Raw genomic sequence first — 230,686 nt, 5'->3', positions numbered from 1 at the left:
CTGTGTTTTTGTGCAAGCCTTTTTGCAATGCCACCACTTAGTAAAATAGCAATGGTATTATTGGCAACTAAGGTAGTAAACATAGACGCAATTCCTGCTATCACAAATTCAGCTTTAGTTTTTGTGATATTGCTTTCATCGATGAGTTTATGCAACGCTTTTTGACCTTGCTTGTACATTATATGGCTCAATCCACCGATAAATAGAGCAAATATCACTATTTCGTTTACTTTTTTGAAACCGTCATACACGTCATGAGGAAATTGAATGATAGCATAGTCAAAAAAAGTTATTCCTAGCACACCAGCAATAATTATGTTTATAGTTATTGTTACTAAAGTGGCGACTTCAAGCAGCCCCATGATTATTAAAGAAATGTAAGGAATAATTTTTATTATAGAATAATAATCTAAATTTGATATAGAAATAATTTTTGTACTATTTGAGGCAACTGCTAGGTAGATGAGTGTTATAATGCTGGCAATAAGTGCAACTTTAGAGTTCATTTTAAGTTTATCTTTTGCTGAAGCTTCCTGTGAAGAAACAGATGCAATGGTGGTATCAGATATCATCGAAAGGTTATCGCCAAACACGGCACCACCTACTACAGTTGCAGTTCCTATTTCGAGACCAAAAGCTCCACTTTTTGCCAGATTAACAGCTATAGGTACCATCAGCGCAACAACTCCCATAGATGTGCCAATTGCAGTTGAAATAAAAGCAGAAGCCAAAAATACTCCAGGCAGCAGTAATCTTGCTGGAAGGAAATTAAGAATTAAATTAGCAACAGTGTCTGCGCTACCAATTGATTGAGTAACTGCAGAAAATGCTCCAGAAAATAAAAAAATTAAACACATAGTAAGGGTATTTTTGTCACCCATGCCCTCGATAACAGTATCGATGTTATGCTGAGTTTTATTTGTACCACGTGAGACAGCAAAAAATAGTGCTGGTAACAAGCATATTACTGGTGAAACCTGATGAAGTGGATTATCAGTTCCGATAAAAGAAAAATAAGCACCACTTCCAAGATACAAGATTAAAAAAATAATCAAGGGGACAAAAGCTGTCATTTTACTGTACCTAAACTTATAACTATAACTAATTAAGTGGTTTTAAGCAAGTTTGGTTTTCACTAGTTCTACAGGAAGTCAATAGCAGAGTTTTAAACTTCATATTTAATCTACTAAATAAATAGCACATGTAGCTTATTGCTTGACAATAGGATCTAATTGTTGTCTAGATTCCAGCATCACGCGCACAACTGTACGAACATTTGTTTGCGAAGAAATGTTATAGCTGGTTTTGCCTCAAACACAAAGATGTCATCCGAGTAGCTGACTACTTGGATCCAGAAAATTTTGCTGCGAGTAAGCAAATTTGTTTGGTGAGCATAGAAAGTGGAATGTGTAAGCGCAGCCTCAACAGGGTGTCATCCAAGTAGCTGACTACTTGGATCCAGATTGGATACTGAGTTGGTGAGTATAAAAGTATAGCTAACGCGAGCTCTACGTCATACCTCCGCAGAATAATTAACCGTCATACCGCGATTCATTCGCAGTATCCCTTCGCGGTATCCCTTAGCCGCTAACAAGCAGCGGGATGACGAGCTTATCGTCATGCCACCGCGAACCGTCATACCGCGATTCATTCGCGGTATCTCTAGATCCCGCTAACAAGCAGCGGGATGACGGTTGTCGTTTAGCCATAAACATTAAGGAATTTACCAAATAAAAAAAAAGGCAAAAGAAGCCCTAGTCATTGTCTATTTTCAGTATTGGCGTTTTTTAAGTCTTAAACACTGCAATTTAGCTGCTTTTAAATGCAACTCACCTTAGTTTGAATGTTTAAGAAATTTACTAAGCAGAAAAAAAAGGCAAAGAAAACCCGTGTTAGCTAGTTGTCACTCTCTAATCCTGCAAATTGGCGTACTATACTGTCTTAAACGACTTATAAGCGCGTTTCAGCTTATATAGGTAAAAACCTAGAAATGTTGTGAAGACATAAGGTGCACATAGTGCAAAAAATTAAAAATAAGACGCCAACTACGTTGTTTTCTTGCTGTTTAATCTGCACAGATGAAGATAACTGAATACCTTCAGTTTCATGATACGGGGACTGGCGAAACTTGTCAAGGAAGTTTTTCGTTTCTAACGGTTGTTGCCAAAAACTATACAAGAAGTCTATTGAAATCGCGTATATCAATCGTTGTAAAATCACACAATTGCTCTGTAGAGCTATGCCCTGTAATAATTACTATACCATTTTGCTCAGAGCGTATTGAGATTAAGTTCAGCACTAATTCACACGTTGCACTATCAAGATTACAAAATGGTTCATCTATCAGCCAAACGTTTGCATTAGAAATCAAGAGGCGAGCAAGCGCAACTCTCCTTTTCCAGCCTGCAGAAAGTTCGCCATATCTAATATTAAGTACAGGTTGCAACTGCAAACAACAAATAGCTGCCATAATCAATTCCCTAGTATTTCGTATTCCTGCCCAGAATTCTATGTTTTGAGCAACAGTTAAGCTGTCCTTGCAGGCGTTTTTATGCCCTATATAGACCATAAAAGATATGTAAGATTTTGGGTCATCATATATGTCTTTCCCACAATGCTTTATACTGCCTGATACCGGCGGTAAAAGTCCAGATAAACTTCTAATTAAGCTGGTTTTACCACTACCATTTGGACCAGTGATTAGAATCTTTGATTTTAGCTCAGCTTTAAAACTGAGATTCTTAAATAGTACCTTATTATTACGAGCGCAGGATAAATTTTCACATTCAAGCATGGATTATCTGCCCTTCCCCTTATGTTTACCTTGAGTTGAAGCCTGAGCTTTAACAAACAGCTCCCAAAATCCTTTCTGTCCGCCTTCGCTATGTATCAATTGTGCAAAACGCTTCATTAAACCATTACCCATCATAACCATCTTTGTCCATTTACCTACCGGTTTTGCTATGTCAACTATTTCTGGATCTTCTTTATAAACTTGCACATCTTTTTGCTTCTCGCGCAGTATTTCCTGTTGTTTCATCAATTCTTTTTGCTTGTTTTTTTGATACAATTCATTGAATTTTCTGTCTTCTTCCCACTCTTCTTTAAAAACTTTTCTAGGAAATATGATTTTTCTAATGCGATTTTTGTATATTTTTCTCAAAAAGAGAAATACTGCAGCTACAGCAAGTAATGTTACGCTATATAATATGATCTGTGTAAGTGGCATTTCCTGTATCTAATTCATTAAAAATACCCTTACTATTATACCATAATTATAGAAATTGTGCAATTTTTTTGCGGGTAAAGACAATATAAAAGCAGTACTGCTCTATTTCGAAAATTGCGCAAATATCTGACGAACGGGCTTGTATGTAATAAGGTTTATTTCTATACTTCTTAAAGAATTTAGAAGTAAAACAAATATGAACTGCTATAAAACTCATACGTGCAATGAACTGAGGAAGAACGACGTAGAAAAGGAAGTTACCCTTTCTGGATGGTTATATCGTAAGCGCGACCATGGTAACCTAATTTTTGTTGATTTAAGAGACTTCTACGGAATCACTCAGCTAGTATTTAATAATGACAAAGACTTTTTTGATGAGATATCAAATTTAAAATTAGAGAGTGTAATTACTGTTACAGGAATAGTTGAAGCTAGAACTGAAGATACGGTAAACAGCTCTATTTCTACCGGAGAAATCGAGGTGATAGTCAACAATTTGCGCGTTGAGTCGGAAGTTGAGTTCCACTTTGATGAAGAAATAGCAAAAGAAGAAAGAAGTATATTGGCAAGCATTACCGGCGAGCAAGAATACCCAGAAAACATGAGATTTAAATATCGATTTCTTGACTTAAGACGTGAAAAAGTCCGCAACAATATTATTTTGCGCTCACAAATTATTGCAGAGCTCCGCAAGCTCATGATAGAGCGAGGATTTTTAGAGATTCAAACTCCAATACTCACTGCTTCCTCTCCTGAAGGAGCACGCGACTACCTAGTGCCAAGCAGGCTAAATCCTGGCAAGTTCTATGCATTGCCACAAGCTCCGCAGATTTTCAAACAGTTGCTCATGGTTTCAGGGTTTGATAAATATTTCCAAATTGCACCGTGTTTTCGTGATGAAGACGCAAGGGCTGACCGTTCTCCGGGAGAGTTTTATCAGCTAGATCTTGAAATGTCTTTTGTAACTCAAGAAGACATCTTTCAGATTATTGAGTCTACCTTATATAGAGTGTTTGCTAAATTTTCTCGTAAGTCTGTTGATAAAGATTTTCCACGTATTACATATAAAGAAGCAATGCTTAAATATGGTTCTGATAAGCCAGATCTGCGCAATCCACTATTAATCAGCGATGTTACAGAAATTTTTCGTGATTCAGGGTTCAATATTTTCAAAAGCAATATTGAGCGTGGTATGGTAGTGAGAGCCATCCCTGCACCTAAAACAGCAGAGGAACCACGCAGCTTCTTTGATAAAAAGATAGAACATGCGCAAAAAGAATTCGGTGCTAAGGGTCTCGGATATATAACGTTTGATAAAGATGGAACTGCGAAAGGCCCAATTGCTAAATTTCTTGATGAAAATAGGCTAAACCACATAAGAGAAGCAACAAACATAGAGCCAGGAGATAGTGTATTTTTTGCTTCTGACAAAGAGAATGAGGCGGCAAACATTGCAGGAAAAGTACGCACTCTTTTAGGGTCAGAACTCAGTCTTATAGATGATAATATCTTCAAGTTTTGTTGGATCATTGATTTTCCATATTTTGTATATGACGATAAAAGTAAAAAAATCGATTTCTTTCATAACCCATTCTCCATGCCACACGGTGGTCTGAAAGATTTAGAGGACAAAAATCCACTGGATATCCTTGCTTACCAATATGATCTTGTTTGCAATGGAATAGAACTGTCAAGTGGGGCGATTCGTAATAACAAACTGGATATCATGTATAAAGCTTTTGCCATTGCAGGTTATAGCCGGGGAGAAGTTGATACAAGATTCGGTGCACTTGTACGTGCATTCAGATTTGGTGTTCCTCCTCATGGTGGAATAGCACCAGGAGTTGATAGAATAGTTATGCTGCTTGCTGATGAGCCAAATATTCGTGAAGTAATCTGTTTTCCTATGAACCAGCAAGGTGAAGATGTTCTAATGGGTGCTCCTTCCAAGGTGGAGGATAAGCATTTACGTGAATTATCCTTGAAGGTTATTGAATGAAAAATTTTATAGCAAGGAGCACCGGTTAATGATATATTAGGTTATGTTAAATTGAAAGACCATGAATAATATCCAAAAAGCAATACTATCGGGCATGATCTGTAACATGATTGTGTGGTATGAACTCACTCTTTTTGGAGTATTAACAGATACAATCATCAACGTTTTTTTCCCATCAGAAGATCATTATTTGAGTACACTCAAATTCCTTGGTGTTTTTGCAATTGGTTTTGCGTTTAGACCAATTGGTGCAGTAATTTTTGGTTATATGGGAGATAAGTATGGCAGAAGAAAGACTTTACTTACTTCAGTAATATTAATTTCAATATCATCCACAATTATGGGAATTATACCTGGGTATAAAGAAATAGGGTTGCTTTCACCTGTATTGCTTGTGTTTTGTAGAATAGTGCAAGGAATAACTGCAGGAGGTGAAACAAGCATTAATACAGCATTTACGATAGAGCATTCAAAAGATAAAAAAAATCTAGGTTTCTTAGGAAGTATGAAGCCCTTTAGCGGAGCCCTTGGAACGCTCTTATGCATAACAATGATATTTATCTGCAAAAGAGTTACAGGTGAGAACTATGAAATATGGGGATGGAAGTTGCTTTTTTATTTTTGCTTTTTTTTGGGGACAATAGGTTTTTTAACTAGGTACATATTAAAAGAAAGCTTAGCATATAAAACTAATAAGTACGCTAATAATTTAGCACATTCACCATTGTTAGAACTAGTAAGAAACTATAAAAGACCGCTTATTATTTCAATCAATCTGGGAATTGCTCAGAATGCAATTGTCTACGCAGCAATAATGTTTTATAATATATCAATAAAAGAGCTAGTTATTTTATCTATTAGTGTTAAAGATTTAATGAGGATAGTAATACAGGTTGTATTTGCAGCATCTGCGGTACTTTTTGCAATTTTATCTGATAAAGTTGGAAGAAAACGCGTAATGATTCCTGTACTGATTATGCTATCTCTGATTGGTACATGTGTATTACCATTATTATCTTCCGTTAACCACTATGTCGTAATAATAACTTACTTATTGATTACTATACCAGTAGGTGCATCTTTTGGAATATATGGTTCTGTTATTTGTGAACTGTTTCCAACAAAAGTAAGATGCACTGGCGTAAGCTTAGCAAATAATATATCTGCAGGAATTTTTGGTGGCCTTTCTCCATACATATGCATGTGGCTTATAGAAAAAACCGAAACAAAACTTGCAGCAGGCATTTATCTTACTGCCTGCGCATTAATTAGCCTAATATCTGTGCTTCAAATTAAAGCCAAGGACAGAAAAGTTGATTGGTGAAATCGTTTCAGTCGAAAAATAGCGCTTCAATGGATTTTTCGATGTGTTTAGTGATAGGAGCGGTGATAGTGATTTCTTTATTGTTTGGCAGTTTTAAAGATAAAGAATGCGAATGAAGGTGAATTTTATTTGCTATCCCATCAATAAAAGCTTTTTTACCACCATATTTACCGTCACCAAGAATAGGGCAATTTATATGAGCTAAATGTGCACGTAACTGATGGGTTCTGCCGGTAATTGGTTGTAATTTTAAATAAGCAACATTGTGTTTGGATTTTGCTATAATTGAAAAATGCGTAGTGGCATTCTGAGGTGAATTTTCATCAACGACCACTTTTTCTTGACCTGAAACATATTTTTTCACCAATGGATAGTCTATTGTTCCACTATCCTTGCTCGGTATGCCAGAAGTTAATGCTAAATAAGTTTTTTTTACTCTTCGTCCTTTAAATTCTTCCATAAGGTATCTGGCAACATTAGCGTTGCGTGCGAATATTATCACTCCACTCGTATCTCTATCTAGCCTATGGACAATTTTAAATGTTTCTCCCTCTCTTATTTGGTCAAGCAAATCACTCATGCTAATCTTTACTTTTACGCCACCTTGAACGATGACCCCTGCGGGTTTGTTTATAGCTAGTATATATTCGTCTTCATATAATATGTTCTCTCTTAGTAGATTCACTAACTTTTCATTATATTTGCGATCAGAATTAGCGTTTTCAATATAATGCAAGTGCTTCAGCGTTATAGTTTGCCCAGAATTTACTCTATCACTGGACTTTGCTTTGCAATCATCAACTTTGATTAATCCTTTCCTTAAAGATTTTTCAATTACAGATTGCTTTAGATCAGGAAAGATTCTTCTGATGTACCTATCCAGCCTAACGTTATCGTCTTCTATTAATATGGTTTTTATACTTTGTAGCATTCCATTATTTATAATGAATATCTAGTGAAATGTCAATTATTGGTGTCATTCCAGTGTCAAGCACTGGAATGACACCGAAGGGGCTACTGCCGTCATAAAGGAACCAGTGTCAGCTACTCGGATGACAGGAGAAGGAGACTACTGAGATGACAGCTAGCCTGACAACCGTCATCCCGCTGCTTGTTAGCGGGATCTAGAGATACCGCGAATGAATCGCGGTATGACGGTTCGCGGCGGCATGACGTAGAGCTTGCGTTAGCTATACTTTTATACTCACCAACTCAGCTGGATCCAAGTAGTCAGAGCACTGGGATGACAAAAAAAGGAGGGCACTTGGATGACGGGAGAAGGAGCTATTTGGATGACATCGTTTACTATACAATGTTTGTACAGTTCTGGATAAAAAAATTAGCTAACAAATTTATAAACATCAGTATACAGCTCATCAACGCTTGGTTCTTTACTATTTTTGGCAAAATCTTCCGACTTTTTTACTAAATCACGTATTTCCTTATCAATTACTTTGCACTCTTCTTCTGAAGCCATTTTATTATCTGTCATGTATTTCTTTAAAGTGCTTATAGGGTCATGATTTTGCTTCATATCTTCAACTTCTTCTTTTAAGCGATAAGTAGCAGGGTCTGACATTGAGTGACCGCGATATCGATATGTCTTCATTTCAAGCAGGATAGGCCCTTTTCCGCTGCGTGTGTGTTCCGCTGCTTCGCTTGTAGCCGCATAAACAGAGAAAAAATCCATTCCATCAACTTGTTTTCCAGGAATACCAAAGTTTTCTCCTCTTTTGTACAGCTCAGTTACTAAAGTTGATCTTTGCACAGAAGTTCCCATTGCGTATTCGTTATTTTCTATGATGTAAACCACAGGCAACTTCCACAAAGCTGCCATATTAAATGATTCATATACTTGTCCTTGATTTGCAGCACCGTCACCAAAATACGTGAATACCACGGTATCTTTTTTCTTGTATTTATTAGCAAATGCTATTCCTGTGCCAATTGGAACTTGTGCTCCCACTATTCCATGTCCGCCGAAAAATTTTTTTTCAACGTCAAATACGTGCATCGAACCACCTTTACCTTTTGAACATCCCGTTTCTTTGCCGGTGAGTTCTGCCATTACAACATTTGGATCAGAATCACATGCGAGCATTAAACCATGGTCTCTATAACTTGTGATAAAAGCGTCACCTAATTTTGATGCAGCTTGAGTTCCAACTGCAACTGCTTCTTGTCCTATTGATAGGTGACAGAACCCGCCTATTAATCCCATCCCATATAATTGTCCTGCTTTTTCCTCAAATCTGCGTATGAGTAGCATTTTCCTGTAGAATCCAATTATCTGTTCTTTAGTGAAATTTTCTGCTTTCATATCGATTTCTTTTTCATTAAACTAACACAATACCAGGAATTTTAAATTTTTGCTAATGAACTATTACCACTGGCTTGAGGCTTTTCACGTTATCTCTGTTATCATGTGGATGGCAGGTATGCTTTATTTACCCAGGCTTTATGTCTACCATGCAACTGTAAAACCGGGATCGGAAAATGATAGCTTGCTTCAAACAATGGAAAAGAGGCTACTTAGATATATCATAAACCCTGCAATGCTTTTCTCACTTGGTCTTGGAATTACACTAATGGTTATTAGGGAAGCATATCGTGAAGGATGGTTTCATGTAAAAGCATTTGCAATACTTTTGATGTTAATTATTCATATGCTACTTGCAAAATATAGGAAAAATTTTGCAATGGGTTCGAATAAGAAGTCACATATTTATTTTCGCGTTTTAAATGAAGCAGTTACAGTATTGATAATAGTTATAGTTATTATGGTTGTTGTAAAACCTTTTTGACTGACCTTACCCAAAAAAAGCAGAAAGCTCGTATCTGTTCAGATGCATGGCTAATGTACAATACTGAAATAAAAATTCCAGTGCTCCCTTTCTTGTCATCCCAGTGCTTGACACTGGGATCCAGCTTTCTTTACAAATTCACCAAAAGTGCTTCATTCTATAACGCAAAACCCATACTTACCAAACTCAATGCATTACTTGCAATTAAGTTTCCTGGATGCCAGTGTCAAGCTACTCGGATGACACCGTTCTTTTTCCTGGATCCCAGTGGGCTTTGTTGCATCGCTCTTCGGATAGTAGGTAACGCACAATAAATTTATGAAGCTATCTCAAATTTAGCCATACCAATATCAGTGAACTTATTGAGCAAATAGCATTTAGTTCCTTCTCTCTATTTGTCTCAGATTTATTCCTAAAACTAAACCCGAATGTTTGTTTCAGTCGCGAGAAAAAACTTTCTATATAAGATCTTTTTCCGTAGTTTGTTTGCCTTTTCCACCTCTTCATTCCATCTTCGCTGCATGATTTTATTAGTCTAATTGCAGCATTTCTCTCAGCCATATAGTCTAACTTTGGATGCTCTGCTGCGTTGTTTTTCGGAGGAATTTTCGTTTTTATACCATATTGATTACACAGCTTATAGAGCTTTTCTCTGTCATATGCCCTATCTGCATATAGTACTTTTATGACATACTGAAAATCGACTTCTTTTAGCAAATCACAAGCTCCATAGTGATCAGCCGTTACTGTATTTTACAGCTATGGCTTTTTTGCTGTTTGTATTCAACATTACATGCAATTTTCTTGTCTGTTCATAGCTGCGATACTTTCTATCTTCGCTATTTTCTTTGCTATGACCAGGAGTGTTGTTGTATAGCCTTTCTTATAATAGTCCGAATGCGATAAGATATGTGTTTATGGCTATAGCAGGCCAGTAGCATATTACGGTCTGTTCGGATTATTGTAAAAAGAGCTATATATACTAATTCCTGTACTGTCTATAGCAATTTCGATATCTTCCATATTATTTTCTGCAATCATTGATCTTAATATTGAGTTTCTTAAACCTTCTTGATGATTGTGAATAGCTGATAACTTGCAAATTTTTCCCAATTTGCTCAAGGTATCCTGCTATAAACCCAACTGTTTGCCTCAGGCCTATTCTAAATAAACAAGTTATTATGTGCACCAAAATTACAACTTTATCGCTATAAATATTGTTGCCACCTGGTATTTTTGGACCATTCTCGTACCACTTTTCTATGGCTTCGTTGATATAATGAAAAATATTTCCTCTTTTTTCTAGAAATTTGTTATATTCGCTATGGTTACTGACCCTCATTTTTTGTGGCATATTTTTTCTTTCAAGGTTAAATGGCTATTTTATAATGAATTTTGTCAGTAGCCACCAGATTTTTTCAGTTGCTATGCAACAAAGCCATCCCAGTGTTAGCTACTTGCATGACACCATTCTTTTTCCTGGATCCCAGTGGGCTTTGTTGCATCGCTAGCTATGATGGATAAAGATAAAAAAGGTAGAGAATATCAGTAGCTTATTATTCTGGTATTTATAACAAGAACGGTCAGTGAATACCTAAATTTGAGTAAAAGAAATTTCACTACCACTCACTAATCCGGCTAAAATTCAAGAATTTCAATGCTTTAGCTATTTTCAATAGAATTAAATTTATTAATATAAATAATAAATTACTATTCTTAAATTTGATCAGATTGATTGCAAAAAAACAAGATTTTCAATAGGTTGCTTATAATCCTAACTATAGTTAGCCTTTCATAAGTAGCGATGCAACAAAGCCATCCCAGTGTCAAGCACTGGGATGACAAGAAGAGGGCACTGCCCTCTTGGATGGAAGCCAGTGTTAGCTACTTTCATGACACCCTGACAACCGTCATCCCGCTACTTGTTAGCGGGATCTAGAGATACCGTGATGGTATGACGTAGGGGTTGCCGAGAACTTGTCATCCCAGTGCTTGACACTGGGATCCAGTTTTTCGTATAATTTTGTCAAAATCTATTGTGCTAGCAAGTTTACTAGCGTCACGCGCTGGTCTGTTAGACATTTACGTGTAGGGTGAAGAAATTTTGAAAAAGACATACCAAATATGAAAGGCCTATATATTAAAACTTACGGCTGTCAGATGAACGTTTATGACTCCGTTTTAATGGAAAATGTAATTAAACCTTTGGGGTTCAACGTTGTTAGTGATGCAGGGAAAGCCGATTTAGTGATACTGAATACTTGTCACATTAGAGAGAAGGCAGCAGAAAAACTTTACTCAGAGCTTGGGAAGATTCATTCGTTACGAAAAGAAATGACTATAGTGGTGGCTGGGTGTGTAGCGCAAGCAGAGGGAGAAGAAGTGTTCAGAAGGGCTCCTTTTGTTGATATTGTTGTTGGTCCGCAGAGTATCGCTACCTTACCGGAGCTGATAGTCAAAGCAAGCAGAAGTAAAGGTCATGTAATAAACACTGATTTTCCTGAAGTTGCAAAGTTTGATAAATTGCCAGATGAATGCTATGGCAATAGCCAGGGGTCTTCTGCGTTTCTTGCCATACAAGAGGGTTATGATAAATTTTGTACGTTTTGTGTAGTGCCCTATACTCGTGGAGCTGAGTATTCACGGCCAGTGAATGAAATATTTCGTGAAGCATTGAAATTAGTTGCAAATGGGGCAAATGAGATCAATTTGCTTGGTCAGAACGTCAATGCTTACCATGGGGAGTGCGAAGGGGAAGTGTGGGATTTAGGAAAATTAATTAGTCATATTGCTAAAATTGAAAAGCTAGAGAGGATTCGTTATACAACTTCTCATCCAAGAGATATGCATGAATCTCTCTACTTGGCACATGCGGAAGAGCCAAAGCTCATGCCGTTTGTTCACCTGCCTGTGCAGTCTGGTTCGAATAAAATATTGCACGCGATGAACAGGAAACACACTGCAGAGGAGTATTTGGAAATAATAGACAGATTTCGCAAATTGAAACCTGAAATCGAATTTTCTTCTGATTTTATTGTTGGTTTTCCTGGAGAAACCGAAAAAGATTTTGAAGAAACTATGAAATTAGTAGAAAAAGTTAGATATGCTCAGGCTTATAGTTTTAAATACAGCCCAAGACCAGGCACACCGGGAGCGGAAAGAAAAGATCAAGTACCAGAAGAGGTTAAAACAGAGCGCCTTCTTCGTTTACAGAAATTAATTAGTAAGCAACAACTTGAGTTTAACCAGAGTATGGTAGGTAAAACTATACCTGTTCTATTTAGCGATAAAAAAGGTAAACACCAAAACCAAATTATTGGTAAAAGCCCATATATGCAATCAGTGTGCATTGATGATTCTGAAGATAAATACAGGGACAAAATAGTAAATGTGAAAGTGTTGGAGGCTCGGCAGAGTAGTTTGCTGGGGTGTGCATTTCACTGATTTTAAGCAGCGTTAAATATAAATCTTAAGCAAAGAGTATTGAAAAAATGCAATCATAATCTTTTTCAAAAGTTACAAAGTTTAATTGCTACCTCTGCTGAACGGGTACCTTAAACCTACAAATTTGAGCTTACCTATATCAATTTTTTGTACAAGATGAGTTAGTAACAACTTTATGTATAAAATTGAAGAAGAATAAAAATACAATAACGAGCATTAAATTAAATATTCCCACCTTTAAAAAACCCTCTTTATATATTTCTAAAGATTCTAAATAATTTATTTTACCATTTACTGAAGGAACTGACATAAATTTTGATATTGCAACTCCGGCTAGGTTAGAAAACGCTAATGACAGCATTACTATACCCATCACTACTCCTCTAAGGTTTTTGGGGGCTAGTGTAGTTGCTTGTTCTTGGACTAATGGAGCAATACATAATTCTCCCAGTCCCATAAAGGAGATAGCAATTATTAAATATAAGTATTCTACTTTACCTTCAATGTTAGAGTTTAAACATCCTATGTACAGTGTGAAAAAACACATAGCCATTGTCAGAAGGCCAAGGGTAAACATGGAAGTTGCATATTTTTGCTTAAACTTCATGTATGTTCCAAAAAGAAAGCCAAATATTATAATTGACAAAGGATTTATGGCTTGAGAAACTGAAGCTGGGATTGTTATACCTAATACATTGTTAATAACGTTTCTTTCGGTGAATAAGTTAACCAAAGAGCCAAGCTGCATTTCTAAAGCAAAAAAACACAAGAAAAATACCACAAGAATAGATAATGCCACTAATTTTCGTCTTTGTTCTGCTGATAATTTAGATATTATATAAATAAATATGCCCAGAGCTGTTATTCCAATAAATATGAGCATATTAGTAAAAAATTCACTATGTATAAGCATTTTAGCAATTATTGATGATGACAGAAAGCTTCCTATCAATACTATACCAAAAATTTTAATCCCTAATATGCGCTTATTCATAAGCTCTGGATAAGGAGAAAGGCCGCTATCTCCTAAAAGATTCTGAAATTTGAGAAAAAAGATTAGCCCTATAGACATCCCAATACCAGCTAAACCAAAGCCGTAGTGCCAGCCAAACAAGTGGGCTACATAACCACATGAAATAGAAGCCAATATTGCTCCAATATTCACACCTACGTAAAATAAAGTAAAGCCTCTGCTACGTTCAGGATCGTCTTTGCCATAGCATGAACTAAGTAAGTTAGTTACGTTCCCTTTAAACATACCAGTACCTATGGCTATTAGAGATAAACCTAAATATAATAAACCTGGTTCAAACTTAACCAATGACATGCAAGCATGACCTGCTATCATCACTATCCCTCCAAGCAACACCATGTTGCGGAATCCCATCAACTTATCAGCTAAAAAACCTCCAAGTATTGGTATAGCATAACCTGTTGCAGCAAATAATGAGTAAATAGTAAAGGCCCTCTCATCAGTGAAACCTAAGTGAGAAGTCAAAAATAGGACCAAAAGTGCCCTCATTCCATAGTAAGAGAAACGTTCCCACATTTCAACAAAGCACAACATTTTTAAAAATTGTGGAAACTTATCTGTCTTCTGATCCATAAAATACCCCTAAAGCTTGGGTTAATGTTAAGTAAAACAATAAAAACTGCAAGTAAAACTTAAAAAAAGGTATTGGAAGCTCGGCAGAATAGTTTGTTGGGGTGTGAGCTACGGAAATATTTTTGAATTTGTAATTTTTCAGAAAGCCCTATATTCTTTAGTTTTACATAGCGAACATGAAGTCAAAGCATTATCCTGATACAGTAAGTAGTCCTGATTTTTTATCGTTAGAAAAGGAAATCATAAAATTTTGGCAGGAAAACAAAGTTTTTGAGCGGTCAGTTGAAGAACGTTCCAAGGATAATTGTTTTGTCTTTTACGATGGGCCTCCGTTTGCAAATGGACTTCCGCATTATGGACATTTACTCACTGGTTTCATCAAAGACGCATTTGCAAGATATCAAACTATGCTTCAAAAAAGGGTTGAACGTAGATTTGGCTGGGATTGCCATGGATTGCCGGCTGAGATGGGTGCAGAAAAAGAACTTGGAATATCTGGTAGAACTGAGATAGAGAAGTTTGGTATAGATAAATTTAACGATCATTGCCGTACTTCTGTGATGAAATTTTCATCAGAGTGGGAGAAGTATGTAAATAGGCAAGCAAGGTGGGTAGACTTTCACAATGACTATAAGACTATGGATAAATCATTCATGGAGTCGGTCATGTGGGCATTCAAGCAGCTTTATGATAAGGGTCTGGTGTATGAATCAGTGCGCGTTGTACCATATAGCTGGGCATGCGAAACTCCATTATCTAATTTCGAAACAAGGCTTGATAACGCGTATAGAGAAAAAGTTAGCAAAGCTGTAACTGTTGCATTTGAGCTTTTAGAAAACCCACAGCAATTTAAAAGTGTTAAACGAAAGTGTAAATTACTTGCTTGGACTACAACTCCTTGGACGTTGCCGAGCAACTTGGCTTTAGCAATAGGAAAAGATATTAAGTATTGTGCAGTGTCAGTCCACCCTTTGATGTCATTCCAGCGCGTGACGCTGGAATCTATTTCTGGATCCCAGTGTCTGGGCACTGGGATGACAGGGAGTAGTGAAGGAAGTTCAATGAATGGTGAAATATACATTTTTGCTGAAAGCTACTTAGAGAAATTTATCAGCCACTCTGAACAAAACAATATTCCATATGAAAACTGCAATATAAAACTTAAAGCGAATGATCTTGCAGGTCTTTCTTACAAACCACTGTTTGACTATTTTAAAGACACAAAAAATGCATTTCGCGTTTTTATTGCTGATTATGTGACGGAAGAAGATGGTACTGGCGTTGTGCATACTGCTCCTGGATTTGGTGAGGAAGATTTTTACCTTTGCCAAAGCCATGATATTCCAGTTATTTGTCCAATTGATAACAGTGGAAAATTTACTGCTGAAATTTCAGATTTGGCAGGGGTTCATGTTTTTGATACCAATGATACAGTAATAAAAAAATTAAAAGAGCAAGGGAATTGGTTTAAAACTGAACAATATATTCACAATTATCCACACTGCTGGAGAACTGACACTCCTTTGATCTATCGCACTATGCCTTCTTGGTATGTTGCTGTTACAAAATTCAAAAGCAGAATGGTAGAGCTAAATAAGAGAGTTAATTGGATACCAAACCACATTAGAGATGGTCAATTTGGAAAATGGCTTGAAGGGGCACACGACTGGTCAATTTCACGCAATCGATTCTGGGGTACACCAATCCCTGTATGGAAATCAGACGATGCGAGATATCCAAGAGTAGATGTATATGGTTCAATAGAAGAACTGGAGAGAGATTTTAATGTTAAAATAGACGACTTGCACAGACCATTTATCGATACTTTAACAAGACCAAATCCTGATGATCCAACAGGAAAATCAGTTATGCGCCGTGTACCTGACGTGTTTGACTGCTGGTTTGAATCTGGCTCGATGCCATTTGCGCAAATCCACTATCCGTTTGAAAATAAGGAGTGGTTTGAATCTGCGGATTTTATCACTGAATACATAGCGCAAACCAGGGGGTGGTTTTATACGCTCTTTGTATTGTCCACTGCTTTGTTTGATAGGGAACCATTTAAGAACTGCATATGCCACGGTGTTGTTTTGGATGTAAAAGGGCAAAAATTGTCCAAACGTTTGAATAACTATGCAGATCCAATGGAGGTTTTTGATAGATACGGTTCTGATGCACTGCGTTTTCTTATGCTTTCTGGATCTATTGTTTGTGGTGGTAATTTGCTACTCGATAAAGAAGGAAACTCAATACGAGATGTTCTAAAAAATGTAATAAAACCTATTTGGAATAGTTATCACTTTTTTACTATGTATGCAAATGCAGATGGAATTAAAGCTGAAGTGTGTAAGGACTATAGAAGCACTATTGATCGTTACATGATTTCCAAGTGTTTTGAAGCTGTAGAAGGTATCCAAGCTTCTATGAACAACTATAACTCCCAAGAGGCTTGCAAAATTTTAATGAACTTTTTTGAAGTGCTAAATAATTGGTATATTCGTCGCAGTCGCGAGCGTTTTTGGAAAGGTGATTTGGATCAGGATAAAACTGATGCTTATAATGTTCTATATACGGTTTTTTATTACATACTAAGAGCTGCAGCTCCTTTGTTGCCACTTATAACAGAGAATATATGGCAAGGGCTTAAGTATGAAGAAACATCTGTTCATTTGGCTAATTTTCCACAATTAGAGAAGTTTGATAGTCAGCTCATTGCCAAAATGGATCTAGTGAGAGAGATATGTAACTCTGCACTCTCTATTAGAAACACTTTTAACATACGTATCAGACAGCCACTTGGCAGTATGAGGATTTATCATCAGTCTTCCTGTGGTTTTCTTGAAGGTGAATATCAAGAGATGATAAAAGATGAGGTAAATGTAAAAGAATTAGAAATAGTGGATAAGTTGAAAGAAGTTGCATCACTAGAGTTAAAACTCAACTTCCCTGTGCTTGGAAAGAGAGTTCCAGGCAAGATCAAGAAATTAGTTCAATACGTCAAAGAGGGAAAATGGAGGCAAGTTGGAAATGAACAGATATTTCTGGGAGACGAAACAGAGAACTATACTATAAAAAAAGGCGAATATGAACTATTATTAAAAGCAAACAGTGAATTCTCCTCTGTATTTGATAACAACAAAGGGGTTGTTATCCTAAACACTACTTTAAATGATGAATTGATTCTAGAAGGGCTAGCGAGAGATGTCGTGAGGCTCATTCAGGAAACTAGGAAACAAGCTGATTTTCATATATCAGATAGAATCAGAGTAATAATCAAAACAGAAGATGAGAAAATTAAGGAAGCAATAAATACGTGGTTTGAATATATAAAAGAGCAGACCCTTGCCTTATCTTTGGACATTAATACAGAAATTGGAACTAACTTCTATTCTAAGGAATATCAGGATTTAAGTGTTAGTATTGAGCGTTAAATTTTTAATAAAGTTGCAAGATTGTCAGTATTTATGCTATACTTAAGGTAATTGGATAAGGTTATAATATGAATAAAGCTGTTGCAGATGATTATGAAGAAGTTGTTAACAATAGTGGTGGTTTAGGTAAAGCAGAATCTGTTGTTACTTTGGAGGAGGAAGAAGAGTTTTTTGATGCTATGGAAGCTGTTTCTAATGTAGAAGAAGGGAATAATTTAGGTCTTGCTACTTCAGAAGAGGAAGAAGAATTTTTTGATGCTGTGGAAGAACAAGAGCCGTTAGCTAATTTTAACGTTCCACTCAGTATATTTCATTATAAAGATTATAACTCTGATTTTTTTACTTCCTGGTATAATATATCAAGCGAAATATTTAAGGAAATAAATAGAACTTGCCCAGAAAAGAAAATATTAAATTTAGCTCTGTCAGTTTTAATGCTTCCTTATATTGCTTTTACTGCACTGGGATTAGTCGTATGCAGTAGATTTCAAGCAAACAGCAAGACACAAGACAGTGTAGGGGAAGATAAGACAAAAAAGAGTGAAACTGGCGTGCCAAAAAGATTGGCATATGGTGTTCTTGCTGCAATAGCAATTTTTGTTAATATGGCTGTACTTGTAGCCTTAGTTGTTCCTGCAACAATTGCTTTGGCTACTTTTTATCTTTTAAATAGAGATTTATCTCACTCTTTAGTTACTGCTCTTAAAATAAGTATGGGGCGGTATTCTAATAAGCATCAAAATATTGAGGTGTCTTTTCATGAAAAGGAAGTTACTGGACCAAATATTGCGTGGGATATGGAAATAGAATTTCCACCGCAATTTAAACGATTGCTTAGAGATTTGTATGAAAATGAAAATAACAAGTGGTTTGATGTGACGCGGGATTCAGAGCATAGCATCGTACTGAAATTGTCAACTAACATCAATTTAAAAAATGGTCTTAAGCCCTTACGCAATGAAATCAAGGATGTGCTTGCAACTTCTATTCAGGAATTTGCGAAGACTATGGAAGAACTGATAAAGCTAGAAAAGAAAGAGATTACATATGATAAATTGAAGGAATTATTGAACGAATTCAAGTCGAAAGTGGTAGATAGTATAGGTCCTAATTTGACAAGTCACTTAATACAAAGTGCTTATCAAGTTGCCTTTATACAAGCAATTAAGTTTCAGCGAGATAGACGGGGAGAAGATTTTTCGCTGGAAGATGAGATAAAAAATTCTTTAGTGAGACAGGAATTAGAGAGCCAAGGTAAGGAATTACCAAGTAGAAAAGAGATTATAATAGAAGATTTGAAAAACGCAGGAATGGAAGTAGAAGACTCAAAAGATGATGAATTTTCTGTACATGAGGCGGAATGGAAAAAGCTTATAAAGGAAGGCGAAATAGTTAAAAGGACAGTAATTGATATTTATAAAAATAAGCATCTCCAAGCAACAGAGAAAGCCTTAGGTAATGCGAAAGAAGAAATTGAACGTTTAAGAGGAATAGGTCAAACAAGGTGTAACAATATATATAAGAAATTAAAAGAAATACATGAAAACAGTAGCTTAACAAATGACACCTTAAAAAGGGGGTTAGAAGACCTTTTTAAATTCGAATATGATGATCAAGAGATTGAGCGCAGGCTGATAAAATCAGTAATGAAAAAAGTTCAAGGTAAGTTAAGTCAATCAGATATACCGGATAAGGAGAAGCAAAGCCTAAGGAAGCAGCTTGAAGATTTAGAAAAAAAAGTAAAGGTTCCATCGGATAAGGAAGCTTCAGCTAAAATAAATGACTTTATAGAAAAGATGTATTTAGAAATAAAAAAATATAAAGTGCAAAGGTTACTTCGAGAACAAAAAAAGGGTGTTTTACGTTTATGCAAGAAATTAAGAAAATATGGTGAATCAGGTCTAGCAGAAATAATTGAAGCTTTTCGCGTGCAAGATGAAGGACATTTAGAAAAATCTACATTAGAACAAACACTCAAAGATCAAAATAAGCGTTTACAAGCTGAACAAAATAACAGGGAAAAAGGGCATCCGGGTACAAGATCAATAGAAGTGCTCTTAAAAAGGAATGAAGAAATTCTGAAAGCATTAAAACAGTTAGAATTAGGCAAAAAAGAATTATTGATAAATGAAGAAACAAAAAATGATTATAAAGAAGAACTAACGTCTCGTGAAAAAATAAAATTTGCAGTAATAGAAGATGATTTACTGAAGGTATTCAAGCTTGAAACTTTTGATGAAAAAGAAATCAAGAAGTTATTAGAAAGAGCAGAACTGGAGTACTGTTTAGCAGAAAAACGCATCAAATATCCTGTAATTAAAACAAAAGATAATATCAAACATTTTAGTCAAAATTTATTGTCTCCTTTGATAGACAATTTGACAAAAAATATAATAAATAATATACCAGGAAATAGTGAAGGTTGTATACAGAAAGTTAAGAACTGGAGTAAAGTTATGTTTGGTGCAATAAAGATTGGAGCATCAAATGCTTATAAAGAGACTACAGAGAGAAAAGCGTTAAATGTGGCACATAATACTTATAAAGAAGGAGAGACATTTCTTCAATGTTTTCAGTCAAATTATGAAGGTATTGGAGCCTTTTTAGGTAATTTATTTTCTGATGATGGGGTAACATTTAAAAATGATGTGTGGCCTAAAATAGAAGAGCATTTGCATGGAATGTGGGATAGATTTTTCAAGGATATTGAATTCTATATTGGAAATAAATTGGATGAAGTAAGTGTGACACAGCAACGGCAGGAAACTATGATTGTGACTCAACGATAAGTTCTCAAAGTTCCTCCGGTATTTTCACATACTAAATTAACTATAGCACTTGATTCTTTTTGGATCTCTTTTTCAGTTAAAGTGTGGATTGGAGAGCAAAAAGTAACTGACAACGCTATAGACATCTTATTCGGTTCTATATTATTTCCATGGTATACATCGAATATCAAAACTTCTGTGATGAGCTCTGAGCTTTTTTTTATCACATTGATTATGTTACCTACTTCCACATCCTTATTTACTATAAATGCAAAATCACGTTTTACACTTTGGTATTTATAATCGATAAATTTCTTTCTACTTACAGGTAAATTTTCAATATTTTCTAGTATTACCTCAAAACCTACAACTTTTTGCTTGATATCAAAAAGATCTAATATATTAGGATGCAACTTTCCAAAATAACCTGCTACTTTATTCTTAAAAGAGAGAGTGCCTGACTTTCCTGGGTGGTAATGTTCTTTTTCTGCTTTCTCTATCGTTAAATTATCACAATTAACGTTAAAAAACTCCAAAGCTGCTATGCAATCAGCCTTTGCGTCAAAAACATCTACTTTCCTATCAGTATTATAATGGTTTCGCGGTAAATTATTTCCTGACCTAATTCCACTTAAAACATACTTAGACTGAGCTTCACCATCGTAAATCGGCCCGATTTCGAAGATTGCAAGATCAGATATTCCATGGGCAATATTATCAGCAGTAACTTGCAATAAATTTGGCATAATACTTGGTCTCATTATATTAAAGCTATTGTTAAACGGATTATCGATGATAAATAACTTATTCGAGTAACCAAATTTTTCAGCTGTTGATTCACTCATAAACGACCAGGTTAGCACTTCATGAAACCCTCTGTTTGTCATCAAAATACGCAAATTGTCGTATGTACTATCTACTTCTTCAACATTATTTGGTAGTGGTTCTTCTTTTATTTTGTCATAGCCGTATATCCTTGTTACTTCTTCGATTAGGTCAGCCGGTATTGTCACGTCCGGTCTCCAGCTTGGTACTTGTACATTCCAATTGCCTTCGGTTTTTTTATCAATACTAAACCCTAGTTTCGTTAAGATATCAAGCACCTCATCAGGCGATACAGACACACTTCCAAACTTGTTCACATCCTGATAATCAAAGCTCACCTTGGTGTCAGCACTATCTAAACTGCCAGCAGACACTACGCTTGAGGTTTCTCCACCACATAAGTCCAGAATCATTTTAGCTGCAAGGTTGAGTCCATCAAAAGTAAATCCAGGATCAACTGAACGTGCAAATCTGTAACTAGCGTCTGTGGAGATGCCGAGCTGCCTTGAAGATTTAGTAATAGAGATGGGATCGAACCAAGCAGACTCTAAAAAGATATCAGTAGTTTCAAGAGTACATTCACTGCACTTACCACCTATAATTCCAGCAATTCCATGAATATTTTTATCACCTGCAATAACGCTTATGTCTTTGTTTAATAAGTATTCTTTACCGTTCAAACCAGCAAATTTTTCTCCGTCGTTTGCTTTGCGTACTGTGAGCTCTCCTTCTATTTTTTTTGCATCATACGCGTGCATTGGGCGGCTGAAAGATATCATAATATAGTTCGTGATATCAACTATTGCAGAAATGGAGCGCATTCCTATCGATTCCAGCCTATCTTTTAACCATTTTGGGCTTTCTTGATTTTTTACATTGGCGATGTATATTCCACTAATAAAACTTTCCCCGTCAGTAACTTCAACATCGATTGGTGAATTTATGGAGCTGGTAAGTTGTGGAATGCTTAAAGTCTTTAATGTCCCAATTCCAGTTGCAGCAAGGTCGCGAGCTATTCCATAAATGCCTAAGCAATCTCCACGGTTTGGAGTAACATTTATATCAATTACAGGGTCACAATTGAAAAATTTATCCCCTACTTTATAATCATCGGAAAGCTCGATTATTCCTTCACTTTCCTCTTGAACCAGCGCAAGTTCAGAAGCAGAGCAGAGCATCCCTTCACTTAGCATTCCTCGTATTTTTGTGGACTTAATTGTGAGATCACTTTCTGGCAACGTGCTACCAAGAGATGCAAGTACAGTTTTCATACCTTCTCTAACATTGTTTGCTCCACAGACTATTTGTAGAATTTTACTTCCATCATTTACTTTACATAATTTTAATTTATCAGCATTTGGATGAGGTACGACTTCTAATACCTCTGCAACAATAAACCCAGTCAATCTGGAATTATCGATCACATCTTCTACTTCTAACCCTATGTGAGTTAATTTATCGGTAATTTCTTCTAAACTAGCATTGGTTTCTAAGTATTCTAATAACCAAGATAATGTGAATTTCATGGACCTAAAAAGAAGTGAAAAAGTTATTGTAATGTAAAATGTAGTGATTTTAAAGCTTATTGTAGTGGAATGAAAAGTGACTTCTGTATCACAAGCAATGATGCAGAAGTTTTTGTAACTTTATATCTTCTTGTAAAGAGAATTTATCTTCTTTATATCACCTTTTAAATCTATCTCCGTAAAGGATTTAAGATTCATATTGTGGGTATCTGCATGGAAGCTATGAATGTAGCCATCTATAGTTAAGTCTCCTATCATATTATGGCTTTCATCTAGTATTTCGCTTCCTATTTGATAATGGCCAGTATATTCGTTAAAGGAACCATCTGTCAATTTGATGTATCCGTTACCAAATTCCTGCTCTAAATTTAAAGGATGATTAGCGTTAATAAAATCTATTTCGTTCATTATATACCTCACTAAAAATTAAATTATAATTAAAATAAGATGTTAAGTTAAATAATTTAATAAGATTAGTAAATTTTAAAATACAGAGCTGACTGTAATTAACACTCTAATTACATATTTTGTTAATGTATCAATGTTATAATAACACAGAGCCTTATCTTAACCCTTGACTTTGTCCTATAAAATTCATACTTTATTTACTGTTATAGTTCAAGTACATAGGGTCAAAATGGCGTTAAATCCGCTAGAGCAATTTAAAGTATATACAATAATAGAGTTACCTAGGTTATTTGGGTATGACGTAAGCTTTACCAATTCATCTTTTTTCACGATGATTTCGGTGATATTGATGATACTCTTTTTGCTTTTTGGAATAAAGAAGGGGGCAGTAATACCAGGATATTTGCAAGCTGCAGTTGAGTATGTATATGATTTTGTTATTTCAATAATAGAAAATAACACTGGAAGCAAAGGCTTGCAGCACATTCCATTGATATTTACAGTGTTTATTTTCATTTTATCGTGTAATTTAGTTGGTGTTCTTCCTTATAGTTTCACGGTCACAAGTCATGTGATAGTCACCTTCGCTTTATCGATGGTGGTTTTTATTTATATAACGATTGTTGGATTTAAAGAAAGGGGAGTAGAATTTTTACGCATATTGCTACCAAAAGGAACTCCTTCGTGGCTTGCACCTATAATAATTATTATTAAGTTGTTTGCTTATTTAGTAAGGCCGGTTAGCCTATCAATAAGGCTTGCAGCAAATATGATTGCTGGTCATACAATCATCAAAGTGATAGCAGGGTTTATTGTAAATATGAACATATTTTTCACTCCTGCGCCGTTTTTGTTCATAATTGCATTGATAGGATTTGAAGTATTTGTTGCAATTTTACAAGCTTATATATTTACTATATTAACATGTGTATATTTGTCAGATGCAGTAAAGTAATTGACTTCCTTGTAGAATATTTTACAATTATATTATAAAGAAATAATTAAAGGTAATATATGGATTTAGTAGCTTTAAAATTTATAGCAATTGGTTTAGCTGTGTTTGGAATGCTCGGTGCTGGTTTAGGTATAGCTAATATCTTCTCTGCTATGTTAAATGGGATTGCGAGAAACCCTGAATCAGAAGGTAAAATGAAAAGTTATGTTTATATTGGTGCTGCCATGGTTGAAATCATGGGATTGCTTGCGTTTGTACTTGCAATGTTATTAATATTTGCTGCTTAACAGATGCCACAGCTTGATGTTTCAACCTTCTTTTCTCAAGTTTTTTGGTTTTTAATTTTTTTCTCTTCACTTTTTTTCGTAGTAAGTTGTTTATTTTTGCCAAAGTTAGATGAAATAATAAGCACTAGAAGTAAAGAAGTATTGGATTCTTTTAATAGTTCTGTTCATCTTTTAAGACTCACGGAAGATCAGGTTGCCAAGTATAATGCCGCTTTAAACCAAGCTAGAATACAGGCAAAAAAAATCATAGATGATGCACTTGCTCAGGTAGAAGAAATGAGAGCTAATGTTAAGAATATATTAGAAGAGGAAGATAAAAAAAAGAGCAAGCTTATTGAAAAAAAAGTGGCAGAATTTAAATCTGAATATACTGATCAGTTAAAACAAATGGCTACTAGTATTGCTTTAATTTATTATACTAAATTGACTAATTCTGAAATTGAAGAGGAATTTATTGCTGACTTGGTGTCCAAAGAATTTTAGGGGTTTTTATGTCTACATCACTGATTATCGGTCTTGCCTTCTTGGTAAGTTTTGTCCTTTCGTATAAATTGCTAAAGAAAGTGATAAAAAATGCGCTTAACAATAAGCGTAACAAAAGCAAATTTTCAAGTGAAGAAACTGAAAAATTCAGGAAAGATATGTTGGAGTATTACAAAAAATCTTCTAAAAAATACAAAGAATTAGATGCAGAAGTTAATAAAATGATGAATGAAGCACTTGATAAAGCTAATAGTATCATTAAGCACAATAGACAGCAGCTAGATCAGACATTAGATGACAATGCCCATTCTAACTTGAAGAAAGTCACTGACCAAGTTGAAAAAGCTCTTGGAGATTTACAGGCTAACACAGCGAATATAGCTGCTGATGCTGTAAAAAAAATAATGCATGAACGTAAAGATGATAAGCGTAGTAGCGAGGTCATATCTTCATTTTCACGTGACTTAAATAAAAAATTGCATTAGGTTCAATGCAACAATTGCCTATACTTCAAGCTGATAATGTAGAAAAAATTAAGTTTGATTCTAGTTTGTGCAAAGAGCCAGAGAAACTTTTTTACTATAAATTTAATATAATTCCTTGGCAAAAATTAAATAATACTACTTTTTTTATGGTTGAAGACACAAGCCGAGATATCAACCGTTGGGTCGAAGCTCATTACGGTATTGACTATGTATTAATAAAAGTGGATAGCGAACAGATTTTAAATCTTCTTAACTCGCACTTTGGTATTTCAGAATTTGCAAGCAACTACTTATATTACAAGAATCCTAATTTTTCAGCCAAAAGCATTAAACTAAGCTCAATATTTTTTGCTTCTTTCTTTATTGTAACTTCAATTTTAACACTAACAGAGAAATATACATATTTTGCTTTGATGTTGATATTTATAATCGGATGTTCTAGCTATTTATTCAAGTTTATAGCTACAATTTTTAACTTATGTGAAACCTCCAACCAAAAAGTGGATTATAGTAAGCTGAGTGAAGAAGATTTTCCTATATATACTATTTTATTGCCTGCTTTTAAAGAAAGTGCAGTGATAGAGCAATTGGTTGAAAGCATTGAAAGTTTGGATTATCCAAAATCAAAATTAGATGTGAAGCTTCAGGTAGAAAGTGATGACCAAGAAACGCTAGCAGCTATAGAAAAGTACACTTTACCGCAGTATTTTGAAGTAATAAAAGTGCCTTATTCTTTGCCTAGAACAAAAGCCAAGTCATGCAATTATGCTATGAGCTTTGCTAGAGGAAAGTATGCAGTAATATATGATGCGGACGATAAACCAGACCCATTGCAGTTAAAAAAAGCACTGATTGAATTTAATAAGGGCGACGATAAGCTTGCCTGTGTACAAGCAAAATTAAATTACTATAATTGTGATTATAATTTTCTTACACAATCCTTTTCTCTGGAGTATATGAACTGGTTTCAATACTTATTGCCTGGATTCCAAAAAATGAACATGCCAATGCCTTTGGGTGGTAGCAGTAATCATTTTTCAGTAAAAATTCTAAAAAAAGTGTTTTTCTGGGATGCTTACAGTGTTACCGAAGATGCTGACCTCGGTTTGAGACTTGCGCAAATGGGATATAAAACCAGGATGATTGACTCAGAAACATTGGAAGAGTCACCAATTGTTGTATTTGCTTGGATTAAGCAAAGAGCGCGCTGGATCAAAGGCTATATGCAAACTTATATTGTTCATTTAAAAAATATAAAGTCACTTTATAAACACACTGGATTTAAGGGAATTTTGCTATTGAATCTTTTTGTTGGTTCTGCAGCTTTTATATTTTTTACTACTCCATTTTTACTGCTTTCATTGATATTAACTAAAGTTTTAAATGAATTATTTTTGTACTACTTTGTAGTGGTATACGTTACTAACCTGATTCTTTTGGTAATAGCTGTCAAACAGCAAAAGATGCCTTTTTATTTTTATATAGTATCGATATTTTTTCCGGTCTATAGTCTGCTACATAGTGTTGCAGCTTTTCTTGCCTTATGGGAATTTATTCTTTACCCTGAGCGATGGAACAAAACTCAGCATGGTTTATGGAAGCAAAACCTGTAGCTATTTGGCTTTTTCTCTGCTCGGTCATGGTAATTCTCATGGTAGGGATTGGTGGATTTACCAGACTTTCAAAAGCAGGATTGTCAATCACGGAGTGGAAACCAATTACTGGAACATTACCACCACTGAGTGAACAAGACTGGCTACAAGAAAAATTAAAATACGAAGCTACACCTGAATATAAAGCACTTAACTATGGTATGAGTATGGAGGAGTTTCGCGCTATATACTTAATAGAATATGTACACAGATTGGTTGCAAGACTAACAGGTTTAGTTTTTGTCCTGCCATTTATATATTTTACATTAAGAAGAAAAATATCTAAAAAGGTAGTAATAAAGCTATGTGTGGCATTATTATTTGGAGCTTTACAAGCTTTTGCTGGTTGGTATATGGTTAAAAGTGGTTTAGTAACTGAACCTCATGTTAGCCACTATAGGCTTGCACTTCACTTATTATTAGCATTAATTATCTTTGCATTATTGTCATATCAATTTTTTGATTACCAAATATGGATCCCAGTGTTACGTACACAACTATACGAACATTGCAGTATAAGAGTAATTTTCACCAAGAAAGATGTCATCCCAGTGCCCAGACACTGGGATCCAGAAAACTTAACTTTAAATAAGTGGCTGCATAGTAAAAGCTGGATTCCAGTGTCAGCTACTTTCATGACACCATTTGCTGTGCAATTTATTTTCAAAAGTAAGCGTTCGTACAGTTATGTGTCAGCTACTCGGATGACAGGATTTCAATCTACTAACAGTAGTATATATTACACAATACTTATTCTGATTCTAATTGTAATACAAATAATTTTCGGCGCATTTGTTGCGGGATTAAATGCTGGTTTGATTTACAATACCTTTCCACTAATGGACGGACAAGTCGTTCCAGAAGATTTATTTTTCTTACAGCCTATATGGCTGAATATCTTTGAGAACAGAGCGACAGTGCAATTTATACATCGAGCACTGGCATTGCTAATACTAACTTTGGTAGTAATACTCACAGTAAAAAATGCTAGCGTAAAACCGGTATATATTATGCTGCTCTCCATCATCATTCAGATAATTTTAGGAGTGGTTACTCTTTTGTTACACATACCAATAGCCATTGCCATAGCTCATCAAGTGTTTTCATTTATCTTGTTTGGGTCAAGTTTGTACTTCTTGTGTTATTTAAGAAAGCAGACTACATCACCGATCTGCACATTTTTTCCTTCTTGAACGGGAATATTTTTTATCACCATTGCTGCTTCAGCACATATGATATTTTCCATTTTCATTGCCTCCACCACAAATAAAGGTTGTCCTATTTCCACCTGATCTCCTACATTTACGTGTAATTTAACTAATAAACCAGATATTGGGGATTTTACAGCATCTGCTGAAATCCCTTCTGTTTCATTATTTAGCATTAACTTACTTAATTCAGCTACATGAGGTTTAAATATACAACACTCAGCTTTCATACCTGCATGTCTTATGAAGTATTTACTGCCTTGTTTTTCTACTTTAAATGTTATATCAGCATCATCATTAATTGTAATATATAGTAACTCATGACTTGATTTCCACTTACCACTTACAGAATATACGTTATGGTTGTATATTGTTATTAACGTATTATCTTGGTACTTTACGTTTACAGAGTACTCATTGTCATTTATTACAACTACAAGCGTTTCATTCACTGCCTTATGATAATACCTTTCTTCATTTTCTAAATGAACATATAACGTAGTGAAAATAAATATTTTAATATACTCTTCTGTAATAAAATCGCCGTGAAACCCACTAGGGTAATGATCTGGAATGAATCTCGTATGGAGCTTTGCTGCGATAAAATTTGGGTGATGGAAGATGGATTCTAGAAATTCTATATTATTTGTTACTCCTTCTATATAGCATTCAGACAATGCTTTTTGCATTCTGCTAATCGCTTCTACTCTATCTTTTCCATATGTTATAACTTTTGCAATCATTGAGTCATAGAACGTGCTAATTTCTGAACCTGCAGCAACTCCATCATCTATTCTTACATAATCATTTTCACCCGGTTTATCGTAATATTTTATTCTTCCGCTGGAAGGGAAAAATTTCTTCGATGGGTCTTCAGCGCAAATTCTACTTTCTATTGCAGAACCAGTAAGTTTAATATCATCCTGATTGAATCTCAATTTCTCTCCACAGGAAGTTCTAATCATTTCTTCTACTATGTCTATTCCAGTTATAAATTCTGTTACTGGATGCTCAACTTGCAATCTCGTATTTACCTCAAGAAAATAGAAGTTTTGGTCTTTATCTACAACAAACTCAACAGTGCCTGCTGAAAAATAGCCAACTTGCTTTGCCAGAGAAACACATTGAACATACATTTTTTGTCTTACTTCTTCACTAATGAATGGACTTGGCGTTTCTTCTATTATTTTCTGATTATTCCTTTGTATCGAGCATTCTCTTTCTCCAAGACAAACTATATTGCCATATTTATCTGCTATGATTTGTATTTCAATATGTCTTGGTAGTTCTATATATTTCTCTATAAAGATACTGCCATCCTTAAAACTTTTCTCTGCTTCATTTGTTGCTGATGTGAACGCTAGTTCAATTTCTTTTTTGGAATTTACAATTCGCATTCCTTTGCCACCACCGCCTGATGCAGCTTTGAGCATAACGGGAAAACCGATCTCTTCAGCAACTTGAGCTGCATGGGCAGCATCGCTGATCTTACCCATATATCCTGGCACTACATTTACTCCAGCTTTTTTTGCCGCTTCTTTTGCTGTTATTTTGTTGGCTGTAACTTCTATTGTTTCTGCACTGGGGCCGATGAAGTCTATATTATGTTTTTGAAGAGCACGTGGAAAATCTGGATTTTCTGCTAAAAAACCATAGCCAGGATGAACCGCCTCAGCACCTGTTTCAACTGCTACTTCACATATTTTTTCAATGTTTAAATAACTGAGGCAAGATGGCGAAGGGCCGATATATCTTGACTCATCTGCTTGTCTTACATGCACAGAATTTACATCTGCATCCGAGTATATGCACACACAAGATATACCCATCTTATGGGCAGTTCTGATAATCCTGCAGGCAATCTCTCCTCTGTTTGCTATTAAAATCTTACTGTACTTCTTTTCTATCATCGTATGAGTATACTTTCTGAAGTTAAGAAAGTAAATTTCTATATCATTGCCTGCAAGTAATTTCTAGCTTCATCAAACACCCAAACTTTCTCCTGCAAGTTGTACATTAGCATTTTCCACTAAAGTGCTTTCGTTATGCAAGGCATGTATCTCGCTACATGCTTTAACTGACAGGTATGTGACTCCGCCAGAAGCTATTGCAACCATCGAGCTTAGTACAAAAGATTGAGAAACTAAAAATAAAAAGTATAAAGACAAACATAAAGCAGCGATACATGCTATCGCTCCTATTATATATAAGCACAGGTGAAACTTCTGGTTACATATAAAGCTGTCTTTTATGCCTGCGATTTGCTTAATTTCTTTCTGTTGTGCAGCATTTAAGTAATAAAGAGGAGTTTCCCTCTTCTTATTAAAAGCATAGCCTTTACTGCAGAGCGCATCTTTAATATATTTTTTATTACATTTGAGTTCCTCTTTCAATCTGCTTACTTCTTTCCGATCTCCAGCTTCTTCTGCTTTCGTAATTTTGTTATTAGCTTCCTTCTCTAAGTCATTCACAATCTCTTGTACTGCAGGCAGCAAAATTCCACTTCTTGCTGCTTCATGAAATGGATTATCTCCATATTCATTATGCGCAGTTACAGAAGCAATGTTCTTCTTACAAATGTCTACAAATTTACCTTTGTTTTGTATTCTTGCAGCTAAATGCAGGAGATTATCTGCCTGTACTCTTTGTTTTGTTTTATCAAAAGGGCCGGTGTAACGCCAATTGATATTAGCTTCATTATCTGAAAGCAATTTTGCTATATCTACAAGTCCATCCATAACTCACCTCGCTATATTCAACCAATACTAAATTATACAACACAATTTATGAAAAACAAGTAAATTTTATCTCCCAGAACAAATAAATTCTAAATTGTTACAAACATAAATTTTAGCTATCATCATTTACATTACTGTAACAGACAAATATGCCAGGTATAGTCACGAGATTTGCTCCATCACCAACAGGATTTTTGCACATTGGAGGAGCTCGTACTGCGTTATTTAATTGGCTCTATGCAAAGCATCATGGTGGCAGGTTTTTGCTAAGAATTGAGGACACCGACAGAAAACGTTCAACACAAGAAGCAATTGATGCAATTATAGAAGGGCTAAGATGGCTCGGTGTGAGCTGTGATGGGGAAATAGTATATCAGTCAAAAAGAATAGAGCGGCATAAAGAAGTAGCAAACCTTTTAGTTGAGAAGGGTAGGGCGTATCACTGTTATTGCCCTGAAGATGAAGTTGCAGAAAAGAAAATAAAAGCAAGAGAAGAGGGCAAGATATACAAGCATAAATGTACTACAAAACCTCCTTCTTGTCATCCAAGTAGCCGACACTGGGATCCAGAAGAAAATATGTGGTCACGCGCTGGAATGACATCCGGTGTGAGGTCAGTTATCCGTTTCAAAGTGCCAGACTCACAAGAGATCGTCATTGATGATAAAATATACGGCCAAATCAAAGTAAATAGCAACCAGCTTGATGATATAGTGATCTTACGCTCTGACAACACTCCAACATATATTTTTGCTGTCGTAATTGACGATCATGATGCTGGAATAACTGATATAATACGCGGTTCTGACCATCTCACTAATACCTTTAAACATCTGCTAATATACCAGGCTCTTGATTTTGACATTCCACGCTTTGCACATGTGCCGCTTATCCATGGGGAAGATGGGAATAAGCTATCCAAAAGGCATGGTGCCACAAGCGTTTGCGATTATGAAAAGATGGGAATATTGCCAAAAGCGATGCGTAATTACTTGCTGAGACTTGGCTGGAGTCACGGCAACGATGAGATTATTAGCGATGAGCAAGCAATAGAGTGGTTTAATTTAGAAAGTATTGGTCGTTCACCTGCACGGCTCGATTTCAAAAAACTGGAGCATTTGAATAACCACTATATTAGTAATATGAGCAATGAAGATATTCTGACTCTAATGCTTAGAGAAAATACTCTAACTGACAAAAAAAAGGGCTATTTACTGCAGGGACTGACAGAGCTAAAAAAAAGAGCAAACTACCTGACCGAATTATTGGATTTAGCAAAATTTTATATTCAAGATCCGCCACTTGATTTAAGTGAAGAGGCTGAGCAAATTGTCAAATCTAACCTCGATATAATCAAGTTACTCGCGTCATTTCTGTCAAAGATCGGTGATGAAAATTGGAATAAGGGTTTTTTATCTTCTCAGATCAAGGAATGTGCAAAATTGCACGATATGAAAATAAGCGATGTATACCACTCATTACGCGCCCCTATAACTGGAGTAATGGATGCACCTGGAATCATTGATATCATGGTGATTCTTGGTAAAGATGAGTGTATAAGAAGGTTACAAGCAATTTAAATGAAATAAGAAAATTTCTTGACAAGCTTTGCCAGCCCCTTTATCATGACAGTGAAGCTATTGTATTTGCTTTCGCCAATCTGCAGATTAAAAGGTAAGGATTACTTAATGTATCGGCGTCTTATGTTCAATTTTTTGCAGTATATAGATACTGTATGTCTTTACAAAACTTCATCTACATCTAGATTTTTATCTAAATAAGCTGAACGCGCTTATAAAGCGTTACAAGACATCAAAAAATGCCAATACTCGACAGAGATAGTAAAAGACTAGCTAACTCGGGGATTCTTTGTCTTTTTTTCTGCTTAGTAAATTTCTTAAACATTTGCAACGTAAGTTAGTTGCAATTAAAAGCAGCTGAATTTCGCTTGTCAAGCGTTTAAAACATAAAAAACGCCAATATTTTAAAGCGGATAATAACCACGGGGCTTCTTTTGCCTTTTTTTTCGTTTGGTAAATTTCTTAATGTTTATAGCTAAAAGAGCCCAAGAGAGGTGTCATTCCAGTGCCTCTGTGATGTCATTCCAGTGCTTGACACTGGAATCCAGTTTTCCATATAATCTCATCGAAAACGTCGTATTTTAACATAAAACAGCTACTTTTATACTCACCAACTTAATAAAATTCCTGGATGCCAGTGGGCTTTGTTGCATCGCTAGCTATGATGGATTAAAGATAAAAAAGATAGGGAATATCAGTAGTTTATTATTCTGGTATTTATAACAAGAACGGTCAATGAATACCTAAATTTGAGTAAAAGAAATTTCACTACCATTTACCAATCCGGCTAAAATTCAAGAATTTCAATGCTTTAGCTATTTTCAATAGAATTAAATTTATTAATATAAATAACAAATTACTATTCTTAAATTTGATCAGATTGATTGCAAAAAAACAAGATTTTCAATAGGTTGCTTATAATCCTAACTATAGTTAGCCTTTCATAAGTAGCGATGCAACAAAGCCATGCCAGTGTCAAGCACTGGCATGACACCCTACTAGTAGCACAATGTTCGTACAGCTGTACGTGTGACCAGAAAAAACATAGACCCCAAGTGTCAGCTACTTTCATGACACCCCGACAACCGTCATCCCGCTACTTGTTAGCGCCGCGGCGGCATGACGTCTTAACTATAGAAAACTTGTATAGATTTTTTCTACTTCTGTGATATCATAAGCCTGTAATGATAAAATAAGTAAATATGGATAAGTCAGCGTATGAGATCATAGAACATGAGTATGACGTGGTAGTAGTAGGTGCAGGTGGAGCAGGGCTCAGAGCAACGCTTGGGATGGCTGCAACTAATTTTTCAGTTGCCTGCATTTCCAAAATTTTCCCTACACGAAGTCATACAGTTGCAGCACAAGGCGGAATTAGTGCAGCTTTAGGTAATATCGGTGAAGACGATTGGCGCTGGCATGCATATGACACAATAAAAGGTTCAGACTGGCTTGGTGATCAAGATGCAATAGAATATATGTGTAAAAACGCTGCTAAAGCTGTTATTGAACTTGAAAATTTTGGCGTACCTTTTTCTCGTACAGAAGATGGCAAAATATACCAGCGTTCCTTTGGTGGAATGACAACTCACTTTGGTAAAGGAAAATCAGCGCAGCGCACTTGTGCGGCAGCAGATAAGACTGGGCACGCAATCCTTCACACTCTATATCAGCAGTGTCTGAAATTCAACGCTGAATTTTTTGTTGAATACTTTGTGATTGATTTAATTATGGATAGCGAAACCGGAGCATGCTGCGGAGTTCTTGCTTGGTCGCTATGCGACGGCACATTACATAGATTTCGTGCGCATAGAGTGGTGTTAGCAACAGGTGGATATGGACGTGTTTATTTCTCTGCAACAAGTGCGCATACCTGCACAGGTGATGGTAATGGCATGGTAGTAAGGGCTGGATTACCACTTGAAGATATGGAATTTGTACAATTTCATCCAACAGGAATATATGGCTCAGGGTGCCTGATGACAGAAGGATGCCGTGGTGAAGGGGGGTACCTCGTTAATTCTCAGGGCGAGAAGTTTATGGAACGTTATGCACCAAAAGCAAGAGATTTAGCTTCCCGTGATGTGGTAAGTCGCGCAATAACAATTGAAATTAGAGAGGGAAGGGGGGTTGGACCAAAAAAAGATCATATGTATTTAACTATAGCGCATCTTGATCCGGAAGTAATAAAACTCAGATTGCCGGGCATCAGCGAAACCGCAAGAACTTTTGCTGGAGTTGATGTCACTAAAGATCCAATACCGGTCATTCCGACTGTTCACTATAACATGGGTGGCATTCCAACCAATTATTATGGAGAAGTGATCACGCTGAAGCAAGGTAAGGAAGAAGTGGTAGATGGACTATTTGCAATTGGAGAAGCTGCATGTGTTTCTGTGCACGGTGCAAATCGACTTGGTTCTAACTCGCTTCTTGATCTTGTGGTTTTTGGTAGAGCTGCAGCGCTCAGAGCAAGAGAGAAACTAAAATCCGGTACACCACATAAAAAATTGCATTCAGACTGCACAGACTGGATAGTAGATAGATTTAATAAAATGCGATTTGCCTCCGGTGGGCTAAAAGTAGCAAAAATACGCAGCGAAATGCAGAACACTATGCAAAAGTACGCATCAGTGTTCCGTGTTGCTGAAGTTTTAGAAGAAGGCAAAAAAGCTATAAAAAAGGTAGCAAAAATGATGCCTGATATTTCACTTGAGGATCGCAGTATGATGTGGAATAGTGATTTAGTTGAAGCACTGGAGCTTGCTAACATGATCCCACAAGCGGTTATTACCATGGAATGCGCAGCTAATCGCGAGGAAAGCAGAGGTGCCCATGCTCGTGAAGACTTTCCTGAACGTGATGACAAAAACTGGATGAAGCACACTATAGCGTGGCTTGAAGAAAAGAAAGGGCAAATTAACGTAAAAATTGATTATAAAAAAGTGGCTGAAAAAACTCTGAGCGGTGAGATTGATTTCATAGCGCCAGAGAAGAGGGTTTACTAGTTACACTATCCCTACACAATTTTTCAACGAGTTTTATTGATATGGCACTCATTTTAGTGTCTGGAGGACTCTCAGTATGCTCTGATTGATTTGATGATTTTTGCACCTCTTGCTCTTCTAAATCGTTGGACTTATTTTCTATATCTTTAACAGAGTTATTGCATTGTGTATCATTTTTTGGTGCGTTATCTTGAAGTGTAAGTTGCTTTTCTTCAGTAAACTTTCCTTTAATTTTTCCAAATCCTTCATAAATATTTTCTAAATTCAAGTAAATAAGATAACAAACTCCAATAACTGCTATAATAGATGAGGCAGTTGCAATTGTAATAATTCCTTGAGAAGCACTGAATATTGCTGCACAGGCTAAAGCAGCAAATACAAGCGTTGTCACTGCTTTACAAGCAACATTATTGATGTACTTCACAATATCGCGTGCTTTTAACTTCCTGCCAAAGTTGCACTTCAGTTCAGTTCTCATATCATTTGGAATAAGCGCTCTACCCATTGATTTCTCTATTCCTTTTATAGTTTTATAATACTCTTTGCTCCATAATCTTTCGGGTAGTATTAACTGCTTTGGGTCAACACCATTTTGCAATAATTTTACACAGAACTTGATCGTGTTATCACGGCTCTTAGGATTGACCAAATTATGTTTATCTTTTGTCGTCTTAGTAATTAGCGCTACTTGTAGTGGTGTGCGTTCTTTTTCGTTAGCGGCGTTTGCAGCTTTACTAAATTTCTCTTTTTCCACCGAATTTAAAATCAACTCTAAACATGTAACTTTTTGTTCTCCTTTGAATGAAGCAATATAGTGCAGAGCATTTTTTTCATCTTTATCTTGCACAGTAATATCTGCACCATTTTGTAAAAATAACTCTAAGGCTTTATATCTATTTGTTTTTTCAAATTTTCTATCTGTACATGATCGATCCTCATTCTTTTCTTTTATATGCTGAAGCAACTGATGAAGAGGTGTTTGCTCTTTCCCGTTAACAGCATTTATAGCCTTACTAAATTCATCCTTACCTAAAGTCAACTTCAAACATGCAACTTTTTGTTCTCCTTTGAATGAAGCAATATAGTGCAGAGCATTTTTTTCATCTTTATCTTGCACAGTAATATCTGCACCATTTTTTAGCAATAGTTCTAGGGTTTCATACCTTTTAGTTTTTTCAAAATTTTTACCTGTACATGATTGTTTCCCGCTCTTTTTTTTTATATACTGAAGTAATCGGTGAAGAGGTGTTTGCTGTTTGTTTCGAGTATTTACCAGTTCTTTGTTTTTTTCTAGTATAAGCTGAGTAAAGTTACACTTTGCTTCTTTCTTTAATGTCACAGCACAGTGTAAGACCGTATCACCATCTGCATTTTTAGTAGTAATATCATCACCTCTCTGTAGCAAATCATTAAATCTATCTATATTTTTATCTGAAACTGCTTTATGTAATGGGTAACCACCGTCGGTAATTTTCGCGATTTTAATTACTACCGAGTTTTCTGTCTTTTGGTCTAACTTAGACTTCTTTACTGACTCTGCTAATTTTTCTAAGAAATTACGATAGTATGTCTTTTGCTCCTCTTTTAAGTTTTGTAATTCTTCTGTAGATAATTCTAAATTATCAGAGCTGGCTCCATGCTCTAACAATTTTGTAAGAAACTTAAGTGTGTTATCGTTACTTCGAATTGTATTAGACTCATGTTTTTCTTTTGTTACCTTGTTAATTAGTGCTACCTGAAAAGGGGTCTGATTTTCACTATTAATGAGTTGTGCTAGATCTTCCTTGGTGACCGTTTTTATTAGGGTACCTAGAAACTTGCATTTCTGTTTCTTTTCCAATGACACGATAAGGTGTAAAATATTATTTCCTTTTTCATCTTTTATGCTGCTAATATCCGTACAATCTTTTAGATATTTTCTAAATTTCCTGTTATTTCCATTTTTGATCGCTTTTAGTAATTGAACATTATTATGCGTTGTTCCGTTGCTTTTCTCTACTTCTTGATCTTCATTTGCTGTATTAGGGTTACTGATTGAATGTTTCTCATAATCATCACCAGCATCGCTACTGTAGTCACTTTCAATTCCACTGTCCCTACGATCATTTTGGTTACAATATTTGCTATTATAAGTAATTTCTGAAATTGCTTGCTTTACTCGCTCTTTTGTTTCATTTGATATTTTTTTCGATCGTTCTATTGCTTTATCTAGCACTGGAAGGAAGCATTGGACATAATACCTATAATATTTTTCTTGTTCTCTAAGTGATTCTTCTAATTTAGTTAATACTTCAGGACTAGCATCTTTTTCAAATAACCTTTTACACTTCTTGAGGGTTCCATCTTGACCTCTTGGTTTTTCACGCTTGTGTTCTTCTTTTTTTACCTTTCTCTCTATAGTGCAGTGCAATTGCTCGTCTTTTCTATCCTGCTCTTGCTTTTTATTTTTATCTATGCATTCACCTAATTTATCTGCATTAGTAGTTAGTGCAGTTATATCTATACCCATACTAAAACCTCAATATTAAAAGCTATTTAAGTTGTCAGCACTAAACTAACAACCAAGAAGTTTGACTTTTAAATTGAGCTAAACGTTGTATATGTATAGGTGGAAAGGCAGAAAATTAATTTCTGTGAGAAAATTTGCCGTCATAGTTAAACCTCACTTGAACAGTTGCTACTATTTTAACCATTTAATCTTAAAAAATAATAAATATAGCTAAACTGTGAAATGTGCTATTGGCTAAAATAGGATAAGAAACTATAGCCTTTCTTATAATAGTCCGAATGCGATAAGATATGTGTTTATGGCTATAGCAGGCCAGTAGCATATTACGGTCTGTTCGGATTATTGTAAAAAGAGCTATATAGCTGCAAATATCCAAATTGATGTTTTTATCAGTCTTCCAGACTTGGTTTTTCTTTTAGTTTTTTAAGTCTTTCTTTATTTAGTATGGAGCTTATCTCTTCTACACTTTTATCAATATCATCATTGATTATTACATAATCATATTTATCACGTTTGCTTATCTCTTTTTGAGCTTCGGCTAATCTGCGCTCTATTTCGCTTGCATCATCACTATTACGCTTTTGCAAACGCAACCTAAGCTCTTCCATTGAAGGGGGAAGTATAAAAACACTCACAACTTTTTTTCTCATGAGCTTGAATAAGTGAAATGCTCCTTGCCAGTCTATGCTGAGTAAAACACTTATTCCATTGCTTAAGTTTTGCTCTATAAAGTTTCTTGGTATACCATAAAAATTCTCAAAAACTTTGGCGTATTCAAGCATTTGGCCAGCTTTGCATAACTCGTGAAATTTTTCTTCGGTAACGAAAAAATAGTCTTTTCCATTTCTTTCGCCGGGGCGAGGCTTGCGTGTAGTCATAGAAACAGACCTAACTAAATTAGTTGATTGCTCAAGTAATTTTGCTGATATAGTAGTTTTTCCAGCTCCAGAAGGGGAGGATAGAACCAATAATACGCCCTCACTTTTTACGGTCATTTTTCTTTGCATTTTTTAACATGGTGCTTTTTGGATCAGAGTTTAAAAAGCTAGAACCTTCTAAATTAGAATTTGATAAGTTGGTGCCAATGAGAGAAGAGTTATCAAAGACAGTATAGCGCAAATCGGTCTTTTCAAAATTTGCCTTATTCAAATTAACGTTTACAAACTTTGCTCTACTCAATGTTGAATTAGAAAAATCGGCATTTTCTAAATTCATATTCTTAAATTCAAAGTAAGAATAATTTACATTAAATTTTTCACCCTGTGATATTTTCTCTTGCAAATCTTTAATCGAAGTTATAGCATTTTCTGAACCTGCAAGTTTTTTCTGTCCTTTATTGTCAATCAAAATTGAATTATCAAATTTGCAACCTGTTAAGTGAGCATCAACAACTGAACTTTTATATATGCTTGAAGAGAGAAAAGACATATCACTAATTGTTGAATTACTCAAATTGCTAAGAAAAAAGCTAGTTTTCCTAAAGGCATTAGCGTGAAGCAAAGAAGATCTGAAATCGCTTTCAATAAAATTTGAATTAGTTACTTTTAAATTGGACCAGCTCGAATTATCAGCTAATAAATTAAAGAATGTTGAATTTTCTATTTCACTGGAATCAATATTATGGCGAGAAAGTGTACTGTTATAAACTTGAGAGTCTTGGATTTTTATCTTATACATTGAAGTTGTAGAAAGGTCTGAATCTTCTATCTTCGCAGAGGTGAATAGTGAATGGTCAAAAAATGAGCCATTCATGTTAGAATTTGCAACTTTAGTATTATGAAACTTTCCGTGACGAATGTCAGCATTAGAGACATTAACTTGATGCAGTTCACTAAAACTAAAATCAATATTGGATAAATCAGCATCATGAAGATTTGCTTCAGAAACATATGCATGTTTTATCTTGGAACCATTTAGTATAGATTGAACAAAACTTGAATTATCGTCATTCACATAGGAAATTTGTGTGTTGCTTAAATTAGCCTCGTCGAAGTTACTGTTAATTATGATAGAAGAATTAAGGCAGGCATCGGAAAGATTGCTACCTGTAAAGTCTGATTCTTTTAACTCTGCACCATATATGTTAGCATTTTTTAATGAAGAAAATTGTATCTTTAATTTATATGCATCCACTCCAAAGAAACTTGCATTATCAAGGTTGTTTTTCTGCATAACAGTATCGTTTATTTCACTATCACTAAAATTTACGTGGCTAACATTCGAGTTTGATAAGTTGGAGAAATTCATTTTCACATTCGAGAAATTAGTATGCAAACCAATTACGTTGTGCATACTTACTTTTTTGAGATCGGAACTGATAAAATCAGCATAACTAACATTAGACTGATCAAATACGATATCTGTTAAGTTTGCAGAAACAAATTTTGTAAAACTCAAATTTGTACCTTTTATTTTAATGCCATGTAAATTAGCATTGGAAAAATTAGCACCACGTAAATCAACATCAATGAAAGACACATCGGATAAATCGGTGTTAGAAAAATCGGCACCAATCAGACTTACTCCATCAAAAACAGATTTACTTAGGTACAGTTGGTTAAAATTAGCTCCATTTAAGTTAGAACCAAAACCTTTCTTAAAATCTTCTGGCACGCCCTCTTTGTGGCACTGCACCAAAAATTCAGCAAAGTCTTTTTTACTGTAAGATACGTATTTTACATCATGCAGAGCTTTTAAAAAATCACTAATCTGATTTTTTTCATCATTTGTTTCGTTTCCATAACATAAATGACCAACTAAAATTAATATCAAAAATCTAATCATCTTGCTTATCACACTGCGACTCATTGTTTTCTTTCGTTTTCACAGCCCAATCGTACATTGCTGAGCTTTCTTTATTGTCTATTTTTCTATCCTCCAAAAGGTGTAGCATCATTTCGGCAATCGCATTTATTATATTGATCTGCTTTTTTTCGATTGCTATATCAATTGGGGATTGAAAATTATTGTTAACTACTCTAAGATCAGCACCTTGTAATAAGAGAAAGCGCACTATGTCTACCTCACCTTGTTTAACTGAATAAATGAGAGGAGTATCACCCAATTTATTTCTAAACCTTAGTATCTCTTGAATTGTTAATCCAATTTTTTCTAGCTTACTTATTACTCCTCTTAAGCAAGTTAAGTTGTTCTTCTTAATGCAGTAAAAAAATTGCTTACTGTAATCATCAATAAACACAGTTGTAGGAAGATGCTCATTAAGGCTATCATATTGTCGTTTATATATTGACTTGCTTTGTATGTCTTTATGACCCCATTCTTTTATTGGTTCTCTGTTTAGCTTTGTCCATTTTTGTAAATTTTTCTTTTCACTTTCATCTTTTTTAGTTATAGGTTTTACTCTATTGCGGTCCTTGGAATTACTGTTTGTTTCTTTCACTTTTTTTTCTTCAAACTGACTCTCTACTTTTTCTTTTTTTTCCTCTAATAATTGACTCGCATCACTTTTTGAAAGTTCATTATCTTTTATATCAATCTTCTGATCAGCTTGTAGATTTTTTTGCGGGTTAGCTGTATTCTCATTTAAATCAGCACTTAAAGGCAAAGGCTCTGGTTTCAAATCTTTATTCACTTCTTTATTGGCCACATTTGGTAAATTTTGAGCAAATTTGTCTGTGCTTCCTTCTAGCTGGTCATTTGGCAAATCTTTATCAATCCTTTCACCTTCACTTATAGTTTTTTCAACCACGAAAGCTTTGTTCTCGTTGTGTTGCAGTTTCTCTTTATCGGTAGTGCCGTCTAATCTTTTGCTCTCAGCCTCTTGTGTTTGTTTAGCATCGACGTTGCTTTTCAACTCATCTTTTTGATTTGTGCTATCTTGCTTCCTTACACCTACATTTTCGTTTTTATGAACTGATTCAATTTTCTTTTCTTCAAGCTGCTCTACGGCAAACAGGATGGGTGATCCGAATACGACAGCTAATAATATAAAATATAAAATATTCTTCATAAATATCCCAAGCATAAGCTTAATTAAAATGATACTATAATCAAATGATTAATCTACAGTAAAAAATGCCTTAGGATTTAATTTATAAAAAAACAATAGATTTTTTGTATCTGTTCAGGGGCATCGCAAATATTGAAGCAAAGTGGTCAGTGCTTACTGTACGAACATTGTGATTTGAGAGCAATCTCCGCTAGGGAGGATGTCATCCCAGTGCCCAGACACTGGGATCCAGAAAACTTAACTTTAAATAAGTGGCTGCATAATAAACTACACATTAAACCTAAAGTGCATTATATCACCATCTTGCACGATGTAATCTCTGCCTTCAAAGCGAATTTTTCCTGCGTCTTTACAAGCCGGTTCACTTCCATACTTTATGTAGTCTGCAAAGCCTATCGTTTCTGCTTTTATAAAGCCTTTCTCAAAATCAGTGTGGATTACACCTGCTGCTTTATCGGCTGTTGACCCTATTTTTACTGGCCAAGCTCGTGCTTCTTTTGGCCCTACAGTAAAGAAAGTTATCATACTCAGCACTTCATACATAATACGCGCTACTCCATCAAGCCCTGATTCTTGTAAGCCAAATTCTGATAAAAAACTCTGTTTTTCCTCTTCACTATCAAGATTTGCAATATCTGCTTCGAGTTTTGCTGAAATGCAATAAAATTTGCTTTTATTTTCCTCTGCCATTCTCTCTACCTTTTTAGATAATTCATTGCCAGTTATAACATTTGTATCTTCAACATTGCAAACGTACATAACGGGCTTTGTTGTCAGCAATTGAAGCAACTTCATCTCATCTCCATCGATATTCTCCAAACTTCTTGCAGGTTTACCTAATTTTAAAGTAGCTAATACCTCTTGCATTAATTCAAGTTGTCTCTTTAGCTCTTTATCACCTTGCTTTGCTTTCTTTTCCAATTGAGGAAGCCTTTTTTCTATGCTATCAATATCAGCTAGGATTAATTCCATTTCTACCACTTCAGCATCTGATATTGGATCTATTTTACTGTGTATATGGCTGATATCGTCATCCGTAAAGCACCTGAGCAGATGAACGATGGCATCAACTTCTCTGATATGGCTTAAAAATTTATTGCCGAGCCCTTCGCCTTTACTCGCACCCTTTACCAGACCTGCAATATCTACAACTTCTAATTGGTTGTAGATTACCTTCTCTGAGCCTGCAATTGCTGCGATTTGTTTCAAACGTTGATCTTTTATCGAAATCTTGCCTATATTTGGCTCGATTGTGCAAAAAGGATAATTTGCAGCTTCGGCTGCACTTGACTCTGTAAGCGCATTAAATAAGGTTGATTTTCCTATGTTTGGTAACCCAACTATACCGCAGTTAAAACTCATATTTGCTATGTAAAATTATAACTATTGCATAATTTAAAAATTTCTGCTATACTTAATTAGTCGCTTATTGACAATTTTGTTGGTATAGTAATATATAGCTTAAATTAAGGTAAAACTATGACTACAGCTAAGAAACGGAAACTACCAAGTGACTTTCATGATGTTGAGGTTGGAATAAAAAGGCCCAGGATCTCAGGGCAAGAAATAACTCTTTTAAATAGTAACCCTTACCCTGACAATTTCTATGTAGGACAAGCAATTGGTAATGGAAGCTGTTTTTTTGACTCGTTCAGGCAAAGTCTAGAACAACAGACAGGAGAGCAAGTTACTGCCGAAAAATTAAGAAATGATTGTAGGGAATTTGCGCAAAAGAATCCACCAAAGTGGTTTACAAATGCAATTGTCAATAGTCATGATAACAATGGCCAGCACCGTAGTGAAACTGTAGATGATTATACAGCAGACATTATGCGTAACAGTAGGTGGGGTGATCCTGACGTTGAAGGCAGAATACTTTGTGAAAAGTATAAGGTAAAGCTACATGTTATAGAGAACCAGACTGTTGATAACCAAGATCTGTCTTTGCATGAATTAATAGACAATTCAGGTTCAAAAAGTGCAGGTGAATACAATAAAGTTGATTATGATGATAGTAGTATTGTGCATATAATAAACAAAGGCGGATTGCATTTCGAACCATTGCTTGATAGAAATAAAAGTTTAGCAAAACAACTGCAAGAGGAAACCAAACTTAAACAAGAGCAAGAACAAGAAGATTTCCTATTAGCAAAAAAACTGCAGCTAGACGAGATCTTAGAATATTGTAACCTTTCAAAGGATATCTCTGAGAGAGCAGAGGTTGAAAAGGGATTTGATAAGTTATTGGCAGAAAATGCTGATGGAAAAATTGGTGATGTTGTAGGGCAGTGCGTTAGTGATATAAAGCAGCGCATAGAGCAGCAAAACCCTTCAAGTTTACTAAGATGTGGTACGGAATCGATGGCAGAACCATTTCATCAACAACGAGCACCACAACTTGTAAAATCTTAATAGCCCTGTATATTTTTATATAGGGCTTTTGCAAGCATTTCATATAATATGAACTTGCAGTACGTACTAACCTAAATGCAAGTTGACCATGAGACTAGTTTAATTATTGATGCCATAGAGGAATTTGGTGGTGAGGCTAGGCTTGTCGGCGGGTGTGTGAGAGACTCAATTTTGCAGCGTGATGTCCACGACATCGATTTAGCTACTAATTTGCTTCCCAATCAAACGATTAAAGCGCTAAAACTCCGTAATATAAAAACTATTCCAACTGGCTTAAAACATGGAACTATCACTGCGGTTCTAAATCAAAGATCTTTTGAGATCACAACACTAAGGCATGATGTGAAATGTGATGGTAGGCATGCAAAAGTAGAATTTACCAATAATTGGCAAGCGGATGCTTCAAGGCGCGACTTTACATTTAATGCTCTGTATGCAGATAAGCATGGCCATATATATGACTACTTTGGTGGTATAGAGGACTTAAAAGCGCGAAGGTTAAACTTTATAGGCAACGCTGAAGATAGAATTAAAGAAGACTATCTACGTATTTTAAGAGCATTTCGTTTTCATGCAAAAATATGTGTCGGAGATTTGAGTGATGAAATACTAAACGTATGCAAAAAGCATTCGCATATGATTCAAAACCTCTCTGGAGAGAGAATAAGAGATGAAATACTTAAATTGCTGGAGTGCAATGATCCTTTTCCAACACTTAAGAGCATGCAAGAATCTGATGTTTTGCAAAAGATTATACCAAAAGAAGTAAAATGCGAAATTCTGTCTTCGCCACTTCTTTTGGGCACTGATCCACTAGTAAAATTAGCGTTACTCCTTAGGACTACTAAAAAAAATGACAGGCTAAGTCTTGGAGAATATGTAAGCAAATTTTTACGTCTTTCGAACAAGCAAAAGAAAAAGCTGCTATTTTTACTATCCAACGATATCAAAACAGAACTCTCAGAAAAAGAGCAAAAAAAATACATATCTTTATTTGGTAGAGAATTATATTGTGATTTAGTGAAAATTTGTGGTGTTGAGTCTGGAGAAAATGTTGATGAATACATTTCATTTGCTAACACATTCAATATTCCAAAATTTCCTTTATCTGGCGATGATTTAATAAGTATAGGTCACCAGCCAGGAAAAAGTTTAGGTAGAAACTTGGAATTGCTAAAACAACATTGGGAAGATAGCTCCTACACTTTAACAAAAGAGGAGCTGGTGCTTTATGCTAAGAGCCTATTCTAACTGCTTTCTGACTGTTCAATGAATGTATGCTTGCAATATTAGGGGAACTCATAGAGGAATTAGGTATATGTTCTTTTTTAGCTTTTTCTGTTAATTGATATTCGTTTACTCCTCCTTGAGTTTGATTACACATTCCCTGATCTGGAGATAAAAATTTATCTCTTATGCTTAATGCCAGTTGTAACTCTTGAATCTTATTTGAAAAACATTTCATTTTAGCCTCTGTTAATTTTCCTGTAACAATTTCTTTAAGCAATTCTCCTGAGTCGTTATTATTATTATTCTTGCTATTAAAGCTGTGCAAGATAGAGTCTACAATCTTATTTACCCCTTCTTGTTTGTTAAATTCTAATTTTTTTACGCATTTTCTAACAGAAGGTGACAACTTGGCTTTTAACGTGTCATCTCGTAGTTCTTTACCCATATTTTTTCCAATGTTACAATGTTCGTTGACAACTTCTTTAACCTTAGCTTCTATGATCTCCCTTGCGGATTGTTTCAAATTACTTTCTAATAATTCAAGCAGCTTACTGCTTTCAAATTTGCCATCATCTTGATTTGATAGAGACTTTATAGTTTCATTAAGCACGTTATGGCAAAAGTGTTTCTCTTTAAATTCAGGAAAACCTTTTTTTAACTCCTCGTTTTTCCCAGATAAAAAGTTATTGAGACCCTTATCCCTAGAAAGCTTATTGGGCAAGTTTCGTAATTTTGAAAGAGTTGATTTTGCAGTAGATACTGTACTCACTGCACCTGCCTTTTTAGCCAATTGACCTTCTTTTGCTTCCTGTAGTTTCTTAGTGTCAGCTTTCAATTGACCTTCTAAATCAATCTCCAATTGTTGTTTAGATTCTTGAACACTTTGTAATTGCTTCCCCAAGTTCTCCATTTCACCCAATTGAGCAGTCAATGTATTCACACTTAATCGTAGAGCTTTGTTTTCATGACCTAAGTCACTGACTTTATTTTCTAATTCAGTATTTTTGTCTTTAGCCTGACACAATTTATCAGTCTGTGATTTAAGTAAAGCCACTAATTTGCTAGCTTGCCATTGTTGATTCAATTCAATTCAATTAATTTATCCTCCTTGTCCTTTAACCTACTCTTAAGTTCTATTATTTGTGCTTGCAGACTTTCATTATCTTTCCTAGTAGCTTCAATTTCTTCTCCTTGCTCTCTTATTATCATGTATTGATCAAATATAGTTTTCTGTTGTTCATCAACTTTATCCTGCATTGCTTTTTTATCTTGTTTGTATTTGGTTAGTTCCTCTTCTCGTTCGCCTGCATCTTCTGTAAGTCCCTTATAACTCTTTTCAAGTCCTTCAATTGCAGATCGTAATTCTCTATTTTCTTCTTTTAAGGAAGCATTTTGTAAACGTTCAAGTTCTAATTCCTGATTTATGCCCTCCAGCTGTTCTTCTAATGCTTCATCATCTTCCTCTGTTATCAATGCTACTCCAACCATACGCGTCAAGTTAAGAGATTGTGAGCAAATTTAGAGAGGTTAAAGTGGATACTCTAGCCCTTCTACGTTTGTCTTTTAATGAAAATCGCGACCAAGTTATAGTGAGTTTTTTAAGAAATGCTTTTAAACTATTAATTTTGGTTAATACTAAAAATAACTCTCTAACCCGCCTTTTTAGCTCAATAAATGCCTTTGTTAAGCTAAGTTCTGTATTCTTTTTCACTTCTGTGCAACCAACTATGCCGTGAAATATAAGAATTGCGCACAATTTAGCATATAGTTCACATAATACTCTGCATGGCTTTCCTTTTAGCTTATCAAGCCTGATATGGCTTTTATACAATTTAAATAATAACTCAATTTGCCACCTTACTCTGTAAATCGTTAATACTTGCTCAGCACTAATTTTATTTTCTGGAACATTAGTTATAAATATTGACCAGTTCAACAATTTTTGATTTCTTTTAGAGGATCTGCGATCTTGCTAATCTATTAGCTTTCCTTCTTCTGCCCATAGACTGTTCTTCAGTTAGTTTCTGACATATAATTCTTACTCTAATTTTTGCTTCTTTTCCTAACAATACCTCGTTTTCTAAAAATAACTTATCCTCTCAACATTCTAATAACTCCATTTTTTGATTTGTTTCTACATCATATATGTTGGTATCGACGACTTATGAAATAAGCTCCTATTTCATTGATTTGTTTAAAAGAACTTGGCACAAAATAACCGAGATCAGATATTAGCAAATCATTGCTTAATATATTACTTAAATGTTTCCTATATCCCTGGTCTGATCTTACCCCCTCCGTTAAATTAAGTTGGTCTATTATCTGATTCATGTAGTCGAAAACTAATTGTAACTTTATTCCAGACTTAGTATTGCTTTCATAGCCACTGTAGCTAGTACCATAACCTTTATACATCTCTTCCATACTGTTAGGTAGAGTAATATAGCTACTGTCCAATAATTTAACACTATTAAATTGCTGTAAGATTTTGCAATCAACTTGCAAGATATTTTTAAAGAGAATCACAGATTCATTATACATCCTTTTCATAAATTCCACTGCTTCTTCAGTAAATCTAAAATCCAAACCTTGTTTTGTTATATCTATCGAGTCCTCGTTTAGTAATTGACACATTGTTTCTACGCTACAATTATCAACTCCTATATTACCCAAGACCATGGCTTTTACGAATGATGAACCTTTTAGCTTTCTCTTTCTTTTTATAAACCTTGTTGTAATTGAGATTTTCTCTGCTTTTTCATTAAAAAATTCTTTGAGCTTTTTTGATAAGCAAGTTATTTTATTCATTGGTTCTCTCACTAAAAGTATATCTGGGAGAACTTATACCTTATTATTCTATCTCTTTCATACCTTTATTTCCTTAACTTGACGCGTATGGCTACTCCATCAGTCTGAACCCCTCCATCTTTGTTTATCACTACACTTTGGCTCTCTTTCTCTACAACTTCAGGTTTTAAGTCAACTTGAACACTTCCATCTATTGTCTTAAAAGCATCAGTTTGAACTTCATTGTTTGCAGTAGTTTTATCGTAGTACAAAATATTTTCTGCCCATCTATTCCATCTCTTGGGCAATATTCGTCCAATCGTTTTTAGATATAACCAAGCAAATACAGTAGACCAGCTGTATTTTTTTTCCTTTCGCTTAATATTAATTTCATAATTAACCTTATTATTAATATTTAGCATAAAATTACCTTATTTTTTAACTTTAATTTACAGAAAATTTTAATAGTAATAAAGTTATATATATTAGTATAAATGTTAAACAAATACTAACACAGGTGTCAAATTATGGTAAAGTCTTTGCCCGCCTAATACACTTTAAGCAGAAATGTACATGTCTGCAAGTACAGCATTTGCTTTTTCTATCGCTCTTGCTAACACTTCCTGTTCATTGTTCTGATTTTTCACATTGATTACCTGAGCAGCCAAGTTTGCAGGAAAAGTGACCAAACTGACTTCCCATAATTCCACTTGTTTTAACACTCTAGCTCCACTTTTATGATCAACATCATACTCTATAGGTATATAGCCGATGGAAAGTCCGTTAATTGCCCCAGTTTTGAGCATCAAATACACTTCTTCTGCTTTCTGAATACCCAAAAGTAAATGTGCGGTTATATACAGGCCAACATCATTTTCATAAATATCTATGATGCTACCTATAGGTTCGTCAGGATTATGCTGCCAAAGGAGTTTTATTTTATTTCTGTTTAAATTTTCCTTAAATGCTCCAGGCAATATCAGATCATTTTGTTTATCAACTATATTAAAAACGCTAGCATAACCAGAAAATACACCGTTTTCTCCTATGCTTTTTATTGACAATGGTGAATAGAGAAATTTCTTATTCATAAAGCCTCCTGTAGTATTGGGAATTTTGTTTCGCAATGCACTGCGATATAATTCTATTATATGCAGTGCTCTAAAAGGGGGAAGCACTTTTCTTAGTTACTAAAAACGCTAAATTGTAATATGGTACAATGTTACAACGATGTCATGAAAGTAGCTGAAACTGGTTCCTTTATGACGGCAGTACCTTCTCCTGTCATCCGAGTAGCCTCCTTTTTTTGTCATCCCAGTGCTTGACACTGGGATGGCTTTGTTGCATAGCAACTGAAAAAATCTGGTGGCTACTGACAAAATTCATTATAAAATAGCCATTTAACCTTGAAAGAAAAAATATGCCACAAAAAATGAGGGTCAGTAACCATAGCGAATATAACAAATTTCTAGAAAAAAGAGGAAATATTTTTCATTATATCAACGAAGCCATAGAAAAGTGGTACGAGAATGGTCCAAAAATACCAGGTGGCAACAATATTTATAGCGATAAAGTTGTAATTTTGGTGCACATAATAACTTGTTTATTTAGAATAGGCCTGAGGCAAACAGTTGGGTTTATAGCAGGATACCTTGAGCAAATTGGGAAAAATTTGCAAGTTATCAGCTATTCACAATCATCAAGAAGGTTTAAGAAACTCAATATTAAGATCAATGATTGCAGAAAATAATATGGAAGATATCGAAATTGCTATAGACAGTACAGGAATTAGTATATACAACAACACTCCTGGTCATAGCAAAGAAAATAGCGAAGATAGAAAGTATCGCAGCTATGAACAGACAAGAAAATTGCATGTAATGTTGAATACAAACAGCAAAAAAGCCATAGCTGTAAAATACAGTAACGGCTGATCACTATGGAGCTTGTGATTTGCTAAAAGAAGTCGATTTTCAGTATGTCATAAAAGTACTATATGCAGATAGGGCATATGACAGAGAAAAGCTCTATAAGCTGTGTAATCAATATGGTATAAAAACGAAAATTCCTCCGAAAAACAACGCAGCAGAGCATCCAAAGTTAGACTATATGGCTGAGAGAAATGCTGCAATTAGACTAATAAAATCATGCAGCGAAGATGGAATGAAGAGGTGGAAAAGGCAAACAAACTACGGAAAAAGATCTTATATAGAAAGTTTTTTCTCGCGACTGAAACAAACATTCGGGTTTAGTTTTAGGAATAAATCTGAGACAAATAGAGAGAAGGAACTAAATGCTATTTGCTCAATAAGTTCACTGATATTGGTATGGCTAAATTTGAGATAGCTTCATAAATTTATTGTGCGTTACCTACTATCCGAAGAGCGATGCAACAAAGCCCACTGGGATCCAGAAGACTTAATTTCAACCAAGTGGCTGCATAATAAAGGCTGGATTCCAGTGTCAAGCACTGGAATGACATCACAGGGGCATTGACCTCTCTTGGGCTCTTTTAGCTATAAACATTAAGAAATTTACCAAATGAAAAAAAAGGCAAAAGAAGCCCTGGGGTTATTATCTGCTTTAAAATATTGGCGTTTTTTATGTTTTAAACGCTTGACAAGCGAGATTCAGCCGCTTTTAATTGCAACTAACCTACGCTGCAAATGTTTAAGAAATTTACCAAGCAGAAAAAAAGACAAAGAATCCCCGAGTTAGCTAGTCTTTTACTATCTCTGTCAAGTATTGGCATTTTTTGATGTCTTGTAACGCTTTATAAGCGCGTTCAGCTTATTTAGATAAAAATCTAGATGTAGATGAAGTTTTGTAAAGACATACAGTATCTATATACTGCAAAAAATTAAACATAAGACGCCGATACATTAAGTAATCCTTACCTTTTAATCTGCAGATTGGCGAAAGCAAATACAATAGCTTCAGTTTCATGATAAGGGGGCTGGCGGAGTTTGTCAAGCAAGTTTTTAGCCCTGTCTCCTTGCTATAATGTTCATATCGATAGAAAAGCAAAAGAATAGAATGAAATATCAAGTGATATCCTCTATAATTAAATTTTTTGAATGAAGAGATGACGGTTCGCGTAGGAATTAATGGTCTGGGTAGAATAGGCAGAGGTGTATTGCGTGCTATTTATGAAATAGAAAAGTATAGTGAGCAAATAGAAGTTGTAGCTGTAAATGGATCGCTCAGTGCAAAGCAGCATGCACATTTGATTAAATATGATTCTGTTCATGGCAAATTCAGTGGTGATATTGACTTTAATGAGTCTCAAAATTGGCTATCCATAAATGGCAAAAAGTTTTTTTTATATAGAGAACGGAGCCCTGAAAATATTCCTTGGAATGTTGATGTAATACTTGAATGTACTGGTGCATTCAACAAACGTGAAGAAGCAATAAGGCACAATGCAGAGAAAGTAATTGTCTCTGCTCCAGTTCCGGATGCTGATGTAACTATAGTTTATGGTGTGAATAATGATATGCTCAAAAAAGAGCATAAAGTAATATCAGCAGGTTCTTGCACTACAAATTGCCTTGCTCCGATTGTGAAAGTCCTACACTCCAGTTTAGGTATAAAAAGCGGTTTTATGACTACTATACATGCCTACACGAATGATCAAAATGTTCTTGATGGTAATCATAAAGATTTGCGTAGAGCAAGGGCTTGCGGATTATCTATGGTGCCAACTACAACCGGGGCAGCAAAAACAATTGGTTCTATAATTCCTGAATTAAAGGGCAAGCTAGATGGCACTGCCGTCAGAGTTCCGGTTAGCAATGTTTCTATGGTTGATTTTACATTTACGACTGATAAGAAAGCGACCGTTAAAGAAATCAATGAAATGTTTAAGGATGCAGCTCTCTCCTCTACGTCATTCCAGCGCGTGACGCTGGAATCTAATTTCTGGATCCCAGTGTCAGCTACTCGGATGACATCAGAGGGTACTAGGATGACAGAGGGTTATCCAATGTCAAATGTACTTTCTATATGCGAGGAACCTTTAGTCTCAATAGATTTTGTGCATAACCCTTATAGTGCAATTGTGGATTTAACTGGTACATATGTTACAGGTGATATATGCAGGGTTGCAGCGTGGTATGACAATGAGTGGGCTTTTTCGCTGAGAATGTTAGACATAGCATTATTGAGCTATAGTAAAGTATGAACTGGAACTCAAGCAAATACGCCTCATTTTATGAGCACTTTGCGGAACTCAGAAAAAGAGTTATCTTTTGCTTTCTATTTTTTTGCGTTGCTTTTGGTTTTTGTTATTACTTTAAGGAAAATATATACCGTTTTTTACTCGCACCTTTAATAGAAGCAACAAAAGGTAGCGAAGGTTTTTCTTTAATTTACACAGACTTAACAGAGGCATTTTTTGTGTATCTCCAAGTTGCAATAATGAGCGCACTTTTGTTTTCTTTTCCTGTGTTTGCATGGCAATTTTATATGTTCTTAGCACCTGGGTTATATAAAAGTGAAAGGGCAGTGTTGTTGCCATACTTGATTGCAACACCGGTTTTATTTGTAACGGGAGCTACTGTAGTCTATTACTATATATTTCCTTTAGCCTGGAAGTTTTTCATCACTTTTGAACATAGTGGGAAATCTTTCGGTATACCAATAGAGTTTATGCCATCAGTTAGCGAATATTTAGACCTCGTTCTCCAATTTATGTTTGCTTTTGGCACTGCATTTCAAATTCCAGTAATACTCACATTAATGGTGAGAGTAGGGTTACTCACTACACAAAGTTTGTCAAATAAACGCAGAATCGCGATAGTGGTAATTTTTATTATCGCTGCAATCTTAACTCCACCTGATGTATTAAGCCAAGTAGGGCTTGCAATACCAATGCTGATTCTATATGAATTGTCCATTCTGATATGTAGGTATATTGAAAAAAAGAAGACAAAGATTTAAACAAAGGAATCCCTCTCATCTCCTTTATATCACATTTTTAACTTACAACATTCTTATTCAGGACTTAAATATGGAAATGTTTCATAAATTGATTGTAATACTTTGTTAAGTTCAGCCTTACTTTTGATGATCAATAATACTGTATCATCACCTGCTATAGTTCCTATAATTCCTATGTTTTTGCTATTATTTAATGAATAAATAACATACTTCTGATCTAGAAAGCAAGCTAGGCTGCTAGCTTGTCCTGGTTGAGTGTGTAGTACTATTAAACCAAAATCCGAAATTTGCATATTAAGTATTAATGGTAATCGATATTGGTTGATGTCAATTACTTTATACATACCAGCAACTTTGGCAATTTTAAGTTCTTTCAATTTTCTTGATAAAGTAGCCTGAGAAATGTTATACCCTCTTTTTTTGAGTAAGGTCTGTAAATCGCTCTGTTCTAAAATTTCATGATTTTGAATAATATTTAAAATATGTTCACCTAGTGTGTTGTCATGCATTATGCATTTTCCTCATATTGAATATGTAATAAGTATATTTGAAATTATATTCATTATTTCTTGACTATTCAATTTTTAATGTCTATATTCACAAGATGAATAAAATATGAATATAAATTAGTAATATGAAAAAATACATTTTAAATGCTATTATAGCGATAAGTATTCTATTAACAGGATGCAAGGAAGATAAACACGATAATATCATTAGATTTGCAATTTCTGCAGATTATCCACCTTTTGAATATTATGAAAATGGTAAATTTACTGGCTTTGACATTGAGCTTGCTCAATTAGTAGCAAAAGAGTTAGGTAAAGAAGCGATATTTAAAGATATGCAGTTTAGTACTATATTTGCAGCATTGCAAAGTAATTCTGTAGATGCTGCTATATCTACTATTGGTAGCACAGAAGAGCGTGAAAAAAATTTTGATTTTTCAAATAGTTATTATACAGGGGAATTTGGTATTCTATATCACAAAAATAAACCCATAGCCGGTATAAACAACTTAACTCACAAGAAGATAGCCGTTCAACTAGGAACTGTCATGGAAATTTGGCTAAAAGAGCATGTTCCTACAACAGCTCAAATTATTGCTATAGACAATAATAATCAAGCTGTAGAAACATTAAAGTCTGGTCATGTTGATAGCGTCCTAATTGATGAATTCCAAGGTAAAGTATTTAGCAAAAAAAATTCTGGTCTATCATGGTCAGCCATCGCTAAGTCAGATAATGGTTATTCTATTGCTGTGAATAAAGGATCTGATTTAAAGGATAAAATAAACGAGGCGTTAAAAAGTTTAGAAAGTAAAGGTGTAATACAAAAGATAGCAGAAAAATGGCTAGGAGATAACTGATGCAAGAATTAATTTCTAATTTCTTGTTTGTTGGAACAGGCCTTGCCTTTACTTTAAAATTATTGATTGGAGGACTGCTTTTAGGTATGAGTCTAGGAGGGTTATTTTCAGTACTCAGATATAATAAGATCTGTATTCCATTAATTAATGGAATTATATCTGTAATACGTGGCACCCCCCTTATATTACAGTTAAGTGTTGTTTATTTTATGACTCCAACCATTGCAGGAATTAAATTAAACATATTTAGTGCTGGCATTATAGCATTTGGTCTAAATAGCTGTGCTTATATTGCTGAGATTTTACGAGCTGGTATTGAAACTATATCAAAAAACCAGTTTGAAGCAGCTAAAACTTTACAAATACCTAGTTTCTATATGTGGAGAGATATTATATTACCACAAGTTATTAAAAATATTCTTCCTGCAATGATAAATGAGATCATTGCACTCCTTAAAGAAACGGCATTAATCTCTACTATTGGTGGTGTTGATATTATGCGCTCTGCGCAAATGCTTGCAGCAGAACAATTTACTTATTTTATACCACTTTGTCTTGCTGGGGCTTATTATTACGCTCTTGTATTACTAATTGAATATATAGGCAAAAAGATTGAACAGAAAGGTATATATGATAAAAATGCATAATGTTTGTAAATTATTTAATAATATTCCAGTACTTAATAATATTAACCTGATTATAGAACAATCTATAGTTGGTCTTGCTGGTCCTTCTGGTAGTGGTAAATCAACATTGTTACGTTGTATACAAAAACTCGAAGTTTTAGATTCTGGTAGCATTGAATGCAATGATAGTACTGGTTTTGTATTTCAGGATTTTCAACTTTTCCCACATATGACTGTCTGGGAAAATCTTACATATGCTCCCAAACTTAAAAACAAAACTCAGGATCAAAGTGATTCACTACTTGAGTCTTTGGGTATTGCCTCTAAAAAAAATGATTACCCTAGTAATCTATCCGGTGGGCAAAAACAGCGGGTTGCGCTTGCCAGAAGCTTAATGATGAATCCAAGGATTCTATTATGCGATGAGCCAACGTCTGGTTTAGATGTAGCAACAATAGTCGACGTTGTGGAACTATTACAATCAGTTAGAGATATGGGTATTACTATGATTATCGCTTCTCACAATTTGGATTTTTTAACAAAAATATCAGATCGGATTATTCTGTTAAAAAACGGAAAAATAATTGTAGATATCAATCCTAAAGAAATTGATGAACCAACAAACTATTTAAAAAATAATTATTAAAAGAGAATCACTCATATCATACTGAGAGCTATAACAGATCTTAGCATCGAAAATTACATAATGTATATTATGGAAAATAAATTACATAATATAAGAAGCAACGCTAAAAATAAAATCACATAATATAGCAAACTATAGCTAACCCAAGAAAGGTTTTCCTACGTCATACCGCCGCGATATCTCAGCATAGATTCCGCTAACAAGTAGCGGAATGACGAATTTTTGTTTTTCAAACTGTCGGTAAATCTAAGTCAGTTTAGCTATATGTGTCAAGCACTGGGATGACACCCTCCTGATGGGCCAAAATCACAATGTTCGTACAGTTATGGAATGAATCGCGGTATGACGTGTTGCTTTGATCAGCTATAAAGATGATGCTGCGGAAGTTTTTAGTACTTGCTCGCAACTTTCAACAATTTAATAGCACTGGTGTTTACAACCTCTCCGCCGACACGCTTAGTGACAAAAAACCTCACATAAGGTTTATTCGTATAAGGGTCTCTTAATATTCTCATTCCTCTGTTATCTACAATCTTATAAGCTTGTTTGAAATCTGCCATCGCAATTACTGGTAGCTGATTGTTTGGCGCTGGTGGCATATCGGCAGATTGATATACTGGTATTCCCATTAAAGTATCTGGAGCTTCAAGCGACAGACTTGGCTGCCAGAGATACTGACCTGTTTGAGATTTTAGCAGCCTGATATCCTTCAACGTACTCCTATTCATCAAAAATGACGCATTTTTGGAATAATATTCGTCCAGAGAGTAATACAACATCATTATTGAATCACTATCTAATTTTTCAGTTTTAACTTGCTCTATTTTATTATAACTGTTTCCATTTTCATAAGCTAAAATTCCTTTTGGTTGAAAAGTGCCCTCACCCTTAATGAAGGCTTCGCTTTCTTCCTTACTAAAAGTCTCGGCAATCTTTTCCACCAGCCAACTCTCAACATCGACAAACGCATCATCGAGTAACTTTTGTGATATTTGTGGTTGAGCATATAACTCGTAAGTTGTGACGGAAATCTTTTGGATTTTGGGCGTGTCCGTATCTTTTGCAAAATCATACTTAGACTTATTGCCACCGTCCTCATCATCTACTGTTTCACTGCTCCAACCTGCACCGGCGCGGTCAAAATCTTCTATAATGTAATCCAATGTTTCAGTAGAGATTCTTTGACTGGAGCATATTTGTCGCATTGGGGACGAATCAGTTACGCGCTTGTTTATGCGTTTTACAATATGCGGAGTAACTAGATACCCCCCGATATCACTGTCATCTCCACTGAGGGTTTTGTGTGATAAACCGCTTTCCATTCCCTTGCGGATATAATCAGAAAAATATTTATCGCTTGTGCTAAAATCTGTATTTACTTCTGGGCGTTGAGCTGCAGTTTCGATCAAGTCTAAACGCTCTTTGCAACTATCAATGGCATTATTTACCTTGCATAGCTGCTCAATTGTTGCAGAATCAGCACGCCCTTTGCTTTCAATTTCTTTTAGTTTGCGATCATTTATTAATTTAAATTGCTCCCATGATGAAGCGAGTTCATTGATACGGTGAGCGATATCGGTAAGTGACATAATAGCCTCCTTTGAAAATGAAATAAAAATGGAAATAAGGTAATAGGAATGGCATCCACAGATGTTTCCCACAGTTGTACGAATATTGCAATATGGTACATAGTAAACGATGTCATTCCAGTGCTCCCTTTCTTGTCATCCCAGTGCTTGACACTGGGATGGCTTTGTTGCATCGCTAGCTATGATGGATTAAAGATAAAAAAGATAGGGAATATCAGTAGCTTATTATTCTGGTATTTATAACAAGAACGGTCAATGAATACCTAAATTTGAGTAAAAGAAATTTCACTACCATTTACCAATCCGGCTAAAATTCAAGAATTTCAATGCTTTAGCTATTTTCAATAGAATTAAATTTATTAATATAAATAACAAATTACTATTCTTAAATTTGATCAGATTGATTGCAAAAAAACAAGATTTTCAATAGGTTGCTTATAATCCTAACTATAGTTAGCCTTTCATAAGTAGCGATGCAACAAAGCCCACTGGGATCCAGCTTCTATGCAACTTAATTAAAAACGTTTGTTTTAGCGTAAGACAACTACCTTTAGCTCATCAGCTCAGTTATAAGCAAAATTTCTGGATTCCAGTTTCAAGCACTGGAATGACATCATCTGTTGTGCAATTTACCTTTAAAAATGAATGTTCGTACAGTTATGTGCTTGGCACTGAAATGGCATCATTTTTTATCTGTTGAAAATGTAAACCGAAAAATAGCGTGGCACTTTGTGCCACGCTTAGTACTGTAAGCTTAATCCAGTAATTAAATTAAGCGAGGTAAAATAAAAGATAATGACACTATATAATGTTCGTTCTTTTATGTCAAGCACTTTTTTGAATTTTTTTGGTGATAATTTTTATCCAGTTATTTTATTATTGTAGTATAATTTCAATGCCAGATACTATCATTATGATCACTATCTAAATTTAAATCGTAATTATCATCAAATTTATATATCCCCTCCATCTCTTCTCTATGCAATTCATGTGAATCACCTAAAGCTTTTTGATTAGAAACGTCAACACAATACTGTAACAGTGCTCTTAATGCTCCAGCACTATCTTGATCTAAATTAAAATTGCTAAAATCAAATTTCTGCATATTCTCCACATGTCCTTCTCTACATAACCTACATATCTTAGCAAAAGCCCTTTCACTTTCTCGACTCCAAGCATTAAGAAAGTAAGGATCTACTACTTTGCTAAATTGTTTCTCTATCTCTTCAAGAGAGCTCTCTGGATTAAGTTCTAATATTACTTTGAAAATCCCACTGCCATGGAATCCATAAAATTTACTAGATAAGCTATCTTTTACAAAATTAACTGCATCATCTATTGTAACACCAGAGCGAGATTCAAATATCATCTCAAATGCTCCATAACAACTATCAATACCAAAATTAATTATTTTTTCCATAAAATCAATTACCTCTTCTAAGGAAATTTGTGGCTTATTCCTCAAGATAACTTCTAAACTCTTGACAAAATTATGCCCATGCTGACCCATAGCATGGGTTTTCCCATTTATTGTATAATGATATAGCTTCTTATTTTCTATTATATGCTTATTGCACTGGTAGATATGTAGCTTATTCAATTTGCCAGAATATTCCTCTATTTCCTTATCTGGTAATTTTGAGCGGAATTCCTTGATTACTTCGCGTATTATTCTATTGATATTACTCATGCTTATTCCTAATTAATATGTTAGTATTTTTATAAATTAAGTTATTATATTAAAATTCTTTCATGGATTTCAATATTAGCTCCGCACTACTTGTAGTTTTTGTAATGGGTCTGCCAATGACGATATAATCAGCTCCTGAATTTATTGCTTCTTTTGGTGTTGCTGTTCTTTTTTGGTCGTCATGACCTGGATCTATACGAATTCCTGGAGTAATAATTTTAAAGTCTTCACCGCACTCTCGGCGCACTTCTTGAGCTTCTAGTGCAGAACAGACTACTCCATGGAGTCCAATCTTTTTTGCAAGCTTTGCAAGCAAAATTACCTGTGATTTTGCCTCTCTTGCTACTCCAAGCTCGTTTAAATCCTCATTGCTCATACTAGTTAGCACTGTCACTCCAATCAGCTTTATTTTTGTGCCTTGCACTACACTTAGCGCTTCTTCAAGCATTTTTGTTCCACCGCTGATGTGCAGAGTTAACATTTCAACGTTCAGAACTTTTATTACTTCAACTGTTTTAGCTACAGTGTTTGGAATGTCATGCAATTTCAGATCTAAAAAAATTGGTACATTGCATTTTGCAACTTCTTGCACTCCAGAAAGACCTTGAGCAGCAAAAAATTCTAATCCCAGCTTTACCATGCCAACTTTACCACGCAGAGCATTAGCTAGAGAAATAGCCTTATTTAAGTCTTGTGTATCCAGTGCGCATATTATTGGGTTCATTATCTTGCATGATTTATCTTATAATAAGACTCATTGTTGTGTTTTGCAAATACTTTCACTCTGATTACGTTCATAAGATTCTGTCAATAGTGAATTTGGCAATTTGATCGGAGTGGATGAGCGACTTGCATATCCAAGATCCTCCAGTAAACAATCAAACGTTTCCTCTGATGGTGATTCACATCTAGAATCTTCACCTAGCGTGAATTGCATAATTTCCTTCAATATAAACTTTATTTTTTGAGTCTCCTGTAATATTATTTTTCTACTACGATCTCCGATCGCTTCATTATTGTTTACCAATTTTTCTACCTTGTCTACCACAGATTCTAACATTTCCGGTAAATAACCCTTTTTCTCTTCTGCATTTCTCAACAAATCTTCTTCAAGTTGTTCTATTTGACTGTCTCGCTCTAAAAGTAAATTTTTTAAACCTTTTACCTCATTGTTACAATCTTTTCTTATTCCGTCTAACTCAAAAGACTGATTTTCAATTAAACCATTTGCTTCATCTAACTCGTCAAATTTCTTTTCCAATTTTTTAGATAAATTTTCCTTTTCTTTATTGATTTTTCTGATTTCACATTTTAGGTCATCTAATTTTGTATGCAACTTTTTTTCTTCCTCATATAATATATCTCTTTCTTTATAAAGTGTGTCTTCTTTCTTACGTAATATATCTCTTTCTTTATAAAATTTGTCTTCTTTCTCGTATAACTCCCTTATTTCTTTACGTAATTTTTCTACTTCCTCATTCAATTTTTTATTTTCTAATTCTTTGCATTGATTATTGTCTATTTTCCCTTTCAATTCTGTTATACGTTCTTCTTTTTCTTGTAACTGTTCACGTAAACACGAGATTTTAAGATGTAATTCTTCTTCTCGTGCAACAAGCTTATCTATTTCCTCTTTTGTTTTGTCCAATTCATTGTCTATTTCAAACGTACGATTCTTTGCTGTTTCTAATTTTTTCTCTAAAGATTTTTTTTCTTCAAGAAGAGATTCTCTCTCAACTTCTGACTCATTTACTTTCTGATTCAATTTTTTTGCTCTCTTGTCTAAATTTTGCTTTTCTCGAGTTAATTCATGTAATTGATTCTTCACTTCTTTGTTTACAGCTTCTTCAGCTTCCTTTCCTAGAGTTATTTTATTTTCCAACTCTTGCTCTTTTTGAGCGAATTTATTTCTCTCAATCTCTATTTTCTTATTATTACGAATTATTTTATATAAAAGTGCAAGCACCAAAACAGATAATGTAGCTAAAGCAAGAATTAGAGGAAGAGGCACATTAGAAGTTACAATAAGCGCTAAAGATGTAAGTAACGTAAGAGTAGCTAAGGAACTAGCTACAAAATAAAATGCATTAGCCTCACTAAGCAAATTGCTCATTACTCCCCTCCCCCCCACGTTCAGCAGTCTTGTATATATTTATTAAAATTCTCTTATCTGTGGAGGGGAGTATTTATTTTTATCCTGCACCTACAACAAACTTCCCATCTTCAGTCTGCTAGCTAAAAATGGCTAAGGTTTTATGTATCCAGTGTACAACTGTACTCAAAATGTGTGGTAGCTATTGGTTGGGGTAGAACATATACTGGTATATCCAGAATCACATGAAGCGTCATTCAGCTTACGTGATGGTCTGGATGTGTATTGCTGTGATTCTCCTATAGAATTTTCAATTTTCCCGTTAGTCTGCTTATTCGACACCTTTGTAACATTATGAGTCTTCTTAAAATTTCGACAAATAACCCCAATCCTAGTATTGTCAAGTACTTTACTTCCACAATCTTCTATTTCCTTTAATAAACTAATCAGATTTGCTGGTGAAAAATTCTCATTAGTATTGCGTAAAATTGTGTCAATAAATATATTTTGCAATTCTTTCTTCTGAAAATACTCATTTATTATTTTTTTACGTGTGTCTGTGTCTAATGTAGGAATCTTAATGTGTGTAGACAAACGACCACCCCTAATAAGTGCATCATCTAAAACATTTATACGATTAGTTGCAGCAATCACCGTCACACCTTTTCTAAATTCAAATCCATCCAATTCAGCTAATAAATTATTTAAAGATTCTACATTATTATCACTGCGCATTTTGCCAATGCTATCAATTTCATCTATAAAAATTATACAAGGAGTGTTTTTTTTTGCTTTCTCAAAAACCTTATTTATATTTGACACATTAAGCAAATCAGATCCAGAAACACTTATAAATGCAGATTTGAATCTAGTTTCACTTGCAATCGCCTTAGCAGTCATAGTCTTACCAGTTCCTGGTGGACCATACAAAATGTATCCTTCTCCTTTTTCTAGAGCATTTGGTTCACAAATCCTTATCAACTTTTGTTTTATATCGTTTTGAAGTATAACATCATCAAATGTTATCTTTCCTCTTTCTTCATCTTTTCCATAAAACTTCATCCGCAGCTCTTCTTTTACTTCAACTTTCTTTATGAGACTACCAAGCCTTTCTTCTAATTCCTCTTTTGTTATGAGACTACCAATTAGCTTTTCCATTTCATCGCTAAGCTTCTTACTTAGCTCTTCCATTTCACCTTTTGTTGTAGCATTATTAGCTTGCTTTGAAATTTCATCTAATTTTGCCGTGAAACTACTAATTAGCTCTTCCACTTCATCTTTTTTTGCAGCACTACCCATTAGCTTTACAATTTCATTGTATTGACTACTAAGCCTCTTATTTAGCTCTTTGATTTGAAGCTCTAAGCTCTAAGCTTTGTATTATATTTTCTTGCTCTTTAGCTAATCCATTTTTTTCATTAGGTTCTGCTTTTTGTGCATCAAGCTTTTTATTCTGGCTGATCATTTTACATGAAAGTACAAGCACCAGAACAGAAAGTATAGACAAACTCAAAGCAACCATACGCGTCAAGTTAAGGAAATAAAGGTATGAAAGAGATAGAATAATAAGGTATAAGTTCTCCCAGATATACTTTTAGTGAGAGAACCAATGAATAAAATAACTTGCTTATCAAAAAAGCTCAAAGAATTTTTTAATGAAAAAGCAGAGAAAATCTCAATTACAACAAGGTTTATAAAAAGAAAGAGAAAGCTAAAAGGTTCATCATTCGTAAAAGCCATGGTCTTGGGTAATATAGGAGTTGATAATTGTAGCGTAGAAACAATGTGTCAATTACTAAACGAGGACTCGATAGATATAACAAAACAAGGTTTGGATTTTAGATTTACTGAAGAAGCAGTGGAATTTATGAAAAGGATGTATAATGAATCTGTGATTCTCTTTAAAAATATCTTGCAAGTTGATTGCAAAATCTTACAGCAATTTAATAGTGTTAAATTATTGGACAGTAGCTATATTACTCTACCTAACAGTATGGAAGAGATGTATAAAGGTTATGGTACTAGCTACAGTGGCTATGAAAGCAATACTAAGTCTGGAATAAAGTTACAATTAGTTTTCGACTACATGAATCAGATAATAGACCAACTTAATTTAACGGAGGGGGTAAGATCAGACCAGGGATATAGGAAACATTTAAGTAATATATTAAGCAATGATTTGCTAATATCTGATCTCGGTTATTTTGTGCCAAGTTCTTTTAAACAAATCAATGAAATAGGAGCTTATTTCATAAGTCGTCGATACCAACATATATGATGTAGAAACAAATCAAAAAATGGAGTTATTAGAATGTTGAGAGGATAAGTTATTTTTAGAAAACGAGGTATTGTTAGGAAAAGAAGCAAAAATTAGAGTAAGAATTATAGCTCTTTTTACAATAATCCGAACAGACCGTAATATGCTACTGGCCTGCTATAGCCATAAACACATATCTTATCGCATTCGGACTATTATAAGAAAGGCTATATATGTCAGAAACTAACTGAAGAACAGTCTATGGGCAGAAGAAGGAAAGCTAATAGATTAGCAAGATCGCAGATCCTCTAAAAGAAATCAAAAATTGTTGAACTGGTCAATATTTATAACTAATGTTCCAGAAAATAAAATTAGTGCTGAGCAAGTATTAACGATTTACAGAGTAAGGTGGCAAATTGAGTTATTATTTAAATTGTATAAAAGCCATATCAGGCTTGATAAGCTAAAAGGAAAGCCATGCAGAGTATTATGTGAACTATATGCTAAATTGTGCGCAATTCTTATATTTCACGGCATAGTTGGTTGCACAGAAGTGAAAAAGAATACAGAACTTAGCTTAACAAAGGCATTTATTGAGCTAAAAAGGCGGGTTAGAGAGTTATTTTTAGTATTAACCAAAATTAATAGTTTAAAAGCATTTCTTAAAAAACTCACTATAACTTGGTCGCGATTTTCATTAAAAGACAAACGTAGAAGGGCTAGAGTATCCACTTTAACCTCTCTAAATTTGCTCACAATCTCTTAACTTGACGCGTATGCTCAAAGCAACAGGAAGAGCTACATTAAAGGCTGCAACTGAAGACAAGAACTTAACATAAGGGGCAACAGCAAGTGTCCCAGACGCAAGCAATACCAAAGTAGCAAGAGCACCAGCTATAAGATATGGTGCATTGGTTTTACTATACAAATCCCTCATTATTCCCTCATACTAATAATGATTACAATAGCATGGATATTAAAGGAAGTAAAGCTATAAAAATCAGTATAAGTCTATATTCACTATGTATTTTCCGTCTTCAGTTTCAAGCTCAGACTGCATCCACTCTATCGTTTCCGCATTGCAAACTGCCTGCAAATCATCCTGTGCAGATTGATTCAATTTATCCTCTCGTAGATCTGCTTTTATCATCAACTTTTTTATCAGATGCTTAACTGATACATTATTATCTGCCTTTATCTTTCTGATAATGTTTAATATCTGAATAACATTATCTCCCATTTCCTCTGAATATTTATCGTAGATAAGTTCTTCTTTGCTCGGCCAATTACTTTGATTGTGTACAGAATTATAACTATACAATTGGTGGTATATCTCTTCTGTAATGTAAGGCAAGAAAGGTGCAAATAACCGCAAAATAATATTCAGTACATACGCCAAGCTTTGTTTTGCACTTAAACTGCTTCCGTACGCACGTTTTTTTACTAACTCCAAGTAACTATCACAAAAATCCTTCCAAAAAAATTCCTCTATTACGCCCAAAGCTTCGCAGTATTCAAATTTTAATAGGTTGTTCGTTGCTCTTTCTATAACTTTGTATAACTTAGACAATATCCACTTATCCATTGTCTCGTGAGCAGAATTTATGCTCATCACTTGATGCTTTTCCATGAACATGGAAACGAACTTGCTAGCGTTCCAAAGTTTTGTAACGAGGCGCTTGCCAATTTTGAATGTATTTTCAGAGTAGACTGTATCAACTCCAAGCCTTGAGTTCGCTGCCCAATAGCGCACTACATCAGCTCCATAAGTTTCAAGTATTACATGAGGAGTAATGATGTTACCCTTTGATTTACTCATCTTTTTCTTATCATCTGCTAAACACCAACCGCTGATCATAATGTTTTTCCAAGGTAAAGAATTTGCATGATAATGTGCCTTTAAAATAGTATAAAAAGCCCAAGTTCTTATTATCTCATGGCTCTGGCTGCGCAGATCTGCAGGAAATATCGTATCATAGCGATGATTTGGTAAGCTAAACTCACTGTTTACTGCTAGTGCACTTAGTTGAGGAGTAATTGAACTTGTGGCCCAGGTATCCATTACATCTTGATCTGGGATAACCTCTTCTTTGCTATACCCTTTTGGCAAATCTTTCAATGGATCTATAGGCAGGTCCTTTATCTCAGCTAGAATAATTTTACCTTCTTCTCCCTTACGGTTGGAATACCACGCTGGAAATGGCACACCAAAATAACGTTGCCTTGAGATGCACCAGTCCCAATTTAGCCCTTCTATCCACACTTCCATACTTTTACGCATAGTAGCTGGATGCCAATTGCATTCTTTTACTTTATCTAATACTTGAGCTTTTTGCTCTAAGGTCTTGATAAACCATTGATAAGTAGGCAATATCTCAAGTGGTGCACCAGATCTTTCTGCACACTTAACAGAATGAGAAATGTTAGTGCTTTCTACCAAAAGTCCTTTTTCAGTTAGGATTTCGATTATCCGCTTTCTTGCTGCTGTAACTTTCAATCCATTTATTTCATTTAGTATATCGTCTGTCATCCCAGTAGCCCCTATGGTGTCATCCCAGTGCCCAGACACTGGGATCCATTCTTCTTTTTTCTGACCATACGCTGACATGATATCTTCCTCTGTCATCGCTGGCATTGGCTCTTTTTCCTGGATTCCAGTGTCAAGCACTGGAATGACATCATCTAGGTCCATCCTTCCATCCTGATCGATGATAATTTTCATCGGTAGATTATGCTTTTGCTGCCAATATATGTCGAGTTCATCACCGAATGTACAACACATAACAAGCCCGGTGCCTTTATCTATTTTAACCTTATCATCTGCTATTATTGGAACTTTCTCCTCTGTTATTGGCACTACCGCTGTTTTTCCGATCAGATGAGTGTAGCGCGTATCCTCTGGATGACAAAAAACTGCAACACATGCAGGAAGTAACTCAGGCCGCGTAGTTGCAATGTTGATCTGCTCATTTTCTTGAGTAGAGAAAACTATCGTGTTTAAGGATGACTCAAAAACTTTATCTTCTATTTCTGCTTGCGCAATTGCGGTTTTATCAACCGGGTCCCAAAGGATGGGCTGCATTTTTCTATATGCATATCCCTTATTATATAGATCAATAAACGACATCTGTGAAAGCGTCACAGTTTCCTTGCTGATCGTGTGATATTCCAAATCCCAGTCATAACTAATGCCGACCGATTTAAATAGTTCCTTGAATTCTTGCTTTGATTTTTCAATAACCTCATGGCACATCTCTATAAATTTTTCCCTGCCAACTTCTTTTGCGCGGGTTTTATAGGTTTGCTCAACCAATCTTTCAGTGGGAAGCCCATTATCATCAAACCCAATTGGGTAAAACACATCTTTTCCCAGCATGCGCTGAAACCTTGCAATAAAGTCCGTGTGGCAATAGCTAAATATATGGCCGATATGGAGTTTTCCTGATATTGTCGGTGGAGGCGTGTCTATAGTGAAAGTGTTATCCTTTTCACCATTCCATTTATAAACTTTACTACCTTCCCATAATATGTTGCATTTGTCTTCAACTTCTTTAAAGCCGTATTTTTCTTTTAACATAAATATTTCTCAATTTTAAACTTTAAGCTAGCAACGTCATACCGCCGCGGTATCTCTAGATCCCGCTAACAAGCAGCGGAATGACGATGGTCGGTAAACCTAAATTACTTTAGCTATAGCACAATTACGGCAATTTTACGCCAAAATTTTTTGTTTACGAACATAAATTTTCTATGCTATGATAAAAATATTACTTGACCTTAGGTTCTAAGGGTATTATGTAATGTTAAATTATAATTGAGGTTCGTTATGCTAAGCTTAAAGAATGGTACAATACAGGTTGCCGATGATAAAATAGTGCTTGTTATAAAAAAAGATGATTATGAAGAATTTAAAAAGTATAAAAACGTAGATAAGAGTGGTGCTATAATTGATGACAAGTTTTATGTGGGCTGTACGCTAAATGATCAACAACTATATATTACTGGTTCTTATCCTCAAGAAGAACTAGGAGATAATACAATCATGAATGTAAAATCCGTTGGGAAAAAGGGTGGCAAATATTTTAGTCGCCTAGAAGAAATGAAAAATCTGTTAGGCTTTAACGATGGGAAAGAGGAGATTATGGTAAAAGCCCTATCTTGCCATCCCACAGTACAATTGTTAGAAGAGAAAAATGTTAAAACAACAGAATTGGAAGCTGCAGAAGAGCAGTTAAAGGGGAAAAATGAAGAATTAGAAGCTGCAAAGAAGAAAGCTGAGGAGGAATTGAGAATTAAAACACAAGAATTACAAGATCAATTGGACACAGCTCAGCAGGAAAAACAAGACTTAGAAGCTGAAGTGGAAAAACTAAAGGCAATAGATTCTACAGCGTTGCAGCAGCAGTTAGAAGAGAAAAATGCTAAAATAACAGAATTGGAAGCATTAGATGCTGTGGCGTTACAGCAAAAGTTAACAGAGAAAGAGAATGAAATGACAGCATTAAAAGCTCAACCAGATGCTGCTGTTACGAAGTTAGAGGGTGAAAAAACAACACTAACAAATAAAATAAAAGATTTAGAAGCACAGTTAAACAACCAACCAAATGCTGCTCAGTTAAAAGCCAAAGAGGATGAAATAAATAAACTAAATGATGAAGTTGCGCAGTTAAAGGCAGCACCAAATGATACTGCTGCTCAGTTAAAAGCCAAAGAGAATGAAATAATAGCATTAAAAGATCAAGTTCAGCAGTTGCAAGCAGCACCAAATGATACTGCTGCTCAGTTAAAAGCCAAAAAGGATGAAACAAAAGACTTACAAAATCGATTGACTGAAGCTGAGGAGAAAAATAGAAAACTAGAAGATAAAAGCAAAACAACTGAGCAACCAAAACAAGGCAATGGAGCACGGTACACTGCTACTGTTGGTATGGGTCTTGCTGCTGGACTGATAGCATTTACTGCACGAACGTACAGTTAAGTTAGAGATGTTAGTAATGATTGGTATAGCAGTAGCATCTGCACTCGTAGCCGGTGGTATTACATATGCAGTATTACCTAGTACTCAAGTAGATGGGGCAAAAGCACAAGAAGTAAATGAGAATGGGAAAAAGAAGTAACAAGGGTTAAGCCGAAATGTACGTGTCAAGTAAAACACTTGACGCGAACTTCAGTTTTTATATTCCTTCATTAGCATAATATAATTTTGTGCTGATTGTGTAATATGTTTAATTTCTTCATTCGACATTTTTTTGAAGAATTTTGCTGGCCTGCCAGCCCATATTTCCCCACTTTTTATCACTTTTCCGTGTGTTACCAGTGAGCCAGCAGCTACCATAGCTTCAGGCTCCACAACTGCATGGTCCATCACGGTAGAGCCCATACTAATAAACGCCTTATCATGCACCGTGCATGCGTGCAACACACAAAAATGTCCCACTGTTACCATGCTGCCAATAATTGTGTCACCACCTGGGTTTCTATCCACATGAATTACCGTTCCATCTTGAATATTTGTTCCATTACCTATTTTTATTGATCCAACGTCCCCTCTGATTACACAATTAAACCAGATGCTTGCATCTCTTCCTATTTCAACCTTGCCTATGATATGCGAACCACCTGCGATGAAAGCACTTTCGTCTATTTTTGGTTCATAATCTTTATATTTTAAAATGTGATACATATTAAGCCCAAAGTCTTATGCATATGTTAATCAAAATAAGGTAAGCAGTAAATACATACTTAGATTTCAAACTACTTGGGTGACAGATGTTCTTGACTTACGTGCTTTGTACTGCTAAGATTTTTATTTTCAGCCCTATCTATAATGTCAGTAGCGGTATTAAGTATATTTCAAATAATATTGGTTGTTGTGTTAGTAATTTTAGTGCTCTTGCAGCCGCCTGGAAGTAGTTCGTTAAGTGGTTTTAGTAATACACAACAGGGGGTCAATTCGATGATTCCGGTGAAATCTTCTGAAAACCCGCTCAGCAGAATAACGGCTATTGTTGCTGGATTGTTTATTATAAACACATTGCTATTGTCAGGATTATGTTCAAAAGACGTACATAAAAAATCGATCGCAGAAAAAATTATATTAGAAAAAAAGCAAGAAAGTGAATCTACTTCTGTTCCATTTGAAAATTAATGAAGGAAGCTAAATTTATCTTTGTCACAGGTGGAGTTGTGTCATCGCTTGGTAAAGGCTTAGTTGCTTCGAGTGTTGGTGCGCTTCTTCAAGCTCACGGTTTTAAGATCCGTATCAGAAAACTTGACCCGTATCTCAACATTGATCCTGGGACAATGAACCCAACTCAGCACGGAGAGGTATTTGTTACCGAAGATGGTGCTGAAACTGATTTGGATCTTGGGCATTATGAGCGTTTTACTGGAATTAAAGCAACAAAAGATGACAATATAACAACTGGTAAGATATATCATGAGTTATTGAAGAAAGAGAGGCGTGGTGATTATCTGGGCAAAACTGTGCAAGTCATTCCTCATGTAACAGATTTGATCAAATCGTTCATTTTTAATGGTACGGAAGGTTTAGATTTTGTAATATGTGAAATAGGTGGAACTGTAGGTGACATTGAAAGCCAACCATTTTTGGAGGCTATACGCCAAGTTAACTACACATTAGGAAAACAAAGAGTTATCCTTATTCACTTAACTTTAATACCATATCTTACCGCAGCGCAAGAATTAAAGACAAAGCCAACGCAGCATTCAGTTCGAGAGTTAAATTCCGCGGGGTTACAACCAGATATTATATTATGCCGCAGTGAGAAAGAAATTTTCGATAATCAAAGAGAGAAAATAGCTAAGCTTTGCAATGTTTCTTTATCCAATGTGATACCTGCTCCTGATGTGAGTCATATATATGAGTTACCGGTGTTGTATAGCCAATGTGGGCTTGATACGCAAATTTTGGAGCACTTTCATTTAAGTAAGCCAAGACCAAGCTTGACTGAATGGGATCAAATAGTGCATTCCATAAGGCACCCAACACAGGAAGTTACTGTGTCTATAGTGGGAAAATACACCGAATTCCCTGATGCGTATAAATCACTAGTTGAAGCATTAAATCATGGTGCGATTAGTAATAAAGTCAAAGTAAGGATAAATTGGGTTAACTCAAGAGAGAAGGAAGAAAAACCTATAAATGAAAAACTTATAGGAGAGAAATTACAGAATTCTCATGCAATCCTTGTTCCAGGGGGGTTTGGTGATGACGGAGTAGAGGGTAAAATATTAGCAATAAATTATGCCCGTACAAATAATATCCCATTTTTCGGAATTTGCCTTGGTATGCAGCTTGCAATTATTGAGTTTGCTCGTAATGTTGTTAAGCTTGAAGATGCACACTCTGAAGAATTTCGTAACTGTAAACATCCAATCGTTAAGTTAGCTGGCGATCAAGATGACGATCTTGGTGGAACCATGAGACTTGGGGCATACAAATGTAATATAAATGCAAACTCTAAAATGATGGATGCATATAGTAACACTACTATTTCAGAAAGACACAGGCATAGGTACATAATCAATTCAGATTATAAAGATGACTTAGAAAAAAATGGGCTGTTATGCAGTGGCATATCAGAAGATGGAACGTGCATAGAGGCAGTGGAGTTAGAGAGTCATCCGTGGTTTATTGGTGTGCAGTTTCATCCAGAATTTCAATCAAAGCCGTTTTCTCCTCATCCTCTTTTCGTGTCGTTCGTTAAAGCAGCAATTGATAAGAAATAAGTGCCTAGTGTTTAAGTATCAATATATGGAGCTTGCCATAGAGCAAGCCAAACTCGCTCAAAAAAATGATGAGGTGCCCATAGGTGCTGTAATAGTGAGTGGAGACAATATCATTTCTTCTGCACACAATATATCCAGCGATCCAACTGCACATGCAGAGATGTTAGCGATCAGACAAGCATTTTCAACTCCCACGCTTTGTGATGCTGATATGTACGTAACATTAGAACCATGTCCGATGTGTGCTCAAGCTATTTCCTTTGCCAGAATTAAACGATTGTACTTTGGAGCTTATAATCCAAAAGGTGGAGGAATTGAAAATGGTGCTAAGATATTTCAATTTTGCAGCCATATACCTGAAGTTTATGGTGGGATATTAGAAACAGAATGCTCTTTTTTGTTAAAGGATTTTTTTGAGAAACTAAGGAACATTTGATAAATCGTCATGCTACTTGTTTTCCGATACAAAATCGTCATCCCGCTACTTGTTAGCGGGATCTATGCTAGGAGATACCGTGACGGTATGGCGGTTAAGTAATTCGTCATTCCAGCGCGTGACGCACAACTATACAAACATTGTCCACCAGCAGGGTGTCATCCGAGTAGCTGACACTGCCCTCCTTTGTCATCCCAGTGCCCTGACTACTTGGATCCAGAAGACTTAATTTTAACCAAGTGGCTGCATAATAAAGGCTGGATTCCAGTGTCAAGCACTGGAATGACATTACAGTGACACTGGGATGACATCATCCTTTTCTCTGGATTCCAGACTGGAATGACAGCCATACGCGTCAAGTTAAGGAAATAAAGGTATGAAAGAGATAGAATAATAAGGTATAAGTTCTCCCAGATATACTTTTAGTGAGAGAACCAATGAATAAAATAACTTGCTTATCAAAAAAGCTCAAAGAATTTTTTAATGAAAAAGCAGAGAAAATCTCAATTACAACAAGGTTTATAAAAAGAAAGAGAAAGCTAAAAGGTTCATCATTCGTAAAAGCCATGGTCTTGGGTAATATAGGAGTTGATAATTGTAGCGTAGAAACAATGTGTCAATTACTAAACGAGGACTCGATAGATATAACAAAACAAGGTTTGGATTTTAGATTTACTGAAGAAGCAGTGGAATTTATGAAAAGGATGTATAATGAATCTGTGATTCTCTTTAAAAATATCTTGCAAGTTGATTGCAAAATCTTACAGCAATTTAATAGTGTTAAATTATTGGACAGTAGCTATATTACTCTACCTAACAGTATGGAAGAGATGTATAAAGGTTATGGTACTAGCTACAGTGGCTATGAAAGCAATACTAAGTCTGGAATAAAGTTACAATTAGTTTTCGACTACATGAATCAGATAATAGACCAACTTAATTTAACGGAGGGGGTAAGATCAGACCAGGGATATAGGAAACATTTAAGTAATATATTAAGCAATGATTTGCTAATATCTGATCTCGGTTATTTTGTGCCAAGTTCTTTTAAACAAATCAATGAAATAGGAGCTTATTTCATAAGTCGTCGATACCAACATATATGATGTAGAAACAAATCAAAAAATGGAGTTATTAGAATGTTGAGAGGATAAGTTATTTTTAGAAAACGAGGTATTGTTAGGAAAAGAAGCAAAAATTAGAGTAAGAATTATATGTCAGAAACTAACTGAAGAACAGTCTATGGGCAGAAGAAGGAAAGCTAATAGATTAGCAAGATCGCAGATCCTCTAAAAGAAATCAAAAATTGTTGAACTGGTCAATATTTATAACTAATGTTCCAGAAAATAAAATTAGTGCTGAGCAAGTATTAACGATTTACAGAGTAAGGTGGCAAATTGAGTTATTATTTAAATTGTATAAAAGCCATATCAGGCTTGATAAGCTAAAAGGAAAGCCATGCAGAGTATTATGTGAACTATATGCTAAATTGTGCGCAATTCTTATATTTCACGGCATAGTTGGTTGCACAGAAGTGAAAAAGAATACAGAACTTAGCTTAACAAAGGCATTTATTGAGCTAAAAAGGCGGGTTAGAGAGTTATTTTTAGTATTAACCAAAATTAATAGTTTAAAAGCATTTCTTAAAAAACTCACTATAACTTGGTCGCGATTTTCATTAAAAGACAAACGTAGAAGGGCTAGAGTATCCACTTTAACCTCTCTAAATTTGCTCACAATCTCTTAACTTGACGCGTATGGGAATGACAGCAGTCCTACGTCATACCGTCACGGTATCTCTAGATCCCGCTAACAAGCAGCGGGATGACGGTTGTCAGGGTGTCAGCTACTTAGATGAAACCCTTTCCCGGTCTATCAAATCACATAGGAGAAAACTAAGACCAATCAAATTTCTTATCTTGCGGTTTTATTTGCAATATTGCTACCACACTGATCAATAAGCAAAAGACTACATAAAGCCCAGCGGCAAAGTTTACTTGAGGAAATGTTATAGTAAACCAAGTGCATATCATAGGAGTAAATCCTCCATGTAACGCATAAGAGATGTTACGTGATAAACTCACTCCACTAAATCTAACATTGGTAGGAAAAAGTTCAGCAGCAACTATTCCTATAGGATTTATACCCCTTTCTATTATAGAAAGAGCCATTACACCAAGCATAATTATAAGATAACTTTTATAGTAGTATGCAGTAGATAACACAGGACAACACAGTACCATTGTGATCACTGTAAATAAGATTGCAGTGCGCTCTTTTCCTACTTTATCAGCTAACATTCCGAGCGCTATTGAAGATATCGGCATTAATATACTGGTTATAATGAGCACAATTTCATTGACATATGTTGTTACATACGTCTCAACCGACACTATTTCTTTTGCAATTGTTCGAAGAAATATGGTAAATCCAACAACAACATTAACAGGTACAGATATTAAAATAGCAAGTATCAGAGCTCTCTTGTAGCGTTTTATAAGCTCTATTATTGGCAAATCAGATAAATTCCTTTGTTTTCGATTTTCTTCATATGCTGGAGTTTCTCCTAATGTGTATACACTATATGCGCTGATTAACCCCAAAACAAATGAAAAAGTAAACGGCAACCTCCAACCCCAAGCGTTAAAATCAGTGTTTTTTTTGCAGATGATCACTACAATCACAGAGAGCAAGATGCCAATGGAGCGACCAAAACTTATTATTCCAAAAAACATTCCTAGTTTTTTCTTATTAGGTAAATGCTCTATGAGATAAACAGAACTGCCTCCTTGTTCAGCGCCAAGCGCAATCCCTTGTGTCACATGGATTGCAAGAAGCAATATAGTAGAAGTTATACCTATTTTGCTATAACTTGGAATAAACGCAACGAGACTAGACGGAATCGATATTAGCAAGATAGCAATCGTTAATGCCATTCTCCTTCCATACCTGTCACCAATGTGACCAAATATGAATGCGCCAAGTGGCCTTACCATAGCACCCAGTCCTGCAATTCCAAACAATTGCAGTATTCTGTTGTAAACATCTTTTGCACAACAAAACTCTCTACTAATTATGTTAACCAGATCGATAAAGAGCATATGGTCATACCATATTGCGATTCTGCAGAGAATAGCTGATATCAACACCCTTGTTTGCACTAAATTTAATTTGTAAATGTTTGCTTATTTCATTGTGGCTGCTTTTTGGGATTTTGCAACCTAAGGTGTGGGTTGACTTTTTTATTATGGTGTGTGAAACTAAAATGTTATTAACATAGGGACAAAGTTATGGTGGGTGTAATTTATTTAGCGATGCTGGGCGTGGCAGCAATAATAGGAGCTATAATAGGCACTTTAATAGGTCTCTTACTAAGTTTCACTAGTCTTTCACCTCTGATAATAGGCGGAACTGTTGGAGCCATCTATGTAGTGCCATTAATTGCAGCTTTCATAACAATTCTTTTGTATCCAATTCCATATGAGCGTCATAGCGGGTTAACATTAAAAGAAACTGCGTGTCTAGCTGGCTTGTTTATTGGAAGTGTTGCAGCCGGAGTTGGCCTTGTTGCATGTGGCTTGACTCCAATAATTAAAGTAGATTCTTTATCGTCTTTATCAACTACAGTTAGTTCTTTGTTAGCTATGGGAGCTACAATACCAGTACTTCTGATTGCAACTGCAATTGGAGTAGCTATTGTAATCGAGCTCGCTAAGCAAGCTAAGGAGTACATATCAGGTAAAATAATGCAAGCAGAAAAAGAACCTGTGACTGATACACATGAAGAACCAGGCTCTAAAATGGAAGAAGCAAAAGAAGAAAAAACTGCTAGAAATAAGCAGGCAGTACGGGAATGTTCAAAAAACCATACGCGTCAAGTTAAGGAAATAAAGGTATGAAAGAGATAGAATAATAAGGTATAAGTTCTCCCAGATATACTTTTAGTGAGAGAACCAATGAATAAAATAACTTGCTTATCAAAAAAGCTCAAAGAATTTTTTAATGAAAAAGCAGAGAAAATCTCAATTACAACAAGGTTTATAAAAAGAAAGAGAAAGCTAAAAGGTTCATCATTCGTAAAAGCCATGGTCTTGGGTAATATAGGAGTTGATAATTGTAGCGTAGAAACAATGTGTCAATTACTAAACGAGGACTCGATAGATATAACAAAACAAGGTTTGGATTTTAGATTTACTGAAGAAGCAGTGGAATTTATGAAAAGGATGTATAATGAATCTGTGATTCTCTTTAAAAATATCTTGCAAGTTGATTGCAAAATCTTACAGCAATTTAATAGTGTTAAATTATTGGACAGTAGCTATATTACTCTACCTAACAGTATGGAAGAGATGTATAAAGGTTATGGTACTAGCTACAGTGGCTATGAAAGCAATACTAAGTCTGGAATAAAGTTACAATTAGTTTTCGACTACATGAATCAGATAATAGACCAACTTAATTTAACGGAGGGGGTAAGATCAGACCAGGGATATAGGAAACATTTAAGTAATATATTAAGCAATGATTTGCTAATATCTGATCTCGGTTATTTTGTGCCAAGTTCTTTTAAACAAATCAATGAAATAGGAGCTTATTTCATAAGTCGTCGATACCAACATATATGATGTAGAAACAAATCAAAAAATGGAGTTATTAGAATGTTGAGAGGATAAGTTATTTTTAGAAAACGAGGTATTGTTAGGAAAAGAAGCAAAAATTAGAGTAAGAATTATATGTCAGAAACTAACTGAAGAACAGTCTATGGGCAGAAGAAGGAAAGCTAATAGATTAGCAAGATCGCAGATCCTCTAAAAGAAATCAAAAATTGTTGAACTGGTCAATATTTATAACTAATGTTCCAGAAAATAAAATTAGTGCTGAGCAAGTATTAACGATTTACAGAGTAAGGTGGCAAATTGAGTTATTATTTAAATTGTATAAAAGCCATATCAGGCTTGATAAGCTAAAAGGAAAGCCATGCAGAGTATTATGTGAACTATATGCTAAATTGTGCGCAATTCTTATATTTCACGGCATAGTTGGTTGCACAGAAGTGAAAAAGAATACAGAACTTAGCTTAACAAAGGCATTTATTGAGCTAAAAAGGCGGGTTAGAGAGTTATTTTTAGTATTAACCAAAATTAATAGTTTAAAAGCATTTCTTAAAAAACTCACTATAACTTGGTCGCGATTTTCATTAAAAGACAAACGTAGAAGGGCTAGAGTATCCACTTTAACCTCTCTAAATTTGCTCACAATCTCTTAACTTGACGCGTATGATTTGCACGACTCTGATCTTCTGCTATTTCCTGGTCAATTTCTTCTACATCGTAACCCATTTCTGATACTACTTCCGATCGACTCTTAAATCCATTCCTTACTGCCATTTGCTGTGCTTGCTGGTCTTTCAGTGGATCTACCCAATCAAATCCCTGTGGTATCCATTTTACATCTTTAAATATTTGATTATCTGTTGTAGAAAGCTCTCCAGATAAAGTGGCAAGTTCTAGCCATCTACTCCATACTGGTCTGCAAAATTGGAATACTATAATGTTATGTTGCAGCATAGCGCATCTACGACGAAACTCTATTAATCCTGCTCTGATTGATGAGTAATTAACACCTGTTAAATCTCCTGTTAGCTGTTCATATGTTATCCCTGTACCAATCGCTATTGCCCTCAGTTGCTGTCTCATGAATGCTTCATAACTTCCTCCAACATCAGACGGCTCTGAAAATTTTATATCTTCTCCTGGGTCTAAAAGCTGCATTGTTCCAGGTTCTAGGCCAGATAATGCGACTCCTTGCTCATTACTTTCACCTTCTCCCATGATATTTGCCTCAGGATCAAGTCTTGTAATAAACCCTGCAAACATCGCCGCTGTCTTTTTTCTTACTAATTCTGCATCATCGTATTGATCAAGCTCATAAAGTTTCAGAAGTATACTCGAAAGCCAAGGTTCCCCTCTGATTTGCCCAGATCTTAGTGGTCTATAGATATGTAAAACATCATTTGCTGGTACTCTTACTGATTCTCCAAATGAGCCTTCGCCTGGATGTTCTCTAAATAAGTAATATGCTTCTCTCTGCCCAAGTCTATTGAACTCAATCCCGTTTCTTATTACATTACCATTTCCTAAAGTTTGATTTGTTTTATTATCTAAATGTTCAGACTCAAGTACTTGCAGTTGTAATGGTACAGAAAATCTATCTTCCAGCTTTCTCGTTCTTAAACGTACAAAACATTCTCCTCCCTCTATCATACTTCTGCATACTAGAGCTTGTAATCCATAAAAATCACTTACTCCGTTACTATCTGCTTCATCTGTCCATCTTAGCCATAATTCTTGTACTTTCTTTCGAAATTCTCCATCTCTTGCTTTTGATTGCGGTTTTATTCCTGTTCCAATAGAGTTACTTACTATTGTATCAATGATATTTGCTGCATATGGATTTTTTCTCACCATATCACGTGATCTACTACGTAAAGTTTCAAGGCTTTGAGACAGCAAATTGTTTATACTTCCTAACTCTGGTTGAAAGTGAAAAAATCTTCTTCCTGAGCCTGCTGCATCCCAGGCTGAACTTTTGATTTTTGGCTTGTTGAATAATTGTTTGAAGGTTTTTAGTAGCATTTATAAAATTCCTTTACTCGTTGAAAAAATAATTTTCCTCTTTGGCTCCACTCCAGCAATCTTTAGCTCAGCTTTAATTCGTTGTCTTAAGTTTAGTAAATCATTTATATCTACTTCTGCATATCTTACCACATGATCACCATATGCAATTGATACTACTCGCTCTCCGTTTTGCAGCTTCTTTATCGCTTCTTCGACTTGAATTAAATAATCTTCGTTATACATTTATTACTTGCTGATCCATTTGCTTTTGACTATTTTCTTTGATTTTTTACTTTCCGGTTTTTCACTTAAACTATTCCATTTACTCTCTGGCCATCTGTCTATTCCCAGTGCTATCGATGCTGCTCTTGCATAAATTCGGCAATCTAGTACTTCATTTCTTTCTCTTACCTTTTGCCACTCTTGTTTGGTATATCCTTTTACTACTTTGCTGACTAATTGCTCTGCCGTTAGCTGCTTAAAATATTCAGGTGCATACTCCGGAAAATGACAATATCCTGGCGGTGTTTCTTCACCTTCTTTTAAAATATTAAGTAATTGAAAAAGCTCTGACTTTAATATCGATACTCCGACTGGCCATAGCTTTATTCCTCTTTTCAGCTTTTGCCCTCCAACTGTTATATCTACTCTACTTGGGCTGCTCAGCGGCACTAGTGCTTTATTTACACCTTTCACTGCCATTACTCTTCCAGATCCTTGATGACCTCTTACCCAGTTGTATACTTCTTGCGTTGCATACCCTGCATCAACCGCCATCATACTTATCATGTATTCAAGCCCATTTTCACCGATAAAATGATGATTGAGGAGCTCCGAAAGTTTTCCCCATACTTCTCCACTTCCAGTATCTCCTTCAAATACTCGGTAGTCTATTGACCAACTTTCACGACTTTTTCCCCATGCTACAACTTCTACTTCCAAACGATCTTTTTGGACATCTACTCCTGCAGTAAGTACCACTTCTCTCCTAGGTACTGTGCCTACGGGAAAAAATTCTCTCCTGTTAAATAATTGCTTCCAGTCTGGTACTTCTCCTTTATCTACCCAAGTTTCTCCTAAAGTGGTATTTATCCAAACTTTCAGTAATTGTTCACTTTCTTTTGCATGGAGAAAATCCTCTACTGCTTGTTGCCAACTATACCAGCCAACTGGACTATAAAGACTTGAAAGATGAAATCCTTTTTTCTCACCTTTTACTCTATTAGTAGGTCTCCATTCTCCACGTTCAAGCATCTCTGTCTTTTGATGATTTTCTATTTTGCCGCTACATTCAGTGCAGACATAATGTGCTGTATTTGGATTTTTATCTTCCCATTTTATTTGTGACCACTTTAGAACTTGATAGTAATTACAATGCGGACATGGTACAAAAAAATATCTCTTATCTGTTGCTTCAAATTCTTTCTCAATTCTGCTTATTCCATGAATCGTTGGTGTTGATACTAAAAAAATCTTTCGCCGTGCAAAAGTGTTAGTTCGAGCAATACTGAGCAGCACTGGATCTCCTTCACCACCTGAATCTCCTGGATAGGCATCTATTTCATCAAGAAAGAGATATTTTACTGGCATAGAACGAAGTCCTACACTGCTATTTGCTCCAGTTATTACTACTATTCCACCTGGAAACTCCTTACTTTGTACAGTATTGCCTGAATCTCTTGATCTTGGGTCTTTTACTTTACTTTTTAAACATGGCGTACTCTCTATTAACGGTGCAAATCTTCCTTTTGACCAACGTTTTCCCATTTCAACTGTTGGCTGTACTACCAGCATTGGACCAGGAGTCTGATCTATGATGTAGCCAATCCAATTGTTACCAGCTTCTGTTCCCCCAATCTGCGCTCCTTTCATGAATACTACTTTTTCTGTTGGTGAGGACGGAGAAAGTGAATCCATGATTTCTTTTAAATAAGGAGTTCTTTCCGTTCTCCATTTACCTGGCTCTGATGCTGCAGTTGGGGATAGAACTCGATACTCATTCGCCCACTCTGATACTTTAAGCTGGGGATCTGGTCTTAAACCTTCAGAAAAAGCTCTAGCGTATATCATTGTCTGCATCTACTCATAATTGGTTCTATTTCAACATCATTAACAGTAGAACTACACTCTTCCAGTTCCATAAACATCTTTTTCTGAAACTCTTTTTCTATATATCTTTTGCTCATCTCACTTATCATTATTGCTATAACAAGCGCAAATACCCCTGTTATTGTTGCAAAAATGATTGCACTGCTTATTGCTGTTACCGTTAAACCTATATATGCTGCCATTGCTACTGCGCTAACTGTAATACAGATGCAGATAATATTATTATGTTTTTTCATCCTTTTATCTGCTATTTCTCTCTGTGCTATATATTTATTATGAAGGGTTGGAAAATTAACAACGGTATCTCTGCAGAGTAACGCTCCATTTTTTTCATTGAATAAAACTTTAAGTAATTCTAAATTATTTGACTTGATTGCTAAGTGCAAAACAGGTGTATAGTTTGCTCCTTTTTTCAGCAATAACTTTACCACATGTAAATGACCTTTTTCTGCAGCAAGGTAAATCGGTGATAGACCTTTATTATTTGAAATATCAATATCAATTTCTTCTTTTAAAATAGACTCTACAACTCCTTTTTGTGCAGCTAAATGGAGTAGACTGTTCTTTTCAGGACCATACTTATTGTTCATCAAGATCTTCTTTATCTCAGGTTTAGCGTAATCAAATGGTGTCTTGCCGCTATCGTCTTTTACCAGAGGATCTATATCTTCTCGCGTTAGTAAGACCTCTATTGTTTTAAGTCTTTCAGCGTAATGTAGAGGTGTTTTATTTTCGTAGTCTTGTAGATTCACTTGAGCATTAGGCTCCTTTATTAAGCATTTGAGGATATCAAGACATAAGTCTCTTTCATCGTAATTAGTATTACTTACAGCTATATGAATAGGTGATAATTTCATCGAGTTTTGTCCTACACGTGCGCTATTTACATCTGCTCCTAGCTCCAGTAATAACTTTACTATCTCCAATTTTTTGTTGTTAACTGCATAGTGCATCGGTGTCTGATTTCGTGCATCAAAAACCTCGATTTCAGCATTTCCTTCTCTTATCAAAATCTTTACAACTTCTGCATGTCCTATGCCTGCTGCTAGATGTAATGGAGTATGGTGCAAAGCATTTTGTACATTAACGTCAATACCTTTTCCTATCAAATATCTAACTGCATTAACTTCACCTATCATTGCAGCTAAATGAAGTAAGCTATCTTGTTCTGACCCGTACTTGTTATTAATTAGCGCTTGTAATATTTCTGCTTTTTTCCCTTCTTTGGCGTAATCAAGAGATGTTTTACCTTCATTATCTTCCACAAAAGGATTAATATTCTTCTTCGTGAGTAACAAATCCACCATGCTTAATTCATCAAATTCTATAGCACAATGTAGTGGTGTCTTTCCATTTAATCCTCTAACATTAACATCTAATCCAGGTTGATTGATGAGACACTTTATTAACTCCAAACTTAAGTTATCAGCCATTTTATATTCAAAATCTTTTTTATATTTGAAATTTAGTATTAGATAATTCTTGTAATGAGTTTGTAATCTCTTCAGTTAGCGCCATATGAATCTTTTCAGTGTCACTCAGTGATGCAAGCAGCGCTGAAACTCTATTTGGAATATTAAGTAAATTATTACGGACAACCCTTGCTACATTAAATGCATTGCGCTTTACTTCTTCTACTGCTACAAGTTCTCCTATCTCAGCCCTAGCTTTTGCCTCAAGAAGTTTACCTCGTTCCATTTCATTTTTTATTCGAGTTTTTAGCAACATCGTGGAAAGGTTACTTGTATTTTCGTTTTCTGGATTTTTCCTCCTCAGTGGCTGACTTGGATCTCTTATTGCCGCTACTGCTTCATTTGCTTGTTCTCTATTGATCAAACCATCCTCCAACTCAACTATTCCTTTCTTTACTAAATAACAGACATATTGCTTTGATACTCCTATCTCTCTTGCCCATTCTGTTTGTGTAATTTTCACTTTTTTCCTACTGTTTTTCTCCTTGAATTTCTGCAAATTTTTTACCAGTACCGGCTAAAATGGCATCTCTTCCGGTATATATTTGCCAACGTTTTATGGTTACATCTACAAATTTTGAATCTAGCTCTATTGTTCTGCAAATTCTTCCTGTTCTCTCACATGCAATCAGTGTACTTCCAGAACCGCTAAATGGATCAAGTACTATGTCTCCTGGTCTGCTGCTGTTTACTATTGCTCTCTCCATTAGCTCTACTGGCTTCATCGTTGGATGTAGTGTATTATGCGTTGGCTTATCATAAAACCACAAATCACTTTGATTTCTTCCTCCATGCCACTCACGTTTATTGCCGCTTTTCCATCCATAGAGCATTGCTTCGTATTGTCTTTGATAATCAGACCTGCCTAGCGTAAAATGATTCTTTGCCCAAATGATAAATGTTGACCATTTTCCTCCTGCCTCCTCAAATGCTTTTTGCAACGTTGAAAACTCTGATGATGATATGCAGATGTAAATTGCACCTTTCGTATATGCTAAAATATGGGAACAGATGTCATAGAGAAAAAGTTCGTACTTTTCACCTTGATTATCATTTAATATCTTTTTGTCTTGGCTATTACCATAATCAACGTTATATGGAGGATCACAAACAGTAATGTCTGCCATTTTATCATCTAACAGCGCTTTATATGATTCAACTACAGAGCTATCACCACAATAGATTCGATGATCACCTAAAATCCATAAATCACCTGGTTTTGTTATTTCTACCTTTTTGTCATCAACAACTAAGTCAGAAAGATCTTCTTTTTCACTATCTAAATCATCAAGGAAATGTTGAACTTTTTCTAATTCAAATCCAGTCATTTTAAGATCAAACTGTAAATCTTCTAACTCTTGAATTTCTACTTTCAAAAGCTCATCATCCCACTTTGCCCAATTAGCTGATTGATTTGCCAGCAATCGAAAAGCTTTGGTTTGTGGTTCATTTAAATTATCACTGAGGACTACTGGAATACTTTCCATACCAAGTTTTCTTGCTGCTTTAAGTCTTAAATGACCATCAACCACAGTGCCATCGCTTTTTGCAACTATTGGTATACGAAAGCCGAATTCCCTGATTGAAGCACACATTCTATTTACTACGTCATCATTTTTACGAGGATTACGCTTATATTCGACGAGGTTTTCAACAGGATAGTAGTGGATTGCTAAATTCATATAATTTAAATTCTTAATAATTAAAAGGTTAATATTCAAAATATGTCTAACACTAGAAAAGGCCTGAGGTCGGACCCACCAAACCCGCCATTATGGCCGAAAGGACCCACTTTTTATGGATTTTTCGTCTTATTAATATCTTTACTAATATAGAACATTAATGCCAAAGCATCGGCCTCATTATCATCTCTAGGTAAAAAACTTTTTTCACGTATCGCTTCAATAACTTCACTCTTACTTGCATTGCCTTTGCCTGTTATAAAGCGTTTTATAGTTTTAACATTAACACCTTGGTAGGGAATATTGTTCTCTTCACACCAAGCAGTCAAATGCGCCAAGAAACCTCCGTAGCAATGAGCAGCATCAGTCCCTAAGTGTCTTCTTACTTCCTCAAAATACACTGCAGAAATGTCTTTCAAAGAATTAAGCCAATTACGAAAGTTTAAGAAGCACATTCCGCCTCCACTGAAACGACTACCATGAAAGCTTTTGCTTCCACTTTCAATTACTCCATCTGTAAGAATTGCCCAGCCCGTTTGTTTGCCGAGGTCTAGTGTTAGGATTGACATTTTCTTTGTGTTTGAAGCGTATTGAGGTAAACTAACCTCGTTGAAACAATGCCCTTCTATTATATATATACCGGATTTCTTACTACTTTTTCCGGGATTTTTTGAAAAAAAGTGAAAACAATTTAAAAACTGCTTACCAGCTAAAGAATAAAGTAGATAGTTCATTTTTAGAGTTTTACAGTTGCTTGTCTTTTTTACAAGTAACCTATATGCTACTTGAAGTAAGGTAGAGTAGATATGATAATAAATGAAAACGAAATTTTATTATATACAACTCCAAATGGAGACGTGAGAATTGATGTTTTGTATCGAGATGAAAACATTTGGCTTACACAAAAAAGAATGGCGGAGTTGTTTGATGTTAATATTAGAACAATTAGTGAGCATTTACAGAACATATTTGCTAGTCAAGAGTTAGATAAAGATTCAGTTATCCGGATTTTCCGGAATACTGCTGAAGATGGTAAACAGTACCCTACACAATTTTATAATTTGGATGCAATTATAGCTATTGGTTATCGAGTTAATTCTAAAAAGGCTACATCTTTCAGAGTATGGGCTACAAAAATTTTGAGAGATTTCATCATCAAAGGATTTGCATTAGATAGCGAACGGCTAAAAAACGGCCCAAAGTTTGGCAAAGACTACTTCAATGAATTACTTGAAAAAATCAGGGAAATACGAGCATCCGAACGTAGGTTTTACCAGAAGATTACCGACATTTATGCTGAATGCTCTGCAGACTATGATCCAAATTCAGAAATAACAAAACAGTTTTACGCAAAAGTACAAAACAAATTATATTGGGCAATTTATGGCTTAACTGCAGCAGAGTTGATATGTTCACGAGCTGACCACAAAAAGCTGCATATGGGGCTAACTACATGGAAAGATGGTCCAGGTAACAAAATTCATAAGAGTGATGTCAGTACTGCGAAAAACTATTTGACTAAGGAAGAGTTGAGTGAACTAAATCATATTGTTTCGATGTATCTAGATTATGCGGAACTTCAAGCAAGAAAGCATCGGCTAATGAAAATGCAGAATTGGGTTGAAAAATTGGATGCATTTTTATTGTTCAATGATTATGAAGTGCTTAAAGATGCTGGTAAAGTTAGTGCTGAAGTTGCAAAAGCCCTAGCTGAAGGAGAATACGAAAAGTACAGAGTTGTACAGGACAAATTACATGAATCTGATTTTGATGAATTAATTAAAGCAAGTAAAGAAAGTGAGAAAATAACTACAACAAAAACCAGCTTGTAGTTGAGCTATCTGTGTTTGACATCTTGTCTACCACCTTTTGTTTTAATTTCAAGGGGGGTGACCCACCCTTTAGAAAGCCCTATCTGCCAATAAATAGTGAAAACATAAATCTTTGTCTCCATTGTACGCGATGAAATTGGAGACGTAAATAAATAAATTTTGATCTTTGTCTCTGTTTTAAGCGGTTTTGTAGCTTATGTTTATGGCAAAACTTTTTTTCTTTAACTTCACCTACAATTTATTTATAGAGATTATCTAAAATAACCAGCTTTTATTGCACCGATTTAAAAGATCGTCCACTTTTTTGAAAAAATATTTTACAACAAATAAAAAACGTGATAGACTAGAGTAAGGCTTTTTTATAGCAAGTAAAAGTTTAAGGTAAGAAATAATTTAAAAATGACTCTTAACCGGGTTTTGAGCTACCTTACATGAGTAACTTAGGTTCTGATTGTACAATTGTACCCTGAAGTCGTAGAATCTCTTTAAAACGCTATTATTAGCCATCTTGTCTTTTGTAAGCATTTATCTTTTTCAGGTTATCCAAAATGCAATAGTAGGTTTTTCATATTTTTGTCTCTGTGTTGTATTTTTATTTAGGGCGATCTGATTCATTAAGTCTTTTGGAAATGGAAAAATAACGTCTTATAGGTATTAAATGGATAAAAATGCAGAATTTCAATGGTTTAAGTGTATTATATTTCTATTTCCTTATTTTGAAATTTTGCTGGAAAACTCAGAACGGCTTTTTACTCCTTAAAACCTTACTTTGAAGAATAGGCCACAGTAGTAGATTAGGCATTTACCATAAAAATGTTACCTTTAGCTATTTTTAAAGGCTATTAAAGTTTAGTGATACCTTTAATTATCTTACAATAACTCGGTTTATGTCTACTAATATCATGAAATGCAGCTGGTCCACCTGTATGCATAAGTAGTTAGAGTAGGTTATAGGCGGCTTTAAAAAACCGGTTAGTTGCCACTTGAGTTTATTTTTTAAATGACTTTTATATTTCGGTTAAAAATTTAAATTGACGGTATATTAGCCTTTTTGAAAACCATTTCAGTTGAGCAGACGGCCACCGCGGAACTTCTCTTAAGGTTTATATTATAATAAACTTATTACAGTTCATGTTTTTTTGCTTAACTTGTTATTTAAAAATTAAAAAAGTAATAAATTAAACACTTAAGCGCGTTAATAATATTTAGGTAGGTATTATGAAAGGTACATATCCTATATGTTCTATTATTATATATTATTATTTATTATATATATAATATATAAGGTTTTACCTGAAACTGGGCTACACTCAAAAACCCTCTATAATCCTAGCTTTTAAAGCAATTAAGAAGTTTTTTTGAATTTCAAACTTAAATTACTCTTAACCCTTTAATATAGCCGGGTTTTTCCTTTTAGGAGATTTCATTTTCCAATCTAAAATGGCTTAAACTGCCAAAAATCTATGTAATCTCGAATCTAAAGTACTTAATTCACAAGTAATTATTATGAATACCTTTACCAGTATAGCGTTTTGTGGCTACTTCTTATAGACGGAAAATCTCTCCCCTGAGTATATTGTAAACACGTTAAGCTCTATTAAAGTTTAATAGAAAAATCGTAATGAAAAAAATTTTAGAGCAAATCATATTTCAGACTGCATTTCTAGTATATATCTGTTATGGAGGAGAAAAAAGGATGGCTTATTTGGTTATTCTCATAAGCAAAGTATAGTATATTTTGCAACATAATGCAGATGCAACTTATAGGCGGCCTTTTTGTTTAAAGTTAAAATGAAATTAAATTTTGTAATTTTTTTGAGGAGTGTAAGTTGAGAGCAGAGTTAAATTTTCAATACCACCATTTACCTCTACAGAAGAGAACTTTTTTAGTGTTGCCTATATATTTTTGTAGTTTTTCGGACGAATTTGAAATTGAACGTGTATATATACTACAGGGGCATATGAAAGATAAGAGAACGGAGTTGTGCAAAATTTTCTAAAAAGTGAACAGTTTTTGTAATTTTGTTGAACTTACTATAGTAAGACCTAGCAGACCTGGTCTTCTGAATTGCAAATATTTGGAGTAAATATGGACAGTGTCAACTTACGCTTGAAAAAAAATTTCTCCTCTCTTCCGGAAAAACCTATGAGAAATCCGGTATTACTATAGTAAAAGGTACAGAGACATCTCTCTACCCATTTATAACTGTATTTTAAATTACCAGCCTTTAAGAACATCATCATGAGCTATGTAGCAGAGACATTCTGTCAACAAACATAGCTTATTTTAACAGGAGAAAACAATATGCATGACAAGCAAGCTTTATTTGAAAGAGCAGCAGAAGTAAAAGCAGAACTACTCTCAAGAATAGAATCATCTTTATCCTACTTATTACCAAATGGTACTTTCCACGGTGGTAAGTTCTATGTTGGTAATATTAGAGGAGATAAAGGGAAAAGTTTAGTAGTAGAAACAAGAGGAGAAAGAGCCGGATTATGGCACGATTTTGCTACTGGTGAAGGCGGAGATATACTTAATCTCTGGTGGGATGTTACTAGTCAGACTAAGTTTCTTGATACCATAGAAGATATAGAAAAATGGCTTGGTCACTCAACAAACCATAAAGAAGAATTTTCAGAACGTTTAATAGCATGTTGGGACTATTATGATGAAAATAATCAAGTAATAGCTAAAATTTACCGTTATGATAGCACTTCAGGGAAAAAACGATATAGCTGTTTTGATGTAAAAAACTCAAGTAGTACTGCTCCAGATCCAAGGCCTTTGTACAATGTTCCAGGTATAATTAAATCCGATAAAATTGTTTTCGTTGAAGGTGAAAAATGTGCTGAAAGTTTAATCAGTAAGGGCATAACAGCCACAACAATGATGTTTGGAGCAAATTCACCTGTAAATAAAACAGATTGGGCTCCGCTAAAAGGTAAACACATAACCATATGGCCAGACAACGATAGTTCAGGTCAGAAATATGCTGAAAATGTTGCAAAGAAGCTTTTAGATATAGGCGTTGCATCGCTTTCTATTCTTAAAATTCCACAAGATAAACCAAAAGCTTGGGATGCTGCTGATTGTATTAAAGAAGGAGTAGACGTCAAAAGATTTTTAACCTCAACTGTTTCTCTCCCATATACAAAAAACGTTACTTCATTTCCTGTATTGCAGTACCTAAATGACAAATCACCAATGCCAGAAGACATAATTGCTCCTAGAGTTTTAACTCCTAGTGGTCTTTTAGTTTTTGCTGGCGCGCCTAAAGTGGGAAAAAGTGACTTTCTTATTTCTTGGCTTTTTCATATGGCATCTGGAACTCCATTTTTTGATATGGTGCCAAAAAGGCCCTTAAGAATCTTCTACCTTCCATACGCGTCAAGTTAAGAGATTGTGAGCAAATTTAGAGAGGTTAAAGTGGATACTCTAGCCCTTCTACGTTTGTCTTTTAATGAAAATCGCGACCAAGTTATAGTGAGTTTTTTAAGAAATGCTTTTAAACTATTAATTTTGGTTAATACTAAAAATAACTCTCTAACCCGCCTTTTTAGCTCAATAAATGCCTTTGTTAAGCTAAGTTCTGTATTCTTTTTCACTTCTGTGCAACCAACTATGCCGTGAAATATAAGAATTGCGCACAATTTAGCATATAGTTCACATAATACTCTGCATGGCTTTCCTTTTAGCTTATCAAGCCTGATATGGCTTTTATACAATTTAAATAATAACTCAATTTGCCACCTTACTCTGTAAATCGTTAATACTTGCTCAGCACTAATTTTATTTTCTGGAACATTAGTTATAAATATTGACCAGTTCAACAATTTTTGATTTCTTTTAGAGGATCTGCGATCTTGCTAATCTATTAGCTTTCCTTCTTCTGCCCATAGACTGTTCTTCAGTTAGTTTCTGACATATAATTCTTACTCTAATTTTTGCTTCTTTTCCTAACAATACCTCGTTTTCTAAAAATAACTTATCCTCTCAACATTCTAATAACTCCATTTTTTGATTTGTTTCTACATCATATATGTTGGTATCGACGACTTATGAAATAAGCTCCTATTTCATTGATTTGTTTAAAAGAACTTGGCACAAAATAACCGAGATCAGATATTAGCAAATCATTGCTTAATATATTACTTAAATGTTTCCTATATCCCTGGTCTGATCTTACCCCCTCCGTTAAATTAAGTTGGTCTATTATCTGATTCATGTAGTCGAAAACTAATTGTAACTTTATTCCAGACTTAGTATTGCTTTCATAGCCACTGTAGCTAGTACCATAACCTTTATACATCTCTTCCATACTGTTAGGTAGAGTAATATAGCTACTGTCCAATAATTTAACACTATTAAATTGCTGTAAGATTTTGCAATCAACTTGCAAGATATTTTTAAAGAGAATCACAGATTCATTATACATCCTTTTCATAAATTCCACTGCTTCTTCAGTAAATCTAAAATCCAAACCTTGTTTTGTTATATCTATCGAGTCCTCGTTTAGTAATTGACACATTGTTTCTACGCTACAATTATCAACTCCTATATTACCCAAGACCATGGCTTTTACGAATGATGAACCTTTTAGCTTTCTCTTTCTTTTTATAAACCTTGTTGTAATTGAGATTTTCTCTGCTTTTTCATTAAAAAATTCTTTGAGCTTTTTTGATAAGCAAGTTATTTTATTCATTGGTTCTCTCACTAAAAGTATATCTGGGAGAACTTATACCTTATTATTCTATCTCTTTCATACCTTTATTTCCTTAACTTGACGCGTATGCTTCTACCTTCAGACTGAAATCGGTTACCACTATATGCGTGAACGGCTGCAACAGATGAAATTTAGTGAAGAGCTTATTAAACTTGCTGCAAACAATTTAGTTATTACACCACAGACTAAGCTGCTTTTAAATGAAAATAGCATTAAAGATATCGTAACTGAAGCAGAAAGAAACTTTGACCTAAACACCATTGATATCATAGCGGTAGATCCATTGCGTAACGTTTTTGATGCTGATGAATACGGTAACGAAAATGATAATAATGCCATGATTTTCTTTCTCCAGGAGAGAGTTGAAAAACTGCGTTCTCTAATCAATCCAGATGCTGGAGTTATTCTTGTGCACCATACAAAGAAAATGCAAAAGAAACTATTAGAAGAAGATCCATTTCAAAGTTTTAGTGGCGCTAGCAGCTTACGAGGATTCTATACCACTGGAATGATCATGTTTAGGCCTGATGAGAAGAACAGCTATCGTCAACTGATGTTTGAGTTACGTAATGGAAATTCTGTTATGCCAAAATTTGTTGATAAAATTAATGGTCATTGGTACGAAGTTGACGCTGAGTCACAAAGGTTAATAAATAAAGACTATGGTGAAAAACTAGATGCCGAACGTTCTCGTAGATATGACATCATCTTGGACTTAATATGTGCAGAAGGACGTAAGGGCCATGTTTATACAATTAATCAGTTTTGTCAGGCATTTGAAAATAAAGAAGGTCTTGGCAGTACACATTCTATACGTGATCGTCTCGATGTCCTTGCTACCAAAGGCTATGTTAAATTCAACAAAGAAGGCAAAAATGCTGCAAGAAACAAATACGGAGTACTTTGCGTTGAAGGTATGGAATTTGGGCAAAAAATACTTGATCCAGAGAAGAACAAAAAGGTTACAGTCTATCACAGGTTACTACCTACACACTACAAATCACCGCATTATGGCAGCGTAATTCCTGTAGAAAATCCAAATACTTGGGTTTATCACAATTAAATCATTAACATTTTAAATTATTTCTTAACTAGAGGGGCAAAATATGCATTCTAAAAATTCCTATACTGGTATTAACCCAAAAGTTGTTAAACACATACGACACTATGCTAAACTTCTGAAGAGAGGAAAAGCTTTTGCTTATAAAGAGATTGAAGATATTGAGCAAGATCTTTTACTTGACTGTTTGCCTGGCCTTAATGAACTTGAAGGGCATTTTATAAAACAGTACGTTAAATGCCGTGCCCTCAATTTAAAAGAAAAAGAACTATGTAAAAAACGTACCATTAATTTTGTTGATGAAGCTTTATACGAAGAGAGCGATGAAAGTCTTGAATATACCTCCGCAGTACGCATTGACGTAAATGAAGCAATTGCAAAGTTACCTCGAGAGTTAAGAAAAATATGTAAACTATTGGCAGAAGATCACAGCATTTGTGAAATTTCCAGAAGGACTGGTATACCAAAATCAACTCTCTACGACACAATCAACAAGTTACGCAAAGAGTTTTCCCACCTTAAAACATACCTAAAACGAGATTTCTAACTATAAGGAGGGAAAATATGAAAATAATAAACAGCAAAGAAAGGACAAAAATGGTCACAGGTGTAAAGATAGTAATCTTTGGTCCTTATGGTATAGGTAAAACTAGTCTCTTAAAGACCATAAATGAACCAACACTTTGTCTTGATTTTGAAGCAGGACTTCTTGCTGTTCAAGATTGGCAAGGAGATTCAATCAGTATTCGCACTTGGAATGAGGCCAGAGATATTGCTTGTCTTATTGGTGGGCCAAACCCTGCACTAAAATCTGATCAAGCATATAGTCAAAAGCACTATGAACATGTATCTGGTAAGTACAAAGATTTTTTCTCTGAGTTTTCTAAATACCGATGCATCTTTGTAGATAGTATAACCGTTGCTTCACGTTTATGTCTATTATGGGCAAGGATGCAACCTGAAGCTTTTTCTGATAGATCAGGAAAAGAAGATAAAAGAGCTGCTTATGGGTTGCTTGCTCAAGAGATGATGGCTTGGCTCAATCAGTTTCAACATATCAGAGATAAAGACATCATAATAGTTGGCACATTAGGTCAATATCTCGATGACTGCAATCGTCCAACTTGGCTACCTCAATGTGAAGGAGCTAAAACTGCTAGTGAGATTCCAGGGATAGTTGATGAGGTAATCAGCATGGTTGGAATCAAGAAAGATGATGGTACAGAGAAACGTTCATTTGTCTGTCAGACTATTATAGCTCTTTTTACAATAATCCGAACAGATCATAATATGCTACTGCTCTACCATAGCCATAAGCACATATCTTATCCTATTCGGACTATTGCGAGAAGTGCTATAATACTTGGGGATACCCTGCTAAAGATCGAAGTGGCTGCCTTGATATGGTTGAAGAACCGCATTTAGGTAAATTATAGCTCTTTTTACAATAATCCGAACAGACCGTAATATGCTACTGGCCTGCTATAGCCATAAACACATATCTTATCGCATTCGGACTATTATAAGAAAGGCTATACTTGCGAAAATTAAAGCCAAAACTTTGCTGTTTAATTAAAAATTGGAGAAATTATTATGGAACAAAGCTTTTTCAATATCGGTCAAAAAATTCCCTTTTTCAGTGTAAAAGAATACTTGGATGATCAATCGCCAATACCAGAAGATATAATCGCACCAAGGATTCTAACTAAAAGAGGTCTATTAGTACTGGGTGGCCCACCTAAGATTGGCAAGAGTGATTTTCTAATTTCATGGCTTGTCCACGTGGCTGCTGGAGTTTCATTTTTGGGTATGACTCCAAGCAAACCTATGAAAATTTTCTATCTGCAAACTGAAATCGAATATGACTACATGAAAGAACGGTTGCAACAACTTCAGCTTGATGAGGAACTTCTGAATATAGCTGCCAATAACTTAATTATCACGCCAAGAGTGCAATTATCTTTTACCAGTGAAGAAATAGATGAAATTAAAAATACTGTCAAAGAACGTTTTAAGCCTGATATTATTGCGATTGATCCTCTTCGCAACATCTTCAACTCAAGTGAATATGGTAATGAAAATGACAACAGCGCTATGCTATTCTTTTTGCAAAAAACGCTTGAAAGACTGAGAAATGTTATCAATCCAGATTCGGGCATAATACTCACTCACCACACAAAAAAACTGTCCAAAAAGATGCTGGAAGAAGATCCATTTCAAGGCCTAAGCGGTGTTGGATCTTTACGTGGATTTTATAGCACTGGCATGGTGATGTTTGCTCATGATGAAGAAAGCACTACCCGTCAAATAGTGTTTGAGCTGCGAAATGGTGAACGTGTGGCAAGCAAGCTTGTCGATAAGATAAATGGTCGTTGGAAGGTTGTAGACCAATGGAGTTGATTCTTTTTTTCACTTAATTTATAGGAGGACAATATGTTATCAGATTTTTTAACTGATTTTAATACTGCAAAATTACAAAGTAATTTAATACCAAAAGGTACAATAGTCAAGGTAAAAATGGCAATAAAGCCTGGAGGTTATGAAAATTGGTTCACTAAAAGCTATGCTACCGGCAGCATCTATTTAAACGCTGAATTTATTGTTACTGAAGGTCCATACGCAAAACGCAAGATTTTTCAAGTAATTGGTATTAAAAGTGGCAAAGCAAGCGTTGAAGGAGAAGATACTTGGGGAGAATCTGGACGTTCTATGCTTAGAAGTATTTTAGAGTCAGCACGAAATATTCATGCACATGACACTTCAGAAAAAGCAGTTGTTGCTAGAAAAATCAACTCTATAGCTGATTTTAACGGGTTAGAGTTTACTGCAAAAGTTGGTATTGAAGCTGATCGGTATGGAGAAAAAAACAAGATTGCTACTGTTATTACCCCAGAGCAAAATAAAAATGTTGAAAATGATTGGGTTGTTCCGTTTTGAGGTATGACGAATATGGATTGCTGCCATTGAGAGGGCTATGAAAGATGCAGTAGGAAAAAACGTAAAGCTGAAAGAAGAAGCGATAAAATGGTTAAATTCGGAGTCTTTTGAAACTGTTTGTGAGCTTTGATTTTCAATATGTCAAAAAGCATTGTTTCGATATTCTCGAAAGAAAAAAGTAGTTCTAGTTTTTTAAGATAAAAGAATGTTTAAGCATAAAAATGCACTTCAAAAAAAATTTTCATTTTTCCCGGAAAAACCTGTGAGAAATCCGGTATATATATAATAAGAGAGGCAAACATGTCAATACTCACACAATCAGGTCGAGCAGCAATAACAGCAAGTATAAAAGAGCAATCTCTACATCTTGCCTGGGGCAGTGGTGATGCAAGCTCTGGAAGTAGCCATAAAGTAGAAAAAACTTTCGTTAAGGGTGAAATAAAACTTGATCATCAACCTGTTAAAGATGTGAAGGTTGTTACAGGACAAACAATGCATCAGCCAAGTGTTGACTATACAGTTGATAGCAGTACTGGTGTAATTAAACGTACGGAAAATAGCTCTATTCCAGTAAGTGATAAAGTTACCATAGAGTACATTCAAAGCACACCACCTGAACCTATAAATTCTATAAAGCTCTTGAATGAACTTGGCAGACGTACTGCAGATGAGGTTCTCTTCTGCACGGGTGATGAGAATGGAGAACTTATAACTCCTTCTGGAAGGTTTAGGCCTTCTGATGTACCAACCAATAATCTTTTTCTCAAATTCACTTTCGATTTCACGGATGCAGCAAATCGAGTAATCAGAAAGCTAGGGGTTATGGTTGGTACTAAAGTAAAAAAAGAATTACCTGAAGGACAGAGATATTTTGAACCTCAAGATATAGAAGACCATGGGATTTTATTGGTTTTGGAACATACCGTACCACTTATCAGAACATCTGCAACTCGGGAAACTTTTTCATTTGTTGTAACTTTTTGAAACAAAATGACTTTAAACGCCTATTATAACCGTTTTAATCCTGACAAAGAATACGAAAAAAGCTTGTTCCTGGCAGGAAGAGGTTTACAGTCTGCAGAATTAAATGAAACTCAGGAGTATGCTCTCTCTAAGCTTAAAGGCATAGGCGATGCAATATTTCGTGATGGCGATGTTATAACAGGAAGCAATTGTATTATAGATGGGGAAACTGGTAAAGTTACACTTGAGTCAGGAAAAATCTATCTTCGTGGAGCAGTTAGAAAAGTAGAAGCAAAAGAGTTTGTTATTCCACTGAGTACCACAGTGCGTATCGGTGTTTATTATCTAGAATCTACGATTACAGAACTTGAGGACGAAAATCTTCGTGATCCTGCTGTTGGTACACGTAATTATCAAGAAGTAGGAGCTGCAAGGCTTAAAGTTTCCACCATTTGGGGTTATCAAGCAGAAGGTCTTTCTCCACGTTTTTCTGTAAATGGCGAATTTTATCCAATTTATAACATTGAAAATGGAGTATTGATAGAACATTCACCGCCACCACAAGCAAATATAGTAACTACTGCGCTTGCTCGTTATGACAAAGAGGCAAATGGTTCCTACGTTGTAAATGGCCTTGAAGTGATGTTCCTCCACAAAGAAGAAAAGGGAGAAGAAGGGGTAAAAAAAGGTAAAAAAGAAATATTTGTGATTAATGAGGGTAAAGCTCATGTTGATGGCTATGAGATTGAACTTCCTCACAGTATTCGTGTTTCTTTTGATGAAGATCCGGATATAAAATCAGTTGAATCAGAACCACATACTTTTCAGCCAAATAGCCAAAGAGTAATGGAACTTAAAGTTAATGATTTTCCAATAAGTGAAATCAAAAAAGTAGATATAACCGTTCAAAAAACCATTACCATTACTCATGGTTCATATTCAGGAGCTGTTGATCCAATACCTGACTCTGCGGTACTTGAGATTATTCAAATTAAACAAGGCAATGTTATTTATGAAAATAGTATAGACTATAAGTTAAATGCAGGAAACGTTGATTGGTCATTACCAGGTAAAGAGCCAGCTCCTGGAAGTAGTTATCAAATAACTTACCGCTGTCGTACTCATGTAAGCCCTGAAGATATAAGTGAAGAGGGATGCAAAGTAAAAGGAGCAGTTGATAACAGCTTGGTTCTGATTGATTACACCTGGAAAATGCCCCGCTATGATTTAATTACTATCGATAGCAAAGAAGCAGTAAGGAGAATAAAAGGTATAGCTCACCCTTGGCGACCATCAATGCCTAAAGCACCTAGCGGACAACTTTTGCTCTGCTACATTCATCAGACATGGAAAAACGGAGAAAAAGAAGGGGTAAAAATAGTGAATAATGCTATTCATGCTGTACCGATGAATGAGCTTGAAGCAATGAAAAAAGGAATAAATGATCTTTATGCACTTGTTGCACAGGAGCGTTTACGCAATGATGCAAATTCAAGAGAACCTACCACCAAAAAAGGAGTATTTGTTGATTCGTTCTTTGATGATGATATGCGTGATCAAGGAATTTCGCAGACTGCAGCAATAGTAAACAAGGAACTAATTTTACCAATAGATGTAACGATTGCTGATATTGATGGGGGAGAAAAAACTTATTTATTGCCATATAAACTTGAGCCGGTACTGGAGCAGCTTTTACAGACCAAAGGAGAAAAGATCAATCCATATCAAGCTTTTGATCCAATACCGGCACAAATTACTCTAAATAAAAACATTGACCACTGGACGGAGGTTACCACGAATTGGAAAAGTCCAGTAACCAGAGTATTTAATATTACGGAAACAACAGAGCTGCTGTCAAGTACTTCATACGAAACTGAATTTATGAGAGAAGCAGTACAGAATTTTGAAATTGAAGGTTTTGAGCCAGGTGAAAAGCTTAAGGAATTAAAGTTTGATGGAATTTTTATTCAACCTCAAGCATAGAAAATATTTGAAAGAAAAACATGATCGCAACATTTATTGCTGATAACAGAGGAAAAATAAAAGGAAGATTTACTGTACCAAGAAACATTCCTGCTGGGACTAAGTTAGTGCAGTTCTTCGGTGATAAAGGCAGTTATGGAGAAGCAACTTATACTGGTAAAAAAACAATTACCATAGAGGAAAGAAGAAGAGTTATCGCAGCAAGAAGAGTTGATCCTTTAGCCCAGACATTTACACTAAATGAAAGTAGGCACATAGGAGGTGTAGAGCTATGGTTCACAAATAGCGGCAAAAAACGTGTTGTTGTGCAGATTAGAGAAACAGCAGTAGGAATGCCCTCGCAGACTGTCATTGCTGAAAGCTATATTGAGCCAAAAGATATAAAGATAGATGGCACAGCAACACGTATAGAGTGGTCACCAGTGTTTTGCCATGTAGGACAAGAGTATGCAATAGTTTTACTTACCGATGACGCAGATACTGCAGTAAAAATAGCAGAACTTGGCAAATATGATGCAGTAAATAGCCGTTGGGTAACAAGTCAGCCTTATCAAGTAGGAGTATTACTATCATCAAGCAATGCAAGTACCTGGACTCCACATCAAAATTTAGATTTAACGTTTCGATTACTAGCTGCAAAATTTAGCGAAAATTCTCACGTTATTGATCTTGGTAAAGTTACTGCAAACAATACTTCAGATTTAATTGTTTTGACGAACGTCGAAAAAGTAGCATTTGATACCAATGTAGAATTTATTCTGACAGATGAAGAGGGAAGAGAAAACTTTTTGTCTGATAATTTGCCGCTCGCACTGCGTGAAAGATTATCTGGAGAGCTAACGGTAAAAGCAAGCCTAAAAGGAGGGCGAGAGAAAAGTCCAGTGCTATATCCTGGGTTACAGCTAGTTATGGGTAATCTTTCAGAGTCTGGAGATTATGTTACAAGAAGCATTACAGCAGGGGCTAATACTAAGATCACCATAACATATGATGCGCTAATACCTAGCACTGCAGACGTTAAAGCATATGTGCAAAAAAATGTGGATTGGCAATTAGTAAATTTAACATCAGGAAAACCAATAGGGGAAAATTGGGTAGAGAGGACTCATGTACTGACAAACTTTAATGCTAATGAGACAAGAATAAAATTAGTTTTAAGTGGAACGGTTATCTATCGTCCTAAAGTAAAAAATTTGCGAGTGATTATTACTTGAATCAATGCCAAATGACCAAACCAAACGAGGATATCCTTTGCCACATCGAGAAAATATTGCAGTGGAAGATGTAGTACGTATTCGAAAAGCTATAGAAAAAATAGATGAAGATATTACCGAAAGAGAAGATAAACATAATCAACTTAAAAGTAATTTTGAAAGATTTAGCTTTGAATCTTTTTTAAATTTGTGGGGTAATGAATGACAATTGCCAAAGAAGTAGTTTATGCATTGCATCAGAGACTGAAAGATCTATCTGTAAATGCTACCCCTGATCAACTCGCCTATCTCGCAAAATCTCTAGAGTCTATTGCTGGGCAAAGTACAGTACTTGATATTGTACAGATGACTGATGCAAAATTAAAAGAGCTTCTTGACAGTAGCACAAGTCATTTAAATAAATTAGATAGTAGTAAAAACAATGCATTAGCGGCAATCTCTGAATTAGAAGGAAAGTCGTTAAAGAAAATAGATGAAAAAGGAATTACAAACTTATCACTACTTGATAGCAGAAAAGATTCACATGTTGCCACCATCAATAATGCCGGAGACTTAAATAGCATAAGAAACACATTAAATAGCCTTAAAGCCATAAGCGATATACCAACTGGTTCATCAATTATGAAGGAAATAAAAACCAGAGAAGACCAATTAAAAACACTCACAACTAAATTTAACTCGATTAATGATGTGCCAAATGGGTCATCAATTATAAAAGAGATAAGAAAGCGCAATATGGTTGAACCTGAATCATTACCTTTTCTGTTCGGCATTCTTAATCGATATAATGACTATGGTTGGTCTGATGATAATGGCTATTTCAAAACAGAATTAGGGCAGTGGTATAAAGATACAGCAAAAACCGACTATATGCTGCAGCTCCTTGCAGGTAGTAATACTTATGATTGTACGTATTCTAGTTTTTATCATCCACCACAGTTGTACTTCTTACAAGGAAGTAACGGTAAATTTCTGTACAGAAAAGCATTTTTACGTCGTAGTCACAGCTCAGATCAATACAGTTACCCATATGCACTACTTGGAGTAATATTTGTAAAAAACACTACAAACAGCGATAAAACGCGAACGCTTCATTTTAGTGGTTCATCACGTTGGAGTTCAGGATATGAAGGAGCAGGGTTATTCGTAGGAACACCTAGTCACGTTAATACTAATAAATCGGCAATTTCAGGAATAACTTGGACAAATATTTACAACTACTCAACTAATTCCGCAGTATTTAGTAGTTCAAATAATATTACTGTGCCAGCAAATAAGACAATAGCAATTTTATTTTACGCATCGCCATATTTTTACACATCTGATTATCACCATTACAGTTGGTTTATGAGGTGGAGTATTTATAACTTTCGGAGCAATTTTTTAACTACAGGGCTTGAGATAGATGTGGAAAGAACGCTAAAAGCTTGGCAATGTCCTGGATTATCTAACACGCATGAGATTTGGAGGTAACAAACAATGTCTATCTACATTAGATTTGAAAATGATAAACAAGTAGAAACAACAATACTTGAAAGCAAGCCAAAAGGTAAAAATTGGTATGAAGCGCCAAAAGATTTTGATTGGCAAAAAAGCTATTGTTTAACAGAAGGAGGCAAAATTGCTCAGCGGAATCAAGAAGATATTGAATTGGAGTTATTGCAAAATGCGAAATTTTCTGCACTTTCTAATCTTCGTGCTTATTATGATAACTATACTAACCAATACACAGGACATTCTCACCAGAAGTCTAAGTCGTATGCGATACAAGCGAAAGCCGCAAAAAGCATTCTAGCAGACCAAGATGAAAAGGATAAAGAAATTATAGAACCTTTAGCAAAAGTCCGTGGTATTACAGTTATCGAAATGGCAAGGATAATCGAGGAAAAAGTGAAAAAAGCAGTAAAAGCGATAGTGAAATGCGAGGAGTTGGAAAACATGGCGAAGAGGAAAATTGAAGAAGCTAAAAGTGAAGAAGAACTGCAAACTTTGCTAGATGATTGTAAACAAAAAATGCAAAACCTAGAAACTTAAATTCTTTTCAAAAATCAGCGTGCAAGGAAAAAAATGACAGAAGAATTTTTGCACGGAGTAAATGTTATAGAGGTAACCTCTGGAGCAAGGGCAGTACGTACGGCTAAATCATCAGTGATAGGTGTAATTGGTACTGCACCTGAAGCAGATGAGCAAAAATTTCCGCTAAATAAACCAGTGTTAATTGCAGGAAGCTTAAAAGAAGCAGCAAGACTTGGAAAGAGTGGCAGTTTACCTTCTGCAACAAACGGAATATTTTCCCAAATTGGTGCAACAGTAGTAGTTATTCGAGTTAAAGAAAGTGAAAACAGCGATTCAAAGCTCAAAGAAAGTGAAACTATCCAAAATATAATTGGCGGTGTTGATAAAGAGACTGGAGAGTATCAGGGGATAGAGGCATTCCTCAGTAGTGAAAGCATAGTTCATATTGCTCCAAAAATATTAATTGCACCTCAGTTTACTCATCAGTTACCTGAAATAGATGGAGTAAATCCAGTAGTGAGTGCTTTAATTTCCATAGCAGAAAAATTAAGAGCAATTATTGTTGCAGATGGACCAAATACTAATGATGAAGAAGCAATAAAATGGAGAAAAAGTGTAGGCAGCTCAAGAGTTTACGTAGTTGACCCTTGGGTTAAGGTATTTATTGAAGGAAAAGAAGGAACCTTGCCAGCAAGCCCATTTGTAGCTGGTTTAATAGCAAAAGTAGATAGCGAACAAGGATTTTGGCACTCACCTTCAAATAAAGAGATAAATGGTATTGTTGGAACAAGCAGGCCTATTGATTTTACGCTCGGTAATACAAATTGTAGAGCAAACCATTTAAATGAAAATGAAGTAACAACGATAATTCATCAAAATGGCTATAGGCTTTGGGGAAATAGAACATGTTCAAACGATTCGAAATGGGCTTTTCTATCAGTAAGGCGCACTGCAGATTTAATTAACGATAGTTTACTTCGAGCTCATCTCTGGGCAGTTGATCGCAATATCACAAAAACTTATATAGATGATGTGATTGAGGGGGTGAATTCTTACCTTGCAAGTTTAAAAGCGCAAGGAGCAATTATCAGTGGAAAATGTTATGCAACTCCCGAACTCAATACACCGGCAAATATTGCAAGTGGAAAAGTATACTTTGACTTTGAGTTTACACCACCATATCCGGCAGAACAAATAATATTCAGGTCTCATCTCGTAAATATAAGTTAGGAGAAAGCAAAGTGTTACCGAAAATACTGAGAAATTTTAACGTATTCGTTGATGGTCGTGGTTATGCAGGAAAAATAGATGAAATAACCTTGCCAAAACTTACCATAAAAACAGAGGAATACAGAGCTGGTGGTATGGATATTCCAATAAATATTGATATGGGCATGGAGAAGCTTGAAGCAGATTTCACTTTTTCTGAATACGATACAGAGCTCTTTCGGCTATTTGGGTTGATAAATGGAAATTCAGTAGCTTTGACGCTAAGGGGCGGATTACAAGGCAGCGGAAACAATGATATTGAAGGAGTAATAATCAATTTAAGAGGCATTTTTAAAGAGTTTGACTTTGGTAACTGGAAACCTGCTGAAAAAGCAACGCTGAAGTGTACTGTAGCTGCTCATTACTATAAACTTACTATAGGTGGTAATGAGTTAATAGAAATCGATGCTGAAAATATGATTAGAAAGATAAATGGTGTTGATCAAATGGCACTACTTCAAACGGTGCTTGGAATATGAAGATTTTTAGAATTCTATTTTTTAGATGTTGATCAAATAGTTACAACATTTTACAAGATTTTATTTTTTATAGGAGAATTTTATGCAAACTATAACACTAAACAACCCAATTACAGTTGATGGTATTTCTGTCTCAGAACTTACCGTTAGACGTCCAAAAGTTAGAGATTATCTAGCTATTGAGAGACTTAGTGGTAGTGATCTAAGTAAGGAAGTAACTTTGACTGCCAATTTGACATCAGTTGCAAAAGAAGCGATTGAAGAGTTAGATATTGCTGATTATGTAAAAGTACAAGAGGTATTAAAGGATTTTTTTTCACCGATTATCCAAAAAACTTGAGATTAGAAATACTAGTGCTTGGCTCTATCATAGGTGGTGGAGTTGAGCACATTCTTGATATGGAGATTAGTGAATTTATCTTATGGCATAAAGCAGTGAGGAAGGTACAATGTCAACATTATCTATAAAAATCGGAGCAGTTTTAGATGGAAGTTTTAATACTGTAATAAAAGGAAGTAGTAGTCAACTTACCCGTCTTGGTGAGAATATAAGAAAGCTTGACTCATCTTTAAAATCAGTATCAAAGTTTAAGCAGTTGGGTCATGATGTTTTAACTAGCAGAAGGTCATGGAAGGGCTTTGAAGATCAAGTAAAATCTTTAGCTAAACAAATGAAAGCAATAGAGAAACCGAGCAAAACTTTAAAAGCAGAATTTGACAAGGCCAAAACCTCCGCAACAAAAGCAAAAGAAGCATATTTGAAAAAGAGAGATGCTTTACATTCATTCAATGAAGAAGTAAGGAAAAGTGGAAGAAATATTAAGTACTTAGTAAGTGACCAACATAAACTTGGCTCTTCTATTGAAGTATTAAAAGGTAAGTATGGTAAGCTTGGATCTGCAATACGTAGTCACCAAAGTTTTTTAGCAAGCAAAGCACATTTTAAGTCACAAATAATAGAAACAATTGGGCTTGGATTAACGCTTGCAGCTCCAGTTAAAGTTGCAATTGATTTTGAATCGGCTATGGCTGATGTAAAGAAAGTAGTAAGGTTTGATAGTAAAAAAGATGAAGCTAATAAATTTGCTCAAGAGCTCAAAAAGTTGTCTCGTGAAATACCCTTGTCAGCTGCAGAATTAGCACAAATAGCTGCAAGTGGTGGTCAACTTGGTATTGACAAAAATGATCTTATAAAGTTTACAACAGTAGTTGCCAAAATGACCACAGCGTTTGATATGTCGGCAGAAGAAGCTGGTAATGCTATTGCGAAAATATCCAACGTCTATGGAATTAAAGTTGATGGTATGGAAAATGTAGGTAACATAATAAACCATCTCTCAGACAATACCGCTGCTAAAGCACAAGAAGTGGTTCTTACATTAAATAGAATTGGTGGTAATGCTAAACAGTTTGGTTTAGAAGTTGATCAAGCAAGTAGCTTAGCAAGTACGTTCATAAGTTTAGGTAAACAACCTGAAAAAGCAGCAACTGCTATAAATAACTTTCTTAGTAAACTACAGACTGCAAGAGAGCAAAGTCCTGAATTTCACGATGCATTAGATGAGATGGGAACAAGTATAGAAGAGCTCGAACAAACCATTAAAAAAAATCCTCAAGAGGCAATATTACAATTCCTTGAAACTTTAAAAAGAATAGACGATCAAGAGCGTGCCGGTATTCTTATGAATCTATTTGGCGCTGGGTTTCAAGATGACATTGCTCTTTTAGTAGGAAGCTTAGACATTTATAAGAAAGCTATTGAACAGGTAGCTGATAAAGGAAAGTACCGCTCCTCAATGCAGAAAGAATTTGAAAATCGGGCAAACACTACAGCTAATAAATTACAATTACTTAAAAATGCAGTATTTGAAGCTGGAATGAATCTAGGGTCAGTGATGTTGCCTACTTTAAATTATGTAGCTGGAAGTTTGAAAGCAATAACAGAGCGTATAGCTTCTTTTGCAGAAAAATATCCAACTTTAACTACAGTAATCATGAGTACTTTAGCAGCTTTGATAAGTTTGAAAGTCTTAGTAGTGGGAGTAGGCTATGGAATTACTTTATTAGGAAGTACAATTTTTGGTCTTAAAGCAACGATATTGGCAACATTTTCATTTTTATCAGCTATAGTTTTCCCTGCAGTAATAACAGGGCTAAGAGCAATAACACTAGCTGTAATGACTAACCCAATTGGACTTTTAATAGCGAGTCTTGTTTCTGGTGCAGCTTATGTTCTAACTAACTGGCAAAAAGTGAAAGACTTTTTCTCTAGCTTTTGGAAATCACTCATTGAACCTATAGGAAAAGCTTTTTCATGGATGGGAAATACAGTTAGTAGCATATTTGCTGAGAATAACCCGATTAGAAAATTTGAAAATAATGGAAATTTTGTTAATAAGCTTTCTAAAAATAGCATTTTCAGTAACGGAAACCCATTGACAAGTAATAGTGCTATTAAACAATTTTCAGAAAATAGTAAAGGCAATTTTGAGAGTTTTAAAGTTAAAGGTGTTATAGAAGAAAAAAGAGCTATAGAACAAGAAGAAATTGAGAAAGCATTCAAGAAAAGTAGATATGAAAATAGGGAATCTAAAGTATATAACCAAGCATTCTATCAAACGTTTAATATCAACATTAAGTCTGAAGATGTCCGCAGCGTTGCTGATGCAGTAATAGAACGATTTAGAGAACAAGCACGTGGGGCACTTTTTGATATAGTTGAAGAGTTACATTGATGTTGCTTGGAAAATGTAAGCTTGAACCAATAAGCCTAAGATACAGTAAAGAAAAAAGGTGGTATACAATTGAATGTATTGAAAAAACGTCGCTACAAAACATTGGTTCAGGAATTGAATGTATTGATTTAACAGGAGTGATTTATTCACGTTATCAGAGTAATGGCTTAGAACAGCTAAAAAATATACGTAACACTCAAGAACCACACGTTCTAGTTGATAATTCAGGAAGTGTATTTGGAAATTTTGTCATTACTAATGTAGAAGAAAAGCAGATATTATTTTTTCCTGATGGAAAACCGAGAAAAGTTGAGTTTATTTTGAAGTTAAAAAGTTACAGTAAGTGATTTATTATTACACGAAAGAAAACGAAATGTTGGATTACATTTGCTGGAAACATTATGGATACAGTAGTGGAGCAGTGGAGGAAGTATTGCTTGAAAATCCAGGCCTTGCAGAATACGCAAGCTTTTTGCCCGCTGGATTAAGAATTAAGCTTCCTAAAATTCAAAAAATACTGAAAGAATCTGTTATAAATATTTTAGATGAATGACACCAGATTTTGATATAGTAGCAAAAAATAACCCAGTAACAGAGGTTTTAAAAAAGAGTTTAATATTACTACGTGTAACTGATGGATCCGGTACTACAAGTGACGAAGCTGAGATATGCATTAATTATAGCTCTAGCGCTTTAGAACTTAAGGGTAATTTACAGGTTTTTCTAGGATATAAAGAAACAGGTTTATTACCTATGGGGGTATATAAGGCAAATCAAATTACAATACAAAGTCCACCGCAAACTTTAAGAATAAAATGTGATGCTGCAAGTTTAAGAGGATCATTAAAGGAAAGAAAATCAAAGGAATGGAAAGACATTACCTTGGGAGATTTGATTAAAGAAATAGCACAAGAACATGGGTATGAAGGTAAAGTCGCTGAAAGATTTGAAAATATATTTATACCACATACCATTCAAGCAGAAGAAAGCGACATGAGTTTTTTGGAAGGATTAGGCAAAAAATATGATGCGTTAGTAAAACCAGCAGGAGGATATATAATTTTTATTCCAAAGGGAGAAGCAAGATCAGCGACTGGAAAGATGTTAGGTACAACAGTATTAACACCTAAAGATATTATAAATTGGGAGGTAAATTTTAATGTGCGTAACAAATATGGATCTGTTATTGCAAAATGGCACAGTTATGAAAAGGGAGAAACTATAGAAGAGAAAGTGGGAAATGAGGGTCCAAGTTATACCCTGCAAACGCTTTACTCTACCGCAGAATCAGCAATTAGTGCAGCAGCAGCCAAGTTAAAACAACTAAAACGTAGTACATCAAGTTTAAATGTAACTGTTCCTGGTAATCCAGAATTATTTGCAGAAGCTAAGATCAGCCTTTCAGGATTTTGTCAGGAAATTGAAGGTGAATGGGTAATTAGCAAGGCAGAACATATTCTGAATAATAGAGGATATCAAACTATAGTAGAGGCAGCAGTGAGCAAAGCTGTTTAAGTGAAACTTAAGCAAATGGTCATTTAATTCTAGATGGGTATAATTATTGCAGTACTACATGAACAGAAATATAAGAAGGCTTTTTCATAAAAATTCAATTATACGCCAAGGAGAATTTGATGGATTAATTTTTCTTATAGTGCTAACGGTGTGTATTGTGGTTATATATTTTTCCTTTTTTAAAAAAGGAGATGAGAGTTACAGTGCCACATTAGAAATCGCAGCTAAGAACTGTGACTTGGAAACTGTGAAATCCTTGATAAAAGATAATATAAGTATTGGTGAAAAATCATTACGTTATGTTGCAGGAGAAGGATGTTTAGAAATCGTAAGGTTTTTAGTAGAAGATGGTATTGATATTAATGCTACTAATAAATTCAAATGGACAGCGCTACATTCTGCTGCAGATCAAGGCTATTTAGAAATCGTTGAGTTTCTATTAGAAAAAGGAGCGAATCCTAATATAAAGGATAGCAATGGAAAAAGCCCTAGAAGAATAGCTGTAATGGCATCAAGGCACAACAAAGATAAACCTTACAGAGAAATAATAAAGCTACTTGCAGAAGCAGAGAATCGATACGAGTCAACAAAAAGTAATCACTAAAGCTGCAAGTTTTTTATGATCTCTATATAAACTCCCAAAATCATCCATAATAGATTAATACTTTCACATGAAAAAGCAAAAAATCCCAATAGCGGTAATAATAACAATAGTTCTACAGACTGTAGGATTCATCATACGCGTCAAGTTAAGGAAATAAAGGTATGAAAGAGATAGAATAATAAGGTATAAGTTCTCCCAGATATACTTTTAGTGAGAGAACCAATGAATAAAATAACTTGCTTATCAAAAAAGCTCAAAGAATTTTTTAATGAAAAAGCAGAGAAAATCTCAATTACAACAAGGTTTATAAAAAGAAAGAGAAAGCTAAAAGGTTCATCATTCGTAAAAGCCATGGTCTTGGGTAATATAGGAGTTGATAATTGTAGCGTAGAAACAATGTGTCAATTACTAAACGAGGACTCGATAGATATAACAAAACAAGGTTTGGATTTTAGATTTACTGAAGAAGCAGTGGAATTTATGAAAAGGATGTATAATGAATCTGTGATTCTCTTTAAAAATATCTTGCAAGTTGATTGCAAAATCTTACAGCAATTTAATAGTGTTAAATTATTGGACAGTAGCTATATTACTCTACCTAACAGTATGGAAGAGATGTATAAAGGTTATGGTACTAGCTACAGTGGCTATGAAAGCAATACTAAGTCTGGAATAAAGTTACAATTAGTTTTCGACTACATGAATCAGATAATAGACCAACTTAATTTAACGGAGGGGGTAAGATCAGACCAGGGATATAGGAAACATTTAAGTAATATATTAAGCAATGATTTGCTAATATCTGATCTCGGTTATTTTGTGCCAAGTTCTTTTAAACAAATCAATGAAATAGGAGCTTATTTCATAAGTCGTCGATACCAACATATATGATGTAGAAACAAATCAAAAAATGGAGTTATTAGAATGTTGAGAGGATAAGTTATTTTTAGAAAACGAGGTATTGTTAGGAAAAGAAGCAAAAATTAGAGTAAGAATTATATGTCAGAAACTAACTGAAGAACAGTCTATGGGCAGAAGAAGGAAAGCTAATAGATTAGCAAGATCGCAGATCCTCTAAAAGAAATCAAAAATTGTTGAACTGGTCAATATTTATAACTAATGTTCCAGAAAATAAAATTAGTGCTGAGCAAGTATTAACGATTTACAGAGTAAGGTGGCAAATTGAGTTATTATTTAAATTGTATAAAAGCCATATCAGGCTTGATAAGCTAAAAGGAAAGCCATGCAGAGTATTATGTGAACTATATGCTAAATTGTGCGCAATTCTTATATTTCACGGCATAGTTGGTTGCACAGAAGTGAAAAAGAATACAGAACTTAGCTTAACAAAGGCATTTATTGAGCTAAAAAGGCGGGTTAGAGAGTTATTTTTAGTATTAACCAAAATTAATAGTTTAAAAGCATTTCTTAAAAAACTCACTATAACTTGGTCGCGATTTTCATTAAAAGACAAACGTAGAAGGGCTAGAGTATCCACTTTAACCTCTCTAAATTTGCTCACAATCTCTTAACTTGACGCGTATGGTAAACAAAACATTCTACGTAATTCCTGATCATTAATCGTTTTATATTTTCTTACTAGATTTAATATTTTCTCTCCCTCATCTTCAAAACAGATTTTTTCATTTGATACAGGAATTAGGTCTACAATACCAATCGACAATATCTCTGCTATAGCATACAACTTTTCAATCGAAATTTTACGTGTTCCTTTTTCATATTGTAGTACTATTTGATACGTTACGCCAATTTTTCCCGCTAAATCTTTTTGAGTATAACCTCGCTTTAACCTCCAGCTCCTTACTTTTTGTGCTATCTGATACTTTATCAAGGTATTTGCCATAAATATTATACAGGTTAATACTACCAAATAAAGATATACAAAAACTTCTACGTTTCAATTTTAGTTGAATATTTCTTCACAATTGTGTATAATTATTAATGCTTTTTATCTTACTTTCTCATGGCTCTTTCAAAATTTTTAGATCCTAAGCTTGATTTAACATTTAAGAAAATTTTTGGTACTGAAAAAAATAAGAATATCCTTATTCACTTTTTGAATGACATCTTAGGCTTTACTGGAGTCAATACTATTCAAGATGTTGAGTTCCTTAGCACTATTATGAATCCTGAAATTGCTTCTGATAAACAAAGCATCGTTGATGTCCTCTGTAAGGATTCTCTCGGAAATAGGTATATTGCGGAAATGCAGCTTGCTCGTGATAAAGGCTTTGAAAAACGTGCTCAACTTTATGCTGCTAAGGCTTACTCAAGGCAGGCTGATAAAGGTGGTAAGTACATTGATTTAAAGAAGGTTTTCTTTATTGCTATTTCTAACTGTAATTTATTTCCTGATAAGCTTGATTATATATCTAGCCATACCATAAGAGATGAAAAAACTAACGAGCATGACTTAAAAGATTTTCAATTTATTTTCATTGAGTTACCAAAGTTTCCTAAGAGTAGAGAAGAGCAGCTAGAAAATGTAGTAGATCGTTGGCTATTTTTCTTCAAATATGCAGAAGAAACGACCGATGAAGATTTAAGAAAAATAGCAGAAAAATCACCAATAATAAAGCTAGCATATGATGAGTTAGATAAGTTTCATTGGAATGAGAAAGATCTTGTAGCTTATGAAGAAAGGGTCATGGATTTACAGAAAGAAGCTGCTATCTTAGAACAAAAACTTGATGATGCTAAACATGAAGGTAGACAAGAAGGTAGACAAGAAGGCATCCAAATCGGCCATCAAAAAGGTAAAGTTGAAGGTAAAATTGAAGTTGCAAAAAATTCACTCAAGGCCGGTGTCTCTATTGATGTTATAGCTCAAATTACCGGTCTCTCTCATTCTGAAATTTTACAACTCAAGGAAAAAACATAAATACTACAACTTATTCACTTTACTTTTCAACATTTATGAAAATCTTTCCTAAGTCAGACATACCCCTTAATTAAGAGTCTAATGAACTGTCTAAAACAGCTATAAAGATTGCACATAGAATTATATAAATTATAGCCTTTCTTATAATAGTCCGAATGCGATAAGATATGTGTTTATGGCTATAGCAGGCCAGTAGCATATTACGGTCTGTTCGGATTATTGTAAAAAGAGCTATACTATCATAACGTTACCCAAACTTCTATATCAAAGCTACGTACTGTAAGTTCAATATGGAAAACACATTAACCACTTAGCATTATTACCTGTAACGTCTACTTCATCCATTTTATTATTAAGACCATCAAACTTGCTACTGGTTTCCCTAATTATTTTGACTACCTTTACTTTAAATCCTATTGTAAACTTTCCCCTATTTTGCATATTATACCTCCATCTCTCATATTTTAGTCTACCTACTGAGGTTATTCACAAGCTTAGTTACTCCTATGTCAGAAAGACAAGTTGATACTTTTGAATGGCCTTGAACGGAAGCATTACTTAAATAACTTTGAGGCTCTAAACTCATTTCCTTTGCACCATCAACTTCTAATCTACCATCTCCGTTGTGTAATATCTGCTCTATTGATTGATTTAGTACAACATTTAGCCCGCTATTAAACTCTACCATAAACTTGTCAAACTTTTTCGAACTTAATTTACCAGCTTCTCTACCAGGAAATGCTTTCTCTAAATATGATTTTAAAATACCTGAAATCTCATTAAATTTACCACTCATGATTTTTCCTGTAACTTCTTTCTGTATTTCCACAAAATCAATATTTAACCGATGCATTGATACACCACTTTTTAATCCAGCTTGCTCTACTACTTTCTCAAATCCCTTTGTAATATTTAATGCATAGCCCTGTGCTTCTAGTGGAGATATAGACTGATCTGCTGTAGAAATATACTTTTGACCTGTAACTTTTCTAACAAGCACGTCAAGTAACATTATTGTACCATTTACATCCATCGGTACACCAACTTGTGAGATTGAATCCTTAGTGCTCGATATTTTCTCAGGTTTAGGATTTAATAATCCACCTATAGAGCTTTTCACCCAAGAAATACAATCATTTATCCATGAAGATGGTCTTATAACACTGCTTGTTGCTATTTCAGGTTGATTACTTGAATCTATAGCAAGTGGTTTTCTTGACATATGGTGACGAGCATGATCTCTATGGTGATGACGGCGTTTGCGTTGCACAGGTTTTTCTCCTTTTTCATTGAGCTTTTTCTCTAAATATTCTGCAATATTATCATGTCCTTTATCTCTAGCAATATTCAGTGGCGTTTTACCATCCTTTTTGTCTCTAGCATTAATGTCGGCCCCTTCACCTATAAGGTACTTTACTACATCCAGATGACCACTCCAAGAAGCCCAATATAGCGATGTCCGACCATTTCTATCAGTATCATTAATATTCACCCCTTTGCTGAGTAGGAGAGTTATAATATTTTTATTATTGTCCTCAGCAGCACGCTGTATAGGCTTTTTGCCATATTTATCCTCAGCATTAATATCAGCCCCTTTTTCTATCAAAAACTCTGCAACTTCTAAATAACCTCTTCTTGCAGTATGATGTAGTAGTGTCCAACCATCACTATCTTTAGTATCTACGCTAGCACCTTTACTTACAAGATCTTTAACTTTATTAACATCATTACTTCGCACTGCAACCAATAATTGTTCATTTAACCCTAATTGTGTTTGTTGTAAATACACTGCGACACTGTCATGTTTTTGATCAATAGCAATATCTTGTGGTGTTTTGCCATTCTTATCTTTAGCATTAATATTAGTTCCTTTTCCTACTAAGAACTTTGTAACCTCTAAATAACCTTGCGATGCAGCCAAGTGTAGTGATGTCCAACCATATTCATCCTTAGCATCTAGACTAGCACCTAGATTTACAAGACCTATAACTTTATTAAGATCATTATTTCCTATTGCGATTAATAACTGTTTATCTAGCGTTAATTGTGTTTGTTGTAAGTACTGTACAATATTATTATGTCCCTTATCTCTAGCAATATCTAGCGGTGTTTTGCCACTACTATCTTTAGTACCAATATTAGCCCCATTATTTATAAGATCCTGCAATATACCGAAATGACCACCCCGAGAAGCTAAGTGTAGTGGTGTCTCACCATTTTTATCAACCTCATTAATACTTGCTTCTTTCATGAGAAAAAGTTGTACAATTTCTTCATCATTGCTTTCAACAGTAATGTATGTAGAACCTCTACCATATACACCTTGAATATCCTTGTGATTATTCATAACAGCAAAGTGCATAGGAGTCCTGCCAAGTACATCCTTAGCATTAACATTAGCTCCCCTATCAACTAAAAACTTAGCAATATCTGAATGACCTTTCAATGCAGCCCAGTGTAGTAATGTGCAGCCATATTTATCAGTCGCATTAACACTCACATCTTTACTAACAAGAAACTCTACTGTGCCTAAGTTACCACTCCAGGTATAATAAAACCCGCCATGTGTCCTATCGCTGATATCTTTAGCAATAAGATCACTAATTGTCTTTAGATCTTTTTCATTTTTTACAGTAAGTAACAATTCTTTATCTAAGTGTGCTTGCATAAAGACTTGCCTCATCGTACCAGAATTAGTATAACGCTCCTCATCTTCAGGAGTTCTACCACTTTTATCTTTAACATCAATATCAGCACCTTTACTTATAAGATACTTCACCATACCTAAATGATGATCAGAACGTGAAGCATAATGTAGAGGGGTTTTGCCATCTTTATCTTTAGCATTAACGTTAGCACCTCGATTTACAAGACCTTGAACTTCATTAAAATCACTACCTTTTACTGCAGCCAATAATTGCTCATTTAATTGAGCTTGTTCTAAATATTGTATAATAACATCATGTTTTTGATCTTTAGCAACATCTAACGGTGTTTTACCATCCTTATCTTTGGCATTGATATTGGCTTCTCGATCAAGAAGAAGTTTTACTATTTTCAACCTGCCTGCTTTAATAGCTAGATGCAAAGGTTTTTCATTATATGCATTTTGAGACTCAATATCAGCGCCTCTATCAAAAAGAAATTTAACTATATCTAAATTACCTTCTTGCACAGCACAATGTAAAGGCGTTTCCTGATATGTTGTTTCATTATTGATGTTAGCACCATTATCAAGAAGAAATTCTACTATACTCCATTTACCTGCTTCCGCAGCACAAAGTATTGGTGTTTTACCAAACTCATCTTGAGCTTCAATGTTACCACCATTATCAAAAAGAAGTTTGACTTGATCTAAATCGCCATTTTGAGCAGCAAGGTGTAAAGAAGTTATAAGGCTTTTTTGCAAATTAGTAATAGAACTAACATAATTTAATTTATCTATACTATCTGCGTTGTATATTTTATCTATTTCATCACTTAATAGTATTTCTTTATCAGTGAATCTTATAGACAACGTTTTCATTTTAGGTTCTTTATAAAAATCCTTAAAATATATAATACATAACTCCATATTGGCATTAAAAGCGTTGGTAACTATCAAGTCATATCCAGAATAAAGAAAAGCATATTGCCCTGCCTTTTTAGATATAACCAGCTTATTCTTTTCTTCTACGTCTTGAGGAGTTATCACAACGATTTCTTTATCAGAGATTAAAAGTGAAGGCTTTAAATCTAGACTATCATCTATTTCCATCGGTGTATTATTAAAAATAATTTGTAATTTCTTATACCACTTATTTATAAGTGCATCTTTTAACCTAATTGTCATTACATCTTGCTGCAAATCAGTGGCTGATATAGACACCTTAATTAATAAATCACTTGCATCTTTAATAACCATTGATATTGGTTTAATACCCAAATCCTTATTTATTTGTTGTACCAACTTACGCAAATCTAACGTATTCCTTAAACTCCTTTTTCTGTTGATATTGTCATTCATTACTACTTCTCGAATAGGTAAGTCTTCTATATCGAGTGTTTCATGGTCTGAAGTAATTACACGTATACTGCTTTCTTCTACAACAATATTTCTCCTTTCACTTTCTTCTCTATTAAGTTCATTGTGTATATTTTCCAAAAACGCTGGACAAAAATCAAAGCTTCTTTTCTTCCTTTCACTTAAACATCTACCTAAATCTAACTTATTTTCTGATTGGCCAAGGAAAGTAGATTCTTCAACATCTTTGACCATAGAAGATATTTTACTTTGCTGATTGCCTGCCTCAGTCATCATTAATTTAGAGCACTGGTTTATTACATCCTGACCATAACCACTTAATAAGAGATTGTTTTGTAAAGTCCTTGACAATGCTGAGATTTGAGTACCATTTAACTTATTTCCAAACTCAGATAACTGTTCTAAGTTGCAGGAATCCTCTGTAAAGCCAATTTGATCTTGGAGTGACGAAAAGCCTAAACATTGATACGTTGGATTTCTATTTTCACTTTTAAAACCATCAATTGATATTAAACATTTAAAGTCAGTTTCTACTTTAGGAGTATATTTACTTTTATTTTGGTAATTTTCTGAAGCTATATCAATTAAACTTTGTATTTTTCCTACCTCGTGTAAGCTGAACTTATCTAATCTGCGGATTGTTATTGGTTCTAAGCCTAGATCAAACTCCAATGTAGAAATCCTATAAGACTTACTATTATTCCAACCTTTTATGTTGACCGTATGATTGGACCTCTTATCACGAAATATCAGATCTGTACCACTACTAGAAACTTCAATCTGATCCGGAGCAATATTTTTTAATATCACTACTCCTATACGTTCTTCATCGTTCCCTAGAGAAGTTAAAGTATCGTCTTGATTATGTGTAATACTGATAGACTGAGTAAAATCTACATTATATTCTTTTATGATCTTTCTATAATCACCCTTAAGTTTGTCTTGATAGTCTATTATTCCATTGACTTCTTGCTGTAAACCTAAATATTGGGAAAAATTACCATTGTTCCACAGAAGAAAATTAATATCTCTCCATTTACTTTGATCATTATAAAAATCTTCTATTCTAATAATCAAAGGAGCTTCTCCTTCTCTTATTAATAAGAGATCATCTTTATCTTTATATTTCTCAATATCTTTAAGATGGGAATCTATAACTACATGATCATCTTCAAAATCTTTAGACAATAAAAACATATTCTGAGTTTGTGTAGCTTGTAAAAAAGGAACTAATTTCCCTTTTTCTGAAGAAGAACATGACATTGACTCTATAATAGGGATAAATGCTTCTCCCTTTTTATTCATAATTATAAGATGCCTATAATTACGATCTTGAAAGTAGTTTTTTACTCGAATGTTACTATTATTATATTTTAAATACAGATCACATTGCTGGATTGAAAAATCTTTTTCAACCTCTGGCATAAATAGCGTATCTATTTTTTCATCATCTGAACTATTATCAATCTTAACTTCTTTATTATTTATATCATCAGTAATAACATATACGTCCCTTCCTTTTCCTCCTCTTGCAAACATGGTACCTTGGTCGAAGTTGATTACATCATCTCCTGAAGAACCGAAAACCATATGTGGAACTACACTATTATCTTGACTTTGTGTTTTTCCTCTAATAACACTCAAAACTTTATAACCCTTATTATTCTTTAGAATCTTTTTATAATGAGTTTCAACATCGTCAAATTTATTTAGAGAATATTCTGAATGTAATTCAAATGAATTAATCTTTATATTTGCTGAGTCTGATCTCTCAATCTTAGGAACAATATTACTACCATTTTTATCTATCAGTACAAAGTGAGGTTTATTACTGCTCTGCTCGACATAATTTTTTACATCAAGAGTAAATTGATTATTTTGACCAAAATTTATTTTCAAAGATAAAGTATTACTCTCTTTAGAGTAGGTTATCTGATCACAATCACTTAATAAATCAATCTCTGGAAAAACTACAGTTCCTGTTCCATCTACATTAATTTCTGAATATAAACCCCTACCTTTATAGTCTGCAGTTTTTACGTAAAAAGTATAATTGCTTTTTCCACCTTCGACTGTAGTATACGGCGAAATGATAACTTTTCTGCAATTTTTGACTACATCTTTCTTATTTCTACTAACACCGCCACCACTATCTATTATAACATCACGGTTATCACTTCCTGTAAAATGCTCAGAATAACCCATACACAAGACCTCATCTACCTTGTTCTGTCTTCCAATATAATGGTAATTAAAGAGGTTGTTACTAACATAATCATCAATTAACAAACGATTATTTATTCTTACCTTTAATCTCCCATAGGCATTAGGCTTAAAACGATAGTCAATCACACCTGTAACTTTATTTTCTGCTAATTGACTTAGATCAAGTATATTAATAGAGTTACTTCCACCAATCATTTTGCCTGAAAAGCTAGGGTTATTTACAATAACAAATCTGTTTGCTACATTATTGCCACCAGTTATTTTTGTTGTACCTGGATAAATTAGAAAATTATTGTTCCATTTATTGCTTCCAACAATTTCGCCTTTATCTATATTTTGTAAATCATAAACAATTGTTTTGCCATTTCTACCATCGTGACTAATAACCATTGCATTCTCACAGTAGTATAAAGGCGGTTGAACTGAACTTGTAATACCTTTTTCATAATCCTGCCCAGTAACCTTTGGCAAACAAATCCTGCTAGCACCTGGTATACTATCAGGTATAACACGTGAAAGATCTTTGGTATTAGTATCTTCTTTATCCATCAAAATCTTTGCATAATCAGGCCGAAGAGTATTATCACTTACTTTTCCAAGACCAACACCATAAGCAACAACACTATTAGGAGCATTATTTAAAGCCTTCCATACTTCTTTAGCTAGACTATCAACTGTGTTTTTTCTATCTGCAAGGTGTTGCACATCAGATGCCATATCTTGAAATAGAATCGTTCTCCAAAATATGCTCCAGTTTTCTCCATGGGTTGTATCATACTTTTTCTCGTACTCTACTATATTGCTGATACCACTATAAACTCCATAACCTACCATGAGCCCAAATCCAACTGCAATACCAACCACCGGCATACCAGCTGCTGTAAGAGCAACACCAGAAATAAATGACACTCCAGAAAAGGATATAGATGCTATATTATCCCTTATTTCTTTCTCTCCACATGGATTATCACTACTTTCTCTATTTTTACAGTCTACAAGATTATTTGCTGATATGCCTATATCAATAATATCAAAGACACCACCTACAGCCCCTGCCACACCTTTTGCTATTGTACTTCCAAATTTTACTCCCGCCAATTTAACAGCAAATTTTGTCTGCCTACCTAAAGTACCAGGTACAATTCTTGCTACAACCTTTTCAGATGACGTTACAACTTTTGGAGCAATTTTAACCATTACATTTTCAATTGGTTGAGATGCAAAAGACCATCCTATTCCGCCTAGATTTAATCCACAATCTGTTGCCGTTCCATCTTTACAAGATACAATAGCACCATGAATTCCTCTTATTAATTGTATTCTACCTGCAGCATTCATTAACCTGCTTTTTAACTTTGGATTTTTTGTTAAACCACTATTTTGTTGTAAAACATCACCTTGCAAATCCTTAATACGCTCATTCTGAATATAGCGCTCATACCCTTGATCTCCAACTACCTTATCAACTAAATATTTATAGTCACCTTCAATATTTTTATTTCCGATAAACTCTATTAACTGAGCATTTTCCCCTTCATCTTGACTGTTTTTAACATAAGTTAGGAACTTTTCACCATCAATTACAATTTGATCTACATTATTTTCATCTACCTTTCCTTTACTGAAATTTTCTACATCTTCCCTTGAAAATAAGCAGTTATTAATACTTCTCTTGCTTCTACTACTTTGCCCCACACAACTATTTGGATCAAATCTCTTTCCAGGCTGCTGCTGACTAAAACTAAAGATAGAGCTATGAATTACTTTAACAGAAGCAAACTCATCTTTGCTCATTAAGATAAGAGAATCTGCATTATTCGCACCTTTATCAAACACAACACCCATAAAGGCCACTTCCTTTCCATCTGTAAGTGTTTTATAAGTTACACCTTTTACATACTCTGTATTTATCTGATCATTTGCCTCCTTTACCAATGCATCAGCTGTCTTACCCTCCCTTGGTCCTTTAAGTTCTAATCCTACTGGATCGTATTCTTTCGCGTTTCCATCCTTATCTGTACTGATGCCATGAACAACCATATCAATACGTTTTCCTCTCCCTGTTTGAAACTCCGTTAATATCAATGCTCTAGGAGATTCTTTTAATTTTAAATCACTATAATAACTAAACGCCCCATGTAACACTCCTTGAAAATGAGCCTCTTCACCAATAAAATCCTTAAAAGAAAACATCCCTTCTCCAACTTTCTTTGTTAGTGAATCATATTTATCTACTGATAGAACCTTACCTGCTGCAGGAGTAATTTGAGACTTGAACGCTTCATCAAATGCTTCTCTCAATCCATTAAGATAGGGAACTTCTTTTAATTTTCCTTTGAAAAAATCTTTTCCTTTTTTATATTCACTCAAGGAGTCATACCTATTAACTTCCTCTATGTTAAAAAAATCTGACTTCTTTTGCTCACTTAAACTTATATACACCTCTGTGATTTTGCTTTGTTCTGTTAAGCTATCAGGCATAAGTATCTTTTTACTGCTACGATCCCCTCTTCCTCCTTCTCTAACATGAAAAATAAATACCTCTTCATTACGACCTCCTCTAATCAACGTAAAAGTTGTTACAGGCTTTCCGGATTTTGTGGTAGAATCGAGTGGGTATTCATCATATAAAAATATAAATCTCTTTAGATCTACTCTTTTGAACTCATTAGCAAGAAGAAGTTGCCCTAATAAAAACCTACTAAAGTAATTACCTCCTTTCTCTGGCGTACCAGGAAATGTATGATAAATACGTTCTAGTGGCTGTTTTATTTCCTTTTTAAGGTCAGCGATCGCACTTTCTTCACCACTCCAACTTGAAGTTACTTCTAGAAGTTTCTGTATCGTAGGTCGAGCAGGCTTCCTGTCAGCAGGTGGAGATATATACATAGAAAACTTTTCAGTTGAATCCAAATTTAACCCTACACAAAGCACATTATCTGAAATGGTTAAAACACGCATTGTATTTGGCTGAAAGCCTTTTGCATAATCCTTTGCTTGCTCCAAAGCATTTTCTGGCGTAGTACCACGACCTGTTCCAGCTTTCAATTCAATAATAATTGGAACAGCATTTAATGATCTATCCTTACCACGAGGCACTAGAACAATATCAGCATAACCTCTTCCTGCAAATTGCTCTAAGTAAACCCTGAGATTATACCTATAGCGGAAATTCACTAAAGCTCCTGCTATAAATCCATGATGTGCTGCTTCTCTTGCTTGATCAGCGTAAACAATTGAATTCTCATATTCAGAGTGGATTCCACTAACTTTTTTAAGAATTTTCTCTAAAGGTTTACTAACTTCCTCTGCGTCAGAATTGGTAAGTTTGGCTATATCACTTTCTGGATTATTCCATACCCCCTTTTTTATTTCTTTAAACTTATCTTCTGAAGCATCATCTTCATGCAATTTTTTATCTTCCACTACAACAAGTACTCCTTGTTGATTAACATTACCTTTATCAATTGTTACTGATTTAACTCTTAATTCGCCCTGATTGTCAAAAACAGGTTGAAATCGTGCAGGCTGAGATCTTCCTAATGCATCCCTCAATTCACCATAACTGAACTTTTGAGTTGCAGAAGGGGCACCTTTCTCTGAGATCACAAATAACCTTATCTTATCTATCACATCTTTTTTACCTTTAATGTCACCTTTCCTTATGATAGCCACCTTCAAAGTTTGTGGACCATCAAAACAGAAACATATTTTTTCAATATCTAGCTTTACTGCAATCTCTGTGTCTATGAAAGTAGAAAAACTGCCTAAAAAGAAATGAGGGAAAAATCCTTGCTTAGCTACTGAATGCAAATACGATGGAACCTGGTCAACATACGATTGAAACCTTGCTTTGAAAGATTCAAAATCACTTCCTTGCTGAGTTGAAGTACTTGCTACATTTGAACCTGCTTCTCGAATTAATAGTTCTACTAACTCAAAATCTTGTGGCTTTTCTTGACCTAACATATAACCCCCTAAATTATAATATAATACTTTTTAATGATCACCTAACCCCACATAAGATTGTTTACTTAACTTAACTTCAGCCAAATTAGCACTTACACTATTCTGAGCAAGATTTTTCTCTATGGACTTACCATAAGCTAAAAATCTATTTAATAAATCATGATCTCTTTGCTCTAATATGGAACGTATGTAATCTGCTTGTTTGTAAGTCATGAATTCTTTTATTTGATTAGAGTCCAGCTTATCTAGTACTGCCCATACCGGGTCCATAATACTCTTCTTTACCCAAGGTATTAGTAGATTTGTATGAAAACAAGGAGATGAATCCATTACTTCCTCACTTATTACAAAAGCACGATGACTGTCAAACCCTTCTTTTGTCCATATATGGAGAAAAAGCTTTTTAGCTGCGTCTAAATAACATCCTGAATACTCTTGTATTTTTATAGAACACAAGCGGGCATTATAATAATCTCCTGAAATTTCGCTCTGTTTTAGACAATCAAACAATTGTTGATATTTATCAAAGCTAAGCGTGTTCTTTATTCTATTTAAAGAACCATAGCAACCATTTTTCTCTAAATCTCTTTTCAAAAGCTCTGGATATTTGTCAGGATCTATCTGACTTAAACAAAATTCAAACACATCAGGATAGCCATTATCATGTGCCGCATGCACTGCAATTCTCATGAAAACTTCATCTTTTTCCTGAGCACTTAACTCACTTTCAGGCAACAATTTAATCTTGTCCCAAAAGAATTCCACTGCTTCTACATGTCTTCTATTTGAACTTATTGCTGCACGATGTAAACCAAAGACATAAGGATGCTGGCCTTTTAGATCTAACTCTGAAATATATCCACTAATGAAATGTGACCAAAATTGCATCATTGTGTCCGTATACCAACTCCCACTTACTGATTTAACTAACTTTTTTAATGCATCTGAATCTCCCTCATTTATTTCATCTTCCCGTTTAAAATGTTCAAATATAGAGATTATGTCTTCTTCTAAGCAACACCAACATGCAACCTGGTAACGATCAAAGTCATCTAGTGGATTACTTATACCCTTAGAACTTTTTGATTCTATCATCTTTTTAGCTACTACTCTTCTATTGAGTTTGATACCATGTATTGTATCGGTTTTTTCCCAACATTCTTCATTTGATAATATATCCAAAAAGAACGGAAGTTTTTTTTCACCCCAACTGTCAAATATTTCCAAAAATGCACCACACCAATTTTTCAATTGAAGTTGTTTAGATTCTTTATAAGGATCATCATCCTTAACAATAGAGAAAACAGCTTTTCTTAGTTCATCACAGTCCATAATTCTTACCTCACAAACAAAACCATACGTAAGATACAGAGCTATAATAATTTATAGACTCTATACTAATTTCAACATCATACTCCACCTTTGTAACCTGTCAATCACTATTTTAGAAAATTTCTAACCCAAAACAACTTTTGATAAAAGGCCATTAACAGACTCATTTTATGATCTTTGATTAAATTAAGATCTCTTTTCATTATAAATTTACCTAAATTATTTTTAGATAAATCTTTATTAATTTAAGAAGATATATTATTAAGATCTCAAGCAAGATAGCCATTTCCAGCACCCAAAACTACCGTACGTGAGAACAAGTTTCTTTGGGATGGGATGGTCTACCGCGCGATACATACGAACTTTTTTGTATTCTGACTTTGCTATACGCTAAAACTAGCCATATTAGCCCATTTTATCCATATATACATACGAACTGTTTTGCCTAAGCTTATGGAAATAATTTAAATCTTCTATTTTTATAACCTTATTTTTACGCAACTTGTTCTCAAAAATATACGATCTTTTTTGAAGGAGTAAACAATTGAATTGTTTATAACACTAGCTAGCATGGTATCTTCACTAAAATATTTTTTGAAAAAGTTAATTGACTTATAAATAATTCTCTACTAATACTGGCATGTGTTTGTTTATTCTGCTGAAGTTGCTCCATACAGGTTTGCTGTAAAAACTTCAGCAGTTTCCGTACTCCTTTAAAGCATAATCCATCACGCTCTTAATAATAGTGATATCAAATATAGGTCTTAACTATTTTAATCTATAGTAAAATTAGCTCAAATTTGCAGTCATAAGCAACTTTTAACCTATCTACATACTCCATTGTTACTCACCATAAAAACTTAACAAAAATATGAGTAGTAAAAAGATTGTGTTGAAATTAGCTTGACCAATATTATATATTGTACATAATATATTCTATATCTAGGCTAGGAGGTAGTATGGTTACAGAGTCAGTAAAATATGTTGTAGAATCTATCAGTGAACAAAAGCTAGGAGAGGAATTAAATACTGAGCCATGGCATTCAAAAATTGAGCGTAATAGCAATGAGGGACCAACTCCTGAAAATGACGTAGCAGATTTAGGTGATTATAGTTTGTTTTTCCAAGGAATAAGTAATCGTTCGGAATGTTATGACCTTGATCAGAGACATGAAACTAGGGAGGCTGTTGACACATGTGTAAAACATACATTGTCGTATCAGAGTGAAACTGATGATAGTGATTTATATTGGAAAAATTACTCTATTAGTCCAAGAGACTCTGCTTTAATTAAGTTAGATCTACTACTGACTGAAAGTGAGAGAAGTCTAATTGATGAATTTCGTAAAGAGTTAAAAGATGTAGTAACAAAAAATGATCAAGGTTATAGGGATAAGCATGAAAATTTTACAAACACTGCTTTAGAGCGTATAGAGTGCATAACAAATAAATATTTGCAAAAAGGGATAAGACTCAATTCAAAATATAACGATGATAAGTATACTATAACAAGTTTAATTTTTAAGGAAATAAGAAATATCCCTGATAGAATACGACAGCATAAGGGATTACCACCTTATGAGAGTTTATCAGACGATAGTGAGACTATAACAAGTTTAGTTTCTAAGGGAATAAGAGATATTCCTGCCTACGAGGGTGTATCAGATGATAAAAATATAGGTATTATACGCAATATCATGAGTAATTTACTATTAAAAGGTGGAAGAGTAAAATGCAGTTCCTTTTATGATGATAAGTTATTGTATGCAACTTATGGGTTCAGTTATGAGATTTTTGCAGAATGTGAAGAAATCGATAACAAGCTAAAAAGTGTAGCAGATGAAGGTATTATAAACAGTAGTGCCCAAGGCAAAGCTTTACACGTAGAAATGGATAATGGATATTTTTATGTAAAATATTCGCAAGATAGCACTGTTGAGGTTGCAAAAGTTATAAATAATCCAAAAGTGAAAGATTTAAGTTTTAGACATCATATATTTCATGTTGGAAAGAGTATAGTAAGAGTTGAAAATGTAGGAGGAAAAAGAAATTATACAGACGTTTTAGAAGGTGGCATTGAAATGTCTTTTACTACTGAAGTAGGAAAGATTAGTATTCATCTACGTTCTAGTGATAAAGACAACAATAAAATTGAAGTAAAGATAAGTGACGATGACAAGAAGAAACTTGATCAATTAAAAGATAAGGAAGAAATAGGAGAAAATTGCTTACTTGGTGGATATTCAGTACATGATGCGATTAAACGAGGATATTTTGAAAAACATGAAACACTACGTCAATCTTCTGAAAAAATTACCTTATCTAATGAAAAGAAAAAAAATAGTTGGTGTGAGATAGTAACAAATTCAAAACAGACAACAAGCCGTACTGTAGGGTAAATGCTAAACTGCTTGATTGTCTAAAGATCTTATATTACTCACCATAAAAACTTAACAAACGACATAAGTAGTAAAAAGATTATGGTTATTGACTTAATGTTACATATCGCATACAATGTATCATATATCTTAGCTTAGAGGGATAAGTATGGGTGAGTCTACTGGGATAGTAAAATCTATTATCAATCTACTAAAACCAAAATCCAAACCAGAGCCATCTGATTTTGAATATGAATCAATTATAGAACATCTATCATCTAAAGAGCATTTATTAAATGAGCTGATGAATGATATGTGGTACTCAGGAGACTTACCATCAGTCAGAAACTATAATGAACCATTATCTTTGATAGATAGCAAACTTGGATTAAGTGAACAGATTTGTGTTTGGTTTGCTCTAGATCATGACCTTACACCAAGTCAAAAAAATTTAAACAAAAAGTTACTTAGTGCTCTAAAATGTTTAACTTCTAACTGTGGTTCATTTGATAATACTGAGCCCCTTGAAGAATTTTTACATGATAATAGAAACAATAAAGATTTAAAAGTAATTCTTAACCTAAGAAGAGGAGAATCTCAATCAACAGTATTGCATGCGATTGCAGGAGCAAACATTGGTGGATTTCGTCGCACAGGAAATCAGGCTATAGATTTACTCTTAGAAGCAGGTGCAGATCCTAACATACAAGATAATAAAGGAAAAACACCACTATACCTTGCTGCTGCTAAAGGTCATTACGATAATGCAAACTCTCTTCTCTTGAAAGGAGCTAACCCTAATATAACAAGTAGAAAGGGGAGAACTCCACAACAAATAGCAACTAATAAACTCTGCTATAATATAGAAGAATTATTTCTAACTGATAAACAGAAAAAGTTAAATGCAGAATTGTATGACTTACTTGTACTCGATTCAGACTGCACTAAAAATTTAAAGGAGTTTTTAAGTAAGCATAAAAGAGATTCAGACCTAAAAGTAGTGCTAAATATTAGGCAAGGAATGGGTGAATCAAAAGTGTTTTCGTATGTTGATCGTTTTGCTTGGGATAATGAAGATCTTGCTCAAGAGTTAAGAAAAATATTTCTAGAAGCAGGAGCATTAGATTATGGTATAAATATTTATCGTCAGCAAAAGAAAGGACAGGTCAGTAAATTACTCGTTAATTTAACCTCAAATCAAAAGGAAAAGTTAAATGAGTTTTCTGATAAGGTGTTTCAGGCTCAAAACATGGCTGAACTTGAAGAGATTGTAAACGATGCTATAAAGTCTGGTGTACGATTAAACTATTCTCTTTCACAAGATTTCTTTTCAGGTAATGAGTACACTTTTACCGATTATGTGATGAAAAAAATCAGTGAATTAGAAAAGAATCCTAAAGTTGCTAGTAATATAATATGTCAATTAGTATCAAAAGGGGCAGTGTTTGGTAATACAGTTGATGCTAACACACTGACATCAGAATTTAAAGAGCATAAAACTAACCTAAAAAAAGCTTATAGAGATTATATTAGCAATTCTCATAAGTTTATTGAAATCGCAAAAAGTGCAACCAATAGCGAGCTAAAAGATGCAAGAGTAGACAACTCCGTTTTTTACTTAGAATATTCTAAAGATAGTAAAATAGACATTATAAAGATAACAGATGGGGCAAGGGATTTAGGTCTAACAGATGGAGATGTAAAGTGTGGAAGAAATATAGTAAAGATCGGTAATAGTGAAGTAGAAATTAAAATTGAAGATGGCATAAGGAATTACACAGATCTTACAGAAGGTAGCAGTATAGCATTAACTTTTTATACTAGTTTAGGAGAATTAGAAGTTAGATTATATCCTGATGAGAAAAATAAAAATTGGATAAAAGTAGAGGTGAGTGAAGAAGGCCTACTTCTACTTGATAAAATAGAAAGTTATAATGAAGCAATAGAAGATTGTAATGAGGGAATAGAAAATTATGAAGAAATAGGACAAAATTGCTTACTGGGAGGTTTATCAGTCATTGAAGCCATAGACCGAGGTGTTTTTGCTAGATCTGGTGGGTTAATGCGTCCTGAATTAATAAGCGAATCCAATAAGCAGAAGGGTTCATGGGTAAAACGTGAAGAATTAAGAAGAGTTTCTGATTCTAGGGAAAAAATTGCTAATTTACCATAAAAGTTGAAAATTATTATTTAAATATAAATTACTACAGTTAATAAATTATTGCAAAGGAGTCGAATCGATATCAATAATCTTTTAAGAATACTCTTTTATGTTGTTTTTCAGGAAAATGAGATGTCATTGTACAGGAGCTGGCCACAAGGTGTATTTTCAGGATATGAGACTGTATTAAAACACGATTGGCTGAGCCGACCTTTTACAGAATTTTTTTTCCAGATCTATAGCTCTTTTCACAATAATCCAAATAAATCATAATATGCTACTGGCCTACTATAGCCATAAACACATATCTTACCCTGTTCGGACTACTATAAGAAAAGCTATACTATTAAAATATGCAGCTAAATTGTATACATTGTCTACCACTGTTGCATCTAGTATGCTAAAATCTTCATCATCTATATTAATATTTTCGCATAATTGATTTTGTAACATCGACTTACATCAATCTCAATATCTTTTGGCATGGCCCTTTGTAGCAGCTCCTTCTTGCACATACTCTTTTCAATCTCCCGTTGCTTTTGTAAATTAAGATGCTAATCCATAAAATTTCTCTAATTGCTCGCTCCACAACATCGGTATTTCTTTCAAATCAGATAGCTTCAAACCTCTTGGCTGTCTCCCATTTACTATGTCTTCCTTAATCTTTGGTGCTAAATAATTCAACCTTAAAATTTGCTGTATACGTCTTGTACCTATATTAATTTTAATGCTCAGCTCCTTCACACTCCCATATTTTCCTTCCTCTAGTTGACGTTTCCAGGAATGGGCTCTCACCACTGCTTTCAGTAGCGCATTATTTGTTTTTCCTTCTGGCTCTACTACTGTGCATTTGTTTCCTTTCTTCTTCATTGGTATAAATTTTTCCTCTGATTCAGAACATACTTCTATTCCATCTTCTTTTACCATTACTCCCTTTATTAACTTTTTCACTACTTCTTTCTGTTCTCTGAAACTTAAATTTTTCCATTCTTCTCCCCATTTTTCATATAGCTGCTCTGTCTTTCTCATTACTTCTTTTTCCACCTCTCCCGCTACTATAGTTCTGTTTATTGATTCACAACCTTTTCCCCTTAAATGGTTATTGCACACGTAATATCGGTACCTTTTATTTTCTTTTTTTGCATACGTTAGTGTCATATTTACACCACAGCTCTTGCACTTAATTATTCCCCTAAGCAATGCTTCCTCATATTTTGCTTTTCTATATGGTTGATTCTTTATCAATTCCTGCGCTTTTTGCCATTTTTCTTCCTCTATTATTGCTTCATGCTTTCCTTCATACTCTTTCTCATAATGTCTTATCTTTCCCATATATATTGGATTTGTTATTATTCTTCTCACCGTCGCTTTCTTAAAGATATCTGATTTTGTTCTGTAACCTTCTCTATTTAACTCTCTTGCCAACTCTGCCATTGACTTCAACTCCAAATATCTTTCAAATATGTGCCCTACTATTTTCGCTTCTTTTTCATTTATTATTAATTCTTTATCTTTTACATCATATCCAAGCGGCAAAGTTCCTCCCATCCATAGTCCGTGTTCTTTTGATGTTGCTATTTTATTTTTTACTCTCTCTACTATCATCTCTCTTTCTAACTGTGCTGCTCCTGATAATACTGTCTGTACGAATTTTCCCATTGGCGTATTATTGTCAAATATCTGCGTTACTGCTATAAAATTTACTCTATGTCTTCTAAAAAATGACGTTACTTCGATGCTGTCTTTTGTTTCCCTTGACAGCCTATCTAGCGTATATACTACCACACAGTCCACTTCTCCTGCCTTTACATCTTCAAATAACTCCTTTATTGCTGGTCTTTCTAAGTTTTTTCCTGAATAACCGCCATCATCGTACCTTTTGGCCAATGCTACCCAGCCTTCTTTGCTCTTTATGTACTTCTCACATGCTACTCGTTGCGCATCTAAACTGTTAAACTTCTGCTCTAGACCGTCTTCATTTGACTTTCTCGTATATATTCCACATCTTATCCCTTTACACATTTTCCCTTCCCTTTTGATCACGCAAACCAAATAGGAGCGGCCCATTGTAACTCATTCCCATTATTTTTCCTGCTACTGCTGATAATGATGTGAAAAATTCTTCTCTGTAGATTAAACCCTTATCTGTTACCATTACTGCGTGAGTCTCTTCCCCTCTCTCTAATATTAGCTCTGTTCCCTCTACTGGCAGTTTATCGCTACTTATTCTTTTTCCCTTCTCTAGCCGATCTGCCAGATACTCTAGTCTTTTTGTCCCCTTTCTTGACATTTCTCCATACGCTTTTTCCTGCATCCTATAAGCTAATCTTGGTATCAGATATTTCTTTGAGTATCTAGGCGCTTCTTCTCCATATACCTTCTTCCACATTCTCCTTAGCTCTTCTAACGTTTTTTTCTCTAAATTCATCACTTTCTTTTCTGTTTCTTCCTCCATATTTTCTATCCTCTCATAAATAACTTTTCAATTCTGTCTGTTTCTTTCTTTAATACTTCAGTTACTTCTTTACTGTTTTTCGCATAATCCATTGCTGTCATTCCAAATGTATCCTCTTGTTCTATTTCTCCTCCTGCTTCCACTAACTCTTTTACTATTTCTACTTTCCCCACCATACATGCAAGGTGCAATGGAGTGCATTTATTGCCATACTCTTCAGCATTTACATTTGCTCCTGACTTTATCAATTCTCTCACGGTTTCTATGCGTTTCTCCGTTACCGCTAGATGCAGTGCTGTATATCCTCTTGCATCTGCTGCATTCACATTCGCTCCTTTTTCGACTAATAACTTCACTGTTTTTGCGTCTACCGCATAATGCAGTTCCTTCTCGTCTCTTGCATAAATATTTTCATGTGAGTTCTCTAATAATTCTTCTGCTGACTTATTAAATTTGCCAAACTTTAACATAATTTACCTCACCTTTTCTTTGACCTTTTTTTTAAGCTTTCCTTCTCACCACCTCATCTATCATTTCATTTATCTGGCTTATTATTTTGCTTGCTAAATTTTCACATTCTTCCTTTATTAGTGATTTGTCTCTCTTTCTTATTTCTTCTATCTCTATTATTTTTAGCTCCGGCATGTAGCTTCCATTCAACATGTCTGCTATTTCTCCCACTAGCCCCTCTATTCCATAGCACGTCAGTTCTCTACTTTTTGTTACTCCTCCTTTTTCTCTCAAAAATTTACTTGCCTTTTCACTCTCTTTGCTATCACATAGACGATACTTTTCACTTTCCCAGATGTAATACATTGGTGTTGCACCGTACTTATTCAGTTGATTAACTTCAGCTCCAGCCTTTACCAGCTCTTTTATTATTTCAACTCCTGCTCCTCCTATTTTGCACGCAGAGTGCAGTGGCGTACATCCAGTAACATATTGAGTAGCATTTACTTCTGCTCCTTCTCTTAGCAGCACTTTTACATTTTCTAAACTTTTTGCGAATACTGCACAGTGTAGTGGTGTATAACCATTCTTATCTCTTGCATTTACCTCTGCCCCTTTTTTTATTAATAACCTCACTGTTTTGTAATCAGAGATTTCTACTGCTTGGTGTAATATCGTCTCTCCTTCTTCATTTCTTTTATTAATATCGTTACTTGATACTTCTTTAAAAAACTTACTCTTGCTAAAACTCATTTCATACCTCACAAAATTAGCTTTTCTAGCGTTAGATAAATTTCTTATATTTACCTGCTGCTATTCAAGTCATGTCCGTTTTAGCATGAGAAAGCAAGTCCTTTTCTTTTTATTTCATACACTTTAAACTATTATTAATATAATATATGAGGATCTAAATATAAGTATTTAACTTATTACACATATTGCTTGACTATTTTTCCAACTTCTGTGCAAATGTCGATGTTCGTGCCATTTCAGTACTCCCGGGTAAAACACTAAAATGTGCTTTTCTAATTCGTGTATTGAGTCTTTTTGCTCTGAATATAAGTCGTTTTTATAGTAAATGTTGTGTTCTGCTAAAACATATTTTCTGACCTTCTGATCTGTATAATTTTCTATTTTGTAGTGGTGAGTAACGCTAAACCTTTCTAAAATTGGCTTGTGTTTTAAATTCCAACGTTGCCCTGAAAGTTTATCGTTTCCCAATACAAATTTATTTCCTTCTTCTTCTATTCTACCAACCGGAAAACAGCTATTTATTTCTCCTAATTTCCAGCTATCTGACAGTACAATCTGCGCTTTTGCAAATTTAATCGACGGTAATAAGCTTTGAGTTAGAGGATACAGGGCTTTTAAGTTATACCACTGATGACTTCTTTCATAAATGCCTTTGTAATCCTTTGTGTGAGGCTCTGTTTCCCCAAGCACTGCTACATTCAACCGATATATGTCATTACTAAATGCTTGCTCATAATGAATCCGAAAAGTGCTAAACTTAAAATTTGGATTTAAGCTTTTTAGCTCAAATGTGTTCTTTCTACCGAATGACAGTACTGGTCCATCTTTTTCAATTTTTATCCCCGAGTAATCCGATAACAAACTTCCAAAAAAGCTTTCATCTAAAATAAACCTATCAATGTTGTAGTGGTCATTGAAAATCCTCATTAGCCTTGATCTTGCTGGTAATGACAGCTTTGCCAATTCTACAACTGCATCTACAAAAAAGTCATTTGGCACATCCTTTATTCCAATTTGCAGCTCAAAAAAATGTTTTCCAGGTGGTTCTTCGATAATTGTAATATCTTCTATATTTGCCCATTTTAGTGCTATTTTGAGTGATTCTGGGGTTCCTCTCAGTCTTTGAAACTTTACTCCTTCTACTATCGCTCTTCTTTTATCTTTTACCCAGCGTAGTATCTCCCCCAATTCATATTCCTCAATCAACCACGGCAATGTTTCTTCTTTAAGACTAAACTTAAACCCTCTGATGCAACTTGGATCAACTTTATAATCCGTTGCATCTACTAGCGCTTTTTCCTGTTTTGTTGCATTTGGTGGCAATAACATTAATTCAACTCAATCTCTAAGTTTCTTAAAGCAGCACACTCATTACCTAGCACCACAACATCTTCTTTTGGCTCGATTAATTCTACATTCTCTACACCCTCTACAAATAGGTTTGCTATTATCCAAGATCTTGTTACATTCCATCCTAATCTTTTTGCTAATTCAAACTTCTCAATAAACTGCTTCTTGATTTCTTCCTCTGATATTAAAGGACTTATGCTCATTCTGCTGTGGATATCTACTTCCGTAATATTGCAACCTATCACTGTTACTGTATCGGTTAAAACCCTTATATCATCTCTAGTAACTTGCTTTCTTACAATTTCAAGTAGCTCTTCTAACGCTATGCCAGTTTGTGTTGATAAGATTGAAATTTGTACTTTCCCTGGTATAGGTGATTCCACTAGTGCATCTTTTACTCTACTATCTGCTGACAGTGCATAATACCTATAATACTCCTTGCTCCCACATGTGCTCCAGCCTTTTACTTTTGCTTTTACCCTCTTTCTAAATCGTTCGTCATCTTCTTCTTTTTCTCTCTCTACTCCATAAAATTCAGCCAAATTATCAAGATCTTCTCCTATCGCAAATTTAAGTAAATTACCCTTTACAGCTTCGTTTATCCTTTGTCTGAGCAAAAGTTCTCTCCATGCTGCTACCTCCAGAATCTTTATCGCTGGATCACTTTCAACTAATGCTGTAAAACTTGCGTCACGCTTCACCAACTCTTCCCTCATCCGAGACAGAATTTCTTCGAAGTTCAGTGGCTCAATAATGTTAGGCTGCTCCATCTTTATACCACAACTCCATCAAAGCGAATATTTTTTCCACTTGGTAAGTACAATCCTTCTAGGTCAAGCGTTACTTTTCCTTCTTTCACTTCTGTTATTTTTACTTTTTCTAACTTAAATCTTTTTTCCCATTTTTCCAAAGCTTCTGCAGTTGCTGCGTAAATTTCCAAAGTTAAATCCCTATTTATTGGCTTATCTACTAACTCAAATAATCTTGATCCATAATCTCTTCTCATTATTCTACTCTTAATAGGAGTGGTCAGTATATCAATTATTGATTGCTTTAAGTGTTCTAAACCCTCTAGTTCTTTACCTGTTTCTTTGCTCATTCCCTTCATACTGGCTCTGTAAAAACATCAGAACTCCCTCTAATTACTTTAAACCCACATGAAACTATATCTCCTACTCTTCCTATACCAAACCCATTGGCAAATACTGTTTTAGATCCTTCTATTAATATTTTTCCTTCACTAAAACTATCTCCTTGCCTGCAAATTTGCTTACCATTTACAAAAACATTGTTACTGCCGCTAATGCAGAAATGTGGTATAGCTTCTCCACAGTAGTCTCCTAACCTCACTATTCCTTTGTTCAATTTAAGTCGATCCTTTCTGCTTTCAGTTTTATTCCACTTTTTGTCATTTCTATACTTGATCCCCCAGCCTTAAGTGTTATTTTGTCTACTACTTCAATCTCTAAATTATGCTTCTCTTTATCATATAATAATCTTGTCCCATCTTGAAATTTTACACTATTTATTTCTTTTTTATTCTCTGGTGCAGGGTATTTTTCCTGATATATTCCTGCTAACACTACTCCTAATGATAGTTCACCAAGAGGAGAAAATACCATTACTTGTTCATCGATATCTGGCGGAGACCAATCTCTATCTTTTCCTGCTTTGCTCGTTATCCAAGGTAAATAATCTGTTAAAAGTTCTCCTATTTTTACTCTTACTTTTGCTTTGTCATAATCTACCTCTTTTACAAGCCCTATTCGTACAATGTTTGCTAGCTTCCTATTCAGCTCTGAAATCGCAAAACTATGATCCAACATTTATATTTCCTACGTTTATGGTATGTGGCTTAATTTTTCCTTCTTCCCATACTGATTTACCTAAATGAAGCTGATGACTCCAATCAACCATCCACACCAAATATGCATCTAATTCGGGTCTAAATCCATCAGGCTCTGCAGAAAGAAATTCAGCCGGAGATACATTCTTTTCCCAGGTATTCTTGTTCACTACTCTTGCAACCTCAGCAGCTAATGATCTGACAATGAGAGGAGCATTTTCTATTGTGCTATCAACTACTATTCTAGCTTCAAATCTTGCTTTTAGAGCTAATTGTTCAGTACCTGGATCTTTACCTGGTTCTAAACTTGCTAGTTCCACAAACACCGCTGGCGCTACTAATTCTTTTCTTATTGCTGGATAAATTTCACACGTCTGTATTGCTGATATTTCTTCTTTTAACTTAGTGCAGATTGCTTGATGTAAATCTTGCAAATTCATATAGGTGTAATGTAACTTAATTCGCGGTGGAAGAATTTTTCAAATACCTTTTCAACTTCATAATTAACAAGATTCTCTATTATCCTTGAAGCCTCAGGTTCTAGTAGCAACTTAATTTCCTTTATTGGCAGGGCTGTTCTTCCTTCACGTTTAAAAATACCGCTATTTCCTTTTGGCATAACTGCTGCAAATCCTCCTATAAACTCATGCTTTCCTACTTTCGATCCTCTTCTTGTTTTTTGTATTTTGCCAATTGTCGATGCTCTAATGTCATAGAGATTTGCTCTAATTAACACTTCTAATCTGCTAGTTTTCGCCTTAAAAATTCTTAATCTCTTTCTTATCAAACCTAAGTTTATTCTCTTTTCCTCACTGATTTCCTTAGCTGCTTTTGATTTTAGCCATATTGCTGTTTTGTTTAATGCACTCACCATTGCTTTTTCCACTTTTTTCCTTTCAGCATCTATACTTTGTATAATACTACCGGTACGCATTTATACTCCTGACGCTCGAATTTTCCATATCATTCCTGAATTATCTTGCAGCGGTGGAGAATATACTTTATATTTACGGTCACCTATAACAAAAACATCTCCTACTATTGGCCTTAACACATCAAACGCACTTACTTCTAACGCTAAAGTTTCTTCCACAAATTGTCCTTCACCAATCTCGTATAATTTATCTGGCTGTTGCTTTAATACTTGTACCATATATGACTTATCCTTTGACTCATATAAAGCTATCTCCCCTAAATGGATAAGACAATCTTTCAATAACCTCTTTACATTTTCCTGCATACCATTTTCTATTCATTCAAATTCACTTCTAAAGGCTTCTAAAAATATATTGCATCCTTATATTTTTTTAGCATACTCAACACATATTAAAACCATAAGTAGAGTTTTCTACGTGAGGGCTCTACTATGTTGTTACTATTTTTACCAAAACGGACGGACGGTGGCACATTGGCAATGGATTCGACTGCGTATGTAAATCAGTTCCTCTATCAAATCTCCTTGGTTCTTGTTTTGCATATAGTGGCTGTCCAAGAGTATTTACTGTTTCATTAAAATCTGCTGGTGCAAAATATGTTGTAAATGTGCTTGCTGTTCCTAGTGGAAAACAGTGTCCCGTATCTCTTTCTATAAATCTTCTTACGGTTCCTTCAGGATCAGTTGCTTGCCCTCTATATTCCTCAAATGTAATTCCACAAAACGTAAATCCTGACCTCATATCGTTCCTTAGCGCTGCTCCTTCTTGCCATCTCTCATATGCTTCTTTTACTTTAGCATGAGAAGTTAGTGCATCAAAAAACTCAGGACTTACCAAGGCATGAATTCCGGTCATATATTCACCACTTAGATTATCTTCTATATGCCGGAGTACTTCCAGACACTTACGCTTGACATCTGTTGTTGCTGTTCCAAGGGCAAAATTTACTATTTTTGGTGTTATTTCAAATTCGTTGTACAGATTTAGTAATTCTGACCCGTCAGCATCAAGAATAATTCCCTTCAGCGCTCCCATTCGTAAATGCTCTAATGTTATTGCGTGTTTGTTTCTCATTAGCTGTAAATGGTCAGTTATTACGTCTGCCAGCGCTTTCAGTTCACTTTCTGATCCAAATGCCCTTATTCCCTGTACTTCCTCTGGTAACACTACATCATCATGTGGAATATGCGGAACCGTAAATGTTCTTACCTTTCTTTTGCCGCGTTTTCCTACTGTTGCTGGTGCTCCTGGAACTTGTGTTGGTAGTAAACTTAATACTCCGTTTCGCTCTTCTATGGTAATATGTCTAAATCTTACTGACCTACTTGGAAATAAATTTAAATTTTCAACTCGTCCATAATTTATCGGCAATATATTTATCGCATTTGTTAGTGCCGTCATGCTAAATGCTGTATTTGTAAATGGATTTTGGTTGGTAGAAGTCATAGTCCTATCCCCCTTGTTTGAGTTTTATTATTATGACTCCCCCATAAGAACCGTGCTTGCAGTTTTCCCGCACACGGCTCCACAATAATAGCGTTCACGATATACCTCCTATATATAAAGAAAAACATATTTTTGGCTTTGGTAGTGGATTGACTTGTTTGTAGTTCATGAATTGTTCCCAAGTCATACTCTTTTTCTGACTACGACGGTTTATCCACTTAAACGTTAGCTTATTTACCGCCCACTCAAACTTACTGAGCCATCGGTAATTTCCACTAATCCCGAAGTAGTTATAGTGCCCTCTTAGTTTAGCTTTTAGTATTTGCCACCAATCTTTGAGACAAATCCGGTTACGTGTCGTTTTCAACCATTCTTTGATTTCTTTAAGTTTCCTAGCTAGGTTTATTTTTGAGGTTTTATGCCCCATAATTAGCCTGCCATTACGACTTTTTGCACAGTAGTGCGTAAATCCTAGAAAGTTGAAACTTTCCATTTTCTTCTTTTCTCTCTTTGCTTGGTACCATCCTTTCTTGCCAAACTTTACTATCCTCGTTTTGTTTTCAGATATTTCCAAACCAAACTTGGCTAATCTCTGTTTCAGTGATCCTAGAAATTCCTTAGCATCTTCCTCATTTTCACAGCACACCACAAGGTCATCTGCGTACCTGACTAGCTCCATATATCCTTTAGATTTGGGTTTTACTTTCTTTTCAAACCATAGATCTAGCACATAGTGTAAATATATATTGGCTAATACTGGGCTTACTATTCCTCCTTGAGGTGCTCCTTGTGTGGTTGCTTTATAATATCCAGCTTCCATGACTCCAGCTTTAAGGAATTTCTTTACTAACCACAATAAATTTGGGTCAGATATTCTTTCCTTTAAGCACCTAATTAGCCATTTATGCTGAATATTATCGTAGAACCTCTTTATGTCCACTTCCACAATATAGTTTGTTGGTTTGTACATAACTGTTTTATTTAATGCTTTAACCGCTTGGTGGCAGCTTCTATCAGGTCGAAACCCGTATGATTGGTCTAGGAAATTTGCTTCATAGATATTTTCCAATATCTTCTTTAGCATTATCTGCACCAGCTTATCCTCTGTCGATGGTATTCCAAGTCCGCGTTTCTCTTTGCTTCCGGCTTTTGGTATATATACCCTTTTTACCGGTTGCGGTTGATATTGCTTTCTCTTCATACTATCTATTAGAGTTTTAAGCTTCTCATCGAGGCTTTCTCCGTAAGCTTCTACTGTCACCTGGTCTATACCGCAAGCCTTGTTGCGTTTTAGTTCCTTATAACACTCCGCTAGATTTTCTGCATTAATTAGATGCACCAGCGATGTAAATTTTAACCGCTTGTCTCGCTTTGTTCTTATCGCTATCTGGTTTAGTTTCTTTTGCATATTCCTCCAATCTCTGTTGTATTAGTCTTGCAATCCCTATCCCAGTTGCTATATTGCTGATCGCTTCCCCTTGTATGTGGCTTTCCCACACTCTGAGTATTATCAATCAGTCCGACTTCCTTTGTATCTTTCGTCAGTCCTCGCCTTTGTTGGCTTGTTCTAACGTACCTAAATAGGAATACAAAGGATCTCCCAAGTTCATTTAGAACCCATCTCAATACATGATACGGCCTTAGATCCCGATAGAGTGAGTGATAACTTGCCTTATCGTTATCCTTCATGCTGTCTTCCACTAAAATGCACAATGTCGACCTCTATGATGTCGGAAATTTCGGGACTCAATACCTTCACTTTCGTTGCACCCTGTATTGTCCGTTCCATTAGCTTTACTACGTTCGTTACCTTACGCAGCATAATGGTTCGTTTTAGGCTATTGGCTAGACTTTGCCTAAGTCGGATTTTCACCAACTGTGTTCTAAACGCTTCTCTTGGCGCACGCATTTTTCCCCCTTTTGTGTTTTTAATAGTTTTTTTAAGCTCCCTTGCGGATAATGATCCCTCGTCCTTCAAGTTGCTTTATTGCTGCAGTTTTCTGCTCTTCAGTTATATTTGCTGGCCATACAACTGCATGATCTGCTAGCATTGCACCGCGAGCAATAATTACTCCTTTAGCATTTTCCTTTGCGTTTACATCACTTGCAATAACACCTATTGCGGTTTGTGTGCCATCGGTTGCTGTTGGATTCAAGACCCTAATAAAACCATCTTCAGTCTTTTTAGCAACTACTGCACCAAGCTTGAGATTCTGTCCTTTGGCAACAATTATTTGATCTCGTGAATATAAATTTGATGCTTCATATTTTAGAAGATCTCCTAAATTATTTGTTTCAGTTATACAATTCATAAAATTTTCTCCTTTACTTTCTACTTTTATTATACTGCGAATATTTTAAATACCTGATTGCGCACGACTTCTTGCTACTTGCATCATCAAATCTTCTCCTAAATTCTGTGGTATTGCACTCAGTATCTCTGTCTTCTTCGTTCTCTCTGCAAGTAATTCCATTAAAACTTCCCTTGCTTGCTCAATACTTACACCCTGCTCAATAAATTCTCCTATTTTCTCTGGCATTCGTGATAAGTTACATAAACGTATTAATTCAATAATTTCAGTACGATACTTAGTTAAATTATCAGTTTCTAGGTCATCAATTTCTAGGTCAGTTGTAATTTGTTTATTCATAGTATTTTCTCCTTTGTTAATAAATTCAAAAAATGTTGTAACTCCATCTGCAAGACCTATTTCCACTGCTTTCTCACCAAAATATAGACCTGCTTCTGTTGATCGAATCTTTTCAATTGAAAGACCTCTATTTCTTGCTATTAGCTGCACAAACATTTCATATAGTCGGTCTACTTCTTTTTGTAAGCTTTCCAGACTTTCAGACGTTATTGGCTCATGTGGGTTTAAATCATTCTTTCGACTACCAGCAAAGATTGTGGTGTACTTAATACCTTGCTTTTCATCAAACCTACTTTGATCTATATGACTTGCTATTACTCCTATACTGCCAACACCAGAAGTTCTGCTCACAAATACCTTTTCAGCGCTTGAAGCTATAGCATATGCAGCAGAGTACGCATCATCATTTGCTATTGCCACAATTCTCTTTTTTGCTCTTGATTCGTAAATAAAATCAGCCAAGTCGAATAAACCGTTTACTTCTCCGCCTGAACTATCTATATCAAGCAGAATAGTTTCTATATCTTTGTTTGATAATGCTTCTTCTACTTCTTCTTGAATTTTCTCATACGATGTCATGCCTAGAAAATCATCAAAAGCTCCTGGTTTTTTGGTTAAAATTCCATGTATTGGTATTATTGCTGTCTTTTCTATATTGTTCTTTACATAGTGTTTTACGTTTTTAAAGATAGGTTGTTTTCCGTTATATAGCGACAACAGGTCAAAGCTTTTTTGCTCTATCATCATCGGCCTACATAGCCAGTTGGTTTGTAAAATTTCCATAAAGTAAACGAGATTTATTTTGTTTGTGTCCTGACATCAGAATCAAAGAAAAGGTTGAAAGAATCAGAACGCTTTTGATCTTCTGCTATTTCTTGGTCAATTTCTTCTACATCGTAACCCATTTCTGATACTACTTCCGATCGACTCTTAAATCCATTCCTTACTGCCATTTGCTGTGCTTGCTGGTCTTTCAGTGGATCCACCCAATCAAATCCCTGTGGTATCCATTTTACTTCTTCTTTCGCTGCTTTTGCCACTTTTTCATCTATACAGAGTTCTCCACACAGTACTGCTAACTCTAGCCATCTATTCCATACTGGTCTGCAAAATTGAAATACCATAATGTTGTGTTGCAGCATAGCGCATCTACGACGAAACTCTATCAGTCCTGCTCTGATTGATGAATAATTAACACCCGTTAAATCTCCTGTTAGTTGCTCATATGTTATCCCTGTGCCTATTGCTATTGCCCTCAGTTGCTGTCTCATGAATGCTTCATAACTTCCTCCAACATCAGACGGCTCTGAAAATTTTATGTCTTCTCCTGGGTCTAAAAGCTGCATAGTTCCTGGCTCTAAACCTGATAGTGCTACTCCTTGCTCATTACTTTCACCTTCTCCTAAAATATTTGCTTCTGGATCAAGTCTCGTAATAAACCCTGCAAACATTGCTGCAGTCTTTTTTCGTACTAATTCTGCATCATCGTACTGGTCAAGTTCGTAAAGCTTCAAAAGCACGTTAGAAAGCCAAGGCTCCCCTCTAATTTGTCCAGGTCTTAATGGTCTATAAATATGTAAAACATCATTTGCCGGTACTCTAACTGACTCTCCAAATGAGCCTTCTCCTGGGTGCTCTCTAAATAAATAATATGCTTCTCTTTGCCCAAGCCTATTAAACTCAATCCCGCTTCTTATTACATTACCATTTCCTAAAGTTTGATTTGTTTTATTATCTAAATGTTCAGACTCAAGCACTTGCAGTTGTAATGGCACAGAAAATCTATCTTCCAGCCTTCTCGTTCTTAAACGTACAAAACATTCTCCTCCCTCTATCATACTTCTGCATACTAGAGCTTGTAATCCATAAAAATCACTTATTCCACAGCTATCTGCTTCGTCTGTCCAACGTAGCCATAATTCTTGTACTTTCTTTCGAAATTCTGCATTCCTTGCTTTTGATTGTGGTTTTATTCCTGTTCCAATAGAGTTACTTACTATTGTATCAATAATATTTGCTGCATATGGATTTTTTCTTACCATATCACGAGAGCGGCTACGCAAGTGCTCAAGGCTTTGAGAAAGCAAATTATTTATGCTTCCTGCTTCTCCTTGCCAATACATTACCCTTCTTCCTGAGCCTGCTGCATCCCATGCAGAACTTTTGATTTTTGGCTTGCCAAATAATTGTTTGAAGGTTTTTAACATCCTGATAACCAAAATTCTCTTAATTCTTTCAAAGTTCCGTTAAATTTGTTTCTGTCACATTTTCCGATTCCTTCTACTTCATGCGGCTTTGCTCCTGTTTGACCGTCGGTATATTGCCATAGAGTCCAGTTCCTCCATCCTATTGGTAATGTCAGTTTTGTTCCCCATTTTGCTAACCATAGTGGACATTCTGTTAAAGTTGGGGTGGCAAAATCCTTGAGAAAACTAGGGCTTCCATAAATTAACGGCAAACGTCCGGTTACTAAATAGACCCTATTTACAAAGTCCTCTGCTTGTTTTGGCATTATGCTTTTTCCATCTTTGTTTTCCTCAATGTCAAGGGCTAACAATATATTTGAACTATCACCAATTGTTTCGAGAAAATGCTCAGCTTGGTCTTTGCCGCTTTTTTCCCCGACACCAAAATGGTATGCACCCCAAAGCAATTCCTCTTTTTCAGCGGCTTTTTTCCTTTTTGTATATTCAGGATCTACGTACTTTACCCCCTGGGTGGCTTTGTGAATTATGCCTACTATGCCATCTTCTTTTGTTAATCTAAAATCTATCTCCTGATTCCAGTGCGACAAATCTATTACTGCATTTATAAGCATACCTGGTGTAGCGGTAGCTATCATATACCTCAAATGCTCTAGAAAATCTGGGTATCCATTTTCTATCATGCAACTTCTCATACCACTCCTTTATTCGTTGAAATAACAATCTTTCTTTTTGGTTTTTGACCTTCAACCTTGAGCTCAGCCTTGATTCTTTGTCTTAAGTTTAAAAGATCGTTTATTTGCACTTCAGCATATCTCACTACATGGTCACCATATGCAATTGATACTACTCGCTCTCCGCTTTGCAGCTTCTTTATTGCTTGTTCAACTTGAAACAAATACTCTTCGTTATACATTTTTCAACCACTTACTCTGTCTTACTTTTTTAGGTTTTTTACTTTCCATTTTCCCACTCAAACTATTCCATTTACTCTCTGGCCATCGATCGATTCCAAGCGCAATAGATGCAGCTCTCGCATAAATTCGGCAATCTAGTACTTCATTTCTTTCTCTTACCTTTTGCCACTCTTGTTTGGTATATCCTTTTACCACTTTGCTGACTAATTGCTCTGCTGTTAGCTGCTTAAAATATTCAGGTGCATACTCAGGAAAATGACAGTATCCTGCTGGAGCTTCTTCACCTTCTTTTAAAACATTAAGTAATTGAAAAAGCTCTGACTTTAATATCGATACTCCTGCTGGCCAGAGCTTTATTCCTCTTTTCAGCTTTTGCCCTCCAACTGTTATATCTACTCTACTTGGGCTGCTAAGTGGTACTAGTGCTTTATTTACACCTTTGACTGCCATTACTCTTCCAGAGCCTTGATGGCCTCTTACCCAATTGTATACTTCTTGTGTTGCATATCCAGCATCTACTGCCATCATACTTATCATATACTCAAGCCCATTTTCACCGATAAAATGATGACTCAGAAGCTCCGAAAGCTTTCCCCATACTTCTACTCTTCCAGTATCACCTTCAAATACTCGGTAGTCTATTGACCAACTTTCGCGGCTTTTTCCCCATGCTACAACTTCTACTTCTAACCGATCTTTTTGTACATCTACTCCTGCTGTGAGAACTACTTCACCCTTTGGTACTGTGCCAATTTGATAAGATTCTCTCCTGTTAAATAATTGCTTCCAATCTGGTACTTCTCCTTTATCTACCCAAGTTTCTCCAAGCGTTGTATTTATCCAAACCTTTAACAATTGCTCACTTTCTTTACTATGCAGAAAATCCTCTACTGCTTGATTCCAACTATACCAGCCAACAGGACTATAAAGACTTGATAGATGAAAACCTGCTATTTTGTTACTTGAGGTTTGATTTGTAGCTCTCCATTCTCCACGTTCAAGCATTTCTGTCTTTTGATGATTTTCTATTTTGCCACTACATTCAGTGCAGACATAATGTGCTGTTTTTGCATCATTGTTCTCCCACTTTATTTGTGACCATTTTAGAACTTGATAGTAATTACAATGCGGACAGGGAACAAAAAAATATCTCTTATCTGTTGCTTCAAATTCTTTCTCAATTCTGCTTATTCCATGAATCGTTGGTGTTGATACTAAAAAAATCTTTCGCCGTGCAAATGTATTGGTACGAGCTATGCTGAGCAGTACTGGATCTCCTTCTCCTCCTGAGTCTCCTGGATATGCATCTATTTCATCAAGAAAGAGGTATTTTACTGGCATAGAGCGAAGTCCTACACTGCTATTTGCTCCAGTTATTACTACTATTCCACCTGGAAATTCCTTACTTTGTACAGTATTTCCTGAATCTCTTGATCTTGGGTCTTTTACTTTACTTTTTAAACATGGTGTACTTTCAATAAGTGGCGCAAATCTTCCTTTTGACCAACGCTTTCCCATTTCAACTGTTGGCTGTACTACTAGCATTGGCCCTGGTGTTTGATCGATAATATAGCCAATCCAGTTATTTCCAGCCTCTGTTCCTCCAATTTGTGCTCCTTTCATGAATACCACTTTTTCTACTGGCGAGGACGGAGATAGTGAATCCATGATTTCTTTAAGGTATGGTGTTCTCTCTGTTCTCCATTTTCCTGGCTCTGATGCTGCAGTTGCTGCTAAAACTCGATACTCATTTGCCCACTCTGACACCTTAAGCTCTGGATCTGGTTTCAAACCTTCAGAAAAAGATGTGGCGTATATCATTGTATGCATCTACTCATAACTGGTTCTATCTCGACATCATTAACAATAGAACTACACTCCTCAACAATAGAACTACACTTCTCCATCTCCATAAACATCTTTTTCTGAAATTTGTTTTCTATATATCTTCTGCTCATCTCACTTATCATTAGTGCTATAATAATCGCAAATATCCCTGTTGTTGTTGCAAAAATGATTGCACTGCTTATTGTTGTTGCTGTTAACCCTATATATACCGCTATTGCTACTGCACTTACTGAGGTAAAAACACAGATCGCACTATTGTATTTTCTTACTTTTGCATCTCTATGCTCCATACACCTATAATAAATTGGTACAGATCTGCCTATCTCATCTGGTAATTTGATGCTCTTTTCTTTAAATAAAGTTTTTAGTAACTCTAAATTGTTTGATTTGATTGCTAAATGTAAAACAGGTGTATAATTTGCTCCTTTTTTCAGCAATAACTTTACTACATGTAAATGCCCTTTTTCCGCAGCAAGATAGATCGGTGATAGACTCTTATTATTTGAAATATCAATATCAATTTCTTCTTTTAAGATAGACTCTACAAGCTCAATTTCTCCTCTTTGTGCAGCTAAATGGAGTAGACTATTCTTTTCAGAACCGTATTTATTACTTATCAAAGCCTTCTTTATCTCAGGTTTAGCGTAATCAAATGGTGTCTTGCCACTATCGTCTTTTACCAGAGGATCTATATCTTCTCGCGTTAGTAAAACCTCTATTGTTTTAAGTCTTTCAGCGTAATGTAGTGGCGTTTTATTTTCGTAGTCTTGCAAATTTACTTGAGCATTAGGCTCCTTTATTAAGCATTTGAGAATATCGAGACACAAATCTCTTTCATCGTAATTAGTATTACTTACAGCTATATGAATAGGTGATAATTTCATTGAATTTTGTCCTACACGTGCGCTATTTACATCTGCTCCTAGCTCCAGTAATAACTTTACTATCTCTAATTTTTTGTTGTTAACTGCATAGTGCATCGGTGTCTGATTTCGTGCATCAAAAACCTCGATTTCAGCATTTCCTTCTCTGACTAAAATCTTTACAACTTCTACATGTCCAATACCAGCTGCCAAATGTAATGGTGTATGAAATATTGCATTACGCGAATTAACATCGATGCCTCTATTTATTAGGTACCTTACAGCATTTACCTCACCCACCATTGCAGCTAAATGAAGTAAGCTATCTTGTTCTGACCCGTATTTATTATTAATTAGCGCTTTTAATATTTCTGCTTTTTTTCCTTCTTTAGCGTAATCAAGAGATGTTTTGCCGTCATTATCTTCTACAAAAGGATTAATGTTCTTCTTCGTAAGTAGCAGATCCACCATGCTTAATTCGTCAAATTCTATAGCGCAATGTAGTGGTGTCTTGCCATTTAATCCTCTAACATTAACATCTAATCCAGGTTGATTAATGAGGCACTTTATTAATTCTAAACTTAAGTGAGCAGACATTTTATATTTAAAATTTAGTGTTAGATAATTCTTCAAGCGAGTTTGTAATTTCTTCAGTTAGCGCCATATGAATCTTTTCAGTGTCACTCAGTGATGCAAGCAGCGCTGAAACTCTATTTGGAATATTAAGCAGATTATTACGTACAACTCTTGCTACATTAAATGCTTCGTTTTTCACTTCCTCTACTGCTACAAGCTCTCCTATTTCAGCCTTAGCTTTCGCCTCAAGCAGTTTACCTCGTTCCATTTCATTTTTTATTCGCGTTTTTAGCAACATTGTGGAAAGTTTTTCTCCGTTTTCTGAATAGTTTTTTCTTCTCAATGGTTGACTTGGATCTCTTATTGCTGCCACCGCTTCATTTGCCTGTTCTCTATTGATCAAACCATTCTCCAACTCAACTATTCCTTTTTTTACTAAATAACAGACATATTGCTTTGAAAATCCTTGTTCTCTTGCCCATTCTGTTTGTGTTATTAATTTCACTTTTTTTGCTCCTTTTTTTCTTCTTGAATCTCTTGAAAAGTTTTACCAGCACCAGAAAGAATTGCCTCCCTGCCTGTATACACTTGCCAACGTTTTATCGTTACATCTACAAACTTTGAATCTAGCTCTATTGTTCTACAAATTCTTCCTGTTCTCTCACATGCAATCAGTGTGCTGCCAGAACCGCTAAATGGATCAAGTACTATGTCTCCAGATCTGCTGCTGTTTACTATCGCTCTCTCCATTAGCTCTACTGGCTTCATCGTTGGATGTAGTGTATTATGTGTTGGCTTATCATAAAACCAGAGGTCACTTTGATTTCTACCTCCATACCACTCACGTTTATTGCCACTTTTCCATCCATAAAGCATTGCTTCGTATTGTCTTTGATAATCTGATCTTCCTAGCGTAAAGTGATTCTTTGCCCAAATGATAAATGTTGACCAACGACCACCTGCTTCCTCAAATGCTTTTTGCAACGTCGAAAACTCTGATGATGATGTGCAGATGTAAATTGCACCTTTCGTATATGCTAAAATATTGGAACAGATGTAGTAGAGAAAAAGTTCGTACTTTTCACCTTGATTATCGTTTAATATCTTTTTGTCTTCTCTCTCTTGACTGTTACCATATGCTACGTTATACGGAGGATCACACACAGTAATATCTGCCATTTTATCATCTAACAGCGCTTTATATGATTCAACTACAGAGCTATCACCACAATAGATTCTATGATCACCTAAAATCCAAAGATCACCTGGTTTTGTTACTTTTTTGTCATCAATAGCTAAGTCAGAAAGATCTTCTTTTTCACTATCTAAATCATCAAGGAAATGTTGAACTTTTTCTAATTCAAATCCAGTCATTTTAAGATCAAACTGTAAATCTTCTAACTCTTGAATTTCTACTTTCAAAAGCTCATCATCCCACTTTGCCCAATTAGCTGATTGATTTGCCAGTAATCGAAAAGCTTTAGTTTGTGGTTCATTTAAATTATCACTTAAAACCACAGGAATACTTTCTATACCAAGTTTTCTTGCTGCTTTCAGTCTTAAATGACCATCAACCACAGTTCCATCGCTTTTTGCAACTATTGGTATACGAAAGCCGAATTCCCTGATTGAAGCACACATTCTATTTACTACATCGTCATTTTTACGTGGATTACGCTCATATTCGATGAGATTTTGAGTAGGATAATAGTGGATTGCTAAATTCATATAATTACTGTACTAATTAAAAAGTTAATATTCAAAATATCTCTGACGCTAAAGAAGGCCTGGGGTCAGCACCACCAAACCCGCCATTATGGCCGAAAGGACCCACTTTTTATGAGCTTATTAATATCTTTCCATAACATAGAACATCAAAGCTAAAGCATCTGCTTGATTATCATCTCTAGGTGAAAAACCTTTTTCACGTATCGCTTCAATAACTTCACTCTTACTTGCATTGCCTTTGCCTGTGATAAAGCGTTTTATAGTCTTAACAGGAACACTCTGATAGGGAATATGATTCTCTTCACACCAAGCAGAGAGAACTGCAAGAAAACCACCATAACAATGCGCTGCATCAGTTCCAAGGTGTCTTCTCACTTCCTCAAAATAAACTGTTTCAATACTTGGAAATTTTTCTTTCATTTCATTCAACCACTTACGAAAATTTAGAAATACCATGCCACCTCCACTAAAACGACTAGTATGAAAACTCTCACTGCCACTTTGAACTATTCCATCATGTAGAATAGCCCATCCGGTTTGTTTCCCTAAATCTAGTGTTAGTATTGACATTCTGTAAGATATTTGTTTGGAGGTAGCCTAAGCAATAACATGGACACTTAAGTTACCTCTTGAAAATAGTGGGAGTGAAAATTACGAGTTTCAAACTTTCATACCCCTCTACTAATTATATATCGCAAAAACTTCACAGAATGTTCAAAAAAATATTATTTTTTATGTTTTTTCAAATTACGCTGAACAAATTCATTTCATTTTGCGATTAATTACTTATGAGGAAACAGAAAAAATCCCTGATAAGTTTTAATGGAGAATTTATGAATATTTCATGCGATTTCAACAATACTATTTCACAAAGTTATCTACCATCATCAGAAGAAACAGCGAACATAAAATTAAGGCTTCTGGCCGATCTCAGATCTTGTCTTTCTTACTTGCTACCAAATGGGGTTTTTCATGGTAATAGGTTTTATGTAGGTGATGTACATGGTAATCGAGGAAAAAGTTTAGTAGTAGAATTAACTGGTAGTAAAGCTGGGCTTTGGAAAGATTTTGCAACAAATCAAGGTGGTGATATTATTGATCTTTGGGCAGAAGTACACTCCAAAACAGAATTTCATGAGATAATGGCTTCTATAGCTGAGTGGCTTGGGTATAACAAAAAATATACAGAGAAGCAATACATTGACGAAGACTTTGAGAAATTTATTACCTACAGTTGGAATTATTATGATGAAAATGGTCAGGTGATTGTAAAAGTTTACCGTTCTGATTTTCCTGGAAAGAAAAAAGTATACAAGCCTTTTAATGTTAAAACGTTGAGTTATAAAGCACCTGATACAAGACCACTATACAATATCCCTGGTATTTTGAAGTCTGATAAAATCATTCTTGTTGAAGGTGAAAAATGCGCAGAAGCACTAATAGAAAAAGGAATTACTGCAACAACCACAATGTCTGGAGCAAATGCAGATGCGGACAAAACTGACTGGTCACAACTTAAAGGCAAGCATATTGTTATTTGGCCGGATAACGATGAGCCTGGTAAACAATATGCTGAAAATGCTACTACAAAACTTCTCAGCTTAGGTATTGCATCGCTTTCTATAGTCAAAATTCCAGAAGGTAAACCAAAAGGTTGGGATGCTGCGGACTATGTACAAGAAAACACAAATGTTTCTGACTTCATTGAAAATAACTTGAAAAAGGTAATTATTAGACCACCACTGAACATTTTAGACTGGAGTGCAGATCGTTTTGTAGGTCCAGTACCAGAGCAAAAGTTTCTTGTTGAAGGAATATTTCCTTTGGGTGTTACTTCAATAGTAGCTGCTATGGGAGATACAGGTAAGGGTATGCTACTCCTCGATTTGGCGCTTAAGGTTGCAAGTGACACAGATCAGATATGTGGTTTTGGTTCACCTGTTACTGAACATGGATCAGTAGTAATCTTTTCAGCAGAAGATGATGCAGGCGAGGTACACCGTCGGCTTGAACGTCTTGATCCTGAATGTAAAAGATTAAAATTTAAAGATAAGCTGTTTATAGTACCACTACCAAACGTAAGAGGATCACTGACAATACTGAGAAGTATTCGTGGTAAAATTATTGAAGTTTCGCCTGAATTTGAGTCTATAATAAAACAACTTGATAAAATTAAAGATCTGAAATTAGTTGTGTTTGATCCTCTTGCATCGTTTATTCATGCAGACATAAATGCTGATCCTGCTGTAGGAGATTATCTAATGTGTTTATTGTCTGATTTAGCATGTAGTACCGGAGCTTCGATAGTTACTGCTCATCATCTGAGAAAACCAAAAGGAGAAAAGCCTATATTAACTGCTGAACAAGCACGTGATGCAATTAGAGGCACATCTGCTCTTGTTAATGGTGTCAGATGCTCATATGCTTTTTGGCCAGTAGAAGGTACAGCTAAGCCAGAGATCTTTCAATCAATAGGAGAAGCTCCAAGACAGAATGCGTTATTTTATGGAGCAGTTGTTAAGGCAAATGGTTTAGCTGACCGAACTGTACGTACTTACCTGAGAAACCAAGAAACAGGGCTATTAGAAGATATAACAGTGCAACTAAAAGGTAAAAATGCTAGTGAAAAAGACCTTAAAATGTATCTTGTTGATGCAATTGCAAGATCTGCTGTTGCAGGGCATCCATTCACTCATACAGGAAATACAGGAGTATACAAACAACGGCACAGATTACCTGATATTCTTCATGGTCTAGGGAGAGATAGACTAGAGCGTATAGTACAAGAACTTCTACAAACAAAGAAGTTAGTAAAAGGAATGTCTACAGGCTCGAGAGAAGATAAATGGCTTGATGTTAGAGAAGGCCCTTTTGCTCGTGGTGTTGGAAAATTTACTCATGGAGCTGAAGGTATTATACCAAATCTCATTTCTAACAAGACAAATTAGAAACAGCCCTTTTTGACTATAATTGAAGAGTTTAAGCAAATTCATAATATGTTCTATTTGTCTTTCCAATAACAAAATTAGTTGTAGATAAAATTACGGGTAAGCTCTTCAAGCATCTGAGGGTTTACCCTATTTTTTTATTACAAGCATTGGAATACATTATATATTATAACTTCAACTAGAAGTTGATAGAATATATAAAAAATCATACCACTAATAATTGAATTATGTTCCTATTCCTGCGTTACTGAATCAGTAATCAGAAATTAAGGAATGAAAAATACCTCTAGAAACCTAAACTTTATACTCTCTATTCCTAAAAGTGTTCCTAGAAAGCACCCCTCTAAAGTTGGCCATTATGGCTGATTCTACGTTCCTAAAACCCTTATATTATTATATAATATATATGAGTAATAAATAAAAGTAATAATAAATATAAATAATAGTAAATTACAAACAGTATAAAATGTTAATGAAAGTAAAAAGACTACAAAAATATTACTAAGATATTTAAATTGAATAAAAAAGAACAAATGACTGACAATAGCGTTTTTAAAAGATTCTACGACTTTAAGGTCAATTATACTACCTTGAACTAAAGAACGCTTATAAACCACATTAAAACCGATTAAAAGGCAATTAACACTACATTTTAACTTCGCAAAAGATTCCTACCCAACTTTATCATGTTTTATTTTAGTTATAAAGAAATTTTTTTTAAAGCTGAATTAACTTGAAAGAACATAAAAAACCTAACAAACAGTGGAAGGATAAACATGCTGAGTTTTAAAATCAAAGTCTTTAGTAGATTTAAAAGGCCTAATCATTTTTGTCTTTTTGATGAGCTTTATCGAACCAATTTTAAAATTATTTAAACTTTTTTTGAAAAATTTCCGGAAAAAGTTGTGACTAATCCGGTATAATTATTATAGAGGACTATGAATTTTAGATGCTCCAGAAAGAAGCGGTTAAACAAATGCTTAGAAAAAAATAAAATGACCTTCAATTGCGTTTCAAGACGATTCTGTAATGAATTATACCACCTCTATGCAATAACGCTTGTTGTTTGTAAAGAAATTTCTTACAAGCCTGACAAAAAAATTCACCTTTCTTTATAGGGTTAAAAAAGTTTTATAAAATCTTTAATTCTTTAGTAGAAATCTTATTGGATCAACCTATTTTTCTTCTTTTCACCGAACCATGTCTGAACAAATTTTTCACATGGGGGATGCTTCAAGAAAAAAGGCCAGAATATCAATAGTTTTATTTTTTCATATGGGGGAACGAATTTTTCCCATGCCGTACAAAGTGAGGTTAAAACCCTTCATCCTTATTCCTTTCAATCTTTCATGGAGTGCTATATGCAATCTAAAAATAAATATCCTGGTATTGATCCTTCAATCATTAAACAAATACGAAAACGTGCTAGACAAATTAAATCTTATAAATGCTGTGTTAATTCTGATATTGAAGATATAAAGCAGCAGCTCTTATGTGAAACTTGGTCTGATTTAAGCCAGTATAATGGTGAAGAAAGTGGTAGAAATGCATTTATTCATAGTGTCATAAAAAACCATGCAATAAGCCTTCTACGCAAACAATCCTGTGCTAAACGTGGTAGTAAAGCAGGCGTAGCATTTGTTGATATTACTGACTTGGATGATGTTATTGATGAAAATAGTAATTTTGCAGATAAAGTAGCAGCTAGTGTTGATATAAACGAAGCAATTTCAAAACTACCAAAGCTCTGGCAGGACATTTGTTATCAGCTTGAATCTCATAGTATCTCTGAAATCGCAGAAATACATGGAATATCTAGAACAACCATCTATGACATTAGAGAACAAATACGCGCTAAACTTGCTCATCTCAAAATATATTTATGAAAATTTTTGAACAAATCGTCGTCATTTTGCGATTACATATTATGAAGGGGTAATAAAACTATGACTTTAAAAATAATAAATAGTGAACAAAGAGTAAAAATGGTAACAGGTGTGAAGATAGTAATCTTCGGACCATATGGAATTGGTAAGACCAGTCTGCTTAAAACTTTGAATGAACCGACACTTTGTCTTGATTTTGAAGCTGGGCTACTTGCTGTTCAAGATTGGCAAGGGGATTCTATAAGTATTCGTACCTGGAATCAAGCTCGCGATATTGCCTGCCTAATTGGTGGACCTAATCCTGCATTAAAATCTGATTCAGCATATAGTCAAAGACACTATGAGCATGTATTCAGTAAGTACAAAGATCTAGAATTCTCTAAATATAGCTGTATTTTTATCGACAGTATTACAGTAGCCTCGCGGTTATGTCTTTTATGGGCAAAAATGCAACCAGAAGCTTTCTCTGACAGAAATGGCAAACAAGACATGAGAGCTGCATACGGGTTACTTGCTCAAGAAATGATGGCTTGGCTCAATCAGTTTCAACATATTCCCAATAAAGATATCATTACAGTTGGTACGTTAGGTCAATATTTAGATGACTTCAATCGCCCAACTTGGCTACCACAATGCGAAGGAGCTAAAACTGCCAGTGAAATACCTGGTATTGTTGATGAAGTAATTAGCATGGTAAGCATCAAGAAGGATGATGGTACAGAGGTACGTTCCTTTGTTTGCCATACTATTAATTCTTGGGGATATCCTGCTAAAGATCGTAGTGGTTGCCTTGATATGGTTGAAGAGCCGCATTTAGGTAAATTACTTACAAAAATCAAAACTAAAACCTTTTCTACTTCTACTCAATTTATGCCACACAACTAACTTTTGGAGGTTACATATGTTACAAGACTTTTTAACTACTGGTCAAAAGATTCCCTTTTTCAGTATGAAAGAATATTTGAATGACCAATCACCTATACCGAAAGACATCGTCTCACCAAGAATTTTAACTCAGAGAAGTTTATTGGTTCTAGGTGGCCCTCCTAAAATAGGTAAAAGTGACTTTTTGATCTCTTGGCTTGTCCATATGGCTGCAGGTGTTTCTTTTCTTGGTATGACTCCAAGTAGACCTTTGAAAATCTTCTACATGCAAACTGAAATTGAATACGAATATATGAAGGAACGTTTGCAATGTCTTCAACTTGATCCAGAACTTTTGGCAATAGCTGCTAATAACCTAATAATTACGCCAAAAGTGCATTTATCATTTTGCCATGAAGAAATAAATTACATAAAAGAAATTGCGAAGGAACGCTTTAAGCCTGATATTTTGGCAGTGGACCCTCTGCGCAAAATCTTTAGTAGTGAGTATGGCAATGAAAACGATAATAGCGCTATGCTATTCTTTCTGCAAAAAACTCTTGAAAAACTACGTAATGCTATTAACCCAAATGCTGGAATAATATTAACGCATCACACGAAAAAATTATCCAAGAAAATGCTCGAAGAAGATCCATTTCAGGGCTTAAGTGGTGCTGGATCTCTCAGGGGATTTTACACTACTGGCATGGTGATGGTTGCTTATGATGAGGAAAGTACCAGACGTCAAATAGTATTTGAGCTACGCAATGGTGAACGTGTGCCAAATAAACTTATCGATAAGATCAACGGTAGCTGGCAGCTTCTTGATCAATGGAATAACTGAGCTTTTTTTAAAAATCAATTGATATATAGGGGGCAACTTATGCTGCAAGATTTTTTAACTGATTTCAATAATGCGAAACTACAGAGTAGTTTAATACCTAAAGGTACAATAGTCAAGGTAAAAATGGCAATTAAGCCTGGTGGTTACGAAAATTGGTTCACTAAAAGCTATGATACTGGCAGCATCTATTTAAACGCTGAATTTACCGTCATTGAAGGTCCATACGCAAAATGTAAGATTTACCAAATAATTGGTATTAAAAGTGGCAAATCAGAAGGTAAAGAAGATACTTGGGGAGAATCTGGACGTTCTATGATTCGCAGTATTTTAGAGTCAGCTCGTAATATTCATACAAATGACACATCAGAAAAAGCAGTTCTTGCGCGAAAAATCAACTCAATTGCAGATTTAAACGGCCTGGAGTTCACAGCAAAAGTAGGCATTGAGGCTAATAATACCTATGGAGATAGGAACAGAATTGCTACGGTCATTACTCCTGAACAAGAGAAAAATTCAGACGCTGATTGGATACCATTCTAAATAAATTGCAACTATTTTTATAGTAAATTAATCGGAGGTTACATGGAGTTTTGCATTACTGAATCAAGACAAGAGATAAAAATGTTATTGGCTCACAATATTAAAGAGTGTCTGTCTTACTTATTGCCTGGTGGTAAATTTGGTTATGGGTTCTATTCTGGAAATATTAATAAAGACCACTTGATGGTAGTGGCAGAAGGTAAGCAAACTGGCACTTGGTATAACTGTGATAAGAAAACTAACGGAGATATTATTGAACTCTGGAGCATAATAACCAATAAAACTGATTTTTCTGAGATTACCAGCCTTATAACCAAGTGGCTTAGTGAGCGTATAATAGCAAAATATAGCTACCTTGATAAAAATAATGAGGCTATAGCTTATGTTTATTTGTATAAAAACAATTATAGACATATATGGAATCTAAGAACCTCTAGGAATGGTCTGAAGCCATTATATAACATTCCCGGTATTATTAAGTCTGATGAAGTGATTATAGTTAAAGGTGAAAACCGTGCTGATAGTTTAATAAAGAGAGGTTTTACAGCAACAACTGCAATAGATGATGATATTGAGAAAACGGATTGGTCTATGCTAACAGATAAGCATATAATAATTTGGCCGGAAAAAGATGAACAATATGTTAAAAAAGTAGCAGTGGAACTAGACAATTTAGGTATGTCCTGTGAGAATCCTGAAAGTTTAGGTATATCATCTGAGAACCGTGAAAGTTTAAGTGTATTATCTGAGAAAAAAGCATTTCCTGCTAGTCATTATCTAAATGATAAATCTCCATCACCAGAGGATATAATTTTACCGAGAATTCTTACTCCTGGAGGACTTTTACTACTTGGAGGAGCTCCAAAGGTTGGCAAGACTGATCTACTGCTTTCTTGGTTAGCACATCTGTCAGCGGGACTACCGTTTTTGAGTATGGTTCCAATTAGACCATTAAAGATCTTTTATCTTCAAACTGATCTTGAATATCCCTACATTAAGGAACGGCTACAACAATTGAAATTTGATGATAAATCTCTAGAATTAATATCAAAAAATTTAATTATTACACCAAAAACAAGCTTACTTTTGAATTCTCAAGGAGTAGAAGAAGTAAAAGATATTATAGCAGAGAGACTAGACGTTAAAACAGTTGATATCATTGCTATAGATACACTACGTGGTGTTTTTGATTTCAATCAATATAAAGGAGAAAATAGTAATAGCTCGATGTTTTGTTTTTTAAAAGATAGAGTTGAAAAATTGAGGTCTATAACAAACCCTAGTTGTGGAATCATTTTAACGCACAATACTAACAAGGTATCGAAAAAGTCATTAGTAGAGGAACCATTTCAAAACTTTAGCGGAGCATCGGCTTTAAGAAGTTTTTATACTTCAGGGATAATGATGATCAAGCCAAACGGAGAACAAAATACTCGTCAATTGATATTTGAACTTAGAAATGGTAAATCTATTTTACCTATGCAGATCGAAAAAGTAAATGACAGTTGGCAAACTGTATCAGAAAAACCAACTGTAAAACAACGTCGAAAAAAAAGTTATGACATCATTTTACGGTTAATTAATGAGAGAGCAGCTAAGGGAAAATTTTATACTAAAAGCCAATTTTGCTATTTATTTGAAGATACATTTGGTTTGAAGAGTTGTCATTCCATTCGTAGATATGTTAACGCATTAGTTGCTTCAGGTTATATTAAATTCTATGAAAAAGAAATACCAGAGCGCGTAAAAGTTATGAAAGTGGCTGAGCATTTAACGAGGAGAGATATTTAATAACACTCATTTTTTAAGAACAATAGTAAAAGGATTAAGCCTGTAGCCATATTCCTTAGTACCTATCCCTGACCATGGCAGAGTTTGAATAATATCGTCTTTTTTGACATTTAAACCTAAAGTTATAGCCAATTTCTCTGCTATAGTTTTTTGCATTCTATTTATTGGTTTGCGAATTTGTTGTTCAACATCGTGAATGTTTTCTAAGCGATTTGCAATTTCTCCAACGTTTAAAGTTTTGTATTGCTCTGGAGAAATTCCACTTTTAAAGTCATGAAAAAATTGATCTAAGAAAATAAAAAATATTCTTCCAGACTTTGACTGTGTTTCGATAACTCCTATACCATTAACACAAATGTCATTGCCTTTAATATGGAGCTGAAAAGTCTTTTCTGCTGGAGTAGACTTAGTCTGTTGCAATGGAATGTAAGAATAGCAATTGAATGCCTGAAAAGAAACATTAGGTAATAATTCTGGTACTCCTTTTTCTACTGTTTGATGCAATACTTCATTTAAACTTTGATCTTCGCAAATTAGATCTGCTATAGGAACAATGTGTAGATTCAGTGGTGGCTTAAGACTCTCCTTATTAAAAGTTATTAAAGCAGTAGGGGTGGTTTTTAACTTATCCACAGCAGAGTATGAGTTATCAGGACAGCATTCGGGAATAATTAAGCTGATAAGGCTTGTGTCAACAATAACATAATAAACTCCGGTTGCTACTTTATTACAAGTAATCTTTAAACTTGCTAATTGCTTTTCAAACCATTCTATAACTTTCAAATGATTAACTTTTACCTCTAAAGAAAAGTAACGCTGTTTTTTATAAGTATCAGGTAAAATATCACGTTCACAGAGGTCACACATTATTGGGTTATCATAATCTTCATCATAATCGCTGACAATTTCTAATCTATTGTTGCAGAAAGGATTTATTACATGAAAATCAAACTCATCTTCATCATTAGCACAGATTATAAAGTAATATTCTCTTAAATTTACAAACCCAAGACTTGACAGGTATTGTGCAACTTCTAAATAATCTCTGCTAGGTGTATCATAAGAGTCACTCCACCGTAGCAGATTAGTAACTATTTGCCTGTAGAAAGTTGGATTTTGCTTTTGACAGAATGGTAAGTCCATAAGTATTGGAAAACATTAACTTAAAATCTTCACGTTCTTTTTTATCAAGTACGTGTTCTGAATAATTGATCGCTATATAGTCTGTATTGGCATGAAAAGATAGAGTAACTTTTTTGTTTCTAAATATCACCTTTATATGTTGAACAAGACTAATATTGTAGATTATACTGCCAATTGAAGGCTCTAACACCTTTAACCACTTTTCTATGGAATTTGTGTTTAATGTAAAATAAGTGCTTGGTTCAGGTGACGTAAACTTTAATTCAATTAATTTGATGTCTTTTATTAATTCATGTACACAGTCAGTCAAGAATGTACGCACTTGGGCAACTTTATTCTGATTACGTAGATTAATAAATGAGCATTCACGTTGAAAATATCGACTGGCAATGCTGTTTGCTATTTCTAAGCCACGTTTGAGGTTTTTAGTACACAAATTTACCTGATTGCTATTTAAAGAGAAGTCAAGAATAATCCAGTCAGGTTTGTAACCGTGTATTACTTGGTTTGAGCTAAGTACCAGGTCTGAATCACTAGCACGACGTATAAATAAGTAAATGCGGTCTTGGTAGTAAAAAAAACCTTTGAACTTACTTTCAAAGTTGTCATTTGCTAGAGAATCATGTTGAGTTAATATCTCTCGCAGTACCTCTTTCGACAAAAAATCTTTAAATGAGCTCTGTCTTTGTCTTGGAGGATTATTTAAAATAAATGATGAAAAACTTCTTTTTTGAACTTTATTAAAAAGAAAGACGTGCTTCAGCAAGTTATGGTCAATAAGAAAGAGAGTAAATAGTATAGATTTTTTATCATATTTTACATCGCCACTCAATATAGGCTTTGCTATCTCAATTATGGCTGAATCAGACTTCAAACGGCTAAAGTAGCTGATTAAATAATAATTAGGTAAATAATCAAGGTTGCTGTCGATAAGGAATTTACGCTTTTGCTGAACTGACCTATAGTCATAATAAGGACTATTATCAAACAAATGCTGTTGATAATTGAAGTGTTGTTTAAGAATAACATTTAATTGCTTATTATTAAGAGAGTTAATCCAACTTTTGCACAAATCAGGATTTTGAAAACTCAATAGTAACTCAGTAGCAGGAACTTCAAGATCATCTTCCCAGAATTCTTGATTGGCAATCATTATCCAAAAGAAAAAATATTATGACAACTGTAGTATATTAAACAGTTGCGTCAATACTACCATAAAAAAATAATAAAAAAAAATTGAACAAATTGAAGAGAAAAAGCGATTATATATAATAGGAGGGTTGAAAACAGATAATGTCAATTCTAACGCAATCAGGCAGAGCAGCAATAGCAGCCAGCATAAAAAAGCAATCTATCCATCTTGCTTGGGGAAGTGGTGATGGAAGCTCTGGAAATAGCCATAAAGTAGAAAAAACTTTCGTTAAGGGTGAAATAAAACTTGATCATCAACCTGTTAAAGATGTGAAGGTTGTTACAGGACAAACAATGCATCAGCCAAGTGTTGACTATACAGTTGATAGCAGTACTGGTGTAATTAAACGTACGGAAAATAGCTCTATTCCAGTAAGTGATAAAGTTACCATAGAGTACATTCAAAGCACACCACCTGAACCTATAAATTCTATAAAGCTCTTGAATGAACTTGGCAGACGTACTGCAGATGAAGTGCTATTCTGCACAGGTGATGAAAACGGCGAACTTATAACTCCTTCTGGAAGGTTTAGGCCTTCTGATGTACCAACCAATAATCTTTTTCTCAAATTCACTTTCGATTTCACGGATGCAGCAAATCGAGTAATCAGAAAGCTAGGGGTTATGGTTGGTACTAAAGTAAAAAAAGAATTACCTGAAGGACAGAGATATTTTGAACCTCAAGATATAGAAGACCATGGGATTTTATTGGTTTTGGAACATACCGTACCACTTATCAGAACATCTGCAACTCGGGAAACTTTTTCATTTGTTGTAACTTTTTGAAACAAAATGACTTTAAACGCCTATTATAACCGTTTTAATCCTGACAAAGAATACGAAAAAAGCTTGTTCCTGGCAGGAAGAGGTTTACAGTCTGCAGAATTAAATGAAACTCAGGAGTATGCTCTCTCTAAGCTTAAAGGCATAGGCGATGCAATATTTCGTGATGGCGATGTTATAACAGGAAGCAATTGTATTATAGATGGGGAAACTGGTAAAGTTACACTTGAGTCAGGAAAAATCTATCTTCGTGGAGCAGTTAGAAAAGTAGAAGCAAAAGAGTTTGTTATTCCACTGAGTACCACAGTGCGTATCGGTGTTTATTATCTAGAATCTACGATTACAGAACTTGAGGACGAAAATCTTCGTGATCCTGCTGTTGGTACACGTAATTATCAAGAAGTAGGAGCTGCAAGGCTTAAAGTTTCCACCATTTGGGGTTATCAAGCAGAAGGTCTTTCTCCACGTTTTTCTGTAAATGGCGAATTTTATCCAATTTATAACATTGAAAATGGAGTATTGATAGAACATTCACCGCCACCACAAGCAAATATAGTAACTACTGCGCTTGCTCGTTATGACAAAGAGGCAAATGGTTCCTACGTTGTAAATGGCCTTGAAGTGATGTTCCTCCACAAAGAAGAAAAGGGAGAAGAAGGGGTAAAAAAAGGTAAAAAAGAAATATTTGTGATTAATGAGGGTAAAGCTCATGTTGATGGCTATGAGATTGAACTTCCTCACAGTATTCGTGTTTCTTTTGATGAAGATCCGGATATAAAATCAGTTGAATCAGAACCACATACTTTTCAGCCAAATAGCCAAAGAGTAATGGAACTTAAAGTTAATGATTTTCCAATAAGTGAAATCAAAAAAGTAGATATAACCGTTCAAAAAACCATTACCATTACTCATGGTTCATATTCAGGAGCTGTTGATCCAATACCTGACTCTGCGGTACTTGAGATTATTCAAATTAAACAAGGCAATGTTATTTATGAAAATAGTATAGACTATAAGTTAAATGCAGGAAACGTTGATTGGTCATTACCAGGTAAAGAGCCAGCTCCTGGAAGTAGTTATCAAATAACTTACCGCTGTCGTACTCATGTAAGCCCTGAAGATATAAGTGAAGAGGGATGCAAAGTAAAAGGAGCAGTTGATAACAGCTTGGTTCTGATTGATTACACCTGGAAAATGCCCCGCTATGATTTAATTACTATCGATAGCAAAGAAGCAGTAAGGAGAATAAAAGGTATAGCTCACCCTTGGCGACCATCAATGCCTAAAGCACCTAGCGGACAACTTTTGCTCTGCTACATTCATCAGACATGGAAAAACGGAGAAAAAGAAGGGGTAAAAATAGTGAATAATGCTATTCATGCTGTACCGATGAATGAGCTTGAAGCAATGAAAAAAGGAATAAATGATCTTTATGCACTTGTTGCACAGGAGCGTTTACGCAATGATGCAAATTCAAGAGAACCTACCACCAAAAAAGGAGTATTTGTTGATTCGTTCTTTGATGATGATATGCGTGATCAAGGAATTTCGCAGACTGCAGCAATAGTAAACAAGGAACTAATTTTACCAATAGATGTAACGATTGCTGATATTGATGGGGGAGAAAAAACTTATTTATTGCCATATAAACTTGAGCCGGTACTGGAGCAGCTTTTACAGACCAAAGGAGAAAAGATCAATCCATATCAAGCTTTTGATCCAATACCGGCACAAATTACTCTAAATAAAAACATTGACCACTGGACGGAGGTTACCACGAATTGGAAAAGTCCAGTAACCAGAGTATTTAATATTACGGAAACAACAGAGCTGCTGTCAAGTACTTCATACGAAACTGAATTTATGAGAGAAGCAGTACAGAATTTTGAAATTGAAGGTTTTGAGCCAGGTGAAAAGCTTAAGGAATTAAAGTTTGATGGAATTTTTATTCAACCTCAAGCATAGAAAATATTTGAAAGAAAAACATGATCGCAACATTTATTGCTGATAACAGAGGAAAAATAAAAGGAAGATTTACTGTACCAAGAAACATTCCTGCTGGGACTAAGTTAGTGCAGTTCTTCGGTGATAAAGGCAGTTATGGAGAAGCAACTTATACTGGTAAAAAAACAATTACCATAGAGGAAAGAAGAAGAGTTATCGCAGCAAGAAGAGTTGATCCTTTAGCCCAGACATTTACACTAAATGAAAGTAGGCACATAGGAGGTGTAGAGCTATGGTTCACAAATAGCGGCAAAAAACGTGTTGTTGTGCAGATTAGAGAAACAGCAGTAGGAATGCCCTCGCAGACTGTCATTGCTGAAAGCTATATTGAGCCAAAAGATATAAAGATAGATGGCACAGCAACACGTATAGAGTGGTCACCAGTGTTTTGCCATGTAGGACAAGAGTATGCAATAGTTTTACTTACCGATGACGCAGATACTGCAGTAAAAATAGCAGAACTTGGCAAATATGATGCAGTAAATAGCCGTTGGGTAACAAGTCAGCCTTATCAAGTAGGAGTATTACTATCATCAAGCAATGCAAGTACCTGGACTCCACATCAAAATTTAGATTTAACGTTTCGATTACTAGCTGCAAAATTTAGCGAAAATTCTCACGTTATTGATCTTGGTAAAGTTACTGCAAACAATACTTCAGATTTAATTGTTTTGACGAACGTCGAAAAAGTAGCATTTGATACCAATGTAGAATTTATTCTGACAGATGAAGAGGGAAGAGAAAACTTTTTGTCTGATAATTTGCCGCTCGCACTGCGTGAAAGATTATCTGGAGAGCTAACGGTAAAAGCAAGCCTAAAAGGAGGGCGAGAGAAAAGTCCAGTGCTATATCCTGGGTTACAGCTAGTTATGGGTAATCTTTCAGAGTCTGGAGATTATGTTACAAGAAGCATTACAGCAGGGGCTAATACTAAGATCACCATAACATATGATGCGCTAATACCTAGCACTGCAGACGTTAAAGCATATGTGCAAAAAAATGTGGATTGGCAATTAGTAAATTTAACATCAGGAAAACCAATAGGGGAAAATTGGGTAGAGAGGACTCATGTACTGACAAACTTTAATGCTAATGAGACAAGAATAAAATTAGTTTTAAGTGGAACGGTTATCTATCGTCCTAAAGTAAAAAATTTGCGAGTGATTATTACTTGAATCAATGCCAAATGACCAAACCAAACGAGGATATCCTTTGCCACATCGAGAAAATATTGCAGTGGAAGATGTAGTACGTATTCGAAAAGCTATAGAAAAAATAGATGAAGATATTACCGAAAGAGAAGATAAACATAATCAACTTAAAAGTAATTTTGAAAGATTTAGCTTTGAATCTTTTTTAAATTTGTGGGGTAATGAATGACAATTGCCAAAGAAGTAGTTTATGCATTGCATCAGAGACTGAAAGATCTATCTGTAAATGCTACCCCTGATCAACTCGCCTATCTCGCAAAATCTCTAGAGTCTATTGCTGGGCAAAGTACAGTACTTGATATTGTACAGATGACTGATGCAAAATTAAAAGAGCTTCTTGACAGTAGCACAAGTCATTTAAATAAATTAGATAGTAGTAAAAACAATGCATTAGCGGCAATCTCTGAATTAGAAGGAAAGTCGTTAAAGAAAATAGATGAAAAAGGAATTACAAACTTATCACTACTTGATAGCAGAAAAGATTCACATGTTGCCACCATCAATAATGCCGGAGACTTAAATAGCATAAGAAACACATTAAATAGCCTTAAAGCCATAAGCGATATACCAACTGGTTCATCAATTATGAAGGAAATAAAAACCAGAGAAGACCAATTAAAAACACTCACAACTAAATTTAACTCGATTAATGATGTGCCAAATGGGTCATCAATTATAAAAGAGATAAGAAAGCGCAATATGGTTGAACCTGAATCATTACCTTTTCTGTTCGGCATTCTTAATCGATATAATGACTATGGTTGGTCTGATGATAATGGCTATTTCAAAACAGAATTAGGGCAGTGGTATAAAGATACAGCAAAAACCGACTATATGCTGCAGCTCCTTGCAGGTAGTAATACTTATGATTGTACGTATTCTAGTTTTTATCATCCACCACAGTTGTACTTCTTACAAGGAAGTAACGGTAAATTTCTGTACAGAAAAGCATTTTTACGTCGTAGTCACAGCTCAGATCAATACAGTTACCCATATGCACTACTTGGAGTAATATTTGTAAAAAACACTACAAACAGCGATAAAACGCGAACGCTTCATTTTAGTGGTTCATCACGTTGGAGTTCAGGATATGAAGGAGCAGGGTTATTCGTAGGAACACCTAGTCACGTTAATACTAATAAATCGGCAATTTCAGGAATAACTTGGACAAATATTTACAACTACTCAACTAATTCCGCAGTATTTAGTAGTTCAAATAATATTACTGTGCCAGCAAATAAGACAATAGCAATTTTATTTTACGCATCGCCATATTTTTACACATCTGATTATCACCATTACAGTTGGTTTATGAGGTGGAGTATTTATAACTTTCGGAGCAATTTTTTAACTACAGGGCTTGAGATAGATGTGGAAAGAACGCTAAAAGCTTGGCAATGTCCTGGATTATCTAACACGCATGAGATTTGGAGGTAACAAACAATGTCTATCTACATTAGATTTGAAAATGATAAACAAGTAGAAACAACAATACTTGAAAGCAAGCCAAAAGGTAAAAATTGGTATGAAGCGCCAAAAGATTTTGATTGGCAAAAAAGCTATTGTTTAACAGAAGGAGGCAAAATTGCTCAGCGGAATCAAGAAGATATTGAATTGGAGTTATTGCAAAATGCGAAATTTTCTGCACTTTCTAATCTTCGTGCTTATTATGATAACTATACTAACCAATACACAGGACATTCTCACCAGAAGTCTAAGTCGTATGCGATACAAGCGAAAGCCGCAAAAAGCATTCTAGCAGACCAAGATGAAAAGGATAAAGAAATTATAGAACCTTTAGCAAAAGTCCGTGGTATTACAGTTATCGAAATGGCAAGGATAATCGAGGAAAAAGTGAAAAAAGCAGTAAAAGCGATAGTGAAATGCGAGGAGTTGGAAAACATGGCGAAGAGGAAAATTGAAGAAGCTAAAAGTGAAGAAGAACTGCAAACTTTGCTAGATGATTGTAAACAAAAAATGCAAAACCTAGAAACTTAAATTCTTTTCAAAAATCAGCGTGCAAGGAAAAAAATGACAGAAGAATTTTTGCACGGAGTAAATGTTATAGAGGTAACCTCTGGAGCAAGGGCAGTACGTACGGCTAAATCATCAGTGATAGGTGTAATTGGTACTGCACCTGAAGCAGATGAGCAAAAATTTCCGCTAAATAAACCAGTGTTAATTGCAGGAAGCTTAAAAGAAGCAGCAAGACTTGGAAAGAGTGGCAGTTTACCTTCTGCAACAAACGGAATATTTTCCCAAATTGGTGCAACAGTAGTAGTTATTCGAGTTAAAGAAAGTGAAAACAGCGATTCAAAGCTCAAAGAAAGTGAAACTATCCAAAATATAATTGGCGGTGTTGATAAAGAGACTGGAGAGTATCAGGGGATAGAGGCATTCCTCAGTAGTGAAAGCATAGTTCATATTGCTCCAAAAATATTAATTGCACCTCAGTTTACTCATCAGTTACCTGAAATAGATGGAGTAAATCCAGTAGTGAGTGCTTTAATTTCCATAGCAGAAAAATTAAGAGCAATTATTGTTGCAGATGGACCAAATACTAATGATGAAGAAGCAATAAAATGGAGAAAAAGTGTAGGCAGCTCAAGAGTTTACGTAGTTGACCCTTGGGTTAAGGTATTTATTGAAGGAAAAGAAGGAACCTTGCCAGCAAGCCCATTTGTAGCTGGTTTAATAGCAAAAGTAGATAGCGAACAAGGATTTTGGCACTCACCTTCAAATAAAGAGATAAATGGTATTGTTGGAACAAGCAGGCCTATTGATTTTACGCTCGGTAATACAAATTGTAGAGCAAACCATTTAAATGAAAATGAAGTAACAACGATAATTCATCAAAATGGCTATAGGCTTTGGGGAAATAGAACATGTTCAAACGATTCGAAATGGGCTTTTCTATCAGTAAGGCGCACTGCAGATTTAATTAACGATAGTTTACTTCGAGCTCATCTCTGGGCAGTTGATCGCAATATCACAAAAACTTATATAGATGATGTGATTGAGGGGGTGAATTCTTACCTTGCAAGTTTAAAAGCGCAAGGAGCAATTATCAGTGGAAAATGTTATGCAACTCCCGAACTCAATACACCGGCAAATATTGCAAGTGGAAAAGTATACTTTGACTTTGAGTTTACACCACCATATCCGGCAGAACAAATAATATTCAGGTCTCATCTCGTAAATATAAGTTAGGAGAAAGCAAAGTGTTACCGAAAATACTGAGAAATTTTAACGTATTCGTTGATGGTCGTGGTTATGCAGGAAAAATAGATGAAATAACCTTGCCAAAACTTACCATAAAAACAGAGGAATACAGAGCTGGTGGTATGGATATTCCAATAAATATTGATATGGGCATGGAGAAGCTTGAAGCAGATTTCACTTTTTCTGAATACGATACAGAGCTCTTTCGGCTATTTGGGTTGATAAATGGAAATTCAGTAGCTTTGACGCTAAGGGGCGGATTACAAGGCAGCGGAAACAATGATATTGAAGGAGTAATAATCAATTTAAGAGGCATTTTTAAAGAGTTTGACTTTGGTAACTGGAAACCTGCTGAAAAAGCAACGCTGAAGTGTACTGTAGCTGCTCATTACTATAAACTTACTATAGGTGGTAATGAGTTAATAGAAATCGATGCTGAAAATATGATTAGAAAGATAAATGGTGTTGATCAAATGGCACTACTTCAAACGGTGCTTGGAATATGAAGATTTTTAGAATTCTATTTTTTAGATGTTGATCAAATAGTTACAACATTTTACAAGATTTTATTTTTTATAGGAGAATTTTATGCAAACTATAACACTAAACAACCCAATTACAGTTGATGGTATTTCTGTCTCAGAACTTACCGTTAGACGTCCAAAAGTTAGAGATTATCTAGCTATTGAGAGACTTAGTGGTAGTGATCTAAGTAAGGAAGTAACTTTGACTGCCAATTTGACATCAGTTGCAAAAGAAGCGATTGAAGAGTTAGATATTGCTGATTATGTAAAAGTACAAGAGGTATTAAAGGATTTTTTTTCACCGATTATCCAAAAAACTTGAGATTAGAAATACTAGTGCTTGGCTCTATCATAGGTGGTGGAGTTGAGCACATTCTTGATATGGAGATTAGTGAATTTATCTTATGGCATAAAGCAGTGAGGAAGGTACAATGTCAACATTATCTATAAAAATCGGAGCAGTTTTAGATGGAAGTTTTAATACTGTAATAAAAGGAAGTAGTAGTCAACTTACCCGTCTTGGTGAGAATATAAGAAAGCTTGACTCATCTTTAAAATCAGTATCAAAGTTTAAGCAGTTGGGTCATGATGTTTTAACTAGCAGAAGGTCATGGAAGGGCTTTGAAGATCAAGTAAAATCTTTAGCTAAACAAATGAAAGCAATAGAGAAACCGAGCAAAACTTTAAAAGCAGAATTTGACAAGGCCAAAACCTCCGCAACAAAAGCAAAAGAAGCATATTTGAAAAAGAGAGATGCTTTACATTCATTCAATGAAGAAGTAAGGAAAAGTGGAAGAAATATTAAGTACTTAGTAAGTGACCAACATAAACTTGGCTCTTCTATTGAAGTATTAAAAGGTAAGTATGGTAAGCTTGGATCTGCAATACGTAGTCACCAAAGTTTTTTAGCAAGCAAAGCACATTTTAAGTCACAAATAATAGAAACAATTGGGCTTGGATTAACGCTTGCAGCTCCAGTTAAAGTTGCAATTGATTTTGAATCGGCTATGGCTGATGTAAAGAAAGTAGTAAGGTTTGATAGTAAAAAAGATGAAGCTAATAAATTTGCTCAAGAGCTCAAAAAGTTGTCTCGTGAAATACCCTTGTCAGCTGCAGAATTAGCACAAATAGCTGCAAGTGGTGGTCAACTTGGTATTGACAAAAATGATCTTATAAAGTTTACAACAGTAGTTGCCAAAATGACCACAGCGTTTGATATGTCGGCAGAAGAAGCTGGTAATGCTATTGCGAAAATATCCAACGTCTATGGAATTAAAGTTGATGGTATGGAAAATGTAGGTAACATAATAAACCATCTCTCAGACAATACCGCTGCTAAAGCACAAGAAGTGGTTCTTACATTAAATAGAATTGGTGGTAATGCTAAACAGTTTGGTTTAGAAGTTGATCAAGCAAGTAGCTTAGCAAGTACGTTCATAAGTTTAGGTAAACAACCTGAAAAAGCAGCAACTGCTATAAATAACTTTCTTAGTAAACTACAGACTGCAAGAGAGCAAAGTCCTGAATTTCACGATGCATTAGATGAGATGGGAACAAGTATAGAAGAGCTCGAACAAACCATTAAAAAAAATCCTCAAGAGGCAATATTACAATTCCTTGAAACTTTAAAAAGAATAGACGATCAAGAGCGTGCCGGTATTCTTATGAATCTATTTGGCGCTGGGTTTCAAGATGACATTGCTCTTTTAGTAGGAAGCTTAGACATTTATAAGAAAGCTATTGAACAGGTAGCTGATAAAGGAAAGTACCGCTCCTCAATGCAGAAAGAATTTGAAAATCGGGCAAACACTACAGCTAATAAATTACAATTACTTAAAAATGCAGTATTTGAAGCTGGAATGAATCTAGGGTCAGTGATGTTGCCTACTTTAAATTATGTAGCTGGAAGTTTGAAAGCAATAACAGAGCGTATAGCTTCTTTTGCAGAAAAATATCCAACTTTAACTACAGTAATCATGAGTACTTTAGCAGCTTTGATAAGTTTGAAAGTCTTAGTAGTGGGAGTAGGCTATGGAATTACTTTATTAGGAAGTACAATTTTTGGTCTTAAAGCAACGATATTGGCAACATTTTCATTTTTATCAGCTATAGTTTTCCCTGCAGTAATAACAGGGCTAAGAGCAATAACACTAGCTGTAATGACTAACCCAATTGGACTTTTAATAGCGAGTCTTGTTTCTGGTGCAGCTTATGTTCTAACTAACTGGCAAAAAGTGAAAGACTTTTTCTCTAGCTTTTGGAAATCACTCATTGAACCTATAGGAAAAGCTTTTTCATGGATGGGAAATACAGTTAGTAGCATATTTGCTGAGAATAACCCGATTAGAAAATTTGAAAATAATGGAAATTTTGTTAATAAGCTTTCTAAAAATAGCATTTTCAGTAACGGAAACCCATTGACAAGTAATAGTGCTATTAAACAATTTTCAGAAAATAGTAAAGGCAATTTTGAGAGTTTTAAAGTTAAAGGTGTTATAGAAGAAAAAAGAGCTATAGAACAAGAAGAAATTGAGAAAGCATTCAAGAAAAGTAGATATGAAAATAGGGAATCTAAAGTATATAACCAAGCATTCTATCAAACGTTTAATATCAACATTAAGTCTGAAGATGTCCGCAGCGTTGCTGATGCAGTAATAGAACGATTTAGAGAACAAGCACGTGGGGCACTTTTTGATATAGTTGAAGAGTTACATTGATGTTGCTTGGAAAATGTAAGCTTGAACCAATAAGCCTAAGATACAGTAAAGAAAAAAGGTGGTATACAATTGAATGTATTGAAAAAACGTCGCTACAAAACATTGGTTCAGGAATTGAATGTATTGATTTAACAGGAGTGATTTATTCACGTTATCAGAGTAATGGCTTAGAACAGCTAAAAAATATACGTAACACTCAAGAACCACACGTTCTAGTTGATAATTCAGGAAGTGTATTTGGAAATTTTGTCATTACTAATGTAGAAGAAAAGCAGATATTATTTTTTCCTGATGGAAAACCGAGAAAAGTTGAGTTTATTTTGAAGTTAAAAAGTTACAGTAAGTGATTTATTATTACACGAAAGAAAACGAAATGTTGGATTACATTTGCTGGAAACATTATGGATACAGTAGTGGAGCAGTGGAGGAAGTATTGCTTGAAAATCCAGGCCTTGCAGAATACGCAAGCTTTTTGCCCGCTGGATTAAGAATTAAGCTTCCTAAAATTCAGAAAATATCGAAAGAATCTGTCATAAATATTTTAGATGAATGACGCCAGACTTTGATATAGTAGCAAAAAATAACCCAGTAACAGAGGTTTTAAAAAAGAGTTTAATATTATTACGTGTTACTGATGGATCCGGTACTACAAGTGACGAAGCTGAGATATATATTAGTTATAACTCTAGCGCTTTAGAACTTAAGGGTAATTTACAGGTTTTTCTAGGATATAAAGAAACAGGTTTATTACCTATGGGGGTATATAAGGCAAATCAAATTACAATACAAAGTCCACCACAAACTTTAAGAATAAAATGTGACGCTGCAAGTTTAAGAGGATCATTAAAGGAAAGAAAATCAAAGGAATGGAAAGACATTACCTTGGAAGATTTGATTAAAGAAATAGCACAAGAACATGGGTATGAAGGTAAAGTCGCTGAAAGATTTGAAAATACATTTATACCACATACCATTCAAGCAGATGAAAGCGACATGAGTTTTTTGGAAGGATTAGGCAAAAAATATGATGCACTAGTAAAACCAGCAGGAGGATATATAATTTTTATTCCAAAGGGAGAAGCAAGATCAGCGACTGGAAAGATGTTAGGTACAACAGTATTAACACCTAAAGATATTATAAATTGGGAGGTAAATTTTAATGTGCGTAACAAATATGGATCTGTTATTGCAAAATGGCACAGTTATGAAAAGGGAGAAACTATAGAAGAGAAAGTGGGAAATGAGGGTCCAAGTTATACCCTGCAAACGCTTTACTCTACCGCAGAATCAGCAATTAGTGCAGCAGCAGCTAAGTTAAAACAACTAAAACGTAGTACATCAAATTTAAATGTAACTGTTCCTGGTAATCCAGAATTATTTGCAGAAGCTAAGATCAGCCTTTCAGGATTTTGTCAGGAAATTGAAGGTGAATGGATAATTAGCAAGGCAGAACATATTCTGAATAATAGAGGATATCAAACTATAGTAGAGGCAACAGTGAGCAAAGCTGTTTAAGTGAAACTTAAGCAAATGGTCATTTAATTCCAAATAAATATATAATACATGAACATAAATTCGATCATATATAAAAATAGACTAATTTTATTAATAGCACTAGCAGTATGTATTGTAATCGTATGTATTTCCTTATCTGAAAAGAGATATAAAGATAGCATTACTAAATTAGAGATTGCATCTGAAACTTGTGACCTAGAAAATATCGAGCTCTTGATACAAAATAATGTAAATATTGGCGAAAAAGCATTGCATTATGCTGCAGAAAAAGGATGTTTAGAAATTATAAAATTTTTAGTAGAAAAGGATGTTGATATAAATACTGCCAATAAATTTAAGCGAACAGCACTACATTATGCTGCAGATAATGGACATTTAGAAATTGTCAAATTCTTATTAGATAAAGGATCAAATCCTATAGCTACAGATCGAGATGGAAGAAGACCAAGAGATATGGCTGTAGTGGAATTGCGATATGATAAAAACAAAGGCAAAACATATAGAGAAATCATAAAGCTACTTGCTAAAGCAGAGGATCAATACGAATCAACAAAAAGTAATCACTAAAGCTGTAAGTTTTCTATAATCTATACATAAATTTCTAAAACTATCCATAACAAGTTAATATTTTCACATGAAAAAGCAAAAAATCCCAATTACGGTAATTATTACCATATTAATCCAAACCGTAGCATTGATATGGTGGTTATCCAAGCTAGACTCAAGGGTACAATTTCACGATAAACTCATTGAATATGGTTTAATGGAAAAAGTGTTAGTACTTGAGGAAAGGGTAAAAAATCTTTCTGAGGAATTGGATGAACTTAAAGCTGATTTAAAGTAATTATTCTTCTACTTTTGGTGTATAAGGATCAGATTGAGATTGACGATCCTTCCAGTTTTCGATGTATTGCTCAACTAATTGAGGATCCCCTGTTATAATCAGTAGATTCTCAGCATTTCTTGATTCAGCTGCATAGGTGAAATTAAAAGAGCCAGTTATTATTTTGTTATCATCAATAATCATTATTTTACTATGAGCAATCGCTGGTTTAAAGTCAATCCATATCGGGATTTTGTGCTCAAATAATTCGTTAATTACACTATGTTTTGAACTAGTTTGTGATTCATCTAGAATAACCTTAATATCAACTCCACGCTTTTTAGCTTGAACCAAGGATTCAGCAATAGGCTTTGAGGTAAATTGGTATGCCTGAACCAACACAGATTTTTTAGCATAGTCTACGGAATCAATTATTAGGTTGGTGCAATTTTCTCCAGGCGTGAAGCAGACTGTGGCTTTTGGGCAGGAAACACATCCCGATAAAAGCGAACAAGTTAATAAAATCAATAAATACCTAACCATGGCAAAATACATCCTTTCAGTTGACGGCGGAGGCATAAGAGGCATCATACCAGCCATTATACTAGCAGAAATAGAAAAGAGGGCAAGGAAACCGATAGCTGAAATCTTTGATTTAGTGGCAGGAACCTCAACCGGTGGAATTGTTATAGCAGGATTATGTAAAAAAGATAAACAAGGAAACCCTCAATATTCAGCCAATGATTTAGTCGAGCTTTACCAAAAATACGGGTCATATATTTTTAAATCTTCATTTTTGAGAAGATCAATATTTTCTTGGCTTAATTGCACACAATACCCACATAAAAATATTGAATTTGTACTGGATAAATATTTTGGCGATGATATCCTTAAAAACACTTTAAGTGATGTGTTGATTACGAGTTACGATATTCACAATAACTGCCCATTTTTCTTCAAAAGCTGGAAAGAAGGTAATATTAAGCTGAAAGATGCACTCAGAGCTGCAACGGCTGCACCTACTTATTTCATACCAAAACATCTAAAAATTAACCAGATAAACAGAGTATTAGTGGATGGTGGGGTGTTTGCCAATAATCCAGCGGCTTGTGCATATGCAAGTGGTAAGAGGTTATTTCCAAATGATGATATTCTACTGTTATCGATAGGTACTGGAAGAACAGACAGAAGCATAGAGTATGCCAATTCAAAGAGATTTGGAAAAATAGGCTGGATAAAACCTTTGTTAAATGTGATGTTTGCCTCTGGATTGGACTGCGTAAATTATCAGATGAATCAAGTAATAGGCAATAGATACGTAAGAATACAATCGCAATTGAAGCTAGCGTCGGCTGACATGGATAACATTACATCAAAAAATATCAAATTTCTTCAACAGGAGGCAAAGGCAATGATAGAGGACAATCAGAAAGTGATAGAAAAATTCTGTATAGAAATATTAAATATATAACTATCTTTACTTACATCTTAATATATTGTTTAACACAATTCAATTTTCACACTCATCAGCAGTTAGGCCACTTGCTCGCACAATAATATCAATAGCAACACCTTCCTTAACTAGATCTTTTGCAATCTTGATTTTCTCTGCTTTTTTAACCTTTTCTTTACCAGTTTGCATTCCTTCAGATAAAGATCTGGCTACCGTATCCAGTAATTCTTGATCCTCAATTTTTTCGCATTTACCTACAAACCTCAAAACTGGCTCATTTTCATATTCTGTTAGTCCAAGAGCTTTAATGTTAACTGATAATGTCTTTGCTATCTTATATAATATTTCAATTGGAATGTCTGTATATCCTCGTTCATAGTCGTGTATTTCTTTAGGTGTTGAACCTATTTTATTTGCCAAGTCCTCCTGAGTGTATTCCCGTATTAATCTCTGCTCTTTTATCCTTTTCCCCACTTTGTAGAGTATAGAATCAGTACAAATTTCTTTCTCTATATCATCATACTCATAAGTAGATAAGCGAGTCACTTGGGAAATAATATCAACTGAAACTCCTTCTTTCACTAGATTCTTTGCTACTTCTATTTTCGCTTCTTCTTGACTAATTTTTTCGCTAATATATACAAACCTTACTAATGGATACAGTTTCTTTCGTAATTCCTGATCCTTAATTTCTCTATGTATTTTTGTTAGATAGACTATTTCTTTATCCTCATCTTCATACCAACTGTTTTCTCTTAGTACTGTTGGTCCTGGAAGTAGATCTATAACATTAACTGACAATGCTCCTGCTATTATATACGATTCTTTGATTGTAATAGCCTTGCACCCTAGTTCAAAGTTATGTATTTCCTTATGTGTTAAACCAATTTTGCTTGCTAATTTTGCCTGAGTATACCCTTGTACTATCCTACAACCTTCTATTTTTTTCCCCAGCTCGTAGCTTGCTGAGCCAATATGCTCTGAATTATCATAGATAAATCCTCTAAAAGCTGTTTTTCCTACAGAAGCAAACATATATTCTATCACAAAAAAATCCACCATTGGCTAAGTTTTTATGAAATCACAAAAATTTCTCAATCATATAATTTGATAAGCCTGTCGTTTGCAAGATAATATCAACAGAAATTCCTTCTTTCACTAAATTCCTTGCAACTTCAATCTTCTTTTCCTCTCTGACCTTTTCTCTACAAACATGTATACTTTTAAATAAAGACTTGATTAGCATATCGCGTAATTCCCGACTCTCAATCTTTTTGTATTCTTCTATCAAGTTTGATAGCTTTTCTTCCGCTTCACTATCCTCATCTGATTCGGGAAGTAGATCTATGATACTGATTGATAATACCTTTGCTATTTCATCTAACATTTCAAGTGAGACAGCAGCTCGCCCTTGTTCATATTCGTATATTCCTTGATTTGTTATGCCAACTTTATTCGCTAAATCTTTTTGAGTATATCCTCGTATCAATCTCCACTCTTTTATCCTTTGCCCTACTTTGTATGGAATGGGAATTTTGTTCTCCTCATACTCACCAATAGATAAGTTAGTTGTTCGAGAGATAACATGAGCAGAAACTCCTACTTTCATCAAACCCCTTGCTACTTCCATTTTTACCGCTTTTCTGCTTCTTTCCTCACTCAAACGAATAAATTTGGTTAATAAATAAAATACCTCGCTTAATTCTTTATCCTTATACCCCTTTACTAAATTTAATATTTCTTTATCTTCAAAATATCTTTTTTCATTTGGTAGCGTCTCTCCACAAACTAGACCTTTAACATTTACTGATAATGCTTCTGCTATAGCATATAACTTCTTAATTGGAATTTTACGGTTCCCTTTCTCATATTGCAGTATTACCCAGTACTTTACACCAATTTTCTCAGCTAAACCCTTCTGAGTATAACCTCGCTCTAACCTCCAACTTTTTACTTTTTGTCCTACTTCATAATCTAGACTTTTTTCCACGCAAAAAACCATATATATAATATTTTCTACTATAGCTCAAAGGCTCCAGTAAACTCTGGAACCTTAAAATAAATGAATTAAAGTTCCCTAAAGGTTTCTTTACTACCTCCACATACCCTATTTACCCATGAAGACAATACTTCATCATTGCTAATCTCTTTTATAGCATACTTTTCATTCCATATGCCACATCTAGTGAAATTACCTTTCTCTACTGCTTCTTGAAGTTTCACTCCCCCAAAAAGGCAGTTTTTTCCTATTTCTTCGCCTCTTTTTTGTAACTCAGCCCACATTTCCTTGTTTTCTACTCTGACTTGTACTTGATCATATTTTTTTACATCGTGGTACAATATAATATTTAGCTGACCAATGCTTGTAGGAAATTGTAATATAATAGAGCTTTCATCTGACATATCGATATAGTTTCTTATACCTCCCTTCTCGCTTTTAACCTCAACTGCATCATTACCAATTTTTAAAATATTACTTCCTAACTTTCTGTTTGCTTCCAGTATTTTGGCTACCTCTACCTTGCTATTATCAGAAAATTCTATATATGATGTTGTATTGTCTATCTCGAGATCTATTAAGGATCCTTCTTGAACAGCACTTTCGCCAGCTTTTTCTAGTTCTTCTAGTTGCTTATCTATCTGTGGCTGAACTTCTGGTTGTAGCTCATCATAGATTTCACCTATCAGTTTATTCTGTAGTAGAGTATCATGAAACTCTGCACCGCTTAACATTAATTTACGTATTACCTTTTTACGATCAACCTTATCAAATTTATGAAAATGTGTACCTAATACTACATACTCTGAGAAACTCCATTCCCCATCATTACATGCATTTAGCCTTGTTCCATCACCTATTACTTCATCTATAACTTTGTTCATCTCTTTTGGGGTTTTTGCTTTTACCACTCCACTCTTAAACCAGCTCAACTTTTCACTTTCGCTTATACTTGGCTTTATTTTTTGCAAGGCAGAGGTAAATGGATTTTTATCTTCTTGATCACTTGCAGGTTTTGTGCCATAAACATAGTCAAATCCTTTCCCACAGTTGATTTTGTTTTCGCGAACTTCTCTACCAGGGAAAGGTGCTATTTCCTCAGGCTTTTTAGCCTTATTAATTTTGCTTACAAAGGTGGATTGCTCCTTAGTACGACCAATTCCTATAATCGCATTTAACACCTCACCTTTTGATAATCTATCAAGATCAATGTTTAACTCGTAAGTACCTCCTTCTTGATCATCAAAAGGTACAATTATTTTATTACTCATATTAGCCTCCGCTATTAAATATATTTTACTAAGTCTATAACCGACTTTATTACTTTATAATTAATTTAATATATACTTTCTCATTAATTATAAACAAGAATTAATGTATTTGCAAATACTTTCTTCATTCAAGTAGCTAAATAACTCATGAAAAGTAAGACTCTTCATCTACTTCAAACATCTGCTTTATAACAGTCCTTGCTCTTTAAAACTAAAATATCCAACACTTGTAATGATAATGTGATCCAGTAACCTAATCCCTATAGTCTGACAAGCTTTAGCCAAGTCTTTAGTTACAGCTTCATCCTCATCAGATGGCTTTAACCTTCCTTCTGGGTGGTTATGCGATATTATTATTGACGTCGCTTTCCTTATTAATGCCTTTCTTGTTACTTCTCTTATGTAAAAAGGTACCTTATCCACTGTACCAGTGAACACTTCTTCCCCCTTTAAATGGCACTTTTGATCAAAATATATTATTTTCATCTTTTCCTCCTCCGAATAACCAATACTCACCCTTAAATATTTTACTATGGTTTCCAAGTTATCCATTACAGGTCCTTTCTTTAACTCTTCTCTTGGTACTCTCTTTGCAGCTTCCTTTAGGCATAAAATTACTGCTACTGTAGAGTCAGTTATCCCTTCTATAGTTTTCAAGTCATCTATTTCCTGGCCTAAAACTCCTCCTATTCCAAAACTATCTATTAGCTTTCTAGCAATAATTCGAGCTTCTTCCCTGTCATGCACTGCACTTAGAAACGTTTCTATTACTTCACGATCAAGTAGAGCTTTACCGTTGCTTTCTAATGCTCTGAATTCTATTTCTTCTCTACGATCTTTCTTATTATTCATAAAAATTACCCTTCACTAATAACAAAATGTTTTTATATATTTACTGCCATTTTTTAGCAGTCTTGGCATAAGGCCATAGCTTTTGAGTGAAGTCAAATCAATTTTTCAATCTTTTTTACTTATTTTTTCATCAAAAAGTAAAGATATTAATAGATACTGATTTTTTATTTTAAATTTGTTGAATTTCGTCTAAAGAGATGCCTACTGTTTTTAAAATAATATTGATAGAAATTCCTTCCTTAACTAAATTCTTTGCAATTTTCATCCTTTCTACTCTCTCCACTTTCTCTTTGCAAACTTGTATACTTTCAAACAGAGATTTTATTAGTACATTACGTAGTTCTTGGCTTTTAATCTTTTTGTATTCTTCTATTAACTTTGATAGCTCTGCTTCACTATTCTCATTTTCTGTTGTTTCTGGAAGTAGGTCTGTAATACTAATTGATAGTACCTTTGCTATTTCATCTAACATTTCAAGTGAAACAGCAGCTCGTCCTTGTTCATATTCATATATTCTTTGATTTATTATACCCACTTTACTTGCTAAATCTTCCTGAGTGTATCCTCTTCTCAACCTCCATTCTTTTATTCTTTGACCTACTTTATACGGAATAGAAATTTTTTTCTCATCATTATCATATTCATCAATAGATAAATTGGTTGTTCGAGAGATAACATGAGCAGAAACTCCTTCCTTAACTAAACCCTTTGCCACCTCTACTTTTACTGCCTTTCCACTTTCTTCCTCACTAATACGGATGAATTTGGTTAATAAATAAAACGTTTCACGTAATTCTTGATCCTTAATCTCTTTATGTCTTCTTACTAGATTTAATACCTCTTCTCCCTCGTACTTTTCCTCATTTGATACTTCTTGTCCGCAAGCTAGATCTCTAGCAGTTGTTGATAATGCTTCTGCTAATTCATATAACTTCTTAATTGAAATTCTGCGTGTTCCTTTTTCATATTGCAGTATTACCTGATATGTTGTATCGATTTTTTTTGCTAAATCTTTTTGAGTATAGCCCTTTGCTAATCTACGATTTCTTACTTCCTGTCCTATTACTTTGTAATCTAAAAAATTAGAGCATTTATTCTCTTTTTTCACATTTTATACTCCATAACCAGAAGAGCTGTTACGTATACTTAATTGGCAACCTTTTTGACAAACTGAACTCATCTCCTTTCAAACAATTTTTCTATATCACTTAGTTTCATTTCTATATACGTTGGTCTTCCGTGATCAGAATATGGAGTTTTCTCAATTTGTCTTAGTATCTCATTCATCTCTTCCAATTTCATTTTTCTTCCTGCTCCGTGGCAAGCGATTATGGATGATATTTTGTTCACCTTATCCTCTATTGGTAGCGTATCTTCTATTTCCATTAACTTATCTACTATATCAACTAGCATCTCTTTTATATCTATTGTTCCCAAGATTGCAGGTATTTCTTTTACCCTTACTTTATCTTCTGATTCTATTTCAATACCAAAACCCATTTCAAAAAGCTTATCTTTATAAGTTTTAACCATCTCCATTCCAGCTTGGTTTTTAATTTCAACTATTTCAGGAATGAGAAGTTTTTGTCTTTTTATGCTTGTTAAGCACTCGTATATCAATCTCTCATAGGCTGCATGTTGATCTACTATAATCAGCCTATCTCCAGCCTCAGCAATAATGTAAGTATTGTAGACCTGACAGCGTGCATATCCTAGAGGGTGATCCTCTATCAAATCAATTTGCTTCTTTTCTAGAACCATCGTTCCCTTTTGGGTTGGAGATTCTCCATATTTAAACGTTTCTGGTAAGCTTTGCCTTCTTTCATCTGGTGCATTGAATTCTTTCATTAAATGATTTTCTAAAAGACTTGGCCTCTTTTCATAAAATTCTTTTTGATCTTTTTTCTCTTGACTATCAACCTGCTCTTGGCTTTTACTATCATTAAAAATTAGCTCCTCTTCAATACCTTGATCACCCGCTGCAAATCTCGTTGATAGTGTTTTTATTATCCCTCTTCTCACTATTTCATATATTAGCCTTTTATTCTGAAATCTTACTTCCGATTTATTTGGATGCACATTTACATCTACTTGGTCATATGGTACTTCTAAATGCAACACTGCAAAAGGATACCTATTGTTTGGAATAAAATCGTGATACGCATATCTAATTACACCAACAAGTAGATTCTCTTTTATTGGCCTTCCATTAACAAACGTATAAATTTGAGTTGAGTTGCCACGATTGACATTAGGTTTACAGATGTGTCCCTTAAGTTTGATGCCTTCTTCTTCCTCTTTAACTTCCAGTGAATTGCTTTGAAATTCTTCTTCTATTTCACATAATCTGTTGAACAGCGAAGTTTGCTTAACATATTTTAAGAGCTTTTTATTACCAGAAGTGAGAGTAAACCCAATACTATAATTAATCATCGCTAAGTTATTCACAATATCAACAATACTTTGTGTTTCTGCCCTTTCGGTTTTTAGAAACTTTAGTCTATTTGGTGTAGCAAAAAATAAGTCACGAACTTCAATATATGTACCTTGCAACAAAGAACAAGGGGTAATCTCTCTTATTTTTTCTCCTCCCTCATATCTTATAGACCATGCTTCCTTTGCTCCACTTGCCTTAGACGATAATTTCATTCTACTTACTGCTGCAATTGAAGGCAAAGCTTCTCCTCTAAAGCCAAGATGTTTGATTTCTATTAACTCACTATCGCTTAATTTTGAAGTAGCGTGGCGCATAAACGCAAGTTCCAAATCTTCCTTTTCTATTCCATTTCCATCGTCTGTTACAGTTATAAGATTACGCCCACCACTTTCTATTTTGATCTCTATCTCTGAACTTCCAGCATCTATTGCATTTTCTACTAATTCCTTTACTACACTCGCTGGCCTTTCTATTACCTCTCCCGCTGCTATACGATTTATAGTTTTTGTGTCTAAAAGAATTATTGCCATAACACTCCCTCCAATCTATAAAACTTAGAGCTCCCTCTATTTTTTTGTGATTTCTTGATCTCACAATCTCTATATTTTAGCTTTTTAGATTTCTTTCTAGCAAGTCTATCTGCTTCTTTATTATAGGTATTACCACTGTGAGCCTTAACCCACTTCCAGTTAATATCATGCTGCAAGACAATTTCATTCAATTCCTTCCATAATTCCTTGTTCTTTACTGGCTTTTTATCAGCTGTCTTCCAACCATTTGTTTTCCACTTGTTGATCCACTCTGTTATACCTTGTTTAATATACTGACTATCAGTGTGTAAAACAACTTTGCAAGAAACTTTCAACATCTTTAGCCCGTTAATCACAGCCTTTAACTCCATTTTGTTATTCGTTGTGTTTTCTTCACCTCCAGAGATGCGTTTTTTGATAAAGATACTTTTATTTTCATACATCACCACGGCTGCCCATCCACCAGGCCCCGGATTTCCATCCATCTGTATATATTATAACCTTCTTTTTGTCCATATTGACAGGATATAGATTTAACATAAATTTGCTACTGAAATGTTGACACTAAGTTTCAAGATCTTTATCATGTAAAGGTGTGGGAGATTAATGAACCTGTCCTCACGATATTAGGTAAATCGTAATTGAGCTTTTGGGCTTGTATTTTTATTAGGAGGTTAATCTCTCACACCCAAAATAAGTGTTTTTAAAGCTCTTTATAGCTCATGAATTCATTTGCTGGGGTTTATGGAGGGAGTTGTAAAAGATGATAAAATAAACAGCTAAGGTGCGCAGTAGCATTCTATGGTCATCTATGAAGGTAGTTTTTTGCCAACTCTTGAAATTTAGCTAACTTTAATAGACTTTAGCACAAAAACGTTGAATATTTCTTCACAATTGTGTATAATTATTAATGCTTTTTAAGTCGATTCCCTATGGCTCTTTCAAAATTTTTAGATCCTAAGCTTGATTTAACATTTAAGAAAATATTCGGTACTGAAAAAAATAAGAATATCCTTATTCACTTTTTGAATGATATTTTGGGGTTTACTGAAATAAATACTATACAAGAAGTTGAATTCCTTAGCACCATTATGGACCCTGAAATTGCCTCTGATAAGCAGAGTATTGTTGATGTTCTGTGCAGAGATTCCACTGGGGCCAGATACGTGATTGAGATGCAACTCGCTCGTGATAAAGGCTTCGAAAAACGGGCTCAATTATATGCTGCTAAGGCTTACTCAAGGCAGGCTGATAAAGGTGGTAAGTACATTGATTTAAAGAAGGTTTTCTTTATTGCTATTTCTAATTGTAATTTATTTCCTGATAAGCTTGATTATATATCTAGCCATACCATAAGAGATGAAAAAACTAATGAGCATGACTTAAAAGATTTTCAATTTATCTTCATTGAGTTACCAAAGTTTCCCAAAAGTAGAGAAGAGCAGCTAGAAAATGTAGTAGATCGTTGGCTATTTTTCTTTAAATATGCAGAAGAAACAACTGATGAAGATTTAAGAAAAATAGCAGAAAAATCACCAATAATAAAGCTAGCATATGATGAATTAGATAAGTTCCATTGGAATGAGAAGGACCTATTAGCTTATGAAGAAAGGGTAATGGATTTACAGAAAGAAGCTGCTATCTTGGAACAAAAACTTGATGATGCTAAACATGAAGGCATCCAAATCGGCCATCAAAAAGGTAAAATTGAAGGTAAAATTGAAGTAGCAAAAAACTCGCTCAAGGCCGGTGTTTCTATAGATGTTATAGCTCAAATTACTGGTCTCTCTCATTCTGAAATTTCACAACTCAAAGAAAAAACATAATATCCCTACTTATTCACTTCAACATTGATGAAAATCTTTCCTAAGTTAGACATATCCCCTAATTAAGAATCTAGTGAACTGTCTAAAATGGCTATAAAGATTGCACATAGAATTATATAAATTACTATCATAACATTACCCAAACTTCTATATCAAAGCTACGTGCTGTAAGTTCAATATGGAAAACACATTAACCACTTATTTACCAATTCTAGTCTTGTATTTCTTATTCCTATTTCATCCATTTTAGTATTGGGATCATCAAACTTAGTCTGGTATCCCTAATTATTTTGGCTACCCTCACTTTAAATTTTCCACTACTTGGCATATTATAGCTCCACCTCTTATATTATAACCTACCTATTGAGATTACCTCCAAGTTTGGTTACTCCTATCTCAGAAAGACAATTTGATACTTCTGAATAGCTGTGAACTGAAGCATTACTTAAATAACTTTGAGGCTCTAAATTCATTTGCTTTGCACCATCAACTTCTAATCTACCATCTCCGTTGTGTAATATCTGCTCTATTGATTGACTTAGCAGCCCATTATTAAATTGAGCTATAAACTTGTCAAACTTTTTAGAACTTAATTTACCAGGACATCCTGCTTCTCTACTAGGACATGCTTTCTCTAAATACGAGCTTAAAACTCCTGAGATCTCATTAAATTGACCTCTTACGACTTTTCTAACAATATCTTTCTGCATTCCCATATAATCAATATTTAATCGATGCATTGATACACCACTTTTTAATCCAGCTTGCTCTACTACTTTCTCAAATCCCTTTGTAATATTGAGTGCATAGCCCTGTGCTTCTAGTGGAGATATAGACTGATCTACTGTAGAAATATACTTCTGACCTGTAAATCTTCTAATCAATAAGTCAAATAAAATTATTGTACCATTAAAGTCAACCTGTGATAGATAGTGATCTCCCATTTCTAATATTGTATTTCTACCCTTAGGCTTAAATTTAACAGGTGCTTGCCTTTCACACATTCGTTTTAGATTTGCATTTACATAATCGACGTTGTCTCGAAAGAAACCTCCATTTTTTTGTCTTTTATCTGTATCATCAGATGGTAATGTGGTACCTGTGAGACTACTATTACTTATCGACGCTTTGGCAAATTGCCCATCAAATTGTGATACTGAACTTGCAGTCCCCTCAGATTGAGAACTCAATAATCTACCTACAGAGCTTTTCACCAAAGAAATACAATAATTTATCCATGAAAATGGTCTTATACCACTGCTTGCTGCTATTTCAGGTTGATTACTTGAATTTATAGCAAGAGGTTTACGTGATAAGTGATGACGACTATGATCTCCATGATGATGACGGCGTTTGCGTCCTCCTCTTCCTTCACTGAGCTTTTCTTCTAAATATTCCACAATCTTATTGTGCCCCTTATCTTTAGCAATATCTAGAGGTGCTCTACCGTCAGCAGTTAAAGCATTGACATCAGCACCCTTTTCAACAAAATATTTAACTACATTTAATGAACCCAATTGAACAGCCCAATGAAGAGGTGTCCAACCTTCATTATCTTTGACCTTAATATCAGCACTGTTATCTAAAAGAAGTTCAATTATATTAAAATTATTCTTTTGAATGGCCCAAAATAAAGGAGTCCAACCCTGCCTATCTTGAATATTAACATTAGCACCTCGTCTGATACTTTCTCTCACTTTTTCAAGATCTCCTTTTTCTGCAGCAATTAATAATTCTTTATCTAGATTTAATTGTTTTTGTTTCAAAACTTCTACTATATCTTCGTAACCCTTTTGAATAGCTAGGTCTAAGGATGTCTTGCCGTACATGTCTGTAGCCTTTAAGTTAGCACCCCTGTCAAGAAGTAGATTTACTACATTCAACCTGTTTACATCAACAGCAATATGCAAAGGTTTCCTATTGTATGCATCTTGAGCCTCAATATTAGCACCTTTGTCAAGAAGAAATTGAACCATATTTGAATTACCTTCTTGAGCTGCAAAGTGCAAGGGTGTTCCTTGATATGTGATCTCATTATTAAACTTGGCACCCTGAGCTATAAGGAACTTGACCGCATCCCATTTACTTCCCTGAGCGGCATAGATTATAGGTGTCCAACCATTATTACTATCTTGAGTATCTAAGCTAGCGCCTCGAACTACAAAATCCTTAACTTCATTAAGATTACCACCTTGTACTGCAGTTAACAACTGCCTATCTAGACCTAATTGTGTTTGTTGTAAGTATTCTACAACATTATTATATCCTTTATCTCTAGCAAGATCTAGCGGTGTTTTACCATTCCTATCTTTAGCATTGACATTGGCTCCCTTACCTACCAGGTATTCTATTATATTAAGATGGCCATTCCAAGAAGCCCAGTGCAGAGACATCCAGCCGTCTTTGTCAACCTCATTAACACTTACTCCTTTATTAAGAAGAAGTTCTATAATATTTTTATTATCGTGCTCAGCAGCAATGTGTATAGGCTCTCTGCCATAAACGTTTTGAGCATTAATACTAGCCCCTTTGTCAATGAGAAACTTTGCAACTTCTAAACAGCCTTTCGACGCTGTATAATGTAGCGGTGTCCAACCATAGTTACTGGTATCATCAACGCTTACCTCCTTACCGAGAAGGAACTCTATAATATCTTTGTAATTCTTTTCAGCAGCAATGTGTATAGGTTTCCTACCAAAAATGCCCACTTCTATAGCATTAACACTAGCACCCTGACCAACAAATTTTTTGACTTCAGAGAGATCTCCATTTTCTGTGGCAGTCAATAATTTTTTGTCTAATTCTGTTTGTTTTAAAAATCCTACTATGTCTGTATAATTCCCTTGAATAGCCAAGTCTAAAGGTGTTTTTCCATCGCTAGTTTTAGCTTCAATATTAGCCCCTCGACTTGAAAGTACTCTAACTATATCAAGCCTGTCTTTGAAAACTGCATGATGTAAAGGTGTCTGGTCATCTTTGATTTTAGCTTCAATGTTAACACCTTTATCTATAAGAAATTCAATTATTTTAGGTGTAGTATTATTGTGCTGAATAGCCACATGCAAAGGTGTTAAACCATCATTAGTTTTAGCTTCAATGTTAGCCCTTTTATCTATAAGAAGCTCAATTATTTTCAATTGACCATAAGCATTTGCTATATGTAACGGTGTTTCTCCAATATTAGTTTTAGCCTCAATATTAGCATTTCGATTTAAAATTGCCCTGGATGTATCAAGCTTATTATCGTTATCAGAAGCATAGTGCAAAGGTGCCCAACCACGCCTATCTCTAATATTAACATCTGCACCCATACTGAGAAGATTCTTAACTTCACTAAGATTATTTCGTCTCACAGCATCAAACAGTTGCTCTGTAGATAGAATTGCTTTTTCTTTATTAAATTCCACTATAACATCTTCTGAGTTACAAATAGAAGCTATACACTTTGAGTTAGAAACTATTGCATCATTAAAAGCAAACATCATTTCTCTTGCCGGTTGATAAGTATTCCAGTTCTCTACTTTTACAAGAGTGTTATTTTTATGTGATAGCAATAAGGTATCATTTATAACTCTCATATTGAAATCTAATATAGACTTATCTTTCAAATCAACTAAACCAATATCATTCTTGTTAACAGGTTGATTATGATAAATCTGTAACCCTTGCTCATCTGGCTTATAATATCTGAAAGAACTAAATTCATCAGCTCTTTCTCCAAATTCTTCTGGTTCCATAATTTTGTCGCTCAACTCTATGGATAAATCCCAGTTTTTATGAACAGAAGAATAGTAATCCGATATTGATAATGCTCCTCTATCTGATAACAATAGCAAATCATTATTTAGCTTCAAAAAAAGAACTTTTTCTGAGTCAAATGTGAAACAATTATGATGATTTAAAAGGTTAGTACCATTAACACTAAATCTTCCATCTACTTTTAAGCTATGAGAGCAATAATCTCGCTCTAATTCTCCATTCTGAAGTTTGTAATATTCTTCCCCATTAAATGTAACTGTAACATCTTTATAATTTGATAGCAGGGTTATATTTAGGCCATTTTTGTTAATCTTTATTTCTCCTTTATTATCTTCTATAAATGGCATATCATTTAACGTACTATTTAGTAGACTAAAATCTAATATACCATTTGCTTGAGCAATCATAATATTAGCGTTTCTGTTATCGAAAAGATAAAGATGGCTTATATTACTTGGAGCTTTCCAGTAAAAATTATGGTGATCCTCATCAGGGTAAAAAATATGATTACTAGAACTACCTACAACACCATGATAATTAGTGTTTAATAATTGCTTTGTAATATTAAAGTTTGAATTGTCCATTTTTTGCAGATTATCCAACTTATTATCTAATTTTGTTATGTGCACATTTGTTACTCTATCAGTATTAATGTCTACTTTTGTTGGAGTTACAAACAAACCATCTGCTGTTTTTACTGATGTTTGTTTATCTACACTTATAAAAGCTCCACTTTTATTGTAGATATTTGTTATATTATTAGCATGAGTCATACTACCTATATCACTAAAATTTATTGGCAATAACACCAACCCTTTTCCACGAATAGAGTCACCAAAATAACCTTTTATTGTAGTAAAGTTTTTTGCTGTTATTACATCATTTCCACCTTTACCGTCTACATAACCTGCATGAGAAACTTCTATATGATTAGCTTTGCTACTTCCAATGACAGAGTGTATATTCTCTGAATCTGCAAAATTACCTCGTGTTACAACTATATTATTTTGTCCAGTAGAAGATCCACCTAAATTACATACAAAATTATCCTTTGCTATGTAGAAGAAATTTGTTCCTTGTTTATGAATATCACAATTACTTAACTGATCTGTAAAATAATACCTGTTCTGTACACTAGACCCCTGATTATCGATTCCATAACTATTAAGTAGTATATTCTTACCATTAAAAATAACATCAATAGTATAATTAGAAGTCACATTTATAAAAGCATCATTATTAGGTATGTAAAACAACATATTTGCAGGCAGCCTAGAAGAACTGCTTTTACTATACATAATTGCATTCTGGCAACCAGGCAGATACTCTTTTAAAGAAACTTTTTTCACTGTTGTAGACAATACCATATTCTCATACTCTGATCTGTAACCGCATTGTGCCACACCTTCTACTCTTTGTAAGGTTTTTTCACTTATCACTGTTAGATCAACATCATCCCCTTTAGGACCACAAATAGCACTATAATTTTTCATTGTACTTGGAAGAAGCCTGCTAATATGGTTGTTACCACTCTTTACATTGAGAGAGATATCTGAAACACGTGTTATCAATCGAAAATCAAATTTATTATCAACTATTCTTGTGTGACGGAAACAAGGAGTTATTCCCAAATACGCAGAAGCATCATCTGATTGCATCACCTCTCTTTTTCTCCTGAAAATAGACCCATCAAGGTATTTTTCTTCTGTAAGAAGTATAGAAGGTAATGATATGGCTATTTTATCATAACTACCCTTAAATTGATCTAAGATCTTTGATATATACTGTTTATATATTTCTTCTGCTTGCAGATCATTTCCTATATAATCTGGTAGTTTTTTACTAAGAAAGAAATCCCAATAAAGATCATGCTTTTCCTGATCTGTAAGACTCATTTGTTCTGTTAACTTTTCTACTTCAAGCTCTGCTTCTACAAATTGTGATATGATAATAACAGCAACTGAAATAGCAGCTCCAACCGGACCGGCAAATTCTCCTATTACTCCAGCTTCCATACCTATAGCCGACATTGTTTCAGTAACAACTGCAGGTACATCTGCAGCTATAAAAATGGAATTAGTTGCGATGTTTAGGTCAGCAATCTTTACATCTACAGGATCTGTTGCATTTTCCCTTGCTTTTATCGACTCCGCTAACCCTAAAAATGCTGCAAAGTTACCTATAGCACGTCCCATAACTGGAGCAAATCCCTTTAGCATCTGAGAATCAAGCTTTGTTCCTAACTCTAACATTTTTCCAGAGATTTTTTCACCAATCTTTGGCATTACCCAGAGATTTAATGCATCATAACCTAGCCCTTCTACATCTCCATTTGCTATATGTTTACCAACTAAAAATACCGTAAAGGCAAGACCTGCACCTTCTGCTACTTTCCCTATTTTTTCTGCTACTCCAGACCTTCTCAGGATATTTTTCATTTCTTCTTTATTTTCTATGTTGTCCTTCATCTCCTTCACAATATCCCTAATCTCTGGATCTATTGAACTTAGATCTATATTTTTAACTTTTGCGATAAATGCTTCTTCAACATTTTGGTCTATAGTTTCACCTCTAGATATTCGCTCAGAAACCTTGAAAAGCTGATCATAAAACTCAATATTCTTTACTCTTTCTGCTACCTTGTCAGCATTAAACAACTCTTTGATACGTTGTTCTTTTTCCTCTTCTGTAATCTCTTCTTCATCAAACGAATCCTTGCAGGCCATATTTACACTTCTTTCTCTTCTTGGTTTTTTACTTGGTGGATACTCTGGTGATGAAGGTTCTCTTTTTTCTCCTTTAGAACACTGCCCTACAGTAGGTAACATATGAACTGAACTATGAACTACACCAACAGGAATAAATCCTTCCTTAGCTGTCCTACTTGTTAAAATAAGTTTATTTGGATTATTAGATCCTTTATCGAAAACAACACCGATAAATTTCACCTCATCACCATCTGTGAGTGTTTTATAGGTAACGCCCTCTTTATACTCTTCATTTATTTGATCATTTGCTTCCCTCAATAAAGCTTTAGCTCCTTTGCCCTGCCTTGATGTCTTAAGTTCTAATCCTATTGGAGTGTACTCCTCAGCATTTCCACCTTGAGCTACAAACTTAATACCATGAACTAGCATATCAATGCGTTCCCCTCTACCAGTTTGAAACTCAGTTAAAACTAATGCTCTAGTTTCTGGTGATTCTTGTAATTTTAGGTCGCTATAATAACTAAATACTCCATTCAATATTCCCTGGAAATGAGCTTCTTTATTAACGAGACTCTTAAAAGGGAATATTCCTTCTCCAATTTTTTCTAATAATCCACTATATCCTTTTATTGATAAGGATTGGATATCTAGTGCTTTATCAAATGTTTCTTTTAACTCATTAGGATAAGGAACTTCTTTGAAAGTACCTTGAAATCTCTCAGCTCCGTTGTTGTACTCTTGTAAAGAATTATATTTTTCAGTCCAAATAGTAAGATATCTTCTAAAATCTGACTTGTATCTAGTATCAAAATTAAGATTTAATTCGACTATTTCCCTATTCCCTATTTCTCTATTTAATCTATCAAGAGGGAGTACTTCATTTAGCATGTTCAGAACATCTTTTCTGTTAGCTTCAATAATATTTATCACATAAACCAATTTCTCTGTATTTTCTGGAATAAGCACCATTGTTACAACTGCATGGCTTGCATCAAGATTAGCCGATAGTCTTTCTCTGGCTCTTTCAGCTGCTGGACGTCTAAGCCTACGAAGATTAGGATGCACTTCAGTAGGTATATTGCCTCCATAGATAAAAATGTATTTTTTTAAACTTGTTCCTGAATCTTCACTTAATAATAACAATTGCCCTAGTAAAAACCTACTAAAATAATGATTATCTCCCTTTTCCGGTGTACCAGGAAACGTGTGATAGATACGTTCCATATTATTTTTTATTCGTTTTTTTAGCGCATTTGTGTAGATTTCTTGCGTATCCCAATCATCAGCAGACTTTAATATATCTTGAAAAAGAGGAATTACTCTCCCCTCACGGCTCGACCCTCCGATATTAGAAATAGGAGATGAACTATCAAGATTGACACCAACACATAAAATTTCGTCCGCAGTGGTTAAAACCCGCATAACATTTGGTTGGAAGCCTTGTGCATACCTCTCTGCTTGTTGCAAAGCCTTATCTGGAGTGGCATTAGGACCTGCCCCTGCTTTTAATTCAATAATAATGGGAATAGAGTTTAATGCACGATCAGGACCACGAGCTAGCAGGATAATATCTGCATAACCCCTTCCTGCAAATTGCTCTGGATAAACTCTAAGATTATACCTATAGTGGAAATTCATGAAAACGCCTACCATAAATCCATGATGTGCTGCTTCACGTGCTCTGCTAGCATAGATTAGTGAGTCTGCATATTCGGAGTGAATTGTGTAAATCTTATCAAGAATTCTCCTTAAAGATGCTTTAACTGTTCGCTGATTGGAAATAGCTAGCTTCGCTATATCGACTTCGGGATCCCTCCATAACCCTTTTCTCACTTTTTTAAATTGAACTTCAGAATTATGTTCTATGTCTACTCCTTTATCTTTCACATCAACAACTATTTCTCCCTGATGACCGGCATCTTTAATGATTTTTATTGATTTAACTTTAATTTTATCTAGGTTATTTTCAATAAGAGAGTAAAGCTTGCCTAATACCTCCTTCAATTCACCTTGATCAAACTCTTGAGTGTAAGAATGAGAACCACTTTCTGATATAACAAATAATTTTACTTTATCGATCACATCTTTTTGACTCTTCATTTCACCATTTTTTATAATAGCTACCTTCAAAGTCTTTGCACCGTCAAAGCTAAAATAAATCTCCTTGATGTCTAGCTTTTTTGCCATCTCTGTATCCAACAAAGTAGAAAAACTACCTAGGAAGAAGTGTGTAAAAAACCCTGCTTTTTCTACAGAGTGTAAATAAGATGGAATCTGATCCACAAATGACTGAAATCTCGGTTCAAAAGATTTAAAATCCTCATCTTGCCGGCTTATACCAACTTCTTTATCTGCTTCCTCTATCAATAACTGTATTAACTCAAAGTCTTGTGGTCTTACTTTACCCATGACTCTTTTTAAGCCTTTTGCAAGCTCTTTATCATTATCAATAATATTCCTTTCAAGACCAAAATTATAATGGTTTCGTTTACCTGGTGCACCAACATGAAATAATTGTATTTGAATATCCCCATTACCATATTGAGTCTCAACTTCACCAGAAACACTAATCGTTGCGCTAAGCATTCCACTCATTGCTCTTATTTCAGGTTCACCTCCCCAAGTATCAGGGTTCCTCATGTTTTCCAAGTAACGCTCAAAATCACCTTCAACAAAATCTCTGAACTCATTTCTATAAGAACTTATGTGATCAACTACTCGATTACGAAATAAGTTTCTTACTAAATTTGCAAATGTATCATCATAATTCGCAGCACCTAAATTCCGAACCAAACCTCTAATATGATCTAAATTTTGGGTTACAGTTCCATCATTTCCAAATAGTACTTCATACCTTTGTCGAAATAAAGCATCGTCGTTTCTGACGGGTATTAAGTAAGCCATAGTAACAGACCAAAACAAGCAACTACCGTCTCCTGGAACATCGATTCTCTTAATCTGACTTCCACTTTCGGAATCAACATCAGATCTCCGATAACGCTTAAGTTGAGAAAATTCTCTAGCTTGCTCTATATATTGCACTTCATCCGATAATTCAGTAATCTTTGAATTAATATCTTCTTTTTTTAGATGATCTGTTGGATATTGTATCTTGAACATAAACCCCCTTTATTATATTATACTAAACCCACTATACCAAGCTTATTGTATAACCATCAGAGATATCAATAATAAAAGCTATTTTTGCCTACATGCTGACTTGTGTATATAACATTTGTATTACAATGCAACATCTTTTTGACAGAAGCTAAAGTAGTAACAAGAAACCACCACCTACTTTATAGAATTGCCTTATAATACCTTAATTGCCTAACCCTAATTGCTCACATGCTTTGCTTAATTCAACTTCAGTTAAGCTAGTGAACTCTTCATCTGTAGACTTTCTATATGCTAGAAACTTATTCAATGAATCAGCATCTCTTTTTTCCAATATAGATCGTATGTAGCCTGCCTGTTTAGAACACATAAACTCTTTAACCTGATCAGAATTAGCTTTATTTAATAACGCCCATACTGGTTCCATACAGCCCTTTTCTACTAAAGGTGTTAATAAAACTGTACAGAAAAGAGGTGATTTATCCTCTAGTTCCTCTCTTATCACTAAAGCACGATGGCTATCAAATCCTTCCTTCATCCACATATGCATAAAAAGCTTTACACTTTCACTTACATAAGGCTCTGAATGTTTTTTGATTTCCATGTCTAACCAGATATTATAATCATCTTCTGGAACATCATTTGGCTTTAAACAATCAAATAATTCCTGAAATTTATCAAAGCGAAGTGCACCCTGTAGTGTATTCAAACTACCATAATAACCATTTTCAGCTAAGTCTCTTTTTAGAAGTTCTGGATATTTATCAGGACTTATTTGACTAAAACAAAACTCGAATATTTCAGGATAACTATTACAACGACTACCTGCTGCATACACTGCTGTCTTCATGAAGATCTCATCCTTTTTCTGTGAGCCCATTTCATCTTCAGGTAATGACTTTATTTTATTCCAGAAGAATTCTACTGCTTCCGCTTGTTTCAAATCTATAGCACATTTAAGTCCATATTCATATGGATGACGACCATCTAGATTTAGTTTAGAGATGTAACCGCTAACAAAATGTGACCAAAAACCTGTTAAAAGGTCGCTTGTTAAAGATTTAACTAAGTGACCATACTCCAACAGACTACTTTTACCTTGAGCTGATAATCTTTTTTTTCTTTCCTCAAATAAAGCAATAATATCTTCCTCTAAGCAGCACCTACAGGCAATTTCATAGCTAGGGTTACTAAAGGGACTGCCTGGCATTATCAGCTTTTTACCTATCACCTGCCTATCAAGTTTAACTTTATGTAAATTGTCTACTTTCTTCCAACAATCCTCATTAGATAGCACTTGTGAAAGAAAATTGTGCCTCTTTTTACCACCCCTTTTGTGCAAGTCCCAATTTGCATAACACCAGCGCTCAATTTGAAAAAGCTTAGATGCTCTATAGGGATCATCCTCTTTAATAGACGAAAACAAAACTTTTGGAATATCTGAACGCAGCATAATTACCCCTCTATGAATGGAAAAACATGGAAACTGTTACGTCTAACATACACTATAGTAACTTGATACCATTTCGAGTAAGATATCCCTTTTCTAAGTTTTGTCAATCCTCAATTTGAAAAATTTTTTTAGACTTGAATAACTCTCAACAAAAGCCTCTTAATATGAGAGATACATGACGTTTTGTTTATTTTAAATTCTGTTTTTTATAAGTCTACCTTAGTTATTATTCTAAAATAAACTAGTATTAATTTAGCAGAATGTATTATTAAGATCTTAAGTAAGATAACCATTTCCAGAACTCAAAACCAGCTAATGAGAGAAGAGTTTGTTTTGGGATGCGTTGGACTTCCAAACGATACATACGAACTTTTTTATATGGTGATTTTATTATACGCTAAAATCACCTATATTGGCTTACTTTCGCTAAATCTACATATGAACTGTTTTGCCTAACTTTGTTGTAAAAATTCCAAGCTTTTACTTTTAAAACGCCGCTTTTGTTTAAATTGTTCTCACAACAGTACGTACTTTTTTATGCTTTTGAGACACAAACAGTAAACAAAAGAATTTGCTTCCACACTGGTTGCCATGGTATTTCTATAGAATATCTAATTTGCTAATAGCTCAAGATTAACCGTATGCAAAACTCTTGAGAAAAGAAAACGCACTAATTATAAGCTGTGGACCTTTTACTATTACAATAAGAGCAAATAATATTCCACACAAGGATACCAACCATACGCGTCAAGTTAAGAGATTGTGAGCAAATTTAGAGAGGTTAAAGTGGATACTCTAGCCCTTCTACGTTTGTCTTTTAATGAAAATCGCGACCAAGTTATAGTGAGTTTTTTAAGAAATGCTTTTAAACTATTAATTTTGGTTAATACTAAAAATAACTCTCTAACCCGCCTTTTTAGCTCAATAAATGCCTTTGTTAAGCTAAGTTCTGTATTCTTTTTCACTTCTGTGCAACCAACTATGCCGTGAAATATAAGAATTGCGCACAATTTAGCATATAGTTCACATAATACTCTGCATGGCTTTCCTTTTAGCTTATCAAGCCTGATATGGCTTTTATACAATTTAAATAATAACTCAATTTGCCACCTTACTCTGTAAATCGTTAATACTTGCTCAGCACTAATTTTATTTTCTGGAACATTAGTTATAAATATTGACCAGTTCAACAATTTTTGATTTCTTTTAGAGGATCTGCGATCTTGCTAATCTATTAGCTTTCCTTCTTCTGCCCATAGACTGTTCTTCAGTTAGTTTCTGACATATAATTCTTACTCTAATTTTTGCTTCTTTTCCTAACAATACCTCGTTTTCTAAAAATAACTTATCCTCTCAACATTCTAATAACTCCATTTTTTGATTTGTTTCTACATCATATATGTTGGTATCGACGACTTATGAAATAAGCTCCTATTTCATTGATTTGTTTAAAAGAACTTGGCACAAAATAACCGAGATCAGATATTAGCAAATCATTGCTTAATATATTACTTAAATGTTTCCTATATCCCTGGTCTGATCTTACCCCCTCCGTTAAATTAAGTTGGTCTATTATCTGATTCATGTAGTCGAAAACTAATTGTAACTTTATTCCAGACTTAGTATTGCTTTCATAGCCACTGTAGCTAGTACCATAACCTTTATACATCTCTTCCATACTGTTAGGTAGAGTAATATAGCTACTGTCCAATAATTTAACACTATTAAATTGCTGTAAGATTTTGCAATCAACTTGCAAGATATTTTTAAAGAGAATCACAGATTCATTATACATCCTTTTCATAAATTCCACTGCTTCTTCAGTAAATCTAAAATCCAAACCTTGTTTTGTTATATCTATCGAGTCCTCGTTTAGTAATTGACACATTGTTTCTACGCTACAATTATCAACTCCTATATTACCCAAGACCATGGCTTTTACGAATGATGAACCTTTTAGCTTTCTCTTTCTTTTTATAAACCTTGTTGTAATTGAGATTTTCTCTGCTTTTTCATTAAAAAATTCTTTGAGCTTTTTTGATAAGCAAGTTATTTTATTCATTGGTTCTCTCACTAAAAGTATATCTGGGAGAACTTATACCTTATTATTCTATCTCTTTCATACCTTTATTTCCTTAACTTGACGCGTATGAGGATACCAACACTCCAAGTATCGAGACAAGCCCGTCTTTATTCATAATACCAAGTGAAATAAGAGTCGTACCGATTGCTGGAATGAAGTGAGTCAACGGAAACGGATTGGCTATCACCAATACGCAAACCAGCATTATAAATGCCAAAATCTTTTCACCTGGCCCACAGAAGATAAAAGACATTCTCGGTTTCATGAACTTTTCTATTTTTTTTAATGCAGGTAAAGTTTTTTTAACCACAAGGGCTAATGTTGAACGTTTAAAGGATTTCCTTTCCAACCAACGTGGCATCCAGGGAGAATGAAACCCAAGCAGAAGTTGTAATGAAAACAAGATTAAAGGTATAGAAAGAATAGTTGTATAACCAGGTGGAACCGGTATAGGCACCGATAGCGGCAAGGAGAAGATGATTATTAAAATACCAAAACCACGTTCTTGTAAAGCTGTTTTAATGTCAAACAATGTCACTTTATCACTATCAGCAGTACCAGTACCTGCAACCTCTTTTAGAATATCAGATGCTAATTTTTTATCTTCAGTCAAATTCTTACCCCTTTTCACAATTACCTTTTAACCAAACGACCCAATAATTAGCATAATCACTACTATAACACAACATCTATTCTTGATTTAACTGATTCATTCCTCTTTGAATTTCATACTTATGGTCTTATCTGTTTCGATACAAATTTTCGTTATTAGAAGATAAATGAGGTATATTATGAATTTGCTTAAACTCTTCAATTATAGGCAAAAAGGCCCTTTATACTGTACTAATAATGGTATTAGCTACGTGCTTTAACGTTATTATAATATTTTGCATATAAACCTATTTTATAAAAATTCACAATATGAATTAGTAAATAAATTATGTTTAAATCAGTTGCGTATATAGTAAATATAATGCATTGTGTGCCTTTGTTAATAGAAAGGTATAAGTATGCCTAGTTCAAGGCAGGTAGTACAATATAACTCATTTGATAGTAATAACCTTGAAGACACTACTTTGCCTTGCGTATTTAAAGATTTTACGATTACTTCTGAAGAGATATTTGAGATTGGTAGTGAGGGTAACCAAGTAATAGATAATTCAGATGGTGAAATAGAAAGGCTGCAACAAGAAAACTTTGATCTCAAGAAAAATGAAAAGCTCTTGGAATGCTATAAAGGTATAGCGGAAGAGTATGATCAAGAAGTGAGTGAGCTCAGCAAGAAAAATCAGATCCTAGAAAAGAAAATTAAAGAGCTTGAAGCTCAATTACAAAGAAAAACAAGAGAATTAACTAAAAATGGCCAAGAAATTGAACAGCTAAAACAAGAAATAGAAAAAGTATTATTGGACGTGAAGAATAAAAATGACATAATAGGGAACTTGGACAGCAAATTAGAAGATATGAAGAGTGAAATACAGATGATAGACAAAAAGAATGAAGAGTTACAGCAAAGGTTAAATTTGGTTGAATCTAACTCAAGTAGACTAAGAAAAGAAAGTGTAGTGCTGGTAGACAGTATAGAGGATTTGAAGAGTAATTATGAAAACCAGATATTAGAAAAAGATAAGGAACTTAATGATGTAATAGGCCAGCTCTATGTTTATTTATCAGAGCGTGAAGAACTGTTTGCAGAATTTAGTTCATTGCAGAATGAAAATGAGAGTTTAAAACAGAAAAACTTCTATATTAGTAATGAAGTGTCTCTTGAAGATGAATTAAACAAAGAAAACGTAAGAAAAGAAATAGTAAGACCTCAGTCTACAACAAAAGTGGAAATGAGGCGTATCAATGATAATGATGACCAGGAATCAATATGGCTATATAGAGAAGCAGAAGATTATCAAACAGGTGAAGATAAAAAACCTAAAAATACTAACTACGACATTGGAGTATGGAATGAAGATGACGATGAAAGTAGCGATGATCAAAAATCAATCTGGCTGTACGAAAAAGTAGAAAACAATCAAGATTATCGAACAAGTGAAGACAAAAACCTTGAAAACACTGATTACGATATTGAAGTATGGAATAAAGATGACGATGAAAGTAGCAATGATCAGGAATCAACTAGTGAAAGTGACTATAATGTTAGCTATTGCTTTGATTATGATGAAATTGTTGGTAGGACCTACGGTCAACTAGTCTACAATGCAAACATAATACGTAAAAAAGATTCTTTTTCCTTAGCAAAAGTAAAATTAAGAGAAAGAGAAAAATATGAAAGTATTTGGCAAAAAATAGATAATATTCATGATGAATTGGATGCTTTGGGTAACTATGGTAATGAAGAGGATTATGAAGAGTGCAATAAAAGACTTGATAAAATTGTAAGCGAGGCGCTGAAACAAAGAGTAATGTTCACTCTTCCGTATAAAGCTAATATATCTTTAGTGGATCGCATAATTGATACATTGCAAAAGCTATATTTTTCTTACGATACTACCCGAATTTATGGATTTTTAGATGAGAAAAAGATATTGCAAATAGTATCAAGAGGTGCGTCTTTAAATAGATTTAGCGATGAAGAACATGGCGATTTCGTGAACATAATTTGCTCAGATAGATACGCTCTAGATCAACGAGAAAAAATACTTTTAGAACTTAAGGACTTGGTGTACAAAAGTATCGTAGACGTAAGTGTAAAAACTGATGATCATGATTTTGAGTTAGAGATGGACAATGGACACTTTTGTATAAAATATCCAAAAGATAGTGTTGTCGAAGTTGCAAGAATATTCAACAATAAAAAAGCTAAAAATTTAGGTCTGGAAATTGGTATGCTTCAAGTTGGAGAAAGTATAGTTAGAGTTGAAAATGAAGAAGGAGTTAGGAATTACACCGACATTTCGGAGGGTAGAATTGAAATGTCTTTTACTACTTACTTTGGGAAGGTCAGTGTTTATTTATCTCCTAGTGATAGAGATAATAATAAAATAGAAGTAAAGCTCGCCAACGAAGAAAGCATAGCACGTTTTAGTAAGTTGGAGGATAAATCAAGTTTAGGGGGGAGCTGTCTTTTAGGAGGAAAAAATGTTTCTATAGGCATAGAAGATGGTTATTTTGAAATAAACAGTGACGTTTCTGAAGAGTTAGCTAAAACTATGAAACAGTCAGATTGTACAATAGAAAAATCATATGTTCCATCTAGCTTTATGAAAGAAGCTTATTGCAATCAGTTAGTAAATGAAAGGGGAATTTAAAAATCAGGCTCAAATATTTCAAAAATAACCATTCAAAGCAGCATTTTTTATACAACTTCGTTTTCAATCTATCTGGAAAGAAGATATCAAGTATTCAAAGTCCAATTCGACAAATCCATAGTCCATTCTTCCTCTAGCTTTTTTATCACTAATCCAAAATTTAGGTATAATACCAAATATCATAAATAAGTAGGCAAATATAGCATTTCTCATAATAGTCCGAACAGGTCATAGGAAGGCAGAATCAACAGCACGACGAAAGGATTCGAATAGAGGAATGTTTTTCCTGGCTCTGTTTTTTATAGCAAACCAATGATGCTCAATTTTGTTGAAATCTGGAGAATAAGGCGGCAGATACAAAATTTCTGCACCAACCCCTTTAGCAAGCTCGATAATCTTATCAGACTTATGAAAAGTAGCATTGTCAAGAATGACCATACGCGTCAAGTTAAGGAAAAGTGGTATAAGGAAGAAAGGAAACGAAAAAACTATTTTATATATTAAGTAATAAAGTTATTAATTTATAGATTCTTCTGAAAAAATTATCTTCTTCTAGATAAGAACTCCCTAAAAAAATAAATGTAACAAATAAAATGCCCATCTCAAATGTTGCTATATTTCACGATATTTCCTTAACTTGACGCGTATGGTTCGTACAGCTGCGTGCTTGACACTGGGATTTAGTGCAGCTACCCTAAACTGGAAGCTCATCTTGCTATTTTTGGCTGAAAGAAACATATTTTTAGAATAATGAAAACAATCAGCTCTTTAATTCAAGAAGGATCGGAGTTATTATCGTCACATAAAGTTGAATCACCACATTTAGATTGTGAAATCATCATGCAGCACGTACTTGGAGTGGAAAGATCATTTATAATTGTGAACCATGCTGATCAAGTGCCAATGGAGAAAGAACTTTTATTTTGGAAATTAACAAAAAAAAGAGCGGAAAGATATCCAATATCGCAAATAATAGGTAATCATGAATTCTGGAGTAAAAATTTTATAGTTAACCAGCATGTTTTAGATCCAAGGCCAGATAGTGAAACAATAATCCTAGCAGTGTTAAAATATTACCCAAACAAAAAACAGAAACTAAAAATTGCAGATTTTGGTACAGGCACAGGTTGTTTATTGATATCCGTACTTAGTGAGTATGAATATGCTGTTGGCGTCGGTTTTGAAAAAAGCTTGGAAGCATATAAAGTTGCCTATCAGAACACAAAAAAACATGATCTTCTCAGCAGAGCCAAAATATTTCCAAGTTCGTGGACAGAGTGCAGAGGTTCATTCGATCTTATAATCAGTAATCCTCCATATATTAAAAGAAGCAAATTGAAAGACTTGCAAGCTGAAGTGCAAAAGGAACCAAGAATTGCCCTTGATGGTGGTATTGATGGTTTGAGTTGTTACTTGAGCATTTTTCCAATATTAAGGAGGTGCCTTAAAAAAAATGGGTTTGCGATATTGGAGATAGGTGAAGATCAAAGCAATATTGACAAAATAATCCCCTCATACGAATTAGCTTTTCAGGAATATGTATATGACTTAGCGGGAATGAAGAGATGCATTGTTGTGAAAAGAACATAGCTAATGTTTTTTTGCCTTCATCCCATATTATCCTATATCATCCCAGTACCCTCTACCTAGTCATCCAAGTAGCGTGACTACTTGGATCTATATTTAACTAGATCCTATGGTCAAGCCATAGGACGACAGGAACGGTTTTATGCATTTTTTAAAGGGCAACATGTTTAAGCTTTGCTGGCAAAATGGAAAGTAAGACCAGCCTCTATACCGTGTGTGTGAAATAGTTGATTACCTATATTTATTTCCTCAGTTACTTTGCTACCTAAGCTAGGATTAAGCTTCTTTTTTTTATCATTATTAGGGTCGTCTACCACTTGTCCTAACCTTTTTGCTGTAAGCTTAATATCGCTACCAATAGCACCAAAACCTCTATATCCGATATGCATATTTATAGCCTTTCTTATAATAGTCCGAATGCGATAAGATATGTGTTTATGGCTATAGCAGGCCAGTAGCATATTACGGTCTGTTCGGATTATTGTAAAAAGAGCTATACATCTTCGTTTATGCGATAGTCAAAGCCAGCTTTTAATTGACCTGCGGGTCTTATTGACGGTTTTTCAAACATCGTCATTCTTGTTGCACCGATCCCAATACCAACGTAAGGAGAAAAAGAGAAACGGTCACTTTTCCAATGATGATAAACATTTGCCATTACAGATATGTTCTCAATTTGGTCATGACTAACTGCAGCACTATAGAGATAAGTTTCTTTATTAGGATCCTCACCAGTCTCCTTTAGGTATGAAACAGTTATTTAGCTACTTGTTAAACCAATATTATCCACTTTTACAGAAGAATACATCCCTTCCAATTCAGCCCTATAGCTGTTGTTACCCAATTCTCCTGTGTAACCAAATGCCACATTTGCAGCAAAAGGTGGATTATAATCTCCTTTATACTCACTTAGTGACTGACCTTCTGTGTTCTGAGCACCCCTGTCATTTATAGACAAATTTTTGATACCTGTAGTGCTTGTTTTTAGTACGCTTGTGTTATTTAAATATTGACCGTAATACCCACTACCAAAGTAAAACCCTTCTGTTTCACTTGCAAAAGATTGTTGTGACAACAATAAAGCAAATGCTGTAACCGCTAATGTTTTTTTACTAATCATTACTACTCCCCTAGTTAAAATAGCTAATCTAATACTAATTAATTAAAAATGGCTTAATATGAAAAACCTAATTATTTGCATAACTTGCACTTTTCTGAGCTAAAAATAGGCAAAGTTAACCTTACTTCTCGTCATTTTTTAATTTATCCTCATCTTCAAATTCATCCTCCTCTTCTTCTTCATCAAACCCATCATCGCTCCTATCCTCATCTTCCTCGTCATCATCTTCAAACTTATCGTCGATATCTTCATCATCAATATCTTCGTCTGCAAATTCATCTGATTCATCATATACTGCATCTTCGGTTTTAGTTTCAGCAGGATAATCAACTGAATTAGGTCCCTCAAGAACATTATTCCCCTCGTTATTAACCTTATCTTTGCTCGCAGCGGCAGAAAGAACTTTGTTTGGGTCATATGGTTCTTGTGTAGGCACACGAGTTTGTTTGAGCAGCCTTCTTGTGAAGGTGGTATCACTGTAGTACAAAATTTTCTTTGATTTAATTGGGTAAGTCGACTCTATTAAAATTATCTGATCGTCACGTGGCAACATAATAACTTCTTGAGGCAATAGCAATGCTCTCTGTATTTCAGAGATATGTAATGACCTTGAAGCAGGATTTAAATCTAAAAATTTAGGCTTATTCAACGATTCTTGTTGTACAGTTTTGTTTCCTATAAGTTGCGATATTAAATTAGCTGTTTCAATATTATTGGCTGCAAAAGTTATTCTGTAAGTCGAGTTTGACAAAAAGGAGTTCATCCCTGCTTCTTCGTATATTCCTTTGAGCTGCTCAGTATCTTGAACAATTAAGAATAACCTAACTCGATAACCACGAAAATATGCAATACCTGTTTGAAATTGCTCCATTTTTCCAAGTGTAGGAAACTCATCCATTAAAAACAATACGCCATAAGGCTCGTCATCCGATGGCAATTTTCTACATAAAAACTCAGTTGCCTGTTGGTAAAAAACCTGCATTAAAGGCCTGAGCCTAGTCAAGTTGTCAGGAGTTAAACCAACATAAACTGTAATTTTCTTCTTTTTAAAATCTAGAATATTAAAATCACTTGACGCAGTTGCAGTATCAATCAATGGGTTTGCCCACAATTCAAGTGATGAGTTCATGGTTGATACAACACCTGACCTTTCTTTATCAGCTTTTTGTAAAAAAGCTGCAATATTCATATATGCTACAGGGTGTAGTATTTTACCCATTGTATCAAGAGCAACAGCAAGATTATAAACCACGTCATCACTACGCATCGTACGCACAACTTCACCAAAAGATTTAACTTTCTCTGGTGCAGCAAGTAAGTATAATACCACTCCAACAAATAAGCTTCTTGCTTCATTCTGCCAAAAGTCTTGTTCAGGCATGATTAGGTTAGCTATTTTCTGCACATCGTCAACCATCTGCCCAGGTTTTTCACTAATCCATTGTAATGGATTGTAACAGTGACTTATTCCATCTGGCTGCGCTGGATTCCATACGTATACTTTTTGTCCTTGTCGTTCTCGCCAACCACTTGTTATTTCATAGTTTTCTAATTTTATGTCGTGTACAATTACCGAGTCAGTCCAAAATAATAAATTAGGAATTACAAAGCCAACACCCTTACCAGAACCTGTAGGTGCAAATAACAATGCATGCTGAAACCCATCAGAAATGAAGTATCCTCTTTTATCTTTACCAAGCAATAATCCCTTTTTGCTTCTTAATCCTGCTTTTCGTATGTCTTTCTCTGATGCCCACTGCGAATCTCCATGAAGTGATTCCTTCTTTTTAAATGGTCGCCACTCAATTATCCTTTCTCTTAAATTCCATAAGATAATCATTAAAACAATGATAGGCAGTGCAGAAGATATAATTAATGTGATTTTGAGCTCAAGGCTATATAACTCTGGATGATGCCAACAATATTGTATATGATCAAAAATCGTTGGCCAAAGAGCTTGAGGGAAAGGCGTCAAACTAGGATTAATTGCCTTAAAATCCACAGCATCCGGACCATCAGCAAACAGAACAAACAATATACCAGATAGATAGAAGCAAAACTCAAGTACGCTAAAAGCTACTACACCTCCTATGAGAATATTACGTAGGTGATTTCCATTACTCATAAACTACTCTTCCTTAACTTATGTATAAATTTAAGCATTTTCGCTCGCAGATCTAGTAAATAATATCTCAGAAATGCTTCTTTTGCCCCCACCGGTTCTTTTTAGCTGAATAACAATATCAATCACATTTCTAATGTATGGTATAATTTGGTCTGGAGGAATGCCAAGATTTGCCTGCATAACCATCAATTTTATTTGCTCAAGGGCCATTGTTGGACTATCTGCATGAAGGGTTGATATTGATCCAGGGTGACCAGTATTTATCGCCCTGAGAAAACTAAAAGCTTCCGCTCCACGGAGCTCACCAACTATTATTCTGTCTGGCCTTAAACGTAAGCACGCTTCTATCAAATCTTGAGTGGTTACTTTTGCTCTGCCCTGCCCTCCTTTAGAGGCAATTAGATGGACTTTATTGGGATGATCGTTCAAAACGATTTCCCTTGCATCCTCAACAGTAATAATTCTTTCCTCAGCTGGAATAGCACGCAAAGTAGCATTAGTAAAAGTAGTCTTACCAGTGGAAGTTCCACCACTAATTATAATATTTTTCTTACTTATTACAGCGTATTCTAAAAACTCTTTTATTTTTTTTTGCCTTAACAATAAATCCAAATGACGGTCAACTGGATTATCAGTTGCTTCTGTAACAGTTTCAGAAAAAGCCCCCATTTTTTCGTAATCATCGAGTGCTAACTGCATGCTAGAAGGCTTACGAATCGACATGACTACTTTATCAGGTTCACATGCTGGCGGAAATACTATCTGTATACGATAACCATTTGGTAATGTTGCCGAAAGTAACGGCGCTTCTTCGCTAAGTTTTTGTTCTGTAGCTTGAGCAATCAGTCTGCCAAGATATTTCAAATGGTTAAGATCGAATACTTCTAATTTTTCACACCTTATTTCACCGCGATTTTCAATCCATACTTCCTTTGGCTTATTTATTGATATTTCATTTACGCCTTCTTCTTGAAATATGCCTTGTAATGGCTCCAAATATGTATCAAGTGCAGCATAGTTCATTTCATTGATTTAATATTGCCTGTGGAGGAAATACTATATCTTGGTTAACAAATACTTTCAATGCAGTGCCTTGATCAACATAAATAGTTGGTTTTTTATCTGTATATCTGCCCACTACATCCCGCATATCTTTAGAAAAATCCTCGATTGATTTCCCGATTGCTTCATCATAAACAGACTTGCTTTTTCTTTGAATTTGTTCTAACAGTTGATTTACAATTTCCAGGCTTATATTTACCTCGTCTTCTTCAATTCCTAGTGCTTTTGCTATTTCCTCTTTCATTATTTTTAGTAAATCTTGTCTGCTTTTGGCACTCCGAATTCTTCCGATAGCCCCAAGGCCTAATTTCCATTTGTCACTAGATATCTTCTTTTCTGGGTCAATAATGAGTTGGAGAGAAGAAAAATCTATTTCGGTTGCAGTGATAGACTTTACTGCATCTCTGATAGTTAGCGTATCAACAAGATTAGAAGCCTTTTGCCCTATAACAGCAGAACCAATCGAAACACCAGCAAGTGTCACTGAAGAGAATAACGCACTTACTATTTTGTTATCAACTATTCCTGCTATTCCTGCTCTACCAAGCTCGTCAGTACTAAGTGATGAGATTGCAATATCTATTCCATGTGGCAGAATCACTCTATTCCAGTTTATATTTACACGAGATTTAGCAACATTCGAGTCAAATGAATAACTGCCTATCAATCTTGAGCCTTTAGGTATTAAAACTGTATCACCAGTTTCTGCATAAACATCTCTACTCACCATAGCACGCAGCATTCCTTGCAGATCAGAGTTTATTGCAGTTTCAAGAACAGCATCAATAATTTTACCTTGAGTAATCATTAAACCAAGCTTTCCTACTCTGGTAGCTTTGCTCGATTGTGCTGAAGTGTCGGATAAAATAGCATCAGCAGCCTTGTTCTCTCCACTACCACCTGAAATTGTCAACATCTGTGCACTACGTCTGTCTCTAGGATAACCGCCACCCCCTATTGTAGGAAACGAGGTAGGTAAATTGCCCATAACATTACTAGAAGGAAAATTTTGCTTTGGCAAAATAGGTATATTTGACACAGGAGTTTCTTTTGGTTTCTCTTCTTCTTTTTTCATCACTTCTTCTTTTCTAATTTGTTTTATTTCTGGTATGATTAGTGGTGTAGGAAGAGGAGGTAAGGGTGGTAAGGGATCAGTTATTATTCTTTCAGGAACCATTACATTATCTGGAACTTGTTCCAACTTTCCTTTCAATTCTTGAACGTTTTGCTTTGTTTCCTCTTTTTTAATAACTTCTGAACCCTCTTTAGGAGAAGGACTAAAATAGAGATAATACACTCCACCAGCCAGAAGCACTAAAATAATGACCATCAATGCCCTATGACCTTGATTAGAGCCAACTGTTACTACCTTATTCTCTATTTCTGATTCATCTTCTGAATTGTTACGCCTTTCTTTATTCATATTGCATGTACCACAGCTAAAGTGACCTATTTATAATTTCAACTTCACCATCTTCATAACGCATAAATAGCTTTTTATGTACTCCTTTTATTATAACATAATCATCAAATAACAGCCTTTTACAAGGTTTATCCTCCCCTTCTACAAAAACCTGAGGTATTTTATTATTATTTCTAAATTTTAAATAGGTTAAATAACCATCATCAAATAACTCAATCGGAACTATATCCGCATTACCACCTTCATCAATATATGTATAATTGTACTTCGTATCATTTTCTTGTATTATTTTTTCTAGCTTGTCTGTAGTATATTGCATTTGAGTAGGTAAAGAAACCTCATCTAAATCAACATCAAATTCACCTTCTTCTTGAGGATAATAAAAACGTACTACGTAAGATATATCCTTTTCAGCAGAATAATCGTGATCTACTTTCTTAGCATCAGTATCCGGGTATTTATCGTAGTTTGGCCTTGAGATTAAATCAAAAATGTAATTTCTTTTTTTAGTTGTCGTAATAATCATGTTAGTGCGACTACTAACTTCAAATGGCATGATAAGCAATTTATTGTCATAAGGATTAATTTTCCAACTTGATGCATCACCAACAGCGATATTTTTAACTTTTTCTCCTTCCGCAAATTCAATATAAGAATAGTAACCCTGACTAAAAACCACCGTAAATACTTCATTAGGGCTATACACAAAAGTCTTTATTCTACTATCTATAGAAATAGGCTCATTATAATTAATGGATGCGTTTAAATTGCCACTTACAAGTAAAGCTAAAACTAATAATATCTTATACATATTCATCATCTACTCTATATGAAATAACTTGAAATCCTAATGGGTTAATATATCTTTGCTGATCATCCATTTCAAGCGATGCATATCTATATGACATAATAACTATCTTATTTTTTCTCGTAGAACTTCCATCTTTCCGTGTAAATTCCACAAAAAATCTCACCTGAAGAGCATCGTTACCCAACTTTTGAATTGAGCGAATTTTAAATTCACTTTTGGTATCTGAATATAAATTAAAAAGATCATCCATATTCTGCGATCCTACATAATTTCTAAATTCATTATACACATTAGGTGAGGAAAACAACCTCACCTTTGTATAATAGTTATAATTATAATGATATGGATCAAAAACCTCCCTTGCTTTTATATACTCTGAAATAAAATAATCGTTTAGCGCTTCATCTGCAGAATACTGTTTTACTGTGACAGGATCAACCAATTGCACTATTCCTGATTTCTTGTCAATTTCTATAACAAATGGCTCAATAGTGCTACTTGTGCTAATTTTAAATATGACTAATATGCTGATAGAGATCGTTGCTAATAATATTAATGCAAATAAAAGTAGAATATTCCTTTGAGCAATAACTGTGCTGTAGCGGTTTGAATTCCAATTTATATCCTTATCTAAGGATTCAGTATTTTTTTCTTGCTTAAAAAATCTTAGCATTTTAGCATTCCTAAAAATCTTAACTTATGTTAATAAACATAGCAAATTAACAAAGTAGTTACAGCAAAAAAGCTAAAAAACTCTTAATCTATGGCCTAATTTACCAAACTTTGTCTCCATATATGAATCGTTATATTTATTACGTTCCACAATAAGTGGTAGACACTTTGTAACTCCTATACCACTACTTTCCAATTCTGACAATTTCCTATCATTGTTTGTAAGTAATTGGATTTTGTTAATGTTCAATTTCTTAAGCATTTTAGCTGCAACAGCAAAACTCCTTTCATCATCTTCAAAACCCAATATTCTATTTGCATCAACAGTATCAAGATTATGTCCTCTTTGCATACTGTACGCTCTTAACTTATTAGTTAAACCAATGCCTCTTCCATCTTGCATCAAATACAATATAATACCACTTCCAGAGTCAGCTATCATTTGAATTGCTTGATGTAACTGACTTCTGCAATCGCATGACAAGCTATCTAACAAGTCACCCGTATAGCACGAAGAATGAATTCTCACTAATGGTTCGTCATCTTTATCTGGATTGCCAATGATAATTGCATGATGTTCTCTTCCACCACTTTCGGTTCTATAAGATATGATATTTACTTCTTGAGTCTGTTTTAAAAATAATGATGTTTTGCACACTTCATATACATCCTGATTTTCTTGAAAATTATTTATGAATGACGTGTCCAGTGCAATAACGTCATTTTTCTCGCACCAATTTCGCATTTCATGGTTATTCTCAAAAGTCATATCAGCCACTAACGCGTATGGCAATAATTCTGAGAACTTAAGCAAGGCAATAGCACATTCATCTATTGTCTTTGAGCATTGCAACTCTTTTATGCAATCTTCCTTTGAACAGTTTATTAAATAGAGCAGTTCATCAAAATTATTCACCAACAGACGTTTGCTGTTATGTTCTTTATTCTGAGATATGTATTTTACCTTACTTGAAGTTAAAGTAACATATACATTACTTGATGTAAGCTTGTATTGATTAAATAAATCTCTTTCTAAAGCCTCAGCAGCAGCAAACAATAGGTAATTACTTTCATCATATATTACAATTGGCCGACCGCGCCTGATTTCGCTGATAGCTCTTTCTACCTTATTGCTACTCTGATTTCCTATAAACATTTTTACCCATATTAAACAGCGATAAAAACTGGTGCGGCCGAGAAGACTTGAACTTCCAAGGCCTTATGAGCCACAGCGACCTCAACGCTGCGTGTCTACCAATTCCACCACGGCCGCACTATATTCTAGTTTTTATATAATTATTTTAAATTACTTAATCATTTTAGAATTTTTCATCTAGAGTGTCAATCTGATACTAGAATAATTTAGAAATTGTTTGTATAATTTGATTATGAATTTTGTGATTATAAATTTTAATCATTTAAGATAACCTTACTACTAATTTTTAACTTAGGTTTTTATACAAATGAATATAGCTAATATCTTTATTTTTTTAGCTCTCTCTCTTATAACTAGCTTTCATTTCGTCCATGCACAAATATTATACACATGGTCTCAAGTTATCCCAGAAAATAAACTAAGCATACGCGCAATTACGGACAATGACATGTGTCCCATTGTTTATGTTGATGGCGAGGAAACAGAAATGCTGAATCGCAGCTCAATTAACAATGGTGATCATAACGAAACAGTTTGTGAACTGACAGTACAAACAAGTGCCAAAAACATTAGTATTGAGGATCTACGGGTTCCTATATTACCAAAAAAGGTTAATAAAATTGCTTTCATTGGTGACACGGGCTGTAGAATAAATATGTTATTTCAGCAGGAATGTAATTCGGTAGATAGCTGGCCTTTAAAAAAAAATTTAGATTCAATCGCCCTTCATAAACCAGATTTAATTATCCATGTTGGTGATTATCATTATAGACAAACAAAATGTAGAAATACAAAAAAGTGTGGCGATATTTATGGATATAATAAAGAAGTTTGGTACGCTGATTGGTTTGAGCCTGCAAAGGATATTTTATCACAATCCCCTTTCCTTTTTGTTCGTGGAAACCATGAGAGTTGTGATAGAGCTTATGAAGGATGGTTCAGGTATCTAGATTCATACCCCTTTTCGTCTGAAAAATGTGGAAACTTCGTTTCTAGTTGGTCCTTAGATGCTGGACCGATGAAATTTTTTATCTTCGACTCTTCATCCGGTGAGGATATTTTTACAACCCAAAGCACAATTGATGCTTTTGAGAGGCAATTTGATAAATTGATACAAAATAGTTCTGACAAGCCCATGTGGTTTTTAACTCATAAACCGCTTTGGAGATCTCCAAAAAAAGAATTTTTGACATTAAAAAGCCATGGTAATCTTACACAAATCGAAGCTTTTGGAGATAAATTTCCAAGCAATGTTACTACCATAGTTTCTGGCCACATTCATATAGCCCAGATTTTATTAATGGATAATGTTCCAGACCAAATTATAGTTGGAAACGGTGGTGCATCATTACACGCTCAAGATCAAGAATCTGTTTATCAAAATGTAGAATTTGACTATTTAAATGGTAAAAACTACTTAGCACACGAGGTTAGAAACTTTTTTGGCTTTGGCTTTGCAATACTAAATTTAGATGATCACGAATTTACCTTCTATAATCAACACAATAAGGAAATGTATTCTGCGAAGCTAACAGAAGATTTTAAACTTAAACGGATTAAAACTATAGTCGATTCATTTTAGAATTTGTTATTAGCTATTTTAAAAACGCTACTTAAACATTTTTTTTAATCGATTGATTTCATCAGCAAATTTTGAGTCGGTCTTTATAAAATTTTCTACTTGTTTTACTGCATGTATAACAGTAGCATGGTCTCTGCCACCAAAGTTTCTCCCAATATCTGGTAGGCTTTTTTGCGTAAATTTTTTGGCAAAATACATAGCTATTTGTCTTGGCCTTGCAAGACTGCGAAGCCTTCTATTGGATTGCATATCTGCAACCTTTATATTGAAAAATTCAGCTACTTTCTTTTGTATTTCTTCTATTGTGACTGACCTATGATTTGACCTAAGAAGATCGATTAGGGTTTCACTAGCTGATTCTACCGTCATACTTCTTCCAATTAATGAGGTATGGGTAACCTTATTTAATGCTCCTTCTAATTCTCTTATATTAGATTTTATGTTCCTTGCTAAAAACTCTAGGACATCTTTCGGAACATACATATTCATCTGCTCCACTTTTGCCTGCAATATACCAAGCCTTAATTCAAAAGTTGTTTCATTAATATCTGCCACCAACCCCCAACCGAGTCGTGATTTTATTCTTTCTTCCACTCCATCAAGATCACTAGGAGACCTATCAGCTGATATAACCAATTGTTTATTTTGGTCTATCAATGCATTGAAAGTGTGAAAAAATTCTTCTTGTGTACTATCTTTACCACTGATAAATTGCACATCATCTACCATCAATACATCTACTGATCTAAATTGCTCTTTAAATAACATAATATCTTTGCTTCGCAGCGCTGTAATATATTGGTACATGAATTTCTCTGCTGATAAATACACCACTTTTCTTTTTGCTGATGGGGAATTGACTATGTGCCAAGCTATAGCATGCATTAGATGTGTTTTACCAAGTCCCACTCCACCATATAGAAACAAAGGATTGCTGCCTAATATTGGATCTATAGATTCTGCCACACGCTTTGCCGCCGTAAATGCTAATTCATTTGGCTTTCCCACTACAAAATTATCAAAGGTGAACCTTGGATCCAGCGGCGAACCAAGATTATGATTACTTTCCTCTCTGTTTTTTAGTATAACATTAAAATTTGAATTCCTCTCCTCAATTACTTGAATATCAATAGAACGTATACTTTTATCTTCGCTTTGCCATAATGATAATATTTTTTTCATGTAATGAACTGTAATCCACTCTTTTATAAACCTTGTTGACACGGATAAAAGAACTTCCCCATTTCTGCTACTGACAAATTTTAGTGAACTCAGCCAGCTATTATATGTTGCTTCTCCATAAAGATTATAAAGACAATTTTGGATTTTTTCCCAAGTAACATTGTGATCCGTTACTGTAATAATCTGATCAAAAAACATAGTAGAAACCTTAGGGCTAGTTAAGTTCATATACCACACCAAGAAAAAAGCAATAATTAGAAAAATATAAGATAATCAATAGCTTACTGCAAAATGAAAAGCTAATACTACTTAATACATACTAAAAATTATGGTGATTTTTTGATGGGTTGTAAAGGGTATAAAAACATTAAAATTGATCATTTTTATTTCAAAAAAATGAAAAATTTGTAAATGTCGCTTGTATCGAGGATTAGAAGCATGCTATTAAAAACAGTAATACATTATGTATAAATAAGATGTTAAATTTACTGGCAAATAAGTAAAGTATTCATATAAATATAGCTAACCTAATATAGATTTACTGAAGCAAATTTATGATTATATTAAGTAATTTGAGTTGTTATGCTGTATTCGGTATTGAACTAGAGTTTTACATTGAAGGAATAGAAAAAGAATACTTATTTCTGAATAGCATCAAAAATAAAATAGCATCTCTTGAATTTTCTTGCGAGAAGGAGAATTCTACACATCAGTATGAGATAAAAAGTGGTTGTTATACGAACTCCTACAATTTAATTAAGCATTTTGAGTTAGCAAAACAATCACTTACTGAAACAGCACAAAAACTAGGTGGGAATGTTTCTTTTAAAGCAAAGCCTTATTTGGATAGAGCAGGCAGTGCATTAAATGTGCATGTTAATCTCGTGAATTCAAATAACGGTAACTTATTTTATATCAATGAGCAAAAGTACAGTGACTATCTGATTCATAGTATTGGTGGATTATGTGCAATGATGAAAAAACATATGTTGTTTTTTGCTCCAAATGATGATTCATATTTAAGATTTCAGTATCCGGATATTCACACTCCAACTACGATTAGTTGGGGAGTAAATAACAGAACTGCTGCGATAAGAATTCCCTATTTTGGCAACGATTTCAAAAGATGCCGCCTAGAGCACCGCGTTCCCGGAGCAGATTGTGACCTTGAAAAAGTACTCACAGCAATAATTGAAGGTATGGTTTTTGGTATAGAGAACAAAATTGCTCCGCCAAATAGGGTCTACGGCATTGCATCTGATCCTCAATATGAGATGGAGAGGTTAATATAACAACTATCTATCAAATCCTAATCCGTTAAACCCCTTTTGGGTAATTGGCTGTTTTAGCATTTTTTTTACATCATTATCTACATTTTTGCACTGTAATAGCAAGTCTAAAGCAGATAGTTTCTGCGTGCTTTTAGATTCAAGCTCTAGATTGCTTAACACTTGCCCAGGAAGTGGATTACCAGGCACATCCATGTGCTCAGGAAGAGGTTTCATCTGATTCTTTATAGAGCTAGAGTTATTTTGTGTAAGAGTTTTATCATTTAGCATGCTAAGAATAATTTCCTCAGGCACTACCATAGTTTTTGTATAATCAACAGGATTACTATTTTCAGCATCTATAGTCACATGAATTGGTTCGCCAAACGCATTTATAGGACCACCAAGTGATCCTTTCTCCATGCGTTCTTGTGCTCTTTTCCTTATTATTTCTTCTTCTAGCTCAGTTTCAGTTCTTTTTGGTTCTTTTACGGTATCTTTTTCTTCACCTTCATCAACACTGCTATACCCTTCATCTTCTGAAACTTTATCTCCTGAAACACGAGTAATTTCAGCTTTAGTTCTTATTTTATGAACCAGCGAAAGTAATAAGTAAGTAACTGCAGCGGCAGAAACGATAATGGCTATCTTTGCGGCAATGTGGATTGCTGTTAAAAATATTAAAGCTGATAAAGCTCCAGCTAATCCAGACACAATAACTTTATTTTTGCCCTTTGTTACATTTAGAATTGCCACCATAATAACCTCTCAAATACTGTTCTAGAATTATTATACAGGAATTTTCTTATACTTGCAATTTTGCGAAAATTTTAATTATTTGCGTAAAGTTTTAAAGCTACACAAGGATTAATTAATATGCAATGTATCTCGACTATAATATTGTACAAACACACATATTCAGCTAACATTCAACATGCAGAGCTTACTCATAGAGCGAAACAGGGCGGTGGTATTATTACTTATAGTAATTTTTATCTTCGGTTCATACGTTTATGTAAAAATGCCAAGGGAAAGCAATCCTGATATACAGATTCCTATAATCAGCGTGTTTGTTGGACTTCCTGGGATTTCTGCTCAAGATAGTGAAAAGCTATTAGTGCTTCCTATAGAAAATGAACTAAGATCCATCGAAGGTGTAAGAGAATTGAGAGCTTTTGCAACTAATGATGGTGCTCACATGATACTCGAATTTGGAACAGAGTATGATAATAAAGAAGTGCTCGATAATGTTCGTTCAAAGCTTTCAAACATAAAATCGAAGTTACCTGTTGAAGCGGAATCTCCGATAATCAATGAAATAAACTTGAGCTTATTTCCGATACTCAATGTCGGCTTAATTGGTAATTTGCCAGAAAGAGCCTTAACTGAAATAGCACGCAAGTTAAAGAAAGAAATAGAATCTCTGCCAAATGTTCTCAAAGTTGAAGTGGCAGGTATACGTAAAGAAACAGTGGAAGTTATAATTGAGCCCACAGTTCTAACAAAATATAACATTCAATCAAACGAAATATTCCAAGCTATATCAAGCAATAATAGACTAGTGGGAGCTGGGTCACTGGCCGGTAAATATTCGATTAAAATATCAGGGTTATTAAAAGATATAGAAGATATTATGAATATTCCTATTAGATCTCAAGGCGATGCAGTTTTGAGAATCAAAGATATAGCAAAAGTATACCCTAGGTTTGAGGATCACCAAGGATTTGCTCGCATTAATGGATTACCTAGTGTCGTGCTAGAAATTTCAAAACGTAACGGAAAAAACATAATAGACACAGTAAATCAAGTAAAATACTTAATGGATAAGGCAAAAGATCAATTACCTGAAAATTTAAAAGTGGTGTACTTAAACGACCAGTCAAAAAACGTCCGCGATGTGCTTGATGACTTGGAAAACGGCATAATATTTGCTGTGTTGTTAATATTGATCATAATGATGCTTTCTATGGGAACAAGGATTGCTATTCTTGTGGCACTCTCGATACCCGGTTCCTTTCTCATTGGGATAATAGCTCTTTACTTTATGGGTATAACCTTAAATATCGTTGTGCTCTTCAGTTTAATTATGGCTGTTGGCATGCTGGTTGATGATGCAATTGTGATCAGCGAATATGCCGATAGAAAGATGATCTGCGGAATGGACAAAGTAGAAGCTTTTTACACTTCAGTTCGTGATATGTTTTATCCGGTTCTATCATCAACGTTAACTAAATTAGCAGTGTTTTTTCCTCTATTATTCTGGCCTGATACTGTTGGTAAATTCATGCAGTACATACCAATTACAATAATTCTAACTTTGACTGGATCGCTCATTATGGCTTTGGTTTTTATACCAACACTTGGTGCAATATTTGGTAAGCCTTCGATAACTTCAAAAAAAGAAATAAAAAAAATGAGTGCTATAGAAAGTGGTGAAATAAAAAATGCTGGGCCTATAATAAGAGCTTACGTACGCATGCTAGAGAAGGTTTTGGATCATCCTAAAAAATTCGTATGTGCTACTGTATTCGTTTTGTTTTCATTTAGTGTGCTGTACTTTACTTTTGCTCCTGGAGTAAAGTTTTTTCCGAAAGTGGATTCAGATAATATTTTAATCAGTGTTAAAGCAAAAGAAAGCTTATCAGCCAAAGAACGAGATCTGATACTCAAAGAAGTGGAAGAACGCATTTTGAGCATTGAAAAAGAAATTCATGTTTCTTATGCTAGATCAGGAGCATTTTCAGACAACGTTATCGCCAGAATACAACTAGAACTTATGGATTGGCGCTTCAGGCGCAAAGCTAAGCACATACTAAATGATATAAGGAGCAGTGTGCAAGACATGAAAGGAATAATAATTAATGTTCAAGAGGAAAAGCCAGGACCGTCGGCTGACAAGCCAATACAAATTAACCTCAGCGGGAGTGTATCCAGTTTGAATTTAGCAGCAGAGAAAATTCTAGAAATTATGAACCAACCTTCATCCGGGTTTATAAATATTCAAGATAGCAGATCAGCACCTGAAATAGAGTGGAATATGAGTGTTGATAAGAATAAGGCTACAAGCTCTGAAGTAAGTGTTGCAACCATTGGCGATTTTATAAAGATGGTTACAAATGGAGTGTTGATTGGAAAATATAGACCAAATAACACGGATGAAGAAATCGATATTGTACTCCGTTTCCCTGGAAAGGATCGCAACATGAAGACTATAGACAATCTTTTTATCAATACAGTTAATGGCCCGTATCCTATGAGCAATATAGTAAAATATGCTCCCGAAAAAAAGGTAAACAAACTAAACAGGATTGATGGATTACGCATAGTGACAATCTCTGCTGACGTTGATACTGGCTATCTTGTTGATGAAAGAGTAAAGTTCATTCAGAATTCTATTGCCCAGGATTGGGACAAGGGAGTAAAAATTGATTTTAAAGGCGACAAAGAAGATCAACAAAAATCAGGAGCATTTTTGTTAAAGGCTTTTATATTAGCGATTACACTAATGATATTGGTATTAGTGACACAGTTTAATAATGTATACCATACATTTATCGTAATGACAGCAGTGTTTTTATCCACAACATGTGTGTTTTTTGTTTTCTTTCTTATCCAACAAGTTTTCGTAGTTGTTATGTGTGGAGTGGGGATAATTGCTTTGGCGGGAATTATAGTGAATAATAACATACTATTACTTGATGCCTTTCATCACCAAATTAAGGTACACAAAAATGACATCAAGCGATGTGTAATAAACGCTGCAATTTCTCGCGTTAGGCCAATATTGCTTACCGTTGCAACCACAGTTCTTGGTTTAATACCGATGATTACCAGGTTAAATATCAATTTTTTTACGCTACAAATCACATATGATGCTCCATCAAGCCAGTGGTGGGTTGACATTTCAACAACCATAGCAAGTGGAATATTGGCTGCAACGGTTTTAACTTTATTCTTTACTCCTGCGTTGCTTGTTATACAAAGACATGAAAAAACTTGACTTAAATTAGCAATCATTTAACATTTAAGATAGTGTTCTTTGCCCGTTGGAGCTATAATTATAACTAATTACATTGGATTTATTTATTATGATTGCTAATCGTAAAAGCAGTGTTAAGCAGAAAAGTAACAAGAATAACATAGTTGGAAGCCTTGATGTAATAAAAACAGCAGGAGAGCTTTCACTTCAAAAAGGTTTAGATTTTGATGTTGTAATAAAGGCACTAGAAAGTGCTATAGAAGCAGTGGCTCATCAAAAATATGGTAGCAAAAGTAAAATTGTAGTTGATATAGATAGAAACACAGGCAAAGTTACTTCATATAGAAAACTAAAAGTTATTGATGATGAATCAAATGAAAAAGAGAATACCGAGTGTGAATCAATTACGCTTACACAAGCTAAATTAATAAAAGGAGATGCAAAAGTTGGAGATACTGTTAGTGAATTACTCTCTCTTAACACTGATCTTGCTTCAGCAAGAATTGCCCAGCAAAAGATTGCTCAAATAATTAAAGATGAAGAGTCAAAAAAGCAATATGAGGAATTTAAAGATAAGGTGGGAGAAATAAGGTATGGTATTGTTAAACAAGTAGAATATTCAGATCTTATTATAGACATAAATGGCACTAGGGCATATCTTCCATTGCGAAATTTAACTGGTGGTGAATCATTTCGTGAAGGTGATAAGGTTAAAGCTTACATACAGACTGTTAAGCGCTCTGATGATGGACGTCAAATTATTCTTTCTAGGACTCATGAAGGCTTTTTGGAGGCATTATTAAATCAAGAAATACCAGAAATTGCTGACGGATTAGTGACAATTAAAGGTATAGCTAGAGATGCTGGTTCAAGGTCTAAGGTTGCCGTTTTCTCTCCCGACAAGAACATTGATCCAGTAGGTGCTTGTGTTGGAGTTAAGGGAGATAGAATAAAAACTATTATACACGAATTAAATGGTGAAAAAATTGACGTTATAAATTACTCCTCAGATTTGGGTCAATTTGTTATTAAAGCCATTACTCCTGCAGAAGTATCGAAGGTTATTATTGATGAAAATGAAAATTGCATAGAGTTAATAGTTGCTGAAGATCAATTGAGTTTAGCGATAGGAAAAAAGGGCCAGAATGTAAGATTAGCTTCAGAGCTTGTTGGATGGAAAATTGAGATATTAAGCACTCAGCAAGAATCAGAAAGGCGAAGTAAAGAACTTAGTCAATGTTCAGCTTTATTTGCTGAAGCTTTAAACTTAGAAGAGATTATGGGTCAGCTATTGGTAACAGAAGGTTTTTCAAGTGTAGAAGACATATCTAGCGCTTCAATTAAAGAGCTTGCTTCAATAGAGGGCTTTAATGAAGATATTGCAAACGAACTTCACAATAGAGCAAATAAGTACCTGAAAGCAGAAAATGATAGAAAAATAGAAGAGCTAAAAAGTTTAGGTATGGAGGATGATGTAATCAATTTAACTTTATCAATAGACAATAAAATTGCTCTTAGTAAGCATGATATTAAGACTTTAGAGGACATAGCAGATTTATCAAGTTATGAGTTTTGCAGCATACTCTCTTCCTCATCCGATAGCAAAGAAGATCTAAAAGATACAGTAGATTCAATAATCATAGAAGCACGTAAAAAGCTTGGATTAATATAATAAAATAATATGAATAATGAAGATATCAGTGATAAAAAATTAACGCTCCAAGGTTTAAGCAAGCTTAAATTAGACCTCAATTTAAACTCTTCAGCTAGCCCAAGTACTGGAGCTACAGTAGTAAAAAAAAGAAGAAAAAAATCTCATGATGCAGAAGAACATAATTTATTTGAAGAGAGTAAATTAGGTTCTTTAACAGAGAAAGAACAAATTTTTCGCATTAATGCTGTGCAGAATGCTGCTTTGCTGAAAGAAAGAAATCAGAGAGAAGAAAAAGAGAAAACAGCAAAAGAAGACAGCAATAAAGAGATTGACGAGAAAAATGAAGCGGACGCTTTATCTAAGGAAATAAATAAGCAAGTTTTAAGTAATACCCACTTAGTTGAACCAAAAGAAGATAGTATTGACCATGAGGACAACGATAAAAAGTCTTTTAAAGTCAACAAAGATATATATTCTAAGCATTCTAAACTGGTAATTGCACAGGCAATAGATGAAAAAACTGAACAACCCCCTGTATTTAAGCAAAGGTTTGGTATAAGAGGTAGAAAGTCAAAGTTTACTAAGGGTAAAAATATATCAAGAGAAGTTATTATACCAGACAAAATAACTATCAGGGAGTTATCTATTCGCATGGCAGAAGATAGCAAGAGTGTGCTAAAAATGTTCAAAGAAGAAGTCGGTGAGAGTTATAGAGTAGATGATCTGGTGGATCCAGATATAGCATGTGAAATAGTGGAAAAATTTAATCATACGGCTAAACGAGTGAGCGATACCAACAGAGAAAAAGATTTATTTTTTATAGAAGGCAGAGAAAGCCTGCCTAAAAAACCTAAACCACCAATCGTCACTTTTATGGGACACGTCGATCATGGTAAAACCTCATTGCTCGATGCATTTCGTGAATCTAATGTTGCAGAAAGAGAGTCAGGTGGCATAACTCAACACATAGGTGCTTATCAAATAACGACAAAAGATAAGCAAAAAATTACCTTTATTGATACACCAGGACATGAAGCGTTCACTGCGATGCGTGCACGTGGTGCCAATATTACTAATATAGTTGTAATAGTAGTTGCAGCTGACGATGGAATCATGAAACAAACAGTTGAAGCAATAAATCATGCAAAAGCAGCAAATGTTTCTATTATAGTTGCTATTAATAAAATTGATAAATCTGAGCCTGGTGATGTGGAGAAAGTAATGAGTAGCTTACCTCAATATGATCTCATTCCTGAAGAGCTTGGTGGTGATGTTATGATTGTGCCAGTATCAGCAAAAAAGAAAACTAATTTAGATAAACTAGAAGAGACGATTTTGTTAATCGCTGAATTAATGAAGCTAGAAGCAATAGAAGATTGTCGAGCACTTGGATGGGTAATAGAATCCAAAATAGATAAAGCGAAAGGAATATCAGCCACATTGATAGTTGAGGAAGGAACGTTAAAGGTTGGTGATATATTGGTAGTTGGTACAACATACAGTAAAGTACGTAGTATGGTTAATCACCTTGGTCAAAGAGAAAAAGCAGCACTACCCTCTGCTCCAATTGAAATTACTGGTCTAAATGGTGTGCCAAATGCTGGAGATAAATTTGTTGTTATAAATTCTGAAAAGCAGGCACGTGAAATTATTGAACATAGGTTAGAGTTAATCAAGAAAAAAGAAGAAAATTTAGATGAGGATGATTTAGATATATTCAGCCGTAATAACAGTGAAATAGAAGAACTATCTGTAGTTTTAAAGTGCGATGTAACTGGTTCTATTGAAGCAATATCAAGTTCAATTGATAAACTCGGTAAAGATCAAGTGAAATTAAATATCCTACACAAAGCAGTAGGAGGGATAACAGATTCAGATGTGCTGCTTGCAGAAGCATCAAGTGCAGTAATTTTAGCTTTTAATGTAAAAGTGGACTCAAAAATAAGGGACTTGGCAAAACAAAAAGGTATAGAAATACATACTTATAACATAATATACGAGCTCATTGACGACATGAGAATGTATTTAACTAAAATGTTAAAGCCTGTTACACGAGAGGTTCGTGTTGGTTCTGCATCTGTAAGGCAAATATTTAATGTATCTAAAGCTGGTAATATCATTGGATGTTATGTAAGTGATGGAGTCATAAAAAAAGATTCTTTAATTAAGGTAGTGCGCAATAGTAAATTGGTGCATGAAGGAAAGTTAAAAGCACTACGTAGATTTAAAGATGATGTTAAAGAAGTAGGTGTAAACTTTGAATGCGGAGTATCACTAGAGGGTAATGTCGATATTAAAGTTGGAGATATTTTGGAAGCTTATCAATTAGTGCAAGAAGAAAGGGTGTTATAGTAGCTGGATATGAAAAAGGAAATTAGAAACCTAAAGATAGCATCGGTATTGCATAGAGCAATATCAAGAGTTCTAATGGAAGGTAAGGTGTTCAATAAAAATGTAGCGGTATCTGACGTAAAATTAAGTAAAGATTTGAAAAAAGCAGATGTATATATTGTGTTATCTTCATTGAATATTCAAGTAGCTGACTACTTAGATCCAGAAAAAAGACGCACTGGAGATCCTTCTGAGAATAATTGTGATATTAATACTGTTGTTAATGAAATGAACCAATCTGCATGGTCAATACGTAAATCTATATTGTGTTATGTTGATTTGCGATTTATACCTGAACTAGTTTTCAAGCCTGACTTAGCGTTCGATAATTTTGTTAATGTAAGCAAAATATTACATAATCACACTTAATTAATGCATTTCAATCGTTACTTTTCATTAATGAGGTTGCACAGTTTAACGGGTTTGTGGCTTGTGCTATTTCCCAGTTTGAGCGGTATTCTTTTAGCCTCAACTTCTCTATCGTATCAGGTTCTTTTTCTCCTTGTTTTGTTTACTATAGGTGCATTTTTAATGAGACCCGCAGGGTGCATAATCAATGATATCTTCGATAGAAAAATAGATGCGCACGTTGAACGAACAAAATATAGGCCACTTGCAAGTGGTGCATTAAACATAAAGCAGGCTTTAGCTTTACTTTCACTGCTACTGTTTATTGCCCTGGTAATCTTATTATTAACTAATAAAACTACACTCATACTTGGAATAATCTCAATGTGTATGATAGCTACTTACCCTTTATTAAAGCGGTATGTTTGGTGGCCACAATTGTTCTTAGGGTTTACCTTCAATATGGGATCGCTCATGGGCTCAGCAGCAATAACAAACCAGATCAGTATAGAATCCTTGCTGTTTTATATAGGATGCGTCTTTTGGACACTTAGCTATGACACCATATACGCCCATCAAGATAAAAAAGATGATGAAAAACTCGGGATGAAATCTACCGCATTATATTTTGGTGATACAACAAAATCTTGGTTGAAAAGATTTTATTTAATATCTCTTATGACGTGGCTATATGCTGGTATCTTATCATCATTAAATAACATTTTTTATATTGCTCTACTTGCTGTAGGGTTCATATTTCACCGCCAATACAAAAATTTCAATCCTGACGATCCCAGTCAATGCATGTCCATATTTAAAAATAATTCCTACGTAGGGTTGCTGCTCTTTTTCGGCATTCTTTTAGATAGAATTATCACCTAGGTCTCAAGAGTTTCGGCTCTAATGAAATCAATAGACTCAGGTAGCCCGCAGAAACAAAAAAACTTGCTTGACAAACTCCGCCAGCCCTCTTATCATGAAACTGAAGCTATTGTATTTGCTTTCGCCAATCTGCAGATTAAAAGGTAAGGATTACTTAATGTATCGGCGTCTTATGTTCAATTTTTTGCAGTATATAGATACTGTATGTCTTTACAAAACTTCATCTACATCTAGATTTTTATCTAAATAAGCTGAACGCGCTTATAAAGCGTTACAAGACATCAAAAAATGCCAATACTCGACAGAGATAGTAAAAGACTAGCTAACTCGGGGATTCTTTGTCTTTTTTTCTGCTTAGTAAATTTCTTAAACATTTGCAGCGTAAGTTAGTTGCAATTAAAAGCGGCTGAATCTCGCTTGTCAAGCGTTTAAAACATAAAAAACGCCAATATTTTAAAGCGGATAATAACCCCAGGGCTTCTTTTGCCTTTTTTTTCATTTGGTAAATTTCTTAATATTTACAGCTAAACAACAACCGTCATCCCTAAGTATCCCGCTGCTTGTTAGCGGCTGAGATACCGCGAATGAATCGCGGTATGACGGTTCGCGGCAGGATGACGATAAGCTCGTCATCCCACTACTTGTTAGCGGCTAAGAGATACCGCGGCGGTATAGCTATAGGATGACAAAAAAAAGGGCACTGTGACGGACTTAAATCACAATTATCAGTTAATGCCAATCGCGGCATTATAAAAAACGCCAAACTTTTTTCTGCTTTTATGCAAGAAGTCTAGTCCATATATTCCTCCCACTTCTCCGCGACTTTCCTTACTATTTCCTCACTCATCTCAATTTTCTTTCCCCACTCTCGTTTGGTTTCAGGCGGGATTTTATTTGTCGCATCAAATCCCATTTTACCTCCAAGTCCACTTTCAGGGGAAGCAAAGTCTAAATAATCAATAGGTACACTTTCTATCATGATTGTATCACGCACAGGGTCCATCCTCGTTGACATTGCCCACATTACTTCCTTCCAATCACGTACATTTATATCATTATCAACAACGATAATAAACTTCGTGTATAAAAACTGCTTTAGAAAAGAAAGTATGCCCATAACAATTCTTTTTGCCTGCCCTGGATAGGATTTTTTTATCGACACTATCGCTATTCTATATGAGCAACCTTCCGGTGGCAGATAAAAGTCCACTATCTCTGGAAATTGATTGATAAGAATGGGCACAAAAATTTCATTGAGTGCTTCACCAAGAATCGATGGTTCATCAGGTGGCTTGCCAGTGAAAGTGCTAAGATATATCGGGTTTTTACGCATAGTAATTGCAGTAATATTAAATTCAGGAAATTGCTCAACAGAATTATAGTAGCCGGTGTGATCTCCGTATGGCCCTTCGTCTTGATATCTATCCAAACTCACATAGCCTTCCAGAACGATTTCCGCGTGAGCTGGTACTTGAAGTGGAATAGTCTTACAATTTACCAGCTCAAGCGGCTTCTTTCGCAGTAGTCCAGCAAATTGGTATTCTGACAATGTTTCTGGCACTGGAGTTACCGCAGCAATAATCGTTGCAGGATCACTACCGATCACAGCAGCAGCAGGAAATTTCATATTTCTGCCTTCTTCCTTCCAACGCTTATGGTGAGTTGCGCCACCCCTGTGTGCAAGCCAACGCATTAGTGTTGTTTTTTTATCTATAACCTGCATACGATATATTCCAAGATTAAAATTATCTTGCTTTTCTTTCGTGGGTCCTTTCGTTACCACAATTGGCCAGGTGATAAGTGGTGCAGGTTCATTTGGCCAGCATGTTTGAATGGGCAGTAGACTTAGGTCCACTTCATCTCCGGTTAGCACTACCTCTTGACATGGAGCCTTGCTCACGACTTTACTTCGCATCGATAACACGACTTTCAACAAAGGAAACATTTTTATAGCATCCTTAAAGTTTTTTGGCGGCTCAGGTGATTGCAAAAATGCTAAAAGTTTACCAAGATCTCTTAGTTCATCAGGGTTTATGTTCAACCCCAATGCAATCCTCTTAATAGTACCAAATAAATTCACCAAAACTGGAATCGAATTTTTGCCATTTTCTGTGATAACATTTTCAAAAATGATCGCTGGCCCTTTGCTTGACAAAACTCTGCGATGAATTTCTGTCATTTCAAGAACTGTTGAAACTTCCTCCTTAATCCTAATCAGATCTTTTTTTTCTTCTAAGGCTTTGATGAAGTCACGTAAGTTGTTGTACATATTCCAGTTTTTAAAATTTTAAGTTTACATTTAGTTTTCAAGCACTTTATTGAAATTTGACCTATGCACTACTTTCCTGCCTAGCGAGCTTTCAGTTAATTTGAGATCAAATCCTCATATTGCTTACTAAGTTTGTATTTCCTTCCTCTATTGGAAAAATCTACAATCTTGATAAACCCCATTTCCACCCACTTTTTACAAAGTTGCGCACTGGTACGAGGCTTAAAATTAAATAGTTCGCCAACCTGACTAGCTGTAATAGCGAAAAACTCCTGGAAGAGCTCAAGAGCTTTGCGTTGTTTAGGATCAAGCTTACGTATAAGATCAGTCTGATCAGCGTGGTATTCTTCTTTATTTATACGTTGTAAAACGTTCTCAAATGAATTTGCCATACCTTCTACGAAATACTCCACCCACTTAGTAATATCTGCTTCAGCTCGTCCCATGTAATAGTTGTGCGATGGACCTATACTGATTGCTTCATAATACGCTCCTAGATTCTTAGCATAATATTCTTCCAATGAATAAAGTCCTTTTAGGTCATACCCACCAAGGTGTAAAATTAATGTAGTCAACAATCTTGCAGTACGACCATTACCGTCATAGTAAGGGTGAATTGTTACAAATTGATAATGCGCAATACCTGCAATAATTGGGCAAGGCACTTGCTCACTGTTACGAATCCAATCAATCATACTGCTCATGAGCTTTGGTACATCCTTTGCTTCAGGTGGCATATAAATTATTGCACGTGTAAGACTATCGCGGATAACATTTTGACCATCACGATAAGGTGTTGATTTTATTTTAGATTTTCCACTTGCTATTACTAGAGCATGTAGTGTTTGAACAGCTTTCTCAGTAATGGGTATTCTCCTTGCTGCCCATTGTTCAACTTGAGTTAAAGCTGCATAATATCCTTTAACCTCATTTTCATCTCTCCTATATTTTGGAAAGTGGCTTTTACCACTTAAAACCTCTTCAATCTGTTTAGGTTCAAGTCGATTTCCTTCAATCATAGTAGAATAGTGTGTGGTATAAAGCCGTGCAGTTTCACGAAGAGACAAAAGCATTGATACAGTGAGCGGCAAATGTAACACTTTTTCTTTTGCTGCTTCAATCCTTATAAGACAACTAGCAATTTTAGAAGTAATCGTATAATTCGGCATCGGCATAATATCTGCATTACATTACTTCTATATTATGCTGATAAAATGCAGATAATACAACATTTACACGACGCCGACCATAAACAGCAATAAATTCGGCTGATTGAGAAAGAAGTTTGTCTTGTAGAATAGCTATTTCTTTTTCTCTGCCAATTATTGGTTCACTCATATGTTTATTCCGCGGAAAATTATACACAGCGGAATAAAATTATCAACTTTGTTTTACCGCCGTATTTACAGCGTGGCGGTAAAAGATAGAGCATCTCATAATTGGCTATTCTGGGGGTAGTTTGGTCACCTACATTATCAAGTCTTCTGATGAACTTTGTGACAATATACCTAATCATTGTACGTAAAGTTTGTATTCGAGGCAAAACTGACTATAAAATACACTTGATATAAATGTTTTTATATATTAACATTAGATGCTTCTTTTAATATACAGATAAATGTGTACTAAAAGTTTTATGTTGTAGGTTTTTAAATAAATTGTATGTCTAGAATATCGTTCTTATTAATTTTAATAATAGCAATAGCAAGCTTGCCGATAATAAACAATTGGCTTTCAAATCGCAGCCAAATGCTAAGCGATGATTATATAGGTGAGAAATTAGATAATTATATAAGCAGAAATTTTGATAAGATCGTAAAAACTCTCAAAGAGGAGTCGATTAAAAGTAGTTACGCTGCTCGAGATAATGTAACCAAAAGTAAAATTTCACAATACAAGGATCAAATATTTGACCTTACTTATCCTTACTCCGGAAATGAAAATAGTAGTGTTATAGCTGTAGGCTTCCTTGACTATTCTTGTGGACATTGCAAAGCTATAAAGAATGATATAAAGCAGTTAATTAACGACGGCAAAATTAAGTATATCTTTAGGGATGCTCCAATACTTGGTAACGCTTCTTTAAAGGCAGCAAAAAGTGCTTTAGCTGTCTATTTTCTCGATAAAGAAAAATATTTCGATTTTCACCATGCTGCTTTAAGTCACAAAGGAGAATTTTCAGACGAAAGCATATTGGATATAGTGAAAAACATAGGGATTGATGAAAACGATTTTAATGATTCCATAAAAGATAACGCGGACAAAATTGAGCAAATGATAAACAACAGTAGGCTTCTAGTAAGAGATTTGGGAGTAGGTGGTACACCTTTTTTAATAATTGGAGATAGCCTGTTTGTAGGAGCATACGCGTCAAGTTAAGGAAATAAAGGTATGAAAGAGATAGAATAATAAGGTATAAGTTCTCCCAGATATACTTTTAGTGAGAGAACCAATGAATAAAATAACTTGCTTATCAAAAAAGCTCAAAGAATTTTTTAATGAAAAAGCAGAGAAAATCTCAATTACAACAAGGTTTATAAAAAGAAAGAGAAAGCTAAAAGGTTCATCATTCGTAAAAGCCATGGTCTTGGGTAATATAGGAGTTGATAATTGTAGCGTAGAAACAATGTGTCAATTACTAAACGAGGACTCGATAGATATAACAAAACAAGGTTTGGATTTTAGATTTACTGAAGAAGCAGTGGAATTTATGAAAAGGATGTATAATGAATCTGTGATTCTCTTTAAAAATATCTTGCAAGTTGATTGCAAAATCTTACAGCAATTTAATAGTGTTAAATTATTGGACAGTAGCTATATTACTCTACCTAACAGTATGGAAGAGATGTATAAAGGTTATGGTACTAGCTACAGTGGCTATGAAAGCAATACTAAGTCTGGAATAAAGTTACAATTAGTTTTCGACTACATGAATCAGATAATAGACCAACTTAATTTAACGGAGGGGGTAAGATCAGACCAGGGATATAGGAAACATTTAAGTAATATATTAAGCAATGATTTGCTAATATCTGATCTCGGTTATTTTGTGCCAAGTTCTTTTAAACAAATCAATGAAATAGGAGCTTATTTCATAAGTCGTCGATACCAACATATATGATGTAGAAACAAATCAAAAAATGGAGTTATTAGAATGTTGAGAGGATAAGTTATTTTTAGAAAACGAGGTATTGTTAGGAAAAGAAGCAAAAATTAGAGTAAGAATTATATGTCAGAAACTAACTGAAGAACAGTCTATGGGCAGAAGAAGGAAAGCTAATAGATTAGCAAGATCGCAGATCCTCTAAAAGAAATCAAAAATTGTTGAACTGGTCAATATTTATAACTAATGTTCCAGAAAATAAAATTAGTGCTGAGCAAGTATTAACGATTTACAGAGTAAGGTGGCAAATTGAGTTATTATTTAAATTGTATAAAAGCCATATCAGGCTTGATAAGCTAAAAGGAAAGCCATGCAGAGTATTATGTGAACCATACGCGTCAAGTTAAGAGATTGTGAGCAAATTTAGAGAGGTTAAAGTGGATACTCTAGCCCTTCTACGTTTGTCTTTTAATGAAAATCGCGACCAAGTTATAGTGAGTTTTTTAAGAAATGCTTTTAAACTATTAATTTTGGTTAATACTAAAAATAACTCTCTAACCCGCCTTTTTAGCTCAATAAATGCCTTTGTTAAGCTAAGTTCTGTATTCTTTTTCACTTCTGTGCAACCAACTATGCCGTGAAATATAAGAATTGCGCACAATTTAGCATATAGTTCACATAATCATACGCGTCAAGTTAAGAGATTGTGAGCAAATTTAGAGAGGTTATAGCCTTTCTTATAATAGTCCGAATGCGATAAGATATGTGTTTATGGCTATAGCAGGCCAGTAGCATATTACGGTCTGTTCGGATTATTGTAAAAAGAGCTATAAAGTGGATACTCTAGCCCTTCTACGTTTGTCTTTTAATGAAAATCGCGACCAAGTTATAGTGAGTTTTTTAAGAAATGCTTTTAAACTATTAATTTTGGTTAATACTAAAAATAACTCTCTAACCCGCCTTTTTAGCTCAATAAATGCCTTTGTTAAGCTAAGTTCTGTATTCTTTTTCACTTCTGTGCAACCAACTATGCCGTGAAATATAAGAATTGCGCACAATTTAGCATATAGTTCACATAATCATACGCGTCAAGTTAAGAGATTGTGAGCAAATTTAGAGAGGTTAAAGTGGATACTCTAGCCCTTCTACGTTTGTCTTTTAATGAAAATCGCGACCAAGTTATAGTGAGTTTTTTAAGAAATGCTTTTAAACTATTAATTTTGGTTAATACTAAAAATAACTCTCTAACCCGCCTTTTTAGCTCAATAAATGCCTTTGTTAAGCTAAGTTCTGTATTCTTTTTCACTTCTGTGCAACCAACTATGCCGTGAAATATAAGAATTGCGCACAATTTAGCATATAGTTCACATAATACTCTGCATGGCTTTCCTTTTAGCTTATCAAGCCTGATATGGCTTTTATACAATTTAAATAATAACTCAATTTGCCACCTTACTCTGTAAATCGTTAATACTTGCTCAGCACTAATTTTATTTTCTGGAACATTAGTTATAAATATTGACCAGTTCAACAATTTTTGATTTCTTTTAGAGGATCTGCGATCTTGCTAATCTATTAGCTTTCCTTCTTCTGCCCATAGACTGTTCTTCAGTTAGTTTCTGACATATAATTCTTACTCTAATTTTTGCTTCTTTTCCTAACAATACCTCGTTTTCTAAAAATAACTTATCCTCTCAACATTCTAATAACTCCATTTTTTGATTTGTTTCTACATCATATATGTTGGTATCGACGACTTATGAAATAAGCTCCTATTTCATTGATTTGTTTAAAAGAACTTGGCACAAAATAACCGAGATCAGATATTAGCAAATCATTGCTTAATATATTACTTAAATGTTTCCTATATCCCTGGTCTGATCTTACCCCCTCCGTTAAATTAAGTTGGTCTATTATCTGATTCATGTAGTCGAAAACTAATTGTAACTTTATTCCAGACTTAGTATTGCTTTCATAGCCACTGTAGCTAGTACCATAACCTTTATACATCTCTTCCATACTGTTAGGTAGAGTAATATAGCTACTGTCCAATAATTTAACACTATTAAATTGCTGTAAGATTTTGCAATCAACTTGCAAGATATTTTTAAAGAGAATCACAGATTCATTATACATCCTTTTCATAAATTCCACTGCTTCTTCAGTAAATCTAAAATCCAAACCTTGTTTTGTTATATCTATCGAGTCCTCGTTTAGTAATTGACACATTGTTTCTACGCTACAATTATCAACTCCTATATTACCCAAGACCATGGCTTTTACGAATGATGAACCTTTTAGCTTTCTCTTTCTTTTTATAAACCTTGTTGTAATTGAGATTTTCTCTGCTTTTTCATTAAAAAATTCTTTGAGCTTTTTTGATAAGCAAGTTATTTTATTCATTGGTTCTCTCACTAAAAGTATATCTGGGAGAACTTATACCTTATTATTCTATCTCTTTCATACCTTTATTTCCTTAACTTGACGCGTATGGTACATGGGACAGTAAAGATTTATTTAAATGGTAAAGAAGAGAGTGAATATTCAGTAAATTATTCAACTGGAGAAATAACATTTATGAAGCCACCAGTAAAAGATGTGATAATCACTGCGAGCTTTGAATTTGATGTGCCCGTGCACTTTGATACAGATTACTTAAACGCTTCTATTGATGACTATGGAAGCAATAGCTGGAATAATATCCCCTTGGTGGAAGTGAAATTTTAGTTATAAGCGAGCATAGATCCACATCATAGTAGGGCTACTAGTCACCATCAATTGAAAAAATTAAGCACCACTGAGGCTCTATATTTAAATGAGCCTTAGTATATGCAATTATTTTAAACTTTATCACCAGCTATATACTATAGCTCTTTTTACAATAATCCGAACAGACCGTAATATGCTACTGGCCTGCTATAGCCATAAACACATATCTTATCGCATTCGGACTATTATAAGAAAGGCTATACAATGTTGCTGAGCTTTGCTAACATTTACACTTGAAGCTTGGGGAGATTCTAACTCAGTGCTTTTTTCTTCCTGCAAAATAGAAAGCTTCAACAATTCCTTTAGAGTTAATTTTTCAAGTGTTGTATCATCTTTGTTTAAGATGTAGTCTAGCATGTTGTTTTTCTGTAAGCGATTAACAAAATATCTATCTTCCTCATTAAGAACCTCTATCTTGTTAATACAAGATAATACTAAATCCGAATTCTTTGTTGCTAAAATTCCATTCAAAAAGATATCTAATTTTGTTTTATCTTCAGTTAAGTCTTCAGCTAACCTATTTCTGATATTCTCATTGTCAAACACAATGTACTCGAGGTACGAGGAAGGCTCAATAAGTATAAAGTCCTCTAAAGGCACTAGTTCTGGATAGGTGCCAGCGTAATCAAGTATGCCACACTCAGTAATACACCCTCCTTTTCTTATAACACAGCAATTGAGACGACCATGATACATTGATAACAAAGAAAAAAGACGTATTATACTTGTACCTCTATCTTTCATTTCCTCGAAAAGCTTCCTATCATTTATTAATTTGTGCAAAATGTAATCCATAGCAGGACCTGGTTTGCGGAAATGAAACATATTATTCTCTTCAAAAATGGCCTCAGCTAATTCGATAGATTCTTTATCCTCATCTACAAAAGCTTTTTCATTTCTATTTATAGCACTTCTCGCAATAGTCCGAATAGGATAAGATATGTGCTTATGGCTATGGTAGAGCAGTAGCATATTATGATCTGTTCGGATTATTGTAAAAAGAGCTATAACTGTATGATCTCAGCTTTGCTATCTCTGCGTAGACCAGTTCTCCTTATTAACATCTCAAATATTTTTGTATTCATATATATCCTATATTAATTAAAGTAAATATTAATAATGTTTACTTTTTAAATAAAAATAAATGAAAATTTTAATAAAAATTAAATTTTTTTTAATAGAATAAAAATCTTTTATATTTGCTTGAGTACCAAAAGGGTTTGATTGGTGTGATACGTTTTCTATCGCGCCTGGCTGCAGTGCCCAGCGTCAAGATCTGATGAACAATGTTCGCTTGCCAGCTTTCGCTTCAATATTTGCACAATTGTGCTAGATCCCCTGCATAACCTGCTTTAAAATCTCCTCCTGCTGCTGAGTGTGAACACTAACATAACCACATGCAGGAGATGCAGCAGCAGGTCTTGCGATACACTTAGGTCTTTTTGCTTGGATATCGAGATTAGATAACACTTCTTCTATCAATGGGTTGACAAAAAACCATCCTCCCATATTTTTTGGTTCTTCTTGACACCATATAATTTCAGCGTTTTTGTACTTTTCAAGTTCATTACTTAGTTTATCTGCAGGAAAAGGATAGAATTGCTCCAAACGTATTACTGCTATATCGTTTATTTTTTGTGCTTCACATATGTCGTAATAAACTTTACCACTGCATATTACAACTTTACGTATTTTATCATTCGAAACTAAACCTGTTCTACATTCTGGAATTACTGTGAGGAATTTTCCTTCAAAATCAGATAGGTTAGATACTGCTCTTTTGTGGCGCAGTAGCGATTTAGGTGTAAACACTACCAGAGGCTTACGAAAGTCTCTATGCATTTGTCTGCGTAAGACATGGAAGTAATTCGCCGGAGTGGAACAATTAACTACCTGCATATTATCCTCTGCGCAGAGTTGCAAAAATCTCTCTATACGTGCGGAGCTATGCTCAGGTCCCTGTCCTTCATAACCATGAGGCAGCAATAAAACTAGACCGCTTGATCGCAACCACTTTGTTTCTGCAGATGCGATAAACTGGTCGATCATAATTTGCGCACCGTTTGCAAAATCACCAAATTGTCCTTCCCAGAGCACCAGTGAATACGGAGAATCAAGACTATATCCATATTCAAAGCCCATTACAGCATACTCAGATAGTGCGCTATCTATGACCTCAAAGTGAGCTTGCTTTTCATTTATATTGTTTAGCGGAATAAATGCTTCTTCTGTTACCTGATCAACAAGCCTTGAAT

General features: G+C 34.7%; 188 protein-coding genes, 1 tRNA gene and 18 pseudogenes (2 of these 207 only partly in view). 99 read left to right on the top strand and 108 right to left on the bottom strand.

Annotation, left to right across the window (positions count from 1 at the left end; genetic code table 11):
- The 3 genes from AAGD87_RS04270 to AAGD87_RS04260 all read right to left on the bottom strand — a co-directional run.
- A protein-coding gene (locus AAGD87_RS04270; RefSeq protein WP_264339364.1) for a Na+/H+ antiporter NhaC family protein crosses the window boundary here: on the bottom strand, positions 1-1,073 show its 5' portion. 223 nt of this gene lie to the left of the window's left edge; the window shows 1,073 of its 1,296 coding nt (coding positions 1-1,073); the start codon lies at positions 1,071-1,073; its stop codon lies off the left edge, out of view.
- A 1,097-nt stretch (positions 1,074-2,170) separates the two neighbouring features.
- On the bottom strand, positions 2,171-2,794 hold the full coding sequence (gene ccmA / locus AAGD87_RS04265; RefSeq protein WP_182309299.1) for a heme ABC exporter ATP-binding protein CcmA: 624 nt from the start codon (positions 2,792-2,794) through the stop codon (positions 2,171-2,173).
- A gap of 3 nt (positions 2,795-2,797) precedes the next feature.
- Positions 2,798-3,229, bottom strand: coding sequence for a hypothetical protein (locus AAGD87_RS04260; protein ID WP_338481519.1), 432 nt, complete (start codon positions 3,227-3,229; stop codon positions 2,798-2,800).
- A gap of 196 nt (positions 3,230-3,425) precedes the next feature.
- On the opposite strand from AAGD87_RS04260, the gene aspS reads away from it, so the two are divergent.
- Positions 3,426-5,228, top strand: coding sequence for an aspartate--tRNA ligase (gene aspS, locus AAGD87_RS04255; RefSeq protein WP_007548818.1), 1,803 nt, complete (start codon positions 3,426-3,428; stop codon positions 5,226-5,228).
- A gap of 61 nt (positions 5,229-5,289) precedes the next feature.
- Positions 5,290-6,552, top strand: coding sequence for an MFS transporter (locus AAGD87_RS04250; RefSeq protein ID WP_006280528.1), 1,263 nt, complete (start codon positions 5,290-5,292; stop codon positions 6,550-6,552).
- Between the two features lie 7 nt (positions 6,553-6,559).
- On the opposite strand, the gene AAGD87_RS04245 is transcribed toward AAGD87_RS04250, so the two are convergent.
- Positions 6,560-7,483, bottom strand: coding sequence for an RluA family pseudouridine synthase (locus tag AAGD87_RS04245; protein WP_155968382.1), 924 nt, complete (start codon positions 7,481-7,483; stop codon positions 6,560-6,562).
- A gap of 408 nt (positions 7,484-7,891) precedes the next feature.
- Positions 7,892-8,872: a pyruvate dehydrogenase (acetyl-transferring) E1 component subunit alpha gene (gene pdhA / locus AAGD87_RS04240; protein WP_338481516.1), complete on the bottom strand. Its 981-nt coding sequence runs from the start codon at positions 8,870-8,872 to the stop codon at positions 7,892-7,894.
- 55 nt (positions 8,873-8,927) lie between these two features.
- Between pdhA and hemJ the strand changes: the two genes are divergently transcribed.
- Complete coding sequence (gene hemJ / locus AAGD87_RS04235) at positions 8,928-9,356, top strand: protoporphyrinogen oxidase HemJ (protein ID WP_010082641.1); 429 nt, start codon at positions 8,928-8,930, stop codon at positions 9,354-9,356.
- A 324-nt stretch (positions 9,357-9,680) separates the two neighbouring features.
- Here the strand turns inward: hemJ and AAGD87_RS04230 are convergent, their stop codons facing one another.
- The gene (locus AAGD87_RS04230) at positions 9,681-10,073 is read right to left on the bottom strand and encodes a transposase (protein WP_338481864.1); all 393 of its coding nucleotides are present in this window, start codon (positions 10,071-10,073) and stop codon (positions 9,681-9,683) included.
- Positions 10,074-10,380: 307 nt separating this feature from the next.
- Positions 10,381-10,710: a transposase gene (locus tag AAGD87_RS04225; protein ID WP_007548762.1), complete on the bottom strand. Its 330-nt coding sequence runs from the start codon at positions 10,708-10,710 to the stop codon at positions 10,381-10,383.
- A 770-nt stretch (positions 10,711-11,480) separates the two neighbouring features.
- On the opposite strand from AAGD87_RS04225, the gene miaB reads away from it, so the two are divergent.
- On the top strand, positions 11,481-12,800 hold the full coding sequence (miaB, locus tag AAGD87_RS04220; RefSeq protein WP_341817413.1) for a tRNA (N6-isopentenyl adenosine(37)-C2)-methylthiotransferase MiaB: 1,320 nt from the start codon (positions 11,481-11,483) through the stop codon (positions 12,798-12,800).
- A 139-nt stretch (positions 12,801-12,939) separates the two neighbouring features.
- Here miaB and AAGD87_RS04215 read toward each other — a convergent pair whose 3' ends face one another.
- Positions 12,940-14,406, bottom strand: a complete 1,467-nt coding sequence (locus AAGD87_RS04215) for a peptide MFS transporter (protein ID WP_007548626.1) — start codon at positions 14,404-14,406, stop codon at positions 12,940-12,942.
- A 176-nt stretch (positions 14,407-14,582) separates the two neighbouring features.
- Between AAGD87_RS04215 and AAGD87_RS04210 the strand changes: the two genes are divergently transcribed.
- Positions 14,583-17,837, top strand: coding sequence for an isoleucine--tRNA ligase (locus AAGD87_RS04210; RefSeq protein ID WP_264339380.1), 3,255 nt, complete (start codon positions 14,583-14,585; stop codon positions 17,835-17,837).
- Between the two features lie 68 nt (positions 17,838-17,905).
- Positions 17,906-20,626 (top strand): hypothetical protein, encoded by a 2,721-nt coding sequence (locus tag AAGD87_RS04205; protein WP_341817412.1) that lies wholly within the window; start codon positions 17,906-17,908, stop codon positions 20,624-20,626.
- On the opposite strand, the gene pheT is transcribed toward AAGD87_RS04205, so the two are convergent.
- Entirely contained in the window at positions 20,617-22,956 is a 2,340-nt protein-coding gene (pheT, locus tag AAGD87_RS04200; RefSeq protein ID WP_341817411.1) for a phenylalanine--tRNA ligase subunit beta, read from the bottom strand. The genes AAGD87_RS04205 and pheT overlap by 10 nt on opposite strands.
- A 120-nt stretch (positions 22,957-23,076) precedes the next feature.
- Entirely contained in the window at positions 23,077-23,364 is a 288-nt protein-coding gene (locus AAGD87_RS04195) for a hypothetical protein (RefSeq protein WP_077188073.1), read from the bottom strand.
- A gap of 229 nt (positions 23,365-23,593) precedes the next feature.
- Here AAGD87_RS04195 and AAGD87_RS04190 point away from each other — a divergent pair, with 229 nt between their 5' ends.
- The 6 genes from AAGD87_RS04190 to AAGD87_RS04165 are packed head-to-tail and all read left to right on the top strand — an operon-like array spanning position 23,594 to position 28,419.
- Positions 23,594-24,319 (top strand): F0F1 ATP synthase subunit A, encoded by a 726-nt coding sequence (locus AAGD87_RS04190; RefSeq protein WP_264339383.1) that lies wholly within the window; start codon positions 23,594-23,596, stop codon positions 24,317-24,319.
- Positions 24,320-24,378: 59 nt separating this feature from the next.
- Positions 24,379-24,606 (top strand): F0F1 ATP synthase subunit C, encoded by a 228-nt coding sequence (locus AAGD87_RS04185; RefSeq protein ID WP_006014985.1) that lies wholly within the window; start codon positions 24,379-24,381, stop codon positions 24,604-24,606.
- A 3-nt stretch (positions 24,607-24,609) separates the two neighbouring features.
- On the top strand, positions 24,610-25,089 hold the full coding sequence (locus tag AAGD87_RS04180) for a hypothetical protein (RefSeq protein WP_065094794.1): 480 nt from the start codon (positions 24,610-24,612) through the stop codon (positions 25,087-25,089).
- 8 nt (positions 25,090-25,097) lie between these two features.
- On the top strand, positions 25,098-25,574 hold the full coding sequence (locus AAGD87_RS04175; protein ID WP_065094793.1) for a hypothetical protein: 477 nt from the start codon (positions 25,098-25,100) through the stop codon (positions 25,572-25,574).
- Between the two features lie 14 nt (positions 25,575-25,588).
- A complete protein-coding gene (locus tag AAGD87_RS04170) occupies positions 25,589-27,187 on the top strand; it encodes a glycosyltransferase family 2 protein (protein ID WP_338482112.1) in 1,599 nt (532 codons plus the stop codon).
- A complete protein-coding gene (locus AAGD87_RS04165) occupies positions 27,145-28,419 on the top strand; it encodes a COX15/CtaA family protein (protein ID WP_265023896.1) in 1,275 nt (424 codons plus the stop codon). Before AAGD87_RS04170 ends, AAGD87_RS04165 begins: the two co-directional genes overlap by 43 nt.
- Here AAGD87_RS04165 and AAGD87_RS04160 read toward each other — a convergent pair.
- Together AAGD87_RS04160 and AAGD87_RS04155 are read right to left on the bottom strand one after the other, a co-directional pair.
- Positions 28,368-30,344 (bottom strand): acetyl-CoA carboxylase biotin carboxylase subunit, encoded by a 1,977-nt coding sequence (locus tag AAGD87_RS04160; protein ID WP_264339386.1) that lies wholly within the window; start codon positions 30,342-30,344, stop codon positions 28,368-28,370. The genes AAGD87_RS04165 and AAGD87_RS04160 overlap by 52 nt on opposite strands.
- 72 nt (positions 30,345-30,416) lie before the next feature.
- Entirely contained in the window at positions 30,417-31,172 is a 756-nt protein-coding gene (locus AAGD87_RS04155; RefSeq protein WP_341817410.1) for an ankyrin repeat domain-containing protein, read from the bottom strand.
- 149 nt (positions 31,173-31,321) lie between these two features.
- On the opposite strand from AAGD87_RS04155, the gene gltX reads away from it, so the two are divergent.
- Positions 31,322-32,752, top strand: a complete 1,431-nt coding sequence (gltX, locus tag AAGD87_RS04150; RefSeq protein ID WP_264339388.1) for a glutamate--tRNA ligase — start codon at positions 31,322-31,324, stop codon at positions 32,750-32,752.
- Positions 32,753-33,954: 1,202 nt separating this feature from the next.
- On the top strand, positions 33,955-35,760 hold the full coding sequence (gene sdhA, locus AAGD87_RS04145) for a succinate dehydrogenase flavoprotein subunit (protein WP_213862922.1): 1,806 nt from the start codon (positions 33,955-33,957) through the stop codon (positions 35,758-35,760).
- Here the strand turns inward: sdhA and AAGD87_RS04140 are convergent.
- The 6 genes from AAGD87_RS04140 to ychF form a co-directional block, all read right to left on the bottom strand.
- Positions 35,732-38,269, bottom strand: coding sequence for an ankyrin repeat domain-containing protein (locus tag AAGD87_RS04140; protein ID WP_341817409.1), 2,538 nt, complete (start codon positions 38,267-38,269; stop codon positions 35,732-35,734). The genes sdhA and AAGD87_RS04140 overlap by 29 nt on opposite strands.
- A 190-nt stretch (positions 38,270-38,459) precedes the next feature.
- On the bottom strand, positions 38,460-38,591 hold the full coding sequence (locus AAGD87_RS04135) for a hypothetical protein (RefSeq protein WP_341817408.1): 132 nt from the start codon (positions 38,589-38,591) through the stop codon (positions 38,460-38,462).
- Positions 38,592-38,658: 67 nt separating this feature from the next.
- Entirely contained in the window at positions 38,659-39,264 is a 606-nt protein-coding gene (gmk, locus tag AAGD87_RS04130) for a guanylate kinase (protein WP_264339592.1), read from the bottom strand.
- Complete coding sequence (locus AAGD87_RS04125; protein WP_338482110.1) at positions 39,248-41,053, bottom strand: pentapeptide repeat-containing protein; 1,806 nt, start codon at positions 41,051-41,053, stop codon at positions 39,248-39,250. The genes gmk and AAGD87_RS04125 overlap by 17 nt, the downstream gene beginning before the upstream one ends.
- The gene (locus AAGD87_RS04120) at positions 41,046-42,239 is read right to left on the bottom strand and encodes an ankyrin repeat domain-containing protein (protein ID WP_341817407.1); all 1,194 of its coding nucleotides are present in this window, start codon (positions 42,237-42,239) and stop codon (positions 41,046-41,048) included. Before AAGD87_RS04120 ends, AAGD87_RS04125 begins: the two co-directional genes overlap by 8 nt.
- A gap of 267 nt (positions 42,240-42,506) precedes the next feature.
- A complete protein-coding gene (gene ychF / locus AAGD87_RS04115; protein WP_264339392.1) occupies positions 42,507-43,601 on the bottom strand; it encodes a redox-regulated ATPase YchF in 1,095 nt (364 codons plus the stop codon).
- Positions 43,602-43,718: 117 nt separating this feature from the next.
- On the opposite strand from ychF, the gene AAGD87_RS04110 reads away from it, so the two are divergent.
- Both AAGD87_RS04110 and AAGD87_RS04105 read left to right on the top strand, forming a co-directional pair.
- Positions 43,719-44,651 carry a hypothetical protein gene (locus AAGD87_RS04110; protein ID WP_341817406.1) on the top strand — a complete coding sequence of 311 codons (933 nt, stop codon included), beginning with the start codon at positions 43,719-43,721 and terminating at the stop codon, positions 44,649-44,651.
- Positions 44,652-44,726: 75 nt separating this feature from the next.
- Positions 44,727-45,902 carry a CCA tRNA nucleotidyltransferase gene (locus AAGD87_RS04105; protein ID WP_341817405.1) on the top strand — a complete coding sequence of 392 codons (1,176 nt, stop codon included), beginning with the start codon at positions 44,727-44,729 and terminating at the stop codon, positions 45,900-45,902.
- On the opposite strand, the gene AAGD87_RS04100 is transcribed toward AAGD87_RS04105, so the two are convergent.
- The 5 genes and pseudogenes from AAGD87_RS04100 to AAGD87_RS04080 all read right to left on the bottom strand — a co-directional run bounded on the left by AAGD87_RS04100 (position 45,886) and on the right by AAGD87_RS04080 (position 49,759).
- Positions 45,886-46,935 carry a hypothetical protein gene (locus AAGD87_RS04100; protein ID WP_265017712.1) on the bottom strand — a complete coding sequence of 350 codons (1,050 nt, stop codon included), beginning with the start codon at positions 46,933-46,935 and terminating at the stop codon, positions 45,886-45,888. The two genes, AAGD87_RS04105 and AAGD87_RS04100, sit on opposite strands and share 17 nt — an antisense overlap.
- A gap of 26 nt (positions 46,936-46,961) precedes the next feature.
- A complete protein-coding gene (locus tag AAGD87_RS04095) occupies positions 46,962-47,369 on the bottom strand; it encodes a hypothetical protein (protein ID WP_341817404.1) in 408 nt (135 codons plus the stop codon).
- Between the two features lie 10 nt (positions 47,370-47,379).
- Positions 47,380-48,689, bottom strand: a pseudogene (locus AAGD87_RS04090) (IS4 family transposase).
- 65 nt (positions 48,690-48,754) lie between these two features.
- Entirely contained in the window at positions 48,755-49,090 is a 336-nt protein-coding gene (locus AAGD87_RS04085) for a hypothetical protein (RefSeq protein ID WP_264339396.1), read from the bottom strand.
- Between the two features lie 135 nt (positions 49,091-49,225).
- Complete coding sequence (locus tag AAGD87_RS04080) at positions 49,226-49,759, bottom strand: HK97 family phage prohead protease (protein ID WP_006280514.1); 534 nt, start codon at positions 49,757-49,759, stop codon at positions 49,226-49,228.
- A gap of 329 nt (positions 49,760-50,088) precedes the next feature.
- Between AAGD87_RS04080 and AAGD87_RS04075 the strand changes: the two genes are divergently transcribed.
- The 6 genes from AAGD87_RS04075 (at position 50,089) to tatC (ending at position 53,609) form a co-directional block, all read left to right on the top strand.
- Positions 50,089-50,418 (top strand): transposase, encoded by a 330-nt coding sequence (locus AAGD87_RS04075; protein ID WP_007548762.1) that lies wholly within the window; start codon positions 50,089-50,091, stop codon positions 50,416-50,418.
- A complete protein-coding gene (locus AAGD87_RS04070; RefSeq protein ID WP_010082383.1) occupies positions 50,402-50,602 on the top strand; it encodes a hypothetical protein in 201 nt (66 codons plus the stop codon). Before AAGD87_RS04075 ends, AAGD87_RS04070 begins: the two co-directional genes overlap by 17 nt.
- A 19-nt stretch (positions 50,603-50,621) precedes the next feature.
- A complete protein-coding gene (locus tag AAGD87_RS04065; protein ID WP_338481864.1) occupies positions 50,622-51,014 on the top strand; it encodes a transposase in 393 nt (130 codons plus the stop codon).
- Between the two features lie 195 nt (positions 51,015-51,209).
- Positions 51,210-51,386: a hypothetical protein gene (locus AAGD87_RS04055; protein ID WP_264339401.1), complete on the top strand. Its 177-nt coding sequence runs from the start codon at positions 51,210-51,212 to the stop codon at positions 51,384-51,386.
- A gap of 367 nt (positions 51,387-51,753) precedes the next feature.
- Positions 51,754-52,851 carry a type I glyceraldehyde-3-phosphate dehydrogenase gene (locus AAGD87_RS04050; protein WP_341817798.1) on the top strand — a complete coding sequence of 366 codons (1,098 nt, stop codon included), beginning with the start codon at positions 51,754-51,756 and terminating at the stop codon, positions 52,849-52,851.
- On the top strand, positions 52,848-53,609 hold the full coding sequence (tatC, locus tag AAGD87_RS04045; RefSeq protein WP_010962605.1) for a twin-arginine translocase subunit TatC: 762 nt from the start codon (positions 52,848-52,850) through the stop codon (positions 53,607-53,609). The genes AAGD87_RS04050 and tatC overlap by 4 nt, the downstream gene beginning before the upstream one ends.
- Before the next feature lie 53 nt (positions 53,610-53,662).
- Here the strand turns inward: tatC and AAGD87_RS04040 are convergent, their stop codons facing one another.
- The gene (locus tag AAGD87_RS04040) at positions 53,663-54,118 is read right to left on the bottom strand and encodes an ArgR family transcriptional regulator (RefSeq protein ID WP_341817403.1); all 456 of its coding nucleotides are present in this window, start codon (positions 54,116-54,118) and stop codon (positions 53,663-53,665) included.
- A 125-nt stretch (positions 54,119-54,243) separates the two neighbouring features.
- Between AAGD87_RS04040 and AAGD87_RS04035 the strand changes: the two genes are divergently transcribed.
- From AAGD87_RS04035 to AAGD87_RS04025, 3 genes are read left to right on the top strand one after another with little or no spacing between them, the layout of a single operon-like run.
- Entirely contained in the window at positions 54,244-54,978 is a 735-nt protein-coding gene (locus AAGD87_RS04035; RefSeq protein WP_341817402.1) for an ABC transporter substrate-binding protein, read from the top strand.
- Complete coding sequence (locus AAGD87_RS04030) at positions 54,978-55,625, top strand: amino acid ABC transporter permease (protein WP_007548901.1); 648 nt, start codon at positions 54,978-54,980, stop codon at positions 55,623-55,625. The genes AAGD87_RS04035 and AAGD87_RS04030 overlap by 1 nt, the downstream gene beginning before the upstream one ends.
- Positions 55,609-56,250, top strand: coding sequence for an amino acid ABC transporter ATP-binding protein (locus AAGD87_RS04025; protein ID WP_077188144.1), 642 nt, complete (start codon positions 55,609-55,611; stop codon positions 56,248-56,250). Before AAGD87_RS04030 ends, AAGD87_RS04025 begins: the two co-directional genes overlap by 17 nt.
- Positions 56,251-56,639: 389 nt before the next feature.
- Here the strand turns inward: AAGD87_RS04025 and AAGD87_RS04020 are convergent, their stop codons facing one another.
- The 6 genes from AAGD87_RS04020 to AAGD87_RS03995 all read right to left on the bottom strand — a co-directional run bounded on the left by AAGD87_RS04020 (position 56,640) and on the right by AAGD87_RS03995 (position 63,143).
- Entirely contained in the window at positions 56,640-57,839 is a 1,200-nt protein-coding gene (locus AAGD87_RS04020) for a phage major capsid protein (protein WP_065094900.1), read from the bottom strand.
- Positions 57,840-58,731: 892 nt separating this feature from the next.
- On the bottom strand, positions 58,732-59,529 hold the full coding sequence (locus tag AAGD87_RS04015; protein WP_007548904.1) for a hypothetical protein: 798 nt from the start codon (positions 59,527-59,529) through the stop codon (positions 58,732-58,734).
- A gap of 49 nt (positions 59,530-59,578) precedes the next feature.
- Positions 59,579-60,253 (bottom strand): orotidine-5'-phosphate decarboxylase, encoded by a 675-nt coding sequence (gene pyrF, locus AAGD87_RS04010; RefSeq protein ID WP_264339403.1) that lies wholly within the window; start codon positions 60,251-60,253, stop codon positions 59,579-59,581.
- Positions 60,254-60,283: 30 nt separating this feature from the next.
- Complete coding sequence (locus AAGD87_RS04005; RefSeq protein WP_341817401.1) at positions 60,284-61,642, bottom strand: hypothetical protein; 1,359 nt, start codon at positions 61,640-61,642, stop codon at positions 60,284-60,286.
- Positions 61,643-61,807: 165 nt separating this feature from the next.
- Positions 61,808-62,920, bottom strand: coding sequence for an AAA family ATPase (locus tag AAGD87_RS04000; protein WP_341817400.1), 1,113 nt, complete (start codon positions 62,918-62,920; stop codon positions 61,808-61,810).
- Positions 62,921-62,957: 37 nt separating this feature from the next.
- On the bottom strand, positions 62,958-63,143 hold the full coding sequence (locus AAGD87_RS03995; RefSeq protein ID WP_341817399.1) for a hypothetical protein: 186 nt from the start codon (positions 63,141-63,143) through the stop codon (positions 62,958-62,960).
- Between the two features lie 87 nt (positions 63,144-63,230).
- On the opposite strand from AAGD87_RS03995, the pseudogene AAGD87_RS07805 reads away from it, so the two are divergent.
- Both AAGD87_RS07805 and AAGD87_RS07800 read left to right on the top strand, forming a co-directional pair.
- Positions 63,231-64,005 (top strand): annotated as a pseudogene (locus AAGD87_RS07805) (IS4 family transposase); the annotation flags it as partial.
- A 104-nt stretch (positions 64,006-64,109) separates the two neighbouring features.
- Positions 64,110-64,644: pseudogene (locus tag AAGD87_RS07800) on the top strand (transposase); the annotation flags it as partial.
- Here the strand turns inward: AAGD87_RS07800 and AAGD87_RS03985 are convergent.
- A complete protein-coding gene (locus AAGD87_RS03985) occupies positions 64,621-64,815 on the bottom strand; it encodes a hypothetical protein (RefSeq protein WP_341817398.1) in 195 nt (64 codons plus the stop codon). The pseudogene AAGD87_RS07800 and the gene AAGD87_RS03985 sit on opposite strands and share 24 nt — an antisense overlap.
- 63 nt (positions 64,816-64,878) lie before the next feature.
- Positions 64,879-67,455 carry a valine--tRNA ligase gene (locus tag AAGD87_RS03980; RefSeq protein WP_341817397.1) on the bottom strand — a complete coding sequence of 859 codons (2,577 nt, stop codon included), beginning with the start codon at positions 67,453-67,455 and terminating at the stop codon, positions 64,879-64,881.
- Between the two features lie 249 nt (positions 67,456-67,704).
- On the opposite strand from AAGD87_RS03980, the gene AAGD87_RS03975 reads away from it, so the two are divergent.
- Positions 67,705-68,856, top strand: a complete 1,152-nt coding sequence (locus tag AAGD87_RS03975) for a hypothetical protein (RefSeq protein ID WP_341817396.1) — start codon at positions 67,705-67,707, stop codon at positions 68,854-68,856.
- A gap of 16 nt (positions 68,857-68,872) precedes the next feature.
- Complete coding sequence (locus AAGD87_RS03970; protein WP_341817395.1) at positions 68,873-68,995, top strand: hypothetical protein; 123 nt, start codon at positions 68,873-68,875, stop codon at positions 68,993-68,995.
- Between the two features lie 50 nt (positions 68,996-69,045).
- On the opposite strand, the gene AAGD87_RS03965 is transcribed toward AAGD87_RS03970, so the two are convergent.
- Complete coding sequence (locus AAGD87_RS03965) at positions 69,046-69,561, bottom strand: gamma carbonic anhydrase family protein (protein WP_341817394.1); 516 nt, start codon at positions 69,559-69,561, stop codon at positions 69,046-69,048.
- 144 nt (positions 69,562-69,705) lie between these two features.
- Between AAGD87_RS03965 and secG the strand changes: the two genes are divergently transcribed.
- From secG to AAGD87_RS03950, 3 genes are read left to right on the top strand one after another with little or no spacing between them, the layout of a single operon-like run.
- The gene (gene secG / locus AAGD87_RS03960; RefSeq protein ID WP_007548880.1) at positions 69,706-70,026 is read left to right on the top strand and encodes a preprotein translocase subunit SecG; all 321 of its coding nucleotides are present in this window, start codon (positions 69,706-69,708) and stop codon (positions 70,024-70,026) included.
- Positions 70,026-71,630, top strand: coding sequence for a CTP synthase (locus tag AAGD87_RS03955; RefSeq protein ID WP_264706087.1), 1,605 nt, complete (start codon positions 70,026-70,028; stop codon positions 71,628-71,630). Before secG ends, AAGD87_RS03955 begins: the two co-directional genes overlap by 1 nt.
- 25 nt (positions 71,631-71,655) lie before the next feature.
- On the top strand, positions 71,656-72,066 hold the full coding sequence (locus AAGD87_RS03950) for a nucleoside deaminase (protein WP_015588966.1): 411 nt from the start codon (positions 71,656-71,658) through the stop codon (positions 72,064-72,066).
- 206 nt (positions 72,067-72,272) lie between these two features.
- On the opposite strand, the gene AAGD87_RS07795 is transcribed toward AAGD87_RS03950, so the two are convergent.
- Positions 72,273-72,416 (bottom strand): hypothetical protein, encoded by a 144-nt coding sequence (locus tag AAGD87_RS07795; RefSeq protein ID WP_410541881.1) that lies wholly within the window; start codon positions 72,414-72,416, stop codon positions 72,273-72,275.
- A gap of 87 nt (positions 72,417-72,503) precedes the next feature.
- On the opposite strand from AAGD87_RS07795, the pseudogene AAGD87_RS03940 reads away from it, so the two are divergent.
- Positions 72,504-73,813, top strand: a pseudogene (locus AAGD87_RS03940) (IS4 family transposase).
- 148 nt (positions 73,814-73,961) lie between these two features.
- On the opposite strand, the gene AAGD87_RS03935 reads toward AAGD87_RS03940, so the two are convergent.
- Positions 73,962-75,167 (bottom strand): MFS transporter, encoded by a 1,206-nt coding sequence (locus tag AAGD87_RS03935; protein ID WP_265023872.1) that lies wholly within the window; start codon positions 75,165-75,167, stop codon positions 73,962-73,964.
- 189 nt (positions 75,168-75,356) lie between these two features.
- Here AAGD87_RS03935 and AAGD87_RS03930 point away from each other — a divergent pair, with 189 nt between their 5' ends.
- Together AAGD87_RS03930 and AAGD87_RS03925 are read left to right on the top strand one after the other, a co-directional pair.
- Positions 75,357-75,965 (top strand): hypothetical protein, encoded by a 609-nt coding sequence (locus AAGD87_RS03930; RefSeq protein ID WP_338481492.1) that lies wholly within the window; start codon positions 75,357-75,359, stop codon positions 75,963-75,965.
- Between the two features lie 57 nt (positions 75,966-76,022).
- Positions 76,023-77,332 (top strand): annotated as a pseudogene (locus tag AAGD87_RS03925) (IS4 family transposase).
- On the opposite strand, the gene AAGD87_RS03920 reads toward AAGD87_RS03925, so the two are convergent.
- The 7 genes from AAGD87_RS03920 to AAGD87_RS03890 form a co-directional block, all read right to left on the bottom strand.
- Positions 77,319-78,701: a phage portal protein gene (locus tag AAGD87_RS03920; protein ID WP_341817392.1), complete on the bottom strand. Its 1,383-nt coding sequence runs from the start codon at positions 78,699-78,701 to the stop codon at positions 77,319-77,321. The pseudogene AAGD87_RS03925 and the gene AAGD87_RS03920 sit on opposite strands and share 14 nt — an antisense overlap.
- The gene (locus tag AAGD87_RS03915; protein ID WP_019236402.1) at positions 78,702-78,926 is read right to left on the bottom strand and encodes a gpW family head-tail joining protein; all 225 of its coding nucleotides are present in this window, start codon (positions 78,924-78,926) and stop codon (positions 78,702-78,704) included.
- A 3-nt stretch (positions 78,927-78,929) separates the two neighbouring features.
- The gene (locus tag AAGD87_RS03910) at positions 78,930-80,753 is read right to left on the bottom strand and encodes a phage terminase large subunit family protein (RefSeq protein WP_341817391.1); all 1,824 of its coding nucleotides are present in this window, start codon (positions 80,751-80,753) and stop codon (positions 78,930-78,932) included.
- The gene (locus AAGD87_RS03905; protein WP_208571634.1) at positions 80,750-82,225 is read right to left on the bottom strand and encodes an ankyrin repeat domain-containing protein; all 1,476 of its coding nucleotides are present in this window, start codon (positions 82,223-82,225) and stop codon (positions 80,750-80,752) included. Before AAGD87_RS03905 ends, AAGD87_RS03910 begins: the two co-directional genes overlap by 4 nt.
- A gap of 19 nt (positions 82,226-82,244) precedes the next feature.
- Positions 82,245-82,727 carry a hypothetical protein gene (locus AAGD87_RS03900; RefSeq protein WP_341817390.1) on the bottom strand — a complete coding sequence of 161 codons (483 nt, stop codon included), beginning with the start codon at positions 82,725-82,727 and terminating at the stop codon, positions 82,245-82,247.
- Positions 82,728-82,734: 7 nt separating this feature from the next.
- Positions 82,735-83,946 (bottom strand): DNA modification methylase, encoded by a 1,212-nt coding sequence (locus AAGD87_RS03895; RefSeq protein ID WP_341817389.1) that lies wholly within the window; start codon positions 83,944-83,946, stop codon positions 82,735-82,737.
- Positions 83,947-84,059: 113 nt separating this feature from the next.
- Positions 84,060-84,515 carry a Holliday junction resolvase gene (locus AAGD87_RS03890; RefSeq protein WP_341817388.1) on the bottom strand — a complete coding sequence of 152 codons (456 nt, stop codon included), beginning with the start codon at positions 84,513-84,515 and terminating at the stop codon, positions 84,060-84,062.
- A gap of 237 nt (positions 84,516-84,752) precedes the next feature.
- Here AAGD87_RS03890 and AAGD87_RS03885 point away from each other — a divergent pair, with 237 nt between their 5' ends.
- Both AAGD87_RS03885 and AAGD87_RS03880 read left to right on the top strand, forming a co-directional pair.
- Complete coding sequence (locus AAGD87_RS03885; RefSeq protein WP_410541880.1) at positions 84,753-85,778, top strand: virulence RhuM family protein; 1,026 nt, start codon at positions 84,753-84,755, stop codon at positions 85,776-85,778.
- 2,305 nt (positions 85,779-88,083) lie between these two features.
- Entirely contained in the window at positions 88,084-89,175 is a 1,092-nt protein-coding gene (locus AAGD87_RS03880; protein ID WP_341817387.1) for an AAA family ATPase, read from the top strand.
- On the opposite strand, the pseudogene AAGD87_RS03875 reads toward AAGD87_RS03880, so the two are convergent.
- Positions 89,172-90,481 (bottom strand): annotated as a pseudogene (locus AAGD87_RS03875) (IS4 family transposase). The gene AAGD87_RS03880 and the pseudogene AAGD87_RS03875 sit on opposite strands and share 4 nt — an antisense overlap.
- A gap of 145 nt (positions 90,482-90,626) precedes the next feature.
- On the opposite strand from AAGD87_RS03875, the gene AAGD87_RS03870 reads away from it, so the two are divergent.
- The 21 genes and pseudogenes from AAGD87_RS03870 to AAGD87_RS03770 all read left to right on the top strand — a co-directional run bounded on the left by AAGD87_RS03870 (position 90,627) and on the right by AAGD87_RS03770 (position 108,809).
- Entirely contained in the window at positions 90,627-91,565 is a 939-nt protein-coding gene (locus tag AAGD87_RS03870) for a hypothetical protein (RefSeq protein WP_341817786.1), read from the top strand.
- A gap of 43 nt (positions 91,566-91,608) precedes the next feature.
- On the top strand, positions 91,609-92,109 hold the full coding sequence (locus AAGD87_RS03865; protein WP_007302862.1) for a sigma-70 family RNA polymerase sigma factor: 501 nt from the start codon (positions 91,609-91,611) through the stop codon (positions 92,107-92,109).
- Positions 92,110-92,126: 17 nt separating this feature from the next.
- Positions 92,127-92,987 carry an ATP-binding protein gene (locus AAGD87_RS03860; RefSeq protein ID WP_341817785.1) on the top strand — a complete coding sequence of 287 codons (861 nt, stop codon included), beginning with the start codon at positions 92,127-92,129 and terminating at the stop codon, positions 92,985-92,987.
- A gap of 168 nt (positions 92,988-93,155) precedes the next feature.
- Positions 93,156-93,962 carry an AAA family ATPase gene (locus AAGD87_RS03855; RefSeq protein WP_341817784.1) on the top strand — a complete coding sequence of 269 codons (807 nt, stop codon included), beginning with the start codon at positions 93,156-93,158 and terminating at the stop codon, positions 93,960-93,962.
- 33 nt (positions 93,963-93,995) lie between these two features.
- Positions 93,996-94,499, top strand: a complete 504-nt coding sequence (locus AAGD87_RS03850) for a hypothetical protein (protein ID WP_341817783.1) — start codon at positions 93,996-93,998, stop codon at positions 94,497-94,499.
- A 300-nt stretch (positions 94,500-94,799) separates the two neighbouring features.
- Positions 94,800-95,483: a hypothetical protein gene (locus AAGD87_RS03845; RefSeq protein WP_341817782.1), complete on the top strand. Its 684-nt coding sequence runs from the start codon at positions 94,800-94,802 to the stop codon at positions 95,481-95,483.
- A 6-nt stretch (positions 95,484-95,489) separates the two neighbouring features.
- A complete protein-coding gene (locus AAGD87_RS03840; protein ID WP_341817774.1) occupies positions 95,490-97,445 on the top strand; it encodes a DUF4815 domain-containing protein in 1,956 nt (651 codons plus the stop codon).
- A 20-nt stretch (positions 97,446-97,465) separates the two neighbouring features.
- Positions 97,466-98,659: a hypothetical protein gene (locus AAGD87_RS03835; RefSeq protein ID WP_341817773.1), complete on the top strand. Its 1,194-nt coding sequence runs from the start codon at positions 97,466-97,468 to the stop codon at positions 98,657-98,659.
- Between the two features lie 4 nt (positions 98,660-98,663).
- Complete coding sequence (locus AAGD87_RS03830) at positions 98,664-98,864, top strand: hypothetical protein (RefSeq protein WP_341817772.1); 201 nt, start codon at positions 98,664-98,666, stop codon at positions 98,862-98,864.
- The gene (locus AAGD87_RS03825) at positions 98,861-100,132 is read left to right on the top strand and encodes a hypothetical protein (RefSeq protein WP_230609034.1); all 1,272 of its coding nucleotides are present in this window, start codon (positions 98,861-98,863) and stop codon (positions 100,130-100,132) included. The genes AAGD87_RS03830 and AAGD87_RS03825 overlap by 4 nt, the downstream gene beginning before the upstream one ends.
- 6 nt (positions 100,133-100,138) lie before the next feature.
- On the top strand, positions 100,139-100,693 hold the full coding sequence (locus AAGD87_RS03820; RefSeq protein ID WP_341817771.1) for a hypothetical protein: 555 nt from the start codon (positions 100,139-100,141) through the stop codon (positions 100,691-100,693).
- Between the two features lie 33 nt (positions 100,694-100,726).
- Positions 100,727-101,905, top strand: coding sequence for a phage tail sheath subtilisin-like domain-containing protein (locus AAGD87_RS03815; protein ID WP_341817770.1), 1,179 nt, complete (start codon positions 100,727-100,729; stop codon positions 101,903-101,905).
- A gap of 11 nt (positions 101,906-101,916) precedes the next feature.
- A complete protein-coding gene (locus tag AAGD87_RS03810; RefSeq protein WP_341817558.1) occupies positions 101,917-102,423 on the top strand; it encodes a phage major tail tube protein in 507 nt (168 codons plus the stop codon).
- Between the two features lie 82 nt (positions 102,424-102,505).
- The gene (locus AAGD87_RS03805; protein ID WP_341817559.1) at positions 102,506-102,763 is read left to right on the top strand and encodes a phage tail assembly protein; all 258 of its coding nucleotides are present in this window, start codon (positions 102,506-102,508) and stop codon (positions 102,761-102,763) included.
- Positions 102,760-102,891: a hypothetical protein gene (locus AAGD87_RS03800; RefSeq protein WP_341817560.1), complete on the top strand. Its 132-nt coding sequence runs from the start codon at positions 102,760-102,762 to the stop codon at positions 102,889-102,891. Before AAGD87_RS03805 ends, AAGD87_RS03800 begins: the two co-directional genes overlap by 4 nt.
- A complete protein-coding gene (locus tag AAGD87_RS03795; protein WP_341817769.1) occupies positions 102,873-105,158 on the top strand; it encodes a phage tail tape measure protein in 2,286 nt (761 codons plus the stop codon). Before AAGD87_RS03800 ends, AAGD87_RS03795 begins: the two co-directional genes overlap by 19 nt.
- Positions 105,158-105,505, top strand: coding sequence for a phage tail protein (locus AAGD87_RS03790; protein ID WP_262986492.1), 348 nt, complete (start codon positions 105,158-105,160; stop codon positions 105,503-105,505). The genes AAGD87_RS03795 and AAGD87_RS03790 overlap by 1 nt, the downstream gene beginning before the upstream one ends.
- A 26-nt stretch (positions 105,506-105,531) precedes the next feature.
- Complete coding sequence (locus AAGD87_RS03785) at positions 105,532-105,711, top strand: tail protein X (RefSeq protein ID WP_341817781.1); 180 nt, start codon at positions 105,532-105,534, stop codon at positions 105,709-105,711.
- Positions 105,708-106,673 carry a phage late control D family protein gene (locus tag AAGD87_RS03780; RefSeq protein WP_341817780.1) on the top strand — a complete coding sequence of 322 codons (966 nt, stop codon included), beginning with the start codon at positions 105,708-105,710 and terminating at the stop codon, positions 106,671-106,673. The genes AAGD87_RS03785 and AAGD87_RS03780 overlap by 4 nt, the downstream gene beginning before the upstream one ends.
- A 58-nt stretch (positions 106,674-106,731) precedes the next feature.
- Complete coding sequence (locus AAGD87_RS03775; RefSeq protein WP_114517423.1) at positions 106,732-107,277, top strand: ankyrin repeat domain-containing protein; 546 nt, start codon at positions 106,732-106,734, stop codon at positions 107,275-107,277.
- Between the two features lie 222 nt (positions 107,278-107,499).
- Positions 107,500-108,809: pseudogene (locus AAGD87_RS03770) on the top strand (IS4 family transposase).
- 14 nt (positions 108,810-108,823) lie between these two features.
- On the opposite strand, the pseudogene AAGD87_RS03765 reads toward AAGD87_RS03770, so the two are convergent.
- Positions 108,824-109,141, bottom strand: a pseudogene (locus tag AAGD87_RS03765) (helix-turn-helix domain-containing protein); the annotation flags it as partial.
- A gap of 120 nt (positions 109,142-109,261) precedes the next feature.
- Between AAGD87_RS03765 and AAGD87_RS03760 the strand changes: the two are divergent.
- Positions 109,262-110,179 carry an Rpn family recombination-promoting nuclease/putative transposase gene (locus tag AAGD87_RS03760; RefSeq protein WP_341817779.1) on the top strand — a complete coding sequence of 306 codons (918 nt, stop codon included), beginning with the start codon at positions 109,262-109,264 and terminating at the stop codon, positions 110,177-110,179.
- Positions 110,180-110,249: 70 nt separating this feature from the next.
- Here AAGD87_RS03760 and AAGD87_RS03755 read toward each other — a convergent pair whose 3' ends face one another.
- From AAGD87_RS03755 to AAGD87_RS03740, 4 genes are all read right to left on the bottom strand, one after another.
- Complete coding sequence (locus AAGD87_RS03755) at positions 110,250-110,378, bottom strand: hypothetical protein (protein ID WP_264705181.1); 129 nt, start codon at positions 110,376-110,378, stop codon at positions 110,250-110,252.
- Positions 110,379-110,464: 86 nt separating this feature from the next.
- Entirely contained in the window at positions 110,465-110,620 is a 156-nt protein-coding gene (locus AAGD87_RS03750) for a hypothetical protein (protein WP_253303103.1), read from the bottom strand.
- Positions 110,621-110,648: 28 nt separating this feature from the next.
- Positions 110,649-120,398 carry an ankyrin repeat domain-containing protein gene (locus AAGD87_RS03745; RefSeq protein ID WP_341817778.1) on the bottom strand — a complete coding sequence of 3,250 codons (9,750 nt, stop codon included), beginning with the start codon at positions 120,396-120,398 and terminating at the stop codon, positions 110,649-110,651.
- Between the two features lie 30 nt (positions 120,399-120,428).
- Positions 120,429-121,730 carry a hypothetical protein gene (locus tag AAGD87_RS03740; protein ID WP_264336701.1) on the bottom strand — a complete coding sequence of 434 codons (1,302 nt, stop codon included), beginning with the start codon at positions 121,728-121,730 and terminating at the stop codon, positions 120,429-120,431.
- A 959-nt stretch (positions 121,731-122,689) separates the two neighbouring features.
- On the opposite strand from AAGD87_RS03740, the gene AAGD87_RS03735 reads away from it, so the two are divergent.
- The 3 genes from AAGD87_RS03735 to AAGD87_RS03725 all read left to right on the top strand — a co-directional run bounded on the left by AAGD87_RS03735 (position 122,690) and on the right by AAGD87_RS03725 (position 126,711).
- Positions 122,690-124,129 carry a hypothetical protein gene (locus AAGD87_RS03735; RefSeq protein ID WP_341817580.1) on the top strand — a complete coding sequence of 480 codons (1,440 nt, stop codon included), beginning with the start codon at positions 122,690-122,692 and terminating at the stop codon, positions 124,127-124,129.
- Between the two features lie 148 nt (positions 124,130-124,277).
- Positions 124,278-126,281 (top strand): ankyrin repeat domain-containing protein, encoded by a 2,004-nt coding sequence (locus AAGD87_RS03730; RefSeq protein WP_341817581.1) that lies wholly within the window; start codon positions 124,278-124,280, stop codon positions 126,279-126,281.
- A gap of 262 nt (positions 126,282-126,543) precedes the next feature.
- Positions 126,544-126,711, top strand: coding sequence for a hypothetical protein (locus AAGD87_RS03725; RefSeq protein WP_341817582.1), 168 nt, complete (start codon positions 126,544-126,546; stop codon positions 126,709-126,711).
- A gap of 104 nt (positions 126,712-126,815) precedes the next feature.
- Here the strand turns inward: AAGD87_RS03725 and AAGD87_RS03720 are convergent, their stop codons facing one another.
- The 25 genes from AAGD87_RS03720 to AAGD87_RS03600 form a co-directional block, all read right to left on the bottom strand.
- A complete protein-coding gene (locus AAGD87_RS03720) occupies positions 126,816-128,291 on the bottom strand; it encodes a recombinase family protein (RefSeq protein ID WP_341817583.1) in 1,476 nt (491 codons plus the stop codon).
- Positions 128,284-128,724: a DUF2924 domain-containing protein gene (locus AAGD87_RS03715; RefSeq protein ID WP_341817584.1), complete on the bottom strand. Its 441-nt coding sequence runs from the start codon at positions 128,722-128,724 to the stop codon at positions 128,284-128,286. The genes AAGD87_RS03720 and AAGD87_RS03715 overlap by 8 nt, the downstream gene beginning before the upstream one ends.
- A 5-nt stretch (positions 128,725-128,729) precedes the next feature.
- A complete protein-coding gene (locus AAGD87_RS03710) occupies positions 128,730-129,194 on the bottom strand; it encodes an ankyrin repeat domain-containing protein (protein ID WP_341817777.1) in 465 nt (154 codons plus the stop codon).
- A 31-nt stretch (positions 129,195-129,225) separates the two neighbouring features.
- On the bottom strand, positions 129,226-129,927 hold the full coding sequence (locus AAGD87_RS03705) for an ankyrin repeat domain-containing protein (RefSeq protein ID WP_230609234.1): 702 nt from the start codon (positions 129,925-129,927) through the stop codon (positions 129,226-129,228).
- 168 nt (positions 129,928-130,095) lie between these two features.
- Positions 130,096-131,256 (bottom strand): phage tail protein, encoded by a 1,161-nt coding sequence (locus tag AAGD87_RS03700; RefSeq protein WP_230609232.1) that lies wholly within the window; start codon positions 131,254-131,256, stop codon positions 130,096-130,098.
- Positions 131,256-132,047, bottom strand: a complete 792-nt coding sequence (locus tag AAGD87_RS03695) for a baseplate J/gp47 family protein (RefSeq protein ID WP_230609231.1) — start codon at positions 132,045-132,047, stop codon at positions 131,256-131,258. Before AAGD87_RS03695 ends, AAGD87_RS03700 begins: the two co-directional genes overlap by 1 nt.
- Before the next feature lie 2 nt (positions 132,048-132,049).
- A complete protein-coding gene (locus AAGD87_RS03690; RefSeq protein WP_019078516.1) occupies positions 132,050-132,385 on the bottom strand; it encodes a GPW/gp25 family protein in 336 nt (111 codons plus the stop codon).
- The gene (locus AAGD87_RS03685) at positions 132,382-132,642 is read right to left on the bottom strand and encodes a PAAR domain-containing protein (RefSeq protein ID WP_172758482.1); all 261 of its coding nucleotides are present in this window, start codon (positions 132,640-132,642) and stop codon (positions 132,382-132,384) included. Before AAGD87_RS03685 ends, AAGD87_RS03690 begins: the two co-directional genes overlap by 4 nt.
- Positions 132,639-133,103 (bottom strand): phage baseplate assembly protein V, encoded by a 465-nt coding sequence (locus tag AAGD87_RS03680; protein ID WP_230609229.1) that lies wholly within the window; start codon positions 133,101-133,103, stop codon positions 132,639-132,641. Before AAGD87_RS03680 ends, AAGD87_RS03685 begins: the two co-directional genes overlap by 4 nt.
- Positions 133,090-133,563, bottom strand: coding sequence for a hypothetical protein (locus AAGD87_RS03675; RefSeq protein WP_230609227.1), 474 nt, complete (start codon positions 133,561-133,563; stop codon positions 133,090-133,092). The genes AAGD87_RS03680 and AAGD87_RS03675 overlap by 14 nt, the downstream gene beginning before the upstream one ends.
- Complete coding sequence (locus tag AAGD87_RS03670) at positions 133,560-134,057, bottom strand: phage tail protein (protein ID WP_230609226.1); 498 nt, start codon at positions 134,055-134,057, stop codon at positions 133,560-133,562. The genes AAGD87_RS03675 and AAGD87_RS03670 overlap by 4 nt, the downstream gene beginning before the upstream one ends.
- Entirely contained in the window at positions 134,058-134,363 is a 306-nt protein-coding gene (locus AAGD87_RS03665; protein WP_264377128.1) for a hypothetical protein, read from the bottom strand.
- Positions 134,364-134,487: 124 nt separating this feature from the next.
- Positions 134,488-135,504 (bottom strand): major capsid protein, encoded by a 1,017-nt coding sequence (locus AAGD87_RS03660; RefSeq protein WP_341817776.1) that lies wholly within the window; start codon positions 135,502-135,504, stop codon positions 134,488-134,490.
- Between the two features lie 94 nt (positions 135,505-135,598).
- On the bottom strand, positions 135,599-136,843 hold the full coding sequence (ltrA, locus tag AAGD87_RS03655) for a group II intron reverse transcriptase/maturase (RefSeq protein ID WP_341817448.1): 1,245 nt from the start codon (positions 136,841-136,843) through the stop codon (positions 135,599-135,601).
- The gene (locus AAGD87_RS03650; RefSeq protein ID WP_226080281.1) at positions 136,830-137,018 is read right to left on the bottom strand and encodes a hypothetical protein; all 189 of its coding nucleotides are present in this window, start codon (positions 137,016-137,018) and stop codon (positions 136,830-136,832) included. The genes ltrA and AAGD87_RS03650 overlap by 14 nt, the downstream gene beginning before the upstream one ends.
- A gap of 426 nt (positions 137,019-137,444) precedes the next feature.
- Entirely contained in the window at positions 137,445-137,816 is a 372-nt protein-coding gene (locus AAGD87_RS03645) for a head decoration protein (protein WP_230609220.1), read from the bottom strand.
- Between the two features lie 45 nt (positions 137,817-137,861).
- Positions 137,862-138,938 (bottom strand): S49 family peptidase, encoded by a 1,077-nt coding sequence (locus AAGD87_RS03640; RefSeq protein WP_264377306.1) that lies wholly within the window; start codon positions 138,936-138,938, stop codon positions 137,862-137,864.
- Between the two features lie 14 nt (positions 138,939-138,952).
- Positions 138,953-140,362, bottom strand: coding sequence for a phage portal protein (locus AAGD87_RS03635; protein WP_230609218.1), 1,410 nt, complete (start codon positions 140,360-140,362; stop codon positions 138,953-138,955).
- Entirely contained in the window at positions 140,356-141,054 is a 699-nt protein-coding gene (locus tag AAGD87_RS03630; protein ID WP_230609216.1) for a glycoside hydrolase family 25 protein, read from the bottom strand. Before AAGD87_RS03630 ends, AAGD87_RS03635 begins: the two co-directional genes overlap by 7 nt.
- The gene (locus tag AAGD87_RS03625) at positions 141,051-141,275 is read right to left on the bottom strand and encodes a gpW family protein (RefSeq protein WP_230609214.1); all 225 of its coding nucleotides are present in this window, start codon (positions 141,273-141,275) and stop codon (positions 141,051-141,053) included. Before AAGD87_RS03625 ends, AAGD87_RS03630 begins: the two co-directional genes overlap by 4 nt.
- Complete coding sequence (locus tag AAGD87_RS03620) at positions 141,268-143,097, bottom strand: phage terminase large subunit family protein (protein WP_264686021.1); 1,830 nt, start codon at positions 143,095-143,097, stop codon at positions 141,268-141,270. Before AAGD87_RS03620 ends, AAGD87_RS03625 begins: the two co-directional genes overlap by 8 nt.
- On the bottom strand, positions 143,094-144,584 hold the full coding sequence (locus AAGD87_RS03615; protein WP_264685685.1) for an ankyrin repeat domain-containing protein: 1,491 nt from the start codon (positions 144,582-144,584) through the stop codon (positions 143,094-143,096). Before AAGD87_RS03615 ends, AAGD87_RS03620 begins: the two co-directional genes overlap by 4 nt.
- Before the next feature lie 7 nt (positions 144,585-144,591).
- On the bottom strand, positions 144,592-145,068 hold the full coding sequence (locus tag AAGD87_RS03610) for a hypothetical protein (protein WP_264374889.1): 477 nt from the start codon (positions 145,066-145,068) through the stop codon (positions 144,592-144,594).
- Positions 145,065-146,291, bottom strand: coding sequence for a DNA modification methylase (locus AAGD87_RS03605; RefSeq protein ID WP_264686022.1), 1,227 nt, complete (start codon positions 146,289-146,291; stop codon positions 145,065-145,067). Before AAGD87_RS03605 ends, AAGD87_RS03610 begins: the two co-directional genes overlap by 4 nt.
- A gap of 120 nt (positions 146,292-146,411) precedes the next feature.
- On the bottom strand, positions 146,412-146,861 hold the full coding sequence (locus AAGD87_RS03600; protein WP_264377085.1) for a crossover junction endodeoxyribonuclease RuvC: 450 nt from the start codon (positions 146,859-146,861) through the stop codon (positions 146,412-146,414).
- A 263-nt stretch (positions 146,862-147,124) separates the two neighbouring features.
- Between AAGD87_RS03600 and AAGD87_RS03595 the strand changes: the two genes are divergently transcribed.
- The 6 genes from AAGD87_RS03595 (at position 147,125) to AAGD87_RS03570 (ending at position 155,164) form a co-directional block, all read left to right on the top strand.
- Complete coding sequence (locus AAGD87_RS03595; RefSeq protein ID WP_264377290.1) at positions 147,125-149,239, top strand: AAA family ATPase; 2,115 nt, start codon at positions 147,125-147,127, stop codon at positions 149,237-149,239.
- 1,361 nt (positions 149,240-150,600) lie between these two features.
- Complete coding sequence (locus tag AAGD87_RS03590) at positions 150,601-151,125, top strand: sigma-70 family RNA polymerase sigma factor (protein WP_007301868.1); 525 nt, start codon at positions 150,601-150,603, stop codon at positions 151,123-151,125.
- A 60-nt stretch (positions 151,126-151,185) separates the two neighbouring features.
- Positions 151,186-152,010 carry an ATP-binding protein gene (locus tag AAGD87_RS03585; protein ID WP_012482039.1) on the top strand — a complete coding sequence of 275 codons (825 nt, stop codon included), beginning with the start codon at positions 151,186-151,188 and terminating at the stop codon, positions 152,008-152,010.
- Positions 152,011-152,026: 16 nt separating this feature from the next.
- Entirely contained in the window at positions 152,027-152,833 is an 807-nt protein-coding gene (locus AAGD87_RS03580) for an AAA family ATPase (RefSeq protein WP_264377289.1), read from the top strand.
- Positions 152,834-152,872: 39 nt separating this feature from the next.
- On the top strand, positions 152,873-153,373 hold the full coding sequence (locus tag AAGD87_RS03575) for a hypothetical protein (RefSeq protein ID WP_007301871.1): 501 nt from the start codon (positions 152,873-152,875) through the stop codon (positions 153,371-153,373).
- Positions 153,374-153,415: 42 nt separating this feature from the next.
- Positions 153,416-155,164 carry an AAA family ATPase gene (locus tag AAGD87_RS03570; protein ID WP_012482040.1) on the top strand — a complete coding sequence of 583 codons (1,749 nt, stop codon included), beginning with the start codon at positions 153,416-153,418 and terminating at the stop codon, positions 155,162-155,164.
- 6 nt (positions 155,165-155,170) lie between these two features.
- Here AAGD87_RS03570 and AAGD87_RS03565 read toward each other — a convergent pair whose 3' ends face one another.
- Both AAGD87_RS03565 and AAGD87_RS03560 read right to left on the bottom strand, forming a co-directional pair.
- Positions 155,171-156,307: a hypothetical protein gene (locus tag AAGD87_RS03565; RefSeq protein WP_007303017.1), complete on the bottom strand. Its 1,137-nt coding sequence runs from the start codon at positions 156,305-156,307 to the stop codon at positions 155,171-155,173.
- The gene (locus AAGD87_RS03560; RefSeq protein ID WP_007301877.1) at positions 156,249-157,460 is read right to left on the bottom strand and encodes a hypothetical protein; all 1,212 of its coding nucleotides are present in this window, start codon (positions 157,458-157,460) and stop codon (positions 156,249-156,251) included. Before AAGD87_RS03560 ends, AAGD87_RS03565 begins: the two co-directional genes overlap by 59 nt.
- A 140-nt stretch (positions 157,461-157,600) precedes the next feature.
- Here AAGD87_RS03560 and AAGD87_RS03555 point away from each other — a divergent pair, with 140 nt between their 5' ends.
- The 16 genes from AAGD87_RS03555 (at position 157,601) to AAGD87_RS03480 (ending at position 170,318) form a co-directional block, all read left to right on the top strand.
- A complete protein-coding gene (locus tag AAGD87_RS03555; RefSeq protein ID WP_341817775.1) occupies positions 157,601-158,284 on the top strand; it encodes a hypothetical protein in 684 nt (227 codons plus the stop codon).
- A gap of 6 nt (positions 158,285-158,290) precedes the next feature.
- Positions 158,291-160,246, top strand: a complete 1,956-nt coding sequence (locus AAGD87_RS03550; RefSeq protein WP_341817774.1) for a DUF4815 domain-containing protein — start codon at positions 158,291-158,293, stop codon at positions 160,244-160,246.
- A gap of 20 nt (positions 160,247-160,266) precedes the next feature.
- A complete protein-coding gene (locus AAGD87_RS03545) occupies positions 160,267-161,460 on the top strand; it encodes a hypothetical protein (protein WP_341817773.1) in 1,194 nt (397 codons plus the stop codon).
- 4 nt (positions 161,461-161,464) lie between these two features.
- Positions 161,465-161,665: a hypothetical protein gene (locus AAGD87_RS03540; RefSeq protein WP_341817772.1), complete on the top strand. Its 201-nt coding sequence runs from the start codon at positions 161,465-161,467 to the stop codon at positions 161,663-161,665.
- The gene (locus AAGD87_RS03535) at positions 161,662-162,933 is read left to right on the top strand and encodes a hypothetical protein (RefSeq protein WP_230609034.1); all 1,272 of its coding nucleotides are present in this window, start codon (positions 161,662-161,664) and stop codon (positions 162,931-162,933) included. The genes AAGD87_RS03540 and AAGD87_RS03535 overlap by 4 nt, the downstream gene beginning before the upstream one ends.
- 6 nt (positions 162,934-162,939) lie before the next feature.
- Positions 162,940-163,494 carry a hypothetical protein gene (locus tag AAGD87_RS03530; RefSeq protein ID WP_341817771.1) on the top strand — a complete coding sequence of 185 codons (555 nt, stop codon included), beginning with the start codon at positions 162,940-162,942 and terminating at the stop codon, positions 163,492-163,494.
- Between the two features lie 33 nt (positions 163,495-163,527).
- On the top strand, positions 163,528-164,706 hold the full coding sequence (locus AAGD87_RS03525) for a phage tail sheath subtilisin-like domain-containing protein (RefSeq protein WP_341817770.1): 1,179 nt from the start codon (positions 163,528-163,530) through the stop codon (positions 164,704-164,706).
- A gap of 11 nt (positions 164,707-164,717) precedes the next feature.
- On the top strand, positions 164,718-165,224 hold the full coding sequence (locus AAGD87_RS03520) for a phage major tail tube protein (RefSeq protein WP_341817558.1): 507 nt from the start codon (positions 164,718-164,720) through the stop codon (positions 165,222-165,224).
- An 82-nt stretch (positions 165,225-165,306) separates the two neighbouring features.
- Positions 165,307-165,564, top strand: a complete 258-nt coding sequence (locus AAGD87_RS03515; protein ID WP_341817559.1) for a phage tail assembly protein — start codon at positions 165,307-165,309, stop codon at positions 165,562-165,564.
- A complete protein-coding gene (locus tag AAGD87_RS03510; protein ID WP_341817560.1) occupies positions 165,561-165,692 on the top strand; it encodes a hypothetical protein in 132 nt (43 codons plus the stop codon). Before AAGD87_RS03515 ends, AAGD87_RS03510 begins: the two co-directional genes overlap by 4 nt.
- Positions 165,674-167,959, top strand: a complete 2,286-nt coding sequence (locus tag AAGD87_RS03505; protein ID WP_341817769.1) for a phage tail tape measure protein — start codon at positions 165,674-165,676, stop codon at positions 167,957-167,959. The genes AAGD87_RS03510 and AAGD87_RS03505 overlap by 19 nt, the downstream gene beginning before the upstream one ends.
- Positions 167,959-168,306, top strand: a complete 348-nt coding sequence (locus AAGD87_RS03500) for a phage tail protein (RefSeq protein ID WP_262986492.1) — start codon at positions 167,959-167,961, stop codon at positions 168,304-168,306. Before AAGD87_RS03505 ends, AAGD87_RS03500 begins: the two co-directional genes overlap by 1 nt.
- 26 nt (positions 168,307-168,332) lie before the next feature.
- Positions 168,333-168,512 carry a tail protein X gene (locus AAGD87_RS03495; protein ID WP_214303299.1) on the top strand — a complete coding sequence of 60 codons (180 nt, stop codon included), beginning with the start codon at positions 168,333-168,335 and terminating at the stop codon, positions 168,510-168,512.
- Positions 168,509-169,474, top strand: a complete 966-nt coding sequence (locus AAGD87_RS03490) for a phage late control D family protein (RefSeq protein WP_264377099.1) — start codon at positions 168,509-168,511, stop codon at positions 169,472-169,474. Before AAGD87_RS03495 ends, AAGD87_RS03490 begins: the two co-directional genes overlap by 4 nt.
- Positions 169,475-169,522: 48 nt before the next feature.
- On the top strand, positions 169,523-170,041 hold the full coding sequence (locus AAGD87_RS03485; protein ID WP_262986489.1) for an ankyrin repeat domain-containing protein: 519 nt from the start codon (positions 169,523-169,525) through the stop codon (positions 170,039-170,041).
- Positions 170,042-170,108: 67 nt separating this feature from the next.
- Entirely contained in the window at positions 170,109-170,318 is a 210-nt protein-coding gene (locus AAGD87_RS03480; protein ID WP_262986488.1) for a hypothetical protein, read from the top strand.
- Here AAGD87_RS03480 and AAGD87_RS03475 read toward each other — a convergent pair whose 3' ends face one another.
- Positions 170,319-170,876, bottom strand: a complete 558-nt coding sequence (locus AAGD87_RS03475; RefSeq protein WP_410541887.1) for a phospholipase D family protein — start codon at positions 170,874-170,876, stop codon at positions 170,319-170,321.
- On the opposite strand from AAGD87_RS03475, the gene AAGD87_RS03470 reads away from it, so the two are divergent.
- The gene (locus AAGD87_RS03470) at positions 170,839-171,768 is read left to right on the top strand and encodes a patatin-like phospholipase family protein (protein ID WP_264377097.1); all 930 of its coding nucleotides are present in this window, start codon (positions 170,839-170,841) and stop codon (positions 171,766-171,768) included. The genes AAGD87_RS03475 and AAGD87_RS03470 overlap by 38 nt on opposite strands.
- Positions 171,769-171,807: 39 nt before the next feature.
- Here AAGD87_RS03470 and AAGD87_RS03465 read toward each other — a convergent pair whose 3' ends face one another.
- The 7 genes and pseudogenes from AAGD87_RS03465 to rnhA form a co-directional block, all read right to left on the bottom strand.
- Positions 171,808-172,785: a helix-turn-helix domain-containing protein gene (locus AAGD87_RS03465; protein WP_264686056.1), complete on the bottom strand. Its 978-nt coding sequence runs from the start codon at positions 172,783-172,785 to the stop codon at positions 171,808-171,810.
- A 46-nt stretch (positions 172,786-172,831) separates the two neighbouring features.
- The gene (locus tag AAGD87_RS03460; RefSeq protein ID WP_264686027.1) at positions 172,832-173,752 is read right to left on the bottom strand and encodes a helix-turn-helix domain-containing protein; all 921 of its coding nucleotides are present in this window, start codon (positions 173,750-173,752) and stop codon (positions 172,832-172,834) included.
- A gap of 65 nt (positions 173,753-173,817) precedes the next feature.
- A complete protein-coding gene (locus AAGD87_RS03455) occupies positions 173,818-175,020 on the bottom strand; it encodes a hypothetical protein (protein WP_264377094.1) in 1,203 nt (400 codons plus the stop codon).
- A 186-nt stretch (positions 175,021-175,206) separates the two neighbouring features.
- Entirely contained in the window at positions 175,207-175,872 is a 666-nt protein-coding gene (locus AAGD87_RS03450) for a RadC family protein (RefSeq protein ID WP_264377377.1), read from the bottom strand.
- A gap of 169 nt (positions 175,873-176,041) precedes the next feature.
- A complete protein-coding gene (locus AAGD87_RS03445) occupies positions 176,042-176,980 on the bottom strand; it encodes a helix-turn-helix domain-containing protein (protein WP_264377092.1) in 939 nt (312 codons plus the stop codon).
- 68 nt (positions 176,981-177,048) lie between these two features.
- Positions 177,049-178,839: a DNA mismatch repair endonuclease MutL gene (gene mutL, locus AAGD87_RS03440; protein ID WP_264377091.1), complete on the bottom strand. Its 1,791-nt coding sequence runs from the start codon at positions 178,837-178,839 to the stop codon at positions 177,049-177,051.
- Between the two features lie 92 nt (positions 178,840-178,931).
- Positions 178,932-179,355, bottom strand: a pseudogene (gene rnhA, locus AAGD87_RS03435) (ribonuclease HI); the annotation flags it as partial.
- A 416-nt stretch (positions 179,356-179,771) separates the two neighbouring features.
- Here rnhA and AAGD87_RS03430 point away from each other — a divergent pair.
- Positions 179,772-180,665 (top strand): Rpn family recombination-promoting nuclease/putative transposase, encoded by an 894-nt coding sequence (locus tag AAGD87_RS03430; protein WP_264686103.1) that lies wholly within the window; start codon positions 179,772-179,774, stop codon positions 180,663-180,665.
- 356 nt (positions 180,666-181,021) lie between these two features.
- Here the strand turns inward: AAGD87_RS03430 and AAGD87_RS03425 are convergent, their stop codons facing one another.
- From AAGD87_RS03425 to AAGD87_RS03405, 4 genes and pseudogenes are all read right to left on the bottom strand, one after another.
- Positions 181,022-190,252 (bottom strand): ankyrin repeat domain-containing protein, encoded by a 9,231-nt coding sequence (locus AAGD87_RS03425; protein WP_265024828.1) that lies wholly within the window; start codon positions 190,250-190,252, stop codon positions 181,022-181,024.
- 202 nt (positions 190,253-190,454) lie between these two features.
- Positions 190,455-191,702 carry a hypothetical protein gene (locus AAGD87_RS03420; RefSeq protein WP_264686106.1) on the bottom strand — a complete coding sequence of 416 codons (1,248 nt, stop codon included), beginning with the start codon at positions 191,700-191,702 and terminating at the stop codon, positions 190,455-190,457.
- Between the two features lie 752 nt (positions 191,703-192,454).
- Positions 192,455-193,764 (bottom strand): annotated as a pseudogene (locus AAGD87_RS03410) (IS4 family transposase).
- A 91-nt stretch (positions 193,765-193,855) separates the two neighbouring features.
- Positions 193,856-194,398 (bottom strand): annotated as a pseudogene (locus AAGD87_RS03405) (exopolysaccharide biosynthesis protein); the annotation flags it as partial.
- A 397-nt stretch (positions 194,399-194,795) separates the two neighbouring features.
- Here AAGD87_RS03405 and AAGD87_RS03400 point away from each other — a divergent pair.
- Positions 194,796-197,048: a hypothetical protein gene (locus AAGD87_RS03400; protein ID WP_341817768.1), complete on the top strand. Its 2,253-nt coding sequence runs from the start codon at positions 194,796-194,798 to the stop codon at positions 197,046-197,048.
- A gap of 228 nt (positions 197,049-197,276) precedes the next feature.
- Here AAGD87_RS03400 and AAGD87_RS03395 read toward each other — a convergent pair.
- Positions 197,277-197,528 (bottom strand): annotated as a pseudogene (locus AAGD87_RS03395) (transposase); the annotation flags it as partial.
- Positions 197,529-197,798: 270 nt separating this feature from the next.
- On the opposite strand from AAGD87_RS03395, the gene prmC reads away from it, so the two are divergent.
- Complete coding sequence (prmC, locus tag AAGD87_RS03390) at positions 197,799-198,638, top strand: peptide chain release factor N(5)-glutamine methyltransferase (RefSeq protein WP_264339235.1); 840 nt, start codon at positions 197,799-197,801, stop codon at positions 198,636-198,638.
- Between the two features lie 164 nt (positions 198,639-198,802).
- Here the strand turns inward: prmC and AAGD87_RS03385 are convergent.
- The 9 genes and pseudogenes from AAGD87_RS03385 to AAGD87_RS03345 all read right to left on the bottom strand — a co-directional run.
- Positions 198,803-199,027 (bottom strand): annotated as a pseudogene (locus tag AAGD87_RS03385) (P44/Msp2 family outer membrane protein); the annotation flags it as partial.
- A gap of 104 nt (positions 199,028-199,131) precedes the next feature.
- Positions 199,132-199,755: pseudogene (locus AAGD87_RS03380) on the bottom strand (P44/Msp2 family outer membrane protein); the annotation flags it as partial.
- Positions 199,756-199,876: 121 nt separating this feature from the next.
- Positions 199,877-201,880, bottom strand: a complete 2,004-nt coding sequence (locus AAGD87_RS03375) for a type IV secretory system conjugative DNA transfer family protein (protein WP_341817766.1) — start codon at positions 201,878-201,880, stop codon at positions 199,877-199,879.
- Positions 201,881-201,910: 30 nt separating this feature from the next.
- Positions 201,911-202,903: a P-type DNA transfer ATPase VirB11 gene (virB11, locus tag AAGD87_RS03370; RefSeq protein ID WP_341817764.1), complete on the bottom strand. Its 993-nt coding sequence runs from the start codon at positions 202,901-202,903 to the stop codon at positions 201,911-201,913.
- 1 nt (position 202,904) lies between these two features.
- On the bottom strand, positions 202,905-204,365 hold the full coding sequence (locus tag AAGD87_RS03365; RefSeq protein WP_174515709.1) for a TrbI/VirB10 family protein: 1,461 nt from the start codon (positions 204,363-204,365) through the stop codon (positions 202,905-202,907).
- Between the two features lie 16 nt (positions 204,366-204,381).
- Positions 204,382-205,182, bottom strand: a complete 801-nt coding sequence (gene virB9 / locus AAGD87_RS03360) for a P-type conjugative transfer protein VirB9 (protein WP_341817763.1) — start codon at positions 205,180-205,182, stop codon at positions 204,382-204,384.
- Complete coding sequence (locus AAGD87_RS03355; protein WP_155968235.1) at positions 205,169-205,849, bottom strand: virB8 family protein; 681 nt, start codon at positions 205,847-205,849, stop codon at positions 205,169-205,171. The genes virB9 and AAGD87_RS03355 overlap by 14 nt, the downstream gene beginning before the upstream one ends.
- Before the next feature lie 72 nt (positions 205,850-205,921).
- Positions 205,922-207,004 carry a GTP cyclohydrolase II gene (locus AAGD87_RS03350; RefSeq protein WP_010082649.1) on the bottom strand — a complete coding sequence of 361 codons (1,083 nt, stop codon included), beginning with the start codon at positions 207,002-207,004 and terminating at the stop codon, positions 205,922-205,924.
- Positions 207,005-207,033: 29 nt separating this feature from the next.
- Positions 207,034-207,121, bottom strand: a tRNA-Leu gene (locus AAGD87_RS03345).
- A gap of 190 nt (positions 207,122-207,311) precedes the next feature.
- Here AAGD87_RS03345 and AAGD87_RS03340 point away from each other — a divergent pair.
- Complete coding sequence (locus AAGD87_RS03340) at positions 207,312-208,586, top strand: metallophosphoesterase (protein WP_006279778.1); 1,275 nt, start codon at positions 207,312-207,314, stop codon at positions 208,584-208,586.
- A gap of 27 nt (positions 208,587-208,613) precedes the next feature.
- Here the strand turns inward: AAGD87_RS03340 and dnaA are convergent, their stop codons facing one another.
- Entirely contained in the window at positions 208,614-209,996 is a 1,383-nt protein-coding gene (gene dnaA, locus AAGD87_RS03335) for a chromosomal replication initiator protein DnaA (RefSeq protein ID WP_010962298.1), read from the bottom strand.
- A gap of 326 nt (positions 209,997-210,322) precedes the next feature.
- Between dnaA and AAGD87_RS03330 the strand changes: the two genes are divergently transcribed.
- Positions 210,323-211,060, top strand: coding sequence for a glutamine synthetase (locus AAGD87_RS03330; RefSeq protein ID WP_006280263.1), 738 nt, complete (start codon positions 210,323-210,325; stop codon positions 211,058-211,060).
- Positions 211,061-211,063: 3 nt separating this feature from the next.
- On the opposite strand, the gene AAGD87_RS03325 is transcribed toward AAGD87_RS03330, so the two are convergent.
- The gene (locus AAGD87_RS03325; protein ID WP_264723773.1) at positions 211,064-211,795 is read right to left on the bottom strand and encodes a hypothetical protein; all 732 of its coding nucleotides are present in this window, start codon (positions 211,793-211,795) and stop codon (positions 211,064-211,066) included.
- Between the two features lie 175 nt (positions 211,796-211,970).
- Between AAGD87_RS03325 and AAGD87_RS03320 the strand changes: the two genes are divergently transcribed.
- The 5 genes from AAGD87_RS03320 (at position 211,971) to ubiA (ending at position 220,290) form a co-directional block, all read left to right on the top strand.
- Entirely contained in the window at positions 211,971-215,036 is a 3,066-nt protein-coding gene (locus tag AAGD87_RS03320) for an efflux RND transporter permease subunit (protein WP_265024233.1), read from the top strand.
- A gap of 88 nt (positions 215,037-215,124) precedes the next feature.
- Entirely contained in the window at positions 215,125-216,687 is a 1,563-nt protein-coding gene (nusA, locus tag AAGD87_RS03315; protein WP_015589511.1) for a transcription termination factor NusA, read from the top strand.
- 9 nt (positions 216,688-216,696) lie between these two features.
- Positions 216,697-219,021: a translation initiation factor IF-2 gene (infB, locus tag AAGD87_RS03310; RefSeq protein WP_341817762.1), complete on the top strand. Its 2,325-nt coding sequence runs from the start codon at positions 216,697-216,699 to the stop codon at positions 219,019-219,021.
- A 9-nt stretch (positions 219,022-219,030) separates the two neighbouring features.
- A complete protein-coding gene (locus tag AAGD87_RS03305; RefSeq protein WP_006279769.1) occupies positions 219,031-219,429 on the top strand; it encodes a ribosome-binding factor A in 399 nt (132 codons plus the stop codon).
- 3 nt (positions 219,430-219,432) lie between these two features.
- The gene (ubiA, locus tag AAGD87_RS03300; RefSeq protein WP_264339226.1) at positions 219,433-220,290 is read left to right on the top strand and encodes a 4-hydroxybenzoate octaprenyltransferase; all 858 of its coding nucleotides are present in this window, start codon (positions 219,433-219,435) and stop codon (positions 220,288-220,290) included.
- Positions 220,291-220,612: 322 nt separating this feature from the next.
- On the opposite strand, the gene AAGD87_RS03295 is transcribed toward ubiA, so the two are convergent.
- The 4 genes from AAGD87_RS03295 to AAGD87_RS03280 form a co-directional block, all read right to left on the bottom strand.
- Positions 220,613-220,789, bottom strand: coding sequence for a hypothetical protein (locus AAGD87_RS03295; protein ID WP_179945710.1), 177 nt, complete (start codon positions 220,787-220,789; stop codon positions 220,613-220,615).
- A 291-nt stretch (positions 220,790-221,080) separates the two neighbouring features.
- Entirely contained in the window at positions 221,081-222,559 is a 1,479-nt protein-coding gene (locus tag AAGD87_RS03290; protein WP_264329614.1) for a UbiD family decarboxylase, read from the bottom strand.
- 95 nt (positions 222,560-222,654) lie between these two features.
- Positions 222,655-223,734 (bottom strand): Fic family protein, encoded by a 1,080-nt coding sequence (locus AAGD87_RS03285; RefSeq protein ID WP_341817761.1) that lies wholly within the window; start codon positions 223,732-223,734, stop codon positions 222,655-222,657.
- A gap of 10 nt (positions 223,735-223,744) precedes the next feature.
- Positions 223,745-223,897 carry a hypothetical protein gene (locus AAGD87_RS03280; RefSeq protein ID WP_007548541.1) on the bottom strand — a complete coding sequence of 51 codons (153 nt, stop codon included), beginning with the start codon at positions 223,895-223,897 and terminating at the stop codon, positions 223,745-223,747.
- 324 nt (positions 223,898-224,221) lie between these two features.
- On the opposite strand from AAGD87_RS03280, the gene AAGD87_RS03275 reads away from it, so the two are divergent.
- Together AAGD87_RS03275 and AAGD87_RS03270 are read left to right on the top strand one after the other, a co-directional pair.
- Positions 224,222-224,938 carry a DsbA family protein gene (locus tag AAGD87_RS03275; protein ID WP_341817760.1) on the top strand — a complete coding sequence of 239 codons (717 nt, stop codon included), beginning with the start codon at positions 224,222-224,224 and terminating at the stop codon, positions 224,936-224,938.
- A 73-nt stretch (positions 224,939-225,011) separates the two neighbouring features.
- Positions 225,012-226,060 (top strand): annotated as a pseudogene (locus AAGD87_RS03270) (IS4 family transposase); the annotation flags it as partial.
- A gap of 5 nt (positions 226,061-226,065) precedes the next feature.
- Here the strand turns inward: AAGD87_RS03270 and AAGD87_RS03265 are convergent.
- The 3 pseudogenes from AAGD87_RS03265 to AAGD87_RS03255 all read right to left on the bottom strand — a co-directional run.
- Positions 226,066-226,344: pseudogene (locus tag AAGD87_RS03265) on the bottom strand (IS4 family transposase); the annotation flags it as partial.
- 145 nt (positions 226,345-226,489) lie between these two features.
- Positions 226,490-226,741, bottom strand: a pseudogene (locus AAGD87_RS03260) (IS4 family transposase); the annotation flags it as partial.
- 14 nt (positions 226,742-226,755) lie between these two features.
- Positions 226,756-228,065 (bottom strand): annotated as a pseudogene (locus tag AAGD87_RS03255) (IS4 family transposase).
- An 87-nt stretch (positions 228,066-228,152) separates the two neighbouring features.
- Here AAGD87_RS03255 and AAGD87_RS03250 point away from each other — a divergent pair.
- A complete protein-coding gene (locus AAGD87_RS03250) occupies positions 228,153-228,389 on the top strand; it encodes a DUF2460 domain-containing protein (protein WP_341817759.1) in 237 nt (78 codons plus the stop codon).
- 88 nt (positions 228,390-228,477) lie between these two features.
- Entirely contained in the window at positions 228,478-228,645 is a 168-nt protein-coding gene (locus tag AAGD87_RS03245) for a hypothetical protein (protein ID WP_341817758.1), read from the top strand.
- Here the strand turns inward: AAGD87_RS03245 and AAGD87_RS03240 are convergent.
- Entirely contained in the window at positions 228,600-229,403 is an 804-nt protein-coding gene (locus tag AAGD87_RS03240) for a hypothetical protein (RefSeq protein ID WP_341817757.1), read from the bottom strand. The two genes, AAGD87_RS03245 and AAGD87_RS03240, sit on opposite strands and share 46 nt — an antisense overlap.
- A gap of 357 nt (positions 229,404-229,760) precedes the next feature.
- Positions 229,761-230,686, bottom strand: partial view of a 2-oxoglutarate dehydrogenase E1 component gene (locus tag AAGD87_RS03235; protein ID WP_341817756.1) — the 3' end only. It continues 1,729 nt past the right edge of the window; the window shows 926 of its 2,655 coding nt (coding positions 1,730-2,655); its start codon lies beyond the right edge, outside the window; its stop codon occupies positions 229,761-229,763.

It is taken from the genome of Wolbachia endosymbiont (group A) of Pherbina coryleti (assembly GCF_964026875.1).
GTDB lineage: Bacteria > Pseudomonadota > Alphaproteobacteria > Rickettsiales > Anaplasmataceae > Wolbachia > Wolbachia pipientis.
This window is presented reverse-complemented; position numbering and strand designations above follow the sequence as displayed.

Coding starts and splice junctions, on each gene's coding strand:
- AAGD87_RS03475 (WP_410541887.1), bottom strand. CDS start 170,876: ATGCCTCCGCCGTCAACTGAAAGGATGTATTTTGCCATGGTTAGGTAT.
- AAGD87_RS03620 (WP_264686021.1), bottom strand. CDS start 143,097: ATGATATACGCCACATCTTTTTCTGAAGGTTTGAAACCAGATCCAGAG.
- AAGD87_RS03955 (WP_264706087.1), top strand. CDS start 70,026: ATGAAGGAAGCTAAATTTATCTTTGTCACAGGTGGAGTTGTGTCATCG.
- AAGD87_RS03305 (WP_006279769.1), top strand. CDS start 219,031: ATGAAAAAGGAAATTAGAAACCTAAAGATAGCATCGGTATTGCATAGA.
- AAGD87_RS04250 (WP_006280528.1), top strand. CDS start 5,290: ATGAATAATATCCAAAAAGCAATACTATCGGGCATGATCTGTAACATG.
- AAGD87_RS04070 (WP_010082383.1), top strand. CDS start 50,402: ATGATTGCAGAAAATAATATGGAAGATATCGAAATTGCTATAGACAGT.
- AAGD87_RS03915 (WP_019236402.1), bottom strand. CDS start 78,926: ATGTATAACGAAGATTATTTAATTCAAGTCGAAGAAGCGATAAAGAAG.
- AAGD87_RS03695 (WP_230609231.1), bottom strand. CDS start 132,047: ATGGAGCAGCCTAACATTATTGAGCCACTGAACTTCGAAGAAATTCTG.
- AAGD87_RS03805 (WP_341817559.1), top strand. CDS start 102,506: ATGCAAACTATAACACTAAACAACCCAATTACAGTTGATGGTATTTCT.
- pheT (WP_341817411.1), bottom strand. CDS start 22,956: ATGAAATTCACATTATCTTGGTTATTAGAATACTTAGAAACCAATGCT.
- AAGD87_RS03785 (WP_341817781.1), top strand. CDS start 105,532: ATGTTGGATTACATTTGCTGGAAACATTATGGATACAGTAGTGGAGCA.
- AAGD87_RS04225 (WP_007548762.1), bottom strand. CDS start 10,710: ATGCCACAAAAAATGAGGGTCAGTAACCATAGCGAATATAACAAATTT.
- AAGD87_RS03675 (WP_230609227.1), bottom strand. CDS start 133,563: ATGAATTTGCAAGATTTACATCAAGCAATCTGCACTAAGTTAAAAGAA.
- AAGD87_RS03275 (WP_341817760.1), top strand. CDS start 224,222: ATGTCTAGAATATCGTTCTTATTAATTTTAATAATAGCAATAGCAAGC.
- AAGD87_RS03495 (WP_214303299.1), top strand. CDS start 168,333: ATGTTGGATTACATTTGCTGGAAACATTATGGATACAGTAGTGGAGCA.
- AAGD87_RS03375 (WP_341817766.1), bottom strand. CDS start 201,880: ATGAGTAATGGAAATCACCTACGTAATATTCTCATAGGAGGTGTAGTA.
- virB9 (WP_341817763.1), bottom strand. CDS start 205,182: ATGAATATGTATAAGATATTATTAGTTTTAGCTTTACTTGTAAGTGGC.
- AAGD87_RS03295 (WP_179945710.1), bottom strand. CDS start 220,789: ATGAAAAAAAAGGCAAAAGAAGCCCTGGGGTTATTATCCGCTTTAAAA.
- AAGD87_RS04075 (WP_007548762.1), top strand. CDS start 50,089: ATGCCACAAAAAATGAGGGTCAGTAACCATAGCGAATATAACAAATTT.
- AAGD87_RS03965 (WP_341817394.1), bottom strand. CDS start 69,561: ATGTATCACATTTTAAAATATAAAGATTATGAACCAAAAATAGACGAA.
- AAGD87_RS03825 (WP_230609034.1), top strand. CDS start 98,861: ATGACAATTGCCAAAGAAGTAGTTTATGCATTGCATCAGAGACTGAAA.
- AAGD87_RS03585 (WP_012482039.1), top strand. CDS start 151,186: ATGACTTTAAAAATAATAAATAGTGAACAAAGAGTAAAAATGGTAACA.
- AAGD87_RS03755 (WP_264705181.1), bottom strand. CDS start 110,378: ATGCTACTGGCCTGCTATAGCCATAAACACATATCTTATCGCATTCGG.
- AAGD87_RS04260 (WP_338481519.1), bottom strand. CDS start 3,229: ATGCCACTTACACAGATCATATTATATAGCGTAACATTACTTGCTGTA.
- AAGD87_RS03985 (WP_341817398.1), bottom strand. CDS start 64,815: ATGAGGGATTTGTATAGTAAAACCAATGCACCATATCTTATAGCTGGT.
- AAGD87_RS03970 (WP_341817395.1), top strand. CDS start 68,873: ATGATTGGTATAGCAGTAGCATCTGCACTCGTAGCCGGTGGTATTACA.
- AAGD87_RS04030 (WP_007548901.1), top strand. CDS start 54,978: ATGCAAGAATTAATTTCTAATTTCTTGTTTGTTGGAACAGGCCTTGCC.
- AAGD87_RS03725 (WP_341817582.1), top strand. CDS start 126,544: ATGCTACTGGCCTACTATAGCCATAAACACATATCTTACCCTGTTCGG.
- AAGD87_RS03465 (WP_264686056.1), bottom strand. CDS start 172,785: ATGTTTGCTTCTGTAGGAAAAACAGCTTTTAGAGGATTTATCTATGAT.
- AAGD87_RS03850 (WP_341817783.1), top strand. CDS start 93,996: ATGTTATCAGATTTTTTAACTGATTTTAATACTGCAAAATTACAAAGT.
- AAGD87_RS03890 (WP_341817388.1), bottom strand. CDS start 84,515: ATGTCAATCCTAACACTAGACCTCGGCAAACAAACGGGCTGGGCAATT.
- AAGD87_RS03285 (WP_341817761.1), bottom strand. CDS start 223,734: ATGCCGATGCCGAATTATACGATTACTTCTAAAATTGCTAGTTGTCTT.
- AAGD87_RS03550 (WP_341817774.1), top strand. CDS start 158,291: ATGACTTTAAACGCCTATTATAACCGTTTTAATCCTGACAAAGAATAC.
- AAGD87_RS03660 (WP_341817776.1), bottom strand. CDS start 135,504: ATGACTTCTACCAACCAAAATCCATTTACAAATACAGCATTTAGCATG.
- AAGD87_RS03615 (WP_264685685.1), bottom strand. CDS start 144,584: ATGTCTGCTCACTTAAGTTTAGAATTAATAAAGTGCCTCATTAATCAA.
- AAGD87_RS03935 (WP_265023872.1), bottom strand. CDS start 75,167: ATGCTCTTTATCGATCTGGTTAACATAATTAGTAGAGAGTTTTGTTGT.
- AAGD87_RS03500 (WP_262986492.1), top strand. CDS start 167,959: ATGTTGCTTGGAAAATGTAAGCTTGAACCAATAAGCCTAAGATACAGT.
- AAGD87_RS03860 (WP_341817785.1), top strand. CDS start 92,127: ATGAAAATAATAAACAGCAAAGAAAGGACAAAAATGGTCACAGGTGTA.
- AAGD87_RS03975 (WP_341817396.1), top strand. CDS start 67,705: ATGCTAAGCTTAAAGAATGGTACAATACAGGTTGCCGATGATAAAATA.
- AAGD87_RS04175 (WP_065094793.1), top strand. CDS start 25,098: ATGTCTACATCACTGATTATCGGTCTTGCCTTCTTGGTAAGTTTTGTC.
- AAGD87_RS03560 (WP_007301877.1), bottom strand. CDS start 157,460: ATGATTGCCAATCAAGAATTCTGGGAAGATGATCTTGAAGTTCCTGCT.
- AAGD87_RS04120 (WP_341817407.1), bottom strand. CDS start 42,239: ATGAAGAATATTTTATATTTTATATTATTAGCTGTCGTATTCGGATCA.
- AAGD87_RS03920 (WP_341817392.1), bottom strand. CDS start 78,701: ATGCTACTAAAAACCTTCAAACAATTATTCAACAAGCCAAAAATCAAA.
- AAGD87_RS03530 (WP_341817771.1), top strand. CDS start 162,940: ATGTCTATCTACATTAGATTTGAAAATGATAAACAAGTAGAAACAACA.
- AAGD87_RS03840 (WP_341817774.1), top strand. CDS start 95,490: ATGACTTTAAACGCCTATTATAACCGTTTTAATCCTGACAAAGAATAC.
- ychF (WP_264339392.1), bottom strand. CDS start 43,601: ATGAGTTTTAACTGCGGTATAGTTGGGTTACCAAACATAGGAAAATCA.
- AAGD87_RS03355 (WP_155968235.1), bottom strand. CDS start 205,849: ATGCTAAGATTTTTTAAGCAAGAAAAAAATACTGAATCCTTAGATAAG.
- infB (WP_341817762.1), top strand. CDS start 216,697: ATGAATAATGAAGATATCAGTGATAAAAAATTAACGCTCCAAGGTTTA.
- AAGD87_RS03670 (WP_230609226.1), bottom strand. CDS start 134,057: ATGCGTACCGGTAGTATTATACAAAGTATAGATGCTGAAAGGAAAAAA.
- AAGD87_RS03430 (WP_264686103.1), top strand. CDS start 179,772: ATGGCTCTTTCAAAATTTTTAGATCCTAAGCTTGATTTAACATTTAAG.
- pyrF (WP_264339403.1), bottom strand. CDS start 60,253: ATGAACCCAATAATATGCGCACTGGATACACAAGACTTAAATAAGGCT.
- AAGD87_RS04085 (WP_264339396.1), bottom strand. CDS start 49,090: ATGCTAAATATTAATAATAAGGTTAATTATGAAATTAATATTAAGCGA.
- AAGD87_RS03420 (WP_264686106.1), bottom strand. CDS start 191,702: ATGCTGCGTTCAGATATTCCAAAAGTTTTGTTTTCGTCTATTAAAGAG.
- AAGD87_RS04160 (WP_264339386.1), bottom strand. CDS start 30,344: ATGATAGAAAAGAAGTACAGTAAGATTTTAATAGCAAACAGAGGAGAG.
- AAGD87_RS03340 (WP_006279778.1), top strand. CDS start 207,312: ATGAATATAGCTAATATCTTTATTTTTTTAGCTCTCTCTCTTATAACT.
- AAGD87_RS04245 (WP_155968382.1), bottom strand. CDS start 7,483: ATGCTACAAAGTATAAAAACCATATTAATAGAAGACGATAACGTTAGG.
- AAGD87_RS03930 (WP_338481492.1), top strand. CDS start 75,357: ATGGTGGGTGTAATTTATTTAGCGATGCTGGGCGTGGCAGCAATAATA.
- miaB (WP_341817413.1), top strand. CDS start 11,481: ATGAAAGGCCTATATATTAAAACTTACGGCTGTCAGATGAACGTTTAT.
- AAGD87_RS03640 (WP_264377306.1), bottom strand. CDS start 138,938: ATGGAAATTTTACAAACCAACTGGCTATGTAGGCCGATGATGATAGAG.
- AAGD87_RS03690 (WP_019078516.1), bottom strand. CDS start 132,385: ATGAAGGGAATGAGCAAAGAAACAGGTAAAGAACTAGAGGGTTTAGAA.
- AAGD87_RS03645 (WP_230609220.1), bottom strand. CDS start 137,816: ATGAATTGTATAACTGAAACAAATAATTTAGGAGATCTTCTAAAATAT.
- AAGD87_RS03460 (WP_264686027.1), bottom strand. CDS start 173,752: ATGGTTTTTTGCGTGGAAAAAAGTCTAGATTATGAAGTAGGACAAAAA.
- AAGD87_RS03250 (WP_341817759.1), top strand. CDS start 228,153: ATGGTACATGGGACAGTAAAGATTTATTTAAATGGTAAAGAAGAGAGT.
- AAGD87_RS04025 (WP_077188144.1), top strand. CDS start 55,609: ATGATAAAAATGCATAATGTTTGTAAATTATTTAATAATATTCCAGTA.
- dnaA (WP_010962298.1), bottom strand. CDS start 209,996: ATGAACTTAACTAGCCCTAAGGTTTCTACTATGTTTTTTGATCAGATT.
- gmk (WP_264339592.1), bottom strand. CDS start 39,264: ATGACCGTAAAAAGTGAGGGCGTATTATTGGTTCTATCCTCCCCTTCT.
- prmC (WP_264339235.1), top strand. CDS start 197,799: ATGAAAACAATCAGCTCTTTAATTCAAGAAGGATCGGAGTTATTATCG.
- AAGD87_RS03450 (WP_264377377.1), bottom strand. CDS start 175,872: ATGAATAATAAGAAAGATCGTAGAGAAGAAATAGAATTCAGAGCATTA.
- AAGD87_RS03605 (WP_264686022.1), bottom strand. CDS start 146,291: ATGAATTTAGCAATCCACTATTATCCTACTCAAAATCTCATCGAATAT.
- AAGD87_RS04190 (WP_264339383.1), top strand. CDS start 23,594: ATGGCGTTAAATCCGCTAGAGCAATTTAAAGTATATACAATAATAGAG.
- AAGD87_RS03760 (WP_341817779.1), top strand. CDS start 109,262: ATGGCTCTTTCAAAATTTTTAGATCCTAAGCTTGATTTAACATTTAAG.
- AAGD87_RS04135 (WP_341817408.1), bottom strand. CDS start 38,591: ATGCTACTGGCCTGCTATAGCCATAAACACATATCTTATCGCATTCGG.
- AAGD87_RS03245 (WP_341817758.1), top strand. CDS start 228,478: ATGAGCCTTAGTATATGCAATTATTTTAAACTTTATCACCAGCTATAT.
- tatC (WP_010962605.1), top strand. CDS start 52,848: ATGAACTGGAACTCAAGCAAATACGCCTCATTTTATGAGCACTTTGCG.
- AAGD87_RS03600 (WP_264377085.1), bottom strand. CDS start 146,861: ATGTCAATACTAACACTAGATTTAGGGAAACAAACCGGATGGGCTATT.
- AAGD87_RS04155 (WP_341817410.1), bottom strand. CDS start 31,172: ATGGATGGACTTGTAGATATAGCAAAATTGCTTTCAGATAATGAAGCT.
- AAGD87_RS03715 (WP_341817584.1), bottom strand. CDS start 128,724: ATGGAGGAAGAAACAGAAAAGAAAGTGATGAATTTAGAGAAAAAAACG.
- AAGD87_RS03590 (WP_007301868.1), top strand. CDS start 150,601: ATGCAATCTAAAAATAAATATCCTGGTATTGATCCTTCAATCATTAAA.
- AAGD87_RS03365 (WP_174515709.1), bottom strand. CDS start 204,365: ATGAATAAAGAAAGGCGTAACAATTCAGAAGATGAATCAGAAATAGAG.
- nusA (WP_015589511.1), top strand. CDS start 215,125: ATGATTGCTAATCGTAAAAGCAGTGTTAAGCAGAAAAGTAACAAGAAT.
- AAGD87_RS03750 (WP_253303103.1), bottom strand. CDS start 110,620: ATGCAAAATAGGGGAAAGTTTACAATAGGATTTAAAGTAAAGGTAGTC.
- ccmA (WP_182309299.1), bottom strand. CDS start 2,794: ATGCTTGAATGTGAAAATTTATCCTGCGCTCGTAATAATAAGGTACTA.
- AAGD87_RS04050 (WP_341817798.1), top strand. CDS start 51,754: ATGACGGTTCGCGTAGGAATTAATGGTCTGGGTAGAATAGGCAGAGGT.
- AAGD87_RS03555 (WP_341817775.1), top strand. CDS start 157,601: ATGTCAATTCTAACGCAATCAGGCAGAGCAGCAATAGCAGCCAGCATA.
- AAGD87_RS03950 (WP_015588966.1), top strand. CDS start 71,656: ATGGAGCTTGCCATAGAGCAAGCCAAACTCGCTCAAAAAAATGATGAG.
- AAGD87_RS03775 (WP_114517423.1), top strand. CDS start 106,732: ATGAACAGAAATATAAGAAGGCTTTTTCATAAAAATTCAATTATACGC.
- AAGD87_RS04215 (WP_007548626.1), bottom strand. CDS start 14,406: ATGGATCAGAAGACAGATAAGTTTCCACAATTTTTAAAAATGTTGTGC.
- AAGD87_RS03565 (WP_007303017.1), bottom strand. CDS start 156,307: ATGGACTTACCATTCTGTCAAAAGCAAAATCCAACTTTCTACAGGCAA.
- AAGD87_RS03240 (WP_341817757.1), bottom strand. CDS start 229,403: ATGCTACTGCTCTACCATAGCCATAAGCACATATCTTATCCTATTCGG.
- AAGD87_RS03425 (WP_265024828.1), bottom strand. CDS start 190,252: ATGTTCAAGATACAATATCCAACAGATCATCTAAAAAAAGAAGATATT.
- AAGD87_RS03845 (WP_341817782.1), top strand. CDS start 94,800: ATGTCAATACTCACACAATCAGGTCGAGCAGCAATAACAGCAAGTATA.
- AAGD87_RS04040 (WP_341817403.1), bottom strand. CDS start 54,118: ATGCATGACAACACACTAGGTGAACATATTTTAAATATTATTCAAAAT.
- AAGD87_RS03485 (WP_262986489.1), top strand. CDS start 169,523: ATGAACATAAATTCGATCATATATAAAAATAGACTAATTTTATTAATA.
- AAGD87_RS03635 (WP_230609218.1), bottom strand. CDS start 140,362: ATGTTAAAAACCTTCAAACAATTATTTGGCAAGCCAAAAATCAAAAGT.
- AAGD87_RS03625 (WP_230609214.1), bottom strand. CDS start 141,275: ATGTATAACGAAGAGTATTTGTTTCAAGTTGAACAAGCAATAAAGAAG.
- AAGD87_RS03680 (WP_230609229.1), bottom strand. CDS start 133,103: ATGTTGGATCATAGTTTTGCGATTTCAGAGCTGAATAGGAAGCTAGCA.
- AAGD87_RS04180 (WP_065094794.1), top strand. CDS start 24,610: ATGCCACAGCTTGATGTTTCAACCTTCTTTTCTCAAGTTTTTTGGTTT.
- pdhA (WP_338481516.1), bottom strand. CDS start 8,872: ATGAAAGCAGAAAATTTCACTAAAGAACAGATAATTGGATTCTACAGG.
- AAGD87_RS03880 (WP_341817387.1), top strand. CDS start 88,084: ATGCATGACAAGCAAGCTTTATTTGAAAGAGCAGCAGAAGTAAAAGCA.
- AAGD87_RS03400 (WP_341817768.1), top strand. CDS start 194,796: ATGCCTAGTTCAAGGCAGGTAGTACAATATAACTCATTTGATAGTAAT.
- AAGD87_RS03700 (WP_230609232.1), bottom strand. CDS start 131,256: ATGTTATTGCCACCAAATGCAACAAAACAGGAAAAAGCGCTAGTAGAT.
- AAGD87_RS03910 (WP_341817391.1), bottom strand. CDS start 80,753: ATGATATACGCTAGAGCTTTTTCTGAAGGTTTAAGACCAGATCCCCAG.
- AAGD87_RS03545 (WP_341817773.1), top strand. CDS start 160,267: ATGATCGCAACATTTATTGCTGATAACAGAGGAAAAATAAAAGGAAGA.
- AAGD87_RS03885 (WP_410541880.1), top strand. CDS start 84,753: ATGATAATAAATGAAAACGAAATTTTATTATATACAACTCCAAATGGA.
- AAGD87_RS03505 (WP_341817769.1), top strand. CDS start 165,674: ATGTCAACATTATCTATAAAAATCGGAGCAGTTTTAGATGGAAGTTTT.
- AAGD87_RS03470 (WP_264377097.1), top strand. CDS start 170,839: ATGGCAAAATACATCCTTTCAGTTGACGGCGGAGGCATAAGAGGCATC.
- AAGD87_RS03280 (WP_007548541.1), bottom strand. CDS start 223,897: ATGAGTGAACCAATAATTGGCAGAGAAAAAGAAATAGCTATTCTACAA.
- AAGD87_RS04015 (WP_007548904.1), bottom strand. CDS start 59,529: ATGAGTAATATCAATAGAATAATACGCGAAGTAATCAAGGAATTCCGC.
- AAGD87_RS03780 (WP_341817780.1), top strand. CDS start 105,708: ATGACACCAGATTTTGATATAGTAGCAAAAAATAACCCAGTAACAGAG.
- gltX (WP_264339388.1), top strand. CDS start 31,322: ATGCCAGGTATAGTCACGAGATTTGCTCCATCACCAACAGGATTTTTG.
- AAGD87_RS03820 (WP_341817771.1), top strand. CDS start 100,139: ATGTCTATCTACATTAGATTTGAAAATGATAAACAAGTAGAAACAACA.
- AAGD87_RS04185 (WP_006014985.1), top strand. CDS start 24,379: ATGGATTTAGTAGCTTTAAAATTTATAGCAATTGGTTTAGCTGTGTTT.
- AAGD87_RS03730 (WP_341817581.1), top strand. CDS start 124,278: ATGGGTGAGTCTACTGGGATAGTAAAATCTATTATCAATCTACTAAAA.
- AAGD87_RS03870 (WP_341817786.1), top strand. CDS start 90,627: ATGAAATTTAGTGAAGAGCTTATTAAACTTGCTGCAAACAATTTAGTT.
- AAGD87_RS04140 (WP_341817409.1), bottom strand. CDS start 38,269: ATGGGTATAGATATAACTGCACTAACTACTAATGCAGATAAATTAGGT.
- AAGD87_RS07795 (WP_410541881.1), bottom strand. CDS start 72,416: ATGGCTGTCATTCCAGTCTGGAATCCAGAGAAAAGGATGATGTCATCC.
- AAGD87_RS03525 (WP_341817770.1), top strand. CDS start 163,528: ATGACAGAAGAATTTTTGCACGGAGTAAATGTTATAGAGGTAACCTCT.
- AAGD87_RS04110 (WP_341817406.1), top strand. CDS start 43,719: ATGACTACAGCTAAGAAACGGAAACTACCAAGTGACTTTCATGATGTT.
- AAGD87_RS04020 (WP_065094900.1), bottom strand. CDS start 57,839: ATGTCACTTACCGATATCGCTCACCGTATCAATGAACTCGCTTCATCA.
- AAGD87_RS04000 (WP_341817400.1), bottom strand. CDS start 62,920: ATGGGTAGTGCTGCAAAAAAAGATGAAGTGGAAGAGCTAATTAGTAGT.
- AAGD87_RS04055 (WP_264339401.1), top strand. CDS start 51,210: ATGAAAAAAAAGGCAAAAGAAGCCCTGGGGTTATTATCTGCTTTAAAA.
- ubiA (WP_264339226.1), top strand. CDS start 219,433: ATGCATTTCAATCGTTACTTTTCATTAATGAGGTTGCACAGTTTAACG.
- AAGD87_RS03580 (WP_264377289.1), top strand. CDS start 152,027: ATGTTACAAGACTTTTTAACTACTGGTCAAAAGATTCCCTTTTTCAGT.
- AAGD87_RS03575 (WP_007301871.1), top strand. CDS start 152,873: ATGCTGCAAGATTTTTTAACTGATTTCAATAATGCGAAACTACAGAGT.
- hemJ (WP_010082641.1), top strand. CDS start 8,928: ATGAACTATTACCACTGGCTTGAGGCTTTTCACGTTATCTCTGTTATC.
- AAGD87_RS03330 (WP_006280263.1), top strand. CDS start 210,323: ATGATTATATTAAGTAATTTGAGTTGTTATGCTGTATTCGGTATTGAA.
- AAGD87_RS04210 (WP_264339380.1), top strand. CDS start 14,583: ATGAAGTCAAAGCATTATCCTGATACAGTAAGTAGTCCTGATTTTTTA.
- AAGD87_RS03855 (WP_341817784.1), top strand. CDS start 93,156: ATGGAACAAAGCTTTTTCAATATCGGTCAAAAAATTCCCTTTTTCAGT.
- AAGD87_RS03540 (WP_341817772.1), top strand. CDS start 161,465: ATGCCAAATGACCAAACCAAACGAGGATATCCTTTGCCACATCGAGAA.
- AAGD87_RS03290 (WP_264329614.1), bottom strand. CDS start 222,559: ATGTACAACAACTTACGTGACTTCATCAAAGCCTTAGAAGAAAAAAAA.
- AAGD87_RS03595 (WP_264377290.1), top strand. CDS start 147,125: ATGAATATTTCATGCGATTTCAACAATACTATTTCACAAAGTTATCTA.
- AAGD87_RS03665 (WP_264377128.1), bottom strand. CDS start 134,363: ATGCAGGAAAATGTAAAGAGGTTATTGAAAGATTGTCTTATCCATTTA.
- secG (WP_007548880.1), top strand. CDS start 69,706: ATGTCAGTAGCGGTATTAAGTATATTTCAAATAATATTGGTTGTTGTG.
- AAGD87_RS03320 (WP_265024233.1), top strand. CDS start 211,971: ATGCAGAGCTTACTCATAGAGCGAAACAGGGCGGTGGTATTATTACTT.
- AAGD87_RS03980 (WP_341817397.1), bottom strand. CDS start 67,455: ATGTTAAAAGAAAAATACGGCTTTAAAGAAGTTGAAGACAAATGCAAC.
- AAGD87_RS03865 (WP_007302862.1), top strand. CDS start 91,609: ATGCATTCTAAAAATTCCTATACTGGTATTAACCCAAAAGTTGTTAAA.
- AAGD87_RS03815 (WP_341817770.1), top strand. CDS start 100,727: ATGACAGAAGAATTTTTGCACGGAGTAAATGTTATAGAGGTAACCTCT.
- AAGD87_RS04005 (WP_341817401.1), bottom strand. CDS start 61,642: ATGAGCAATTTGCTTAGTGAGGCTAATGCATTTTATTTTGTAGCTAGT.
- AAGD87_RS03535 (WP_230609034.1), top strand. CDS start 161,662: ATGACAATTGCCAAAGAAGTAGTTTATGCATTGCATCAGAGACTGAAA.
- aspS (WP_007548818.1), top strand. CDS start 3,426: ATGAACTGCTATAAAACTCATACGTGCAATGAACTGAGGAAGAACGAC.
- AAGD87_RS04105 (WP_341817405.1), top strand. CDS start 44,727: ATGCAAGTTGACCATGAGACTAGTTTAATTATTGATGCCATAGAGGAA.
- AAGD87_RS03570 (WP_012482040.1), top strand. CDS start 153,416: ATGGAGTTTTGCATTACTGAATCAAGACAAGAGATAAAAATGTTATTG.
- AAGD87_RS04165 (WP_265023896.1), top strand. CDS start 27,145: ATGGAACAAAACTCAGCATGGTTTATGGAAGCAAAACCTGTAGCTATT.
- sdhA (WP_213862922.1), top strand. CDS start 33,955: ATGGATAAGTCAGCGTATGAGATCATAGAACATGAGTATGACGTGGTA.
- AAGD87_RS04080 (WP_006280514.1), bottom strand. CDS start 49,759: ATGAATAAGAAATTTCTCTATTCACCATTGTCAATAAAAAGCATAGGA.
- AAGD87_RS04205 (WP_341817412.1), top strand. CDS start 17,906: ATGAATAAAGCTGTTGCAGATGATTATGAAGAAGTTGTTAACAATAGT.
- AAGD87_RS03830 (WP_341817772.1), top strand. CDS start 98,664: ATGCCAAATGACCAAACCAAACGAGGATATCCTTTGCCACATCGAGAA.
- AAGD87_RS03995 (WP_341817399.1), bottom strand. CDS start 63,143: ATGGTTGCTTTGAGTTTGTCTATACTTTCTGTTCTGGTGCTTGTACTT.
- virB11 (WP_341817764.1), bottom strand. CDS start 202,903: ATGAACTATGCTGCACTTGATACATATTTGGAGCCATTACAAGGCATA.
- AAGD87_RS03905 (WP_208571634.1), bottom strand. CDS start 82,225: ATGGCTGATAACTTAAGTTTGGAGTTAATAAAGTGTCTCATCAATCAA.
- AAGD87_RS03515 (WP_341817559.1), top strand. CDS start 165,307: ATGCAAACTATAACACTAAACAACCCAATTACAGTTGATGGTATTTCT.
- AAGD87_RS03735 (WP_341817580.1), top strand. CDS start 122,690: ATGGTTACAGAGTCAGTAAAATATGTTGTAGAATCTATCAGTGAACAA.
- AAGD87_RS03705 (WP_230609234.1), bottom strand. CDS start 129,927: ATGAGTTTTAGCAAGAGTAAGTTTTTTAAAGAAGTATCAAGTAACGAT.
- AAGD87_RS04195 (WP_077188073.1), bottom strand. CDS start 23,364: ATGAACGAAATAGATTTTATTAACGCTAATCATCCTTTAAATTTAGAG.
- AAGD87_RS03490 (WP_264377099.1), top strand. CDS start 168,509: ATGACGCCAGACTTTGATATAGTAGCAAAAAATAACCCAGTAACAGAG.
- AAGD87_RS03455 (WP_264377094.1), bottom strand. CDS start 175,020: ATGAGTAATAAAATAATTGTACCTTTTGATGATCAAGAAGGAGGTACT.
- AAGD87_RS03835 (WP_341817773.1), top strand. CDS start 97,466: ATGATCGCAACATTTATTGCTGATAACAGAGGAAAAATAAAAGGAAGA.
- mutL (WP_264377091.1), bottom strand. CDS start 178,839: ATGGCAATAATTCTTTTAGACACAAAAACTATAAATCGTATAGCAGCG.
- AAGD87_RS03325 (WP_264723773.1), bottom strand. CDS start 211,795: ATGGTGGCAATTCTAAATGTAACAAAGGGCAAAAATAAAGTTATTGTG.
- AAGD87_RS03720 (WP_341817583.1), bottom strand. CDS start 128,291: ATGTGTAAAGGGATAAGATGTGGAATATATACGAGAAAGTCAAATGAA.
- AAGD87_RS03630 (WP_230609216.1), bottom strand. CDS start 141,054: ATGAGAAGTTGCATGATAGAAAATGGATACCCAGATTTTCTAGAGCAT.
- AAGD87_RS03350 (WP_010082649.1), bottom strand. CDS start 207,004: ATGTTTATAGGAAATCAGAGTAGCAATAAGGTAGAAAGAGCTATCAGC.
- AAGD87_RS03795 (WP_341817769.1), top strand. CDS start 102,873: ATGTCAACATTATCTATAAAAATCGGAGCAGTTTTAGATGGAAGTTTT.
- AAGD87_RS04035 (WP_341817402.1), top strand. CDS start 54,244: ATGAAAAAATACATTTTAAATGCTATTATAGCGATAAGTATTCTATTA.
- AAGD87_RS04095 (WP_341817404.1), bottom strand. CDS start 47,369: ATGGTTGGAGTAGCATTGATAACAGAGGAAGATGATGAAGCATTAGAA.
- AAGD87_RS03480 (WP_262986488.1), top strand. CDS start 170,109: ATGAAAAAGCAAAAAATCCCAATTACGGTAATTATTACCATATTAATC.
- AAGD87_RS03790 (WP_262986492.1), top strand. CDS start 105,158: ATGTTGCTTGGAAAATGTAAGCTTGAACCAATAAGCCTAAGATACAGT.
- AAGD87_RS03745 (WP_341817778.1), bottom strand. CDS start 120,398: ATGTTAGGTCAAGAAAAGCCACAAGATTTTGAGTTAGTAGAACTATTA.
- AAGD87_RS03710 (WP_341817777.1), bottom strand. CDS start 129,194: ATGTTAAAGTTTGGCAAATTTAATAAGTCAGCAGAAGAATTATTAGAG.
- AAGD87_RS03740 (WP_264336701.1), bottom strand. CDS start 121,730: ATGGACTGTGATGAACTAAGAAAAGCTGTTTTCTCTATTGTTAAGGAT.
- AAGD87_RS04125 (WP_338482110.1), bottom strand. CDS start 41,053: ATGATTAGATTTTTGATATTAATTTTAGTTGGTCATTTATGTTATGGA.
- AAGD87_RS03895 (WP_341817389.1), bottom strand. CDS start 83,946: ATGAATTTAGCAATCCACTACTATCCTGTTGAAAACCTCGTCGAATAT.